At 32.9% G+C, this 224754-nt stretch carries 223 protein-coding genes, 1 pseudogene and 1 other annotated feature; of the genes and pseudogenes, 61 read left to right on the forward strand and 163 right to left on the reverse strand.

The genetic code is table 11. The features are described 5' to 3' along the window. From ACJTHF_RS09725 to ACJTHF_RS09735, 3 genes are all read right to left on the reverse strand, one after another. Positions 1-171: sugar phosphate nucleotidyltransferase (locus tag ACJTHF_RS09725; protein ID WP_407812618.1), on the reverse strand; the 171-nt coding region annotated here is incomplete at its 3' end. 11 nt (positions 172-182) lie between these two features. Continuing rightward, the gene (locus tag ACJTHF_RS09730) at positions 183-2939 is read right to left on the reverse strand and encodes a CDP-glycerol glycerophosphotransferase family protein (protein WP_232156755.1); all 2757 of its coding nucleotides are present in this window, start codon (positions 2937-2939) and stop codon (positions 183-185) included. A gap of 596 nt (positions 2940-3535) precedes the next feature. Beyond that, entirely contained in the window at positions 3536-4405 is an 870-nt protein-coding gene (locus ACJTHF_RS09735; RefSeq protein ID WP_232156757.1) for a MurR/RpiR family transcriptional regulator, read from the reverse strand. A 157-nt stretch (positions 4406-4562) separates the two neighbouring features. On the opposite strand from ACJTHF_RS09735, the gene ACJTHF_RS09740 reads away from it, so the two are divergent. After that, positions 4563-5969, forward strand: coding sequence for a 6-phospho-beta-glucosidase (locus ACJTHF_RS09740; RefSeq protein ID WP_106417504.1), 1407 nt, complete (start codon positions 4563-4565; stop codon positions 5967-5969). 220 nt (positions 5970-6189) lie between these two features. On the opposite strand, the gene panC is transcribed toward ACJTHF_RS09740, so the two are convergent. Together panC and panB are read right to left on the reverse strand one after the other, a co-directional pair. After that, positions 6190-7032: a pantoate--beta-alanine ligase gene (gene panC, locus ACJTHF_RS09745; RefSeq protein WP_232156759.1), complete on the reverse strand. Its 843-nt coding sequence runs from the start codon at positions 7030-7032 to the stop codon at positions 6190-6192. After that, positions 7032-7838, reverse strand: coding sequence for a 3-methyl-2-oxobutanoate hydroxymethyltransferase (gene panB / locus ACJTHF_RS09750; protein WP_232156761.1), 807 nt, complete (start codon positions 7836-7838; stop codon positions 7032-7034). Before panB ends, panC begins: the two co-directional genes overlap by 1 nt. 61 nt (positions 7839-7899) lie before the next feature. Between panB and ACJTHF_RS09755 the strand changes: the two genes are divergently transcribed. From ACJTHF_RS09755 to ACJTHF_RS09775, 5 genes are all read left to right on the forward strand, one after another. After that, entirely contained in the window at positions 7900-8748 is an 849-nt protein-coding gene (locus ACJTHF_RS09755; RefSeq protein WP_078355087.1) for an oxidoreductase, read from the forward strand. An 84-nt stretch (positions 8749-8832) separates the two neighbouring features. After that, positions 8833-9705 (forward strand): SDR family oxidoreductase, encoded by an 873-nt coding sequence (locus tag ACJTHF_RS09760; protein WP_078355086.1) that lies wholly within the window; start codon positions 8833-8835, stop codon positions 9703-9705. Between the two features lie 289 nt (positions 9706-9994). Then, positions 9995-11032 carry a quaternary amine ABC transporter ATP-binding protein gene (locus ACJTHF_RS09765; protein WP_048541678.1) on the forward strand — a complete coding sequence of 346 codons (1038 nt, stop codon included), beginning with the start codon at positions 9995-9997 and terminating at the stop codon, positions 11030-11032. Then, on the forward strand, positions 11025-11861 hold the full coding sequence (locus ACJTHF_RS09770; RefSeq protein ID WP_048541676.1) for an ABC transporter permease: 837 nt from the start codon (positions 11025-11027) through the stop codon (positions 11859-11861). The genes ACJTHF_RS09765 and ACJTHF_RS09770 overlap by 8 nt, the downstream gene beginning before the upstream one ends. A gap of 17 nt (positions 11862-11878) precedes the next feature. Then, a complete protein-coding gene (locus tag ACJTHF_RS09775) occupies positions 11879-12757 on the forward strand; it encodes a glycine betaine ABC transporter substrate-binding protein (protein ID WP_048541674.1) in 879 nt (292 codons plus the stop codon). A 55-nt stretch (positions 12758-12812) separates the two neighbouring features. Here the strand turns inward: ACJTHF_RS09775 and ACJTHF_RS09780 are convergent, their stop codons facing one another. Further along, entirely contained in the window at positions 12813-13367 is a 555-nt protein-coding gene (locus ACJTHF_RS09780) for a GNAT family N-acetyltransferase (protein WP_106417501.1), read from the reverse strand. Positions 13368-13579: 212 nt separating this feature from the next. Here ACJTHF_RS09780 and ACJTHF_RS09785 point away from each other — a divergent pair, with 212 nt between their 5' ends. The 3 genes from ACJTHF_RS09785 (at position 13580) to ACJTHF_RS09795 (ending at position 15265) form a co-directional block, all read left to right on the forward strand. Further along, positions 13580-14020 (forward strand): hypothetical protein, encoded by a 441-nt coding sequence (locus ACJTHF_RS09785; protein ID WP_048541671.1) that lies wholly within the window; start codon positions 13580-13582, stop codon positions 14018-14020. Between the two features lie 132 nt (positions 14021-14152). After that, entirely contained in the window at positions 14153-14782 is a 630-nt protein-coding gene (locus tag ACJTHF_RS09790; protein WP_058591797.1) for an NAD(P)-dependent oxidoreductase, read from the forward strand. A 69-nt stretch (positions 14783-14851) separates the two neighbouring features. After that, positions 14852-15265: an Rrf2 family transcriptional regulator gene (locus ACJTHF_RS09795; RefSeq protein WP_058591796.1), complete on the forward strand. Its 414-nt coding sequence runs from the start codon at positions 14852-14854 to the stop codon at positions 15263-15265. A 343-nt stretch (positions 15266-15608) separates the two neighbouring features. On the opposite strand, the gene ACJTHF_RS09800 is transcribed toward ACJTHF_RS09795, so the two are convergent. Beyond that, entirely contained in the window at positions 15609-16262 is a 654-nt protein-coding gene (locus ACJTHF_RS09800) for a CPBP family intramembrane glutamic endopeptidase (protein ID WP_217843929.1), read from the reverse strand. A gap of 208 nt (positions 16263-16470) precedes the next feature. On the opposite strand from ACJTHF_RS09800, the gene ACJTHF_RS09805 reads away from it, so the two are divergent. Beyond that, complete coding sequence (locus tag ACJTHF_RS09805; RefSeq protein WP_119650343.1) at positions 16471-17973, forward strand: glycosyltransferase; 1503 nt, start codon at positions 16471-16473, stop codon at positions 17971-17973. A 53-nt stretch (positions 17974-18026) separates the two neighbouring features. On the opposite strand, the gene ACJTHF_RS09810 is transcribed toward ACJTHF_RS09805, so the two are convergent. The 6 genes from ACJTHF_RS09810 to ACJTHF_RS09835 all read right to left on the reverse strand — a co-directional run bounded on the left by ACJTHF_RS09810 (position 18027) and on the right by ACJTHF_RS09835 (position 22737). Further along, a complete protein-coding gene (locus ACJTHF_RS09810) occupies positions 18027-19067 on the reverse strand; it encodes a sensor histidine kinase (protein WP_119650342.1) in 1041 nt (346 codons plus the stop codon). After that, positions 19068-19748, reverse strand: coding sequence for a response regulator transcription factor (locus ACJTHF_RS09815; protein WP_058591792.1), 681 nt, complete (start codon positions 19746-19748; stop codon positions 19068-19070). It lies immediately after the preceding gene. 5 nt (positions 19749-19753) lie between these two features. Next, entirely contained in the window at positions 19754-20191 is a 438-nt protein-coding gene (locus tag ACJTHF_RS09820) for a DoxX family protein (RefSeq protein ID WP_078355079.1), read from the reverse strand. A 40-nt stretch (positions 20192-20231) separates the two neighbouring features. Further along, a complete protein-coding gene (locus ACJTHF_RS09825; protein WP_049319566.1) occupies positions 20232-20693 on the reverse strand; it encodes a DM13 domain-containing protein in 462 nt (153 codons plus the stop codon). Positions 20694-20785: 92 nt separating this feature from the next. Further along, a complete protein-coding gene (gene rpiA / locus ACJTHF_RS09830; protein WP_078355078.1) occupies positions 20786-21466 on the reverse strand; it encodes a ribose-5-phosphate isomerase RpiA in 681 nt (226 codons plus the stop codon). A 128-nt stretch (positions 21467-21594) separates the two neighbouring features. Continuing rightward, positions 21595-22737, reverse strand: a complete 1143-nt coding sequence (locus tag ACJTHF_RS09835) for an NADH-dependent flavin oxidoreductase (RefSeq protein ID WP_078355077.1) — start codon at positions 22735-22737, stop codon at positions 21595-21597. A 317-nt stretch (positions 22738-23054) separates the two neighbouring features. Here ACJTHF_RS09835 and ACJTHF_RS09840 point away from each other — a divergent pair, with 317 nt between their 5' ends. Genes ACJTHF_RS09840 through ACJTHF_RS09855 form a run of 4 tightly spaced genes read left to right on the forward strand, consistent with a single transcriptional unit; the run spans position 23055 to position 26581 of the window. Beyond that, a complete protein-coding gene (locus tag ACJTHF_RS09840; protein ID WP_078355076.1) occupies positions 23055-23501 on the forward strand; it encodes a PTS sugar transporter subunit IIA in 447 nt (148 codons plus the stop codon). A 10-nt stretch (positions 23502-23511) separates the two neighbouring features. Further along, positions 23512-24924 carry a PTS fructose transporter subunit IIC gene (locus ACJTHF_RS09845; protein WP_078355075.1) on the forward strand — a complete coding sequence of 471 codons (1413 nt, stop codon included), beginning with the start codon at positions 23512-23514 and terminating at the stop codon, positions 24922-24924. Then, positions 24924-25787 carry a ketose-bisphosphate aldolase gene (locus ACJTHF_RS09850; RefSeq protein ID WP_078355074.1) on the forward strand — a complete coding sequence of 288 codons (864 nt, stop codon included), beginning with the start codon at positions 24924-24926 and terminating at the stop codon, positions 25785-25787. The genes ACJTHF_RS09845 and ACJTHF_RS09850 overlap by 1 nt, the downstream gene beginning before the upstream one ends. Positions 25788-25810: 23 nt before the next feature. Next, positions 25811-26581 (forward strand): DeoR/GlpR family DNA-binding transcription regulator, encoded by a 771-nt coding sequence (locus tag ACJTHF_RS09855; protein WP_078355073.1) that lies wholly within the window; start codon positions 25811-25813, stop codon positions 26579-26581. A 231-nt stretch (positions 26582-26812) separates the two neighbouring features. On the opposite strand, the gene ACJTHF_RS09860 is transcribed toward ACJTHF_RS09855, so the two are convergent. From ACJTHF_RS09860 to ACJTHF_RS09935, 16 genes are all read right to left on the reverse strand, one after another. Continuing rightward, entirely contained in the window at positions 26813-28171 is a 1359-nt protein-coding gene (locus ACJTHF_RS09860) for a PTS ascorbate transporter subunit IIC (protein ID WP_058591789.1), read from the reverse strand. Positions 28172-28190: 19 nt separating this feature from the next. Further along, a complete protein-coding gene (locus ACJTHF_RS09865) occupies positions 28191-28475 on the reverse strand; it encodes a PTS sugar transporter subunit IIB (RefSeq protein ID WP_025906341.1) in 285 nt (94 codons plus the stop codon). Position 28476: 1 nt separating this feature from the next. Then, positions 28477-28917 (reverse strand): PTS sugar transporter subunit IIA, encoded by a 441-nt coding sequence (locus ACJTHF_RS09870; RefSeq protein ID WP_048541650.1) that lies wholly within the window; start codon positions 28915-28917, stop codon positions 28477-28479. 2 nt (positions 28918-28919) lie between these two features. Next, positions 28920-30863 carry a BglG family transcription antiterminator gene (locus ACJTHF_RS09875; RefSeq protein WP_232156763.1) on the reverse strand — a complete coding sequence of 648 codons (1944 nt, stop codon included), beginning with the start codon at positions 30861-30863 and terminating at the stop codon, positions 28920-28922. 193 nt (positions 30864-31056) lie between these two features. Continuing rightward, on the reverse strand, positions 31057-32511 hold the full coding sequence (locus ACJTHF_RS09880; protein WP_119469651.1) for a glycoside hydrolase family 1 protein: 1455 nt from the start codon (positions 32509-32511) through the stop codon (positions 31057-31059). A gap of 27 nt (positions 32512-32538) precedes the next feature. Then, positions 32539-33966 carry a 6-phospho-beta-glucosidase gene (locus tag ACJTHF_RS09885; RefSeq protein ID WP_078355070.1) on the reverse strand — a complete coding sequence of 476 codons (1428 nt, stop codon included), beginning with the start codon at positions 33964-33966 and terminating at the stop codon, positions 32539-32541. Positions 33967-33979: 13 nt separating this feature from the next. After that, positions 33980-35890, reverse strand: a complete 1911-nt coding sequence (locus tag ACJTHF_RS09890; RefSeq protein ID WP_232156765.1) for a beta-glucoside-specific PTS transporter subunit IIABC — start codon at positions 35888-35890, stop codon at positions 33980-33982. 188 nt (positions 35891-36078) lie between these two features. Continuing rightward, on the reverse strand, positions 36079-36909 hold the full coding sequence (gene licT / locus ACJTHF_RS09895) for a BglG family transcription antiterminator LicT (protein ID WP_048541640.1): 831 nt from the start codon (positions 36907-36909) through the stop codon (positions 36079-36081). Positions 36910-37297: 388 nt separating this feature from the next. Continuing rightward, a complete protein-coding gene (locus ACJTHF_RS09900; protein ID WP_153653649.1) occupies positions 37298-38275 on the reverse strand; it encodes a fatty acid desaturase in 978 nt (325 codons plus the stop codon). Positions 38276-38516: 241 nt separating this feature from the next. Further along, a complete protein-coding gene (locus tag ACJTHF_RS09905) occupies positions 38517-39077 on the reverse strand; it encodes a histidine phosphatase family protein (protein ID WP_232156767.1) in 561 nt (186 codons plus the stop codon). A 105-nt stretch (positions 39078-39182) separates the two neighbouring features. Further along, positions 39183-40259 (reverse strand): M42 family metallopeptidase, encoded by a 1077-nt coding sequence (locus ACJTHF_RS09910; RefSeq protein ID WP_232156769.1) that lies wholly within the window; start codon positions 40257-40259, stop codon positions 39183-39185. Positions 40260-40331: 72 nt separating this feature from the next. Then, positions 40332-40997 (reverse strand): uridine kinase, encoded by a 666-nt coding sequence (locus tag ACJTHF_RS09915; protein WP_232156771.1) that lies wholly within the window; start codon positions 40995-40997, stop codon positions 40332-40334. Then, positions 40990-41577, reverse strand: a complete 588-nt coding sequence (locus ACJTHF_RS09920; protein ID WP_048541632.1) for a YdeI/OmpD-associated family protein — start codon at positions 41575-41577, stop codon at positions 40990-40992. The genes ACJTHF_RS09915 and ACJTHF_RS09920 overlap by 8 nt, the downstream gene beginning before the upstream one ends. 118 nt (positions 41578-41695) lie before the next feature. Further along, a complete protein-coding gene (locus ACJTHF_RS09925; RefSeq protein WP_058591781.1) occupies positions 41696-42436 on the reverse strand; it encodes a GTP pyrophosphokinase family protein in 741 nt (246 codons plus the stop codon). A 184-nt stretch (positions 42437-42620) separates the two neighbouring features. Next, complete coding sequence (locus ACJTHF_RS09930) at positions 42621-43946, reverse strand: 6-phospho-alpha-glucosidase (protein ID WP_119650302.1); 1326 nt, start codon at positions 43944-43946, stop codon at positions 42621-42623. Between the two features lie 20 nt (positions 43947-43966). After that, positions 43967-45544 carry an alpha-glucoside-specific PTS transporter subunit IIBC gene (locus tag ACJTHF_RS09935; RefSeq protein WP_048541624.1) on the reverse strand — a complete coding sequence of 526 codons (1578 nt, stop codon included), beginning with the start codon at positions 45542-45544 and terminating at the stop codon, positions 43967-43969. A gap of 150 nt (positions 45545-45694) precedes the next feature. Between ACJTHF_RS09935 and ACJTHF_RS09940 the strand changes: the two genes are divergently transcribed. Together ACJTHF_RS09940 and ACJTHF_RS09945 are read left to right on the forward strand one after the other, a co-directional pair. Continuing rightward, the gene (locus ACJTHF_RS09940; protein ID WP_048541622.1) at positions 45695-46444 is read left to right on the forward strand and encodes a MurR/RpiR family transcriptional regulator; all 750 of its coding nucleotides are present in this window, start codon (positions 45695-45697) and stop codon (positions 46442-46444) included. A 48-nt stretch (positions 46445-46492) separates the two neighbouring features. Then, entirely contained in the window at positions 46493-47449 is a 957-nt protein-coding gene (locus ACJTHF_RS09945; RefSeq protein WP_232156773.1) for a 2-hydroxyacid dehydrogenase family protein, read from the forward strand. 23 nt (positions 47450-47472) lie between these two features. Here ACJTHF_RS09945 and ACJTHF_RS09950 read toward each other — a convergent pair whose 3' ends face one another. After that, positions 47473-48912 carry a PLP-dependent aminotransferase family protein gene (locus tag ACJTHF_RS09950; RefSeq protein ID WP_084755313.1) on the reverse strand — a complete coding sequence of 480 codons (1440 nt, stop codon included), beginning with the start codon at positions 48910-48912 and terminating at the stop codon, positions 47473-47475. A gap of 96 nt (positions 48913-49008) precedes the next feature. Here ACJTHF_RS09950 and ACJTHF_RS09955 point away from each other — a divergent pair, with 96 nt between their 5' ends. Beyond that, a complete protein-coding gene (locus ACJTHF_RS09955; RefSeq protein ID WP_078355063.1) occupies positions 49009-49620 on the forward strand; it encodes a LysE/ArgO family amino acid transporter in 612 nt (203 codons plus the stop codon). A 181-nt stretch (positions 49621-49801) separates the two neighbouring features. On the opposite strand, the gene fba is transcribed toward ACJTHF_RS09955, so the two are convergent. The 9 genes from fba to ACJTHF_RS10000 are packed head-to-tail and all read right to left on the reverse strand — an operon-like array spanning position 49802 to position 60463. Next, positions 49802-50641, reverse strand: a complete 840-nt coding sequence (gene fba / locus ACJTHF_RS09960) for a class II fructose-1,6-bisphosphate aldolase (RefSeq protein WP_107609034.1) — start codon at positions 50639-50641, stop codon at positions 49802-49804. Positions 50642-50665: 24 nt separating this feature from the next. Beyond that, positions 50666-51685 (reverse strand): inositol 2-dehydrogenase, encoded by a 1020-nt coding sequence (gene iolG, locus ACJTHF_RS09965; protein ID WP_058591775.1) that lies wholly within the window; start codon positions 51683-51685, stop codon positions 50666-50668. 13 nt (positions 51686-51698) lie between these two features. Beyond that, on the reverse strand, positions 51699-53288 hold the full coding sequence (locus tag ACJTHF_RS09970) for a solute:sodium symporter family transporter (RefSeq protein ID WP_048541613.1): 1590 nt from the start codon (positions 53286-53288) through the stop codon (positions 51699-51701). Positions 53289-53342: 54 nt separating this feature from the next. Beyond that, complete coding sequence (iolE, locus tag ACJTHF_RS09975) at positions 53343-54227, reverse strand: myo-inosose-2 dehydratase (RefSeq protein ID WP_106417256.1); 885 nt, start codon at positions 54225-54227, stop codon at positions 53343-53345. Between the two features lie 10 nt (positions 54228-54237). Further along, positions 54238-55257: a Gfo/Idh/MocA family oxidoreductase gene (locus tag ACJTHF_RS09980; protein ID WP_058591773.1), complete on the reverse strand. Its 1020-nt coding sequence runs from the start codon at positions 55255-55257 to the stop codon at positions 54238-54240. 16 nt (positions 55258-55273) lie between these two features. After that, positions 55274-57187: a 3D-(3,5/4)-trihydroxycyclohexane-1,2-dione acylhydrolase (decyclizing) gene (gene iolD, locus ACJTHF_RS09985; RefSeq protein ID WP_153653638.1), complete on the reverse strand. Its 1914-nt coding sequence runs from the start codon at positions 57185-57187 to the stop codon at positions 55274-55276. Positions 57188-57200: 13 nt separating this feature from the next. Beyond that, on the reverse strand, positions 57201-58160 hold the full coding sequence (iolC, locus tag ACJTHF_RS09990) for a 5-dehydro-2-deoxygluconokinase (protein ID WP_084755318.1): 960 nt from the start codon (positions 58158-58160) through the stop codon (positions 57201-57203). 13 nt (positions 58161-58173) lie between these two features. Next, the gene (gene iolB, locus ACJTHF_RS09995) at positions 58174-58992 is read right to left on the reverse strand and encodes a 5-deoxy-glucuronate isomerase (protein ID WP_106417258.1); all 819 of its coding nucleotides are present in this window, start codon (positions 58990-58992) and stop codon (positions 58174-58176) included. Positions 58993-59008: 16 nt separating this feature from the next. Then, complete coding sequence (locus tag ACJTHF_RS10000) at positions 59009-60463, reverse strand: CoA-acylating methylmalonate-semialdehyde dehydrogenase (protein ID WP_048541601.1); 1455 nt, start codon at positions 60461-60463, stop codon at positions 59009-59011. A 205-nt stretch (positions 60464-60668) separates the two neighbouring features. On the opposite strand from ACJTHF_RS10000, the gene ACJTHF_RS10005 reads away from it, so the two are divergent. Beyond that, positions 60669-61424: a DeoR/GlpR family DNA-binding transcription regulator gene (locus ACJTHF_RS10005; RefSeq protein WP_158259724.1), complete on the forward strand. Its 756-nt coding sequence runs from the start codon at positions 60669-60671 to the stop codon at positions 61422-61424. Positions 61425-61601: 177 nt separating this feature from the next. Here ACJTHF_RS10005 and ACJTHF_RS10010 read toward each other — a convergent pair whose 3' ends face one another. The 12 genes from ACJTHF_RS10010 to ACJTHF_RS10065 form a co-directional block, all read right to left on the reverse strand. Beyond that, the gene (locus ACJTHF_RS10010; RefSeq protein ID WP_153653633.1) at positions 61602-62867 is read right to left on the reverse strand and encodes a Gfo/Idh/MocA family protein; all 1266 of its coding nucleotides are present in this window, start codon (positions 62865-62867) and stop codon (positions 61602-61604) included. Positions 62868-63055: 188 nt separating this feature from the next. After that, entirely contained in the window at positions 63056-64546 is a 1491-nt protein-coding gene (gene nagE, locus ACJTHF_RS10015; RefSeq protein ID WP_106417671.1) for an N-acetylglucosamine-specific PTS transporter subunit IIBC, read from the reverse strand. Positions 64547-64761: 215 nt separating this feature from the next. Beyond that, complete coding sequence (locus ACJTHF_RS10020) at positions 64762-65118, reverse strand: zinc ribbon domain-containing protein YjdM (RefSeq protein WP_058590797.1); 357 nt, start codon at positions 65116-65118, stop codon at positions 64762-64764. Between the two features lie 80 nt (positions 65119-65198). Beyond that, positions 65199-65786: a DNA-binding protein gene (locus tag ACJTHF_RS10025; protein ID WP_232156775.1), complete on the reverse strand. Its 588-nt coding sequence runs from the start codon at positions 65784-65786 to the stop codon at positions 65199-65201. 16 nt (positions 65787-65802) lie between these two features. Further along, positions 65803-67395 carry an ABC transporter permease gene (locus ACJTHF_RS10030; protein ID WP_232156785.1) on the reverse strand — a complete coding sequence of 531 codons (1593 nt, stop codon included), beginning with the start codon at positions 67393-67395 and terminating at the stop codon, positions 65803-65805. A gap of 1 nt (position 67396) precedes the next feature. Continuing rightward, the gene (locus ACJTHF_RS10035) at positions 67397-68293 is read right to left on the reverse strand and encodes an ABC transporter ATP-binding protein (protein ID WP_119469550.1); all 897 of its coding nucleotides are present in this window, start codon (positions 68291-68293) and stop codon (positions 67397-67399) included. A 1-nt stretch (position 68294) separates the two neighbouring features. Next, on the reverse strand, positions 68295-68936 hold the full coding sequence (locus ACJTHF_RS10040) for a TetR/AcrR family transcriptional regulator (RefSeq protein WP_158258786.1): 642 nt from the start codon (positions 68934-68936) through the stop codon (positions 68295-68297). Between the two features lie 358 nt (positions 68937-69294). After that, positions 69295-71172 (reverse strand): BglG family transcription antiterminator, encoded by a 1878-nt coding sequence (locus ACJTHF_RS10045; protein ID WP_058590802.1) that lies wholly within the window; start codon positions 71170-71172, stop codon positions 69295-69297. 36 nt (positions 71173-71208) lie between these two features. Further along, on the reverse strand, positions 71209-72591 hold the full coding sequence (locus tag ACJTHF_RS10050) for a glycoside hydrolase family 1 protein (protein WP_232156787.1): 1383 nt from the start codon (positions 72589-72591) through the stop codon (positions 71209-71211). Then, entirely contained in the window at positions 72588-72902 is a 315-nt protein-coding gene (locus ACJTHF_RS10055) for a PTS lactose/cellobiose transporter subunit IIA (RefSeq protein ID WP_058590804.1), read from the reverse strand. The genes ACJTHF_RS10050 and ACJTHF_RS10055 overlap by 4 nt, the downstream gene beginning before the upstream one ends. Before the next feature lie 22 nt (positions 72903-72924). Next, on the reverse strand, positions 72925-74205 hold the full coding sequence (celB, locus tag ACJTHF_RS10060) for a PTS cellobiose transporter subunit IIC (RefSeq protein ID WP_048541576.1): 1281 nt from the start codon (positions 74203-74205) through the stop codon (positions 72925-72927). 9 nt (positions 74206-74214) lie between these two features. Next, positions 74215-74529 (reverse strand): PTS sugar transporter subunit IIB, encoded by a 315-nt coding sequence (locus ACJTHF_RS10065; RefSeq protein ID WP_232156789.1) that lies wholly within the window; start codon positions 74527-74529, stop codon positions 74215-74217. A gap of 207 nt (positions 74530-74736) precedes the next feature. Here ACJTHF_RS10065 and ACJTHF_RS10070 point away from each other — a divergent pair, with 207 nt between their 5' ends. The 3 genes from ACJTHF_RS10070 (at position 74737) to ACJTHF_RS10080 (ending at position 78725) form a co-directional block, all read left to right on the forward strand. Continuing rightward, the gene (locus ACJTHF_RS10070) at positions 74737-76101 is read left to right on the forward strand and encodes an amino acid permease (protein WP_058590805.1); all 1365 of its coding nucleotides are present in this window, start codon (positions 74737-74739) and stop codon (positions 76099-76101) included. A 219-nt stretch (positions 76102-76320) separates the two neighbouring features. Next, on the forward strand, positions 76321-77490 hold the full coding sequence (locus ACJTHF_RS10075) for a hypothetical protein (RefSeq protein ID WP_058590806.1): 1170 nt from the start codon (positions 76321-76323) through the stop codon (positions 77488-77490). A 17-nt stretch (positions 77491-77507) separates the two neighbouring features. Next, complete coding sequence (locus ACJTHF_RS10080; RefSeq protein ID WP_058590807.1) at positions 77508-78725, forward strand: metal-dependent hydrolase family protein; 1218 nt, start codon at positions 77508-77510, stop codon at positions 78723-78725. Positions 78726-78807: 82 nt separating this feature from the next. Here the strand turns inward: ACJTHF_RS10080 and ACJTHF_RS10085 are convergent, their stop codons facing one another. From ACJTHF_RS10085 to gabT, 3 genes are read right to left on the reverse strand one after another with little or no spacing between them, the layout of a single operon-like run. Beyond that, the gene (locus ACJTHF_RS10085) at positions 78808-80187 is read right to left on the reverse strand and encodes an NAD-dependent succinate-semialdehyde dehydrogenase (RefSeq protein WP_232156791.1); all 1380 of its coding nucleotides are present in this window, start codon (positions 80185-80187) and stop codon (positions 78808-78810) included. Next, a complete protein-coding gene (locus ACJTHF_RS10090) occupies positions 80150-81541 on the reverse strand; it encodes an APC family permease (RefSeq protein WP_025904436.1) in 1392 nt (463 codons plus the stop codon). The genes ACJTHF_RS10085 and ACJTHF_RS10090 overlap by 38 nt, the downstream gene beginning before the upstream one ends. 31 nt (positions 81542-81572) lie before the next feature. After that, positions 81573-82859 (reverse strand): 4-aminobutyrate--2-oxoglutarate transaminase, encoded by a 1287-nt coding sequence (gene gabT / locus ACJTHF_RS10095; protein ID WP_232156793.1) that lies wholly within the window; start codon positions 82857-82859, stop codon positions 81573-81575. A 101-nt stretch (positions 82860-82960) separates the two neighbouring features. On the opposite strand from gabT, the gene ACJTHF_RS10100 reads away from it, so the two are divergent. Continuing rightward, positions 82961-84343 (forward strand): PLP-dependent aminotransferase family protein, encoded by a 1383-nt coding sequence (locus tag ACJTHF_RS10100; protein ID WP_058590810.1) that lies wholly within the window; start codon positions 82961-82963, stop codon positions 84341-84343. Positions 84344-84428: 85 nt separating this feature from the next. Here the strand turns inward: ACJTHF_RS10100 and ACJTHF_RS10105 are convergent, their stop codons facing one another. The 3 genes from ACJTHF_RS10105 to ACJTHF_RS10115 all read right to left on the reverse strand — a co-directional run bounded on the left by ACJTHF_RS10105 (position 84429) and on the right by ACJTHF_RS10115 (position 86987). After that, a complete protein-coding gene (locus ACJTHF_RS10105) occupies positions 84429-85439 on the reverse strand; it encodes a hypothetical protein (protein ID WP_078355052.1) in 1011 nt (336 codons plus the stop codon). Between the two features lie 62 nt (positions 85440-85501). Next, the gene (lepB, locus tag ACJTHF_RS10110) at positions 85502-86089 is read right to left on the reverse strand and encodes a signal peptidase I (RefSeq protein WP_058590812.1); all 588 of its coding nucleotides are present in this window, start codon (positions 86087-86089) and stop codon (positions 85502-85504) included. Positions 86090-86111: 22 nt separating this feature from the next. Continuing rightward, positions 86112-86987: a helix-turn-helix transcriptional regulator gene (locus ACJTHF_RS10115; RefSeq protein WP_078355051.1), complete on the reverse strand. Its 876-nt coding sequence runs from the start codon at positions 86985-86987 to the stop codon at positions 86112-86114. A 134-nt stretch (positions 86988-87121) separates the two neighbouring features. Here ACJTHF_RS10115 and ACJTHF_RS10120 point away from each other — a divergent pair, with 134 nt between their 5' ends. Beyond that, positions 87122-87370 carry a DUF3923 family protein gene (locus ACJTHF_RS10120; RefSeq protein WP_058590813.1) on the forward strand — a complete coding sequence of 83 codons (249 nt, stop codon included), beginning with the start codon at positions 87122-87124 and terminating at the stop codon, positions 87368-87370. Between the two features lie 90 nt (positions 87371-87460). Here ACJTHF_RS10120 and ACJTHF_RS10125 read toward each other — a convergent pair whose 3' ends face one another. Beyond that, on the reverse strand, positions 87461-87622 hold the full coding sequence (locus ACJTHF_RS10125) for a hypothetical protein (RefSeq protein WP_153653627.1): 162 nt from the start codon (positions 87620-87622) through the stop codon (positions 87461-87463). Between the two features lie 28 nt (positions 87623-87650). Beyond that, on the reverse strand, positions 87651-87806 hold the full coding sequence (locus tag ACJTHF_RS10130) for a hypothetical protein (protein WP_037590088.1): 156 nt from the start codon (positions 87804-87806) through the stop codon (positions 87651-87653). A 231-nt stretch (positions 87807-88037) separates the two neighbouring features. On the opposite strand from ACJTHF_RS10130, the gene ACJTHF_RS10135 reads away from it, so the two are divergent. Then, the gene (locus ACJTHF_RS10135) at positions 88038-88217 is read left to right on the forward strand and encodes a VraH family peptide resistance protein (RefSeq protein WP_048541552.1); all 180 of its coding nucleotides are present in this window, start codon (positions 88038-88040) and stop codon (positions 88215-88217) included. 46 nt (positions 88218-88263) lie between these two features. Here the strand turns inward: ACJTHF_RS10135 and ACJTHF_RS10140 are convergent, their stop codons facing one another. The 3 genes from ACJTHF_RS10140 to ACJTHF_RS10150 all read right to left on the reverse strand — a co-directional run bounded on the left by ACJTHF_RS10140 (position 88264) and on the right by ACJTHF_RS10150 (position 89702). Continuing rightward, on the reverse strand, positions 88264-88872 hold the full coding sequence (locus ACJTHF_RS10140) for a YIP1 family protein (RefSeq protein WP_078355050.1): 609 nt from the start codon (positions 88870-88872) through the stop codon (positions 88264-88266). 329 nt (positions 88873-89201) lie between these two features. Next, positions 89202-89309, reverse strand: coding sequence for a putative holin-like toxin (locus tag ACJTHF_RS10145; RefSeq protein WP_078355049.1), 108 nt, complete (start codon positions 89307-89309; stop codon positions 89202-89204). A 276-nt stretch (positions 89310-89585) separates the two neighbouring features. Next, the gene (locus ACJTHF_RS10150; protein ID WP_081047123.1) at positions 89586-89702 is read right to left on the reverse strand and encodes a putative holin-like toxin; all 117 of its coding nucleotides are present in this window, start codon (positions 89700-89702) and stop codon (positions 89586-89588) included. Between the two features lie 498 nt (positions 89703-90200). Between ACJTHF_RS10150 and ACJTHF_RS10155 the strand changes: the two genes are divergently transcribed. The 3 genes and pseudogenes from ACJTHF_RS10155 (at position 90201) to ACJTHF_RS10165 (ending at position 93140) form a co-directional block, all read left to right on the forward strand. Then, positions 90201-91292, forward strand: a complete 1092-nt coding sequence (locus tag ACJTHF_RS10155) for an efflux RND transporter periplasmic adaptor subunit (RefSeq protein WP_078355048.1) — start codon at positions 90201-90203, stop codon at positions 91290-91292. Continuing rightward, positions 91289-91969 (forward strand): ABC transporter ATP-binding protein, encoded by a 681-nt coding sequence (locus tag ACJTHF_RS10160; RefSeq protein WP_049319519.1) that lies wholly within the window; start codon positions 91289-91291, stop codon positions 91967-91969. Before ACJTHF_RS10155 ends, ACJTHF_RS10160 begins: the two co-directional genes overlap by 4 nt. Then, a pseudogene (locus ACJTHF_RS10165) lies at positions 91966-93140 on the forward strand (ABC transporter permease). The gene ACJTHF_RS10160 and the pseudogene ACJTHF_RS10165 overlap by 4 nt, the downstream one beginning before the upstream one ends. A 60-nt stretch (positions 93141-93200) precedes the next feature. Here ACJTHF_RS10165 and alsE read toward each other — a convergent pair. From alsE to ACJTHF_RS10235, 14 genes are all read right to left on the reverse strand, one after another. Beyond that, the gene (gene alsE / locus ACJTHF_RS10170) at positions 93201-93884 is read right to left on the reverse strand and encodes a D-allulose 6-phosphate 3-epimerase (RefSeq protein ID WP_049319517.1); all 684 of its coding nucleotides are present in this window, start codon (positions 93882-93884) and stop codon (positions 93201-93203) included. Between the two features lie 14 nt (positions 93885-93898). Then, positions 93899-94999 carry a PTS fructose transporter subunit IIC gene (locus ACJTHF_RS10175; RefSeq protein WP_232157334.1) on the reverse strand — a complete coding sequence of 367 codons (1101 nt, stop codon included), beginning with the start codon at positions 94997-94999 and terminating at the stop codon, positions 93899-93901. Between the two features lie 16 nt (positions 95000-95015). Next, on the reverse strand, positions 95016-95468 hold the full coding sequence (locus ACJTHF_RS10180; protein ID WP_048541537.1) for a PTS sugar transporter subunit IIA: 453 nt from the start codon (positions 95466-95468) through the stop codon (positions 95016-95018). A 12-nt stretch (positions 95469-95480) separates the two neighbouring features. Continuing rightward, complete coding sequence (locus tag ACJTHF_RS10185) at positions 95481-95792, reverse strand: PTS fructose transporter subunit IIB (RefSeq protein ID WP_037590079.1); 312 nt, start codon at positions 95790-95792, stop codon at positions 95481-95483. A 15-nt stretch (positions 95793-95807) separates the two neighbouring features. Further along, the gene (locus ACJTHF_RS10190) at positions 95808-96191 is read right to left on the reverse strand and encodes a PTS sugar transporter subunit IIA (RefSeq protein WP_058590818.1); all 384 of its coding nucleotides are present in this window, start codon (positions 96189-96191) and stop codon (positions 95808-95810) included. Continuing rightward, positions 96184-97668, reverse strand: coding sequence for a BglG family transcription antiterminator (locus ACJTHF_RS10195; protein WP_232157335.1), 1485 nt, complete (start codon positions 97666-97668; stop codon positions 96184-96186). The genes ACJTHF_RS10190 and ACJTHF_RS10195 overlap by 8 nt, the downstream gene beginning before the upstream one ends. 230 nt (positions 97669-97898) lie before the next feature. Then, positions 97899-98903, reverse strand: a complete 1005-nt coding sequence (locus tag ACJTHF_RS10200) for a zinc-binding alcohol dehydrogenase family protein (protein ID WP_232157337.1) — start codon at positions 98901-98903, stop codon at positions 97899-97901. A gap of 21 nt (positions 98904-98924) precedes the next feature. Then, entirely contained in the window at positions 98925-100436 is a 1512-nt protein-coding gene (locus ACJTHF_RS10205; protein WP_407812616.1) for a tagaturonate epimerase family protein, read from the reverse strand. A gap of 13 nt (positions 100437-100449) precedes the next feature. Beyond that, positions 100450-101697 (reverse strand): MFS transporter, encoded by a 1248-nt coding sequence (locus ACJTHF_RS10210; RefSeq protein WP_048541526.1) that lies wholly within the window; start codon positions 101695-101697, stop codon positions 100450-100452. Positions 101698-101721: 24 nt separating this feature from the next. Then, entirely contained in the window at positions 101722-102555 is an 834-nt protein-coding gene (locus tag ACJTHF_RS10215) for an SDR family oxidoreductase (RefSeq protein WP_058590821.1), read from the reverse strand. Beyond that, positions 102548-103630, reverse strand: a complete 1083-nt coding sequence (gene uxuA / locus ACJTHF_RS10220) for a mannonate dehydratase (RefSeq protein ID WP_058590822.1) — start codon at positions 103628-103630, stop codon at positions 102548-102550. The genes ACJTHF_RS10215 and uxuA overlap by 8 nt, the downstream gene beginning before the upstream one ends. A gap of 12 nt (positions 103631-103642) precedes the next feature. After that, on the reverse strand, positions 103643-104659 hold the full coding sequence (locus tag ACJTHF_RS10225) for a zinc-binding alcohol dehydrogenase family protein (RefSeq protein ID WP_217843913.1): 1017 nt from the start codon (positions 104657-104659) through the stop codon (positions 103643-103645). Positions 104660-104675: 16 nt separating this feature from the next. Further along, positions 104676-105620 (reverse strand): sugar kinase, encoded by a 945-nt coding sequence (locus tag ACJTHF_RS10230; RefSeq protein WP_058590824.1) that lies wholly within the window; start codon positions 105618-105620, stop codon positions 104676-104678. Between the two features lie 15 nt (positions 105621-105635). Next, on the reverse strand, positions 105636-106268 hold the full coding sequence (locus ACJTHF_RS10235) for a bifunctional 2-keto-4-hydroxyglutarate aldolase/2-keto-3-deoxy-6-phosphogluconate aldolase (protein ID WP_058590825.1): 633 nt from the start codon (positions 106266-106268) through the stop codon (positions 105636-105638). Between the two features lie 156 nt (positions 106269-106424). On the opposite strand from ACJTHF_RS10235, the gene ACJTHF_RS10240 reads away from it, so the two are divergent. Continuing rightward, positions 106425-107177: an IclR family transcriptional regulator gene (locus ACJTHF_RS10240; protein WP_058590826.1), complete on the forward strand. Its 753-nt coding sequence runs from the start codon at positions 106425-106427 to the stop codon at positions 107175-107177. Between the two features lie 318 nt (positions 107178-107495). Here the strand turns inward: ACJTHF_RS10240 and ACJTHF_RS10245 are convergent, their stop codons facing one another. Further along, the gene (locus ACJTHF_RS10245; protein ID WP_232157339.1) at positions 107496-108347 is read right to left on the reverse strand and encodes a LysR family transcriptional regulator; all 852 of its coding nucleotides are present in this window, start codon (positions 108345-108347) and stop codon (positions 107496-107498) included. Between the two features lie 88 nt (positions 108348-108435). Here ACJTHF_RS10245 and ACJTHF_RS10250 point away from each other — a divergent pair, with 88 nt between their 5' ends. The 3 genes from ACJTHF_RS10250 (at position 108436) to ACJTHF_RS10260 (ending at position 110806) form a co-directional block, all read left to right on the forward strand. Then, positions 108436-109422, forward strand: coding sequence for a YeiH family protein (locus ACJTHF_RS10250; RefSeq protein WP_078355043.1), 987 nt, complete (start codon positions 108436-108438; stop codon positions 109420-109422). A 57-nt stretch (positions 109423-109479) separates the two neighbouring features. Beyond that, positions 109480-110304: a trypsin-like serine peptidase gene (locus ACJTHF_RS10255; RefSeq protein ID WP_232157341.1), complete on the forward strand. Its 825-nt coding sequence runs from the start codon at positions 109480-109482 to the stop codon at positions 110302-110304. Positions 110305-110389: 85 nt separating this feature from the next. Beyond that, positions 110390-110806, forward strand: coding sequence for a DUF2188 domain-containing protein (locus ACJTHF_RS10260; protein ID WP_058590828.1), 417 nt, complete (start codon positions 110390-110392; stop codon positions 110804-110806). A gap of 163 nt (positions 110807-110969) precedes the next feature. Here ACJTHF_RS10260 and ACJTHF_RS10265 read toward each other — a convergent pair whose 3' ends face one another. Continuing rightward, entirely contained in the window at positions 110970-111380 is a 411-nt protein-coding gene (locus ACJTHF_RS10265) for an Lrp/AsnC family transcriptional regulator (protein ID WP_049319501.1), read from the reverse strand. A 110-nt stretch (positions 111381-111490) separates the two neighbouring features. On the opposite strand from ACJTHF_RS10265, the gene ACJTHF_RS10270 reads away from it, so the two are divergent. After that, the gene (locus ACJTHF_RS10270) at positions 111491-111898 is read left to right on the forward strand and encodes a hypothetical protein (protein WP_058590829.1); all 408 of its coding nucleotides are present in this window, start codon (positions 111491-111493) and stop codon (positions 111896-111898) included. A gap of 322 nt (positions 111899-112220) precedes the next feature. On the opposite strand, the gene ACJTHF_RS10275 is transcribed toward ACJTHF_RS10270, so the two are convergent. From ACJTHF_RS10275 to ACJTHF_RS10285, 3 genes are all read right to left on the reverse strand, one after another. Next, positions 112221-112598 (reverse strand): nuclear transport factor 2 family protein, encoded by a 378-nt coding sequence (locus ACJTHF_RS10275; protein WP_058590830.1) that lies wholly within the window; start codon positions 112596-112598, stop codon positions 112221-112223. Positions 112599-112665: 67 nt separating this feature from the next. Further along, positions 112666-113445: a GH25 family lysozyme gene (locus ACJTHF_RS10280; protein ID WP_049319499.1), complete on the reverse strand. Its 780-nt coding sequence runs from the start codon at positions 113443-113445 to the stop codon at positions 112666-112668. A 33-nt stretch (positions 113446-113478) separates the two neighbouring features. Next, a complete protein-coding gene (locus tag ACJTHF_RS10285) occupies positions 113479-113682 on the reverse strand; it encodes a DUF6440 family protein (RefSeq protein ID WP_058590831.1) in 204 nt (67 codons plus the stop codon). 71 nt (positions 113683-113753) lie between these two features. On the opposite strand from ACJTHF_RS10285, the gene ACJTHF_RS10290 reads away from it, so the two are divergent. Further along, positions 113754-114068 (forward strand): thioredoxin family protein, encoded by a 315-nt coding sequence (locus tag ACJTHF_RS10290; RefSeq protein WP_058590832.1) that lies wholly within the window; start codon positions 113754-113756, stop codon positions 114066-114068. A 2-nt stretch (positions 114069-114070) separates the two neighbouring features. Here ACJTHF_RS10290 and isaB read toward each other — a convergent pair whose 3' ends face one another. From isaB to ACJTHF_RS10305, 3 genes are all read right to left on the reverse strand, one after another. Further along, entirely contained in the window at positions 114071-114622 is a 552-nt protein-coding gene (gene isaB / locus ACJTHF_RS10295; protein WP_058590833.1) for an immunodominant staphylococcal antigen IsaB family protein, read from the reverse strand. Between the two features lie 228 nt (positions 114623-114850). Continuing rightward, positions 114851-116086: an MFS transporter gene (locus ACJTHF_RS10300; protein WP_078355039.1), complete on the reverse strand. Its 1236-nt coding sequence runs from the start codon at positions 116084-116086 to the stop codon at positions 114851-114853. A gap of 113 nt (positions 116087-116199) precedes the next feature. Beyond that, the gene (locus tag ACJTHF_RS10305; protein ID WP_048541491.1) at positions 116200-116532 is read right to left on the reverse strand and encodes a general stress protein; all 333 of its coding nucleotides are present in this window, start codon (positions 116530-116532) and stop codon (positions 116200-116202) included. A 150-nt stretch (positions 116533-116682) separates the two neighbouring features. On the opposite strand from ACJTHF_RS10305, the gene ACJTHF_RS10310 reads away from it, so the two are divergent. Next, entirely contained in the window at positions 116683-117672 is a 990-nt protein-coding gene (locus ACJTHF_RS10310) for a siderophore ABC transporter substrate-binding protein (protein WP_058590835.1), read from the forward strand. Positions 117673-117698: 26 nt separating this feature from the next. Here the strand turns inward: ACJTHF_RS10310 and ACJTHF_RS10315 are convergent, their stop codons facing one another. Further along, positions 117699-118571, reverse strand: a complete 873-nt coding sequence (locus ACJTHF_RS10315; protein ID WP_058590836.1) for an AraC family transcriptional regulator — start codon at positions 118569-118571, stop codon at positions 117699-117701. 205 nt (positions 118572-118776) lie between these two features. On the opposite strand from ACJTHF_RS10315, the gene ACJTHF_RS10320 reads away from it, so the two are divergent. The 7 genes from ACJTHF_RS10320 (at position 118777) to ACJTHF_RS10350 (ending at position 125264) form a co-directional block, all read left to right on the forward strand. Further along, complete coding sequence (locus ACJTHF_RS10320; RefSeq protein ID WP_088592545.1) at positions 118777-119352, forward strand: GNAT family N-acetyltransferase; 576 nt, start codon at positions 118777-118779, stop codon at positions 119350-119352. A gap of 485 nt (positions 119353-119837) precedes the next feature. Continuing rightward, positions 119838-121145 carry an LLM class flavin-dependent oxidoreductase gene (locus ACJTHF_RS10325; protein WP_232157369.1) on the forward strand — a complete coding sequence of 436 codons (1308 nt, stop codon included), beginning with the start codon at positions 119838-119840 and terminating at the stop codon, positions 121143-121145. A gap of 9 nt (positions 121146-121154) precedes the next feature. Next, on the forward strand, positions 121155-121724 hold the full coding sequence (locus ACJTHF_RS10330) for a GNAT family N-acetyltransferase (RefSeq protein ID WP_058590839.1): 570 nt from the start codon (positions 121155-121157) through the stop codon (positions 121722-121724). A gap of 34 nt (positions 121725-121758) precedes the next feature. Then, positions 121759-122385 carry an amino acid ABC transporter permease gene (locus ACJTHF_RS10335; RefSeq protein ID WP_048541896.1) on the forward strand — a complete coding sequence of 209 codons (627 nt, stop codon included), beginning with the start codon at positions 121759-121761 and terminating at the stop codon, positions 122383-122385. Positions 122386-122394: 9 nt separating this feature from the next. Continuing rightward, complete coding sequence (locus ACJTHF_RS10340) at positions 122395-123153, forward strand: amino acid ABC transporter ATP-binding protein (RefSeq protein ID WP_232157343.1); 759 nt, start codon at positions 122395-122397, stop codon at positions 123151-123153. Next, on the forward strand, positions 123150-124487 hold the full coding sequence (locus ACJTHF_RS10345; protein ID WP_058590841.1) for an MmgE/PrpD family protein: 1338 nt from the start codon (positions 123150-123152) through the stop codon (positions 124485-124487). The genes ACJTHF_RS10340 and ACJTHF_RS10345 overlap by 4 nt, the downstream gene beginning before the upstream one ends. 3 nt (positions 124488-124490) lie before the next feature. After that, entirely contained in the window at positions 124491-125264 is a 774-nt protein-coding gene (locus ACJTHF_RS10350; protein ID WP_048541474.1) for a transporter substrate-binding domain-containing protein, read from the forward strand. A gap of 46 nt (positions 125265-125310) precedes the next feature. Here ACJTHF_RS10350 and ACJTHF_RS10355 read toward each other — a convergent pair whose 3' ends face one another. Continuing rightward, a complete protein-coding gene (locus ACJTHF_RS10355) occupies positions 125311-126021 on the reverse strand; it encodes a GntR family transcriptional regulator (protein ID WP_058590842.1) in 711 nt (236 codons plus the stop codon). 78 nt (positions 126022-126099) lie between these two features. After that, entirely contained in the window at positions 126100-127479 is a 1380-nt protein-coding gene (locus ACJTHF_RS10360) for a PTS transporter subunit EIIC (protein WP_078355035.1), read from the reverse strand. Between the two features lie 242 nt (positions 127480-127721). On the opposite strand from ACJTHF_RS10360, the gene ACJTHF_RS10365 reads away from it, so the two are divergent. The 6 genes from ACJTHF_RS10365 to sarA all read left to right on the forward strand — a co-directional run bounded on the left by ACJTHF_RS10365 (position 127722) and on the right by sarA (position 135352). Beyond that, positions 127722-128921 (forward strand): enolase C-terminal domain-like protein, encoded by a 1200-nt coding sequence (locus ACJTHF_RS10365; protein WP_048541471.1) that lies wholly within the window; start codon positions 127722-127724, stop codon positions 128919-128921. 543 nt (positions 128922-129464) lie between these two features. Then, entirely contained in the window at positions 129465-130976 is a 1512-nt protein-coding gene (locus ACJTHF_RS10370; RefSeq protein ID WP_048541469.1) for a PTS mannitol transporter subunit IICB, read from the forward strand. A gap of 24 nt (positions 130977-131000) precedes the next feature. Next, positions 131001-133043, forward strand: coding sequence for a BglG family transcription antiterminator (locus ACJTHF_RS10375; RefSeq protein WP_119650001.1), 2043 nt, complete (start codon positions 131001-131003; stop codon positions 133041-133043). A gap of 6 nt (positions 133044-133049) precedes the next feature. Further along, positions 133050-133484, forward strand: a complete 435-nt coding sequence (locus tag ACJTHF_RS10380) for a PTS sugar transporter subunit IIA (protein ID WP_025905499.1) — start codon at positions 133050-133052, stop codon at positions 133482-133484. Continuing rightward, positions 133484-134602: a mannitol-1-phosphate 5-dehydrogenase gene (locus tag ACJTHF_RS10385; RefSeq protein WP_232157345.1), complete on the forward strand. Its 1119-nt coding sequence runs from the start codon at positions 133484-133486 to the stop codon at positions 134600-134602. The genes ACJTHF_RS10380 and ACJTHF_RS10385 overlap by 1 nt, the downstream gene beginning before the upstream one ends. A gap of 381 nt (positions 134603-134983) precedes the next feature. Continuing rightward, on the forward strand, positions 134984-135352 hold the full coding sequence (gene sarA / locus ACJTHF_RS10390; protein WP_048541463.1) for a global transcriptional regulator SarA: 369 nt from the start codon (positions 134984-134986) through the stop codon (positions 135350-135352). 614 nt (positions 135353-135966) lie between these two features. Here sarA and ACJTHF_RS10395 read toward each other — a convergent pair. From ACJTHF_RS10395 to ACJTHF_RS10455, 13 genes are all read right to left on the reverse strand, one after another. Then, positions 135967-136749, reverse strand: coding sequence for an alpha/beta fold hydrolase (locus ACJTHF_RS10395; RefSeq protein ID WP_058590846.1), 783 nt, complete (start codon positions 136747-136749; stop codon positions 135967-135969). A 132-nt stretch (positions 136750-136881) separates the two neighbouring features. Next, positions 136882-137598 carry a hypothetical protein gene (locus tag ACJTHF_RS10400; RefSeq protein ID WP_048541459.1) on the reverse strand — a complete coding sequence of 239 codons (717 nt, stop codon included), beginning with the start codon at positions 137596-137598 and terminating at the stop codon, positions 136882-136884. A gap of 94 nt (positions 137599-137692) precedes the next feature. Further along, on the reverse strand, positions 137693-138220 hold the full coding sequence (locus tag ACJTHF_RS10405; RefSeq protein WP_058590847.1) for an SA0570 family protein: 528 nt from the start codon (positions 138218-138220) through the stop codon (positions 137693-137695). A gap of 124 nt (positions 138221-138344) precedes the next feature. Further along, positions 138345-139124: an alpha/beta fold hydrolase gene (locus tag ACJTHF_RS10410; protein WP_058590848.1), complete on the reverse strand. Its 780-nt coding sequence runs from the start codon at positions 139122-139124 to the stop codon at positions 138345-138347. Continuing rightward, positions 139121-139885 (reverse strand): HAD family hydrolase, encoded by a 765-nt coding sequence (locus tag ACJTHF_RS10415; protein WP_228065162.1) that lies wholly within the window; start codon positions 139883-139885, stop codon positions 139121-139123. The genes ACJTHF_RS10410 and ACJTHF_RS10415 overlap by 4 nt, the downstream gene beginning before the upstream one ends. A gap of 86 nt (positions 139886-139971) precedes the next feature. Beyond that, entirely contained in the window at positions 139972-140952 is a 981-nt protein-coding gene (locus tag ACJTHF_RS10420; RefSeq protein WP_232157347.1) for a FecCD family ABC transporter permease, read from the reverse strand. After that, positions 140945-141835: an ABC transporter substrate-binding protein gene (locus ACJTHF_RS10425; RefSeq protein ID WP_153653611.1), complete on the reverse strand. Its 891-nt coding sequence runs from the start codon at positions 141833-141835 to the stop codon at positions 140945-140947. The genes ACJTHF_RS10420 and ACJTHF_RS10425 overlap by 8 nt, the downstream gene beginning before the upstream one ends. Before the next feature lie 97 nt (positions 141836-141932). Then, on the reverse strand, positions 141933-143591 hold the full coding sequence (argS, locus tag ACJTHF_RS10430) for an arginine--tRNA ligase (RefSeq protein ID WP_058590852.1): 1659 nt from the start codon (positions 143589-143591) through the stop codon (positions 141933-141935). After that, positions 143588-144004 (reverse strand): DUF1934 domain-containing protein, encoded by a 417-nt coding sequence (locus ACJTHF_RS10435; protein WP_153653609.1) that lies wholly within the window; start codon positions 144002-144004, stop codon positions 143588-143590. Before ACJTHF_RS10435 ends, argS begins: the two co-directional genes overlap by 4 nt. Before the next feature lie 205 nt (positions 144005-144209). Beyond that, positions 144210-144722 (reverse strand): YwhD family protein, encoded by a 513-nt coding sequence (locus ACJTHF_RS10440; protein ID WP_208182684.1) that lies wholly within the window; start codon positions 144720-144722, stop codon positions 144210-144212. Between the two features lie 68 nt (positions 144723-144790). After that, on the reverse strand, positions 144791-146089 hold the full coding sequence (locus ACJTHF_RS10445) for an HD domain-containing protein (RefSeq protein WP_048541443.1): 1299 nt from the start codon (positions 146087-146089) through the stop codon (positions 144791-144793). 23 nt (positions 146090-146112) lie between these two features. Next, positions 146113-146874, reverse strand: coding sequence for a 2-keto-4-pentenoate hydratase (locus ACJTHF_RS10450; RefSeq protein WP_025904912.1), 762 nt, complete (start codon positions 146872-146874; stop codon positions 146113-146115). A gap of 13 nt (positions 146875-146887) precedes the next feature. Then, positions 146888-147364: a GNAT family N-acetyltransferase gene (locus ACJTHF_RS10455; RefSeq protein WP_084755369.1), complete on the reverse strand. Its 477-nt coding sequence runs from the start codon at positions 147362-147364 to the stop codon at positions 146888-146890. Positions 147365-148039: 675 nt separating this feature from the next. Between ACJTHF_RS10455 and ACJTHF_RS10460 the strand changes: the two genes are divergently transcribed. Next, the gene (locus ACJTHF_RS10460) at positions 148040-148333 is read left to right on the forward strand and encodes an SDR family NAD(P)-dependent oxidoreductase (RefSeq protein ID WP_232157349.1); all 294 of its coding nucleotides are present in this window, start codon (positions 148040-148042) and stop codon (positions 148331-148333) included. Between the two features lie 989 nt (positions 148334-149322). Here ACJTHF_RS10460 and ACJTHF_RS10465 read toward each other — a convergent pair. The 10 genes from ACJTHF_RS10465 to ACJTHF_RS10510 form a co-directional block, all read right to left on the reverse strand. Beyond that, complete coding sequence (locus tag ACJTHF_RS10465; protein ID WP_325878633.1) at positions 149323-149871, reverse strand: nucleoside hydrolase; 549 nt, start codon at positions 149869-149871, stop codon at positions 149323-149325. 52 nt (positions 149872-149923) lie between these two features. Further along, positions 149924-150259, reverse strand: a complete 336-nt coding sequence (locus ACJTHF_RS10470; RefSeq protein ID WP_025904905.1) for a DUF1450 domain-containing protein — start codon at positions 150257-150259, stop codon at positions 149924-149926. Between the two features lie 78 nt (positions 150260-150337). Continuing rightward, the gene (locus tag ACJTHF_RS10475) at positions 150338-151177 is read right to left on the reverse strand and encodes a biotin/lipoate A/B protein ligase family protein (protein WP_232157351.1); all 840 of its coding nucleotides are present in this window, start codon (positions 151175-151177) and stop codon (positions 150338-150340) included. 2 nt (positions 151178-151179) lie between these two features. Beyond that, entirely contained in the window at positions 151180-152166 is a 987-nt protein-coding gene (gene pta, locus ACJTHF_RS10480; RefSeq protein ID WP_232157353.1) for a phosphate acetyltransferase, read from the reverse strand. Positions 152167-152279: 113 nt separating this feature from the next. Continuing rightward, entirely contained in the window at positions 152280-152960 is a 681-nt protein-coding gene (locus tag ACJTHF_RS10485) for a hypothetical protein (protein ID WP_232157355.1), read from the reverse strand. 71 nt (positions 152961-153031) lie between these two features. Continuing rightward, the gene (locus ACJTHF_RS10490; RefSeq protein WP_058590861.1) at positions 153032-154831 is read right to left on the reverse strand and encodes a purple acid phosphatase family protein; all 1800 of its coding nucleotides are present in this window, start codon (positions 154829-154831) and stop codon (positions 153032-153034) included. A gap of 182 nt (positions 154832-155013) precedes the next feature. Beyond that, on the reverse strand, positions 155014-155922 hold the full coding sequence (locus ACJTHF_RS10495; RefSeq protein WP_058590862.1) for an ABC transporter substrate-binding protein: 909 nt from the start codon (positions 155920-155922) through the stop codon (positions 155014-155016). 21 nt (positions 155923-155943) lie between these two features. After that, positions 155944-156750: a MetQ/NlpA family ABC transporter substrate-binding protein gene (locus tag ACJTHF_RS10500; RefSeq protein WP_025904899.1), complete on the reverse strand. Its 807-nt coding sequence runs from the start codon at positions 156748-156750 to the stop codon at positions 155944-155946. Positions 156751-156757: 7 nt separating this feature from the next. Continuing rightward, positions 156758-157429, reverse strand: a complete 672-nt coding sequence (locus tag ACJTHF_RS10505) for a methionine ABC transporter permease (protein ID WP_058590863.1) — start codon at positions 157427-157429, stop codon at positions 156758-156760. After that, the gene (locus ACJTHF_RS10510; protein ID WP_048541415.1) at positions 157426-158148 is read right to left on the reverse strand and encodes an ATP-binding cassette domain-containing protein; all 723 of its coding nucleotides are present in this window, start codon (positions 158146-158148) and stop codon (positions 157426-157428) included. Before ACJTHF_RS10510 ends, ACJTHF_RS10505 begins: the two co-directional genes overlap by 4 nt. A gap of 196 nt (positions 158149-158344) precedes the next feature. On the opposite strand from ACJTHF_RS10510, the gene hemQ reads away from it, so the two are divergent. After that, positions 158345-159097, forward strand: coding sequence for a hydrogen peroxide-dependent heme synthase (gene hemQ, locus ACJTHF_RS10515; protein ID WP_037589946.1), 753 nt, complete (start codon positions 158345-158347; stop codon positions 159095-159097). Positions 159098-159424: 327 nt separating this feature from the next. Here the strand turns inward: hemQ and gltS are convergent, their stop codons facing one another. The 5 genes from gltS to ACJTHF_RS10540 all read right to left on the reverse strand — a co-directional run bounded on the left by gltS (position 159425) and on the right by ACJTHF_RS10540 (position 163747). After that, complete coding sequence (gltS, locus tag ACJTHF_RS10520; protein ID WP_025904895.1) at positions 159425-160633, reverse strand: sodium/glutamate symporter; 1209 nt, start codon at positions 160631-160633, stop codon at positions 159425-159427. A gap of 210 nt (positions 160634-160843) precedes the next feature. Continuing rightward, positions 160844-162322 carry an APC family permease gene (locus tag ACJTHF_RS10525; protein WP_049319463.1) on the reverse strand — a complete coding sequence of 493 codons (1479 nt, stop codon included), beginning with the start codon at positions 162320-162322 and terminating at the stop codon, positions 160844-160846. Positions 162323-162372: 50 nt separating this feature from the next. After that, positions 162373-162735, reverse strand: coding sequence for a DUF423 domain-containing protein (locus ACJTHF_RS10530; protein WP_232157357.1), 363 nt, complete (start codon positions 162733-162735; stop codon positions 162373-162375). Between the two features lie 20 nt (positions 162736-162755). After that, on the reverse strand, positions 162756-163091 hold the full coding sequence (locus ACJTHF_RS10535; RefSeq protein WP_048541406.1) for a DUF5327 family protein: 336 nt from the start codon (positions 163089-163091) through the stop codon (positions 162756-162758). Continuing rightward, positions 163091-163747, reverse strand: a complete 657-nt coding sequence (locus tag ACJTHF_RS10540; RefSeq protein ID WP_048541405.1) for a uracil-DNA glycosylase — start codon at positions 163745-163747, stop codon at positions 163091-163093. The genes ACJTHF_RS10535 and ACJTHF_RS10540 overlap by 1 nt, the downstream gene beginning before the upstream one ends. Positions 163748-163861: 114 nt before the next feature. Between ACJTHF_RS10540 and thiD the strand changes: the two genes are divergently transcribed. Then, positions 163862-164692 carry a bifunctional hydroxymethylpyrimidine kinase/phosphomethylpyrimidine kinase gene (gene thiD / locus ACJTHF_RS10545; RefSeq protein WP_048541403.1) on the forward strand — a complete coding sequence of 277 codons (831 nt, stop codon included), beginning with the start codon at positions 163862-163864 and terminating at the stop codon, positions 164690-164692. Positions 164693-165273: 581 nt separating this feature from the next. On the opposite strand, the gene ACJTHF_RS10550 is transcribed toward thiD, so the two are convergent. The 4 genes from ACJTHF_RS10550 to ptsG all read right to left on the reverse strand — a co-directional run bounded on the left by ACJTHF_RS10550 (position 165274) and on the right by ptsG (position 168679). Further along, positions 165274-165612, reverse strand: a complete 339-nt coding sequence (locus ACJTHF_RS10550; RefSeq protein WP_228065195.1) for a hypothetical protein — start codon at positions 165610-165612, stop codon at positions 165274-165276. Positions 165613-165716: 104 nt separating this feature from the next. Beyond that, positions 165717-166457, reverse strand: a complete 741-nt coding sequence (nagB, locus tag ACJTHF_RS10555) for a glucosamine-6-phosphate deaminase (protein ID WP_048541400.1) — start codon at positions 166455-166457, stop codon at positions 165717-165719. A 2-nt stretch (positions 166458-166459) separates the two neighbouring features. Then, positions 166460-167128, reverse strand: a complete 669-nt coding sequence (locus ACJTHF_RS10560) for an N-acetylmannosamine-6-phosphate 2-epimerase (protein WP_048541398.1) — start codon at positions 167126-167128, stop codon at positions 166460-166462. A 15-nt stretch (positions 167129-167143) separates the two neighbouring features. Further along, positions 167144-168679 carry a glucose-specific PTS transporter subunit IIBC gene (ptsG, locus tag ACJTHF_RS10565; protein ID WP_084755384.1) on the reverse strand — a complete coding sequence of 512 codons (1536 nt, stop codon included), beginning with the start codon at positions 168677-168679 and terminating at the stop codon, positions 167144-167146. Between the two features lie 125 nt (positions 168680-168804). Here ptsG and ACJTHF_RS10570 point away from each other — a divergent pair, with 125 nt between their 5' ends. From ACJTHF_RS10570 to folE2, 4 genes are all read left to right on the forward strand, one after another. Next, positions 168805-169611, forward strand: a complete 807-nt coding sequence (locus ACJTHF_RS10570) for a MurR/RpiR family transcriptional regulator (protein ID WP_078355017.1) — start codon at positions 168805-168807, stop codon at positions 169609-169611. 77 nt (positions 169612-169688) lie between these two features. Continuing rightward, complete coding sequence (locus tag ACJTHF_RS10575; protein ID WP_025904884.1) at positions 169689-170048, forward strand: YojF family protein; 360 nt, start codon at positions 169689-169691, stop codon at positions 170046-170048. 12 nt (positions 170049-170060) lie between these two features. Beyond that, positions 170061-170729 carry a bacillithiol biosynthesis deacetylase BshB2 gene (bshB2, locus tag ACJTHF_RS10580; protein ID WP_037589936.1) on the forward strand — a complete coding sequence of 223 codons (669 nt, stop codon included), beginning with the start codon at positions 170061-170063 and terminating at the stop codon, positions 170727-170729. A gap of 18 nt (positions 170730-170747) precedes the next feature. Further along, on the forward strand, positions 170748-171626 hold the full coding sequence (gene folE2, locus ACJTHF_RS10585; protein WP_048541390.1) for a GTP cyclohydrolase FolE2: 879 nt from the start codon (positions 170748-170750) through the stop codon (positions 171624-171626). A 64-nt stretch (positions 171627-171690) separates the two neighbouring features. Here the strand turns inward: folE2 and ACJTHF_RS10590 are convergent, their stop codons facing one another. The 4 genes from ACJTHF_RS10590 to tadA form a co-directional block, all read right to left on the reverse strand. Then, positions 171691-172098 (reverse strand): GNAT family N-acetyltransferase, encoded by a 408-nt coding sequence (locus ACJTHF_RS10590; protein ID WP_048541388.1) that lies wholly within the window; start codon positions 172096-172098, stop codon positions 171691-171693. A 308-nt stretch (positions 172099-172406) separates the two neighbouring features. Continuing rightward, positions 172407-172985, reverse strand: a complete 579-nt coding sequence (locus ACJTHF_RS10595) for an NADPH-dependent FMN reductase (RefSeq protein ID WP_048541386.1) — start codon at positions 172983-172985, stop codon at positions 172407-172409. A gap of 104 nt (positions 172986-173089) precedes the next feature. Continuing rightward, positions 173090-173959 (reverse strand): Cof-type HAD-IIB family hydrolase, encoded by an 870-nt coding sequence (locus ACJTHF_RS10600; protein ID WP_048541384.1) that lies wholly within the window; start codon positions 173957-173959, stop codon positions 173090-173092. Between the two features lie 59 nt (positions 173960-174018). Next, positions 174019-174501, reverse strand: a complete 483-nt coding sequence (gene tadA, locus ACJTHF_RS10605) for a tRNA adenosine(34) deaminase TadA (RefSeq protein ID WP_325878627.1) — start codon at positions 174499-174501, stop codon at positions 174019-174021. 68 nt (positions 174502-174569) lie between these two features. On the opposite strand from tadA, the gene ACJTHF_RS10610 reads away from it, so the two are divergent. Next, the gene (locus tag ACJTHF_RS10610) at positions 174570-175184 is read left to right on the forward strand and encodes a deoxynucleoside kinase (protein WP_078355016.1); all 615 of its coding nucleotides are present in this window, start codon (positions 174570-174572) and stop codon (positions 175182-175184) included. Continuing rightward, entirely contained in the window at positions 175174-175842 is a 669-nt protein-coding gene (locus ACJTHF_RS10615) for a deoxynucleoside kinase (RefSeq protein ID WP_048541382.1), read from the forward strand. Before ACJTHF_RS10610 ends, ACJTHF_RS10615 begins: the two co-directional genes overlap by 11 nt. A gap of 55 nt (positions 175843-175897) precedes the next feature. On the opposite strand, the gene ACJTHF_RS10620 is transcribed toward ACJTHF_RS10615, so the two are convergent. From ACJTHF_RS10620 to ACJTHF_RS10650, 7 genes are all read right to left on the reverse strand, one after another. Beyond that, complete coding sequence (locus ACJTHF_RS10620) at positions 175898-177970, reverse strand: heavy metal translocating P-type ATPase (protein ID WP_407812617.1); 2073 nt, start codon at positions 177968-177970, stop codon at positions 175898-175900. A gap of 22 nt (positions 177971-177992) precedes the next feature. Further along, on the reverse strand, positions 177993-178520 hold the full coding sequence (locus ACJTHF_RS10625; RefSeq protein ID WP_048541378.1) for a YdhK family protein: 528 nt from the start codon (positions 178518-178520) through the stop codon (positions 177993-177995). 124 nt (positions 178521-178644) lie between these two features. Then, positions 178645-178854 (reverse strand): copper chaperone CopZ, encoded by a 210-nt coding sequence (copZ, locus tag ACJTHF_RS10630; RefSeq protein WP_058590872.1) that lies wholly within the window; start codon positions 178852-178854, stop codon positions 178645-178647. A 258-nt stretch (positions 178855-179112) separates the two neighbouring features. Then, positions 179113-179823, reverse strand: coding sequence for an HAD family hydrolase (locus ACJTHF_RS10635; protein ID WP_232157360.1), 711 nt, complete (start codon positions 179821-179823; stop codon positions 179113-179115). A gap of 70 nt (positions 179824-179893) precedes the next feature. Next, complete coding sequence (locus ACJTHF_RS10640; protein ID WP_058590874.1) at positions 179894-180988, reverse strand: branched-chain amino acid aminotransferase; 1095 nt, start codon at positions 180986-180988, stop codon at positions 179894-179896. A gap of 106 nt (positions 180989-181094) precedes the next feature. Next, entirely contained in the window at positions 181095-182057 is a 963-nt protein-coding gene (locus tag ACJTHF_RS10645; RefSeq protein ID WP_048541369.1) for an L-threonine 3-dehydrogenase, read from the reverse strand. Between the two features lie 387 nt (positions 182058-182444). Further along, complete coding sequence (locus ACJTHF_RS10650) at positions 182445-183632, reverse strand: glycine C-acetyltransferase (protein ID WP_078355013.1); 1188 nt, start codon at positions 183630-183632, stop codon at positions 182445-182447. 153 nt (positions 183633-183785) lie between these two features. On the opposite strand from ACJTHF_RS10650, the gene ACJTHF_RS10655 reads away from it, so the two are divergent. Genes ACJTHF_RS10655 through ACJTHF_RS10665 form a run of 3 tightly spaced genes read left to right on the forward strand, consistent with a single transcriptional unit; the run spans position 183786 to position 187316 of the window. Then, positions 183786-184955: an amidohydrolase gene (locus ACJTHF_RS10655; RefSeq protein WP_232157362.1), complete on the forward strand. Its 1170-nt coding sequence runs from the start codon at positions 183786-183788 to the stop codon at positions 184953-184955. A gap of 2 nt (positions 184956-184957) precedes the next feature. After that, entirely contained in the window at positions 184958-186157 is a 1200-nt protein-coding gene (locus ACJTHF_RS10660) for an amidohydrolase (protein ID WP_058590876.1), read from the forward strand. Further along, positions 186141-187316 (forward strand): M20 metallopeptidase family protein, encoded by a 1176-nt coding sequence (locus ACJTHF_RS10665; RefSeq protein WP_058590877.1) that lies wholly within the window; start codon positions 186141-186143, stop codon positions 187314-187316. Before ACJTHF_RS10660 ends, ACJTHF_RS10665 begins: the two co-directional genes overlap by 17 nt. A 72-nt stretch (positions 187317-187388) precedes the next feature. Here the strand turns inward: ACJTHF_RS10665 and tuf are convergent, their stop codons facing one another. The 30 genes from tuf to ACJTHF_RS10815 all read right to left on the reverse strand — a co-directional run bounded on the left by tuf (position 187389) and on the right by ACJTHF_RS10815 (position 218401). Then, positions 187389-188579 (reverse strand): elongation factor Tu, encoded by a 1191-nt coding sequence (tuf, locus tag ACJTHF_RS10670; protein ID WP_048541361.1) that lies wholly within the window; start codon positions 188577-188579, stop codon positions 187389-187391. 136 nt (positions 188580-188715) lie between these two features. Next, entirely contained in the window at positions 188716-190797 is a 2082-nt protein-coding gene (fusA, locus tag ACJTHF_RS10675) for an elongation factor G (protein ID WP_048541359.1), read from the reverse strand. Positions 190798-190939: 142 nt separating this feature from the next. After that, positions 190940-191410, reverse strand: coding sequence for a 30S ribosomal protein S7 (gene rpsG / locus ACJTHF_RS10680; RefSeq protein ID WP_025904867.1), 471 nt, complete (start codon positions 191408-191410; stop codon positions 190940-190942). A gap of 85 nt (positions 191411-191495) precedes the next feature. Then, positions 191496-191918, reverse strand: coding sequence for a 30S ribosomal protein S12 (gene rpsL, locus ACJTHF_RS10685; RefSeq protein ID WP_025904866.1), 423 nt, complete (start codon positions 191916-191918; stop codon positions 191496-191498). A gap of 91 nt (positions 191919-192009) precedes the next feature. Next, positions 192010-192264: a ribosomal L7Ae/L30e/S12e/Gadd45 family protein gene (locus tag ACJTHF_RS10690; protein ID WP_048541356.1), complete on the reverse strand. Its 255-nt coding sequence runs from the start codon at positions 192262-192264 to the stop codon at positions 192010-192012. A 135-nt stretch (positions 192265-192399) separates the two neighbouring features. After that, the gene (gene rpoC, locus ACJTHF_RS10695; protein ID WP_048541354.1) at positions 192400-196017 is read right to left on the reverse strand and encodes a DNA-directed RNA polymerase subunit beta'; all 3618 of its coding nucleotides are present in this window, start codon (positions 196015-196017) and stop codon (positions 192400-192402) included. A gap of 100 nt (positions 196018-196117) precedes the next feature. Further along, the gene (gene rpoB, locus ACJTHF_RS10700) at positions 196118-199672 is read right to left on the reverse strand and encodes a DNA-directed RNA polymerase subunit beta (RefSeq protein WP_048541353.1); all 3555 of its coding nucleotides are present in this window, start codon (positions 199670-199672) and stop codon (positions 196118-196120) included. Positions 199673-199878: 206 nt separating this feature from the next. Further along, on the reverse strand, positions 199879-200487 hold the full coding sequence (locus ACJTHF_RS10705) for a class I SAM-dependent methyltransferase (RefSeq protein ID WP_048541351.1): 609 nt from the start codon (positions 200485-200487) through the stop codon (positions 199879-199881). Positions 200488-200569: 82 nt separating this feature from the next. Beyond that, on the reverse strand, positions 200570-200932 hold the full coding sequence (gene rplL, locus ACJTHF_RS10710; protein ID WP_153653597.1) for a 50S ribosomal protein L7/L12: 363 nt from the start codon (positions 200930-200932) through the stop codon (positions 200570-200572). A 40-nt stretch (positions 200933-200972) separates the two neighbouring features. After that, the gene (rplJ, locus tag ACJTHF_RS10715) at positions 200973-201479 is read right to left on the reverse strand and encodes a 50S ribosomal protein L10 (protein ID WP_025904860.1); all 507 of its coding nucleotides are present in this window, start codon (positions 201477-201479) and stop codon (positions 200973-200975) included. Positions 201480-201521: 42 nt separating this feature from the next. Further along, positions 201522-201662: a sequence feature (ribosomal protein L10 leader region), on the reverse strand. Positions 201663-201703: 41 nt separating this feature from the next. Next, positions 201704-202396, reverse strand: a complete 693-nt coding sequence (gene rplA, locus ACJTHF_RS10720; RefSeq protein ID WP_037589918.1) for a 50S ribosomal protein L1 — start codon at positions 202394-202396, stop codon at positions 201704-201706. A gap of 114 nt (positions 202397-202510) precedes the next feature. Continuing rightward, positions 202511-202933, reverse strand: a complete 423-nt coding sequence (gene rplK, locus ACJTHF_RS10725) for a 50S ribosomal protein L11 (RefSeq protein ID WP_025904858.1) — start codon at positions 202931-202933, stop codon at positions 202511-202513. 147 nt (positions 202934-203080) lie between these two features. Continuing rightward, a complete protein-coding gene (gene nusG, locus ACJTHF_RS10730) occupies positions 203081-203629 on the reverse strand; it encodes a transcription termination/antitermination protein NusG (RefSeq protein WP_058590878.1) in 549 nt (182 codons plus the stop codon). Positions 203630-203643: 14 nt separating this feature from the next. Continuing rightward, positions 203644-203823 carry a preprotein translocase subunit SecE gene (gene secE, locus ACJTHF_RS10735; protein WP_025904856.1) on the reverse strand — a complete coding sequence of 60 codons (180 nt, stop codon included), beginning with the start codon at positions 203821-203823 and terminating at the stop codon, positions 203644-203646. A gap of 14 nt (positions 203824-203837) precedes the next feature. Beyond that, positions 203838-203978: a 50S ribosomal protein L33 gene (gene rpmG, locus ACJTHF_RS10740; RefSeq protein ID WP_075577615.1), complete on the reverse strand. Its 141-nt coding sequence runs from the start codon at positions 203976-203978 to the stop codon at positions 203838-203840. 50 nt (positions 203979-204028) lie between these two features. Beyond that, the gene (locus ACJTHF_RS10745; RefSeq protein WP_058590879.1) at positions 204029-204643 is read right to left on the reverse strand and encodes a sigma-70 family RNA polymerase sigma factor; all 615 of its coding nucleotides are present in this window, start codon (positions 204641-204643) and stop codon (positions 204029-204031) included. A gap of 78 nt (positions 204644-204721) precedes the next feature. Continuing rightward, positions 204722-205240 carry an NYN domain-containing protein gene (locus tag ACJTHF_RS10750; protein WP_025904854.1) on the reverse strand — a complete coding sequence of 173 codons (519 nt, stop codon included), beginning with the start codon at positions 205238-205240 and terminating at the stop codon, positions 204722-204724. Beyond that, on the reverse strand, positions 205240-205986 hold the full coding sequence (gene rlmB / locus ACJTHF_RS10755; protein ID WP_048541344.1) for a 23S rRNA (guanosine(2251)-2'-O)-methyltransferase RlmB: 747 nt from the start codon (positions 205984-205986) through the stop codon (positions 205240-205242). The genes ACJTHF_RS10750 and rlmB overlap by 1 nt, the downstream gene beginning before the upstream one ends. After that, positions 205979-206368 (reverse strand): Mini-ribonuclease 3, encoded by a 390-nt coding sequence (locus ACJTHF_RS10760; RefSeq protein ID WP_037589958.1) that lies wholly within the window; start codon positions 206366-206368, stop codon positions 205979-205981. The genes rlmB and ACJTHF_RS10760 overlap by 8 nt, the downstream gene beginning before the upstream one ends. Before the next feature lie 13 nt (positions 206369-206381). Continuing rightward, positions 206382-207785 carry a cysteine--tRNA ligase gene (cysS, locus tag ACJTHF_RS10765; protein ID WP_232157366.1) on the reverse strand — a complete coding sequence of 468 codons (1404 nt, stop codon included), beginning with the start codon at positions 207783-207785 and terminating at the stop codon, positions 206382-206384. Then, positions 207769-208410 (reverse strand): serine O-acetyltransferase, encoded by a 642-nt coding sequence (gene cysE / locus ACJTHF_RS10770; protein ID WP_025904850.1) that lies wholly within the window; start codon positions 208408-208410, stop codon positions 207769-207771. The genes cysS and cysE overlap by 17 nt, the downstream gene beginning before the upstream one ends. A 254-nt stretch (positions 208411-208664) precedes the next feature. Next, positions 208665-210119, reverse strand: a complete 1455-nt coding sequence (gene gltX, locus ACJTHF_RS10775; RefSeq protein ID WP_106417394.1) for a glutamate--tRNA ligase — start codon at positions 210117-210119, stop codon at positions 208665-208667. Between the two features lie 15 nt (positions 210120-210134). Further along, entirely contained in the window at positions 210135-210614 is a 480-nt protein-coding gene (gene ispF / locus ACJTHF_RS10780; RefSeq protein WP_048541339.1) for a 2-C-methyl-D-erythritol 2,4-cyclodiphosphate synthase, read from the reverse strand. Beyond that, positions 210607-211293 (reverse strand): 2-C-methyl-D-erythritol 4-phosphate cytidylyltransferase, encoded by a 687-nt coding sequence (ispD, locus tag ACJTHF_RS10785; RefSeq protein ID WP_058590881.1) that lies wholly within the window; start codon positions 211291-211293, stop codon positions 210607-210609. Before ispD ends, ispF begins: the two co-directional genes overlap by 8 nt. A 1-nt stretch (position 211294) precedes the next feature. After that, a complete protein-coding gene (locus ACJTHF_RS10790; protein ID WP_078355007.1) occupies positions 211295-212353 on the reverse strand; it encodes a PIN/TRAM domain-containing protein in 1059 nt (352 codons plus the stop codon). 22 nt (positions 212354-212375) lie between these two features. Beyond that, positions 212376-213746: a DNA repair protein RadA gene (radA, locus tag ACJTHF_RS10795; RefSeq protein WP_025904845.1), complete on the reverse strand. Its 1371-nt coding sequence runs from the start codon at positions 213744-213746 to the stop codon at positions 212376-212378. A gap of 155 nt (positions 213747-213901) precedes the next feature. Further along, positions 213902-216364, reverse strand: coding sequence for an ATP-dependent Clp protease ATP-binding subunit (locus ACJTHF_RS10800; RefSeq protein ID WP_058590882.1), 2463 nt, complete (start codon positions 216362-216364; stop codon positions 213902-213904). 16 nt (positions 216365-216380) lie between these two features. Continuing rightward, complete coding sequence (locus ACJTHF_RS10805) at positions 216381-217388, reverse strand: protein arginine kinase (protein WP_058590883.1); 1008 nt, start codon at positions 217386-217388, stop codon at positions 216381-216383. Next, the gene (locus tag ACJTHF_RS10810; RefSeq protein ID WP_058590884.1) at positions 217389-217925 is read right to left on the reverse strand and encodes a UvrB/UvrC motif-containing protein; all 537 of its coding nucleotides are present in this window, start codon (positions 217923-217925) and stop codon (positions 217389-217391) included. A gap of 14 nt (positions 217926-217939) precedes the next feature. Continuing rightward, positions 217940-218401 carry a CtsR family transcriptional regulator gene (locus tag ACJTHF_RS10815; protein WP_025904841.1) on the reverse strand — a complete coding sequence of 154 codons (462 nt, stop codon included), beginning with the start codon at positions 218399-218401 and terminating at the stop codon, positions 217940-217942. A gap of 175 nt (positions 218402-218576) precedes the next feature. Between ACJTHF_RS10815 and ACJTHF_RS10820 the strand changes: the two genes are divergently transcribed. Continuing rightward, on the forward strand, positions 218577-219797 hold the full coding sequence (locus ACJTHF_RS10820) for a NupC/NupG family nucleoside CNT transporter (RefSeq protein WP_025904840.1): 1221 nt from the start codon (positions 218577-218579) through the stop codon (positions 219795-219797). 55 nt (positions 219798-219852) lie between these two features. Here ACJTHF_RS10820 and pdxT read toward each other — a convergent pair whose 3' ends face one another. Together pdxT and pdxS are read right to left on the reverse strand one after the other, a co-directional pair. Then, positions 219853-220428, reverse strand: a complete 576-nt coding sequence (gene pdxT, locus ACJTHF_RS10825; RefSeq protein WP_048541331.1) for a pyridoxal 5'-phosphate synthase glutaminase subunit PdxT — start codon at positions 220426-220428, stop codon at positions 219853-219855. Between the two features lies 1 nt (position 220429). Then, positions 220430-221317: a pyridoxal 5'-phosphate synthase lyase subunit PdxS gene (gene pdxS, locus ACJTHF_RS10830; protein WP_058590885.1), complete on the reverse strand. Its 888-nt coding sequence runs from the start codon at positions 221315-221317 to the stop codon at positions 220430-220432. 110 nt (positions 221318-221427) lie between these two features. Between pdxS and ACJTHF_RS10835 the strand changes: the two genes are divergently transcribed. Next, complete coding sequence (locus ACJTHF_RS10835; protein ID WP_106417390.1) at positions 221428-222816, forward strand: PLP-dependent aminotransferase family protein; 1389 nt, start codon at positions 221428-221430, stop codon at positions 222814-222816. Between the two features lie 26 nt (positions 222817-222842). Here the strand turns inward: ACJTHF_RS10835 and ACJTHF_RS10840 are convergent, their stop codons facing one another. Then, the gene (locus ACJTHF_RS10840) at positions 222843-224726 is read right to left on the reverse strand and encodes an FUSC family protein (RefSeq protein ID WP_106417389.1); all 1884 of its coding nucleotides are present in this window, start codon (positions 224724-224726) and stop codon (positions 222843-222845) included. Positions 224727-224754 lie beyond the last annotated feature (28 nt).

The raw sequence follows: 224754 nt of genomic DNA on the forward strand, positions 1-224754 counted from the left end.
AGTTACAATGATAATATCTTCAATTCCAGCACGTGACGCTTCTTCTACGATGTATTGAATTGTTGGTTTATCTAATATTGGTAACATTTCTTTAGGCATTGCTTTTGTAGCAGGTAAAAATCTTGTTCCTAAGCCAGCAGCAGGGATAATTGCTTTTTTTATTTTAGTCATAATAATCTCCTTTACTTAAATACATTTATAAATTCTTGTTTAGATTTTTCTTTATAGTAATTGAAATCAAATTCTTCAAACGATTTATTTCCTTCTAGATGTATCATAAGTCCATCTACAAGACCTTCCACACTGTTTTCTGTAATTATCGCTTGATTTTCATTTAAATATTCAGTTGTTTCTTTTAAATTCACTGTTATTACATCAGTATTTAAAGCTAAAGCTTCATATACTACTAACCCTAAACCTTCATAATTTGAAGATAGAACGAAAGCATCCACATGATCTAATAAAGGATATGGATTGTTTATGCCACCTAGAATTACAATATTTTCCTTTGCAACTGAATCTCGAACCCATTGAATTGTTTGAGATTTTAAAGGTCCATGTGGACATACCATAATTAAAAATACATTTGGATTTTCAATATAGACCTTTTCAAATGCAGCTATTAACTTATCGTGGCCTTTTTGATAATCATATCTTCCAATATTCATGTATACTTTAATTTCTGGATTATACAAGGCATCGAGCATTCTACATTTTGAAACCCTCATCTGATTATATAATTCCACAGAATTAACAATAGGATCCTTCTCATTTAAATTAAAGTATTCATCGATTACATCTTGGTTATTCACAAATAAATGTTTGAACGTTTCTGTTAACTCTCTATCTTTTAAGAAATCTTCATAAAGTCCAGTAATAGAGTTTACAATACTTTTTTCTATTTTATCTTTTTGAGTTACTAATGTTGATTTTGAATGTTCTTCTTTAGTTTCCAATTGCTTTATAGACTCAGTTATATTTTCCGTCAATACTGTTTGTTCTGGATAATCCTGTATTATTTTATCATCTAGCTGTTCTTGATCTAAATTTGCAAAATCCAAATACATATTTTCATTATAAGCATAATCAACATGAACATTATCAATCGATTCTAATAAATTTTCTTTTGCTAGTTTTCTTGTTCTTTGTTCTCCTAGGAAATTATTTACAGTGACTATTTTATTAGAAACTTGTGGTAAATGATTGATAAGATTTGCTTTTAAATTTCTATGAACAAGTACGATTTTATTGGCTTTTTCATATGCACCATAGATAATTTTTTTACTAAAATTCTTTTTAGCTTCGTACTCAGCAAACATATCAGTATGCACCCAGATAGCAGTATTTGTATCAATATGTCGCATCATTTCAGCACTTTTTCTTTCAAAGCCAGTATAATGAATAAACCAATCTATTTTTAAATCACCAAATAGTCTACTAAATTCTTCTTTGAAAATTCTGCTTAAATCTTTTTCCATACCTTTAATTTTGAATTTTTCGTTCCATAAATATCTTTTCATCAGCAATCTATCTTTAATACTACCGTTTATTTCTCCAACTGTTGGATAAAAATGAACGTTTTCAGGTAAATCTAACAAGCGATAATAATGTTCTTTTTTTACCTTATCTTTTTCAAAGAAACAAATATAATTTTTTTCTGTAGTATCAATATTTTCTAATGTGTTGATTAAAGCAGTCGTAATACCATTACTCCAAAATCCTCCACTAACAATTACTACTGTTTCTTTACCATTATGAAGATTATGTTCTTCAATCGTTAAATCATCTTTATCTAAAAACATATGATTAATAATGATTTTAGGCGCATCTATCTTGTCATACTTATTATATTCATTTTTAAATTCTTGATAATCGATTTGTTGCGGAATTTGTTCAACTTGCTTTAACAATCCTTCTAAGCTGTTTGATTGTATAAATGGGTATAATGATAAATCGTCATATAAACCTCTATTTTCTTTATAATCTTTATAATCATAAGTATAAAGTATAACTGGTTTACCTAAATTCACGTAATCGTACATTACTGATGAATAGTCTGTGATAAGACAATCAGTGACAGCTAGAAATTCATATGTCTCAATGTTAGACGGGAATGGTTTAACTTTCTCGTATGAATCTGGAATAATAGTTTTTTCAAATGGATGAAGTTTTACGTATAGCACTGTATTTTCATCTAAATTTTCTTCAAAATATGTAATTAACTTTGTAACATGTTGAGAATTCTGTACACTACCAATATTCCCTCTCCATGTAGGCATATATGCTAGCATTTTTTTATTATTTAAATTGAAATCATTTCTATTCTGATTTCTTTTCTCTTCATCAAAAAAGACACTATTTCTTGGAGAAGGACCAACTATAAATTTACCGTTATAGACATTGTTTAAATGATGTGTCCTTGCCAATATTTCCATTGTTTTTTGATTATTAACATATATTCTATCAGCCATATAGAAATTTCTCTGCACATTAGCAATATCTACTACTTTAGGAATATCTTTCCCCATATGTTTTAAAGGCGTTCCATGCCAAATGATATAATACTTCTGTCCTTCTCTCTTATTAAAGAACGGATAAAATGTCGTATCATTTATTAAATATTCACAAGTAGCCATTAATTCGTAGTATTGATTGGACATATGTTTTACAAAATTAATTCTCTTTAATTCTGACTTATCAAATAATAACTCAATATCTTCAGTATCTTTTAAGGAAACATAAATTTTAAAATTAAGTTTACTATTATTTAACAACTCTTTTATCATGTAATAAATATGCCCACTATATGTATCTCCATGCACCGCTTCAAAAAGAATATTTCCTTTTTTAATTTGTTTATTACGTCTTGCATTTATATATATTAACTTACCTTTATTTTTTTTATAATTATTATACTTCTTTAAAACTCTTTTTTTCATTTTTTCCTCTTCTTTCTAATAAATTGTTATCTATTATAATTTCAGGAAATTCAGTCAAACAAGATCAACATAGTCAATCGTCTGTCGCTTATTCTATTCCTCTTTATACTCACCATTTTTAATTTCCAAATAATCTTGAACTATATTTTGTATTTTAATTAATATGTATATTAAAACCGTTGCGATGCTCATAAATTTGAAAAATAACTTCATATTCCAGTCCCCTTATCCAATATTTCTTTATTTATAATTTTGTAAAATATCAAGTGAATATTATGAAATATTAACTACTATTTCTATTTATAAAACAACATAATACTAAAAGTGTTTTCAGAAATAGGGAAAATAATACATTTTACATACTTTAATTATATCATTAAAATTCAAAAGAAAAAGATAATTATTTAAGATTGCAAAATTAAAAATCACTCTACTCAATCAATTAATAATATACATTTGTTTATTTATATTTATTTAATATTATAGTTAAATAAATATAAAACACCTTTAAAATAATATGAAATTGACTAAATTAACTGGTCATTAATGAATGATGTGTTACATGTTTTAAAATTATTATAAAATTTTCCCATCCATCACTTCTCCTGTATCATCTTATTATGCGTCACGCGGTTGTCAAAATTCTTAGCGATATTAATCTTATAATCTGTATGTTTGTCATAATCCGTTCCATACACGCAAGCATACAAGATATCCATCAAGAAACTGATGGAATCTCGTGTTGTGAAGTTACTGATTTTGGAATACAACTTTTCTCTTGTTGAAATGCGTAATATACTGTCTGCGTATTTGGTTACTGTATTTTCACCAATGCTTGTCAGTCCGATAATTGGAATATGCTTTTTCTTTAACATCGGTAATAATTTCAAGATGCTTTGATTTTCACCACTATATGAAATGAAGATGGCACATGTATGTTTGGACGACTTTTCTATTTCAAAATGGGGTTCGAGTGCGCAGAGCTTAACGGTCTTGCCAATTTGATTCATTCTCATTTCAAAGTCTTCACATATCATTAAATTATGATACAGTCCAAAGATTTTAATGGTTTCCGCTTCGTTTAAATACGCGACTGCTTTATCCAATTCTTGATGATCTATTAAATGCACGGTGTCGTCTATCGTTGTTTGATTGAGTCGTGCTAATTTATGGCTAATGGACATGTTATTATCTGATGCATCAAATGGGAAGTTTGCGTCTATTGATTCATAATGTCTGTTTAAGTATTCTACTTCTTCTAAATAATGATCCTTTAACTCTAACCAACCGTCATATCCTAACTTTTTAGCTATGCGAATACCAGTAGAAGGATGTGTATATGTTTCTTTAGAAATTTGATTTAACGTCTTAGACTTAATCTTCTCTCTTTCTTCAAACAAATATTGAATGATACTTTGTTCTGCTTGCGAAAATATATCTTCTTTCATTCTTTCTGTTAAAAGCATATAAATATCTCCTTTTGTAAAAAGTCATTACAAAAATCCCATTTATTTTCAGGAAATTTGTAAATGTCATTTGATAATGCCCGATTTGCCTTTTTAATGATTACTTCTATTTTATACTTAACGTGCATAAGAAAGAAAATATTAGGAGGTCATTATAATGGAAAAAGGGATAAAAATTGTAACTATCGGTGGCGGCAGCAGTTATACGCCTGAATTGATGGAAGGTTTTATTAAACGTTATGAATCTTTACCTTTAAGTGAAATTTGGTTGGTAGACATTCCTGAAGGTAAAGAGAAATTAGAAACTGTCGGCAAAATGGCGCAAAGAATGTGGGATGCTTCTCCATATGATGTCACAGTACATTTATCATTAGATAGACGTGAAGCTTTAAAAGATGCTGATTTCGTTACGACTCAATTTAGAGTGGGTTTATTAGATGCAAGAATTAAAGATGAACGCATTCCTTTATCGCATGGCTTCTTAGGTCAAGAAACGAATGGTCCAGGTGGTATTTTCAAAGCGTTAAGAACAATTCCTGTCTTATTAGATATTGTCGAAGATATGAAAGAACTTTGTCCAAATGCATGGTTAATTAACTTTACAAACCCAAGTGGTATGGTTACAGATGCTATCGTACGATACGGCAAATGGGAAAAAGTACTTGGTCTATGTAATGTACCTGTGAATAGTTTGATTAATGAGCCGGAAATGCTGAATGTTGGTGATGGAGAACTTACGCATCACTTTGCAGGGTTAAACCATTTTCACTGGCATCGAGTTAAAGACGCAAATGGTCATGACGTGACTGATCAATTAAATAAACAATTAGTTGAAGATGCATCATCGTTACCTTCTAATATCTTTGATGTACCATTTTTCGAAGAACAATTACAACACATGCAGCTCATTCCATGTGGTTACCATAGATATTACTACCGTGCAGAAGAAATGCTTGAACATGCACTTAAAGAATACAATGATCCAGAAATCGGTACGCGTGCTGAACAAGTTAGACAAACGGAAAAAGAATTATTTGAACTCTATAAAGATGAACATCTCGATCATAAACCAGAACAATTAAGCGAGCGTGGCGGCACACATTATTCAGATGTCGCATGTGAGACAATTGCATCTATCGCTTCAAATAAAAATACACATGTAGTTGTATCTACTGTTAATAAAGGTGCAGTACCAGACTTAGCGCCTGATGATGTTGTAGAAGTGTCAGCATATATCAACGCGACAGGTGCTCAACCAATCGCATTCGGTTCCCTACATCCAGCAGAACGCGGATGGTTACAAGTAATGAAGAATATGGAATTATGTGTAGAAGAAGCAGCCGTTACAGGAGATTACGGATTACTATTACAAGCATTTATTATCAACCCATTAATTCAAAGTGGTGAATCTGCGAAACAAGTGATGAATGAATTACTCATTGCTCATAAAGCATACTTACCACAATTTGCAGCAACAATCGCTCAATTAGAAGCACAAGGTGTCACAATTAAAGATGACAAAGCAAGAGCATTGAGCGCTGAAGCAACATTGAAGGAAGTGTAAGTAAGAGTATAGGAGTCTTGGATGAAGCGTGAGGCAGAATGATGTCTCACGTTTTTTTGTGTATGTGTGTGAGTGTGAATGTCGTGCGCTAACGATCTTGTTTGTGATTCTTGAGCGTTAGAATTTCTAACGATCTTGTTTTTCACTCTTGATCGTTAGCGCCCCCATTTTAATACAAAAAAGCCGATTGTACTCCTGCACAATCGGCTTCTTTTCTTTCCTATATAATAATATTATCTATTAATCTTGCTTTGCTAAATTTAACGGCTAGTGAGATAAAGATTTGTCCTTCTATTGTATGTTGTTCTTCTAATTCTGGATAACTATAAATTGCGACTTCTACGATATCTCCGCTCACGTTACTTTCTAAATATTGCGTGATGGTTTGTATTAAGACATCACTATTTCTTTCGCCTTCGTCATATTTCTTCTTAGCTAATGCTAAACTTTTAGATAAATGTACGGCTTCTTTTCTTTCTTCTTCTGTTAAATAGATATTTCTTGAACTTTTTGCTAGTCCGTCTGCTTCTCGCACGATATCTATTGGTACAATTTGAATTGAGTGGTTAAAGTCTTCTACCATTTTTTCTATTATAGCGAGTTGTTGTGCGTCTTTTTTACCGAAGTACGCACGTGTTGGTTGAATAATATTAAACAGCTTATTAACAACTGTTACAACGCCATCAAAGTGACCTGGTCTCTTCTTACCTTCAAGCACTTGTGCTAAACGACCTACTGTAATCGTCATCTCTAGTTCTCCTGGATACATTTCTTCAACTGTTGGATGAAATACATAATCTACGCCAATTTGTTTAAGCTTCTCTAAATCAGATTCAAATGGTCTCGGGTAATCATCAAAGTCTTCATTAGGTCCAAATTGTAATGGATTTACAAAAATGCTCACTGTAGTTACATCATTTTCTTCTATTGATTGTTTCATCATTTTTAAATGGCCATCATGCAATGCACCCATGGTTGGTACGAGTCCTATTGTTTTACCTTGAGATTTAAATTGAGATACGATTGAATTCATATCTTTAATTCGTTCTACTACTTGCGTCACTACTCTGTCTCCCCCATCACTTTCTTCTTATATGTGTGTGCTTCTGAAGGGAATGCACCACTTTTAACTTCTTCATGATATGCTTTTAGTGCGTCTATACCATTTGAAAAATCACCGTATTGTTTCACAAATTTAGCAATATGTTCTGAACCGTAATTTAATAAATCATGATATACGAGTACTTGACCATCTGTACCTTTTCCTGCGCCTATACCGATAACTGGAATTGTCAGTTGTTCTGTAATCACTTCTGCTAAATCACTTGGAATCGCTTCTAATACGAGCATCACTGCACCTGCTTGTTCAACTGCTTTCGCATCTTCTATGAGTTGTTCAGCTTCTCTTTTTGAACTTGCTTGTAATTTATAACCTGTAATGCCGACGCTTTGAGGTGTTAAGCCTAAATGAGATACGACTGGCACACCAATTTGAGTACAACCTTGAATCAATGTCGTATGCACACCTTCGATTTTTACAGCGTTTGCTTTAGTATCTTTATATAATTGAATCGCGTTTTTCATATCGGTTGTATGGTCGATACCGACTGCTCCAAAAGGTACATCAACGATTACGTAACTATCTGGTGCACCTCTTCTAACAGCTTTCACATGATGTATCATATCTTCCATTGTCACTTCGACTGTACTATCGTAGCCCAACACAACCATTCCTAAAGAATCGCCTACTAAAATAGTGTCTATACCTGCTGCTTCTGCTTGTTTAGCACTTGGATAATCGTATGCTGTAATCATGGATATTTTTTCTTTTTGTTCTTTCATGGTCAACAATTGTTTAATGGTTTTCATCCCTTACCACCCTCTTATATTTGTTATTATGTATATATTAACATTGAAAGGAAAATAATAAATGAAAAAGTTTGGAATAATCGGTCCTGGTGCTGTGGGTACAGCCATTACATTTGCTTTAACACAATCAAACCTTGATGTTACGCTGTTTGGAAGATCAAACGCTACAGTCTATTTCCAAGAATACAATCAAGATGTGCAACATTCATTTCCCGTTCACTCTTTAGAAGATGCACATGAAAAAGTAGATATTTTATTTATCGCTGTTAAAGCAACGCAACTCGACGCAATCATCCCATATCTTCATCATATCCTCCATGCTAATAGCGTTATTATTTTAACTCAAAATGGCTATGGACAGTTAGAAAAAATTGATCACCCGCACAAATTTCACGCTGTCGTATATATAAGCGGACAAAAAGAAGGCAACGTCGTAACGCATTTTAGAGATTGGACTTTAAGATTACCTATTCATGCGTACACATTAGACATTAAAAATTTAACTAAAGATAGTTTACTCAATCTTGAATGCCTCCAAGATTACGATCAACACGTTTGGTATAAATTAATCGTCAATTTAGGTATTAATACGGTAACTGCACTAACGAGACAACCTGCTCGTGTACTTAAGCATGATCAAATACATGCACTTTGTTACAACTTATTAGTTGAAGGTAATCGTGTTGCTAAAGCTGAAGGTATTTATTTTGATGATGATTTTGAAAAAAGCATTATGAAAATTTATGAAGGATATCCAGATGATATGGGTACAAGTATGTATTACGACATAATAAGTAAAAAACCTTTAGAAACGGCGTTTATACAAGGATATATCTACAAAATTAGCAAAAAACATCATTTAACAACACCTTATATAGATAGTACTTATGCAATTTTAAGTACATTTTAATGCATAAATTTGCAACCCTATTCGTTTCATTTTACTTTTTTAGGGTAAAGTATATTATCATTTTAACAAGAGGTGGTTAACTTCATGAAAGATAAATTCGAACAAAAGCACGAAGAAATAGAAGGATACACTCAAGACGTACAACCTGGTATAGAGCACGAGATGGAACCAAAGCCTATTATTGAAGATGAAGATTATAAAGCTGGTGGTAAATTGAAAGGAAAAGTTGCACTGATTACTGGTGGTGATTCTGGTATAGGTGAAGCAACTGCCATCTTATTTGCTAAAGAAGGTGCAAATGTAGCTATCGCTTATTATGATGAAGACAATGATGCTAAATATGCATTAACAAGACTTGAAGAACTAGGTATCAAAGCAAAGGCATATAAACACGACTTAAAAATAGAAAATCACGCCAAAGAACTTGTAAACAAAGTCATTGAAGACTTCGGGCAAATCAATATATTAGTTAATAATGGTGGTATCCAACATCCACAAGATAATTTCGAAGATATTACTAAGGAACAATTACAAGAAACTTTTGAAACCAATTTCTTTGGAATGTTTTACTTATGCCAAGCTGTATTACCTCACTTAAGTAAAGGAGACACAATTATTAATACGACTAGTGTAACGGCTTATCGTGGTTCAGCCCATTTAATTGATTATTCATCTACTAAAGGCGCCATTGTATCATTCACGCGTTCTCTTGCGGCTTCGTTAGCTAGTAAAGGGGTTCGTGTTAATGCAGTTGCACCAGGACCGATATATACACCATTAATCCCCGCAACTTTCGAGAAAGACAAAGTAGAAAATGCTGGTTCAGATACACCACTAGGTAGACGAGGGCAACCAAGTGAAAATGCACCTGCTTTTGTTTATTTAGCTTCCCAAGATTCTACTTATGTTACCGGACAGGTCATTCACATCAATGGCGGAGACTTTATGACAACTTAATATGATATTAAAAAAGATTTAAAAAATTTTTTTCTCTAATTCTAGAAATTTTAAAGCGCTAATTTAAATATGAAGATTCTCGATATTTTTTATTTAAGTAAGCGCTTTCTTTGCATTAGTTATAGGAACAATTGTTACTATTTATTTTTTAAAATTAAATACAAAAACGTAAAATTTAATCATAAGAATTATACTCTTAATGTTAAAATATTGTGCGATATCAATTTGACTATTAAAATTTCGTATGATAGCGTTATAGAAGTCAATAAATCGATAAGGACTGGTTATTTTGAGTAATATACAAATCAAAGACGTTACTAAAGTATTCGGCAATTACAATGACCAGGTTAAGTCACTTTTACAGGATGATAAAACGAAAGAAGAAATCCTTAAGGAAACTGGTTCGACAGTAGCTGTCAAGAATGCAAATTTCACAATTGAAGATGGAGAGATATTTGTTGTAATGGGTCTTTCCGGGAGCGGTAAATCAACACTGATTCGTTTGATTAATCGTTTAATTGATCCAACTGATGGAGATATCTTAATTAACGATAAGAACATTTCTTCGTTAAATAAAGAAGACTTACGTAACTTTAGACGTGAGAATTTAAGTATGGTATTCCAAAGTTTCGCATTATTTCCCTTCAAAACAGTTGTTGAGAATGTCGCATTTGGCTTAGAAATTAAAAACGTTTCAAAAAAAGAGCGTTTAAAAAAAGCAGAAGATGCTTTAAATTTAGTTGGTCTAGCGGGATATAAAGATCAATTACCAAAACAATTATCTGGTGGTATGCAGCAACGTGTAGGTTTAGCAAGAGCACTTGCTAATGACACAGATATTTTATTAATGGATGAAGCCTTCTCAGCATTAGATCCACTGATTCGTAAAGAAATGCAGAATGAGCTTTTACAACTACAACAAGACATGCAAAAAACAATCATATTTATTACACATGATTTAGATGAAGCCCTTCATATTGGTGATAGAATTGCTTTAATGAAAGATGGCGAAATCGCTCAAGTTGGTACACCGGAAGAGATTGTAATTAATCCTGGTGACGACTACGTTAAAGACTTTGTTAAAGATATTGATCGTTCTAAAGTATTAAAAGTTAAACATATTATGGAGAAAGTTGAGAATGTTGAATTAGTAGATGGCATGTCATTTATAGATGCCGAGTCGCTACTTTATCAAACATTCCCTCACTTCAAATCTGGCACACACGAACTTTGGATTAAGAAAGACAATAAAATTGTCGGGAAACTTAATTTCCAAGATGTATTCGATGTATTAGCACAGGGAAATGAGGTGATGAATCATGCTTAATATGTTGCCTATTTTACCTGTATCAGATTGGGCTAACGCATTTGTAGAATGGTTAACAGAAACTTTTAGTTTTATTTTTGAACCGATTAAGACGTATCTTGGTGACTTTATGCAACTTATCATTTCATTACTAGAGTTGTTACATCCGTTTGTCTTTATCATTATCATCATGGTTCTTGCTTACTTTGTTATGAATAAGAAAATTGTTGCCCCTATTTTAGTAGGTATTGGTTTATTCTTCATTTATAACCAAGATTTATGGGATCAATTACTGAACACGATGACACTTGTTATTATCAGTAGTTTGCTATCTGTTATTATCGGTGTTCCGCTCGGTATTTTAATGTCTAGAAGCGATCGTTTCCAAGCAGTTATGAAACCTATTTTAGACTTTATGCAAACAATGCCAGCATTCGTATATTTAATTCCAGCAGTCGCATTCTTCGGAATTGGTATGGTTCCAGGTGTATTCGCATCTATTATATTTGCAACTCCACCAACAATTCGTTTAACAAACTTAGGTATTAGACAAATATCTGCTGAATTAATAGAAGCAAGTGATTCATTTGGTACAACATCCATGCAAAAATTAATTAAAGTACAACTCCCTCTTGCTAAAGCATCTATCATGGCAGGTGTAAACCAAACTGTAATGTTAGCTTTATCAATGGTTGTAATAGCATCAATGATTGGTGCACCGGGATTAGGTAGAGATGTGTTAAGTTCTCTACAACGTGCAGAAGTCGGTTCAGGTTTCGTAGCAGGTTTAAGTATCGTTATCCTTGCTATTATCATCGACCGCTTTACACAATCATCTAAAAACAAATAATCTAGGAGGAATTACTTATGAAGAACAAATGGCGTGTACTCGTACTTATGCTTTCTTTAGCACTAGTGTTAGCAGCATGTGGCAATGGTGGCTCAAGTGAAGATGGAGACTTAGGTAAAAAAGATATTAACTTATCTTACGTTGAATGGGATTCAGAAATTGCTTCAACACATGTTATGCAAAAAGTTTTAGAAGATGAAGGTTACAATGTTGAAATCACACCTTTAGATAATGCCGTAATGTGGGAATCAGTTGCTTCTGGTGAAACAGACGCAATGGTTAGTGCTTGGTTACCAGGTACACACGGGGATTTATACAAAAAACATAAGAAAAATCTTGATGACTTAGGTCCAAACCTTAAAGGGGCTAAAATCGGACTTGTTGTAAATAAAGATTTCGATGGCGATTCAATTTCTGACTTGAAAGACCAAGCTGGTAAGAAAATCGTTGGTATCGAACCAGGTGCTGGTGTTGTAAAAGCATCTGAAAAAGCAGTTAAAGATTATAACTTAGATGGATGGAAAGTTGAAACTTCTTCATCAGGTGCAATGGCTACAACATTAGGTCAAGCTATGAAAAAAGGTGACGACATCGTTGTAACTGGTTGGTCACCACACTGGAAATTCCAAAAATATGACTTGAAATACTTGAAAGACCCTAAAGGCTCATTTGGTAAAGCTGAGCACATTAATACAATGGCTCGTAAAGACTTGAAAAAAGACAGCCCTAAAGCATATGAAACTTTAGATAACTTCAATTGGACTACTAAAGACATGGAATCTGTTATGTTAGATATCCAAGAAGGTACATCTCCTAAGAAAGCTGCAGAAAAATGGGTAGATGATAACCAAGATAAAGTAAAAGAATGGACGAAAGATTCTAAGAAAGATAAATAATCCATCTTTTATAAAATGCCCCTATACCACGGGAATAATGGTATAGGGGCATTTTTTATACGTTTAACTTCCTATTTAATATATCTTCCATCATCAACCAACCTTTTTGATCCGAGTTGTCTGGGTCATATGGTTCGAAACCATAATTTAAATACATATTAATGGCTGGATAACTGGTTGTTTGTGTCGTTAAATACACTTCTTTATGACCAAGCTCAATTATTTTGTTAAGTGCTGCACTTAATAATGGCTTTGATAATTTCTTACCTTGATATTCCGGTTTAATGGCTACGAAATGTATTCTACCTATATGTAAGTCTGTTAAAGGTAATTGACCGAACCATGCTGTTGTCGTCCCTATTACGTCACCTGAATTATTCTCAATAAATAAACATCTATATTTCATTTCTTCTATATGAGAGCCAAATTCTTTATGAAACCTTTGCAATGCTTCATCTATATTTGAAAATTCCCCTGCAGCCGTTTCAACTTCTGCCCAAAGACGTTCATCCCCTTCTTCAAACATTCTAATTGAGTATCCTTCTGGTAATTCATATTCAGGTATGTTGTCTAAATGATTTCTAATCATCTTAAGCTTAATTCTTTCCATAATAATACACCTCTATTTCTATAAAGTTACTGTAAACGTTTCAAATTACAACTTGTCATATACCTATTATCTTTTTAATCTGACTGTCATAAAAGAAATTTTATTTTTATTCTCCTGTAACCTATGATATCAAAAATGGTGTTAGAGTGTATGAAGTAATAAAGATACAAAATATATAAACGCTTTAAATAGCTCATGGAGGAAATTTATTTATGAAGAAATTATTATTTGCAACAACAGCTGCAGCAGGGATTATTGCTTCAGGATTTGGCGCTCAAGCAGATGCAAGTGAATATACAAACTACTCTAATCAAAATACAAACTATAACTATACAACTACACAAGTCGCTCAACCGACTCAAGCAACTCAAACTACAGAATCAACTGATTCATCTAATACAAGTGAAGTATATAAAGAGTTTATCGCTGCTGGCGGTACAAAAGCATTATGGGATAACATCGTAATGCCTGAATCTAGTGGTAACCCAAATGCCGTAAATGAACTCGGCTACAGAGGTCTTGGTCAAACTAAAGAATCTTGGGGTACAGGTAGTGTCGCTGAACAAACTAAAGGCATGATCAACTATGCTAAAGAACGTTACGGTTCAATCGAAGCTGCAATTGCTTTCCGTCAAGCTAACAACTGGTGGTAAGATATAAATAAACATCTGCTATGTGGATTTCCACATAGCAGTTTTTTTATACACAAAACCTTTGACAAAACCAGATATACATATTATACTCAACTTGTATCTAAAATAAATACAAGAAAGAGGTTATGTAAAATGAAAATAGGTGTTATAGCAGCAAACGGTAAAGCAGGTAAACTCATTACAGAAGAAGCAATTAACAGAGGATTAGATGTAACAGCCATCGTTCGTAACGAAAATAAAACAGTGGCAACACAATCTATTATTAAAGATATTTTTGATTTAACAACTGAAGACTTAACACAATTCGATGTTGTTGTAGATGCTTTCGGTGAAATTAGAGAAGATAAACTTCATTTACACCAAGACTCTATTCAACATTTAAGTGATATTTTATCAAACACAAACACACGATTAATCATTATCGGAGGCGCTGGTAGTTTATACGTTGATGATCAATTAGAAAATCAACTATTCGATACACCTGATTTTCCAGAAGTATTTAAACCACTTGCCAAAGCACAAGGTAAAGCACTTGTAGACCTTCGTAAAAGAGATGACGTACGCTGGACATTTATAAGTCCTGCAGCAGAATTCATAGCTGATGGTGAAAGAACTGGAGAATATATTTTAGCAGGGGAAGTCTTCACTTTAAACAATAAAGGTGAAAGTAAAATAAGCTATGCTGATTACGCCATTGCATTAGTAGATGAAGCAACTGAAGGCAAGCATATCCAAGAAAGAATTTCAGTATTATCAAAATAATTCGCATTTACTATCGCAATTCTCATCTCTCAAAGTTATAATAAATAAGGAATCTAAGAGGTGAAAAGCGTGAATACACAAATATCAGTAGCAATTCATATATTATCATTATTATCTGTTAATAAAGAACCTATATCCAGTAAATTTATAGCAGGTAGCATTAATAGTAACCCTACACTTGTAAGAAAAATATGTAAATATTTAAGAAATGGTAACTTAATCGAAAGCCAACAAGGTAAATCTGGCTATCGACTCGCTCAATCAGCAGAGCAAATCTTATTAGGCGAAGTTTATAAACTTATTCAAGATGAAGAGCATTTCGCTAAAATTCACCAAGACACAAATCCAGATTGTATCATCGGTCAAAATATACAGTCTGCATTAGATGATGTTTACACACAAGTGGATCAACAAATTATTGATACACTCAATCAAACATCCATATTAGATTTAACATCTAAAATGACCGAAACCGTACAGTAAATTTAATCATATAGAAAAAGCTGGAGACATCTTTAACAACAGATGTCTCCAGCTTTATTTTCTGTATAAAATGAGGAGCGCACGATATCTCTCAGTCTTCGTGCGATACACCCCTATTTTGTGCCTTAGCGCACGATATCTCTCAGTCTTCGTGCGATACACCCTTATTTTGTACCTTAGCGCACAATATCTCTCAGTCTTCGTGCGATACACCCTTATTTTGTACCTTAGCGCACGATATCTCTCAGTCTTCGTGCGATACACCCTTATTTTGTACCTTAGCGCACGATATCTCTCAGTCTTCGTGCGATACACCCTTATTTTGTGCACTAGCGCACGATATCTAATTAAAAAACACCAAATATATAAGAATATGTATGAAATTATTTAATCCATGCGCTACTATGGCTACTTCTAATCGGTTGGTCTTTAAATAAAGTGCACCAAATAATAATCCTAATCCAAAGTAAATGATAAACTCACCTATACTTGTTGGTCCATGTAACAATCCAAATAGTACGCTAGATACGATATATCCTATTAATAGATGTCCTTTAAACACCCCTTTTAGAATGAAACCTCGAAATATAAGTTCTTCGAATAATGGTCCTAGTATCACAAATATAATAATAGAGATGTATAGAGGTAATGTGTTTAAATCTTTATATACCTCCATTTGATTTTGTGGTTGTCCTATTATTGCTGATACAGACCAATACATGATAAGTGCGATACCTAATGTACTAATGGTATAAATGATGTCTGTTTTCTTTAAAGGTTCCAATTTAATGAGTTGTAATTGGAATCTATGTATTAAATAAAATAATAGGCTAAATAATAAACATCCTATTAATACAATGAACCAATTGCTAGCTAACGCAATCGATGTATATGTACCCATACATATTATAATGAGCAAACATGACTTCAAGGTCACATACTTCGATTGATTTTGAAAAATCGACTCATTATCTTCGAATATTTGTTTCGTACTCATTTATTTATCCTCATTTCAATAAATTAACAGATCATTTTTATAAATAAATGTATTTCATTTATTATAACAAAAATTTTGAAGAAATAGCGATCTATAGCTTCTTTTAAAACAAACTGTTTGTAAATTTTTAACAAACTATACTAACATTACCAAGGAAAATGACGTATATTATATGTATATAAAATTTTATTTTGCAGGTGATTTCAAAGTGAACTATTTTATTGTAAATAATATCAATCATAAAATAACAGGTATTGAAAAGTCTGTCATGAACAGGCTAAAATTATTTAATGATTTCAACTTGGAAGCTAAAATTATCACGTTAGCTTGGAATTCAAGTTTACATAAAAATTCCCATACATTCGGCGTAAGTAAACAAGTCTTTTCAATGTATGATTTCTTCCAGGAATCGATTAACGTTCAAATTAATACTGTTAGAGACTGGATAACATTTTGGGAAGATGAGCTTAATTATGAGATTAAATATGTACCTAATTCAAATGATTTAAGGGTCTATCAAAATGGTATAAGAATTATATATGCAAGTTTCCGTGATTCGGACTATAAATTATTAGACTATGTGAACTACTTTGATACGAGAAATGTAAAAATGAAACGAGAATATTACGATTCTAGAGGTTTCTTAAGTCGTGTTAGATATATGCGTACTAAAGAAATGCCTGTATGTGATACATATTTAACACCGAGCGGTAAAGTAAAACTCGAAATTTACTTTGATCCTTATCAAGAAAAAGAAGTTGTCACTCGAATAATGCTCTTTGATTATAACGCTAAAGATTATACATTTGATAATACAAATGAACTAACAGCATTCTTCTATGAACAGTTATACAAAGACGGTGACTTGTTCTTTAGTGATAAGACAGCCATCACTTCTCCACCATTTTTAATCACAGACAAAAAAGTGCCGGTTATTTCTGTATTACATAGTACACATGTGAAAAACAACAATGATATTGAAGGTTCAGATATTAAAAATATTTATAACTGTGTCTTTAATAACTTAGACCGTTTTTCTGGTATTTTAGTATCAACTGCTCAACAAAAGAAAGATGTAGAGAAACGTATTCAATCGAAAATACCTGTCTTTAATATTCCAGTTGGATATGCTCAACAAAGAGAGCCAAATTTTACACCTGTTGTGCCTGATGGTCCTCTGAAACTAATGTCCATTGCAAGATATGCACCTGAGAAACAACTTGATCATCAAATTCGACTCGTCAATAAACTGAAAGACGATTTCGACGAAATTGAACTGCATTTATTTGGATTTGGTGGCGAATTGAAAAAGCTAAAAGAATTAACTGATTCATTAAATTTAGAAAATTATATTAAATTCCGTGGGTTTATCACTAACATTACTAATGAAATGCATCATTTTCATGCGAGTATGATTACAAGTAATATGGAAGGATTCTCATTGGCATTACTAGAATCTTTATCAAATGGGTTACCTGCAATCAGTTATGACATTCCCTATGGACCTAGCGAACTGATAGTTAATGGTAAAAATGGTTACCTTGTTCCTAGAAATGATGAGGACAAACTTTATGAAACCGTTAAGTCTTATTTAAGTAATCCTGACCTTCAAAAAACATTCCGAGACAACTGTATGACAGAATCACAAAAATATGCACAAAGTGAAATTATTAAGAAATGGCTTCATTTATTAGGTGAAGTGACATCATAAATTCAAATAAGAACCCCCAATTCATCATTCTGAATTAGGGGTTCTTATTTAAGTTATTTCATAGGTACTGTTAAATAAAATGTTGTACCGACGTCCTCTTTACTTTCTACCTTTAGCTGACCATCCATTTGTTCGACCAGATTCTTAGCAATATATAAACCTAAACCTGATCCACCTGTATCTTTGTTTCTAGAAGCTTCGATGCGATAAGTTCGGTCAAATATACGATGTAAATGTTGCTCGGCGATGCCTGGACCATCATCAGAAACGGCAATGCATATATTGCTGTCTTCTTTCGTGATTTTAATTTCAATCCTCGAGCCAAGTTGCGTATATTTAAATGCATTATCTAAAATATTCATAAGTATACGTTCTAATGGTACTTTATATTGTTTGAAGTAAGTAATATCTTCACATAAATTAACGTCTATCGTGCGATTTTCACTAACTATTTGTTGTTCATAAGATTGTAAAAGCGTCACAAATAGTTTATCTAAATAAATCGTTTCTAATGGATAATTATGTTTGTGATCATGACTAATTTCCATCACACTAGTCAGCTCATCAAACATCATTGTAATTCTTTGAGATTGTTTAATTAAGACACTGTAAGCTTTTTGTTGTTCATCTGATTGACTGATAATCCCCTCTTTTAAACCTTCTGCATAGGACGTAATACTCGATAATGGTGTCTTTAAGTCGTGTGTTAAGTTTTGTACCATTTCAATTTTTTCTTGTTGTTCATATTGAACTTGTTGTATTTGCGCTTCAATATTACGAGCCATAGTATTAAAGGCATCACTTAATTCTTTCATTTCTTTCGGACTATCTATTTTTATAGCTGTTTCACTATATTGTCTATTGGCTATTAATTTTGTTTGCTTATTCAACAGTCTAATCCGTTTAACTAATGGATTAATAAACAACATACAAATAACTGTCGTTAAACAACTTGAAATGATCGCGCTAATCGTCAAAAGTAATGTTGTATGTGCATCAAACCACATCCATTTATATGCAATTGCTAGAATAATTGTCGTTAATACAATGCTACTGATAAATGCAGTGATAATTTGTGTTCGAATTGTAAGCATTTATTTCGCCCTTTCAAATTTATAACCTAATCCCCAAACGGTTTTAATAACATATTCATCATATTGATGTTGTTCTAACTTTTCTCTTATACGACGTATATGTACATTTACTGTGTTGGCATCTTCGTAATAGTCGTATCCCCATACTTTTTCGAGTAGTTCTGATTTAGAAATAACCATTTTCTCGTGATCTGCTAAATACCAAAGTAAATCAAATTCTTTTACTCTTAATGATACTTCTTGATCATTTACTTTAATGATTTTTTCTTGTTTACATAATTGTAAAGATCCGAATGTTAAGTAATCTTGTTTATGATACTTTTGTGTACGATTTAATAAGTTATGCGCTCTTAGCACGAGTTCACGTGGGCTGAATGGTTTCTTTATATAATCGTCTGCACCTAACGTCAATGCATAAAGCGTATCGTGTTCTTGCGTCTTAGCTGTTAAATAGATAAACGGGATGTCTAGTTCTTGTGTTTTCATTTCTTTTACGACATCATAACCGTTTTTTTCAGGCATCATAATATCTAATATCATTAAATCAATTGTGTCATTCAACTGATGAATGGCTTGTTGTCCATCAGATGCTGTCACAACTTGATGCCCTTCATATTCAAAGTAAGTCTTACAAATATCTAGAATATCTTGTTCGTCATCTACAATTAATATATGCGCCATAATCTCTATCCCGCTTCCTTCTTCATAAACTTCTTAACAATAGCAGCTACTGATAATTTACGTAAACTTCTGATATTTAATACAATTAATATAAAACCAACAAGTTGCAGTGGATACGTAAAAATCATATCTGCTAAAATATAATTTATCATTATAAATATACCAAAAAGTGCTGCGTAATACTCCAGAAATCCGATAATTAAAGCTAATCCTAAAAATATTTCACCTAAAGGAATAACCCATTCCCAAAAAGTCGTATAAGGTGCAATAATATGCTCAAAGAACCACTTGTACCACATTGGAGAATCTTGATTCTGAGCGATTACTTGCGTTAATCCTTGTAAACTGAAACCACCAGTTAATTTTTCATAACCTTGCATATAGATTAAATAGCCACTATAAACGCGTATGATTAAACATATGAATGTACATATCTTTGTCATGACATGCTTTCTCCTTCTATAAAGTTTAAGGGAAACGTATTTATTTTAATTTAGCACTACCAAATTCAACATGTGCTTTATCACAATAAATTGTCACTTCATTATATTTAGACGTGTCCATGTCTTTTAAATCAAATGTTTGTTCCATCTTATCGTAGTCTACTTTATCAATTTTCATACCGTTTTTAACATCGCCATCTTTAGTTAAATAAACATGTAAGTCAGGTCCTTTTGATGATTTGAAATCTGATAGCATTAATTTACCATCTTTAATCATTGCTTTACCTTCTACTTTTTCACCATTCATAGATTCAAACATACCAGACATCTCCATGTCTTTCATGTCACTGTCTTTCATGTTTTCTTTACTCATGTCTTTATCTTTCATTTCAGTTTTCGTATCCATCTTATCATCTTTATGCATATCATTATTACCACATGCACCTAATAATATTGTTGTTGTTAATGCAAATGCTCCAAATGTTGTTTTAGTTAAGTTCATTTAACACATCTCCTCTTTAGTTGATATGTTAAGTTTATGCCCTATGACATCAATAAACCATTAACTGTTTATTAACTTCTATGAACTCATTATTAATTCTCGATTATATCAACACTTTGCGTTTCAGAACGACTCATGAATACTTTTTTCGTCATATTGATAAATAATCCGGTCTCTACAACGCCTATAATAGATATTAAATCTTGATTTAATTGTTCTGGATTATGAATCTCTCCAAACTCACAATCTAATATGTAATGATCGTTGTCTGTCGTATATACATTCGAATCTTTCATTCTTAATGTCGCTTGGCAACCTAAACTTTCTATTGCACGTGCTGTTATTTCCCATCCAAAAGGTACAACTTCTACTGGCAACTTAAACTTACCTAACGTCTTAACGTATTTCGTTTCATCTATAATCACAATAAAATTATCCGTTGCATTCGCAACAATTTTTTCACGTAATAGCGCACCACCACCACCTTTAATCAATTGAAGATTTTCATCAACTTCATCAGCACCATCTATAACCAAATCTAAATGAGTCACTTCTGAAAAATCAGTAAGCGGAATATGATGAATACGCGCTAACTCAGCAGTATCTTCAGATGTTGGTACACCTTTAATTTGAAGACCATCTTTAACACGCTCACCTATCTTCTCTATTGCATAATGCATAGTTGAACCTGTACCAATTCCTATCGTCATACCATCTTGTATATCGTTAATCGCTTCATAAGCAACTTGTCTCTTAAGACCATCTTGATTCACATTGAACACCTCATTCGATTTTTTCAATTATTGTTTCAAGTTTAACACACCAAAAATATATGTTCAGAGTACAAAAAAGCTGAGGCAACCAAATGCCTCAGCAACAAAACTATATATAAAATTATGGATTATTTAGTTTGAGAAGTTTCTTGATCAGTTCTTGGTAATGGGTAGAAACCTGCTACAAACTGTTTCCATAATGGGTCTGGTAAATCATGTTTATCTGCTCTTTCAGGATCGAACACAGAAACGATTTCGTCTTCTTTTCCTTGTTCGATTTTTGATACGAATTGGTAATCAAGTAATAATTCTCTACCAAGTGCAATGAGTGGTGCACCCGTTTCAAATGCTGATAATGCATCATCAGCAGTAAAGATTGAACCAATTCCTATTAATGGCACGCGACCATTTATCCATTCTAATAATAATTTAATACGTTCTTCACCTTTATATTGACCTTCTCTTGTTGTTGAATGAATATCCATTAATGACACATGTAAGTAATCAAGTGGTTTTTCAGATAAAGTCTTAACAAGTTGTTCTGTTAATTCCATAGAAATACCTGGAGATTCTACTTCTTCAGGAGAGAAGCGATAGCCTACGATAAAGTCAGGTGTTGCATGTTCACGTACAACTTTAAGCACAGCATCAATAACTGCTAAAGGATATTTCAGATGTTCGCCCCATTCATCATCTCTTCTGTTGTAATAAGGTGAGAAGAATTGATGAATTAAATAATGGTTAGCACCATGAATTTCAACACCGTCAAAGCCAGCATCGATTGCTATTTTAGTAGCGTTAGCAAAAGATTCAATAGTATGTTCAATTTCTTCTACAGTTAATGCTCTCGCAACATGTGTTTCTTGTTGTCCGAAGCCCTTCACTTCAACTTCACTAGGAGCAGCTGCTTCACCAGTTGGCGTTAATCCAGGTAATGACATCGCACCACCATGATGGATTTGAATTAAAGCTTTCGCACCATTTTTCTTCATAACTTCCGCTTGTTTCCTAAGCCCAGCAAGATCCGCTTCTTTAGATACAGAAGGCTGTCCAGGAAAAGCTTGGCCAAGCGGTTCAACATAACTCGCAGCAGTAATAGAAATACCAACATCTTGAGAACGCTTTTCTATATATGGAATTTCAATATCAGAAATCGTACCATCTTCATTTGATGAAATATGTGTTAATGGCGCAAGCACAAATCTATTCTTAACTTCCACACCATTCGGCAATTTTAAAGATTTAAATAAAGGTTCATATTTTTTGTTCATTTTCAATAACTCCTCCTTATGAAATAACACTATACCACCATCAGAAAATAACATGCCAATTTAATGCTTATAGAAATGGTATGAAATAGGAAGAATTGAAATATTATTTTAACAGTTGTAAATAACACAATTATATTTCTAGAACTCTTTCTAAAATTCAACATTTATATATGATTGATTTCGTTCATATTTATTAATTATTTGAACAATATTCGTTCTAAATGACATAAAACGTTCAAAGTATTGAACAGTTTGAATACAATTGCTATGCTTGAACACAATAAGTAAGCGCTTACTTATAAAGAGGAGGTGTTATTTTGAATATTACAGACCTTATTGATGAAAATACATTTATTTTTGATAAAAATATTAAAACTAAAGATGAACTCTTTACCTCACTTTCAGAGAGCTTATATCAAAATGGTTATTTAAAGAATAAAAACAAATTTCTAAAAGACTTGTACAAAAGAGAGAAACTAATTTCAACGGGAATTGAGGATGGTTTCGGGATACCTCACACAAAGTCAAAATATATAAAAAAACCTTTAATTACTTTTGCAAAAACGTCTGAATTGCAAGATTACACTGCACTAGACAACTCAAAAATTAACATAGTATTTCTTATTGCGTTACCTAAAAATGCACAAGATTCTCATTTATATTTATTAAGTGAATTAGCGAAGTTATTAATGGATTCTAATTTCAGAGAAAATATTAAGAGAGTTAATAATCCAGATGAAATATTAAACATTTTAACTTTATAGGAGGGATATTATGAATATCGTTTGTATTACTGCATGTCCTACAGGTATTGCTCATACGTATATGGCAGCTGAAAAACTTAACAAGGCTGCTAAAGAAATGGGTCATAACATAAAAATAGAAACTCAAGGTTCAAAGACAGATAATATTTTAACTAATGAAGATATTGAGAATGCAGATTTAATTATTATTGCTGTCGATAAAGAAATCGACTTACGCAGATTTAATGGTAGAAAAATCAAAAAAGTATCTACTGCACAAGCAATAAAAGACCCTAACAATATTATTGATGAAGCCAAAAATAATATTGGCTTAATAAGTGTTGAAACCAAACATGAGAATAATTCCAGAAGTAATAAGTCTGGTATATATAACCATTTCATGAATGGTGTAAATTACATGCTTCCATTCGTAATAGCTGGAGGAATTTTAATAGCAATTAGTTTTGCTTTTGGTATAAATGCTGCTGATCCCGAATCAGATTCATATAATAAGTTTGCTGCTGCACTTTCAAAAATTGGAGGAGATACAGCTTTTCAATTGATGGTTCCTGCTTTGTCTGCTGGTATAGCATCTTCAATTGCCGGTAGAGCAGGATTTGCACCAGGGTTAGTTGCAGGTACATTAGCAACCGTCGATGGATCTGGTTTTTTAGGTGGAATGATTAGTGGTTTAATGGCTGGGTATGTTACAAACGCATTAGCTAATAAAATTAAAATTCCAGCTTCTATTTCTGCACTTTACCAATTAATCATTGTCCCTTTATTATCAATTTTAATAGTTGGATTAGCCATGATTTTTCTTATAAATACACCAATATCTTGGTTACTTGAGGTATTAACAAATTGGTTAAATAATCTAGGTAAATCTTCAGGTATTTTATTTGGACTTTTAATCGGTGCAATGATGGCAGCAGATATGGGTGGTCCAATAAATAAATCTATTTCTACATTTTCTATAGGTTTGATGTCTGCAGGTGTTAATGCCCCTATAGCAGCATGTATGGTTGCAGGTATGACTCCTCCATTAGGTTTAGCCTTGGCTACTTTGCTATTTAAAAATAAGTTTACTGATGAAGAAAAAACATCTGGAAAATCTTGTTGGATATTAGGTGCATCATATATAACAGAAGGTGCCATTCCATTTGCAGTGGCTGATCCACTAAGAGTAATACCAAGCTTAATAATTGGATCTGCTACTGCAGCTGCTATATCTATGGGCGCAGGTGTTACATCTCTAGCTCCACACGGTGGAATTTGGATATTATTTATTCCAAATGTCATAAATCATTTAGTTATTTATATAATTGCAATCATTAGCGGAACTATTGTAACAGCGTTATCTGTTGGATTCTTAAAGAAAAGAGTCTCGCTAGAACAGGAAATGAAATCTAAAGAAATTATTAAAAATAAGGTGGAGATATAATGTTATATAATATGAAAAACTTACTAAAAGTCGCAAATGAACAACATTTTGCAGTTCCAGCATTTAATATTTGTAGTTTTGATATGCTTAAATCAATTATGGAAAAAGCAGAAGAGTTAAATTCACCAGTCATTTTGGAAATTCATCCAGATGAAATTCAATATTTAGGTGATAATTTCGTATCTGTAGTGAGAGCATATGCACTGAATAGTAAAGTTCCTGTTGTCATTCATTTAGATCACGGTGGCTCATTATATGATGTTACTAGAGCTATAAAAAATGGATATACCTCTGTTATGATTGATGCATCAACAAAACCTTTTGAGGAAAATATTGAATTAACAAAAAAAATTGTAGAACTAGCACATAATGTTGATGTTTCAGTAGAAGCAGAGTTAGGTACAATAGGTAATAACGGATCATCTGAAGGTGGTACTGATGAAATAATATACACTGACCCAGATCAAGCTGAATACTTTGTTAATGAAACTAATATAGACACTTTAGCTGTAGCAATAGGAACTTCTCATGGTCTGTACCCTAAAGGAAAAAAACCTAAATTAAATATAGAGTTATTAAAAGAAATCAATAACCGATTGTCTATTCCAATAGTATTACATGGAGGTTCTGGCAATCCTGATGAAGAAGTAAAAGAATCTATACTGTATGGTGTTGGTAAAGTTAATTTAAGTTCTGATTTAAAAAGTGCCTTTTTTAATGAAGTGAGAAATACACTAAGTAATAATAAAGATTTATATGAACCTAATGAAATTTACCCAATAGCTAATAAAAAATTAAAAGAAGTAGTAGAGTATAAATTAAATCTGTTAAATACTACTGGAAAAGCAAAATTATATAAATAACCACAAAAAAAGGTGGGCATTTCATGTTAAAAATTATTGAAGAACGTCAGCAAATTATAATAAATCATTTAAAAATTGTTCAGTTTGCAAGAATTCAAGAATTAATTGAATTAGTTAAATATAGTGAGGCTACTGTTAAGAGAGACTTAATTGATTTAGAAAAAAAAGGTCTCGTAAGAAGAACACGTGGTGGCGCAATGATCATAGATAATCAAAAAATAGATTTACCTTATTTAATGAAAATTATTAATTTTAATGAACAGGATAATAAACATAAACTTGCCGAATCCGCTAAATCTCTTATTAAAGATGATATGCTAATATTTTTAGATTCAAGTACAACTACTTTACATCTTGTAAAAATGTTATCTAAATTTGAAGGCTTACAAATTATTACTAATGGTGTACTTACAGCATCATTATTATCGGAATTCACAGATGCACAAATAAATATAATAGGTGGAACAGTTGTAAAAAAAAGGAACACTATTAATGGTGCCAAAGCATTTAATGATGCTTTAAATTATAATGCTGATATTTCATTTGTTTCATGCAGAGGATTCGATTTCAACAAAGGTGCTAGCGAAACTACCGAAGGAGAAGCGCTTATTAAACAAGCTTTCAGAAAAAATTCTAAGCATTTAGTTTTATTAGTAACTGAAGATAAATATAATAATAAATACTTGCATAAAAGCTTATCATTACATGATATTGACACTATTGTCACTGATTATAATCTATCAAATGAAGACAAAAAATTATTTGATAGAAACAATATTAGGATTATAAACTAAATAAAATATAAAGAGACCAAAACTAGGTCTCTTTTTGATTGTCTTTGAATACTGATGATTGATAAACTTTATAGCTCATTTCATTATTGAGATATCTTGTGAGTTTACTACGCCTTTAACTCACATCTTTAACAATCTCATGAGTTTATCACCTCTTTAACTCCCAGTACACGAAAAAACTGAACTTAATTTAATAAGTTCAGTTTTTCCTAATATATCCTAATCCTTTTTCTACTTTTCTTCGGATAGTTTTTTATTTGAACGTTGTTGTAATAATACAGCAACTGCTCCAATGATAACAATGATTGCAATAACACCTGCGATTCCTAGGAATTTCGCGATATAACCGACTACAATTCCGACTGCTAAGAAGTCTGTGTCTGAGAATGTAGTGGATGCTGCGCCTAAATCACCCATGAATGGTAATAGTAATAATGGTAAGAATGTTACTAAGATACCATTTAATGCTGAACCGGCTATTGCACCTTTAATACCACCTCTTGCATTACCGAACACACCTGCTGTTGCACCTAAGAAGAAGTGTGGGACAACGCCAGGTAATATAACGACGCCACCAATTAAGAACATAATAAACATACCGATGACACCTGTAATGAAACTTACAAAGAATCCAATTAATACTGCATTTTGTGCATAAGGAAATACGATAGGACAGTCTAATGCTGGTTTCGTATTTGGTACAAGCTTTTCAGAAATACCTTTAAATGCTGGTACAATTTCAGCTAAGATCAGTCTAACACCTGTTAAAATGATAAACACACCTGCAGCAAATGTCACGCCTTGAATAACAGAGAAGACAATAAAGTTAGTGCCATCACTTAATTCAGAATGAACGAAACTTGGACCTGCAAATAAAGCTGCTATGATATATAGAACAATCATTGTTAGTGAGATACTAATTGTACTTTCTCTTAAGAAACTCAATCCTTTAGGGAAGTTAATATCTTCTGTTGATTTTGATTTCCCAGAAAATAATTTACCAACTTCTCCTGCTGCCCAATAACTAACTGTTCCAAAGTGACCAATTGCTACTTGATCAGAACCTGTAATTTTCTTCATTGTAGATTGACCAAGTGCAGGTAATACAGCCATAATCAATCCTAAAATAATGGATCCCATGACAACTGTCATCGTACCTGTAATGTTACCAACAGTTAGAAGAATCGCTAGAAACGCTGCCATGTAAAATGTATGATGCCCTGTTAAGAAAATGTATTTCAAGTTTGTAAATCTTGCTATAAAGATATTAACTAGCATACCGAACATCATAATTAATGCTGCTGTTGTACCATAATCTTTCAGCGCAATTGATATAATGGCTTCGTTATTTGGCACGACGCCTTGAACACCAAATGCTTCTTGAAACATTTTCCCAAATGGTTCTAGTGAATTTGTTACGACGCCTGCCCCAGCACTTAAGACTAGGAAGCCGAGTATCGTTTTAATTGTACCTGACGTAATGTCTGCTGCTGATTTCTTTTGTACAATTAAACCGATTAACGCGATAAGCGCTACGAGTATAGCTGGTTGACTAAATACATCTACAAAAAATCCTAAAATTGAATTCATGTTGGTGTCTCCCCTTTGCTTATAATATGTTCAATCCTTTTAATTTTTCTTCTAGTTTGTTTTGTAATTCTTCTTTGTCTAAAATGTTATCTAACACGACTACTTCACCTAAACGTTGCGCATTCTCTTCTAAGTCTCTTCCACAAATAAATATATCTGCCATATCTGGACTAGCTGTCATAATATCACTGTGTTCTACTTCTATATCAGATGGTGCTTGTAAATTCTTCAAAGCTTCTTGTGCATTCATTTCTACCATGAAACTACTTCCTAAACCGTGTCCACATACTACTAAAATTTTCATATTAATCATTCTCCTTAAATATATTGATAATTTCTGATTTACTGTTTGCGTCAATCAATGATTGAACTGTTTCTTTGTCGCTTAAAATAGTTGCTAATTTCCTTAAAATTTCAAGATGTGCTTCGTTATCAATTGCGCTTAAGACAAATATTAACGATGCATAATGGCTATTATCCGAGAAATTAATATGTTCATTTAATTTAAGTAAGCTTAATCCTACTTTATGAACATCATCATTCGGTCTTGCATGTGCAATCGCAATCTCTGGCGCAATAACAATGTATGGTCCCATATCATGCACACTTTGAATCATTGAATTGATATAAGCTTGATTAAAATAACCCACTTCCAATAACGGCTGAGCTGCAATTTGAATACTCTCTTCCCAATTGGATACTTTTTCTTTAATTTGAATGTGTTCTTCTTTTATAATCAAGGTCAAATTTAGACACTCTCCTCACTTTGGCTTGCTTTTTTTATGAGTTGTCGTATTACTGCTTTTTCGCCTTTCATTAATTCTGCCCTTGCGTCTTCATCCATAATGATTTGACTCAACTGACCAAGTGCATTCAAATGTATTTGTGGTTGGCTCGTCGCAAGTGTAATCACAACTTTTACAGGATCAAATCTATCATGTCCGAAGTCTATACCATCCTCGAAATGTGTAATAGACATGCTGACCGGTACATTTACATTTTCAAAATTCGAATGCAGTAAAGCAATATTCGGACCAATGACCATATACGGTCCAAATTTATCTAAATGCTTCATAATATCGGTACCATATTGAGCATTTACATGTTTTGAATTCACCAGCATTTCAACACTCTTTTGGATGGCTTCATTTCTACTTCCAGCTTTCACGTGTGTTTCGATATGTTCTTCTGGAATGACGTCTTCTAAACTCGGACCGACCGTTTTGAAACTGGATATATATCGTTCTCTATAATCATTAATCATTTCATTGATCTTGTTTCTATCATCTTTATTCAAGAATGGTGACACTTCTATCGTAGGCACTGAAAAACCCTCTACTGGAACGGTCGACAGTATATAATCTACACCGTGAGATTTCAAAAAGCTTTCTGAAATGTCATATATTGAAAAGGCATCTAATATTTCTAACTCTGGGTAAATATTTTTTATTCGACTTTTCAACAATTGTGATGTCCCAACGCCAGAACCACATAATAAGATGACTTTAATATGTGTCGTTTCCTCGTTAGTCATGCGTTCTATTGAAGATGCAATATGAAGTGCTAAATATGCAATTTCATCTTCGTTGAATTTAACTTGATAGGTTTCTTCAAATATCCAAACTTGTTGTTTAATCGCTAAAACGACTTCATAATATTCTCTTAATATCTCTTGCTTTAGTGGGTTTTCATGTTGCATATTGAATGACATACGATGAATTGCCGGTTGTAAATGTGTGACAAGTCCTGTTATCAATTTATGATCATGCATTAGTGGAACACCTATTTGAGCACTGACCTTTTGAATAAATAATTTAGATAGTTCCGTAATATTTTGTTGTGATTGTTCTTGATGATACTTGTTTACACGTGCACCTAATAAATGCAAAGTTATAAATGCCGCTTCACTTTTAGGAAATACGATATCAAATAACTTTTCTAACTCGGCAGTTATTTGAATGGCAATTTGAAATGCCTCTGTCTTACGTAGCCGCTTATACTCTTCATCAGGGATTTCAAATACAAATTCTGCTTTGGCACGATGAATGGCAATAATAATGTGATATATTAATCCATCAATACCAACTTGAACTAATTGAAAATCTTGATTATTAATGGTCGTAATCACAGCTCGTCGTATTTTCTCAAGCTCTTCTTTCGAGAATACTTCAATACCAATTTGTGCAGTAGATTTCTTAAAGTATTCATTCACCACATGCGCATACGCTTCTCTAAGCTGCTTTTCATTACCTTCAATTACAAAACCTTTGTTCTTTTTATATTCAAGCATAAGGCCATACATTTCTAACCAAGCTTGAACACTTTTTAAATCATCTACAACCGTTCGTCGTGATACATTTAACAAATCTGCTAAACTTTGAGAACTGATTGGATGTGTTGATTCAAATAATCTTAGAATAATCTGTTCTTTTCTTTCATTCTTGGAATAATGAATATCTAACTCAACATCATTTGATGCCATGTAGCTTTCTTTATGTGATAATTTGACGCCTAAACTTTTATTTCTTTCAACATCAATATTCAATTTGTCTTTAAAGGATTCGATATATTCTAAATCATATTGAATCGTACGTTCACTCACTTGAAATAAAGATGCCAATTCAGAAATCGTGACGAAGTTGTTCTCAGATGATAAATAAGACAATATATTTCTCTGTCGTTTACTAAGCAATCAAATAACCTCCCTGCATTTATTGTAAGCGTTTACTGATTGTTATAGATGTGTAATCTACTTCGTTATATAATCCGAAACATTTCACATCAATGCAACTGATTGCATTATTGCATAAAAAAACCGCATAATCTGATTGTGGTCAGATTATGCGAATTTTTATTAAATCAGCTATTTAGTTGTTCACACCATTCTATAATTGCGCGCCGTTTGTTAAGATAACCTCTTTGTACCATTCGAAAGAATCTTTTTTAGATCTATTACCCGTTCCGTTACCATCATCATCTTTATCGACATATATAAATCCGTAACGTTTACTCATCTCACTAGTAGACATTGATACTAAATCGATTGGGCCCCATGCTAAGTATCCCATTAAATCTACACCGTCTTGTACGGCTTTTTTCATTTCTTGTATATGTTTTTGTAAATAATCTATTCTATAAGTATCATGAATGCTTCCATCTTCTTCTACGACGTCTTTCGCACCTAATCCATTTTCTACAATGAATAATGGTTTATGATATCTATCCCAGAATTCATTTAACACGATACGGAGTCCTATTGGATCTATTTGCCAACCCCAATCTGATGCTTCTAAGTATGGATTTTTCAAACTATTCATCAAGTTGCCTTCTGTTACTTCTCCTTCTTCACTGTTTGCGGATAGTAACGACATATAATAACTAAATGAAATATAATCAACTGTATATGCTTTAAGTATTTCTAAGTCACCATCTTCAATTTTTAATGAAAAATCATTTTCTTTTAAAAATTGTTTATAGTAGTTCGGATATTCTCCTAATGCGTGAACATCTGTATAAAGTAGATTCATTTGATCTTCTTGCATAGCTTTTAATACATCTTCTGGATTACATGTATATGGATAATGTTTCATTCTCGCTAACATACAACCAATTTGTGCATCTGCATCAATTTCTCTAAGAGCTTTTGTTGCTAAACTAGATGCTAATAATTGATGATGTAGCGCTTGATAAGATGCTTCTGTCGGATTCTCTAATTTATCTGAAATGATACCGCCACCTGTAAATGGTGAAATATTAATAATATTGATTTCGTTAAATGTCATCCAATATTTAACTAAACCTTTATATCGGTTAAACACAGTCTTAGCATAATGCTCGAAGTGTCCAACAACTGCGCGATCTATCCATCCATTATATCGCTCTGTTAAACCATATGGCGTTTCATAGTGACTCAAAGTGACAACAGGTTCGATATTATATGATTTTAATGTTTTGAACACTTTCTCATAAAATGCTAATCCCGCTTCATTTGGTTCTGCTTCATATCCTTTAGGGAAAATTCTAGACCAATGAATAGATAATCTAAATGCTTTAAATCCCATTTCAGCTAATAATTGAATATCTTCTTCATAACGGTGATAAAAATCAATACCTTCTCTTTTAGGGAATCGACCGGTATGTTCACCACTCAACACTTTCTGAATATGTTCAGTTGTCACTTCCATATGATTATCTTTCGTTCTTTGATCTTTCGGAATATACTCTACAAAGTCCGCGCTTGATAAACCTTTACCATCTTCATCAAATGCACCTTCTATTTGATTGGCTGCAGTTGCGCCACCCCATAAAAAGCCATCTTTAAATCCAGTGTTCGTCTCCATATTCATTACTCCTTTGATAGTTAATATTTAATAACTTAAGTCTTCACCATTTGTTTGAATCACTTTTTGATACCAATAGAATGAATCTTTAGGTGTACGGTCTAAAGTACCGTTACCTCGATTATCACGATCAACATAGATAAAGCCATAACGTTTCTTCATTTCTCCGCTACCTGCTGAAACAAGGTCAATACAACCCCAAGATGTATAGCCTAATAATTCAACACCGTCTTTAACGGCTTCAATCATTTGATCTAAATGTTCACTTAAATATTTAATTCGATATTCATCATGAATCTTACCGTCTTCAGTTACTTCATCTTTCGCACCAAGTCCATTTTCTACAATAAATAATGGTTTTTGGTAGCGATCATAAATTTGATTCATTGTAACGCGTAATCCTACTGGGTCAATTTGCCAACCCCAATCTGATGCTTCTAAGTAAGGGTTCTTTAATGATGCAAATGCGTTGCCGGCACCTTTTTGTTTATTAACTTCTTCATCTCCACTTTCTAATCTACTTGAATAGTACGAGAATGAAATAAAATCAACAGTATGTGCTTTTAATATTTCTGCATCGCCTTGTTCTTGTTGAATCTCTACACCTAATTCTTCAAACATGCGTTTACTATAACTTGGATATTCACCTCTTGATTGCACATCAATAAAGATATATTGTTCCCTATTTTTCTGAAGTGCTGCTAACATATCTTGTGGATGACAAGTATTCGGATAAACTTCTCCAGCGGCTAACATACAACCAATTTGGAAATCTGGATTAATTTCTTTACCGACTTTAGTAGCAAGACTTGAACCAACTAATAAATGATGTGCAGCTTGATATTTAATTTGTTCAGCATTAGCTTCATCTTCAATAATGAGCCCACCACCAATATAAGGTATGTGTAAAATCATGTTGATCTCGTTATGTGTTAACCAATATTTCACTTTATCTTTGTAACGTTCAAATACAACTCGACTGTAGTTCACGAAGAAATCAATCGTTTTTCTGTTATACCATCCACCGTATTCTTGAGCTAAATAAAGTGGTGTATCAAAATGATTTAATGTTACTAAAGGTTCAATGTCATAAGCTTTTAAAGTGTCGAACACTTTATCATAAAAAGCTAAGCCTTGTTCATTCGGTTCAACTTCGTCACCCTTCGGGAAAATTCTTGGCCATGAAATTGACATTCTCAACACTTTATAGCCCATTTCTGCAAATAGTTTAATATCTTCTTCATAACGATGATAAAAATCAATCGATTCATGACTTGGATAGTAATCGAATGTTTCTTTTAAACCTTTTGCTGGATTGAATAATGGAATTTGTCTTTCTTCTCCTGCTGGTAGTACATCCACTAAACTTAATCCTTTACCATCTACATCATAGGCACCTTCACATTGATTGGCTGCTACTGCGCCACCCCATAAGAAATCTTTACTTAAACTCATTTCAAATCCTCCTCTATAAAATAACCGTTAATATATGTTTACCTGTTTCAATCGTTTTGTGATCTTCAAGAACGACATCTTTTGCTAAATTAGAATTTGTAACAACAACCGGAATAACTGTATCGTATCCTTCTTGCTTAATTGCTTCTCTATCGAATTCAATTAAAGGTTGTCCGATTTCAACTGTTTCTCCTTGTGATACAAGCGGTTTAAAATACTTGCCTTCTAATTTAACTGTATCAATACCAATATGAATCAATACTTCAGCACCGTTGTCTGATTTTAATCCAATTGCATGACCAGTCGGGAATAAACTTTCGACAACACCATTAAATGGTGCCACAACAACATTGCTATCCGGTTCAATCGCAATACCTTTACCCATTGCTAAAGATGAAAAGACTGGATCTTGAATCGTTGTTAAATCTACAACATTACCTGATACTGGTGATTCTACTAATACATCATTTACGACTGATTCTTGTGCTGTTTCTCCAGCATCAGCACCTTTTTCGATTGTTGCTTCTTTCTTATCACTATGCGTTAAATAACCGACAATTAAACCAAGTATCACTGCTGAACCCGTTGCGATTAATGACATCCAGAATGCCATATCTAAACCTGCTTTGCCTATAAATGTTGTATATCCGAAAATACCAAGTCCACCCATAAAGAACATTTTCGTACCTGCCCAACCGATCATAGCGCCAGTAATACCTGCCACTATACAGCTATAAATAAATGGTTTCTTTCTAGGTAAAGTAATACCATAAATAGCAGGCTCTGTTACGCCAAAGATACCTGACACAAATGCTGGAATACTTAAAGATTTAAGTTGTTTATTCTTTGTTCTAAAGAATATACCTAACACAATACCTGTTTGTGCAAATGAAGCTGCAAATGTTAAAGGTATAATAATATCGAAACCTGATGTTGAAATATTATTAATGGCAATGGCTACTAGCCCCCAATGTAAACCAAAGATAACAAGTACTTGCCAGAATGCACCTAACAATAATCCAGCAAATAATGGACTAAAGTTATATAAACCTATTGCACCTGCACCAATTAAATTGGCTGCCCATGAAGAGATAGGTCCAATAATTAAGAATGTTAATGGCACAATAATGATTAATGTGAAGAATGGTACTAAGAACGTCTTCACGACATCTGGTATAACTTTCTTCAAGAATTTCTCTAATTTAGATGCGAAGAATACTGAGAACACAATTGGAATAACACTTTGTGTATAAGTCATTGATATGACTGGAATGCCTAAAAATGTTAAAGCACTTTCTGATTCAAAGAATGTCCCGCTAAAGAGCATTGTTGCATTTTCATTACCTAACGCCATTGCACTTACAAGCGTTGGATAAACAAGTGCTGCACCTAATGCCATACCAATAAACTGATTAGAGCCAAATTTTTTCGCTGCTGTTAAACCTAAGAATATTGGGAAGAAGTAGAATAATGCATCACCAATTGCATGCATAATTTGATATGTTCCCGACTTCTCTGTAAGCCAACCAACTGCTAAAAATAATGCTGCAAAACCTTTGATCATCCCTGCTGCAGCTAACACGCCTAAAATTGGTTGAAATATTCCTGAAATCAAATCAATAAAGCGATTAAATAATGATCCGTTACTTGATGAACTACCACTAGAAGCGCCATCACTCATATTTGCTTCTTTGCGAACTGCATCGTACACATCTGGAACGTGATTACCAATTACAACTTGATATTGGCCACCTGATTCCATAACCGTCACAATACCTTCCTTATTCTTTAAATATTCTGTATCAGCTTTTCCCGTATCTTTCAGCTGAAATCTTAATCTTGTAATACAATGTGTTAAAGAATTGATATTTTCTTTGCCACCGACTTTCTCTACGATATCTTTTGCTAACGCTTCATACTTCATTTAAATCCCTCCATTTTCATAGAAAAAAACCCAGAATAATACATACGAATCCCAATGTTCGTTATGCATTACTCTGGGTTTTGCCTACTTAAAGTTACAATCCCAAACAGCAAATTCACTTGCCGTTTAAAGTAATTGTTTATTAATTTAAACTTATTATAACGCTTACATTTTATTTGTCAACGCTTTCATGAAGATTTTAATAAACGAGCGATATGTAAAATAAGATAAACCCTTTCGTCATTAGATAAATCGTGATTATAATTTCTTTTTAAAAAATCACCAATTTTATCGACACAACGATTGGATTCACTATATTTTTTCTGTAACGATGACAATAATGATATATCCATCACTTCTTCTAAACTTTCAGAATTAATTAATCTCTGACTGAAGAATTTTAAATGTGTAATAAAACGCGCGTAGCTTAATTCTTCTTCAGAGATATCTAAATTAAAATGATATCTAACCAAATTTACAATACTCTGGGTGATTTTTGTAATTTCATAAACGTTTGAGATAGACTCGTTCATATTCGCATTGACAATATGCATCGCGATAAAGCCAGCTTCGTCTTTGGGCATATCAAGATTAAAATGTTTAGCTACTCTATCAATACCGAACAAACCAATTTTATATTCATCTGGATATAATCGCTTAATTTCATAAAGCAAAGGATTATTAATCACCGTACCTTCTTTATGACGTTTAATTGCATAATTAATATGATCCGTTAACGCTATATAAATGGATTCAGACAATGGTTCCTTATAAAGTTTATTCGCTTCAACAATAATTTCCTGAGAAATTAGTAATACATCATCATCTAATTCTTTAATTAAAGTAAGCATTCTTTCTTGTTCATCACTCGTCATTCTAAAAATCTTATCAATTTTATCTTTCTCAATAGCCTGGCCATTCTTCTTCCCAAAAGCAATACCAGCACCCATAACAATGCGCTCTTCCCCATTAATCTTAGAAATTACAACATTATTATTTAAGATTTTCGTAATCTTCACGACATTCACCCTTCCAATAAATGTACTGACTTTTCAATTAATTATCATTATAGCAAGAATTAAAAATAATGAAATAATTTATATAGTTGTTTTAATTCAGTTCTTATATTTTTTTGTGAGTCGGAGGTTTATGGCAGGGGGAGTTGTAGGGCCTTCGTAGTGAACACTTTCATCCAAACTTGTTCATAACGGGGGTGTTAGGTACAAAAGTCAGAAGTGTTACTATGGACCGCCTTAGTTACAAAACTCGGTCGAAGTGTTACTAACACACTCGTTATTTGCACCTTCAGCCCAAACTGCTAATAACGGTATCAGTATTTGCACTTCTAGCCAAACTTGCTCATAAAAAAACGGGACATACTCAATGTCCCGTTTCAACTCATTATTTTTACGCATGTGTTCTCTTAAATCTTAAAGTATATTCTTTAAAAGTAATGAAGCATTTATTTTTCTCGTCATATAATTTATATTTCAGAGATTCTAAACTTTCTTTAATTGTTATGGTTGTTGCGTGATGTAATGGTGGTGTCTTTTCATGTGCTTGTTCTAATTGATAGTTTGGAATTCTTGGACTTAAATGATGAACATGATGATACCCGATGTTCCCTGTCATCCATTGAAATACTTTTGGTAATTTATAATATGAACTGCCTTCTATAGCGGCTTTCACATAATCCCACTCTGATGATTCTTCGAAATATGAATCTTCAAATGTATGTTGAATATAAAATAACCAAATACCTAACATACCTGCAATAAATAACATTGGTAGAAATACAAGTACAAATGGAACTGCACCTACAATAAAGAAAATACCTACATAAAGAACTAGCAATATTATATTATGCAACCAAGTGTTACGTTTTTCTTTAGCTTTTGCATCTTTAGCATTCATTCTGTTTGAAATAAACATAAGGAATATTGGTCCTAATATAAACATCACAAACGGGTGTCTATACATTCTATATTTAAATTGAGTGAATTTTGAAGCTTCATGATATTCTTCAATAGTCATGACCCAAATATCACCAATACCACGTTTTTCTAAATTTCCGCTACTTGTATGATGAATAATATGCTCTCTTCTCCATTTTTCATATGGAAAGAATGTTAATAGCCCAGTTATATTTCCTAATAAATCATTGTTCTTTTTCTTACTCAAAAATGATCCGTGGCAACAATCGTGAAAAATAATAAATGTTCTAATAATGAAACCGGATGCCAATACACCACATAGGATCGATAATGACCAATGTAATTGATAACTTACCAAGCCACCAACAATAAGCGCAATTAATGGGATGATTGTGTTTATAATTTGAATTGTACTTTTCTTTAAATTGTTATTTTCAAATGGTTTAACCATTTTTCGAAGTAACTTTTTCTTTTCTTTTTCGATGATTTACACTTCCTTTTTATTCAATAAATATAAAAAAAGAAGCACTTGAATGAATCAAGTACTTCCATCTCTATTAATCATGATATAGCATATTTACAAGCTTTACAAACAAAAAATAAACCCAATAAAACAATTACTATACTACTAAAATTTATTTTATCATAATAACAAATTATAACTTGGTCATAACAGTTGATAATAATGACTTTTACAAAAAATTCATTTCTACTTTTTTGAAAGAAATATTATTTTGATGGTCATAATCCAGTTGATAAATGTCAGGCATTTTCATGTTTTTCCAATCTTCATATGTAAATGATCCAGTTAATTCATTAAATAATACTGCTAAAGCTGTACCATGACCTGTTATGATCAAATTACCTTCATATTGACTCAACACTTTTTGATAAGAAGGTACTATACGGTTTCTAACATCTTCAAGACTTTCTCCGTTTGGTAACCTATAATCTGTTTGACTCCATTGTCTCAAAGAAAATTCATCAAAATTTTCTACCCATTCACCTATTATTCGTTCTTTAAATGGCTCGATTTCTTTAATTTTAAGATTCAATAGCTCAGCAGTAGGTTTAATTGTATCAATCGTCCGTTTATAAGGACTTGATAATATATGTTGAATATTTTTATATTGAAAGAATTCCGACATCTGCATTGCATACTGTTTACCTAATTCAGTAAGAGGTGCTGATTCAACCTCTTTTATACGAGTATCCCTGATAGAATGCCTCACAAAATAAATTGTTCTATTCAAAATTTCACCTCATTCTCTCCGTAAACAAAAGACAAACCAAATTGTTATTCAATTTGATTTGTCTCTTGTTTAAGATATATCTTTTTATTTATTTTTTACAATTTCTTACCACATAATATTTTTAACTGTTTCATCGTTTAATGCTTTTACAATTTCAGCTACTAATTTTACTGCGTTTAAGTAGTCTTCTTTATGAAGGATTGATACGTTTGAATGCATATAACGTAATGGAACGCCGATTGAGATTGTTGGTGTACCTTCGTTTGCTACATGAATACTACCTGCATCTGTTCCGCCACCTGTTATATTATCCCATTGAACATCAATACCTTTATCTTTTGCTACGTTTTTGATGAATTTTCTAAATCCAACGTGACCGATATTCGTACCGTCCATTAACAATACAAGTGGTCCGTTACCTAATTTCGTTTCGTGATCTTGCCCTTTCATACCTGGTGTATCATAAGCAATACCGACATCCACTGCGATAGATAAATCTGGCTTAATTTTGTTTGCAGCAACTTTCGCACCACGTAAACCTACTTCTTCTTGTACAGTCGCACCTGAAACTAAGTTAATACCAAGCTCATCGTTTTTAAGTTCGTTTAATACATCAACACTTAACGCACAACCGAATCTGTTGTCGAATGCTTTTGCTGTTAAGTAGTTACCGTCACCTAAAGTTTCAAACTCAGAATAAGGCGTCACCATATTGCCGATTTCAATGCCTAGACCTTCAACCGCTTCTTTATTATCAACACCTATATCAATAAACATCTCTTTAACGTCGACAGGTTTTTTACGTTCTTCTGGACTTAACACGTGTGGAGGTTTAGAACCAATAATACCTCTGATTTCTTTACCTTCATCTGTTGTAATCGTTACTTTTTGTGAAAGCATAACTTGGTTCCACCATCCACCGATTGTTGTGAATTTAATGTAACCATCATCATCGATACGCGTAACCATAAATCCTATTTCATCTAAGTGACCCGCTATTAAAATTGTTTTAGAAGCATTTTTAGCGTTCTTTTTCCCGAAAATACCACCTAGATTATCTTCAATAATTTCATCACTTACAGGTTCTAAGTATTCTTTCATTTTAGATTTAACATTATACTCAAATCCCGAAATACCATTAATATCTGTAAGTGTTTTTAATAATTTTACTGAATCTGCCACAAAAAATCCCCCTTAAAATTAATTAACACTTTTACTATATCATTCTATTTCCAAAATGTATCAAACAAAGGTTTAATTTAATTGATTTTTCAGTATTTTAAACAAATCATTTGAATGATCAATGACAATATCAAAATTTTCAAGAAGAGGATGCATGAATAATTCATATTGAATACGTCTTTCATCTTGAGATGCCTTTAAATATTCTATATCTATTCCTCTTACATGAACATCACGGTCAAATCTTCTTTTCAGCTCAGTTTCATTATCCGTATAAATGTAGATAGATAAATCAACCCATTGGGAATCTATAAATGTAGTAGTCATACCTTCTAAGATTGTTACTTTCTTTGTCTCATCTAAACGTTCAGATTGTTGCCATGGTGTTTCAATAGTCATGATATCTATACCATTATGTAAAGCACGTATATCGCGTTCTAGAATATCAACATTATGCGCTTCAGGCATACAAGCAGTTACTTTCGCTTCATGCTCTATTCCGTTATACATATATTTCGCCTTTGTATGTTTTCTTAAATTCGTATTTACTATATAAGTATCTGTGCTGATCATGTTGTAGTCTTTTGGATCTAGACATTTTATTAATTCCTGACAAAATGTACTTTTTCCTGAACCACCATGTCCACCAATTCTAATCATGATTTGATGGTTAGAACGCTTAATAAATTCCACGATTTCTTCAATCACAGCATTCATATTTTCATTACCTTTATTCATCATTTAACCCTTTGCCGTCCAATATATGATCAATATATTTTTCTACTCGACTAACGCGTGTTGCCGGACGCTTTGCTTGACTAATATAGTAAATATATTGGCGTTGTCTTCCTGGCGTCAAATTATAAAAAGCTTCTTTTAAGTTACTATTTTGATCTAGTTGTTCTTGTAGTTCAACTGGCATTTCATATTCTTCTGTTTTCTTTAATTCTACTTTAGCACCTGACTTTTCAAGCTCGATTGCTTCTTCAACATATGCTTTAATAATATCTCGTTGTTCTTTTATTTGATCTACATTGGTGAATCTCAATTGTCTTGCTGCTTGAACATTTTTCGTTTGTTGAATGAGTAATTTTTCAGGATCTTTAAGTAATGAACCTTTATGAAATAAAAGTGCACAATATTCTTTAAATCCATGTATCAATACAACATTTTTACCTTTCAATGTATAACATGGGTGCATCCATTTATAATCTTCTTCTAAATCACATTCATGTATAATTTCTCTTAATAGTTCAAATTCATCTTTCCACTTTTTTTCACGTTGCATAAAAGCTTCAACTTTAAGGTTTTTCTCCATTTTTTCACTCCTCAATATTATTACCTGAATGATTTTAATTTATTATATACTAAATGATTAAAAAAGAGCAGATATCCTTAAATCTAAGGAATTTCTGCTCTACTTTGTGCCTAATGTCTTAATTTTCGTCTACTTTTATCATACTTTTATTCGTATCATGATAAATTTCATCATTCATTTCTTGCATTTTACGTTCTACATTTGTTATTTCTATTGAACATTCTTTTAACTTTTCTTCATATTGTTCTGTAGATACATGGGAATTCTTATATCTTAATTTATGTTCTAAACTCGCCCACATATCCATTCCAATTGTTCGAATTTGAATTTCAACAGGTATTACTTGAACACTTTCTGCTAAAAATACAGGAATAGATACAACTAAATGTAAACTTTTATATCCATTCATTTTAGGATTTTCTATATAGTCTTTTCTTTTTAATAATTTTACGTCAGCTTGTCTAAGTAATAATTTTTCAATTGTATAGACATCTTCTAGATAATTACAAATAACTCTTATTCCCGCGATATCTTGAATATTCTCTTTTGCTGAGTTCGCATTTAAAGGAAATCCTTTTCGTCTTAATTTCTTAATGAGACTTGGAAATTCTTTAACACGCTTTTCCATATGATGAATTGGATTATGTTTATAAGCAACTTGGAATTCATCGTCCAATATTTTCAACTTTGTCCCGATTTCTTCTAATGCTGCAGCATATTGATGTTGTAGTTCTACAAAATTAAACAACTCTTCTAGCGCTTGTTCAGAAGACTGCGCATATTCAATTTCACCTAAATTACTCGTAAATTCCTTCTTTAATTCTGCTAAATTGATTGTTGGTTTTCTTTCTATATACATAGATATGCTCCCTTATATTTTTAAATAAAAAATATATATCATTTCAGCTAATTATATCATTTAAAAGTTTGCGATTAAAGAAAGTCGATATACGATATATTGTTCTTAAACAGATATAAGACAAAGAAAAACGTGCGAGACTCGTAAGCCTTGCACGTTATAAATAGAAATTCAATTATCAATACTATTTCAATTCTGGCCAGTATTCTTTATTTGCTTCAATGAGGTCATCTAATATATTTTTAGCTACTGATGCACTCGGAACTGTGCGAGATAACGTTAGTGCTTGCCATAGTTTTTGATAAGATTGTTCTTCATAAGCTTCAACTGTTAATTTCTCAACACCCACCTGTTGTTCCATTAAACTTTTTTGGAATCTTGGTATTTCACCAACTGATAAAGGTTCTGGTCCTTCGCTACCAACTAAACATGGAATTTCAACCATCGCTGTTGGTTCAAAGTTTGAAATGGCACCTTTATTCTCAACAATCATTAACATTCTTTCTTTCGTATTAAACGCTATGGCTCTTGCTAAGTCTACGATATAAGATGCATGTTCATCTATTGTTAATTCCGTTCCTTCAGCAGTACCTTGATTAATGATTTTTTGACATTCACCAAATACAAATTTTTCTCGTCCTGCCATCACTTCATTCGCTCTTGTATAGTCCTTATTTGAATGTTCCACAACGTAATCAGGGAAGAAGTAATATTTTAAATATGTGTTAGGTAACGTATCTTTATCAAGTGCTTGTACATCACGCGCTTTCTTGAACGTATCATTCCAACTTGCTTCCTGTTCAATATCGCTACCCGTGTCAGTCGAATACCCAAATTGTTCAACGTGTTTAATGATACTTGGCATTAAATCATTACCAGACTTATCTCTTATATCTGTCCACCAACCGAAGTGATTCAAACCATAATATTTAACGACCATTTCTTTTCTAGATTTTAGCCCAATATTTGTTGCCATTAGTTCTTCAATACCAATAGGCATATCGCAAATATTTAAAATTTTAGAATGAGGTCTTAATTTTCGAGTTGCTTCAGCTACTATTGCAGCAGGATTTGAATAATTTAACATCCAAGCATCTGGTGAATATTGTTCCATGTAATCTACAATTTCTAGTACGCCTGTAATAGAACGCATACCATAAGATATACCACCAGGTCCACATGTTTCTTGCCCAACGACACCGTGTTTCAACGGGATCTTCTCGTCTTGTTCTCTCATCGCATATTTACCAACACGTATGTGTGCCATAACGAAATCCACATTTTCAAAAGCTGTTTTAGGGTCCGTACTCGCCTGTAACTTAACACCAGGCGCTCTTTCAAGAAGTAATATTTCACAAGCATCCGCAATGGTTTGTTGTCTATCAGCATCATTGTCGTATAGTTTAATCGTATCAATCGGAAAATCTTCTAAATGATCCAGTAACATTAATATAATGCCTGGCGTAAATGTACTTCCGCCACCTGCTATTGTTATGTTAAATTTCTTCATTATTTATGACCTCCATATTTTTATATCATCGTTTCAAATGAATCTCTTACTTGAGGTACACTAAGTCCTACAATTACTTGAACATTTGTACCACTTTTCGCTACACCATGTGCCATTTGATTATGCGTGAAATAGTCGTTATCTTTCACTAAACTTGGATCTTTAACCGTTACTCTTAATCGTGTCGCACAATTTGTAACGTCTTTAATATTGTCTTTACCACCTAATCCTTCTAAGAAATAAATAGCTTTCGTATCATATTCTGATGCATTGTCATCCATCTGTGTATCAGCACTTGCTTTCTTAGACTTATAATCTTGTTTCGTATAAAGCTTAGCATCGCCATCATCAGCTACACGTCCAGGTAATGGTACATTAAACTTCTCAATAATAAACTTAAATACAAAGAAGTAAATCACAACAAAGATGATACCAATGATAAATTGTGCAACGTAAGTCATACCGTGATTAGAGAATAATGGAATCCAGTTTATTGCCGCGATTTCTATCGCGCCACCACCTTGAATACCTACTACTCCAAATAGGTACATAATTGTAACCATTGTTGCACCTAATAATGCATGAATTAAGAATAAGTAAGGTGCGATAAATAAGAATGTAAATTCTAATGGTTCTGTAATACCTGCGAAAATTGCTGTTAATCCTGCTGGTAATACTAATGCTAATACCTTTTTCTTGTTCTCTTTTGGTGTTGAAGCGTACATCGCTAACGCAATACCTAAACAACCAAATATTTTAATGTTACCTTGTAACAAGAATCCATATGGATAAAGGTCTTTAAGAGATTTAGCAGAATTAGAGAATTCTGTTAAGTGTTGAATCCAATAAGGTTTCAATCCACCATTGACCGCTGCAGGTCCATATTCAAATGGTGTGTATATGAAATGATGTAATCCTGTAGGAATCAATATTCTTTCTAAGAAGTGGAATAGCCAGACCCCTACAAATCCTGATTTCAACATGACACCTTGTAATGAACCGATACCTGCTTGTACTGTTGGCCATACCGCACATACGATAAAAGCGATTGGGATCATAACAAAGAATCCAATGATAACAACGTATGGTAGACCTTGGAAAATTCCGACCATTTCAGGTAATTTCTTATCATAGAAACGATTATGTATCCAAATAACGATTGCTGATATGAAGATTGCACCAATGATACTTGTGTCTAATGTTGGAATACCAGCTATTTCTTTTACGCCCGTTAAATTTTCAACACCCTTTGATAAATCTACTCCGAACGTCTTTGGCCAAAGGGTTAAAATTGCATTAATAAAATTGTTAAATACTAAATAAATCATTAATGCTGCTAGTGTTGCTCTACCTTGAGCTTTTTTAGCAAGTGAGATTGGAAGTCCAATCACAAACGCTAGTTCCATATGGTTGAATATTGTCCAACCACCCGCTTCAATTAAACTCCAAATTTTAAACCACATTGTGCCATCTTCAGCTATTGAACCCATAATATTTGGATTTTTAAATAATGTTGCAAATCCTACAACAATACCGAAAAATGCAAATAGTAATACCGGAACAATCATAGCACTACCAAATCGTTTAATTGCATTCATATTTTAACCCCTTTTCCTCATCAATTTATCTCCACAATATAGGAAGCGCTTACATTTGCCAATAGGTTTGACGTAAATAGAAATCACATAGTAAACTTAGATTATATTTTCATAACATGAAAATTTTTTCACTTCGAATGGAGGATTATAATGATTTTGGATAAACTGATTAATGAACATTATCAACAACTTAATGACAATGATATACATATCATACAAATGATTAATCAAAATATTCACTTGATTCATCGATTAAAAATACAAGAAATAGCCGATATATCACACACTTCAATTTCTTCTATTCACCGACTCGCTCGTAAACTTGGCTTTGATGGTTATAGTGATTTTAAAGCATACATTAAATTAAATAGACAAACATCTAATCCATCGACAGATATCATTGAAAGTTTAGAGCAAGATTTACAACAAACTATGAAACATTTAAAAATGATCGACTATGACTATATAAGTGAACAAATCAATCAAGCGCCTTACATCTACATATATGGTACAGGTGTCGCACAACTAAACGTCGCCCGTGATGCTCAACGACACTTTCTTTCTATCAATAAAAGAGTAATGGTTATTAACGACGAGAATGAACTTAAAATCGCTATGAATCAAATGAATAAAGACGATTTAATTTTCATCATTTCATTATCAGGCGAAACATCACACTTAAGAGAGAACGTCGAGATTATGCATACACGAAATATTAGTTATATTTCTATTACAACATTGAAAGATAACTATTTAGCTCAGAATGCAAGCTACAATATATACGTTAATAGTTCACCGATAGAACTATTTAACCAAACTTCTTATTCTAGCTTCTTACCGTATCACATTGCTTTTGAAGTCATCGTACGTAAATTCAGTGAATGGAAACTTGCTCATTAGGGTATAATTATCATATAAACGATTAAAAGTTTTATAGGAGGTTACATCATGAATAAAGTATTCATAACTGGAGAAATTCCAACAGAAGGATTAGAAATGTTACAAGAACATTTTGAAGTAGAAGTCTTTGAAGGGGATCAATTAATTACGAAACATACTTTACTTCAAAAAGTAACAGATGTAGATGCGATTATTAGTCCACTATCTACAAATATCGATAAAGAAATTATTGATCAAGCACCAAACTTAAAAATCATTGCAAATTATGGTGCTGGTTTCAATAACATTGACGTTAAATATGCTAGAGAAAAAGGGATTGATGTTACAAATACACCGAAAGCCTCAACAAATGCTACAGCAGATTTAACGATTGGTATATTACTTGCCGTATCTAGAAGAATTGCTGAAGGCGACCAGCTTTGTAGAACAACAGGATTCAACGGTTGGGCACCATTATTCTTTAGAGGTAGGGAAGTCTCCGGTAAGACTATCGGCATAGTTGGACTTGGTGAAATAGGTTCTGCTGTTGCTAGACGTGCCAAAGGTTTCGACATGAACATCCTATATACCGGACCACATAGAAAGCCAGAACAAGAAGCTTCATTAGGGGCTACTTATGTGAGTCTTGATGAGATGTTAGAACAAGCAGATTTCATTACAATTAATGCTGCCTATTCTGATGATTTACATCATTTATTCAATAAAGAAATTTTTGAAAAAATGAAAGATACTGCATATATTATTAACGCATCTCGCGGACCTATTGTAGATGAACAAGCTTTAGTTGAAGCTTTACAATCTAAAACAATCGAAGGTGCTGCATTAGATGTATTTGAATTCGAACCAGAAATTACAGATGCACATAAAACAATGGACAATGTCGTGATAACACCGCACATCGGAAATGCTACATTTGAAGCACGTGATGAAATGGCAAGAATCGTCGCAAATAATACGATTAAGAGACTACAAGGTGATACACCAGACTATATTGTGAATAAATAATAAAATAAATCCTCTCACTCATTTTAAGAGTTCGAGGATTTTCTTTTATTTAACAAGTTTTCTTTATCGATGATCGTTCTTAATTTATAAATACTTTCTTTAATATCATGTTCATCAATATATGAATAAGAAAATCTTAAACTATGCTTTTCTTTTTCTGAATATATCTCCCCTGGATGAATGAGCAACCCTTCCTCTAAAGCAAGTTTGAATAACCTTTTTAAATCAATACTTTCATTAAATCTGAACCAAATATAGAAAGATCCTTCTACTTTAGACCATCTACCAATATCTGAGAAAGATTCTGATAAAGCATCTTCCATCATATCTTTGCGCCTTTTTAAATTGCGTTTAATTTCTCCAATATGCGTTTCATGGTAATGTGCCAACCATTTAGTAGCTATAAATTGAGAAATCGAACTTGCACCATAGTCATTTTGCATTTTTAAGTCTGCTAAATGATTAATGACTCGTTCGTTACCAATTAACCAGCCTATTCTGAGACCCGGACTAACTGTTTTAGATAGACTTCCTAAATACAGCACATTATGACTTGTATCAAGCTCTTTCATAGATTTAGGAATCGGACCTTCAAACCACAGCTCACTATAAATATCATCTTCCACAACAGGAATACCCTTCGCTTTACATTGTTCAAGAATTTGCTCCTTCTCTTTCAATGTATATGTGTGTGATGTAGGATTATGCAAAGTAGGATTACAATAAAATATGCTATTACTGTAATCTTCATCTTCTTTAAAAATCGCATGAATATTATTCCTTATATAATCAATTGATAAAGGTATCATTTTGGAATGGATTTTGTGCCAAGTTCTAATTGAATTAATATAAGAAGGTGTTTCAACGATAATTTTAGATTTGGGGATTAATAATCCATCAGCTATCAACTTCAAACCTTGTAATGCACCAGAAGTGATACAAATTTCTTCTACACTACACTCAATACCTCTTTTTTTAACAAGTTCTTTAACTTGTTGTCTCAACTGAATATTCCCTTTAGGTGCTTCATAATTTGAAGTCAATTGACGACTTAAATCTTTAGAAATAATTTCATGAAATGCATCATTAGGTATTAATTTTGGCGAAAGTTCACCCGTCCCTAATCTCACCATGTCAGGTATAAATTCGCATCTATTAATTTCTCTAATATAATATTGGTTGTTCTGGTTAACACTATTACCTATATAATCTTGCCAATTTAAATTATTACTCACATACTCATTCCATTTATTTTTCGAAACATATATCCCTTTTCTTTCCTTACTTTCAAGCACGCCATAACTTTTCAAAATATCAATAACATGTACAATTGTTGATCTATTTACACCATACTTTTGTGTTAAGGCTCTTTGCGAAGGTATTTTCATACCAACTTCTAATTGACCATTATTAATATCTCTTAACATATCATCTATAATTTTTTGGTAGATAGGTTTTTCCATCAATGTAACTCCAATCTGGTTGGGCATAAATTTAATACTGGATGATTTCATTGTAGCTTATTTCTTTTATACTATACAAAAAGGAGGTTCAATCAAATGTTTCAAGCAGTCATCCACGGTCTTTTATTAGCACTCGGTTTAATTTTACCATTAGGTGCTCAAAATATATTTGTTTTTAATCAAGGTGCAAATCATAAAAGCTTAAATAAAGCTTTACCCGTTGTTATTACAGCTGGTCTATGTGACACATTACTCATATTACTTGCAGTGTTTGGCGTATCACTCATCTTAAATCACTATCCATCATTGCAATTAATCATATATATCGTCGGATTAATTTTTCTATTGTATATGGCTTGGACGTTATGGAACGAGAAATCATCAAGCAATGGTTCAGACTTAGCAATATCAGCTAAAAAACAAATCAGCTTTGCACTATCTGTTTCATTACTGAATCCACATGCCATTATGGATACAATCGGTGTTATCGGTACAAGTGCATCACTATATTCAGGGTATGAAAAAGTCGGATTTACAGTTGCAACAATCTTTATCTCTTGGTTCTGGTTCTTCGGTCTCGCTATAGCCGGTAAGCAAGTCGGTATATTTGATAAATCAGGTAAATTTATCATTATATTGAATAGAGTATCAAGTATCATCATCTTATTCGTCGCAGCACTCATTATTAAAAATATAATCAATATGTAGAATGAGGTAAAAATGTTTTGGTTGGGATTTAAGTTGGATTTTGGGGCGCTAACGATCTTGTTTTCGACTCTTGACCGTTAGAAGCAAGTGCACATCTCTCATCTCAATATTTTAAATTACAAAAAGCTAGGACGATTGATTATTCACGTCCTAGCTTCTTACTTATATTGTATTTTATTAACTATGCTTTGCCGTTGGATTGGCATTTATAAATAATTGATTCGACAGTTTGTTCGATTGCTTTTTTACTTGGGTTCAAGATTTGCTGTGGATTAAATAAACTCGTATCATTAGTTAATACTTCTCTAAGTTCATTACTCCACGCAATATTAATTTCGGTATTAAAATTAATTTTTGCGTGACCTAATTTTATGGCTTTTACTAAATCTTCGTCTGATATACCTGATGCACCATGTAATACTAAAGGTATATCAATCGTTTCTTGAATTTCTTTCATTTCTTCAAATCCTAAATTAGGTTCACCTTTATATTTACCGTGTACTGACCCGAGTGCTGGTGCCAATGTGTCTATATGTGATTTTTGTGCTAAGTTTATACAATCATCTAACTTCGCATATTGTACATTTCCTATGACACCGTCTTCGTTTCCACCAATTGCTCCAACTTCACCTTCTACAATCACATTATTTTTATGTGCATAATCTACTACTTTCTTGGTAAGTTCTATATTTTCTTCAATTGGTAATTTAGACCCATCAAACATAACTGAATCATAACCAGCATCTACTGCTTTCTTACATCCTTCAACAGTTAAACCGTGATCTAGATGTATAATTACTGGTACTGTTATATTCATTGACTCTATTTTATTTCTGATTGTTTTACAGATAAAATCATACCCACCTAAAAAGTCTATAATTTTATCTGTCGTTCCTAAAATAATGGGGGAACGTGTTTTCTCAGCAACTTTTAAAATACATTCAATCCATATTAATCCGTTAACATTAATTTGTGGGATAGCATAATGTTCTTTCTTTGCTTTGTGTATAAATGTATTCATTCTCTAACGTTCCACCTTCCTTTTTTAAAGTGTCTTTGATTGTTTATTTACTAATGACTTAGGTTCATTCGAAAGTAGCGACTCTTTACATTTCACAGCAATTTCTTGAGCTTTATAGCCGTCATCTATTGAGCAAATTACATCAGTGTCATTTAAGATAGCTTCAATAAAGCCATCCATTTCTACTTTATAAGCGTCACTATAACGTTCTAAGAAGAAATATGGCGGATTGTCTTTAGATATTCCTTCAGCTCGATGATAATTTAATGTTGTCGTTTGTTCATTACCTACATCAATTGCACCTTTATCACCCAATACTTCAACTCGTTGATCATATCCATATACACTTCTTCTACAGTTTTCAATCATGGCCATTGAGCCATTTTCAAATTTAAGGGTTACAAGTGCTGTATCGATATCATCATATTGAGCAATGTCTGGATTTACCAGCGCTCCACCAGTTGCATACACTTCTGTTATTTCAGATTGCATTAAATATCTTGCCATATCAAAGTCATGAATCATCATATCCATGAAAAGTCCACCTGAACGTTTAATATATTCTACTGGTGGTGGCTCTGGGTCTCTTGAAGTAATCCTTAAAGTTTGAATATTACCGAGTTCACCTTTATTTAAAATATTCCTCAATTCTTTGAAGTTTTTATCAAAGCGTCTATTAAAGCCCATTTGCAGTTTCACATTTGCTTCTTTTACCGCTTCTAATGCAATTTTCGCTTCATCAATAGATAAACTAATCGGTTTCTCGCAGAAGATATGCTTTCCTTTTGCACAAGCTTCTTTAATGATATCTACATGCGTATCGGTAGGTGAACATATTACTACTACATCTACCTCAGGATCATTAATAATATCCATATGGTCCTTAGTTTTATTTTCTATTCCTGCTTTTTTAATCCAATCTTCCATCTTGTCGCAATATAAGTCTGAAATCCACTTAATCTTTACATCTTTATGTGTTCTTAAATAGTTTATATGTAATTGGCCAATTCTACCTGCTCCAATTACGCCAAATGTTAGTGTCATATCTTTCTTCCTCCTATGCTAATCCAAGTGGTGAGAATAATACGTAAGTGCCTATAACTACAAGTACGATAATACCACCTACTAAATATCTATGTTTCCAAGGTGTGATATCTACTTTTGCGTAATTTACACTGAAATCAAACTCATCAGATGGTTTCCATTTATTGAATAACATCACTATAAGTAAATCTACAAAGAAAAGTACACTTAATACATATAAGAAATGTATTTCTGTAATTAATACTTTTGAAAGCGCATACAATAGAATGTGTAAAATAAACATCACTTTAGCACCAAGCTGTGATGTACGTTTTACAAAAAATCCTACAAGTACAAGTACTAAAAGTGGCATATTATAAATACCATTAAACTCTTGTACAACTGCATATAAACCTTGTGGGAACAATGAAATCATTGGTGCAATTATTACAACAATTACACCTACTAGTACTGTAACCAACCTTCCAATTCTTGATACTTGTTTATTGCTTGCTTCTTTATTGATAATTGATTTATAAAAGTCCAGTGAGAACAATGTTGCTGTACTATTTAACGATCCAACAAACGAACTTAGAATAGCACCAAAAATAACTGCTCCAAATAAACCATATGCCCATTCTGGTAATACTTCATTAACAAGCATTGGATAAGCATTATCAGGATTTGTAACTTTATCTCCTAACATATTGAATGCCAACACACCTGGAAATACTAAGAATAAAGCACCAAAAATTTTAAATGTACCAACATACATAGCACCTTTTTGTGCTTCTTTTAAATTTTTACCAGCAAGTGCTTTTTGAACAATCATTTGGTTAGTACACCAGAAGAATAAATTATTGAAGAACATACCAAAGAATAACGTTGGCCATGGTACTATTTTAGAATCAATTGCACCTAGTGAATTAAGCTTTTCTGGCGTGTTCTGAACGACTTTATCAAATCCATGTAAGAAGCTTCCATCTCCGAAAATAATGAGACCTAATGTGGGTATAGCAAGTCCACCTACAATTAAACCGACACCATAGATAGAATCACTATGTGCACTTAAAGATAACCCGCCTATGAACAAATATATAATTCCTACAAGACCTATGACTGTTGATATTAAAATAACTGCAGTCATATCACTTATATTTAACATTTCACTTACGTTGAAAATTTTATTAAATACAAGTGCACCAGAATATAATACAACTGGTAAGAATGAAACTACATAAGTAAATATGAATAATAAAGATACGAGTCGTTTCGTGAATGTATCAAATCTCATTTCAATAAAATCTGATATTGTATCAACACCATACCTAAAATATCTAGGTAAAAAGACAAGTGCTAATATAACAATAGCTACTGATGAAGTTACTTCCCATGCCATAACTTCCATACCTGCAACGAAACTTTGACCATTTTGACCAACTATTTGTTCAGTAGATAAATTGGTCATGATAATTGTAGAAGCAATTGTAAAACCAGTTAAACTTCTACCACCCATAAAGAAACCATCGGAATTTTGAGTATCGATTTTTCTACTCCGTAAGTAAGCATATACACCTACACATATAACAACTAAAATAAATGAAATTGCTGCAAACATACTCATGATAATTCTCTCCCTTTAGGAGCCCTTAACTCCTATACCATTTTGTTTTAAATTTTATTGATATTGTGCAATATACTCTTTTGCTTTTTTAGCATATATAAATGGATTTGCAATCGCTGGATCTTGTTCAGCTTCAACTACAATCCATCCACTGTAATCAGATTTATAAATTAAATCTAAGATAGGTTTAAAATCTATTACACCGTCTCCAGGTACTGTGAACATACCTTTTTTCACACCATCCAAGAAGCAACTACATTCTTTATCTACTGCTTCTTTTACATCTTGTCTAACATCTTTAAAGTGAATATGTTTTATCCTATCTTCATATCTTTTAAATATGTCAATCGGGTCTTCGCCTGAAAGGACAAGGTGTCCTGTATCAAATAAGAGAGAAACATTATCTTTGTTTGTTCTTTCCATTAACTCGTCTATTTCTTTTGTCGTTTGTACACCTGTACCCATGTGATGGTGGTATACGATTTCCATATCTTTTTCGTGTGCTAATTGCCCTAACTTCTCTAAACCATCTACTAATAATTGCCATTCTTGTTCTGTAAATATAGGTTTTTCTTTAAATAATGCTTTCGTTAAATCCCCTTGAATACTATTGCCTTGTTCTGAAACAACAATAACTTTTGCGCCTAATTCATATAAAAAATCTCTATGTTTTATAAACGCTTCTTCTGTTACTTCATATGGTTCCGAAGTTAAATATAAACTCAACCATGCACTTGCGACAGATAATCCTCTTGGTTCCAAATATGATTTCAAGACTTCAGGATCTTTCGGGTACTTGTTACCTATTTCTGTACCTTCATACCCAGAGAGTGCCATTTCACTAATACATTGTTCAAATGAATTTTCACGCCCTAGTTCTGGCAAATCATCATTTGTCCAAGCTATCGGTGCACATGCGTATCGAATATTTTTAGTCATTTACTTCACCTCATAACGTAATGATTGTTTTCTTCTCATACGATTCTTGCATTGCAATTGCAACTTCTGTACTTTTTAATCCATCAATACCTGTTATTGATGAAGGAACATTATTATTGATAGATTCTATAAATGCATTAATTTCATTAATAAATGCTAATTTAAAGCGTTCAGGAAAATGACCTGAAGTTGGTCTAACGACACCGTTTTTGTCATAAACTGTAACTAAGTTTTTCTCAGGTGCATTTCCGATTCTTATCATACCTTCAGTTCCTATAATTTCTGTTTCAACATGATATCCATGTTGAGCATTTCTTCCAGCTAATAAGTATGCGATTGTGCCATCTTCTAATTCTGCCAGACATGCACCTGTTTCCAATTCTTCACATTCGGTTAATTCAGGTGCTGCTATGTTATTACCTAGTGAATAAACAGTTTTAAATTCTGAACCTGTAAACCAACGTACAAGATCAATATCATGAATCGACATATCTAAAAATATGCCACCACTTGCACTGTTCTTCGCAAATTGTATAAAGCTGTCTAACCCTGCACTAGGGTCAATTCCATAACATCTCATTGCTGTAATTTTGCCTAGTTCACCATTCTGAACAACGTCTTTAGCAAATTGATAAGAATCATCAAATCTACGCATAAAACCTAACTGAAATACTTTATCTGAGTGACTATTTATTTTTTCAACAACTTGTTTAATATTGTCTAACTCAAGTCCAATAGGTTTTTCTGAAAAGACATGTAAACCTTTTTCTAATGCTTGTGAAATTTGAACTGCATGAAATCCACTCGGTGAAACAATTACAACTGCATCAAGCTCGTCGTTTTCTATCATCTCTGAATAGGATGTATAACAATTTTTTACTCCTAATTCTTCTTTAGCATATGCTAATTCTTGCTCAACAACACTTGCAACAGCGAATAATTCTGCACCCTTTACATGGTTAACAATGTTTTCTGCATGCACTTTTCCTAATCTACCTAAACCAACTTGACCAATTTTTATTTTTGCCATGTTATGAATCTCCTCTTTAATATTGTTTTGCTTTCTTCAAAGCTTGAACCTTTTCTTGATAGGATGTATTTATATCTGGTTTTTCACTATGTTCGGATACACCAACATTCCAGAATGATTCATATCCATCAGTCATCGTTTTAGGTAAAGTCTTTATTTCTATTAATGTTGATTTTGTTTCTTTTTTAGCATCTTTAATTGCATCTTCTAACGCTTGAAGACTATTAACTTTGTAAGAAACTGCACCATATCCTTCTGCAATTTTCTTATAATCTACATTCATGACTTCACCGTTATAATCATTAAATTCAGTACAGAAACTTTCACTACCATTACCCATCTGTAAATTATTGATACAACCAAATCCACTGTTATCAAATAATACAATGTTGATTTTATAGTTATATTGCAATGCTGTTAGCAATTCAGTGTGCAACATTAAGAAACTTCCATCACCAACTAATGCATATACTTCTTTTTCGGGGTTTGCTATTTTCGCACCAAGTGCAGCTGCAATTTCGTAACCCATCGTAGAATAACCATATTCCATATTGTAAGTATTAAATATGTCGGTCTCCCACAATCTTTCTAAGTCTCCTGGCAATGAACCCGCTGCAGCTACAATAATCGCATCATCATCAATTGTTTCATTAACTTTAATCACTGCATTTGTCTGAGGTAATTCCGTTTCTAATGCTTCAATATATTGATTAAGTTTTTCTTTACTAAAATGACCTGATATTTCAGCTTCAAAATCATTTTTATTAATATCTACATGAGATAATCTTTCTCTTTCTTCAGACCATCGATTCTTTAAATTTTTCACTTCATCTAATGTATTAAATTGACATTCACTTAATGCTTTATCCAATAAACTAATTGATATTTTTGCGTCTCCAACTACTTGTATCGCATCTAATTTATAAGCATCAACTCTATTAACATTAATGTTTATAAATTTCACATTATCAAAGTTAGCTACTGTCTTTGAGCTTGTTGTAAAGTCTGAATACCTTGTTCCAATACCAATAATGACATCAGCTTCTTTTGCATATAAATTGGCTGCTAAATTTCCTGTAACGCCAAGACCACCAAGATTCAGTGGATGAGAGGCTTCTATTGTCGATTTACCTGCTTGAGTTTCTGCAATAGGAATATTCTTTTTTTCTATAAATGATTTTATAGAATCTTGAGCTTCCGAATACTTAGCACCACCACCAACAATTAATAGTGGTTTTTTAGCTGTCTTCAATAGTTCGACTGCTACATCTATTGATCTGTTCGAAGGTTGTTGTCTATCAACATAATGTACACGCTTTTCAAAAAATGATTCTGGGAAATCATATGACTCTCCTTGAACATCTTGACTCAATGCTAATGTCACAGGACCCGCTGTTTGAGGATTTGTCATGACCTCAAATGCACGAATTAAGGCTGACATGATTTGCTCGGGTCTTGTTATGCGATCAAAATATCTCGAAATTGGTTTTAACGCATCATTTGTAGTAATACCAATACTTTGAGGATTTTCAATCTGTTGTAATACTGGATCTGGTTGACGAGTCGCAAATGTATCTCCTGGTAGTAATAATACTGGTATATGATTTGCTGCCGCTGTACCTGCAGCCGTTACAAGGTTAGCAGCACCTGGACCGACAGATGTTGTCACTGCAAATACTTTTTTTCGTAAACTTTGTTTACTAAAGCCAATCGCTGTATGCGCCATACCTTGTTCATTTTTACCTTGTATTATTTTTAATTCATTCTGATAATTTGATAGACCTTCTCCTAAACCAAGCACATTACCATGACCAAAAATATTCATGACAGCTTCAACAAATCTTGTCTCTTTTCCATCAATAGAAATATATTGTTTAGTCAAAAATCTAACAATTGCTTCTCCAGTTGTTAACTTCACTGTATTAACCATGTTTAATACCACCTTAAGATTGTTCTTTAATTAAATTTTCTATTTTATCAACTGTAGGCATCGCTTCAGATGAACTATGACTACTTACAACAATCGCTGCTGAAGCTGCACCATATTTTAATGCTTCTTCAACTGATTTACCTTTAACTAATGCATAAATAAATGCGGCTGCATATGAATCTCCTGCACCAAATGTTTTAACGACATTCGCTTTAAATGCTTTACCTTCATAAGTATTGCCTTCTTTATCAAATGCATTTGAACCTTGCACACCGTGTTTAATGACAACTAAATGTGGATTAGCTTTAAATAATAGTTCACTAATTTCTTTGTCTGATAATGCTTTATATCTTTCGACCATATCAAATTCATCACGTGTTCCAATGACGACATCAGCTTGTTCTGCGACTAACTCATAATAAATAGAAGTTTCTTCTTCGTCTTTCCAACTATAAGGTCTATAATCCAACTCAAAGATTACTTGTACATTATGTTTTTTTGCTAGTAACAGTGCTTTTAATACTGCCTCTCTTGATGGAGATTTAGCTAATGCAGTTCCTGAAATAAGCAAATATTCTGAATTTTTAACGTATGATTCATCTACATGTTCAGGTGCTAAATATAGATCTGCTACTTCTTCTCTATACATTAATATGCTAGACTCGCTCGGACTTTTAATTTCTGTAAACGTTAAGCCGATTTTATGTCCATCTTCATCTACATGTATTTGAGAAGTATCAACGCCTACTTCTTCAAAGTAATTCGTAATGAATCTACCATGTTGATCATCTGATACATTGGCAATCATACCCACATCTAAACCTAACTTAGCCGTACCAATCATGATATTAGCTGGTGAACCACCGACATATTTGCGAAATGATTCTGTTTCTTCCATTGGTCTATTAATTTCTATTGAGTTCAAATCTATTGCCGCACGACCTATTGCTATAATTTGTTTTTTATTAGACATTCACGTACACCCCTTATTCTCTATCAATAATCCATTCATGATCTGGTTGGTTATAAAATTTCCAAACTTTTTTAGGTCCTGCCATAACATTTAAATAATAACCATCGTAACCATCAGGTACAGCTACTGGATGATAGCCTTTAGGCACTACAACAACATCACTATTCTCTACTGTCATCGTTTCATCTATTGAAAGGTCGTCTGTAAACACACGTTGAAAGACGAAACCTTTACTCGGATTCATTTCATGATAGTAAGTTTCTTCAAGTAATGATTCATTTGGTAAGTTATCAACGTCATGTTTATGTGGTGGATAGCTCGACCAATTACCTTGATCTGTATACACTTCAACGACAAGTAATTTTTCACTCGCTGTATGTGTATCAGGTAAAATATTATGAACATGTCGTTTATTTGAATATTTACCTCTATCTTCTACTGAGTTCTCAGATGCTGGGATTAATTGTGTTGCTCTTTCTTCATCTGCTGGCGAATAACAAAGCACAACTCTTGAATCTTTATTCGCTTTAATTGTCACTTCATGATTTTTAGAAATATAGATACTGTCTGTTGGTATTTTTTCAAATACAGATTCTCTTGTTCCTAAATCTTCATAAGAATTTTCTCCATCTGACACATCGATGTTGCCAGTTAAAGCGACAATACATAATTCAAAATCATCCGTTGATTCTGTGTAAGTACCTTGTGATTTTATGTCTAACACTTTAAATCCGATATAAGCTAAATCAATATCTTCAGGTTTCAAATCATGTATCACTTGTACATCATCACTTAATGGATGATGTACAGGTTTATTTAATAATCGAGCCATCTCTATTTTTCACTCCTTAAAATTGTGGATTACCATGTCTAGCAGTTACTACCTTACGGTGTGTATAGAAATCAATACTATCTTTACCGTTCGCATGTAATGAACCATAGAATGATGATTTCCATCCAGAGAATGGGAAGATTGCCATTGGTGCTGGTACACCTAAATTAATACCTAACATACCTGCATCAATATACTCTCTGAAGTATCTAATGGATGATGCGCTGTCTGTAAATAAACATGCACCGTTCGCAAATTCAGATTGATTCGCTAATTGAATGCCTTCTTTTAAATCTTTTACTTTAACAAGTGATAACACCGGTGCGAATATTTCATCTTGCCATAGTTTCATATCAGTTGTAACATCTTCGAAAATAGTCGGTTTTACGAAGAAACCATCTTTGTTGTTGTCTTCTCTACCATCTAATACAAGTTTGGCACCTTCTTCGACACCTTGATCAACGTAATTTAATGTACGTTCAACATTTTCTTCTCTAATGACTGGACCTAAGAAAACATTATCTTCTAAGCCATTTCCGATAACGATATCCTTAGAAGCTTGTACAAGCTTTTCTTTAAATTCGTCATAAACGCCTTCTTGAACAGCTACTACTGCTGCTGCCATACAACGTTCACCTGCTGATCCAAATGCTGCACCAATTACATCTTTAACGGCGCCATCAATATTTGCATCATTTAAAATGATTGTATGGTTTTTAGCACCTGTTAAACATTGCGCACGTTTTAAGTTTTCAGTCGCTTTTTTATAAACATATTCACCTACTGGTTTAGAACCAACGAACGATACAGCTTTAATATGTTCATTTTCACAAATACCATTCACAACATCATGTGCACCATGTACAACATTGAATACACCTTTAGGGAAACCTGCTTCTTCAATTAACTCTGCAAGTTTATTAACAAGTAATGGTGTCTTTTCAGAAGGTTTAATCACAAATGTATTACCTAATGAGATTGCCATTGGGAACATCCAGCAAGGCACCATCATTGGGAAGTTAAATGGTGTAATACCGCCTACAACACCAACTGGATATCTATAACTTGTTCCTTCTATATTTGTTGCGATACTTGAAAGTGAGTCACCCATCATTAAAGATGGTGTCCCTGCAGCAAATTCAACATTCTCAATACCTCTTTGTACTTCTCCTAAAGCTTCTGTCGTATTCTTACCATTTTCTTTCGTAATAATTTCAGCTAATACTTCTCTATTGTCTGTTAATAATTGTTGAAGTTTGAATAAAAGTCGAGCACGTTTAGGCACAGCAACTTCTTTCCATTCTTGAAACGCTTCATGTGCAATTTTTGCCGCTTCATCTAATTCTTCTCTTGTTGAAACAGGTACTTTAGCAATCACTTCTTTAGTAGCTGGATTGTATACATCTATTGTTTCCTTACTTTTTGACGCTTGCCATTGTCCGTTAACGTAATTCTTTAAGATTTCTACCATTTACATATCCTCCAGTTATAAATATTAAAGTAACCGCTTTCATAATCTTTTAAAAAAATGAGTATATATTGATTAACTATTGGTTACTTATTGAGATAATATTATAATAATGAGTATAATATGTCAACTTTTGAGTAACTTATTTTTTTTATAGTTGTTATATAAGTAAATTTTGGGTATATTGTAAGAAATGGGGGAATCGTATATGAAATCTAAACGAATTTATGAAATAGAATCTTTCATAAAAAAAAACAAAACGGCTTCAATTGATGAATTGAAGGATATATTTAATGTATCTGTAAATACAATAAGGCGTGATATCAATCTTTTAGTAGATATGAATGTAGTTAAAAAAGTTTATGGTGGGATTGAAGTTATCGAAGATGAATATAAAGCAGTTGATTATCAAAAAAGGAATGTGGAGAATTATCAATCAAAAAAACACATTGGTAAATTAGCAGCTGCACATATCGAAACTAACGATATTATTTATATTGATACAGGAACAACAACAATACATGTATTAGATTATGTCGACAAAAAATTATCATTTACAATTATTACAAACAGTCTTGATATCATGAATAAAGCTTCACAATTTGAAAATGTAACTTTATTTATAATTGGCGAGAAATACAAACCACGTACTCGATCATTTATAGGTATAGATTCTAATATTTTATTGAATAAATTTAATATCAATAAATGCTTTATGGCAGCTACTGGTGTCAATATTCCAAATGGTCTAACTAACTCAGAGATGGAAGAAAACTTAATCAAACAACTTATAACAAAAAAAGCACGGCAAACATATGTGTTAGCTGATAATAGTAAGATAGGACATTCAACATTACTAACATACTGCAATCTAAGTGACGTAGACAAAATAATTACAAATAAAATACTCCCAGAAGAAATACAACAATTCTGTGATGAAAATGATATTAAGGTATTATTTTAGTTAATAAATTTAACATGTGTTGATTCGTGCGCTAACGATCTTGTTTCGGTTTCTTGGACGTTAGAATTTCTAACTATCTTGTTTTCGACTCTTGATCGTTAGCACTACTTTTTACGCATGAAAAAAAGACGTGATACTGCTATTTTCTAATGGTATCAAGTCTTTATTTATCTTATATTATGATGTTAAGGCTATTTCATTATAGAATTCGTCTATATTTATGGATTGGCCGTGGTTAAGTCTTGATTCTTCTGCTGCAAATGCCATTAAGTGACTGATTAAGGATTTACTTGCTATGGATTTAGATACATTTTGATCAGAGCTATTAATTGCATCTATAAAGTCATTTATAATACCTTCGTCTCCTCCACCATGTCCACTGCTCACTTCTGGGAATTTGACGATTTTTTCTTCTCTTGTTAAAAAGTCAAATATGCTTATTTCATTTGTTTCCATATTTCCTCTTATTTCACCTTTAGTTCCCATTATTTGAACAATTCTTGTTTGTTCTCTTGTAAATGCGCTCATACTAAATGTGGCTGTTGCGCCATTTTCAAATTCCATATTCACAACTTGATGATCTACTACGTCATTATCTGATTGGAAGACACATTTCCCATAATCCGTATGATTCAATCTTTCTATGATCGCTTCGTTAGAATTTTCTTCTGTAAATTTCATCGCCCATCCTCTACCGATACCTAAATAATACCTTCCAGCATGAAATGGACATTCATTTTCTACTGGGCATCCGTCTAGACATCTTAATGGTGCGCCTTCTGGTTTGTTTGCTTCATTAAAATACATCAATGAACCAAAGGAATTGATTCTTTTACAATCTTGATCCATGATATAACTGATAATATCCATGTCATGGCAAGATTTAGCTAATATCATCGGACTTGATTGTTCTTTACTTTTCCAATTACCTCTTACAAAACTATGTGACATATGCATATATTCTACATTTTCATTAAGTTGAATAGATGCAATCTGACCAATATCTCCATTTTGAACGATAGATTTTATCCTACTCCAGAATGGTGTATATCTTAATACGTGACAAATCGTTAATGTTCTATCCATTTCTTTCGCCTTTTCTACCATTCTAATACACTCTTCAGGACTAGGAGACATCGGTTTTTCAAGCAACACGTGATATCCTAAATCTAATGCTTTCATAGTCGGTTCAAAATGCGCTTTATCTTGTGTACATATGATTGCTATATCAGCTTCTGGCTTTAAGTCCAATAATGCTTTCCAAGACGCTTGTACATATTGTTCATCTAAACTATGATGACTACTTATGCCCTCTCTTCTTTCTTTAACAGGTTCCGCTACCCCAATTAATTTAATTTTATGAGGCAAAGACTTTATCAAATTCGCATAAACTCTTCCCCCTCGATCACCTGCACCTAACAAAATCGCTTTTTTTATACCCATTGAATCGTCCCCCTTTATCATTCAATAGTTTCATATTACTACTATAAAAGTAAAAAATCACACATTTACCATTATTTTTTGTTCATATTTGTTCAAAATTGTTATTATTAATAAAATTAAAGATAAAAAAACAGTAGGCATTCAAATTATAAAATGAATGTCTACTGTTTAACTATTGATATATTCAATTACTGACCTTGATTTTGTTGCATTTGCATGAGTTCATCTGCTGTAAATTGTACATCAGTTCCAATAATAATTTGGATATTTTTATCACTAATCACTTTGTTTCCTAATGCGCCAGATTGTTTGATTTTATCTTGATCAACAACACTTGTATCTTTTAATGTTAGACGTAGTCTTGTTGCACAGTGATCGATAACTTCTATATTATCATTACCACCAATTGCTTCATATATAAGCTTTGTCTTATTAGATACTTTCACACCGCTATTGTTTGTTGAAGTACCTGCTTCATCTTCTTCAAGACTAGGATCTTGCTTCGCCGCTTCTTCCATTAAGCCATCTCTACCTGGTGTCTTAAGGTTAAATGTACGAATCGCAAAATCAAATACGACAAAGTATACGACACCCATAATTAAACCAAGTACGAGTAACATTAATGGTTTATTAGCAATTGGAATACTTAAACTTAATAAATAATCTATTAATCCTGCACTAAATGTAAATCCTGCAGTCCAATGGAATGTTGCTGCTATAAATAATGAAATACCCGTTAATAACGCGTGAATACCAAATAACATTGGTGCTGCTACTAAGAATGAGAATTCTAATGGTTCTGTAATCCCAGTTACGAATGAAGCAATCGCTGCTGTAACCATTAAAGAACCTACTACTTTTCTATTACGCTTCTCAGCATTTTTCCAAATCGCTAATGCTGCAGCTGGCAAACCAAACATCATAATTGGGAATAATCCTGCTTGGTAACGACCTGTTATACCCGCTTCACCTTTACTAGACCAGAAGTTTGCAATATCATTAATACCCGCAATATCAAACCAGAATACTTGGTTTAATGCGTGATGCAATCCAAATGGTAATAATAAACGGTTAAAGAATCCATATAACCCGGCACCAAGAGGTCCAAGTTTAGAAATCATTTCACCAAATGACACTAAGCCGTTATATACTGGCGGCCAAATAAACATAAGTGCGATAGAAATGACTAACATTGCCGCTGCTGATAATATCGGCACAAGACGTTTACCACTAAAGAAAGCAAACGCTGTTGGTAATTTCGTATCTTTAAATCTATTGTAAATTGCTGCTGTAACTAAACCACAAATAATCCCGATAAACACATTACTAATACCAGTAAATGCGATATCAACTTTATCCTCAGCAATATGCAATACTTTCGCCATTGCTTCTGGCTTTAGTACTTGTGTAACCACTAAAAATGATACAAGCCCACTAAGTGCTGCTGCACCATTTTTATCTTTAGACATACCGAATGCTAAACCTACTGCAAATAGTATTGGTAAATTATTAATAACTGCTAAACCACCATTTGCTAAAAAGTTTGCAATGCTATTTCCTTCCCCGTTAATTGCACCTGAATCAATAAAAGATGCGATACCTAAAAGTAACCCAGCTACCGGTAAAATCGAAATAGGTAGCATTAGAGACTGAGCAAATTTTTGCATATAAGCCTTCATATTTTTCTCCCCTTATATAATTGTTGAAAACGTAATCTCTATTACATATTTACCACAAAAAACATTTGATGTATATAACGAATTAATATTTCAAAAACTTAAAATAATCAATTAATTATTTTAAATTAAAAATAATACACATCCCTTCTATATATTTTTCAACCTATTAAAAATTAAGAGCCTGCAACAATTTTCATGTTCAGACTCTTAAAAGCTTATTTATTCACTTTTTTAACAACTGATGACTTCAATCCTATTTGTCCAAAACCAGGTATTTTACAATCAATGTCGTGACCATCTTCTGGGTCCACTAATTTGATACCTTTAACTTTAGTACCTTGTTTAATAGAATTAGATGATCCTTTTACTTTTAAATCTTTAACGACCGTTACAGTATCTCCGTCATTTAATTCAACACCATTTACATCTTTAATAACAGTGTTTTCTTCATTTGATGCATCTTCATCATTTATAGGCCATTCATGATTACACATAGGACAAATATAAAGTTGTCCATCCTCGTAAGTATATTCTGAATCACATTTAGGGCAATTTGGTAATGTTGCTTCCATCTTTCAACCTCCGAAAGTTTATCATAACCTCTATAATTTATCACATTTTCATAAATACTGGTATTGGATTTTTCATAAATTTAAGGTTTCATGATGATATGTGACGTAATCTCTTTCACTTTAGCATCCTTTTTATGATTTTCAAATTCATACATTTCAGCAAAATGAATTTCCTCACCAGAATTCAATATGATTGTGCCGTGCGTAGAAGCTTCTTTACCGTGCGTAAGCATTGATTTAATTTCGAGGCTGGATACTTTTTGCAAGTGCTCGTTAATTTCATCTAAAAATGCTTTTCTACCCTTTAATTCAAAAGAACCTGGTACTTTCCATACTAAATCATCTGTTAGCCATTCATTGAGATACTTTTCATCACCAACGAGTGAAGCAATCACAATATCTCTGATAATTCTTCTTTTTGGTGCATTATCACATTTTAAATCTCCTAGTACTGTGAATTTCACATTCTTTAAATCATCATCTAATTGACTAAATGCTAACCCTTGTTCTGAAAATGCTTCTTTCAAAATACTTATAGCTTTTGGTCCCATACCATGAAGTTTCGCCAAATTATGTTCATCTAATTGAGCAACCTGTTCTAACGTCGTAATATTGATCTTGTTCAAAGCATTTGTTGCTGGTTTCCCTATTTTCGGCAAATTTGTCATCCGAACACAGCTCCCTTTATGAAATGTCTTTTCGTTTAAACCCTATAAATCCAATTATGATAAGCACGACAGATAAGATGATTAATATACTTATACCCGAATAATTCATATCTTCAACAGGTATTTCAGGAATATGATGAAATGGCGTTATATCTTTTAACCAGTCTTTAATATTTAACAATTGTCCTAAGTAAACGACGAAAAATGTATAAGTTAAATATAAATAAACGATAAAGTGTCCTTTATTAAACCATCCTAAAAGTACAACACCGAGTGCTACGAAAGATATAATGGCAGGTATATGTACAATTCCTGACTTTATAATTGTCCAAAAACTAAATGGATCATGTAACACAGATGTTTGGGCAACATACAAACCGAATGCAGCTATAAAAATCATAAAGATAGCATTAAATAATGAAACAACTAAATAGCTACTCAACAACTTAATTCTTGAAATAGGTCGAGACATTATAAGTTCTATACGATGAGTATCTATTTCGTTTTTTATTTTGTATAAGCTTATCAGCGCAGGTATTGTTGATACTATAGCCATTATAATCATTAAAGTCGGTAAGAATGCTTCTATATAATGATCACTTTTGCCAGATACCATTTGCTGCAACATTTCGTTATCTTTAATAAAATCATCTAACTCACCAAATATTGATCCATATGAAGCGCCAAATACAAACATCCCTATTGCCCAGGAAATAAGCCCTACTTTATACAATTTAAGTTGTAAACCTAGTGGAGATAACCATATTTTATGTGCTGTTCTTTTACCTGGTTTAGAAGGCAGTAAGCCAGACTCTATATCCCTTCTAAAATAAAGTATCATCGCTATCATTAAGAAAATAATAGCCGTTATTAAAGTTATGACGATTGGCCACCAATTATTTTCAGAATAAGCAAACGTTCTTGTAATCCATCCTAGAGGTGAAACCATAGAAATATCTTCATTTATGACGTCACCAACAGCTCTCACTAAATAGCTTAAGAGCAATACTGTAATGCTATAGCCAGTAACACTACTACTTGTTTCAGTTAACTGTGAAAATATAGCTGTCATCATACCAAATAGAATCCCAATTGATCCTAATGAAACTGCATAAACAATTGAACCTTGCCAATCCACACTATTAATATTCATTAAAGGTAATATATTCATAATCAAAATGGTTATCATGATATTCACAATTATCATCTCAATAAGTGCACTTATGAGTGGCGATACTTTTCCAACTGGCAATGCTCGAATCATTTCAATACGACCTGCAGATTCATCTCCTCTAGTACTCTTTGAAACAAGTAAAATACTCATTATTGCACCGAGAATACTTGTAAATAGCAACATCTCGTGCGTAAATAAAACGCCAACTGATACATGTTCAAATTGTCCTGGTCCTAACATTGCTTCCATTGCAGGATTTTTAGAAGTTTCAACAATTGGTTGCATATCTGATTGGTGTGGATACATACTTTTAAATGTTGGTGGTATGATAACTGTTAAAACGACGATACCTAAAATCCAAAACAGCATTTTCCATTTATGTGTCTTAAGGTAAAATAACGTTAATTGTCCAACATCGTTAAAGAGATTATTCATATTACTCACCTCTTTCAATATTCACACCATAATGTCTCATAAATAAATCTTCTAAAGTAGGTGGCATACTTTCTAATTTCAGTAACTCAAATTGACTTAAATATTTAATAATATTAGAAACCTTCTCTGAATCCACTTGAAAATGATATATCTCTCCTTCTTTAGAAATATCATGTACACCATCTTGTTCGTCTAAATCTGTTAGAGCTTCTTTAGACTGAACGACGAAATGCATTCTTGTTAAATGTCTCAAATCATCCAACGTTCCCATTTCTACGATTTCACCTTTTCTAATAATGCCGACTCTGTCACATAATTTTTCTACTTCACTTAATATATGACTCGATAATAGAACACTTTTGCCCTCTTTTTTCTTTTCTAATACACATGCTTGGAATACTTGTTCCATTAAAGGATCCAATCCAGATGTCGGTTCATCTAATATAAGAAGTTGTGCATCTGTTGTAAATGCAGCGATAAGTGCAACTTTCTGTCTATTACCTTTAGAATATGACCCACATTTTTTAGTCGGATCTAAATCAAATTTTTTAATTAGTTCATCTCTTTTTTCATCATTTCGAGTCCCACTTAATTTCAAGAATAAATCTATCACTTCTCCACCTGTTAAGTTTGGCCACAAATTAACATCACCTGGAACATAGGCAATTTGTTTATGAATTCGAACTGCATCTTTCCAAGCATCTTTATCAAATGCCTCAATAGTACCTGAATCTGGTTTAAGCATGCCTAAAATTGCTTTAATGGTCGTAGATTTCCCAGAACCATTTGGACCGATAAACCCAAATATTTCTCCTTCTTCAACAGTGAAATTCACACCGTTTAAAGCTTTAAATTTACCAAACGTCTTCGTAATATTATTTACTTTTAACAATGTCATATTAATCACGATCCTTATAGAAGATTTTACGCATTTCCTTTATATATAAATCGAATTCATCATAAAATCTTTGATAATCATTCTGCTCGATCATTTGATGTGTTATTCGTGTCTTCATAGATTCTGCTAAACCGTCAATCGAGTACTTTATAATATTGATAGACATTTCAACATTTAAATTATTTTTAAAAAGATCCTTATCTAAATCTTCAAATAGTGCATTTTGAACTTTACTTTGTAATTGTTTAATATGTTGGTCTTGTTCTTCAGATATATAATGATGTTCAGATTCCTCCAGAACAATTTTCGTTAAAAACTTCGACATATGAGGATGAATCGTCATTAAATTAGATTTAATCTTCGCTTGTTTAACTAATCTATTAAAAACATCCTTCTCAGAAGTATCAATCTGTTTAAAATAATATTCCTCAATGAAATCTAATGAATAATCCACAAGAAATTTAAATAATCCTTTTTTATTTATAAAGTAATAAAAAAGCATCCCTTTACCAATACCAGCATTTTCAACAATACGATTCGTAGAACTTTGTTGATAGCCATAATTAGAGAACTCCATCAGCCCTGAATTGATTATTTTTTGACGCTTTTCTTCATCTAAATTATAGAATGCATCATTCATCATATACACCTTCCAAAACATATTAGACCAGTTTGGTCGACTACATCATAACGCTATCGACCATATTGGTCAATTATTGTTACTAAATAGAAAAGCCACCAATTCGCAAAATACGAATTGGTGGCTTATTTAGTACTTACAGCACTATGTACTGACCCCTTTGTTTGCATATAAAAATAAATCAAATTCAAATTAAAGACCTAAAGCTGTAATCAAATCTACGATTGGTTGTAAAATACTTGTTAACATAAGAAATCTCCTCCTTTGTTTAAGTTATTCTTATTCTATATCAAATAATTATAAGTCCAAAAAATGAGTAAAGTTACATTACAAGGTATGTAATATAACTTTACTCTTATATTTAAGGTGAAAATATTTTTTTAAAAGATTCTTTAGAATCTGCCTCTAATAGTTTTAATACTTTAGAATAATCATTTATTATTTCAGCAAGATTTTGATACACTTTTTCTAAATTAATCGTAGTATTCTTTTTCAATCCTAAACAAAAAATAATTTGTACTTCTTTATCTTCCCAAGCAATTGGTTTATCCATCGTTATTATATAAATAAAAGTTTGTTTAGCTAAAGGCATTAGTGGATGTGGAATAGCTACTAGGTTACCATAAGCTGTAGAAGCATGATATTCTCTTTCTTTTACACTATCGATAAAATTATTGTGAATTAAATTCTTATTTTTAAGTTGTTTACCTAAGTATTCCAACAACTCATCTTTACTGTTTATTTTTTTATTTAATTCAATAATTTCTATTAGTTCTTCTGAGTGTCGAGAATCTTTTAAATCTATATAACGTTGAATTTTGTCTGAGTCTAGCTGTGACATAATAGGGTTAACATAAAGTATTGGTAAACTGACATCATCATTTATTGGTACTGTTGAAATTATTAAATCTGAATGCTCAAGTTGAGCTCTATGAATATTGTATAATTCTATAATTTCAGTAATTTGAATTTGATTACCAAAATTTTGGATTAACTTATATTTAATTAATTGAGAACTCGTTAATCCAGAGTTACAAACTAGTATAACCTTTAACTTTTCTTTTTCATTTTCAATTCTATTGAGAGCCATTTCAAAGTGCAATGCTAAATAACCAACTTCACTTTCTGAAATTTGCACTTTCAAGTCTTTTTCAATCATTTTACTAGCCACTAAAGCAATATCAAATGCGAAGGGGTAATTTTTTTTGATTTCATTTAACATTGGATTTCTAATATTCATCTTGTATTTATATCTATTTATTGATGTACTCAAATGTAAATATAAATTTTTCTTAAGTGTATTATCCGTAATTAGGTCTAAATAAAAAATAAGTTTTATATGATCTAACATATGTGTAATCATACTATCAATAACATTATTTTTTTGTATCATATTACCTTCATTCATAATTCCAGTAGTAACAAAATGGATATATAAATAATCTTTTTCTTTTATAGGCAATGTCAAATCAAATCTTTTTTCAACAAACAGTATAAGTTCATCAAAAAATTGACTCAATTCATTTGTTAATGGAAGATCATCAATTTGGAATTGCTGTTCAACCATCAGTTGATTTTTGATTCGAACTATCGCAATGTTAATGTGTGTTACAAGATTATCAAGTTTAACTTCAGGTATCTCAATTTGGTATTTTCTAAGTAACTTCACAAGATATGACTTTACACTGGAAATATCATCTTCAGTAAATCCAATGTTTAAGTGCTGATTATTCAATAGAAACTCTGCTATTGCATATCTTATCTGAAATTCTTTACCAATTAACTTCATTCCATAATTTGGTCTACTGACTACTTCTATTTCATAACGAGCTAAAATTCTCTTCATTTCAATCATATCATTCTTTAAAGTTCCCACACTGACAAACAAGCTTTCACTCAGAGATTCTAATTTTGTATAATGATTATCAAGAAGTAATTTTTTCATGATAAATCTAATTCTGCTATCTTGATTATTGAAATTTAAGTTTTCATCTTTCAAAAAACGCTCATTTAAAAAATAATTAAACTTACCCTCATCAGTAATATTTAATTGATAGCCTTTCGATTTTTTTATAAAGATTACGAACCCATTTTCTTTACTCGTTTCATTGATAACCTTTATGTTTTCTCGAATAGTTTTAGACGAACACCCTAAAAGTTTGGCTATGGATATACTATTCATATATTCGTGCTGATGTTGATACAATATCTTTACTATATTGAGGTGTCTGGTTTCCATCACGCTCTCTCCTAGTAGTTCTGTATATATTTCAGATTAATCTGTAAAACCATTACTTGAAGAAACTTCTTTAAACCATCTTCCACTTTCTTTAATTGTTCTTTCCATTGTTTCAAGGTCAATAGAAACAAAACCATATCTATTTTTATATGCATTCATCCAAGACCAATTATCCATAAAAGTCCACATATGATATCCTCTACAATTTGCACCTTCTACTATAGCTTTATTCAACCATATTAAATGTGATTTCACAAAATCTATTCTATAGGTATCATTTATTTTACCATTTTCGATAAATCTCGATTCATTTTCAACACCCATACCATTTTCTGAAATAAAACTTTCAATATTACTGTAATTATCCTTCAAATTAGTCATAATATCATAAATCCCTTTAGGGTAAATTTCCCAACCACGATATGGATTCATCTTTCTACCTGGCATTTCATAATTTTCAAAGTAATATTCCGGGAAGAATGGAGAATTAGGATTTGGTAAAGTTTCTCTAGCTTTTACACGTCTAGGTTGATAATAATTCACGCCTAATAAATCTACTGTATAATTTTTTATAATTTCAAGGTCATCTTGTGTAAAAGTTGGTAATAGATCATGATGTTTTATAATATCTACTAATTGCTCTGGATAGTAGCCTTTTGTTACAGGATCTAAAAAACTTCTATTAAAAAATAAATCTGCAATTTCTGCGGCTTTTACATCTGCTTCGTTTTTACTTCTTGGGTAAGATGGTGTTAAATTTAGGATAATCCCAATTTTCCCATCATATCCTGATTCCTTATATTCTTTAATTACTTTAGCATTAGCAAGGATAGTATTATACGCAACCTGAAATCCTCTTTTAGCATCTACAATATTTGGATAATGGAAATTATATAAATATCCTCCTTCAACTGGTACTATTGGTTCATTAAATGTAAACCAATACTTAACTCGATCGGCAAATAACTCAAAGCACTTTCTCGAGTAATCTACATATCCTTCTACAACTTCAAGTGATTCAAAACCACCTTGTTTTTGCTTTTCATATGGCATATCAAAGTGATATAAATTCACAAAAGGTTCAATATTATTTTCAATTAAGCTATCTATAACTTTATTATAAAATTGAACTGCATCTTCATTAATTTTATTACTACTTTGATTTATTAAACGGGTCCAAGATATAGATAATCTAAATGAATTATGTCCTGTTTCCTTCATTAACTTAATATCTTCATCAAATTTATTATAAAAATCTGACGTTTTATTAGGACCAACATTTTCAAAAAATCGATTTGGTTCTTCTTCAAACCATTTATCCCAAATAGTTTGATCATTTATTGTTTTTGTACCTTCCGTTTGTGTTGCACTAGCTGCACTTCCCCACCAAAAGTCTTTTGGAAATTTATATTGAGTCATGATTTCATCTCCTTATATAGATCTATCATTTCATTCGCTAAATCCTTTACAGTAATTGCATTCATTAAATGATCTTGAGAATGTATTAATAACAAATTCAATTCACTTTCTGTTCCTTGCGCTTCATTTTGTAACAATTCAGTTTGAAATTTATGAGCTTTATTAATTTCTTGTTCCGCTTCTTTAATAAGACTTGTTGCTTCTTCAAAATTTCTTTCTTTTGCACATTGTATAGCCTCCATTGCACATGAACGCCCATTTCCTCCATATAAAATAATTTGAAAAGCTATCTCATTAATTGAGGTTGCCATTGTATATTCCTCCGTCCTTATACTATTTTTCTATTTCTTGCTTTAAATAGTTTTTATCTAATAATTTTAAAAATGGCCACCAAATAATAAATGTAATAATTAGATTTACAAGTTGTAATGCTGCACCTTGCCATGCATTACCAGTTGCTAAATATCCACTTATAAATATTGGAGTAGTCCAAGGTACGATAACGCCAGAAGGTTTCGGAACTATACCTGTATACATAGCTGAATAACTCACAATAGTTACAATCACTGGTGATATAATCCAAGGAATTATAACTAAAGGGTTCATTATGATAGGTAAACCAAATAGAATCGGTTCATTCACATTAAAAATGGATGCTGGTGTTCCTAATTTAGCAATTTCTTTATTTTGTTTACTTCTACAAATTAAGTAAATTGCAATTACGACCGCTATCGTTCCACCTGTTCCTCCCATACCAACTAAGAATGTATCTATAAATTGCTTTGTAATGATATTAGGTAACTCAATTCCTTTTTGGAATGCCTCAAAATTTTCATTATTTAATGAATACCATATTGGATCAAATACAGTGTTCACAATAATCTGGCCGTGCAATCCGAAGAACCAAAATATCTGAATAAATAAAACCGCAATAATTGTTGCAGGAAGTCCTTTACCTAAGGCAGTTAAAGGTTCTTGAACAATTGTATAGATTAAATCTTGTAATGTATTAAAAGGTGTTAAGGCAATTAAGATTCTTATTACCAAAAATATAGTTAAAGTAAATGCTACTGGTAACAGTGCACTAAATGATTTAGATACTTGGTCAGGTACACCTTTAGGCATTTTTATTGTTATTTCCTTCTTTGTAAAATAGCTATACAACTCTGAAGTAATTATAGAAACAATAATTCCTAAAAACATACCTTTAGCACCTAATATTTCTGTAGGAATAACGCCTTCAGTTTTACCTACAACTTGAGGTGTTAAAATAAGTACTGCACTTAATGCAGTTACAGCACCATATATTCCTTCTAACCCATTTCGCTCAGTTAACTTATATCCTATTCCCAATATTACAAAAAGACCCATTATTGATAATGTCGCTGCTGATGCTGGACCCACTGCATTTTGCCAAGCTGTATATTGACTTTCAGAAAGTAATTTATCTAAAAATGGAAAATTAGCAATTACAACAAATATAGAACCAAATATAATTAAAGGTAGTGCAATCATAAAGCCATCACGTAAAGAGGCTAAATACTTATTATTATTTAACTTATCTGCAATGGGCAGTAAAACATCTTCTAACTTATCCATAAAAGTGCTTTGCATTTTTATCACCTATTCCCCTAATAATTTTAATGCCTGCTTAAGAACGCCTTCTCCGTCAATTCTGCCATAACTTACAGAATCAATTGTTTCAATTGGTAATTCTAGACCTTTTTCTTCAGCTGCTTTCATAAATTTTTTCTTCATAAATCTCATTTGTGGTCCAATTAATAACACATCATACTCTTCTAAAGAATGAAATGCGTTATCACTAGACATTGCTTTGATATTCACTTTAATCCCATCCGCCTCTGCTGCTTCTTCCATCTTATTTACTAATAAACTTGTAGACATTCCCGCTGAACATGCTAATAAAATATTTTTCATCTTGATTTCCCCTTTCGAATATATTTTCATTATATTTTGGTTGCGCTTACATATCGATATAATCATTTTCCTCTACTAGTGGAACAGAAACATTTATTTATATTAATATGCAAAATACAAATAATCGTAGTATAATGCTTTTTATATTGTTTTATAAATCTTATTGTTTACATATGTTTTATTGTGTTTAAGGAGAGCGAATTAAAAATGGAAAATCATGAGTTACAAAGAAGTATGTCAAATCGGCATATTCAGTTAATTGCTATTGGTGGCGCGATTGGTACCGGTCTTTTTCTTGGGGCTGGTAAGAGTATTTCACTAGCGGGTCCATCTATTTTATTAGTTTATATTATTATTGGTTTTTTCTTATTTATTATGATGAGAGCTTTAGGGGAATTATTACTTTCAAATAGTAACTACAATTCTTTCATTGATATTGCTGAACATTATTTAGGTCCTTTATTCGGATTTTTAACTGGATGGACGTATTGGTTTTGTTGGGTTGCAACGGGAATAGCGGATATTACGGCTGTGGCTAAGTATATTCAGTTTTGGTATCCTGATGTTCCTGCATATGTTTCTGCAATTGCAACAGTTGTTATTCTATTAGGTTTAAATCTTATGACTGTTAAATTATTTGGTGAGGTCGAATTTTGGTTTGCACTCATTAAAATTATCGCCATTATATTATTAATTGTTATTGGTTTATGGATGATATTTAATGGCTTTAAATCTAGCACTGGTATTCAATCTGGATTTCATAATTTATATAGCCATAATGGTTTCTTCCCAAATGGTACTATGGGCTTCTTACTGGCATTCCAAATGGCGGTATTTAGCTTTGTAGGAATTGAACTTGTAGGTGTTACAGCTCGTGAGACGAAAGACCCTGAAAAGAATTTACCTAAAGCGGTTAATTCTATCGGTATTCGTATTTTAATTTTCTATGTATTAAGTTTATTAATCATTATGAGTATTACACCATGGAATAAAATTGATCCTGCTGAAAGTCCTTTTGTTAATTTATTTGTATTAGCTGGTATTCCAGCTGCTGCAGGTATTGTTAACTTTGTTGTGTTAACTTCAGCTGCAAGTGCTGCAAACAGTGGATTATTCAGTAATAGTCGTATGGTTTATGGTTTAGGTCAAACGGGTCATGCGCCTGAAGGGTTAAGCAAGACAAATAAACGTGGTGTACCTTATCCAGCATTGATATTCTCAGGTGTTGTATTATTCTTCGCTGCGATATTAAATTATTTTATACCAGATGACGTATTTACACTCGTTACGACATTAGCTACGATATTCTTTATTTTTATTTGGTCTATCATTTTAATTTGTTATATCAAATTTAGAAAAGAAGACAAATCTTTACACGAAAAATCTAAATTCAAAAATCCATTCGGTGTGATTGGATCATATCTTGCATTAATATTCTTTGTATTTGTATTAGTTATTTTGTTCTTTGCAAATGATACACGTACAGCATTAATGTACTCACCTTTATGGATTGTACTATTGCTTGTTGTTTATTATATAAATCGTCGCAAGCATTCTACTTCAAATGAATAAATTTTAAAAACAGTAAACATCGTCATATGACATGTTTACTGTTTTTTATTGAATAAATGTAATATACCATAGAATAATATTTAAATTCTTGTTATATATTGAATGCAATTAATAGTGTAATATTTATCTATATATTCTAAATTTTTAGAAAATACTATTAACTTCTTGATTTAGATATGCTAAAGTTTGACTATTAACTTTAAAAAGGAGGGAATGCTAATGGTTAGTGAACCGCTTATTTCAGCAACAATACTATTCGCATTAATCGTTCTCGGGGAAATTATTTCTTATCTTACAAAGGCTCGTGTACCAATGCTATTAACAGCAATGGTCAGTTACTTGCTTTTATCTTGGGCAGGCGTCTTACCTGAAAAGATATTAGATAATGCCATTTTACCTTCGCTAGGCGCGCTTATTATTGCACCTGTTATCATGCATATGGGTACAATGATGCCGCTTCATATACTTAAATCACAATGGAAAGCAGTTGTTATATCAATATTAGGTATATTGGGTTCTACAACCTTAATATTAGTCTTCGTTACACTCCTATTTGATTTTCGTACTGCTGCTTCAGGTGTTGGACCTATTGCTGGAGGTATCGTCGCGCTGCTCATCACAGTCGAAAAGCTTCAAGATTTAGGATTAGCCAATCTCATTGTTTTACCCGCTATCGTGCAAGCACTTCAAGGCGTTATTGGTATGCCATTAAGTTCTATCCTTATGAAGAGCTATTCAAAATATTACTTAGCAAATAGACATACAGACAAAAATGTCGCTAATATTTCTAACAAAAATGAACCTAAGAAAGAAACGATATTTAATAAGAATCCGTTACTTCAAAACAATGTTATCAGACTCTTTATTATGTTCTTCTTAGCAAGTATTGCCTTCATGATTGGTGAAGTAACAGGCATTCATTTCACACTAGTCAGTTTATTATTTGGTGTTATCGGATTGAAAATTGGATTGTTTGAACAAAAAGAACTGGAACGTAATCAATCATTCACAATTATGATGGTTATTATCATTTTAATCGTTATCGGTTCTATGGGCGGCATTAAACCACATGATTTATGGGAATTCTTACCTGCTATTTTATCTATTCTTGTTATAGGTACAATTGGTATTTTAATTGGCGGATTTATCGGTGCTAAATTAATTGGTTGGAAACCAACTAAAGCATTGCCAGTTGCTTTAACCGCATTATATGGTTTCCCGGGTGATTTTATTTTATGTGAAGAAGTCAGTCGATCTGTTACTGATAATGAGGAAGACAGAGAAGATGTATTTAATGAGTTATTAAGCCCGATGATTATTGGTGGGTTTACAACAGTTACAGTTGCATCTGTTATTTTAACATCTATATTAATGAACTTTATTAAGTAATTGAGGAGGACATAGATATGATTATAAAAAACATCAATTTAATAGACGGTACTGGAAAAGACATTCAACGAGGTATTGATATAAAAGTTGAAAATCATGTCATTTCTGAAATTGGTAGTAATTTAAATGGCGACAATATAATAGAAGGAAATGGTCAATATCTATTACCAGGTATAATCGATAGTCATGTACATGTTATGTTGGAAATGGAACCTTTAGAAAGAAGATTATCTACACCTTTTTCATATAACTTCTACAAAGCAATTAATCATTTAAAACGAACAGTTGATGCAGGTGTTACAACCGTTCGAGATGCTTTAGGAGCAGATTTAGGTTTAAAAGAAGCTGTGAATGATGGTTTAATACTCGGACCGCGTTTACAAATAAGTGTCAACGCATTAACCATTACAGGTGGTCATGGGGACAGTTATACTAAATCCGGTATACAACTCCCTATTTTGCAAGATGGCTATCCTGGTTTACCGAGTGGTATATGTGATGGTGTGAATGAAGTCCGTAAAAAAGCACGCGAAATGTTAAGAGCTGGTGCTGATGTATTAAAAGTACATGCAACAGGTGGTGTAACAAGTGCAACTGACCATCCAGATTATACGCAATTCTCATTAGAAGAATTAAAAGTCATTGTAGAAGAAGCGCAATTTAGAAATAATCGAAAAGTTATGGCACATGCTCAAGGGTTGCAAGGTGTTAAACAATGTATAGAAGCAGGCATTCACTCAATTGAGCATGGTATATATTTAGATGATGAAGCTGTTCAATTAATGAAAGAAAAAGAAATGTACCTCGTACCTACATTACTCGCACCACTTTCCGTTATAGAGTTCGCTGAAGAATTAGGTATGAGTGAAAATTCTATTAAGAAATCTAAACAAGTCATGCAAGACCATATTGATAGCTTTAAGAAAGCACATCAAGCTGGTGTAAAAATAGCAATGGGTACAGATGCAGGTGTATTCAAACATGGAACTAATTTAAGAGAATTAGAGCTTATGGTTGAACACGGCATGACAGAAATGGAAGCTATTGTTTCGTCTACTAAGACAGCTGCTGAATGTTTAGGTTATGACGACGACTTAGGTACAATTGAAGTCGGCAAGAAAGCAGACTTCATTATACTAGATCAAAATCCTTTAGAAGACATCAAAGTATTAAGAGACCCAAATAAAATTAAAGTCGTTTCAATAGATGGCAAAATTGTCAAAGACATTAGATAATATCATAGCATTTAAAGTGTATTCTAGAAATAGATACATATGAGAACCCCCTAAAAGTGGTCACTTTTAGGGGGTTCATTTATTACATATTACCGATTGATAAATATTTAGTTTCTAAATAAGGTTCAATACCTTCGATACCACCTTCACGGCCATATCCACTTTCTTTAAATCCTCCAAATGGCGCATGCGCTGCTGATGGCGCACCATCATTCCAACCTATCACACCGAAATCAAGCTTCTTATAAATATCAAAGCCTGTACGATAGTCATTCGTGAAGAAATAAGCGGCTAAACCATATTCTGTATCATTGGCAACTTTAATAATGTCATCTAAGTCTTCGTATGCCATGACTGCAGCGATTGGTCCGAATGTTTCTTCATGCATCACTTTCATATCAAGATTTGCTTGTCTGATAACGACTGGCTTTAAGAAATTTCCACCTAATTTTAATTGTTCTAATGGTAATGACAATTCTCCACCATGATGTACGGCATCTTCAATTTGGTCGATGACTTTATCTACAGCTTGTTGATTAATGAGTGGACCCATTTCAACACCCTCTTCTAAGCCATTTCCTACATTTAATGCATTTACTTTTTCAGTTAAACGTTCTGTATAAGCTTGTTCTATATCTTGATGTACATAAATTCTATTTGCACTTATACAAGTTTGTCCTGAATTTCTAAATTTAGTCGCGATTGTTTGATCAACTGCTAGTTCAATATCTGCATCTTTATGAACAATAACTGGTGCTAATCCACCTAATTCCATCGTGACATTTTTAACTGTATTTGCAGAATCTTTTATTAAATGTTTACCTACTGGTGTAGATCCTGTGAATGTTATCTTCTGTATAATTGGACTTTCAGTAAATATTCTACCTGCGTCTTTACCACTTAATACAACATATTGAATGGCATCTTCAGGGATACCCGCTTCATGTGCCAATTCAACCATTCTTATCGTCGTTAGTGGTGTTTCTAAAGCCGGTTTACAAACAATTGTACAACCTGCTGCTAATGCTGGCGCCATTTTTCTCGCAATCATTGCTGCTGGGAAATTCCAAGGAGTAATTGCACCAACAACACCTACTGGGAACGGATCAGTGATAATTTTTTTACCTTTTTGATTAGCAGGTATAGTCTTACCATAAATACGTTTTGCTTCTTCTTGATACCATTGAATGTAACTATTTGCGTAAGCAACTTCGCCTAATGCTTCTTTATAAGGTTTACCGTTCTCTAGAGTAATTAATTCTGCTAATTCTTCTTTATATTTATCAATTAATTGATACCATTTTAATAAAAGTGATGAACGTTCATGAGCGTCTTTTTCACGCCATGATTCATATGCAACTTGTGCTTTATCAATTTGTTGAATTGCTTCTTCTTCAGAAGTATAAGGAATCGTCTTAACGACTTCATTCGTTGCTGGATTGTATACTTTTAGCTGTTTCAAATACTTCATCCCCTTTTGATTTTGTTAAATATAAGACTGCTGCTATGCCATACCATACGAATACAATAATCCATTCATGTGGCCAAATAAGTGATGACGGCATTCCTGGTAAATAGATTGCGATAAACGCAATACTTAAAATTACAGCAATCCAACCAACTACTTTACCACTTTTAATACGATATGGTCTTTCTAAATTAGGTTCACTTTTTCTTAATTTCAAAAATGCACATGCAACTAATAAGTAACCTAATACAACACCGATGCCACCAGCATCAACAATCCATACTAATGCAGGACGACCTAATAAAGGTGCAACAAATGCTAAAACACCAAGGAATATAATACCGTGTGTTGGTGTTTTGTATTTAGGGTGAATGTATGCAAACCACTTAGGAATCATATTATTTTTCGCCATCGCATATAAAATACGACTACCACCGATAATAAATGCATTCCAACTTGTGATAATACCAGCAATCCCACCTAATACGAGTAATATACCAAATCCACTTGATCCAAATAAATTCACCATTGCATCTGCCGTTGCTAATTCACTTGTACTTAATTGACTTGGTGTTAAACCAGTTGCAACACCAAACACAATTAATAAATAGAAGATAACTGATGCTATAATAGAGATAACTAAAATACCACCTATTTTTTTAGAAGGTGCTTTTACTTCTTCAGCTATTTGTGGAATAACATCGAAACCTACAAATAGGAATGGAATCATGATTAGAACAGACATTGTTCCACCTACACCACCATTAAACAATGGTTTAAGATGTGTAAAGTCACCATTGAAACCAGCACCAAAGAATAATAATAAACCTACGCCAACAATAAATATTGTAAACACAGTTTGCATAACTGCAGCAGGTTTAACGCCAAAGTAGTTTAATGATGTTAATATAACACTACCTATAGAACCGATGAGTACCCAAGTTAAGTAAACATCCCAGCCAGCTAAATTCCATAATAAACCAGAATGTTCAAATGGTATGACATAGTCAATAACAGTTGGCAATGCGACTGCTTCAAAAGTAATAACAGATACATAACCAAATAATACTGACCAACCAGATATAAATGCTACGCCAGGACTAAATGCTTTCTTAACGAATACAAATCCGCCACCTGTTTCAGGAATTGCAGAGGCAAGCTCTGCGTATGTTAATCCAATAAAAATTACTAATAATCCACCAATTACAAATGCGATAATACTACCTAGAAATCCTGCTTGTGAAATCCATTCTCCCGAAAGAACAACCCAGCCCCATCCAAGCATGGCGCCAATCGCGAGAAATAGTACGTCTGCTATGTTCATTGATTTATTAAATTGAGAATTCATAATTATACCCCATTTTTATTAGTCAAATTTCTTAAAGACTAGATTCTAAGATTGATAATCCTTTGTTTAATTCTTGATCTGTAATGACTAACGGTGCTAAAAATCGAATCACATTTCCGTTAATACCAGCTGATAATAATAATAAACCATTTTCATTTGCTGCTTTAACGATTTGTGACGTTTTAACTTTATCAGGTGATTGCGTTTCTGGATCGACAATTTCCATTGCGACCATTGCGCCTAATCTACGAATATCTCCTATAAATGAATGCTCTAATTTAAATGCTTCTAATCTTGATTGAATTGTTGCGCCAAGTTGTTCAGCTTTAGCATTTAAGTTTTCTTCTCCAATAATTTCAATTACTTTTAATGCTGCTTCACATGCAAGTGGATTTCCTGCATATGTACCACCAATTTCGCCTGGATTTGGGCTATCGACAATTTCGCTTCGTCCAACAACACCACTTAATGGGAATCCTGCTGCTAGAGATTTTGAAACAGTCATTAAGTCTGGAATAACATCAAAATGCTCAATTGCAAATGTCTTACCAGTACGTGCAAAGCCTGTTTGAATTTCATCTGCAATAAATACGATACCATGTTCTTCACATATGTCTTTTAATGCATGAATAAATTTCTTATCTGGAATGATAAATCCACCTTCACCTTGTACTGGCTCAATCACAACACATGCTACTTCTGAAGGATCCACTGTTGCGATAAAGAAATTCTTCAAATCTTTAATGACTGAATCTATGTATGCCTCATCACTTAATCCTCCAGGTTTATCTGCTAAATAAGGATATGGCGCTTGATATACTTCTGGTGCAAATGGGCCAAAGCCAAATTTGTATGGTCTTACTTTACTTGTCATAGACATTGTTAAATTTGTTCTTCCGTGAAAGCCTCTAACAAATGATACAACTTGTTGTCTACCTGTATATTTTCTAGCGATTTTTACAGCGTTTTCTACTGCTTCTGCGCCAGAATTTAGTAATACTGTTTTCTTTTTATGGTCACCTGGTGTAATTTCTGCTAATTTCTCTGCTAATTTAATATAACTTTCATACATTATCACATTGAAACCAGGTAAAATAAATCTTTCAAGCTCGTTTTTTAAATGTTCAGTTATTTTAGGATGTGAATGACCAACGTTTAACGTACCAATTGCTCCTGCAAAGTCAATCCACTCTGTACCGTCTTTATCTGTAACTGTTGCCCCTTTTGCAAAATCAGCAATATGTGTATTACCATTACTGACACCTCTTGCTACATATTCGTTACGTAAAGATTCTAATTGTTCTTGAGTCTTACCCATCAAAATCCCTCCTATTGTTTATTTAGTACATATTAAAAAAAGATTGGTATAATGAAAAGTACCAGTTTTTAATTTTTAATAGTACCAAAGGGGCGAACGATATGACTCAAACTTACAAATATAGAGAAATTTATCTCAAATTAAAACAAGATATACTCTCTCAAAAATATAATAGTCACGAAAAATTACCATCCAAAAGACAACTTTCAATTGATCAAAATGTCAGTATTAACACTGTCAAGAATGCTTATGAACAACTTTTTGCTGAGGGTTATATTTACACAAAGGAAAGACAAGGTTACTTTGTTGAGGCATTAAATAAGTTAATCATTCAAGATCAACATATTACGCAACCTTTAAACAATAACCCAACTCAAATTAAATCTTCATATCGTTATTCTTTATCGCATATGACAACAGACATCTCACAGTTTCCAATAGACTTATGGTCTAAATACGTGAAAGAAGCTTTTCATCTTTTCAAACATGAAATGTCAGAAATCCCTGTATATAAAGGGCCGCTTGAGCTAAGAAAATCAATCGCTCAATTGATTTCATACAAAAGAGGTGTCGTTTGTTACCCTGAACAAATCGTTGTCGGCTCAGGTACAGCGAACTTATTAAGCAGCTTATTCAAAGCATTTTCAAACAATCAAAAAATCGCTATTGAAAATCCTGGATATTCTCGAATGAGAAAGCTATTTATCGGCATGGGACAGGATGTCGTTAATATCCCACTAGACAACAAAGGTTTATCTGTTGAACATGTGAAACAGGCAAAGCCTGATTTTGTCGTGACAACACCTTCACATCAATTTCCAACAGGAACCATTATGCCAATTTCAAGAAGAATTGAATTACTCAACTGGGTAACTGAACATAATAAATATATTATAGAAGACGATTATGATAGTGAATATAAATATGGTACAGATAATATTCCTTCATTATATAGTTTAGATAAGAATGAACGTGTCATATATTTAGGTACATTCGCGAAAACATTAATGCCAAGTTTAAGAATAAGCTATATGGTCTTACCCTATCCACTTTTATATAAATTTGATGCGATAACAGATACATCCATTACAGATTTAAGCTTAATAAATGCTTACGCCCTACATTTATTTATTAAATCCGGAAACTATGAGAAATATATTCGTAAAATGCATCATACTTATACTGAAAAGAGAGAGCTTTTTCTAAAAGTATTAAAAAGATCATTTAAAGAAGACGTCTCGATATACGACATGGAGGCAGGTCTTCATTTTCTAATTAATATTAAGACAGACTTAAGTTATCAAGAGATTGAACAAAAAGCGCATGACCACGGTATAGAATTATATACGATTAGACGTTTCATGGCTGATGAACCTGAAAACACACCATTTAAGACACTTATTATTGGATTTGCGAAAATAAATCGAGATGATATCGAACCTGCTATTTTAAAACTAAAAGACATTATATATGATAGCCATTGATAACTATGACATAAAAAATACTTTCATAACCAACGCTTCTATACAAGGTTGGTTATGAAAGTATGATTGTCTTCTATTATATAAACTATTTCTTATAATTGATTTGATAACTTGTGACACTATTAAATGTGTCGCCATTTCTTAAAATTGATGGTGCTGATTCATTTAATAAATTAATATCATTAGGTAGTGATTGCGTTTCTAATGTAAAGCCACTATGTACATGAATAGAGTCTTTGAGATCATTCCAATTTACATCGTTCAATGTAAATATGACAACTTCATTCTGATTAGTCGTCATTTCAAGTTCCAATTTATCATTCGACACTTTGAAAGTGCCATCTTCTAATTTCACTGGATGATCAATACCATTAAATTGCTTGATTTGTTGTAATCCACTTTCGAATATATCTTTAAAAGTTATACTATCTTTCCCAATTTCTACATTAATATTCTCTGTATCGAGAGATTCCACAATTTGATTATCCTTTAGCGGATATAATCGAACGTTATGATGAAGTTGATGGTTTTCAATAGATGCATTTGTTTCATTCAAATTAAAATACACATGATTCATCGGATTCAATAAAGTATCTTCAGTACTCGTTGCTTCATATATAATTGTCCATTTCAAATTCGTTAAATCATATTGATGTGTTACAGTCATATTAATATCACCTGGGAAATGATCAACTGAATATTTCAATTCTACATGATATACAATACGGACAATATCATCTTCATTAACAATGTCATAATCAAACACTTGAGTATGCAACCCATTAGAACCACCATGTAAATTATGCACACCATCATTTTGTTCAAGCTGATAGGATTCACCATTTAATACAAACTGACCATCTTCAATTCTGCCACCATATCTTGCAACAGTCGCACCAAAGAAATAAGGATTTTGCTCATAATATTCTATTAAATCATCACTTTCAGTCGGACCAAGGATAACGGATCTACCATCAATTTTCCAATCGACAATCCGCATACCAAAATTCGTGAATTGAACCTTTGAACGCTCATCATAGATTGTAATCAAATCTATATTCTTCTCTTTATCTAAAGTCTCAATCTCAAATGACATTAGCCTCATCCTATTCTATAAAGTCTACATGCAGTTAATTAAAGTTTAGCATATTGTTCCAATCAATTCTCATTTACATGATCAAACGAATCAGCGTAAAAGTCATATTTCATATTATTCGTTGGTAAAATTCTTATTTTAGCTTTTCCTACAATTTGTTCGTCGGTAATGAGCCCAACATCTTGGCGACTATCATTACTATTCAAACGATTATCACCGAGGACTAAATATTTACCTTCTGGAATTACTTTTTCACCTTCAGAATTTTTTGTATCTGATACATCAAAGTTTTCCGTTAAATATTCCGTGAATTTATGCTTCTTATTAAAATCTAAATAAGGTTCTGCAACTTTTTCATGATTGATATATAATTGATCATTCTTATATCTGACAGTGTCACCAGGTACACCTATTAATCTCTTAATATAATCCTTTTCTTCATTCGCATGAAAAATAATCACATCACCTCTATCAATCGTACCAAGCGTTTTCGAAATTTTACTAACAATCAAATTGTCTTTATCATTAAACGTAGGATACATAGACTGTCCATGCACCTCATATCTACTAAATAAAAAAGTCGTAATAAGCCACGCCACTACAATAGCAACAACGATAGACGCAACCCATTCCATTAAATTCTTAACCACTATAACCCTCCTCAAACTCATACTAATCTTCAAAACTTAAATTGATTGGTTCATCTAATAAATTTCTCTCCATGGACATATTTGTAGAAGGTATATTTAAATCTACGTTTGTAAATTTAATATTATCAACCCAAACTTTACCAGAGCCATTTAATAAAATGCCCATAGAAATCACTTCACTTTGTTCAGGAATATCTAATACTACAGAGTAAATATTCCAACTATTTGTACCTTTAATTTGTCTATTTGACATATTATCGAATTGCAAAATATCTTCATATTTATCATCTACTCTCATCCACAAGCCAGTAGACTCAATAACTTTATCTGTTTTAATAAATGCTGATAATTTCATTCGTTTATTAAGATACTTCTTAGCATTGAACTGTTGCATCATAGTAGCAAAACCATTATTTCTCTTATTATTTCTTGATTCTAACCTTGCTGAAACTTTACCTTGATAAACAACTTCATAATCAATACTCATCACATAATCATCTGGATTACTACCACTTAGAAACCAACCTTTAATATCATTTTTCATATTATATTTTCCTCCTTTTATTTTTACATCTTTCATTATTTTTCTGTATTGTCCGGGAGGTAATCCATAATATTTTTTAAATGCTCTAGTAAAAGCTTCTTGAGATTCAAATCGATAATACATAGCTATATCTATAATTTTATGCTTTGAATTTAATAACATTTGAGCTGACTGAGTAATTCTTCTTCTCCTAATATAATTTGTAAATGAAACTCCAGTATATGCTAAGAATATTCTATGGAAATGATATTTTGAAAAGCCAGCAATATTCGTAATATCTTTAGTAGTTATATCTTCTTGTAAATTGTCTTCTATCCAGAATATAGTTTTTTGAATAATATCATCATATTTCAATATGAATCACCGCCTAAATATATGATAACAATTTAAATATATAAAAATTTGATTCATATTGCTAATATACTAAACGAATGATAATGTAACATATAATATTATATTCTATAAATATACTGAAAAGAGGCATTCTCATGAAAGTATCTTGGGTATTGTGGTGGATTTTAACAATCATTGAAGTTGGTGCATTTTTAACGTTCTCAATCTTTTTATGGTTTAGAGAAGTCGATGCCACTGGAGCTGTGCAAACAACAGAATTAAAATGGTTCTCTATCGGTATCATGGCAACACTTTTTATCATTCCATTCTTAACACAACTCGTTTGGTTAATCGTCAATATCATCACTTCTAAAAAGTTAAAATCTCAAAATCAAAATGTATAAATATAAAATAACGATACACTCCGTCACATTTCACTTAAATAAGAGATAAAGACATAGAGTGTATCGTCTGTTTTTATTAAAAGAGCCACCCTAATTCATGACCTTTTTTACTACTTTATATGCAGCTATTATAAAGAGAAATATTGAAACTCCCCATAATACAGCAGATAAGTTAGTTAAACTTCCTTCTAAATTAGTTGCAATAACTGGAAGTATACCTGCTATTAATATTAATAAAATAATTTGTTTCATAAAGATTCACCCTTTAGTACATTATTCTTTATTTTGGCCATCCTAAATAAATAGCAAAGATAATAAGAACTGCACCAACAACTATAGATCCTTTATAAATATTATGCTCTTTTCTACGTTTTATACCAACTACTACTATAACTAAACCTAATATAAATGAAAGTAACATTATATAAAAACCCATGTGATATACCTCTTTCGTTGTTAATATTATTTTAAAGACTCAAAAACTTATGATATTCATAATATATTTCTTTATAATATAAATGTAACATTTTATACACAATTATGGTAATCATATATATTAAAGAGATGAAAATGATATCTGTTTTACCAGTAATTATATGAGATGGTATAATATGAAATGAATAATCTCACATAAATTATAAGAAAGAATATCAATGGAGGGTTAAGCATGAAAGTAAAAGAATTACTTCAGAAAAGTTTCAACGATTTACTTGAGTTAGAATTAACGGGTTATAATATCGCAGTTGTACTAGTTGCGGTTGTTGTCTTAAGTGTCCTCATCACACCTTTATTTGGGATTCCTGTTGGACTTTTAGGTGGCGCGTATTACTTAAAAAATTATAAATAATATTTAAAGCCCGTTTCCTTGAAAACGGGCTTTATTGATCAATTCATTATATACTTGCTTGAATTAAACCTATTCCAACTACGACAACAAGATAAATCACAGTCCATATTACTACTGTCTTTCCTTTAAATCTACTTGTTGCATATAATACAACTCCAAATAAATATGCTGCTAATAATGTTGATAAATCAAATACACCGAGATAATCATTACTTTGACTAAATACTGCTAAGCTTGTAATAGAGTATTTAACTGGATCTAAACCTACAATTGCCATTATAACTATAACGATGAGATTAAAGATTGTTGTAATTAATTTCACAAGCGTTGCAGATGCGAATAAACTTGAAGCTTTCACATCAGATTTCATAATTTTTGAGATGATAAGAAAAATTAGAAACGAAAAAGCAATGCCTATAATTGGTGCTAAAATACCACCTATGTATGCAAATACTGTAGTAAATGTAGACATTTGATCAATTTCAGTTTCACTTAATCCAGCTTCTTTTAAATCAGCAGTAAGATCAGTTGTTATTGATGTAATCCATATTGAAGCAACTGATAAAATAATGACCAAAATCAAATTCATCAACCACTTAGGTCGTTCTCTATAGTTGTTTAAAGTTGGTGCAAATAATAAATTTGAATGTTTCATCACTATACTCCTTTGCTTTTTGTATAATTTAAGGTTAACATTCATAAAGCATTAATAAAATACTTAATTATATAATTAATATTCTTAAATTTTATAATCGTTATTTAATTTTTGCATAGAATATGATATTCATGTACTTCTTAAGGAACTATGGAAATTAAATATTCATATGATTACTCAACAGAAATAGACAAAATATACCAAATTATGCTATTATGTAAATGAAAAAGGCAACGTGTTGTCACACATTGCCTATGAGCCCGTTAAAAAGACGGTGGATTTTTGATTATGTTAAAAATAACCATCTAAACCTCCAAAGTTAGAGATGGTTATTTTTTTGTGTTTAATTTTATAATTGCGATTACTAAACCTAATAATAGTACGATAAAATTACCGAAACTAAATATTAAGTTCATCACATCGACAATTGAAAACACTAAGGGCATCTCCTTTCTAAAGATTTTGCTGATACTTTCATAAGCATCACCTCACTTTATACTTAGATTAGCCACCATCTATCTAACTTGCTCTGTTATATTATACCAAATTCCCATTATTTGTAACATTATGTTTGGACTTCAATAGACAAAATATGCCAAATTGTGCTATTATGTAAATGAAAAAGGCAACGTGCTGTCACACGCTGCCAATAAGCCCGTTAAAAAGACGGTGGAAAATTTATTAGTTATTAAATAACTATCGCCTCTCCAAAGTTAGCGATGGTTATTTTTTGTGTTTAATTTTATAATTGCGATTACTAAACCTAATAATAGTACGATAAAATTACCGAAACTAAATATTAAGTTCATCACATCGACAATTGAAAACACTAAGGGCATCTCCTTTCTAAAGATTTTGCTGATACTTTCATAAGCATCACCTCACTTTATACTTAGGTTAGCCACCATCTATCTAACTTGCTCTGTTATATTATACCAAATTCCCATTATTTGTAACATTGTTTCAGTATTATAATAGACAAAATATATGTATTTATTTTATAATATATACATAAAAGGCAACGTGCTGTCACACGTTGCCCATGAGCCCGTTAAAAAGACGGTGGCTTTATTTAATTGGTTAATAATAACCATCGAACTTGCTCAAAGTTAGCGATGGTTATTTTTTTGTACTTTTTTATGGATATTTTTAATATTACGCTCTATCACTCATGTATGATTCCGCTATTGTTTGTGAATTACATAAAAAACCATGAATAATTAATTACAAATTTAATATTCTTAAATCTCATAAGTATTATTTTTTATTGTTCCTAACTGTGGTAACATTTCCCATGTGAGAATAAAAATATATAGGAGTGGAATAAGTTGAAGCGTAAATTATTTTGGATAATCGGGATTATCGTTATCGTTTTGTTAGTTGTTGTTGCGCTTATTGTAAAACAAACTACAAATGATACAGACGATAAAAAAGACGGTTATGATACATATAAAGTTAAAAAGGAATCTCCTTTAAGTATTTCTGGTAAGGCTGCACCTACTAAAATTAAAACTTATAACAATAATGATCAGTTAGGTGAATTTGTGAGTACAGTTGTTGAAGATGGTCAATCTGTTAAACAAGGTGATCAATTGATTAACTATAATGTGAATAATCAAAAGCGCCAAGATTTACAAGATAATGTAAATGCTGCACAAAACAAAGTTGATCAAGACTACCAAAATATTAATCAGCAACCGAACAATAATGATTTACAAAACACTTTATCTAAAGATTTAAATACATTAAATGATGCTAACAAGCAGTTATCTCAGTACGACCGTCAAGTAAACGAAAGTATGTATGCTACATTTGATGGTAAAGTCGAAATGGAGAATGATAATGACGCTAATAGTGGTGAAGCAATATTAAAATTAGTCGCGAGTGAACCTCAAATCAAAACTTCTGTATCTGAATTTGATATTACTAAAATTAAGGTTGGCGATGCAGTTAATGTAACGGTGAACAGTACTGGCGAACAAGGTAAAGGGAAAGTGACAAAGATTTCTGAATTACCTACAAGTTACGATGATAGTAACCAAAGTGAATCGATGAATACTGCAGATCCAGAAAGTGAGACAACGCAGACATCTAATCCTGTTTCTAATAATCCAAGTGTTGGTAAAGGCAACTCTAAATATCAAGTAACGATTGGTAAATTAGACATTTCTGTTCGTAGTGGTTTCTCAACTGAAGGAGAAATTCCTTTAGATACGATTAAATTACCTAAGTCTGTATTAACAAAAGGCAATCATGTATTTGTTGTCGATAAAAATCATAAAGTTCATAAACGACATATTAATATTAAACGACAAAACGGTGAAATCTATGTTGAGAAAGGACTTAAATCTGGCGATAAACTGATCATTTCACCTAAGAAAACATTAAATAATGGTGAAAAGGTTGAGATAGCATCATGATTAATTTAGTTAATGTAAATCGACACTTTAAAAACGGAGAAGAAACAAATCATATATTGAAAGATATTAATATATCTATTGATACAGGTGAATTTATCGCGATTATGGGCCCTTCAGGTTCTGGGAAAAGTACACTAATTAATATTTTAGGGTTTATAGATAGAGGGTACACAGGTGAATATCTGTTTGATGATGAGAATTATCAACAAGTTTCAGATAATAAGCTTGCCTTTATTAGAAATAAAACAGTCGGTTTTGTCTTTCAAAATTTTAAATTAATACAAAATAATACGATCATGGAGAATGTTAGTATCCCTCTATTATATTCAGGTATGTCTTCAAAAGAACGTAAACAACGTGTTGAATCTGTCTTAAAAGACGTTGGAATAGCAGATAAAAAACATCTTGTACCGAATAAGTTATCAGGTGGTCAACAACAACGCGTCGCCATCGCACGCTCGATTGTCAACAAACCTAAATTCATTATCGCTGATGAACCAACAGGTGCGCTTGATTCTCAAACTTCTAAAGATATTATGGATTTATTTGTACGACTTAATCGCGAACAAAATACAACGATGATTATTGTTACGCATGATCGTAAAGTAGCTGAACAAGCTGATCGCGTGATACACATATTAGATGGTCGTGTTCAGCGAGAAGAGGTGATAGAATGAAGAACTTACCGAATATCATATCAGTCTCTCTCAAATCTATCATGAAGAATAAACGCCGTAACATCTTTACGATGATTGGTATTATTATCGGTATAGCTGCCGTCATTACCATTATGTCTTTAGGTAATGGTTTTAAAAAGACGGCATCTGATGAATTTGCTGATACGGGTGCGAGTAAAGGACAAGCTATGATTAGCTTCATGCCTGAAAATATGGAAGGCTCTAAAGAAAATCCATTCGACAAACAAGATATTGAGCTCGTCAAACAAATAGATGGTGTCACAGATGCTAAAATTAAAGAAGATGACAGTCAAAGTTATGGAGCAAAAATGACCAATTCACAAAAGCAATCTGACATCAATATCTTCAAAAAAGATCACGTCAACAATGCATCTGAAGGCAAAGGATTCACGCAATCAGATAATGAATTGAAAGAAAAAGTCGTCACAATCGATCAAACGATCGCTAAAAAAGCGTTCAAAGGTGACGCGATTGGTAAGACGTTATTTATAGATGACCAAGGATTTAAAATTGTAGGTATTGTCAATAATCCTATGTATGAAAATACAGTCAATATGCCTAGCGAAACATTCAATCGATATATGGGCGACTTAAGTCAGGAACTTCCACAACTAGAATTAAAAGTAGATAACGATGATAACAAAAAAGAAATCGCTAATAAGGCAGCTAAGCTCTTAAATAAAAGAGGTTCAGGTATGAGCGAAGGTAGTTATCAGTATTCAGATATGGAAGAAGTCATGAAAAGTATTACACAAGTATTCGATGCCATTACGTACTTTGTTGCAGCAGTAGCAGGTATTTCATTATTCATTGCGGGTATAGTGTGATGAATGTTATGTATATTTCAGTCGCTGAACGTACAGAAGAAATTGCGATAAGACGTGCATTTGGGGCTAAGGGTCGAGACATTGAAATACAATTCTTAATAGAAAGTATCGTACTATGTCTAATCGGCGGCATTATAGGATTAATCATAGGTATCTTGATTTCTAAACTTGTAGAAGCCGTTACGCCTGATATGGTTCAAAGTGTTGTGAGCCTAGGATCTATTTTACTAGCTGTCGGCGTTTCAACATTAATTGGTATTGTATTTGGTTGGATACCAGCAAGGTCAGCATCTAAGAAAGAATTAATAGATATAATTAAATAGTTTAAATATAATTTAACCGCCACCTGAGTTGTCGTCCAACTCAGGTGGCGGTATTATTAGTTATACTTCAGTTAAGGCATTATTAAAGTCTGCTATCATTTTGTGCCATGCTTCGTCAATACGTTCATCTAAACCGAATAGCCCGCTTCTTCCCAATATATAAATATCTGGATTGGCTTTTTGAATTTTACTAAATGTCTTCTTATTTGAAGAACCATCCATTTCAATTAAATATTTGTATTGATGTTCATCTCTTAACTTTCTTAATTCTACTATTTTATCTAATGTTTCATCGATAAATTTTTCTCCAGCAAACCCTGGGTCAACGGTCATAATTGTGATCTTATCTAAATATTGAATATATGGTTTAATCACTTCAATGGGTGTTTCTGGATTTAATACGATCCCTACTTTTTTACCTTGATCATGAATCTTATGAATCAATCGGTAAGCGACACCATTGACGACTTCTGCATGTATACATATATAATCTGTATCTACTTTTAATAATTCATCCACCCAAAATGAAGGCTCCGTGACCATTAAATGTGCAGAAATGGGTACGTCAGAAATTTTCTTAACTTGTTCAATAAACCAAGGTGAAAGTGTAATATTAGGGACATAATGACCGTCCATAATATCTATATGATAAGATTCTACGTGCTGATTCAAAAATGTAATCTGCTCGCTAAATTTATCTAAGTCCATCGTCATTAATGATGGTGAAAACTTTACATTCTCCATATGTTAAACCTCCATTAGTATACTTTAATATCGCCTAATTCTATGTCATCTTCTTCGATTTCATCGACCATTTCTTCTGATTCATTTACAGGTTTTTTAAGTAGCACAAGTACTAGAGCCGTAACAATAACATTTGCTACGATAGCGATGACGAAACCTAATGGCTGAGACATTGTTGGAATTGCCAACATGCCACCAAACGGTACTTTCGAGTCAGCGTTCATCACCATTGAAATCGCGCCACCTACTGCACCTCCGATTCCTGTAGCAATAACACATCTAATAATGTCATTTAAAACAATCGGTAAGACGCCTTCTACAATTTCAATAATTCCCATTGGGAATGCTGTTTTTAATGTTTCTACTTCTACTTTTTTATAAATATTTTTACGCATTAATCTTCCAATCCAATATGCAAATGCGAATCCAATTGGTGTAGCTGTGTTAACGACAATCAATGCTGTTATAGGTTCATGAATACCTTGTGCTTGTAAAGTTAAAACAAATGCAAATACTGTCTTATTAATTGGACCACCATAATCGACACTTGCTAATACTCCGATGATAATGCCATAAATTAATTTAGAAGTACCGCTGAGTGATTGCAAATACTCCGTTAAAATATGCGTAAATTGTGTAATTGGCGCGCCGATTACATAGACCATAATAAGCCCACCTATAAGTGAAGCTATAAATGGAATTACAACCATGGGCATTAAGCCTTTTGCCCAATTTGGCATTTTGATATATTTAATAATTAATACAACAAGATAACCTGCCAAGAAGCCACCTATTAAACCTCCGATAAAACCTGATCCAACTGCATTAGCTGTTAAACCAATAACGAGTCCAGGTGCTATACCCGGCTTATCAGCAATTGAATAAGCGATACCTGTTGCAATAACGACTGGTAACATGCCCAGTCCAGCTCCACCAAGTGTTGCAAGTACATCCCAGAATGAATAGCCAGTCTTCGTTAAATCTGTTGATGAATCTCCGCCTAACGCCATTCCAATTGCAATCATGAATCCCGCTCCACATACAACTGGAATTAAATAAGATATTGCCGTAAGTAAATGACCTTTTAAATTCAACTGATTAAAAAATGTTTTCACGTTATCTCCCCCTTTGTTAGTTAGATAAAATTGCTACAACTTCTGTTTTATTTTTAGAATTTAATAATTGTTCAATCACTTCATCATTACTCAACTTTCTTGCGATTAATGATAAGAGTTTCAAATGTTCTTTAGAATTGTCGTTATCTTCACCGACTGCAAGTAAAATAACGACTTTCGCACCTGTATCATCTAAAGATGGCCACTCTACTTCATCTTTTAAGACGCCAATTGCAATACCAACTTTGTTAACGCTACTACTTTTCCCATGTGGAATCGCCACAAAGTTACCAATACCTGTTACGCCTTCTGACTCTCTTTTATAAACCGCTTCTAAAAATGCTTCTGAATTGTCTATATATTGTTCTTTATCAAATAAATGAACGAGTGTTTCTAAAGTTTCTTCTCTATTATTTGTCTCAAGTTCTGTTAAGATTGTGTTCTCATCTAATACATCTATTAAATTCATATAGCATCTCCTTTATTGTTGTGAAATTTGTTCGATTTTTTCTATTAATTTATTTGGAGATTTTATTGCGACATCTGTCGGTATTTCGATGACTTTTTTACCTTCAAATCTTTCTTTAGCGCTTACCTTTACATCCACAGCAAGCAACACGATATCAGCTTGTTTTATATCTTCAGGTGACAATTCATTTTCTACACCAATTGTGCCTTGTGTTTCGATTTTAATATTATGACCTTTCTTTTCAGCTGCTTTTTCTAACTTTTCAGCTGCGATATATGTGTGTGCAATACCTACTGTACAAGCACAAATACTCACGATATTCATATTTCATTCCTCCAATTATATTAATGATTCTACAAAGTCTTCGTCTGCTAAATTTCTCATAAATGCTTTAATGTCTTGCAATACTGCTTGATCTTCTTGTGGTTTAAGATTTAGCAAAATAATCAATTTCAATGACTGGTCATGCCAATTGATAATATTTGTCTCACTTTTAATTAAAAATATTTTAGTCTTTAATATGTTCTCACTTTGAATGTGCGGTAAAATCACTTCTGGGAAAATTTCAATATTCCCATGATGTTCTCGCTCATGTACCTCTTCAATAAAAACACTTTCAGACTGAATGTATTGATTCTTCTTTAACTGACTACCTATTTCTTCTATGACATCTTGATACATTGCGTTAGTTGTATTAATTTCATAAAATAACGATTCATTCATTGTGATCACCTAACATTTCTATCATCTTTCGTAATTTAATTTGATCATTCTTATTAAACATTGCGCTGATGACCACGATTGGAATTTGCTTTACTTCAGGTATATGAACAGTTGAAATAATCAAATCTACTTTATGCAAGTCATCATCTTGTAAATCAAAAGAAGATTTAACATCTACAATCTCAATTTCAGGTACATTTCTGTCTATTTTAGTTTTCAATAATTCAGAAGTACCTATGCCAGTTGTACAAGTAATCAACGTTTGTATTTTCTTCGGATTTCTCTCAAGTTCTTTCGCAAAATACAGTGTTAAAAAGCCTATTTCATCGTCATTCATTTTTTTAATATGATACGTTTTAGAAATTTGATCTGAAATCTGTCGAATAACTGTAAATACATGTGGATATTCAATTTTAATTTGTTCTATTAAAGCATTTCTGACATTTAACCCATGTTCAATTCGATTAAGCATCGGTTTAATATGTTTAAGAAGTTGCTGCTCTAAATCAATATTTTTAAATGAATGATTTAATTCATGACTCGCACCATCTATCAATGCATTTGTTATATCAATGACTTCTTGTGAATATTGCATGTCTTCTTGATTATGCTGAATATTTTGCGTTTCAAATCTTGAAGAAATAAGATATTCAAACAAATAAATTCGTTCATTTTCAGGTAATTGAGTATGAAGATATTGTTCAACATTGCCAATGACCATGTCACTCATTCTATAAAATGATTGATACTCATTTTTTAACTTTATCAATTCAGGTGTCTTTCTATCTTTGTCTTGTTTGATCACACCTCTTTTTCTAAAGCGCATAATTAAAATATATAAATGAGAGAAAATGTTCACATTATAAGGATAAGGAATAATCATATCTTTATAATTCTCAATCTTATTGATTTGTTCTTGAACAAAATGTGCATCTTTATCCTCATTTTGATCGATAACATTATATGCCGAGAAATTAGACAGTTGCCCATCTCCAATGAGTTCTAACAATGCATTTCGAATATCACTTTCATCACCGTTTATAAATAAATGACGATTCTTTCTTTCTAAATTTAAATTAAAACGTTTTAACATCTCTTCAATTTTTTTCTCATCTGTGTTCAGAACACTCTCAGAAATATAATAACGTTCGATAATATTAAAGATAGATATCGATTTAGGGGAGATTAATAATAAATCTTTTGTCATCATATTTCGTCTTTCAATAGGAGAAAACAAATCATTTTGATGAAGTTGCCCTATTTCATGCTGTTCAATATATTCTTTATCATCAATACGATAGCCCTTACCTTTTTCAGATATAATAAGAGGCTCTTTATAATAATCATTTATACGTTTAACAAGTCGATAAATCGTTTTAGTAGAAACATTTAGATGTTTAGCCAATCGATTTGAATCGACAAACGAATGCGCATTTAATAAGTAATGAATTAACTTCTCTTGATTATCACCTTCCATGACTTTTACAACCTCCCTGTAGCTTTATCATAAAACAAATATATGTAAGCGTTTTACTTTTGTTTGTCCATTACAATAGACATTAAAATATCATTCATTATAAACTATCGCGTTACTAAAGTAATGAATTAACTTCTTTTAAACTTCTACATCTGTAAAAAGTCTGCATACCAATTAAAATTGCGCACAAAAAAACTCACTTTAACATAATTGCTAAAATGAGTTTAAAATTATAGTTCTATAAGTGTTTTGTTCGTTTGAAACTGCTCTTGCTCAAAAAATTCTGGGACATCTCCGAATTTAATATGTTTAGTAAAATAGCTTTCTTGTATTTTACCTTGTCTAATTTGCTCAATTACAAATTCAAAATCATCTAATGTCGCATTTCTACTTCCCATAAGTGTTATTTCTTTAGCATGAAAATCTGGGTCTACAAATTCAATCGTGTCTTTAACTAAACCGACATAGACTATTTTACCGCCATGATTAACGTAATTAAATGCTTGTTCCATAGACTTCTTGTTACCAGTTGCATCAAACACAACTGTTGGATATTCATTATCATTTACTGAAAGAATGTCATCAATAATGGAAGGACTAACTACTATAGTTTCATCACACTCCGACCATTCTTTACAAAATTCTAATCTTTCAGCCCTAAGATCAACTACAATAACCTTCGCACCTTTTAATTTAGAGAAACGAGCAACGCCTAAACCTATCGGACCAGCTCCAACAACCAATACTGTTTCACCTGATTGAACATCTGCTCTATTAACGCCATGTGCACCAATACTTAAAGGTTCAATCATAGCAGACATATGAATCGGTAAATCATTAACTTTAATCACATTTTGAGCTGGTACTGATAAATATTCTGTCATACCTCCATCACTATGTACACCGATTACTTCTATGTTCTGGCAACAATTCGTCTTATTATTACGACAAGCTAAACATTTTCCACAATGGACATAAGGTATGATTGTGACTTTATCATCTTTCGAAATATCTTCAACATTTTTCCCAATCTCTTTAACGATCCCTGACAATTCATGTCCTAATATTCTAGGATATTCAAAAAATGGCTGATTACCACCATATGCATGAATATCTGTTCCACATATTCCAATATGTTTTACATTAATTAATATATGATCCTCTTCTATGAAGATTTGTTCTTTAGTTTCTTGAATAATCATTTTCCCAGGTTCTTCACAAACAATTGATTTCATATTATACACTTTCTTTCATTTTTATTTTGAATTAAAGTTCAATAGTTCCAAATGTTTACCAATATGATTTTTAAGCAATTCAGCATATTCATCTTCATATTTTACTAAAACGGCATATATATCATCTTTAAAAATATAGTGACCATTATCATTTTTAACAGTCAGAAGTAACCCATATGAGACATGTAGGAGTTGTCTCGCATTATCATCTTCTAAATAAGATTGATATTGCGTTTCAGTTAATTGCTCAATTGGCTTTATATCTTCAATATTAGGCGTGATGTGATAATATTTTTGCGTTTCCGCAAAATGATCCAAAGCATATTGATGTATATTCCTATATAGATTCGGTTCATGTATGGCTATTAAGCGCACAGCTTCTAACCAGTTAGTACCTGCTGTTTTTATATGGAAACGTTTATGCGTCTTTTCACTTATTAAAGGAAATACAGAAAATTTATCACTACCTGAGTGAATGCTTAATTTATATTTAAAATAATCTGCAATATGAGCATGTACTTCAAGCTCTTGTTCAAACTGAGCAATATCACCAATATAATCTATACCTTTTTGAAATTCTCCACAAAACCTTGGTGCTAAACTCGTCACTTGCACGTCTTGATCATATAATTCCTTTGATACGAAAAGGTGATCAAAAGGTGTTGTAATAGTCATTGTTTCATCAATAGAAATTTCAAAATCAATATCTCTATCTAAAGGCTCGATGTAAGTTTTGTATATATAAACCATGTATTCGATTGCTTTATGATAAACGACAACAACTTTCATAAGTTCATGTTTATCAAACACCAAATCATTATGTTCGATTTGATAAGACTTACCTAAGTACTTATCTTCATAGTATTGCTTTATCTCTTGATTAAACGGTTGATAGGCAGCTTCTACTTCATCATGATTGTCTAAATCAACATCATTTCTAATGTAATCAGAACAATCTAAAGTTAACATCGAAATACCGAGCTCTAATTCATGTTTAATATCCCTTTCTTCTTTAAGATGATCACCATCTGCACCGTAACCATCTGTATAACCTGCTTGTATAACACTGTAAGCTGCTGAGTCGATAACATCTTCCATTTTTCGATTTGTTAAATCTAATTCTCGAATACTTTGTTGTGCAAAAACAGGTCTCATTTTAGAAGTTCGTACTGCTTCAACATGGCCAGGTGTCGCAAGACCTAATCTATCACCTAAACCTATCGTTGTTTCATTCTGACCAAATGCTCGCGGTTTTGTAAATTCAAAATATTGATTTAACACTAATCTATTTTCATGAGTTAATGGGCACAATTTAGCATCATTACCATATTCTTCACCATTAATATCTTGAAATAAATGATCATTACCAACTGCTAATAAATACTTTTCGTTTTCAGCTTTAATCATGATAATACTTGTATTCTTTTCTTTAAATAGAGATTTTTTATATACTTTTATGATTTCTGATTCTGGTAATTCATCTTTTTTCACAGAAGAAATAATTTGATGTAATCCTTCCATTATTTCACCCATCCTTTACTCGATTTTATACGCTTTCAGGTTTTACAATTGGTTTAACAAAGAATATAACGGCGATAGAAGCTATCACTGCTAATCCACCTGCAAGTAGAAAGGCAGCTGTGTATGTTCCTGTTGTTTGAATAATATAACCTGTAATAGTTGGACCAACAATACCAGCAGTATTTGCTAATAAATGCATAAAACCACCAACAGATCCAACATTATTACTATCTACAACATCCTGTACAATCGCCCAATAAATTGCGCCTGTTAAATATAAGAATAAAACAGATAAGGCAACTAACGTTACAGCACCCGCAGTTGTTGTGACTATTCCCGAAATACCGATACACACAGCTGAAAGGAATAAACAAACAACTAGGACAACTTTTCTAGAGAAAAGCACACCTTTTTGAACAGTATGTTTATAGACAAAGTCTGATACTATACCACTCATTGCTAATCCTAAAAACCCTAAAACCCATGGTATGACAGTAATTAAACTCATGTTTTCTATACTTAAGTTTCGAGCATCAACTAAATAACTTGGGAACCATGTTAAGAAGAAGAATAAAATATAGTTATAAGCAAAGAAAGCAAATGCTGTAAAGAGCACAGTTGGATTCTTTAAATAATATCCTAATTTAAATGTAGTAACTGGTGCTATATCTGCTTTTTCATCAATTTTAGTTTCTTCAATATAATCTGGTTTTTCTTTCGCAAAGAACCACCAAGATATAGCCCAAATTAAACCAATGACCATAATAGCTACGAAAGATACTCTCCAACCTAAATGTAAAGCGATATATCCAACTATCGGACCTGAAATAGCACCACCAAGAGGTGTACCACTGTTTGCTAGTCCTACAGCTGTTGCACGTTTTGAAGGTGGATACCAGTTATTGACCATCTTATTAATTGTTGCACTTAATGGACCTTCACCCATTCCAAACAATATTCGGACAATAAATAAACTTACAAATCCGACTACTAAAACGATCGCACCACTAAATAATGACCAAACAATCATTGCAACAAACAATGTGATTTTTGCACCAAATTTATCAGAAGCTACACCACCGACAAAGTTGAAAATTGCATAACCAATTGAAAAACTACTAAAAATAATACCCATTTGACCTGGTGTTAATTTTAAATCCTCTTGTATAAATGGTGCTGCTACTGAAAGTGCAGAACGATCTAAATAATTGATAACACCCGCTAAAAATAGAAATATTAAAATAATCTTGCCATTTCTACCTATTTTTCCCATGCTTCAATCCCCTTTATATGTTTATTAAACGCCTGAGTATGCCATAAACCCGCCATCAACTGGTACAGTAATGCCATTTACAAATGATGAATATTCTTTATCTAATAACCATAAAATCGTACCGATAAGTGCTTCTGGTTTTCCAAATTCTCCAAGTGGTGTTTGGCTTAATATTTTTTCTGAACGTGCCGTCAGACTTCCGTCTTCATTTAATAATAAGTCTCTATTTTGTTCTGTTAAGAAAAATCCTGGTGCTATCGCATTGACTCTAATATCTTCCTCTGCAAAATAAACTGCCAACCACTGCGTAAAATTATTAATGGCAGCTTTTGCTGCACTATATGCTGGGACTTTAGTCATTGGTGCATAACTGCTCATAGAAGAAAAATTAATAATACTGGCATGCTCTGACTTCAGTAATTCTTTACCGAATACTTTAGCAGCAACAAATGAACCAATAAAATTATTATTAAATACATGTTCAAATCCACTTTGTTCTAAATCGAAAAAGTTCTTTTTATCTTCAGCATTATATGATTCTGAATCTGTAATAGCGTCAGGGTTATTACCACCTGCACCATTAATTAAATAGTCAATTTTTCCAAATGCTTCTATAATTTCATCTTTAGCTTTTGTAAGCGATTCTTCATTTGTCACATCAACTGAATAGTTACGAGCCATACCACCTTCAGCTTCTATTTCTTTAACAACTTCTGCACCTTTATCATAAGTACGATTTAAAATGGCGATTTGCATGCCTTGTTTGCCTAATTCTTTCGCAATTTTTCTACAAAGAACTCCGCTGCCACCTGTAATTACAACAACTTTATCTTTTAAACTTTCATGTTTACTAAACATTTTTACCAGACTCCTTTTCAAGTTGATATGCATCCCATAATCCATTTAAGTACATAATACCTAATGCTCTATCATATAATCCGTATCCTGGACGGCATTCTTCGTTCCATAAATGTCTGCCATGATCTGGTCGAATATACCCTTTATAATCTGCATCTGATAAATGTTTCATAATTTGTGAAATATCAATATTACCGTCTTCTGTAAAATGAGAAGTTTCAACAAAACTGCCATTTTCATAGATATGAACATTTCTAATATGCATAAATGGTGCATGCTCATGATATTTCAAAGCAATTTCTGCCATATCATTATCTTTACTAGCACCCATAGAACCTGTACATAACGTAATCGCATTATTTGGGCTATTATTGATTTCAAACATTCTCTCGTAACTATCTGCGCCAGTTATAATTCTTGGTAAGTTAAAAATAGAATACGGTGGATCATCTGGGTGAATTGCCATTTTAATCCCACAACGTTCTGCAGTTGGAATGATTGCATTTATAAAGTAAGCAAAGTTATCCCATAATTTTTCTTCATCTATATTTTTATATGCTTCAAATAGTTCTGAAATTTGATCTAATTTTTCTGGTTCCCAACCTGGCATTGTTAGATTTTTACTCGCATTTGAAACAGTTTCTATTAATTCTTTCGGATCTAAATTTTTCACTTTTTCATAATCAAAATAAAGTGCTGTAGAACCATCTTCTAATGGATGGAACATATCTGTTCTAGTCCAATCAAATATTGGCATGAAGTTATAACAAATAACTTCCACACCATATTCAGCTAAATTCTCAATTGTTTGTTTATAGTTTTCAATTAATTCATCACGTTCACTATTACCTAATTTAATTGATTCATGAACATTTACACTTTCAACAACTTTTGCATTAAATCCATGTGATTCAATATATTCAACTTCATCTTTAATTTCTTCTTTTTCCCAAATAGCACCAACTGGCTTTTCATGAAGTGCCCATACAATCCCAGTTGTATTAGGTATTTGTTTAATATCTTCTAATGTAATTGTGTCATTGTTTCTTCCGTACCAACGAAATGTCATTTCCATTTTATCCATCTCCTAATTGAAATTAATAATAGCCTTCTTAACTTGTTCTGGATGTTCATCTATATATTGAAACGCTTCTTTTGCTTCATTTAAATCAAATTGATGTGTAACTAAATCAAAATCATCAAATTTACCTTTTTCAATATTCTCTATTACCTCTGCAAATTTATAAGTTTGTAATCTTGAACCAACGATTGTCAGTTCATTTTTTGTAATAGGCATTTGTGAAATATTAGCTGGTCTTTCATCAAATCCTAATACGACCACTCTTCCTGCTGCAGATGTTACTTGAACACTTGTTTCAAATGTTTGAGGCATACAAACTGCATCTATCGACACATTGACGCCTTCTCCATTCGTGATGGATCTAACTTCTTCAAGTAAATCTTTCTCAGCCACATTAATAGTAATATCTGCACCTTGTTGTTTTGCATAATCCAATCTTGATTGATCTAAATCTGAAATGATTACTTTCACATCTTTCAACTTAGCGTATCGTAATATGCATAATCCAATAGGACCTGCACCCTGTATAAGTAGAGTATCTCCATCTTGAAGATTCCCTCTACTAGTTGCTTGAGCACCAATTGTAAGTGGTTCAATCAGAACACTCATTTCAAAAGGAATATCTAAATTGACTTTATGAAGTTGCTTCTCATTAATTGCGAAGTACTCTCTCATACCACCATCTTCATGAACACCAAAGACGACTAAATTCTCACATACATTTGGTCTGTCTTGCTTACATGCATAACATTCTCCACAAGGTCTAATAGGTTCAACGACAACGTGATCGCCTACTTGTAATTCAGACTCTCCATAAACCTCGTCTACAACGCCTACTACTTCATGTCCAACCACTCTAGGAATAGTTGCTAATGGGTTAGTTCCATGTAAAATATGTCTATCTGAACCGCATATGCCAACCTTTTTAGTTTTTACTAAAATATTTTGTTCTTCGTTTATCTTAGGTTTATCTAAAGTTTCTACAACAAGTTCATTTTTTCCGATTACTCTAGCTGCTTTCATGTATACACACTCTTTTCTATCTATTTATAAGTTCTTTACCACTCAAGAAACTTTCTACTTGTTCTAAATATGGCAATCCTTCGTTATCGCCTATTACTTCTGTAACCATTCCACCAACTGCATTTGCGAATCTTACGCGTTCTTTTGCTGTATATCCTTTACTTAAAGCGAACAAGTATCCACTTGAAAAGCCATCTCCAGCGCCTACTGTATCGATTGGACTTACTGGAAAGACTTCTGTTTCAAATTGTTCTTCATTGCTTACATATTGTGTTGGTAAATGTCCACGTTTGATAATAATTTCTTGTAAGTCTTGTTCTTTTAATAAATCTTCAATATTTTCAAATGGTGTCGCTATTTTAAGAATTTCTAGTTCTTCATCGCTTGTTAACAGAATATCTGTATAAGGTAATAATGCGCCTAGACTTTCACTTGCTGTCTCTTTAGTCCAAGTTTTTAGTCTAATATTAGGATCTAAAGTTACAGTTGTATTTGCTTTTTGCGCTTTTTTCATCATCGCTTGAATCAGTTCAATTTTATGATGTAATAATGCGACAAACACACCACTGACGTGGAAATAATCAATATCATCAAAGTTAATATTTGCGACATCTTCTTCTGTTAAGTCTTTAATGGGTGCATTGTCTCGATAATAAAATGAAGCACCGCTTCCATCTGCATTTATTTGTTTAAAATAAACAGACGTATTTTTTCCTGATACTTGTTCGATATGATCTGTATCAATACCTTCTCCACGTAAATTATTGATAATATGTTGACCAAATTCATCTTTACCAACTTTTGAATAAAAAGTTGTTTCTAACCCTAATCTACTCGCACCAATTGCTACATTTAATTCCGCGCCTCCAATTGTTCTTTGGAATGTATGATTAAATTTCAAAGGTCCTTTATTACTAGGATTCATGGCTATCATGGAATCACCAATTGTGAAAAGCCTCATTTCTACCACTCACTTTCATCGATTTCTAACAGCTTCTACATACTTTTGAGCTTTTTCTGAAATAACTTCAAAATTATTTCCTGTAAATTCTTTCGTTAAGTCGCCACCAATACCTACAGCGAATGAACCTTTTTCAATCCAATCTGATATGTTATCTAAATTCACGCCTCCAGAAGGCATGAGTTCAACATTGGGTACTGGACCTTTTATATCTTTAATAAATCCAGCGCCTAATTGTCCTCCTGGGAACAGTTTGATTAAATCCGAACCATAGCGTAATGCTTCTATAATTTCTGTTGCACTACTACAACCTGGTAAATATGGAATGGAATATATATTACATAATTTAGATATATTGGTGTCTAAATGTGGACTTACAATATATTGAGCCCCTTTATTAATCGCAATTTGTGCTGTAGCAGCATCTAACACTGTACCTGCACCAAGTACGATATCATCACCATATTGTTTATGTACTTGATTAATCACTTCTTCAGCATTCGGTACAGTAAACGTAATTTCTATATTTTTAAATCCACCTTTAATGATTTCATCAACAATTTTCTTTGTTTCATCCTCATCATTTCCTCTAACAACTGCAACGAGGTAATTTTCATGTAACTGGTTTAAAATTTTGTATTTTTTCAAAATAGCCCTCCGTTCCACATTATGATACAATGTATTGTATAGTAATATTTAGTATTATTATAACGTTTGTGAAAACGTTGTCAATTATTTTTCTCATCTATGTTACTTAATTCATAGATTAATTTATGCTATATTTTTATCAAAGAGGTGATGATTATGGCTTCTAACGTTCAATCCATTGACCGCGCATTAAGCATTTTAGAAATCATATCCGAAAAAGAACAAATATCATTAAAAGACTTAGTAGATGAAATTCAATTATCTAAAGCAACTGTACATAGACTTGTTAATTCATTGATTAGCAACGGCTATGTACAACAAAACGCATTGACCAATCAATATGAAATAACTTTTAAAATGTTCCAACTTGGGAATAAACGTGTACAAAATATTGATTTTTTAAATGTAGCTAAAAGTATGATTAGTCAGCTCATGACAACAGTTGGGGAAACATGTCATTTAGTAGTGGAAGACAATAACGAAGTGGTATATATAGATAAATTTATACCAAGCAATAACAATCGATCGATGGCATCTAAAATCGGGAAACGAGCACCTATGTATTGCACAGCAGTAGGTAAATCTATACTTTCGACGTATGAGAATGAAAGAATCCAAGAAATATGGAATCAATCGAATATTGTTAAACTAACCGAAAATACAATCACAGACTATGATCAATTCATCGATGAAATAGCAGTCATCCGAGAACAAGGTTATTCCGTTGATAACGAAGAAAATGAAAAAGGCATATATTGCGTAAGTACTTACTTCGTAAACTATCGAAACGAAGTCCAAGGCGCTATCAGCCTATCATTCCCTACAACAGAATTAGATAAGAAAGAGTTCTTTGTAGAAGAATTAAAAACATGTGCTAACAAAATTTCTAGATTACTTGGGTATCATTAAGAGATTGGGCCATAATATAGGGGGGCGCACGATATCTCTTAGTCTTCGTGCGTTACACCCTGATTTTGCACCTTAGCGCACGATATCTTTCAGTCTTCGTGCGTTACACCCTGATTTTGCACCTTAGCGCACGATATCTTTCAGTCTTCGTGCGTTACACCCTGATTTTGCACCTTAGCGCACGATATCTTTCAGTCTTCGTGCGTTATGGTTTTACGTTAAGCTAGTATCCAAATTTGGATGTATTAAAATACTCAAAACAAAAACAAGCCTATCACTTTAAAACTGACTTAATCAATTAAGTGATAGGCTTATTTATTATCTAAACTCATAATTCTTAATTTCATTTACAATCGTATTATATTTATTTGTCTTGTATCTTGATTTGTTAGACACTACAAAGAAATTCCGATTTAAATCTAGGTCGTTTGTGACGATATAATCTTCATCAAATGATTTTATAGAGAAATTGGATAATATCGTATAGCCCATATTTTGTTTAACGAGTTCTAAAATTAATTGGTTATCATTAATGACTACTTTACGAGATGTTAAATTCAATTGCTGTAATAGCATATCTTGATAATATCTTATTCCTGATCCTGTTTCTCTAACGTAACATCTTAATTGATTTAAATTTTGGTTTGTTTGTTTATTTTTCACGAGTAATAATTTATCTCTTGTTAGGACTTCACTATTGATTTTGTCGTCCAGTACTGGCTTTTCGATAATGCCTAGATCAAGTGAGTAATCTTTCAACTTACTTAATATATCAGCTGAGTTATAGACATATATATGAATATTCAGTTTAGGATATTTCGTTTGTAGATAGATTGTTAAGTCTAATAACATCGATTGGCCGAATGTGTGACTCGTCCCTATGACAAACTTCCCTTTCACATCTTCTTTATGCTGATTAATTTTTGTTTGCAGTTGCTCATCTAATATAGCTAATTGGCATGCGTAGTTATATAACTCTCTTCCTTCTTCTGTTAAGATAATATGCTTTCTCGTATTTTCAAAAATTTTGATTTGATATTTCTCTTCTAGTGTCTTGATATCTCTACTTATGGATGGCTGTGATTTATATAACTTTTCTGCAGCATTCGTAAACCCTTCTTCTTCTACAATAACTTTTAAGATTTGTAATTTATCTTCCAGTTCAACCACCTCATATCATTTTTGTTATATTATATATTTGAAAATAGCATTTCACAAATATTCACCTTGCGATTAAACTTACGTTGAGGTGAGTATTATGTGGGAAAAATTTAATAAACGTTTTTTACTCGGTATTGGATTTACTTTTTTAGTTGCTATTGTCAGTATACTTTTATCGTATTTACCGGTATTTAACAAAGTCGGGGCGCTCGCAATTGCGATTATTACAGCTATTTTATATAGACATTTCAGGGGATACCCTACGCAAATCGAATCGGGAATTGCATTTTCATCAAAAAAATTATTAAGATTTGCGATTATTCTATACGGGCTTAAGTTAAATTTGTGGACAATTATTAACCAAGGTAGCACATTGTTATTACTAGATGTTGGTGTCGTCGCTTTTGCGATATTGTTTATTTTATTTTTAAATAAAATCATTAAAGGAGATAACAATTTAGTCCTATTATTAGGTGTTGGAACTGGCGTTTGTGGTGCAGCTGCGATTGCCGCGATATCACCTATACTTAAATCTAAAGACAGTGATGTTGGAATTAGTGTAGGTTTAGTCGCCATAATGGGTACAATATTCTCTTTAGCTTACACATTATTATTCGCTATTTTTCCAATGAATGCAGAATTTTATGGAATCTGGTCAGGTGCAAGCTTACATGAAATTGCGCACGTTATTTTAGCAGCAGATGCTGGTGGCCAGTCATCACTAGGAATAGGCCTATTAACTAAGCTGGGCAGGGTATTTCTATTAATACCATTAAGCATTATTTTCTTAATTATCGTTAATAGAAAGAGATCACATAAAGTTTCACAAAAAATAGACTTTCCGTACTTTTTAATTGGATTTTTAATCATGAGCGCCGTGAATACCTTCATTCCTATTCCTGAAACAGTATTGAATGTAATCAGTACATTTACAACACTTATATTAATTATGGCAATGGTCGGTATCGGTTTAAATGTATCTTTCAGTGACTTAAAAACAAAAGCATTCAAACCAATGATTGCAATGCTTTTAACGTCAGTCGTGTTGTCAGTAATCACGTTTATTGTTGTTGGATTTTTATAATTGAAATATAAGGGTATAACATAGTTATGATTCAATTTTGAGAAAGATTGTGATTAAATGCTGTTATACCTTAAATTATATTTAGTACTCATAATTTCGACGTTCAATTATTTATTTATACCACCTGATGTTCCTGCGACTTATAAAGATACATTTACAAAAGCAACGCATCATGATTATCAAGAAGCTTTTAAATTAGGTTCACAAATTCCAAATGATCACCTTAAAATTAAACCATTTCATTCAAAAGATAAACGTATCAGTCAAGCAGTTGGTAAAGTCACATCTGATGAAACTGGCAAGTCAGGAAATGGCGCGACAGGATTTGTCATCGATGATCATACAGTTATCACAACTTCACATGTCGTAAGTGATGATGACGGAAACAAAGAAAAGAAACAATTTTATTTCTTTCCAGCTAAATCTAACCAATACACACCGATGAAATTCAAGATTAATCAATTTTATAAATCAAATGAAAGAGACGTCGCAGTGCTCATTACTGAAAAATCATTAACACCTAAAATTAAACCTTTAACTATAGCATCCGAACGTGAAATTCATCATTTGAAACCTAAATCAACACTATCTATGACAGGCTATCCAAATGAAGAACCATTTGATGGTCAATATATGTACCAATCAGAAGGATTCTATCTCAAACCAACTCATGAACATATCGAATATATCGGACACATGCATCGAACAATAGGATTTTCAGGATCTCCAGTATTTAATCATGATAACCATGTCATCGGTATACATGCACATGGCATTCGTCCTGATATGAGATTAAAAAATCAAAATACCCGTGATATTTACACAGGAGGTCCACTTATAACAGGTGAAACACGAAACTTTATTAATAAATACCGTAAATAATTTATACACTGCACAATTGTACCCGTTTGATAAATCAAAATAGTGGTATTCAATAAGTGTGTATATTATGAAAGGATGATGAAACATGCCATGGAATATGGACGAATATCCTCAAACTTGGAAAAACTTTGATCAACTTGAAAGAAAGAAAGCTATTGATATTGGCAACGCAATGTTAACCAACGGGTACAAAGAAGAAGATGCCATTCCAATTGCAACGAAACAAGCAGAAGACTGGTACAAGAACGCTACTAAAGAAGAATTAAATGAATTGAAAGATAAGAAAATTACACAACATAAACAAGACAGTTCTGCCAATCCTCAGTTAAACGATAAAGATATACATGTCTATTATGAAGACAATCAATGGAAGTTAAAAACTGATGGTGCTAAACAAGCTAGCGAAACCTTTGATAAGAAAGAAGATGCTATGAAGCGCGCTCGAAACATCGCTAGCAATCGTGACACAGAGATTATTGAACATAAGAAAAATGAATCGTAATGACAGAAGGCATAATCAGAAATGTATCCATAATGGAAAAAGAACAGTTCCCAAAATAATTTTAGGAACTGTTCTAATTATTTCGATAAATAATACTAAATAACTATTAATTAATAATCGTAAAGTGAGGTATATTTATTATGATTTCTGTAACCCTCTCTTTTTATATTGTTCTTGAAAATATAAATTGTGTCTTAGTATGCCCATAATATTGTGATTTATCAATAAATTCTTCAACTGCTTCCATGGTTTCAAAATGCATTTTAAAAACAAAGCAGCTGTCTCCTGAAATTCTATAGCAGAATTCAACATTATCCAGATTTTTTATGAAAGTTTTAAAATCTGCGTAAAGATTATTCTTTATAGTAATATTAATAATTACGTCTATTCCAAAGCCAAGCGAGTTATAATTAATATCTATTGTATATTTTTCTATTATATTCAAATCTTTCATTTTATTAATTCTTTCTCGTACAGATGGTATAGATAAATTAACCATTCTACTTATGTCACTTAAAGAAGTTTTGCTATTTTCTTCAAGTATGTTTAATATTTTTCTATCTGTTAGGTCCATTCTCACTATCTCCTTAAAAATTATTGATATATACATATTATACCTTAAATACCGCATATATTTTATCGCTTTATTATATTAAAATTCATTACATGGAAAGGAGAAGTTATATGACTATAATTCAAGCCTCAGCATATGGAAAAACTTCATTTCAAAAATTACTTGGTTACAATAATAGAGTATTGACTAATTGGAGTAAACTAGGTGAATCGCTAGAAGAAACACATTTTTTAAATCGAGAATTGAAAGAAGAAATACGTAGAATGTTAGCACAAAAAAATGGTTGTTTATATTGCAAAGCAAAGGGCAAACCAAGTAACAATTTGAACGATAGTAAATCAGTAGTCTGTATTGGTTTTACTGAAGTTTATATGAAATTAGGAACAAATATTCCAAACTATGCTATAAAAATACTAAAAGAAGAATTATCAGATGCGGAAATAAGTGAGTTAATTTCATTTATAACATTTACTACATGCCAACAGAGTTTTGGAGCTATTATGCAGTTACAACCATAATAGAAAATATAATGAACAATATAGCTTAAGGGAATTTATATTTTAATATTCAGTGGTAGAGTTATTTTAAAGATGATTAATTAAATGATCCGAAAATAATCTATTATTGCATAAAGCGTTATTTTTTAACGATTTTGTAAGTGCTGACGCCTGAGGGGATAGTATGCGTGAGAGACTACAGGCTCGAACCATACCCTAGGCAAGCATGCACGAACAAAATCGCAGATTAAAACCCATTTCACAACCATCGTCAATAATGGCCCTGTCCCATTAATGGAAAAAGAACAGTTCCCAAAATAATTTTAGGAACTGTTCTAATTTTTTATGATTGATTTGAAAACAATTGATCATCTTTAGGTTGGTTTTCTAAGTAGGTAATTTTACCGTTCTCATCTAATCTTGCGATATCTTTGCCTTCTTGTGTATAAACACCTGTTTCATATCGGTTACCACAAATTGCCCAATCTGTTTCATAGCTACCATCTTCGTTTTGTGTCCAACCGTTATGCATATGTTTTAAATCTTTATTTGTTGTATAAACACTTTTAACAAACTGCTTCCAAGCTTCTTTACCTTTAAAAGTCTTCTTATTTAATACAAATTCTATATCATCATGAAATAGTTCATTTAATTTATGAAAACTTTCTTCACTGTATCTTGCTTCATCAAATAAGATAAAGTATTCATCTAATATGCTCATTATATTCACCTTCTTTTCTTCAAGTGATTATACCGTTCACTTTACAAAAGAGATATCATAATGCTCATTAATTTATAAACCAGCTTGTTTGCACATTTGGTCCTAGTACATTGGCATCGACATTTTGATCAAGTTCTGATGAATAGTAACTATCTGTATATTGCCATAATACATGTTCTCTTTCAGGTTGTGTTTCTTGATATGAAGCTAACCAATAACCATCATAAGAGCCGACAGCATTCGCTGTATGATTAACCATAAAGTCTTCATAAGAGTATAGTAATACTTTCTTATCACCTGAATACTTCCTCATTTCATTCAACCAAGCGAGTGTACTTGCATTTGTATCTCCTGAAGCAACTGATTCTTCCTCATAATCATTGATATAAAAACTTGCATTAGGTGCTCTATTATATAGCGATTTCGCTTCTGTTCTTGCTTCACTTGCATTTTCATACATACTATATGTATAAACACCATACTTCATATTATTGGCAGAAAGTAATTTTGAATTTGTATCAAATGCTGCATCTTTATAGTCTGAACCATATTGTGCTCTTAAAATAATAAAATCATAATTGGCTTTAAGCTTTTTAACTTGTGCTGATGTTAATTCTCCTTGCCATTCTGATAAATCAAGTATTGAATCATCTTTAGCTACTGTCGAAGATTCCTCTATTTCTTGTTTGTTTCTAAAAGTATTTTGATTTTCATTTTCTATGTATTTCTTATAACCATGACCCATCGTACCCTCTTCTTGGGCCGCTTCTACTTTTTCAGATGATACATTAATGATAAGCATCATCGTCACGACTGTTATCATCATTTTTAGAAATCTTCTAGACATTTAAATACTCCTTTGTCATTTATGCATATTTTATTAAACTTTATCTATTACAGGTTTTCCACTCTCGTCTAACAATGGTGTTAAACCACTGCCTGTACCTACCCAAGCATTGATATAATTAACACCTGTTTCACGATCAACAAGAATCGAAATGCGACCTAATCCTTTAACATTATCTACCGATTTAACAAAAAATCGATTATTATCTTTTGAATCATTATCTTTGTTACCAAACATATTTTTTCCTCCTTTTCTAATATAATGGTATAATATTTGCCATTATAATTAAATGATAGGAGCTAAATTTCATGAAAATCATCACAACTTTTGATGAATTAAATAAACAGATTGATGCACATACATTCACACTAATCTACGTATCTAGCGAGAATTGTTCGGTATGTAAAGCGGATCATCCAATCGTACAAAAAATGGTGGAAGACTATGACATTCCAGCATACGAAATTGTTGCTAACCAAATGCCAGAAGCTGTCGGACAATTAAATTTATTCACTTCACCTGTCGTATTACTTTATTACAACCAAAAAGAAGTTCACCGACAAGCCCGTATAATAGACTTTGATGAACTTCAATATCGTATAGAACAATTTAATAATCTATAGCATTATTCAACAATCGTATAGAAATCAATTCTCGTTACAGTACCTGTTTCGTTAGAAGTAAAGGCAATTTTATAACCATTTAAACTCCAAGAATATTGACCTTCAACACTTCTCGGACTACCTGATTTACTGAAATCTGTACCGTAAGAATCAACAACATCATCTATCGATAAATTAAATTGATTTGCATTTGTTGGTTGTGCATTAGCATCTAAACCGTAGTTACTATATACATTTAAATTTTGATCATATAAATTTATATTTTTAGCCTCATCTTGATGTTCTTTAGCATAATCTTCATGTGCAGGTGTTTCATATCCATTTAACGTGAAATTACCTGACTCAAATCCTTTTTTGAATGTATCCGTTATGAAAAATCCAGGATCATAACTCACATATCCATTGTAATAAGAAGTATAAGGTTGAGAAGCTTGGCTATCCATATTACTGTTGCTCGCCGCATCAACGGAATGACCGTTACCCGCTGCGCCTACCGTAAATACTGTCGCTACTGCTAAACCGGTTGAAACAAAAACTTTTAAAAATTTGTTCATTCGATTACTCTCCCTTTATATAGATTATGTATCATAAGATGATACACCTTCATCCTACACTTTTAAAATTCAATTACAAGGGATATTAAATAAAACATTTATTTGTTTTTATTACTTTTGTTTAATAGTAATCATTTCAATAAATTCAAAAACCCCAACCCGATATTTTAGAGTTGGGGTTTAATATATACTTTATTCTAATACTTCTTTTGCTTCGTCAATAATGTCTCAAATTACACCGTCATGTTTTTTGATAAATGTGTAAAGATATGCCAAGATAAAGCATAATATTGCTGTAATACTGAACGAAATAATATAGAATGCTGAATTAATGTCAAAGAGTATACCTGCTACTAAAATTCCAAAAGGCATCATTACTTGTGACATTGTTTGTGACAATGCTAAATATTTACCTTTTATTTGCTCTGGTACATTTTTTTGTACATAAATGTTTATCGGTACATTACTCAGTACAACACCGCTTCCAATAATAAATATACTTATAAAATATATTACAAGTATCGATAATTTATAAAAATCTGTTATAAACGGAATACATAAAATGAGTATTCCCACAGCTAAAATAATCATGGCAACTTGCATATTTGCTACAAGTGTTCCTTTATTCTTCAATTTAGGATAAATCAAACCAAACAATATACCTGCTAAAGGAAATCCTGTTTCAATGATTCCTAACTGTTTAGAATTCATATTAAATATAGTGACAAAACTTCCTGGAATACCTACCGTAACGAAACCAAACATAAAGTTAATGATAGATCCTGATAATAGAATTAAAAATATGTCTTTATTTGATTTCAAAAATTTAAATACGACTTTATAACTGTTAAAGAATGTATCCTTAACTTCTTCATAGACTTTTTTTGCTGGAACTTTATTAAACGCAATATTAAGCACTATTATTAATGAAATGAGCTCAGTTACAAACATAATAATCATAAAAGTCTTAATATCGAAATAAGCGTATACTATTCCACCTAAAATTGGAGCACCTATTTGTAATACATTCTGAATGACGTTTCTATATGAAACTGTTTGATCAATGAAACGTTCACTAACTAAACTTAACAAGCCACTGTTAAAAGTGAGTGAAACAGCCATATCTGTAACTGTCAAAATGATTACAATTATGTATATGTATAGAAGTTGGTTTAAACTATTTGGTATTAAGAAAATACTTATAATTGATAAAATCGAAATGCACTGCATAGATATAATAAATGATTTTTTATTAATCTTATCTATATAATATCCAATAGACGTACTGCCCAATATAAATATGAGCGAATATATAATCATAATATTAGAAAAAGCTTGTACACTCCCTGTTATCTTTAAAACATGAAATGAAAGCGCAAAAGTAAATAATTTACTGCCAATAATGCTAAAAAAGGTAAATAAAATAATAAATATATAGTTTTTCTTCATATTGCATACCACCATATCATGACTTACTTTAATTATATACAAATTATCCTATGGGTGGAATAAGTAATTATACGGACATTAAAAATTCCCAACCCGATATTTTCGAGTTGGGATTTAATATATATACTTTATTCCAATACTTCTTTTGCTTTATCATCTTTGGAAATTAGGAATACTTTTCCTTCGTCCATTTTTTCTTCGTAATCTTCTGCTTGTTCTTTGGACAAACCTATTTCTATTAATTTAGCTCTTAGTTCGTCACCTTGTTTATCAAATGTTCGACCTAAGTCTTTGTTGTTGTAATCTATATTGTCATAGTCTGTATGCTCAACGATTCGTGCTGTTCTGTCATCGTCATGTGATAGTACAAAAATATCTGTTGGGTTAATATTTAGTTCTTTCAGCTTGTTAATGTCATTTTCCAATGTTTCATCATTGATATAACTTTTTACGACTGTCATGAATAAATCCTCCCATTCCTATTTTGTATTATTTATATTCCCGTCCTATGTTTATTAAAACATCTCCAAATTTTAAAAATAAGCACTTGTTATTCTTAAATTATTTTGTATAATTGAGAAATGTTATCAATTATAAAATAGGAGGCTATCATGAAAAAGTATATTACCGTCATCGTTTGTGTACTTTTATTATTATCTGCATGTAGTAATAGTAAAGATAAAGTCAGTCATAAAGATACTGTCACAATTAAGAAGACTTTTGAATACAAAGAAAAGAATAAAGATCACAATAGAGGTAAGAAAAAAACTGAAACTGTAACAATACCTAAGAATCCTAAAAAAGTTATTGTCATGGATTATGGTGCTTTAGATATTATGAAAGATTTGAAATTACAAAAACATATAACGGCTATTCCTAAAGGTCCAAATGGTGATTTCTTACCAAGTTATTTATCAGAGTTTAAAAATGATAAATATACCAATTTAGGAAATCCTGGTAGACCTAATTTTGAAAAAATTGCAGAAGAGGATCCGGATTTAATTTTAATATCATTTAGGCAAGCTTATACTAAAAACTTAAAAGAATTTAAAAAAGCAGCGCCAAATGCAAAAGTACTTTACGTGAGTCCTGATGATGATCGTTATATAGAATCTATTAAAGAAAATGCACAAAATATCGGGAAAATATTCGATAAAGAAAATGAAACTCAATCACTCGTAAAGAAACTCGACCAAAAAGTTAAATCTGTAAAAAGTAAAGTGAATGACGATACCGTTATGTTTGCGAATATTGACCAAAAAGGCATTAAGACATACGGTAAAACTGGTAGATATGGTGGCTTTTTAAGTGGTGATTTAGGTATCAAACATATTGATCCAGACATGCCTGCAAACTCAAGTGGACAGTTAGTGTCATACGAATATATCGCTGAAAAGAATCCAGACAAAATCTTCTATATAAATAGAACAGATGATGATTCTAAAGGATTACCACAAGAACTTAAAAATCCAGTTATTAAAAATATTAGTGCCATCAAAAATAAAGATATACTGAAATTTGATTCCAACACATGGTTCTTCGGTTCTGGTGGCATTAGTTCAACAATTAAACAATTAGATGATATAGAGAAAGCTTATTGATGAGAAAAAGTCTAGGGTATGGCACCCTAGACTTTTTCTATACTTCTAACTGCTATCCAAATTTCACTGTAAGCTGTTTCTTCCTGGCTATTCATTTTTGTAAATGAGAAATTTGGTACATCTTCTAATTCATACCCAGAGGATGGTAGCCATTCTGCATAAATGCTTGCCATAGTATTTTGCATTGTAGTTGGGAAATGTCCTTCATTAGGAAATACAGCCCAAGTATGTGCTTCAACTTCAAAAACATCTAATAACTCACGATTTATTTCTACTTTATCAGTAATTACACCAATCATATGAGTTAAGTATCCTTCTTCTTTTTCAAAATATGCATCAGCATCATAAGAAATATTTAATACTTCTTTTGGTTCAATATTATTAAGTGTATGCATATATGATTTTTGTTCGTTTGAAATACTATTTGCAAGCTCTACAATACTTTGATTTACACCTTCAAATTGCATAGGTATCTTTGTTGAAACCCCGACAAATTTAATAGCAGGTTTATTTTCAATTCTGTATTCCATATCTATACCTCCTCTTATACTTAGCGTAAAAGTAAGTTTAGGGAATGATTTTATACTTGCAAGATGAATCGCATTTGATGGCAAAGAACCTGTCCAATTTTTAAATGCGCGACTAAATCCATCTACTGAATGATAACCATATTTAAAGGATACTTCAGTAACAGATTCACCATTTTTTAAATCAACATTAGCTGATGACAATTTACGCTTTTTAATATATTCACTCAAGGGCATACCAGATATTGCCTGAAATATTTTCCGAAAGTGATAATCCGATATACCTACATATTTAGCAATATTTTCAATAGATAAGTCATTTGTTAAATTATCTTCAATATAATCTAATGCTTTATTTAAATCATCTATCATTCCATTCCCTCCTTACATGGTTAATCATAATTTATTACTATAATATTTACTCGACGTTATATAACCAAATTATATCGGATAGTATTCATTACCTCTAATAATTCATGAATAGCATGCATCGTTATTGTAAGCTTCCTCTATAAACTTAGGAAATTAAAGTATATAATATGATTAATTACACATATTTTTACAAAGGGGATTTTTAATGTATACAGATAAAGAATTAACTTTCCGTACAAATAGGTTGACGATTCGACCTTTAAACTATGATGACCACAAAGGTTGGATTGAAGGCTTTGAAAATCGCTACCCTTCGCAATATAAACATGACAAAGGGAAAATCAATATGGAAGAATGCGACGAAACTTGGTTTATAGAACTTGTTGATAAACAACAAACGCTCATTAAACAAGACGATACGTTTATATTTGGAATATTTTTAGAAAATGGCAAACATGTAGGCATGTTGGATATTAAAGTATTAAGCAGATCAGACTTCCAATGGGGAGAATGTGGCTATTTCTTGCACAACCAATTTTGGAATCAAGGTTATGCATATGAAGCTATGAAAGAAGTCATCAGTCAATGTTATAAAACATTAAACCTTCATCGAATAGAAGCACATATTAATATAGATAACGAACCTTCTAAGAAACTCATTAAAAAATTAGGATTTGAATTTGAAGTATTAAGAAAGAACTTTATTTATGAATTTGATGAATGGACAGATAACGAAGTATATTATATTAATTTACATAACGAAAAATTGATTGAATCTTAAAGATTGAGCGACCCGAAACATTGTTTTCGGGTCGATAATTATTTTTATCGGCCTGGTAATCTCATTTTCGGGTCGCTATTTTTATTTATCGGACTGCAAATCCCGTTTTCGGGTCGATAATTTTATTTATCGGACTGGTAATCCCGTTTTCGGGTCGATAATTTTATTTATCGGACTGGTAATCTCATTTTCGGACCGGTAATTTATTTTATCGGCCCAGAAATCTCCGCCAACATAACTCCCTCAATCCCTCTACCCTATTTTAATATATTTTAATAATATTATTAATCAAATCACTCTTACAAAAACCCGATTTAACAAGTATGACGTTCAATTTTTTATATCATCTTACAAATGTTCACAAATAGTACATTATTTTAATATCAATCCCTAATAAAATTATCAGATTTTATTGACAATTGTTAAAATTAAGTGGTATTCTTTATATCTTATTAAAACTATCGGATTAAAATGTTTGGGAGGATATTATGACAACACATAAACATATAAAACTGGGTCTCTTTTTAGCGGGATATGGTCATCATGTGGCGAGTTGGCGCCATGAAAATGCTATTGAAAAGGGTCCTATGGATTTAACTCATTTAATAAATACTGCGCAATTAGCAGAGAAAGGTTTATTCGATTTAGTCTTTCTTGCTGATAGCTTATTCGTATCTGAAAGTTCACATCCAAATATATTAAGTAGATTTGAGCCGTTTACACTTTTATCTGTTCTTTCTACAGCAACGACTAATATCGGATTAGCTGCTACTGCCTCTACTACATACAGTGAACCTTTCCATATTGCACGTCAATTTAGTTCTTTAGACCACTTAAGTCATGGAAGAGCTGCTTGGAATATTGTAACTTCTTCAATAACTTCTACTGCTGAAAATTTTAATGGTACTAAGTTAATGGAACATGAATTACGTTATGAACGAGCAAATGAATTTGTTGAAGTAACGAATAAGTTATGGCGCTCATGGGATAAAGGTGCTTTAGTTCGCGACAAAGAAACTGGAGCTTTTATTGATGCTTCAAAATTACATACGATTGATCATGAAGGAAAACATTTCAAAGTTAGAGGTCCTTTAAATATTGAACGTTCTCCACAAGGAAGACCATTATTAATACAAGCTGGTTCTTCCCCTACAGGAACAGATTTAGCTTCAAAAGTAGCTGATGTTATTTTTACAGCACAAACTCAAATTGAAGATGCTCAGAACTTTTATAAACAGTTAAAAGAGAAAGTATCTAAACAAAATCGTAATCCTGAAGAAGTATATATCATGCCAGGTTTATTCCCTATTTTAGGTGACACTGAAGAAGAAGCGCATCAAAATTATCAAGAAATTCAAGACTTAATCTTACCTGAAGTTGGATTAAGTATATTGGCACCTTATGTTGGAAATATCGATTTATCACAGTATGACTTAGATACTAAGTTTGCTGATTTAGATCTATCAACAGGTAACGGTGTTCAAAGTCGATTTGAAATAATTCTTAAAGAAGCGATTAAAAACGATTTAACTTTAGAAGAAGTTTATAAAAAAGTTGCTGGATCTAGAGGTCACCATATCTTTGTCGGTACACCAGAACAATTAGCAGATAAGATGGAAGAATGGTTTAAATCTTCTGCTGCAGATGGTTTCAACATTATGCCACCTATTCTACCTTCACAATTTGAATTATTTATCAATAACGTTATACCAATTTTACAAGAAAGAAATTTATATAAAGAAACATATTCAGAAGGCACATTACGACAAAAATTAGGCTTAGAAAATGAATAGAGGTGCGCAATGGAAACAATCGTTAGACGTGCAACTGAAGATGATATTTATGACTTAATCAATTTGATGTACGAAGCCTACGAGCCCATTCGAGCACTAGGTATTAACTTTCAGTCTGCTAACCCAACCGAAGCTTCAATACGTAAAAATTTAGAAGAAAATATTTGTTTCATACTTGAATCTGATGATGAAATTGTCAGTACACTTTCATTAAGGATGCCATGGAGTGACAATCCTGGACCATACTATTTCCCTCATATATGGTGGTTCGCAACATCACCTAAATATAAAAACAAAAAATTCGGGTCAAAACTTTTAAATTATGTAGAAAATGATTACTTACTGAATCATTTAAACGTTCCAGCCGTTTCACTCGGAACTGCTGATCATCATCCATGGTTAATAGATATGTACGTCAAAAAAGGCTACCAAAAATTTGGTAAGCAAGACTTAAAAAAAGGACATATTACGCAATATTTAGTGAAAGTCCTTAACCAAGACAAATTTAAAGGCACTGAAGAACTTAAAGAAAAATTTAATCAAGTCATATTCGAAGAAGGTGAAACAATTGAAATTTGATCCAATATATTTTCTACAAACATTTCCAAAATTAATGCCCTATTTACCTATTACATTGTCACTAGCTGTAATTTCACTAGTCATTTCAATATTAGGTGGATTAGTTATTGCATTGATTTTACGTACTAAATTACCCGTACTTAAAGAACTCGCCCTACTATATATTTCGTTCTTTAGAGCCATTCCGAGTTTAGTACAACTGTTCTTAATTTATTACGGACTACCACAACTTATTCCAGGTATGAGAGTTGTTGATGCTTTAACAGCAGCTGTTATAGGTTTAAGTATTAAAAATGCAGCTTACTTAGCAGAAATTTTTAGAGCGGCTATTACATCAGTAGATAAAGGTCAATTTGAAGCAGCCCATTCTATCGGACTCAACAAATTCCAAACTTATCTTAAAATTATACTGCCACAAGCAACACGTAATGCCATACCAGCATCAGGTAATATTTTTATCGGGTTAATTAAAGAAACATCACTTGTATTTACATTAGGTGTTACTGAAATATTCGCTAAAAGTAAATTATTATCTGCCGCTTCATATAAATATTTAGAAACATTCTTAGCTGTCGCAATTGTATATTGGTTAATTACGATTATATATACATACTTGCAAAGTTTATTAGAGAAAAAACTCAACAAACCTTATGAAAGTTAGGTGACATTCATGATTTCAATACGAGGTATTAAAAAATCTTTCCACAAAACACCTGTATTAAAAGGTATAGATATAGAACTTAATAAAGGTGAAGTCCTTGCGATTATTGGACCGTCTGGATCAGGAAAGTCCACTTTGTTAAGATGCTTGAACTGGTTAGAAGTACCAGATGAAGGCATTATTTCAATAGATGATGTAACAGTAGATGCCGAAAATTATAAAAAGAGACAAGTTCAACAACTTATTCAAAAATCAACAATGGTATTTCAGCATTATAATCTTTTCAAAAATAAATCCGTTATAGAAAATGTAACACAAGGACTTATTACGACTAAAAAGTTACCTAAAGATGAGGCATATTCAATTGGCGAAAAATATTTAGACCAAGTCGGTTTACTAAAATTCAAAGATAAATATCCTGCAACTTTATCTGGAGGTCAACAACAACGTGTTGGTATAGCGAGAGCATTAGCTATGGACCCAGAATTATTACTTTTTGATGAGCCAACATCTGCGCTTGACCCTGAACTTGTTTCAGGTGTTCTAAAAATCATTAAAGACATTGCTTCAATGCAGAAAACAATGATTCTCGTAACGCATGAAATGTCATTTGCAAAAGATGTTGCAGATAAAATCATTTTTATGGAAGATGGAAACATTATTGAAAGTGGAACAACTGAAGAAGTGTTTAATCAGTCTCACAATTCTAGAACACAATCATTCATCAATAAAATTGAAACTGAACAAGATGAAGAGGTTCTACAATGACAGATACGGAAGCATTAGTTGAAAGGATTTATCGTCAGTCGAAACATATTTCTACTATTGAAAGAGATAACGCCATCACTGGCATACTTGACTTTATAGCAACAACTTACAGTGCTAACAATCATCATAAAGTCAATGATTTAATAAGTTTCATTCAAGAAGAAGAAGGATCAGGCAATGCATCTATCATAGGATATGAAGCTCAATTGTCACATTCAAATGCTGCTTTAGTGAACGGTTTTATTGCACATATATTAGACTTTGATGATGTTCACTCAAGTATGAGAGGTCATCCTACAGCTGTTATACTACCGAGTTTATTAGCAGTTGTAGAAAACGATACGCAAACTTTCAAACACTTTATTGATAGTTATATTATCGGTGTCGAAATGGCGACTCAAATTGGCGAAACAATTGGTGCTTGTCACTACGAACAAGGTTGGCACTCAACATCAACAATCGGCTTATTAAGTGCAACTGCTGCATGTTGTTACTATTTAAATTTAGATGCTCCTTCATTTGCGAATGCTATTGGAATAGCTGTTACACAAGCAAGTGGTTTACGTAACCAATTCGGTTCTGACGTTAAACCATTCCATGTTGGACTTGCATCTCAAAAAGCCTATTTAGCAGCACGTATCTCACAGAAACGTGTACTTGAAGGTAATAAAAATATGATGCCTACTTTTTATGAATTATTTGGTACATCAAATCGTTCATTTACGCAAATTATTGAAAATTTTGGCGATCAATGGTCAATTACACATCCAGGAATGTGGTACAAACTTTATCCATGTTGCTCAGCAAATTACCATTTAATCGATGCTATTAATACTATTAAACAAACACATCATATTTCCCCGGAAAAAGTAGAATCTGTCAAAATTACTTTTCCTACGAACGGTGATGCAGCATTGAAGTTTAAATCACCAGAAACTGGCTTAGAAGGTGCTTTTAGTGCTGAATATGTATCAGCACTTTTATTACTGAATCAAGAATTAACAGTGGATCAATTTTTAAATAAACCTATTAGTCATGACGTTAATCAACTTATGGAGAAAATCGTTAGACACTATGATGATGACATTCAACCAAGTCCACATGCCCTACCGAAAAATCGATTTACAATCGTTGAAATAACTTTAGTGACGGGTGAACAGTTTAAACAAAGAGTGAATGCACCTAAAGGTAGTCCATATAAACCATTAACGAAAGACGAACATCTTACTAAACTCAAACATGCATCTTATAAACATTGGGAAAATATTCATGATTTCTATGAAATTAAAGATACTAAAATGTTACTAAACTATATATTTAAAGGAGAAATATAAAATATGAAAAAAATATTAACATTTTTACTAATTGGCCTCATCGTGTTGGCAGGCTGTTCAAACGATTCAGGCAAAAAAGATAAAGGTACAATTGTCGCTGGTACTACAGGACAAAGCTATCCAAATTCATATGAAAAAGATGGTAAATTAGTTGGTTACGACATCGAAGCATTTGAAAAAATCGCTCACGAAGCTGGTTATAAAGTTAAATGGGTAAAAGCTGACTTCTCAGGACTTATGGGACAATTAGAATCAGGAAGAATTGATACAATAGCAAATGCTGTGGCAACAACAGATGAGCGTAAAGAGAAATATCTCTTCACAGATGCATACTCATATATCGGTAGCCAAATCATTACATCATCTAAAAATAAAGATATTAATAGCTATAAAGATTTAAAAGGTAAAAAAGTTGCAGGCGTGTTAGGTTCAAATCACACAGAAGCATTAGAGAACTTTAATAAAGAAAATAATTACGGATTCAAAACTAAAACTTACGAAAACCGTGAAGGCGCCCTACTTGATTTAGAAAACCAAAGATTAGACGGCTATGTCAATTCAGACTCAGTATCAGCTGCAGATAAAAACAAACGCGGAAAAGAAATTAAATTTGTAGGTAAACCATTTAATGTAGTCGGAACAAGTTTCCCATTCACAAAAGAAAATAAAGATCTAAAAGAAGACATCGATAAAGGCGTTAAAAAACTTAAAAAAGACGGCACACTATCTGACCTATCAGATAAATACTTCGGTACAGATACAACGAAAGAAAAATAAAGAAACAGAGGACTTGAGATTTTCAAGTCCTCTGTTTTTATATATCTTAATCTTGTTTACGAGATTGATGTACTTCTTTATTAAACGGAGTTAAATATGTACAAGAGTAATCTAACGCTATTACCTCGCTATACTCATATATAACGCCATTATTTAATAAACTCCTATTTTGAATATACATTGCTGGAATTCCTTTTTTACAGCTTAACAATTCAGCTTGATTTTTATCAACAATTGTCGGTTTATAAGTCGTTATATTGTGAGAAATTTTGTAACCTTTTTTCTGAACGAATTCTTGAATTGAATCTTTTAAATCTTCTACACTTAAATCAAAAAATGCTCTATATGGTAACCTAGAAGTTTCAATCTGCACAATTTGATAGTTAGCAATTCTTATTCTTTGAAACTCCCAAACTTCTTCTGATTTTTCTAATTCAAACATTCTTCTATCTTTATCCGTAGCTTTAACTTTCCTTAAATATATTGGTTTAGATGTTAATCTAGAATATGGAGTTGCAGTAATCGAATTATATATCAATGGATTTTGGCGAACATTTTTCTTAATAAATATGCCAGATCCTTGAACTGATTTTATAACTCCTATATCAGCTAATTGATCTATTACGGTTTGAATAGTATATCGAGAAACTTGATAGTCTTTTGCTAAATTACGTTGTGTAGGTAATTTTCCGTTAATAAAGTGTTGTTGATAAATTTTACTCAATATATCATTTAATATAAATTCTTTTTTCTTCATAATGATAAACGCCCTCTATTTTAGGTGATTAAGATATGACTAGATTATCCTTGCTTTATTGTATCCTATACATAAGTATTATTCTGTAACTTTTTTATCCTTTTCTAATTCAGGACTTCGTTTTACCATTAGCATCCCACTAAAGTAAGCAACTGCTATAGCGATTACAATACCTATTATTGCAAAAATAAAATATTTGCCTATGTAAGCTGGTAAGCTAAATATACTTGATAAAATATAGCCATAAATTCTAACTCCAAAAAAGCTAATAAATGCTGATGCAATTGCACTTCCTAAGGTAACTGCTACAAGTGCTCGTTTATATTTAGTAATCACACCAAATAATGCAGGTTCAGTTATTCCTAAAAAAGCTGAAATTGCAGAAGAAACAATTATAGACTTTTCTTTAGATGACTTTGTTTTTCTATACATTGCTAAAGTAGTACCAGCAATTGCCATATTAGCCATGAACATCATTGGCATTAGCATATCATAACCTTGATTCGCAAAATTTTGAAGTGCTATAGGCGTCATTGCATGATGTAACCCAGTCAATACAGCTATCGGACGTATTGCTCCAACTATTACCCCTGCTAGAATTGGAGAAATATTAAATAACTGTTCTATCAAGAATGCAAGACCATTTCCAAGGAAAATACCAATTGGCCCAATAATAGTAAGTGCAATTAATCCAGCTATAAAAAGTGAAAATGTAGGTGTAAAGACCGTTCTCAGTACTTTCGGCAATATATTATTAACCCAATTATAAATATAACTTAGTATCCATACTGAAAAAATAATAGGTATAACAGTACCAGCATAATTAAAAACTGGAATAGGTATAAATCCAAATAAATGAAATGCAGAAACATTACCTGCATCTGCTGCTTCTGTCATAGTAGGAAACATCATAGATGCTGCAATAGCTATCGCTAAATATGTATTTGTTTTGAATATTTTTGCTGCAGAAGCTGCAATAAAGAATGGTAAAAATGTAAACACACCACTCGCTAACATATCTAACACTTTAATTGTATCACTTTTTTCTGAGATAACTTCAAGTGCTACTAGTCCCGCAATTAGACCTTTTATCATACCTGCACCGGCAATTGCTGGAACTATAGGTCCAAATACACCTGATAAAATGTCCATAAATAACTTCCCGATACTTTTCTTATCATCATCCGACACATCGTTATTTTCTGTACTTAAATTCAGTTTCTTAGATAAAATATTAAAGTAAGACTCTACCTCAGTACCAATTATAATTTGAAATTGACCATTTTGATTTTGAGATCCTAGCACTCCTGAAAGATTGTCGATACTATTTTTATCAATTAATTCCTCATTCTTAATATCAAATCTTAGCCTTGTCATACAATGCCATGCATTTATAATATTATCTTTACCACCAAGATTTTTTATTATATCGTCTATTACTATATCCTTTTTAACCAATAATATCCCTCCCGTTTCTGTATGCGTTTACAAAAATATAACACAAAATATTAAACATAAAAAACCAACCAAAATTATATATAGATATTTACAATCATTGATTTATCAACGTTTTAGATGATATATATTTTAAAATTGGACTGATTTATTTAGTCTATTCCACATATATTTAGTCCAAATTGACTTTGCCTAGATTCAAATGTTTCAATTAATTTAATATTAAAAAGAAATGAGGACAAATAATGGAACCTACAATTATAGAAGATATAAAATGTTACACCGTAAAACCGGATAGACATAATTTAGTAGTTGTATATGTCGAAACGAACAAATCAGTTTCAGGTTTTGGTTGTGCTACTTTTCAACAACGTCCATTAGCTGTTAAAACAATTATTGAAGAATACTTAAAACCAATTCTTGTTGGAAAAGATGGAAATAACATTGAAGATTTATGGAAATTAATGAATGTAAATGCTTATTGGAGAAACGGCCCAATATTAAATAATGCTATTTCAGGAATTGACATGGCTTTATGGGATATAAAAGGAAAGTTATCTAAGATGCCTTTATACCAGATTCTTGGAGGGAAATCTAGAGATGCTATCCCTGCCTATTCACATGCTTCTGGAGAAAGCCTTGAAGATTTATTCAATGAAATTGATACTCTAAAAAATGATGGTTATACTCACATAAGATGTCAATTAGGATTTTACGGTGGTATAGCTTCTAAAATTAATATGCCTAAAAATAACACAGAAGGTAATTATTATGATCAAAAACAATATATGCAAACTACTTTAGAAATGTTTAAACAAATACGAAACAAATACGGAAATGATATAGAAATATTGCACGATGTACATGAAAGATTATATCCTAATCAAGCTATTCATTTTGCAAAGCAACTTGAAATGTATGATCCTTATTATATAGAGGACATTTTGCCACCAGATCAAAACGAATGGCTAACACAATTAAGAAGCCAAAGTACTACACCAATTGCAACTGGTGAACTCTTCAATAACCCAATGGAGTGGAAACATCTCATAGTTAATAGACAAATTGATTTTATTAGATGTCATGTATCTCAGATTGGTGGAATTACTCCTGCTATTAAATTAGCTCATTTCTGTGAAGAAATGGGTATAAGAGTTGCATGGCATACACCACCTGATATTTCGCCAATAGGTATTGCAGTAAACACACACTTAAATATTCACTTGCAAAATGCAGCTATTCAAGAACATGTGGATATAAAAGAAAATACGAGAAAATTATTTACACATATTCCTGAACCAAGTAATGGATATATTTATCCAATTGATAAAAACGGTATAGGGGTAGAAATAAATTTAGATTTAGTCGATTCTTATCCAATACAGTATAGACCTCACGAATGGACGCAAAGTAGATTACCAGATGGTACATTATTTACACCATAAATGAAATGAAACTAGCCTTAGTGAATATGTATTAGGTAGATTTTCGGGTCGATAATTTATTTTATCGGCCTGTAAATCTCGTTTTCGGGTCGCTATTTTTATTTATCGGCCTGCAAATCCTTTTTTCGGGTCGATATTTTTATTTATCGGCCTGCAAATTCGTTTTTCGGGTCGATAATTTATTTTATCGGCCTGCAAATTCGTTTTTCGGGTCGATATTTGTTTTTATCGGTCCATATTTTCCGTTTCTGGACCGGTAATTCCCACGAATCGGTCCAGAAACCTCCTCTTCTTCCTTCCCCTTCTTCTATTTCACCTTTATTTTCTATTTTATATTCCATAACAGTATGAAGCATATCCCCGAAAGTGTATAATTACATTACAAGTGTGTATAGGCTATTTTAATCCCCCAAATAAATGTTTATGACACGCATGTCAAAATGGATGTGACAAAGTTGCATTTACTAATCATTGTATATGTACATACATCTTCGTATGATTAAGTTACAAAATACTTTTTATATAAGGGAAGGTGTGTTCAATATGGCAGAACAATCTGAAAAGAAAAAAGGCATTGGTCCTAAGGTTCAAGCTTTTGGTTCATTTTTAAGTAGTATGATTATGCCAAACATTGGTGCTTTTATTGCTTGGGGGCTAATTACAGCACTGTTTATTAAAGATGGTTGGCTACCTAACGAAGAACTTTCTTCAATGGTTGATCCAATGATTAAATATTTAATTCCATTACTTATTGCATTTAGTGGTGGTCGTTTAGTTCACGGTTTACGTGGTGGTGTCGTTGGTGCGACAGCTACTATGGGTGTTATCGCGGCATTCCCAGATACGCCGATGTTAATCGGTGCAATGATTATGGGTCCATTACTTGGTTGGTTAATGAAAAAGGTTGACCAATTCTTAGTTCCTAGAACTCCACAAGGTTTTGAAATGTTATTCAATAACTTCTCAGCTGGTATTCTAGCTTTCATCATGGCGATTGTTGGTTTCAAAGGATTAGCGCCATTAGTTGAAGGACTTATGAAAGTCTTAGGTATGGGTGTTGACTTCTTAGTTTCTCATCACTTATTACCATTAGTAAGTATTATTATTGAACCAGCTAAAACAGTATTCTTGAACAATGCAATTAACCACGGTGTCTTAACACCTCTTGCATCTGAACAAGTAGCTCACGCTGGTAAATCTATTCTTTATACTTTAGAATCAAATCCTGGACCAGGTTTTGGTATTCTATTAGCTTATATGGTATTTGGTAAAGGTACTGCAAAAGCAACTTCATATGGTGCTGGTATCATCCACTTCTTAGGTGGTATTCATGAAATTTACTTCCCATATGTTTTAATGCGTCCTTTATTATTAGTTGCCGTTATTTTAGGTGGTATGACTGGTGTTGCAACATTTAGTATGTTCGACTTCGGTACTACTGGACCAGCATCTCCAGGTTCAATCTTAGCTTATATAGCTATTACACCTAAAGGAAGTTACTTAATTATGTTACTTGGTATCTTCTTAGCAACATTAGTTTCATTTGTAGTCGCATCTATCATCTTAAAATTCACTAAAGACCCTGAAGGCGACATTGAATCAGCTACTGCTGATATGGAAGCTCGTAAAGGTAAAAAATCTTCTGTTAGCGGTGCTTTAACTGGTTCTAAAGAACAAGAAAAAGGTGAAGCTTCTGAAGAAACAGAAGAAAAAGACGAATCTGAAGAACTGTTAGATCAATATGACACAGAAAATATTGATGCACATGATTTCTCTAATGTTAAAAAAGTTATCTTTGCTTGTGATGCTGGTATGGGCTCAAGTGCTATGGGTGCTGGTATGTTAAGAAATAAATTCAAAAAAGCTGAATTAACTGATATTGAAGTTACAAATACAGCTATTAACCAATTACCAGACGATGCTGATGTTGTCATTACGCAAAAAACATTAACAGATAGAGCAATTAAGAAAAATCCTAAAGCAATTCATATTTCAGTAGATAACTTCTTAAATTCACCAAGATATGAAGAATTAATTAACGAACTGAAAAAATAATTTTACACAAAGGAGTGAAGAACGATGATGATCAGTAACCGGGAAAAGAGTATTCTCAAATTACTATCTGAGCGTCTTCACTCTTTTTTAACAATTCATGATATTGCACAAGCACTTGGTATTTCGTCTCGAACAGTTCATAGAGAGATGAAAAGCGTTGAAGATACACTGAATAAATATCACTTATCTCTGACAAGAGTTCCTAAATTAGGATTACGTATTGAAGGAGAACCAGAAGACATTGACAATTTTGTACAATCATTGACTGAACAAAATACAATTGATTTATCTGATGAAGAAAGAAAAGTTATTATTCTATACAACCTTATTCAATCTAAAGATCCAGTGAAATTATATAGTCTTGCGAATGAAATTGGTTCATCTACGCATACACTTAACAAAATCATTGAACAATTGGAACCTGAATTACACACATTTGAACTTTCATTAGAGCGAAGACGTGGTGAAGGTTTGATTCTGAATGGTGAAGAAGTCAACAAAAGACAGTTACTTGCTAGAATCATGTTAGAAAAATTAGATGGTGACAGCGTGTACTCTGTAGTAGAAGATCATTTCGTATATCATACGTTAAACGAAACACATCTTCGAGGAATCGTTGATATAGATAGATTGTTTAATGTTGAACGCTTGTTAATGGATGAACTCGGTACATTACCTTATACATTAACTGAAGCCAGTTACCTTACTTTAACGATTCATATCGTTTTAGCAATTGAACGTATTAAGCAAGATGGACATGTAGAAATTGAGAATGATATTTTAAATGAATTGATTTCGACGGATGAATTTAAAGTATCAGAGAAACTTACAAATGTATTAAGCGATATATATGATGTGACATTTAATCATTCTGAAATTGCTTTTATTACAATGCATTTAAGAGGTGCAAGACGTCGCCATGAAACAACTTATGAAAACAATGATATTCATAAGCAGCGCGTTACCGAACTTATAGAATTTGTAAAAGATCAAGGATTCTCATTTAAAGATGAAGAAGCCCTATTCAAAGGATTAAATTTACATTTAGAACCTGCGATTAATAGACTTGAAGCAAACATTGAAACCTACAATCCGCTTACCGAAATGATAGAAACCTATGATCAAGAGTTATTTGAAGCCGTTTCATCAGGTTTAAAGATTGTATTCATGAATTATCATTTTCCAAAAAGCGAAGTTGCATATATTGCACTTCACTTTGGTGGCATGTTACAAGCAAAACAAAGACGTTCATTACATGTTCTCGTTGTATGTAGCAGTGGAATTGGTACAAGCCGTATTCTATCCAATCGTTTGAAACAGCATTTTTCTGAAATCACGCAAACTACCGAAGTTTCTGTCAGTAGTTTAAAGTCGATTGATTTTTCAAAGTATGATGGCATGATTTCAACTGTAGCTGTAGATACGAAATACCCACACATTACAGTAAATCCTTTATTACCAAAGCAAGACGCTGAAAATGTGAAATACTTTTTGAAATTACAGCAATCTGTTGTCCATGAACCTCAAAATATGCAGAATCAAGAACAACCACTATCATATGAAGATTATGATCGCACTGTAACTTTTATAGAAGAAAGTTTATCACTGATTCAAGATATGATCGTTGAAAAGAAAAAAGTAACACAGTTAGAACGATATCTCATTCAAACACTGTCGAAGCATCGTGTGATTGACAATACACATACGTTCAGTGAAAAGCTTAACAGCCGTATGAATTTACAAGGCTTTGCATTAACTGGTTATCCAGTTGCTATTCCTCACCTTTCTGATGAATCAATCAAAAAGCCACAATTGATTATTACGGAGTTAACAAAACCATTAAGGCTAAAAACGATTGAAAATGAACATCAAGAAGTAAATTGGCTTGTATGTATGTTTATTCCGAGAAATTCGGAACAAGGACAACTTATGAGCGAAGTGTCATCCTTAATTACAGAACATTTGGATGATATTGATCAGTTGTTAAATGATAGAGTAAAGATAGAGAACACACTCAAATCATTTTTCTTAAATAAATTAAAACAAAAACTAACGAAAACGGAGTGAATTAAAATGACAAAATTATTTAATCCAGAAAACATTTTTATGAATCTTTCAGTAAATTCTCAAGAGGAAGCTATCGAAAAAGCTGGCCAAGCATTAGTTGAAGAAGGTGCTGTAACTGACAAATATATTACTGCAATGAAAGAACGTGAACAAATCGTTACAACATATATGGGTAACTTCTTAGCTATCCCACACGGTACAGATGAAGCTAAAACTGAAGTATTAAAATCAGGTCTTGTATTACTTCATATTCCAGATGGCGTAGATTGGGACGGCAATGAAGCTAAAGTAGTTGTTGGTATTGCTGGTAAAGATGGCGAGCATTTAGATATTCTTTCTCAAATCGCTATTGTATTTAGTGAAGAAGAAAATGTTGAACGTGTTATCAATGCACAATCTAAAGATGAAATTCTTGCAATCTTTGAGGAGGTTGAACTTTAATGAAAGCCATTCACTTTGGTGCTGGTAACATCGGACGTGGCTTCATAGGTAAAGTATTAAATGATAATGGCTATGAAGTAACATTCGTCGATGTTAACGAAACAATTATTAATCAAATTAATGAAGAAAAAGCTTATCAAGTTATTATCGCAAATGAAGAAAATACTAAAGAACCTGTTGCAGGTGTTAAAGGTATCAATAGCATTACTGAAACAGACAAATTAAAAGCAGCGATTTTAGAAGCAGATGTCATTACGACAGCTGTTGGTGTAAACATCTTACCTATTATCGCTAAATCATTTGCATCATTCTTAAAAGAACGTGAAGCTGGTAAACCATTAAATATCGTTGCTTGTGAAAATGCTATTATGGCAACAGATCAACTGAAAAAAGCCATTTTAGATATTACAGGTTCATTATCTGATGACATTAGCTTCCCTAACTCAGCAGTTGATCGTATTGTACCTCAAGGCCAAAAAGAAGGATCATTAGATGTATTAGTTGAACCTTTCTTTGAATGGGTTGTAGAAGCTTCAAAATGGCAAGGTACACAATTACAAGATGTACACTATGTTGATGATTTAACACCTTATATCGAAAGAAAATTATTAACAGTTAATACAGGTCATGCTTATTTAGCTTACTTTGGCCAATACAAAGGTTACCATACAATTCTTGAAGCTATTCAAGATGAAGAAATTAATGCAGGTTTACGTGAAGTATTAAAAGAAACAAGTGAATATCTTGTTTCTAACTTCGATGAATTTACGAAAGAAGACCAATCTTACTATGTTGAAAAAATAATTGGTCGTTTCCAAAACCCATATTTATCTGATGATGTAACAAGAGTTGGACGTGGCGTATTACGTAAAGTTGGACCAAATGATCGTATCGTCAAACCTCTAGTAGCATTATCTAAAACGAAGAAGAAACATTCTGAACTCGTAAAAGCACTTTGCTATTTATTAGAATATCAAGATGAAAATGATAAAGAAACAGTAGAGAAAAACGACTATATCAAGGAACATAGCGTTGCTGAGTTCTTAAGTAAATATGCAGAATTAGAATCAGACATTATCGAAGAAGTTATTATTCAATATACTTCAATCAATAAATAATATTCTAGAAGTCGTATGTAAAATACGACTTCTTTATATGGCTAATTTTATAATATTCCCATTTAATATCGGCATATTTCGTAATTTTCATTTTATTTTATTGAAAGAATTAATAATAACCATGCACTTTAATTTTTTGAGATTATATTATACCTACCTTTCGTTTGTGACAGTTATATTATTTATATTATTATTTAATTAAATCCTACTCTTATTAGTTTACATACAGTTATTTTTAGGCTAAAATAAGTAAATAATTGATAAACTGTAATTATGAATTAAAAATTTAAAACGCTTCCATGTTGATAATGCGAGGCTTTACCACCTAACTGTATTATTTCAATTACAGAAGCAAAATACTCACTTCTAGGGGGATTCAAAATGGCAATTTCTAAAATAGAAAATTGTTCAGATTTATTAGCACTTGTAACATATGTGGACAAATTAAAATCTATCATTAAAAAGGATTTTTCACTTAGCTTTGAAGAATTCGCAGTATTAACTTACATTAATGAAACAGACGATGAAGAATATCATCTTAAAAAAATCATTAGCAAGTTAAACTACAAACAACCACAAATTGTAAAAGCAGTTAAAAACTTATCACAACAAGACTACTTTACAAAAAGAAGAAATGAATATGACGAGCGTACAGTTTTAATTCTAGTTAATAAAAAACAACGTAAATCAATTTCAGAAGTTCTTGAAAAAATCGATAACGAAATCGCTAAGACTGAAATTAACGATTAATATGAACGAAGCGGAGACATTCTATGATGTCTCCGCTTTTTTGAGGGGTGTAGGGGTGTGTTATGGGGGTGTTCTTGGCTTTACTTAGGACTTAAGCCATGACTTTAGTAATCTCTTGGCTTTATTCAGGAGTTAAGCTACGACTTGGGCGATCTCTTGGCTTTACTCAGGACTTAAGCCATGACTTGGATGATCTCTTGGCTTTATTCAGGAGTTAAGCTACGACTTTAGTAATCTTTTGGCTTTATTCAGGAGTTAAGCTACGACTTGGACTATCTCTTGGCTTTATTCAGGAGTTAAGCTACGACTTGGGCGATCTCTTGGCTTTATTCGACACTTAAGCCATGACTTGGATGATCTCTTGGCTTTACTCAGGACTTAAGCCATGACTTCAGCTATCTCTTGGCTTTACTCACCACTTAAGCCACGACTTCGAAGATCTCTTGGCTTTATTCACCACTTAAGCCATGACTTCAGCTATCTCTTGGCTTTACTCACCACTTAAGCCACGACTTCGAAGATCGCTCCTCATCTCCAAACCTCTCTATTCCCCAATCACCTCTCCCTACCAATAAAAAAAGCTAAGACATCATCAAATGCCCTAGCTCACTTTATTATATAACTTGTTTATCTCTTACTGGTTGGTTTAAAAAAGATGATACGACTTGTTTGAATTTTTCACTTTCTTCAATAAATGGTGCATGCCCTGAATGTTCAAATATTTCTGTTTGAGCATTTTTTATATTTTCCGAATCATTATCAATATCAAAAGGATCATGTTTACCTTTCACTATAAGTGTTGGTATGTCTATATGATCTATTTTGATATTTATACCATTTATAGATCTAACAGAAATTGCATCTTCTTCTGGTGTCATTCGATAATATTTTTTCACTTCTTGATACCATTTAAAAGTCGATTTAACATCATGAAATATTTCATTGAACAATATTAACATTGCTTCTTCTTTACTAAATCCTGCGACTTTATCTCTATGTTTGGCAATTAATTTAATAAGTGGTTGTTTACCTTGATTGGAAATTGAAGATACGAGTACTAACTTTTCTACTTTATCTGGATGTTGGTTTGTAAATTCTTGTGCAATGACGCCACCCATATCATGTCCTAATATATAAGCTGATTCTATGTCTTCAGCATCCATTAAATCTACAATGTCATCTATATGATTTTGGATGGAAATTTCTTGTTGTTTATCTGATTTACCATGTCCCCTAGAATCCATTGTATATATTGTAAATTGATCTTTCAGAAGTTGTACTGTTGAATTAAATGTTGCTAAATTCATATTTAATGCATGTAACATAATTAATGGTTTCCCTTTACCGTGTTTTTCATACACTATATGAGTCCCATCCCTTGTTAATAATTCTCCCATAATGAGTACCTCCCTACTTTACAGTAATAATATACCCATTTAACAATTTTTCACACTTATAATATTAAGTTAATGTCATAAAAATAAATGCAAAAAATGATTGTAGCCAATACATCATTTCCTGCATTTATGTTATACATATTTTCTTGTTGAATACATCATTACAAAATAAAGGATAATAACGAGTATAATCGTCCAACTCGCAAATGTAACAATCATAATGACTGTTTCGTTCAACGTTACAGATGCAATTGTTTTTTGAATAACAGCTAATCCCATTGCAGCGACTTCAAGCTTTTTCATAAATATTGCGAGTATGACGAGAATGATCCCGACGCCAAATATGGTTTGAAATACTTGTAAAGGTAATACATACATTCCTAACGTAACATTAAATATTTTAAGCATACATAGAACAATACCTATACTAAATAAGGAAATATTGGTCATCATCAATTTCTGATTAGGATAGAGATAACTATGTTTTTTTATAATTAAATATATAACAAGTGTAATCGATAGTATGATCACAAAATAAAATATATACAATCCCGTTACAGCATTAAACGGAATGAGCTTTTTATCAAATAAATATGCCAATAATAAGAAGTGTAGTGTATAAAAAATGATTGGATTATAATTTACAACCACAATATTTCTCTCTATGATTTGAAGTATTTCAGCGTGAGATTTGTGTCGATATTCTGCATAGTCTATATCTTTCTCATCTGACTTTTTCATATCCTTCTTTAATGAATGTTGAACTTTATCAATTTGTTTAGGTAATACACCGACATGCTGTAAATAGTCATTTACATTTTCCAGCAATACATTATTGTTCGGACGCAAATAAATACACCACCTTCATTATAATATTGTATAAATTAATCCCCTATTATGCAATATGTATATAACATAACAGGGGATTAAATTCGTTATTGATTTAGTATTTACCTATATCAATACGATATACTTTAAATTGTTTACTATCAGGTGTTGCTTTTGAAAGCTGGAAGTGTGCTTGTCCATTATTTACGTAAGCATAACCGCCTGTATACTTATTATTTTGTACACGTTTAGTTGTATTGTCACCTAGAATTGAGACAAGCGAATCTAACTTCACATTTGTTAATTTGTCATAAATCATTGTAACACGTTTAACCGTTTCTTTATTACCGTTAACTTTGGCAGTAATAATCATATGTCCATTTTTAGTATCAAATTCGTAATAATTTTCTCTATCGTTACTATCATCAGAATATGAGAACATTAAATTAGGATACTTTGATTTAATTTTAGAAATCTTATCACCAATTTTAATACCTTCGATTGTTACTGTACCGTCTTTATAGGTCTGCACATTACTTTCGTTAATATTTAATTGATTTTTAGTTGCAGCATTTGCCTCAGCAAAAGTTGAAAATGGCAGAACCATAAGTACCATTGCAATTATTAAGAGACATTTTTTCATATGAGGTTCTCCTTCAGTCTGTGTCTTATATGTTATGCATTGAACTGCGTTAATTATAACATACAGATTACAAAATGACCAATTTTGTTACAATCATGTAACAAAACCGTGAAATATCGCTTGATTAACTTAAAAATTCTTCCAATACTCCAATGAATTTTTCTTTTTCCTCAATAAAAGGCAGTTCTCCTGAACCTTCAAACAGTTTGAATTCAGCATTCGGTAACAGTTCACTTATTCTTTTACCTTCGCTATATAATATTTTGCCATCGTATTGACCAGAAATGACGAGCGTACGTGTTTCAATATCTGGAAGTAACGATATAATATCAAAGTCTTTAAAAGAACGCTTAACAGCAATTTCCTCTTCCATCGTTTGAAGATCATTTGAAGGAATATGTGACTTTACAAACTTTTTAGCTTGTTTAATATTTTTATACCTGAATCTTAATAAATATTTTTCTTTGTCTTCATCAGACATCGTTCTAATTTCATCAGCATGTCTATCATAAATACGATTATCTGGAAAAGTTGAATGATTGTCTGTAGGATTAATTAACACCATGCCATTGATTAAGTCAGGATTCTTATATGTGAGACCTGTTGCAATTGTTGCGCCAAGTTCCAGGCCAATCACATATGCTGAATTAATGAATAATGCATTTAATAGTTGTTGAATATCTGAAATATAGTCATCTACTCTACTATCATGTGGTGTATCACTTAAACCATGACCTCTTAAGTCAATAGATATAACCTGATAATTTTTACTTAACTTTTTAATAAGTGGTTCAAAGACATCCATGTCTTGAAAAACACCATGCAACAAGATAATTGGATAGCCGCTACCTTTTGTTTTATAGTGTATGGCAACATTTTCTTTCGTTAAAAATAAATTCATCATGCTTCACCTCTTTCGATTTGTTTACAAACTTCTATGAGATCACTTAAGCTTTCGATTGTATAATCTAATTCGTGCTCCTCTGGTGTACCAATGACTGAATTAGCCATCCATGCAGTCTTCATGCCCATAGCATGTGCTGCTGCGATATCATTTAAAGGACAATCTCCAACATATAATGCATGATGCGCCGTTATGCCAAGATGTTTCAATATATCTTCAAATATGATTGGGTCTGGCTTCATAGCGCCCACCTCATCAGAAGTTGAAACATAATGAATGTATGGATAAATACCGATTGCATTCATAACGTGTGTAATTTCTTCACTCTTACCATTCGCTACAACACCTAATTTATAACCCATGCTGCGTAATTTATCCAATGCTACCAATGTATCATAGAAAGGAAAATGGTATCTGTAGTGATGCATTTTATAGTCGTTATAAAATGTCTTCCACGATATCCTTTCTATATTTAATCTCTTAACAAGTTCTTGATATACCCATTCAACATCTTCTATACCATAGGGATTTAACGTTAAATATACTTTTTCAAAATCACGTCTTTGGACTGTTACCATTAACTCATGAAATCTCTCAAATTGTTCTTCCAAAAACTTCATTCGCGATTTCTCACGATCTACAAGCGTATCTTCTAAGTCAAAAATAATCGCTTGAATATCACACGAACACATGTCATCATCCCTTTCATAGAAACATTTTAAACTATTCCATAAAGAAAGCAATACAATTTTTACATACAAAACACCAACCCTCTATCATAATGTTTAAAGGATTGGTGTCCGTATGCTATTGATTGTCATTTAATACTGATTGTTACCTTAAATATTTAGTAAGTTCTTTCTTTTTTTCGTTGTTCTGTAATCATTAAATACATCATAATTGGTATGGCAATAATTGAGAGTATAATGCCAACCGGAATTTGTATCGGACTTATGATAATTCTGCCAACAGTATCTGCAATTAATAAAAGTGCACCGCCGATTAATAAATTCAAAAACATTTGTACGTTAATAGGTACCTTGTAAACCCTTCTAACAACTTGAGGTACAATCATACCAATAAATCCAATAATACCCGTGAAACTTATAATAACGGCTGTCATTATAGCAGCTAATAGCAAACATGTCCATGATATCAATCGAACATTCACGCCAAGTGTTGTCGCTTTATCTTCACCTAATTGAATCATTTTAATATAATGACTCATCATAAACAAGATTAAGATACAGATTAAAGAAACAATACCAGTTATTTCTACAGTTATTTTTTCGGCAGATGAAACGCTACCAAACATATACGACACCATGTTATTTACTTTATTCGGTTTCAGCAATAAAAGTATATAGAGTGCCGAACTAAAGAACGCACCAATAAAAATACCTGAAAGTATCATCGTTGCTACATGAAATGTTTTGACCATCGTTTCTGTAATGAGTACAACAACGATAAGCGTTAACAAACTGAAGAATATAGAAAATAATGGCACAAACCAAATGGAAACACCTATAAATACGGCAAGCGCACTTCCGAATGTTGCACCGCTTGCTAAACCTAACGTAAAACTATCCGCGAGTGGATTATTCAATATCGTTTGATAGATTTGACCACTCATGACTAGCCCCATACCAGCAATTAATGCTAAAAGTGTCCGCGGTACTCTTAACTTGTAAAAGATTGTCCATTCAAGTTGATTATCAAATTTCCATGTTATACCCGTAGATCCTACGAATAAAGAAATACCAATTGCAAACAATAGAACGAGAAACCATATCACAACATGGCGATAAACTTTATGATTATTAGTCATAAACTTTTTCAGAAAGTTCTTTTAGCCCTTTCGCTAATCTTGGTCCTGGTCTAGAAATCATATCTGCATTTAGTGCATGAACGTGTTTCTCTTTAACAGCATTAACTTGGTCAAAGCCATCTCTATTGTTATTTAATTTTTGATATTCTGCTTCAGACTGTCCACTAGTTGTAATCATCACATCAGGATTTCTTTTAAGAATGCTTTCTTTATCGGTTTTAATCCATCCTTCTTGATCATGATAAAGGTTCTTAGCTTTGATAGAAGTTAACATATCATCATAAAACGTATTTGATCCTGAAGTGTAAATGTCAGGTTGAGAAGAAATTTCCATAAACACTTTTTTACCTTGTTGGTCTTTTGGTACATCTTTAACAACATCTTCTATTTCTTTCTTCACTTTACTTACTAATTTATCTGCTTCTTTTTCTTTACCTGTTACTTTTCCAACTTGCTTGAATGTATCATACATTTCATTAATTGAATTTGCATCATCTATGTAGATAACTTTCACGCCTGCATCACTTAATTTTTTTAAATCTTTTTCTTGTGTAGATTTGTTCGACTCATGCGCTAAAATTAAATCAGGTTTTGCTTTTAATAATGCTTCTGTATCGAGTTTAAAGGCATCGAATTGTTTTTTATCTTTCACATCTTTAGGATAATCATCAACAGTTGATACCCCAACGACTTTATCTCCAAGTCCTAACGCGTATAATATTTCTGTATTACTTGGAATAAGCGACACAATACGCTTATATTCTTTCTTATCAGTTGTTTCTTGTTTCGTTTCTTTTTTGTTATCCGTCTTATCTCCGCTTTGGCAACCCGTCACTATGATCATAGCAGCAAAGATTAAATAAAATATTTTGTTTATTTTCATACTTAATCTCCTCCATATATTTACTTAAAAAATGGTACACAAAAAGGCGCAACTCAAATAAGATTGAGCTGCACCTCAATTAAAATAATGATTAAAATTACATAGATTCTGGAGCTGACACACCTACTAATGCTAACGCATTGCGAAGTGTAATACGTGCCGCTTCAATTAAAGCTAAATGCGCTTTAGTCTTCTCTGCATCATCTGTTAATACTTTCTCTGCATTATAGAACTTGTGGAACTGTGCAGCCAAATCTTGAATATAATTCGTAATACGATGTGGACTGCGTGATTCTGCAGCAGAAACAATTGTTGGTTCAAATTCAGCGATTTTCTTCAATAAATCAAATGCTTTTTCATGTGTAATTAAAGATAAATCAACGTTTTGATCAATCGTGATACCTTTTTCTTCTGCTTGGCGAATAATAGATGATATACGCGCATGTGCATACTGTGCATAATACACTGGGTTATCTTGTGATTCTTTCTTAGCTAATTCCATATCAAAGTCAAAGTGTGTATCAGGACTACGCATCGTTAAGAAGTAACGAGCAGCATCAATGCCTACTTCATCCATAATGTCACGTAATGTAATAGCATTACCTGTACGTTTACTCATTTTTACTTCAACGCCGTCTTGTAATAATCGTACCATTTGCATAATTTGTATTTCAAGACGTTTTGAATCTACGCCAAATGTTTCTAGAGATGCTTTTAATCGATTAATATAACCGTGGTGATCAGCACCAAATAAATTAATTAATTTGTCAAAACCACGTTCTACTTTATCGTAATGATAAGCAATATCTGGTAAGAAATACGTATACGTACCGTCTTGTTTAATTAACACACGGTCTTTATCGTCACCAAATTCTGTTGTTTTTAACCATGTTGCGCCATCTTGTTCATAAGTATAGCCTAATTCTGTCATTTTATCTAAGACAGCTGAAATTTTGTTTGTTTCATATAATGATGTTTCACTGAACCAATTATCAAAATGAATATTAAAATCTGCTAAGTCTTGTTTTAATTTTTCCATTTCATAATCTAAACCAAGTTTACGGAATGTTTTAATACGTTCTTCTTCAGCTTCATCTTTAATTTCAGGATGTTTTTCAGCTAAGTCTTTACCGATTGCGATAATATCTTTACCATAATAACCATCTTCAGGTAATTCAGCATCTAAACCTAACGCTTGATTATAACGCGCTTCAATAGAGTGCGCTAAATTTTCAATTTGTTTACCTGCATCGTTAATATAATATTCACGTGTTACATCATAACCAGCTGAGCTTAACACGTTTGATAACGTATCACCTACTGCTGCATTACGTGCATGTCCAATATGCAAATCTCCTGTTGGGTTTGCAGATACATACTCAACGATGATACTTTCGTTTTTACGTTCTTCTGTTTGACCAAATGTTTCACCTTTTGTTAAAGCTGTCTTAATAATTTCGGTTAAATATTGTTGATCTAGGTAGAAATTAATAAATCCAGGACCTGCAATATCTACTTTCTTAACATTTGCTTTATTTGTGTCTAAATTTTCTACGATTTGATTCGCAATTTCACGAGGATTTTTACGCGCTAATTTTGTTAATACCATCGCAATATTTGAAGAATAATCTCCATTTGCAGGGTCTTTAGGTGTTTCGATTTTAATTTCTGGAACTGTTTCTACAAGTTCAGATTTAATGATACTTGCTTTAATTTCTTCAATTAACGTTTCTTTAACTTGGTTAATAATGTTCATTCATTTATCTCCTTATAATTAATTTGAAATTGGTATGTTCCAAGTAATCCAGTTTGATCACTTAGCTGATAATGTATCCTGAGTTTACCTTGTTGATCGTCTATAAAGTGTTTGATTGATAATGTATTAACGTGCATGGTCATGCGTCCTGCTTCTGTATCATAATAACTAATCGTTTCTTGTCCTTCAACAAAATGAAAGACTGTTTTGACCGCGCCAGTACGGTGGATTTTTACGCCATCATCTTCTATTTTAAGCATATTTTTTACGATTTGTTCATCAATCGTTTCTTTATATCTAATTATATCGCTATTTCTTCTATGAAATGTACCTGATGTTTTTGTTTGAAATGTTTCTTTCTCGCCATTTTGTTTCACGACTTGTTTAATATTTATATTAATATTCTCTTTCATAATTGGCCACCTCACCGTTTAAGAACGTATATCATTATAGCATATTTGACTATTAAAATTAAAAAAAGCAGGGCGAAAAGCGCCTGCTTTTTTTAGTGTCCTAGCTATAGTAGCTATCAACTATTTTACTTATGATATTGTGAAAAGACAATAGCTATTTAGTTGAATTGTGATAATTCACAATTAAGTCACAAAATAGACATATTTAATTTATCTCTAAAGATGATTTTAGTTCATCACTACTGTTATGCCACATTTCAGAATTATGTTCTTGAAGGAATTTCTTAAGAACAGCTCTATTTTCAGCACCAATTTGGTCAATTTTTACTTGATGTTTCATAGATTTATCCATCATATTCACGTGCTCCGGCATACTTTTATATCCACGCTTCTTAGGTTTATTGACCATTAAATAGCAACCTGTTAGCCCTGCATAATATGGTCCTTGCTCGCCACGTTCAGTTGTAACCCAGCAAAGCCAATATTCTTTTGCTTCTTCACCTTTGACTTCTTCTATATCTTTAACCCATTTCACACGCTTTTCTACTTCAGCTCTAGCATGCATGGCACCAATATCGATAAATGCAGTTTGTTCTGATACATCGATAAATACAGGCGCAACGTTGTCTAAACTTATAGAGCCTATATTTGTACCTTTATGCCCATCTAATGGATCATTTTTAATGATATTAAATTGAAATCCTTTCTTTTCAGCCACTTGTTTCACCTCATTTAATTCATGATTACATCATACTAGAGTATCAGACTGACATTCAAGTTTGTAATCTACACAAGTTCATTTAATATATTGATAATATCGCCTTTAATCGTTTCATCTTCCATTTCTATAATTAATTCTTTAGGATAATACAGTTTATAGTCTAAACGTTTAATCCCTGTAATACTATGGATGATGACTGATTGGCTACTAATTTCTTTAATACGACCTGTCTTCTGTAATAGATGAATCGGCTGTCTATTTGATCCTGGTCGGTCATAATCATATGGTAAGTCTGAGAACGAGTCACAAACGAAATAATATTCTGGATCAATGCCACCTTTTTCAAATAGATCTGTCAGTTCACCAATGGTAATAATAGATCCATCAAATGGTAAGTATTTAAACAAATCACGATTAACAAATCTTTTACTCAAATCACTCAAGATCGGGTCATCTTCTTCAGTCCACTCTTCTAAATAATACATCACGACCGCTTCATCTAGACGAATATAATCAGCGATTGAAACATCTTCTTCAAAAAATGGAATTAAATATTTTGGTTGCTCTTTAAATGAATATCCTTGATCATAAAGTACTTTCGCACGCTTAAAGCAGCGATTAAGCAATACTTCTCCACCTCGACTTACCGGGTGAAAATAAATTTGCCAATACATTTGATAACGACTCATTAAGAAGTTTTCTACTGCATGCATACCACTTTCTTTAATTAACACTTCATCTTTAGACGGACGCATCAATCTAAGTACGCGTTCCATATCAAATTGACCATAACTAACACCTGTAAAATAAGCATCACGCTGTAAATAATCCATGCGATCTGCATCTATTTGAGATGAAATCATCGATATGACTAATTTATTTTCATGTGTCTTATTAATCACTTCTGCTACTTCAGCTGGAAAATCAGGCGACACTCTACTCAACACTTCATTAACTTCTGTATCACCTTTAATGATCAGCTGTGTGAATTTTTCATGATCCGTTAGAAAGATTTTTTCAAAACAATGTGAAAACGGACCGTGCCCTAAATCATGTAAAAGTGCTGCACATAATGCGAGTGGTCTATCCTTATTATCCCAATGTGCACGCCCTTCAAATACTTCATCTATCATACGTCGTACAATTTCATATACACCTAGAGAATGTCCAAAGCGACTATGCTCAGCTGTATGGAAAGATAAATAGAGTGTTCCAAGTTGTTTAATTCTTCTTAAGCGTTGAAATTCTTTCGTTTTGATAAGATCCCAAATTAATTGGTCTCTTACATGTATATAACGATGAACAGGGTCTTTAAAAACTTTCTCTTCAGGTAATTTTTTTGTTCCATAAGCTTCCTGTGTCACTTTGTTCCCTCCATTTCATCTAATTATTCTACAATAAACTCTATTTCGCCGACATTTTCATATACGGCTTTATACTCTCCTTGTGTTAAAGGTTTTGGCAAAATAAATGTTCCGCTTGAAATAAACATGCCAGGTGTTAATGAACGATTATATTCTTTAATTTCATTAATCAACCACTTAACAGCTTTAGCAGGATGTCCCTCAACTTCTGTACTAAATCCAGAAGCTAATTCTTTACCATCTAAATATAATGTCCCTTTAATGTTATCTATATCTTCATAACTTAATTTCTTAGGTTCACCGTATACAACGCCACCACTTACTGCGCTATCAGCAATAATTTCCGTTACAGATAAATTAGGGAACCAATTACTAAAACGTGAATCTGGAATCTCTACCCCTGGTGCAATCAAGCATTTATTCATGATATCCTCAAGGCTATCTTCTTCTGTTAATTCTTCTTGTACAATAAAGACTAATTCTAACTCTGCTAAAGGTTCATTTAAGTCATTTAAATAAATATGTTTATCCAAAATAGTTGTTTCTCCCATCGCACCATATAATGGCGTTGTTGAAGAAAAGATATCTCTCGTTTCTTGACTCGTTAAACTAATTTTATAACCTTTATGAATTTCAGTTTCTTCCTTACGCTGCAACACACCTTCTTGAATATCATATGCGGCATGTTCAGTTATATTCGATGGTAAAACACCATTTGGAATAATTGATTGATTCTCATAAGCTTCATAAAATTGCGAAATCCATTTATTTAGTGATTGTTCCATTACAATCAACCTCCTAAAAAGTTTTTTTCATTAACGTCGTGCGCATTGTGTCACCAAAAAGTAATTCTTCATATTCACGTATCACTTCAAAACCTTCCTTTTTATAAAAGGCTATACCGATATCATTCTTACCATCCACTTCTAAATAAACTTCATGATATGAATCTTTGTATTGATCTAAACCTGCCTGTAATAAAGCTTTACCATACCCTTCACGTTGCGCTTTAGGTAGAACATAATGAGAAGATAAATACAATTCAGTACCTTTGATAAAATTAGCAAAACCTACAATCTTATCTTCATCTTCTGCAACAAAGAAATCAGAATCATTAATGCGCTTTTGAAGCATCTCTTTAGAATAAGACGCATTTAAAAATGCCGTCACAGTGCTCGCAGTATAAATATTGGTATACGTATCATACCAAGCCTTAGACGCTACATTTTTAATACCTGAATAATCTTCAATTGTTGCTTTTCTTACATTTGCCATAAATATCTCTCCTCTATCTACCTTACACATCAATCGTCAATTCATGATGTCTATTAATCTAAGTTTGTAAATCCCCGTTTAATAATGTTCTAATGTACACATTTTAAATAACTTTATATCTCACATTATAAATAATTATATCATTTATATATTAAAAACTATAATATTCAGAATACTTAATTATACCCGAAGACCCTACAGAAATGTAATATTTGTTAAGTATGTTAACACAAATTTAAAATACAGAACGTCAAAATATAAAAAATGAAAAACTAACAATCATTTTTATCAAATAATAATCCCCTCACTATTAAAAGAGTAAACCACCAAACTCTTTAATATGTAATTACATAATAATTTATAATGTCACTAAGTGATTTATTATCTGTAGAGATAGATGCTTTACTCTTCTACTTCCATAGTGTGGGTTATATAGAGGATCATGTACCAATAGAATATTCTGCTTCTAAATATAGCGGCGATTTAAACTCATTTATCTTTAATATTTCTTCATAATTTAGCCATGTTCAAACAATTTATAAACTCGACGATAGCAATAATGCAGTCCAATCATGAATAAAAAGGTGATATGCTATCACAAATATATTAGAGCACTTCAAATTACAAGATAAAGTTGCAATCATTAGCGGTGGCAAAATAGGAATAGGTCAATCAATGGCATTAGCACAAGCAGGCGTTCAGATTATCATTGCAGATCATAACGCCTCATCAATTAAAGAAACACTCTCAGAAATTAAACAGAGTGAAGACTTTGAAACAGTTGCATTAAAAGTAGACATAACCGATCCAACATCGGTAAATCAAATGCTCAATAACGTCATAGAACAATTTGGCAAAATTGATATGTTAGTCAATAAAGTTGGGATGACATACAACGTAACAGAAGAAGAACTCACATTTGAAAATTGGAATAAAGTTATGAATCTAAACTTAAATGGAATATTTTGAGTGAGCTGATGTTTTAGGAGTCGATTGACGGGGCTTTGTGCACGAAGAATTCCAGATATCGTGCGTTATAGGGTTAAAATGGGGCCTGGCGCACGAAGACTCTCAAATATCGTGCGTTAGACCCTTAAAATAGGCCATAGCGCACGAAGACTCTCAGATATCGTGCGTTATAGGGTTAAAATGGGGCCTGGCGCACGGAGACTTCAAGCAAAGTTCCTCACTCCAACAGATATTTTATGAATTTATAATTTGAAGGCTGTGTTTTTACGAACATAGCCTTTTTATATTAAATTCTTTTAAGTTCTATTTATTTCACACTTTAAACACGGTAAAATTATATATAACTTGAAATGAAAATGGGGTTTTTCACATGAAATAAAAATGTTTCGAACAAAATAAGATATTTATAATTTTAAACTGTATTATTTATTGATAGCTTGTTTACTACTCAAAAAATTCCCTATTTTTAATTACTCAGGCTTTTTAGGAACGATTCTTTTTATTGTTGTGATACTCATATTAAGTGTTGTCATATATCAAGTTAACTTCTTTATCTATAGAAAAATCAAAAACTGCACGAGAGAAAATAAATATGATTAGAAGTAAGTAAAATTAATGCATAAGCTCTGTAATGTTATGTAGCTTGATTTTGTGTAAATATATATAATGTAATAAAAAAATCACTACAAGCATTGTTAAAAAACAAATTGTAGTGATTTTTTATTATTAAACTAACTTTTAAATACTGAACTATTTCAAAGGAGATGCATCACGAAACTCTTATACACTCTTTTAATTTATTATTTTTCAGTAATGATAGTATTTATCGTAGTCGAAAGTATACTTCAACGAGAATTAGAGATATCAAGAATCCTCATAGTCCCTTTAATTTCAAGTATTATTATGATTGCATTTAAGAAACAAGAATGAAGACGTCTAGAATTTTTTAATTCCTTAATAAACCATCTTCAAATCAATGTTCTTATACTTTAATACATACGTATACATTCATATACAAGATCGAAGAATTCGTCGACTTTGACGTTTTTGGCTACTTTAACGTTATGTTCTTTTTTGAGTACGTCCGATTCGTCACATACTGTTCGTCCATAACTTGGTCCGCGATTAATGTCGATTTCTACGTACATATCTTGAACTTCAAATAAGTCTTTATTTACGAGATAGCCTATTGTTGTTGCATCGTGTAATGGACCTGCTTCTAATCCAAATTCTTGGTATTGTGTTTTTAAAGTAAAACTCATTAAATCACTAAACAATTGGCCAGCTTTATTATTTGTTGATTCCATACGTTTTATAATTTCAGGTGTACATAGTGTCTTGTTTGTTACATCTAGACCCATCATAACGATTGGTATACCTGATTTAAAAACAATATATGCCGCTTCTGGATCAGCAAAAATATTAAATTCTGCTGATGGCGTTAAATTACCGTTACCGTATGCGCCACCCATTAATACAATTTCTTTAATTTTAGATGTGGATGAATTAAAAAAGTTAGCAAATATATAATATGGTATAAAAAAGCCCCCACTTCATGTTGTAGTGAGGGGATTATAGCTAATATCTATATTATGACTGTGTCTTTTTCAACTTCTTATTTAACTTCTCGTCTAATTCTTTTTGTCGACGTTTTCGTTCTTCATTTCTAAGTCGCAATCTTTCTTCTTCTTCTGGATCGCGTTTCTTTTGAAGTTGTTTTTGGATTTTTTCCATTAATTCGTCTTCTGTTAAAGCGGCACATGGGCGGTTATTTACGAATGCGAATGTCTTTCTTCTACCTGGTCCACAATATGATTGGCATGCTACTTCTATTTCAGCTTCTGGGTCTAATTTTTTAATTTTTTTCAAAAGTGATGGCAAGTTAACGGCTTGACAATCATCGCAGACTTGAAATTTATTTCGCATTTGTTCCCCCACCTTTCTTAATTGTTAATTTTGCAATAAATTATTATACCACCTTAACAGTTGTTTGAGAATGTCATTTTATCGTTTTTCCATATTTCGAATCATTTTATCATTGCGTTCAATCATTCGTTCGAAATATTTATCGTACAATGTCCATTCTTCTGTTGTGACAGGATCCATATTCAAAGTTGCACCTAAATTTTTCAAACTTCCTAACAGTTTAAATAATATGTCGTTAGTTGTATATTCAGTGCCTAATAATTCGTTCAATGAAGCCATGCTTTCAGGTATGATAGTCGGATAAATGAATTTTGTCTTTTCGTTTTTCAGTGCATGTTCATAGAATGCTTTCATCATTTCGGCACGTTCAGCGCCTGATCCTTCCACACATAAATAGATTTGAACTGCTATACCGCCTCTTACTCTTCGTTGTGATATACCAGCAAACTTTTGATTATAAATACTTAAATCATAACTACCAGGGCAGTATGATGCGGTAATTTCTTTATTCTCGATTTCATTAGTATCTTCTTTAAACATTTCACGAATAAGACGTAACATCACTTCATATCCTGTATCAATGGATACATCATGCTTACCTTTAAAAATTAAAGATATATTAAGCACACCTTTATCTAGCACAACACCTAATCCGCCAGAATTTCTAACGATTGCACTATAACCTCTAATATCATTTAAATAGGCAATACCATCTTTTAAATAAGGTAATCTAGAATCATGTATGCCTAATATCACGACGTGATTGTGTATCCATGTCCTAACAACACTTGGACTTTTATCATTTCCTACTTGATCACAAAATGTATCATCGAAACTAAAGGACTGCATTGGCTGCAGTCCTGAAGTGTGGTCAATGTATCGCCATTCTTGTGTAAAATAATCTTGCAAATTAGCCATGATTATAATGTTTGAGCAGCTGTAATGATTGAAAGACTATATACGTCTTCAGCTGAACAGCCACGAGATAAATCGTTAACAGGTGCGTTTAAGCCTTGTAATACAGGACCAACTGCATCAAATCCACCTAAACGTTGTGCAATTTTGTATCCAATATTACCCGCTTCTAAGCTAGGGAAGATAAATACATTTGCATCACCTTGAATTTCAGAATTTGGTGCTTTCTTAGCAGCAACTTCTGGTACGATTGCTGCATCAAATTGGAATTCACCATCTAATACAACATCTTTTAAATCTGTTTCTTTTAAGTTCTCTTGAGCAATAGAAACTGCTTCAGATACTTTTTCAGTATCAGGTGATTTAGCTGAACCTTTAGTTGAGAAGCTTAACATTGCTACTCTTGGAGACATACCAAATGCTTGAGCAGTCTTAGCACTTTCGATTGCAATCTCAGCTAGGTCTTGTGCATTAAGTTCTGGGTTAATTGCACAATCACCGAATACATATTGTTCTTCACCTTTAGTCATGAAGAATACGCCAGATGTTTTTGTAACGCCTGGTTTTGTTTTGATAATTTGTAATGCTGGACGTACAGTATCTGCAGTTGAATGTGCTGCACCACTTACTAATCCGTCAGCTTGATTTGTGTAAACTAACATCGTACCGAAGTAGTTAACGTTATTTAACAATTCTTCAGCTTGTTCTTGAGTTGCTTTACCTTTACGACGTTCAACAAATTTTTCTACTAAATCTGCTTTTAGTTCACTTGTTTCTGGGTTGATGATTGTAAGACCATCGATTGATAAGTCTACACCAGCTGCAGTTTCTTTAATTTTTTCTTCATTACCAAGTACGATTGGTGCAACCAAATCTGTAGCTTGTAATTTAACTGCTGCTGTTAATACGCGCGCATCTTCACCTTCTGGTAATACGATACGTACATTTTTACCTGATAGTTTGTCGCTTAGAACATTAAGTAAATTAGACATAATTGCCTCCTATATATGATTGCTATTATTTTTCCATTCACAATTATAACATTTTCTCATAAATTTTCACGTATCTAAACTGTGAATTTATATTGGATATTTTTAAAATATTATCATTTATATTCTGAAAGCAACATTTTCCATTTTTTATTTAAAATTTTATCCTTTGAAACTGTAAATTTTTCGTTTGGTTTTAAATTTGGATCTTTGCCGTTGTAATCTTTAGTTGCAAATCCTGTTGATAGGGATGGTTCACTATTTGGCTTGAATTGATATTCGTATACTTTACCGTTATCTGCAAACAAATATTTCGTAATCGGTTTATCCATTTTAGCGACACTACTGTATCCTTGAATATTATTTAAATCTTGTGCACATTCATCATAACCACCTTGATTATGCTTGCCTTGATACATCGTTAATCCAACAACGTTATGGATATTAAAATGTTTCCTCCCTGGTTTATCATGATCTGTTATTTGTATTTCACCATCGTCACTAATCGCATAGCCATCACCTTCCATTTGTTCATTTCGACTAAAATAACGATTAGTTACTGCTTTATGTTGATCTTGGCCATATTCGTCAGCAATTTTTAGTAACTTTTGTTTCAATTCATCTTTGTCTTGCTCTGAAAGTTGAATATGCTTAGTTTCAGCATGTTTCGTTTCACTATGTTGCTTTGTCTCTTCTTGTGAACTATTTTGACAACCGCTTAATATTAAGGTCATCACTACTGCCACACTTAAATAATTGAATACACGTCGCAAAGTAACCGCTCCTTCTATTAACAAATAGGCGCCTCCATATCATCATATCTGAAGGAGACGCCTTATGGATATTTATTTAACTTTAAAATCTATGATTAGTCTTTTTTAATACCGAATTCATCGACTAATTTAACTGTTCTTTGTTCACCTTTACTAATATCGCCATGTAATTGATAAATTTTAACGACTAATTTACCTTCAGATACATCATAAACTGAGAAGTTCTGATCAGATGAATCACGATTATTTTCATGACTATCGTTAAAAGCATCTGTCTTATGAGGTTGCTCACCTATCGCAAATAAACTATTATAATGATCTAATTCTTCTTGAGTTAAATCTTCTAGCTCTGGTCTAACTTTCTTAATATGTTCTAAAGGACGGTCGTATATACTGTCATACGCTTTTGTACCACCTGTATTAGGCAGTACATAGACTGAACCTTCTGGGTTGTCATAATATGTGATGTTATCTTGACCTCTAATTTGTTTGGCATCTTCTTTCTTAGCATTTACAAAGCTATTTTTAGTCGATGTATGTTCTAATGGTTTCGTACGAGAAAGCACATGGTCATGACCTTGTAATACTAAATCCACATCTAAATCATCAATTTGTTGAGTCAGTTCGTCACGTATTTTAGCAACATCTTCATCTGATAATGCATGATACGATTTAGAATACATTGGTTTATGCAGGTTTAAGATAACCCATTTAGAGCCATTCTTTCTGGCATCTTTAATATCTTGTTTAATCCATTCCATTTGCTCTTTGCCAATTGCTTTTTCTTCAGGATTATCTTTAGATTTCTTATTATCATTCGTATTAGCGACAACCATATGTGCACCATTATAATCAAACGAATAATAAGATCCACCATTGACCGCATTGTTTTCTTTAGGTACATTGACATGTTCGTTATACTTTGTCAGTAATTTTTCATCATCTTCACTTAACGCATATTCGTCATGGTTACCAGGTGCAGAAGCTACAGGTAGTGACATAAATGATGGACGTGATTGATCATATAAATCTAACCACTCATCTTCAATTTCTGCAGTTTCTACAAAGTCTCCTGTGTGTAATGCGAAGTTTGGATTACCTGCTGTTTGAATAGCATTGCTTAACGTATCTGCTCCAAATTGTGCTTCGTTTCTTACGTGTTCATTCCAATAAGCATTTTGTGTATCTGTATACTGTACAAATTGGAAAGGATCTCCGTTGTTGCCAGAAGTCTTAAATTGTCCAACTTCACTTTGAGGACCACTTGCACTACCTACGCGATAATAATATGTAGTATTCGGCTTTAATCCCGTTGCTTTCGCTTTATAATTATATTCAGGAACTGTCATTAGTTCAGACTTCCCATGTTTATCACCGCGCGTCCATTCAGCACCTTGTGCATGTTCATCTGTATAATATCCATTTATTTTCTCTTTACCTTGAGCATCTTTTACAGGTTCACCTTCATCATCTTTTTCTACATCCGCAAAGATGAAATTGCCGTTCTTATCTCGTTCAACATATTTAGAATCCACTTGCTTAGAAGTTGCATCAAACGCTTGTGCATCATCAAATTGACCCGACTCTGACACCCAAACTTTAGCATCATTAAATTGATCTGTCGTATACCAATTAAAAGCCATTTCTGTTTTCGTATCACCATTAAAATTCGTAATAATACGATTCGGCTGATTTTTCTTAGGTACAGGCGCTACTTCCGGTTTCTGTGACATCACTTTAATATCCGAATGAGATTGTTGATTCACAACAGACGAATCAGATCCCGAACCACCAGCACCACTCGCCTCAACCGTACCAGTTGTAGAAATCCCTAATAATAACATCATACAAGCCGTACCACTAATGAATCTCTTTGCTATTGACTGATTATACATGTACACTTCCTCCTAATTAACCCTATAGTGATTTAAAAAGCAATCTATTAAGAAGTATATCAATCATATTTTAACCCTATGTAAAGATAGTATGAGTATTGTATGAATGTAATATGAAGAGAGATAGAATAATAAAATAACAAAAAAGAAGCTCGAGTTGAGCTTCTTTTTTGTATATTACTTTATTTTTTTAATAGTTCTTTTTTAAATGTTTCTGCTTGTTTCTCTACTGAGATTAAATCTCCGTAGATTGCTTCATTACTTGTATAGTAAATGACGTTATTGTTTTTCACTGCTTTGTTATTTTTCCATATTGTTGAATTTGTAAATTCATTATTTGGTTTTTTTCCGTCTTTTGTTGGTATAAATAAGTAGTCTCCTGAATAATCGTTAAATTTTTCTTGAGGTACTTTCATGAATTTTTCTTTTGGCATTGCTTTTTTAGCTTCTGGATCTTCTTTTAATTTGAAGCCATCGAATAGTGCGTCACTACCTCTACCGAATCTTGCGCCGAACTGATAAATATCTTTTGCTTGTACGTCCATAATTGAAGCTGTTTTATCTGCTCCGATATGCTTTTTAATTTCTTTACCGTCTTTTAAAAGTTTATCTGATAGTTCGTCTGCTTGTTTTTTAGCTTTTTCTTCTTTGTTCACTAATTTACCGTATTCGATATGCGTTTGTTTATAATCTGTGTCTTGTACTTTTAATGATACGGTTGGTGCTATTTTTGAAAGTTTATTATTATTTTTATTTTCTTTATACGTTACGATTAAATCTGGTTTAAGCTTTGCTGCCGCTTCAACATCTTCTGGATCTATTTTCTTAACGTCTTTCATATCTAAATATTTAGAATCTGGGAATACACTTGTGATCGCTACTGGTTCTACACCTAATTTTTTCAAGTTACCATAGTTAGCTGTCAGTAATAGAATACGCTTTGGATTTTTAGGGATTTTTACTTTATCTCCGCTTTCAGTCGTAAATGTTCGTTCTTTACTGTCACTTTTACTACTTGATGCTTCGTTCTTATTACCACATGCTGCTAACAATAACGCTAAACATAATACAAAACTTAATAATTTTTTCATTTCTACACCTCTTATTTTATTTTAAAATGATGGAATTAACGTATCTTCATGTTTTTCTTTTAGATATTTTTTAACTGCATCACTTTTCATAACTTTATGTAATTCTTTAATCTTTTCTGAGTCTTTATTATCTTCTCTTGCTACAAGTTGAATTGAGAATCGTGAATCAATATTTTTCTCTAAGAACAGCGCATCAGCTGGTTTTAATCCAATTTTAGAAATGTAAGTTGGATAGTTATAGACAAGTGATACATCTTTTTCACTGTACGTTTCTGCTAAGTTCAACAAGTCTACTTTCAACCATTTGAAATCTTTAGGATTTTCGACGATATCTTTCGTAGTTCCATTTACACCAACGCCGTCTTTCAATTTAATAAGACCTTGTTCTTCAAGAATCGCTAATGCTCTACCTTCATTTGAAATATCATTTGGTATTGCTACTTTTGTACCTTTTGGAATGTCATTGATGTCTTTATATTTTTTAGAATAAAAACCAACTTTTGCATCATAAATCGGTTGAATCGCTACTAAATTTGCTTTTCGTTCTGAGTTGTATTTTTCCATAAATGGTTTATGCTGTGCAAAGCTTGCATCCGCTTCTTTACTACTTACCATATCGTTATAAGCAACGTTGTCATTCACTTGGACAAGTTTAATTTCCCAGCCGTCCTTTTTAGCTTCTTTTGCTGCTTCTTTAACGACGTCTGTCATTGGTGGTGCTTGAGAAGCTACTTTAATGACTTTGTCTTCGTTATCTTTTTTATTCGCGCCACAGCCTGCGATGATAATGCTTAACATTAATAACATAACAAATAAACTTTTTTTCATTTCTACACTACTTTCTTTTATCTATTTTTCGAGCTATAAAGTTTCCTAACATTTGTATGATAAATACACTAATAATGATGATGATGATTGAGAAATACATGATTTCATTTTCATAACTTTGGTAACCGTATCTGATTGCGAAATCACCTATTCCACCACCGCCAACAATACCCATGACTGTTGAATAAGACACCATGCTTACTGTCGTCGTTGTATATGCCAATATAATGCCGCTACGTGATTCAACTAATATGAAATTCCAAATATATTTATATGTTGTCGCACCTAGAGATTCTGCCAAGACTTTAATATCACCAGGAATATCTAATAATACTTGCTCAACCAACCTTGAAAATATCGCGATACCTACAATACTTAAAGGGATAATCGATGGGTATGGACCGAACGCACTCCCTAAAATCATACGTGTAAGCGGGATTAAACTGATTACAAATAGTAAGTACGGGAACGAACGTATAAATGTAATTAAGAAATTAAATGACCAATAATAATTGATATTTAAAGCTTTAATACTCGGGTTTGATAAAAATAATGCGATGCCTAGAGGTAGTCCAACTAGCAAAGTGATGAGCATGGAATAACCTAACATGATGCACGTTTCTTGTAAGGACTGAATCAATTCTGGTAAGTAGTAATTTATCTTTTCTAAAAATATCATTCTTCTAAACTCTGCCTAACATTCTCTAAATAAGAATTCGTATTTCTTTCTACACTTACTACTTTATTATCCATAACCTCTAACAATTGACCGTCCTCCATAACACATACTTCTTCACATAATTGTTTAACAACGCTCAATTCATGCGTCACAAAAATAATCGTAATATTATATGCTTTATTCACTTTCTTCAACATCTTAATGATGATTTCCGTGTTATGTTCATCTAAACTACTTGTCGCCTCATCACACAATAAAATATCCGGGTTTCTCACGAGCGCTCTTGCTAATGCAACACGTTGTTTCTCTCCACCGGATAATTGTGCTGGATAATAATCCTTTTTATCATTTAACCCAACAAACCCTATTAATTCATCTACTTTTGCTTTATCTTGCTGATTAATAATTTTTAAAGGCAAAGCAATATTTTGCTGAACGTTAAGGTTATTCAATAAATTATAATTTTGAAATACCATGCCTATTTTTTCTTTATACTTCCTTACAACACGCTTTGATAACGCTTCTGTATCTTTCCCGTCAAAAACAATGCGCCCTTCTGTTGGTTGTTCTATTAAATTCAGTAATCTCAGTAACGTCGACTTTCCCGAACCACTTTTGCCGACAATACCTGTAACAGATCCTGGTTCTATCGTTAAAGAAAAATCTTTTAAAGCAAAATTGTCATTATATTTTTTTGAAACATTTTCTAATTTATACAACTTTATACTCCTGTAAAATTATTTTAATAAAGAAACCTATTTTCATTATCTAATAATTGAAATCGATAATCAATATCAATTAATACATTTAAGTATTCTTTCTTTCACAACAATGTAAAAAGTTGAGTCCTTTCAACCTTATCTAGTATGATAGACTTGTAATGAAGATATCTTTTCTAAAAGGAGCGAAAGTAAAATGAACGAAGCAGCAAAAACATTAGATGGTTGGTACAGCTTACATTTATTTTATGCAATTGATTGGGCAAGCTTAAAAACTGTACCTGAAGAAGACCGAAACACAATGATCAGCGAATTCAAGACTTTCCTTGAAGCGTTGGAAACAGTTCATAATAATAAAGAAGGTTCTCATGCTTTCTATAACATAACAGGCCAAAAAGCAGATTTAATGTTATGGTTCTTAAGACCAGACGTTAAACAATTAAACGCCTTAGAAAATGAATTTAACAAGTTAGATATCAGTGACTTCTTAATTCCAACATATTCATACGTATCAATCGTAGAACTTTCAAACTATCTTGCAGGTGACTCTAACGAAGATCCATACGAAAACCCACATGTAAAAGCAAGATTATATCCAGAAGTACCACGTTCAGAATACGTATGTTTCTACCCAATGGATAAAAGACGTGACGGCGAAGACAACTGGTATATGTTAGATATGGATCATAGACGTAGCTTAATGCGCTCACACGGTTTAATCGGACGTAGTTATGCAGGTAAAGTAAAACAATTTATTACAGGTTCAGTAGGACTAGACGATTACGAATGGGGCGTAACATTATTCAGTGATGACATGTTACAATTCAAGAAATTAATCTATGAAATGCGTTTCGACGAAGTATCAGCAAGATATGGTGACTTCGGAGCATTCTATGTAGGTAATATATTAAATATTGATGAATTAGATACATTCTTTAAATTGAAATAATATAGAAAGAGCCTGGAACTGAGTGAAGTTCCAGGCTCTTCATATTTTGAGTGCTATTGATGTTCATTTTCAGTCCGATAATTTATTTTATCGGACTGTAAATACCATTTTCGGGTCGATATTTATTTTTATCTGCCTGGAAATCTTGTTTTCGGGTCGATATTTATTTTTATCGGCCTGGAAATCTTGTTTTCGGGTCGATATTTTATTTTATCGGTACATATTCCGCATTTCTGGACCGGTAAATTTTTTTATCGGTCCAGAATATTAATTAAGGCTGGGACATAATATAATATCCCAGCCTCAATCTCATTGTCATCAATATATTTAACTAAATATATTGATGAATAATGTAACAATTGGTACGCCTAGTAAATCTATTAGGAAGGCGCCAACTACTGGGACTACTAAATACGCTTTTGGTGATGCACCGAATTTTTTAGTTATAACATCTAAGTTAGCCATGGCATTTGGTGTTGCGCCTAGTCCATGTCCGATAAATCCGCCTATCATAACTGCTGCATCATAATTTTTACCTAGTCCTCTAAACACGACAAATACTGAGAATAGTACGATAAATACAATTTGTACTAATACAATAATTGTTAACGGTAGCGCCAATTGATAAATTTCTGTTAATTTAATACTCATTAACGCGATTGATAAGAATAAACTTAATGAAACATCACTTACTTGGTTAGTAATTTTCATATCAATGATGTTTAAGTTTCCGTAATCAGAGATGTTTCTTATGATAACTGCTACAAACATTGCGCCAACATAAACCGGAATATTTATTCCAGTTAAATTCGTAAATCCATCTCCAATATATGTACCAATCGCCATACATACTGCAATAATTGTAAATTGAACAATAAATACTGTTGTAGGGTTCATTCTACTATGTAAGTTCTCGTTATATCCCACTTCGCTAAAATCTATACCTGTATCTTTAGCATCTCCAGGTTTCAAATCAAACTTTTTAATTAAATATCGAACCACAGGGCCACCTATTAATCCACCTGCAACAAGTCCTAATGTCGCTGCTGCAAGTGCCGCTGTTACCGCAGAGTCTACACCTAATGATTCTAATGTCTTACCGTATGCCGCTGCATTACCATGACCACCTTCCATGGACATTGATCCAGCAGTTAAGCCAAGTAGTGGTGGAATATTTAATACTTTAGATAATGAAACACCGATTACATTTTGACAAAATGCTAAAATTCCACAAAAAACAAAATATAAAATCAGTACTTTTCCACCAAGTTTCAATAATTTTAATGACGCACCTAAACCTATTGTTGTAAAGAATGCCAACATAAAGAAGTCCTGTAGAAAATCAGAATCTAATTTAATTGTAATGACATTTAATGATTGTAAAATAGCAACTACAATAGCAAATAACAAGCCACCTATTACTGGCGCAGGAATACATAGACGTCTCAATATAGAAACTTTATTTACAATACCCTCACCTAATAAAAGTAAGACACATGCTATAGCTAAAGTTGTGACAGCATCAAACTGTAACATCATCGTTCCCCCTAAAACCTTATATTTTTATCTAGAAATCGTTTTCAAACACTGATGAACATTATACCTATCTCAAGTACAGAATGCTACCTTCTATAAAACAAAAATCAAATATTTTTACAAAAAGCTTAGTATAAAAATGTTTTATTACAAAATATCACCAACAAAAAACCAGACTAACGTCTCTCGCTAGTCTGGTTTACTATCTATTTATTTTTTCACTTCTGTTTTGGCTTCTAAGTCTATCATTTCTTCTTTTGTCTTATCTAATACTAAATAGTTTAATTCATCGTTCGTCATTTTCTTAAGTGATGGGTATCTTATCATAAAGAATACAATACCAAGCACTAACCAAATGAACAACGCGATATAAGAAGGTAATGATAAACTTGCTGGTGATCCTGGGATAAGTAATAAACCTAAGAATATACCAGCGATAATTGCACCGATAATCGCAAATGTTTTGTATTTTGGATGATACATCATGCTTCGTTTATCGTATGAAAATAATTTGAATGCTGATAAACATGTTATGAAATAAGCGATTGAAACACCTGTTGATGACATATCTACAATCCAAGTTAATGCTGTTCTACCTAACCATGGTGCAGCGAGTGCCAATACTAAAATAAATATAATACTAATATACGGTGTATTATATTTTGGGTGTAACTTTTTAAAGACGCTTGGCATAACAGATGCTCTACCCATAGAGAATAACAATCTACTTGAACTCATAAAGAATCCGTTCAATCCTGTGAATATCCCCATCAATATTGCGACGATTAATACTGCTAAACCAACAAACGAGAATGCTTCTTGAACGACTGAACCTGTCACCCATAAATCTCCACCTACAGATGATGCATCTTTAAATAACCAACTTGTTAAAAGTATCATCATCACATAAGTAAGTGCTGAAGCAATCAAACTAAATACGATTAACTTGAACGTCTTACTTGGTGAGAAGTTAAATTCTTCTGCCGTTTGCGGAATATTATCAAAGCCTACATATGCCCATGGTGCAACTGCCAGAATTACAACGATTGAGGCAAGCCATCCCATGTCATTATTGACAACAGGCTTAAGATTTGAGAATGAAAAATCATGCGTGAAAAATGATCCTGCAAATAAAAGTATGACAACAACTGCTAATATCACACAGAATATATATTGCAGACTTCCTGAAAAACTAGAACCTTTTATACTAATCCAAGCAAATATTAACAATATAAGTGAAGATAGTATAATTTCAGTTATGTACACATCCCAACCTGCTACTGTATATAATTTACCTTGTTCTAAAAATCCCGGCATAATAAATTTAAAAAGCAAACTAAATGCAGAGGCGTTTAAAGCAACGATACAAATATATCCAAATGTTAAAAACCATGATGAGAAGAATGATACATATTTACCGAATCCTAAGTATCCGAATGCAAAAGCACCACCTGATACTGGGAACTTTTCAACTAATGCACCGTAACTAACGGCAATAACAATCATCAATAATGCCCCGATAAATATACCGATTGAAGCACCTAATGGTCCAGCCTGACTAATCCAGTCACCTGGTAGTATAAATGCACCCCAACCTATACTTGAGCCGTAAGCAATGGCCCATACAAATTTTTCTGATAAGTTCTGATCTAAATTTCCTCTTGATAAATCTTTCTTTTTCCTAGCCATACATGTTCCACCCTTATTTTTAAATTTCGTGAAACGTAATTAACCTTTAATTAAATTTTCCAAACAGCAATTACGAGTAATAACCAACTTGCTATAAACAATACGCCACCTATTGGTGTAATAGCGCCAAGTATTTTAATTTGTGTTACAGCAAGTATATATAATGAACCACTAAAGAATACTATACCAAATGTCATCAACCATCCAACTACGTTTAAACTAATAGATGTTGTGCCCATAATGATACCAATTAAAATTAAACCGAGTGCATGATACATTTGGTATGTTGTTGCTTTACCCCATATATCTAAGTATTTAGCCGATAATTTATTTTCTAAACCATGTGCGCCAAATGCACCTGCTGCTACAGCGATGATTGCATTAATTGCACCTATTATAATAAATAATTTCATTTGTTATCTCCCTTTCTTATTTAAAAATCAAATATTGAATCTCCGTTACCTATGCCATCATCTGTTGTTAATTGATTTTCTGCTTTATTTACAGATGGTTCGTTACGCACTTTACCACCCATTTTTCTAATTTCTTCATCTGAAATTTGTGGTTTTGCTTTTGGTGTTGGTTTAGGTGTTGAAGAAATATTTTGTTCTACTTTAATATCGTGCGTTAAATCGTCTTCTTTATCTACCAATCCACTTAACGTATGAATGGCGTGCATGTGGCGATTAAAGACTTCATTTGTTGAAGCATTGTCAGCAGCAACGAGTTCTTCTTCTATTGCAGCAATTAATTGTGATCTACTTATCATTAAATGTCACCTCCACACCAATTAATGGACTCTTTACCACTTGCAATAAGATATTCATTCGTCTTACTAAATGGTTTAGACCCAAAGAATCCTCTATAAGCCGATAATGGACTTGGATGTACAGATTGTATAATATGATGGCGTTCTGTATCAATAAGCTTGATCTTAGATTGTGCAGGTTTACCCCAAAGTATAAACACAACATCTTCTAATTCACTGGAAACATGTTTAATAATTTCATCAGTAAATATTTCCCAGCCAATATTTTTATGTGAATGTGCTTGATGTGCTTCTACTGTTAAGACGGTATTTAAAAGTAATACACCTTCCTTAGCCCAATCTTGCAAGTGAGGTGTCGTTCTCTTACAACCTATATCGTCTTCTAGTTCTTTATAAATATTTCTTAATGAAGGTGGGAATTTTGCGTCTGGTTGTACTGAAAAAGCTAAGCCATGCGCTTGATTCGGACCATGATAAGGATCTTGCCCGAGAATAACCACTTTCACATGATCTAAAGGTGTTAAATCAAATGCTTGATAAATATTTTCTCTATCAGGATAAATCGTCTTACTACTATATGCTTCTTCTAAAAATGACTCCATTTCAGAAAAATCATGTTCGGATTTTATTTTATGAAATATTTGTTGCCAATCCATATTATTCACCTCAATAAAAATGATAACATAGCACTCAAGAAAAGGTCATAACTATTTTTTACAATTAAAAAACGTGATATGATAAAATATATGAATTATTGGGAGGAATCATCAATGGCATTAAAAAAAGTCTTAACAATAGCAGGATCAGACACAAGTGCTGGAGCTGGAATGCAAGCAGATTTAAAGACATTCCAAGAGCATGACACATATGGAATGGTTGCATTAACAGCAGTCGTTACAATGGACCCACAAACATGGTCACACGACGTAACACCATTACCTCTTGATTTACTAGATAAACAATTAAACACAGCTATTTCAATCGGACCAGATGCAATTAAAACAGGTATGCTTGGTTCTGAAGAAATTATTAAACGTGCACGTCAAACATATGACGAAGCAGACGCTGAAATTTTCGTAGTTGACCCTGTAATGGTATGTAAAGGTGAAGACGAAGTACTTAACCCGGGAAATACTGATGCAATGATTAAAGAACTATTACCAAAAGCAACAGTCGTTACACCAAATTTATTTGAAGCTGGCCAACTTTCAGGTTTAGGTAAACTAAGCTCAATTGATGATATGAAAAAAGCAGCAGAAAAAATCCACGAACTTGGTGCACAATATGTTGTCATTAAAGGTGGAAAAGCTTTAGAATCAGATAAAGCTTATGACTTATATTATGACGGACAAAAGCACGTCCTATTATCAACAGATAAATTCCAATCAAGTTATAACCACGGTGCAGGTTGTACATTCGCAGCTGCAACAACAGCTAACTTAGCAAACGGCGAATCACCAGAAGATGCAATCATACATGCAAAAGCATTCGTAGCATCAGCTATTAAAAACGGTTGGAAAATGAACGACTTCGTAGGTCCAGTAGATCACGGCGCTTCAAACCGTATCGAAAAAATAGAAGTATATACTGAAGAAGTATAATAAAAAGCTGTACGCGTGTGCGTACAGCTTCATAATGTCGACAACGTCTTAGACTTTGTTGGCATTTTTTTGTGGGAGTGATAGGGAAGTGGTACTATTTTGATGGCTCTTATAAACACTTCTGGCTAAACTTGTTCATAACGGGGGTGTTGTGAACACTTCTCGCCAAACTTGTTCATAACGAGGGCGTTGTGAACACTTCTCGCCAAACTTGTTCATAACGAGGGCGTTAATTACAAAAGTTAGCTGAAATGTTACTAAGGACGTCTATAGTTACAAAACTCAGCTGAAGTGTTACTAAGGATAGCCATATTTACAAAACTCGGTCGAAGTGTCACTATGGACCTCCTTAATTACAAAACGCGTCAGAACTGTAAATATGACACACAGTATTTGCACCTTCAGCCAAAACTGCTTTTAACAGCCCCACTATTTGCACTTCTCGCCAAAACTGCTAATAACGACAAGAGTCCACCACATGGGCTTCTCAAACCCAACACCCAAATATAAGCAAAAGCCGAGACAACATTTCGTGTCTCGGCTTCATTCAATACGATACGCACATGCGTACAGCTTTTCTATTATGATTTCATGATACTAAATTCTGCTGTGACTTTCGCCACTTCTTTACGGTTCTTAAATAATGTCATTTGATATTGATAAAATGCATTATCTCCCTCTTTAGTTTCATTTAAACATTCTAATTCTGCGATGTAATTTTCTAATGTCATAATACGTTCTGTCTGTTCAAACTCACTTTTAATTTGTTTAAGTTTTGTATCATTTCTCATAAATGGCTTAAAACTATTAAACTCTCGAAGTACGCTTAATAAATATTGAACTGGTACTTCTTCATAGTACTGATATCCCATTATATTACAATAATCTAAAACCGCTTCATCGTTAAATGAAATGCGCATTGTTTCCAATAATTCCACCCGCCATTTCTTGAGGCTAATCTCAGTTGTAATTGTACTTTAAAGAGTATCATCATTCAAGTGAATTTTTACTATGACTTATTACTCTAAATGTCGTCTTCTTCACTTAAATACGCATTATTATCTAGTATAACTTCCACATTAGGATGATTATACAAAACAGAGGCAGGTAAGTCTGTCGTAATGTCACCAGTTAGTAATCGTTTAATTGCTTCTGCTTTCTTCGGTCCATAAGCTAATAGTATAATACGTTTAGCTTTCATAATAGATTGAATACCCATAGAAATTGCTTGCTCTGGGACTTCTTCAATCGTTTCGAAGTATCTACTATTCGCTTCTATTGTAGACTCTGTTAAATCAACAATACTTGTCAAACTATCAAATGAAGTTCCTGGTTCATTGAAACCAATATGGCCATTTTCTCCAATACCTAGAATTTGAACATCTATTGGTCCTTCTTGATCTAATAATGCTTCATAACGTTTTGTTTCTGCTTCTAAATCTTCTGCCGAACCGTTTGGTAAATGTATACGTGATTCGTTCCAAGATGGTAAATGATTAAAGAGCACGTCATGCATATATGTGTAGTAACTTTCTGGATGATCATAATCGATACCAATATATTCATCTAAATTAAATGTCGTGATTTCACTCAAATCAATTTCATTAATTCTAATCAGATTCACAAGTTGTTCATATACACGAACCATCGTTCCACCAGTTGCTAATCCAAGTACACTTTTTTTATTTGAAATAATTTGCTTTAATAACTCATTCGCAACATAGTGACATGCTTCCTCTTTAGATCCTAAATTTATGATTTGCATAATTATCCCTCTATTTCTTTTATAAATCTTTTGGCTATTTCTAAAGGTCTCGTAATAGCTCCACCTACGACTGTACAATGTACACCTAATTCTGTTACACGTTTAAACATTTCAGGAGTAATAACGTTTCCTTCTGCGATTACTTTTGCGTTAACATTGTCTAATACATCTTTTAAAAATTGAAAATCATTTTCGTATAATACATGACCTTTTGTATATTCTGTGTAGCCTCTTAAAGTTGTACCAACATAGTCGAAACCTAATTTATCTGCCTGAATGGCTTCTTCTAAATCAGAGACATCTGCCATAATTTCAACATTTGGCGCTTTCTCTCTAATATATGATACAAGTTCTTCAAGTGATTCTTTTGGTCTTTCTTGTTTAGTCGCATCTAACGCAATGACTTCACAACCACTTTCAATTAATTCATCGACTTCTTTTGAAGTTGCTGTGATAAATACCTTTGAACCTTCATAATCACGTTTTACAATTCCGATTACAGGTAAATCAATTTCTTCTTTAATAGCGATAATATCTTCTTTAGTATTCGCTCTAATACCTTTAGCACCTGCTTGAGATGCAGCTAATGCCATCTTACTCATGATAAAAGATGAATGTAATGGTTCATCCGGTAAAGCCTGACATGACACGATTAATCCTTGTGGTAACATTTATAAAAACACTCCTTATTGATTTTCTAATGCTTCTTCTACTTCATTTTTTATAGTCGTAACATGCGGACCATAAATGATTTGAATACCCGTTCCTTTTTTAACGACCCCTCTAGATTCTGTCGTCTTAATGAGATCTTCGTTGAACAAATGTTCATCATTAATCGTTACACGTAATCTTGTTGCGCAACAATCAACTGTATCTATGTTTTCTTTTCCACCTAAACCTTTAATAATTGTTTCGGCACGTTCACTTGCTTCAACAGTTTGCACAGCTTCACTATCTTCACGTCCTGGTGTCTTAAAGTTAAATTTCGTAATTAAAAATCTAAATGTTACATAGTATAAGAAGAACCAAACTATACCGATAGGAATGACTAATAAATAGTTCGTCTTACTATTCCCTTGTAACACACCGAAGAGGATATAATCAATGAATCCGCCACTAAAGGTTTGACCGACAGTGATGTTAAATATGTCAGCCATCATAAATGCTAAACCATCAAATATTGCATGGATAACATATAATACTGGTGCTATGAATAAGAAACTAAATTCAAGTGGTTCTGTAATACCTGTTAAGAATGATGTTAATGCTGCAGAAAGCATTAAGCCCCCTACTACTTTTTTCTTCTCTGGTTTAGCTGTGTGGTAAATTGCTAAAGCTGCACCAAGCAACCCGAACATCATTGTAATAAAACGACCAGACATGTATCTAGAAATACCTGAATAATAATGTGTTAAATCTGCATCTCCTAATTGTGCAAAGAAGATATTTTGAGTCCCTTGAATGATTTTCCCGTTAATTTCCATCGTACCACCAAGTGCAGTTTGCCAGAATGGTAAGTAGAATATATGGTGTAAGCCAAATGGCCCAAGCATACGTAATATAAATCCATAAATAAACGTCCCGATAACACCCGTTTTATTAACAAGACCACCCGCATTGAATATCCAACCTTGAATCGTTGGCCAAACAAAGAACAAAATAACACCTAGTACGATTGACGCAATTGACGTTACAATCGGTACGAATCTCGATCCACCAAAGAATCCTAAGAACGGTGGCAATGTGATTTTGTTATATTTATTGTGTAGCATGGCAGTCATAATACCGACGATAATCCCACCGAATACACCTGTTTCGACAGTTTGAATACCTAGTACCATACCTTGTCCTGCTTTAGCTAACTCTTCTGGTGCTGCAACATTATCCGTAATCGTTAATAATGCGTTCATCGTCGCATTCATAATTAAGAATCCTAACATTGCTGCTAAACCTGCTGTACCTTTATCACTTCTTGCTAAGCCTATCGCAACCCCGATTGCGAATAATACTGGTAAATTCGCAAAAACGATATTCCCCGCTGATGACATTAAAATAAATATGTACTGTAATAAATCTACGTCTAAAATCGGATATGCTTTAATTGTGTTTGGATTACTTAAAGCACCCCCGATACCTAATAACAACCCTGCTGCAGGTAAAATTGCTATGGGTAACATAAATGATTTCCCGAATTGCTGTGCTTTATCAAAAATTTTACTCATTCGAACACCTACCTCCTTATTTACCCTAAATATAACACCATGAAAATTATAGTCAACTTTATTATTTGTTTTGAAAAATATTTTCAATTATAATGTTATTTATTCTATAAATTGAGGTGTCCTTCATGAATTTTGAAAATCGTATTCAACAATTTTCATACCTTTTCACAAAGTCTGATGAAAAGATTGCTAGATTTATACTCGATCATCCAGTTGGCGATCATTTTTCAACAATTACTTCATTAGCTTATGCAATTGGTGTATCAACTTCTAGCATTACAAGATTTAGTCATAAATTGAACTATCAACATTTTCAAGATATGAAGTTCAATATTCAACAAACTTATGAGAAGACGGATATTCAAAACGTTCCACTCATTAAAAGAATCCACGAATATCATCAAACGCTTATACAACAAACTGGTGAATTTATATCTAACGATAAAATTAATCAACTGATTGATATTTTAACTAATAGTCGTCAAACGCTTTTTGCAGGTTTAGGGAGTTCTGGTTTAACAGCAACTGAATTCTATTATCGAACGATGAGAATGGGCATAGCTGGAAGTTCTGTAACTGATGCGCATCAAATGAAAATTGGTGCTTCGCTATTAAATCAAAATGATGCGTTAATTGCTTTTTCTAATAGTGGCAAGACAGAAGAACTGATTAATGCTGCTAAAATTGCTAAATCTCAAGGGGCAACTGTTATTGCGATTACAAACTATGCTGGCAGTGAACTGACTGCTTATTCTGACATTGTCATCATGACGATTGATCAAACGAGAGTGAACGATAAACAATTCATTAACACACAAATTTCAGCACATTTCTTGATTGATGTTGTCAGTTATATGTTGTTAGAGCGAAAAGATAATATGAATCTTTATCAGCATACGAGAGACGTCATACTTCAAGACAATAAATCATAACTTGTGAGCAGAATGTATATAAATTTACTCAAGAATTTAGTAGAATAGTAAAGTATATACTATGAGGAGTGAAAGGCATGGAATTAATTCAAGTAGATCAAGTACAATCACTAATATCGGAATATGAAAATAAGCCAGTTTATCTCCATGTAGAAACAACAAATGGTGCTTATGCAAACCATTTTGATAGCAAAGTATTTAATGCTGGTACATTTTTAAGAAATATTCAAGTTACTTTTACACACGCACATTTAACGGGCGGTAATAAAGAACCTTATCGTGTTGGTTTAAAATTAGACAACAATGGTTGGGTTTATGTTCAAGGATTAACACATTATGAAGTAACTGAAAATAACGAACTATTAATAGCGGGACTAAATTATGAAGGACAACTTGCTGCAACTTTAGAAATTAGTAGCAATCCTTTCAAGGATTAAGAGGTGAATACAATGAATGACGAAAGACAAGTATTAGTTATTTTTCCACATCCAGACGACGAAGCATTTGGAACATCTGGTACATTAAGTAAGTTCGTGGACAATGGTACACCTGTAACTTACGCGTGTTTAACGTTAGGACAAATGGGCCGTAACCTAGGTAACCCACCTTTTGCTACACGTGAATCTTTACCATTTATAAGAGAACGTGAATTAGATGCAGCAGCTGAAGCGATTGGTATCACGGATTTAAGAAAAATGGGCTATAGAGATAAAACAATCGAATTTGAACCTAAAGATGAATTAGATAATATGGTAAAATCATTAATAGATGAACTTAACCCATCATTGATTATTTCATTCTATCCTGGTTATTCCGTTCACCCCGACCATGAAGCAACTGCAGAATCAGTTGTAAGAACAGTCAGTCGTATGGAAGCATCAGCAAGACCTAAATTACACCTTGTGGCATTTAGTAATGACACATACAGCGATTTAGGAGAACCGGATATTAATATAGACATTACTGGATACGAAGAACGCAAGATGAAAGTCCTTAAAGCTCATGCGTCTCAAACAGGTCCAATGTTACAAAACCTTGCTTCAAATACTCAAGAAGGTGAAGCGGCTAAAGATATGTGGATGAAGACAGAACATTTCTGGACATATCATATTGAATAGATAGTGGAGGCAATGTGAATGACACAATTAGATTTATCAACACGTGAAGCGCGCTGGAAATATTTCGGTTCAGTTGACCCTATTAAAGGTACGAAACCAACTGAAAAAGAAAAGATGCCTGATTTACAAAGCTCTAAGAAAGATTTCCTGTTCGAAATTGAACATGTTGGTATCAAGAACTTAATTTACCCTGTAAGAATTGATGATTTTCAAACAGTTGGAAACTTCGAATTTTCAACTAGTTTAAATCAAGACGAAAAAGGTATTAATATGAGCCGTATTATCGAAAGTGTTGAAAAACATTATGATAACGGTGTAAAACTAGATTTCGATCATCTAACAACATTATTAAATACACTACAAACTGCAATGATTCAAAATACTGCATCAGTAGATGTAACAGCAAAATGGTTCTTTAACCGCTTTAGCCCAGTTACAAACCAAAAGGCAGTCGGTCATGCAGATATTAGATATATCTTATCCGTTTCAGAAGATAAAATAACAAAGAAATCTTTAGGTATAGAAGTACCTGTAACAACGTTATGCCCATGTTCTAAAGAAATTAGTGAATACTCCGCTCATAATCAGCGTGGTATTATCACAGTCCTAATTGATTTAGATCCAGAAGTAAGCCTACCAGATAACTATAAAGATATTGTATTAGACGGTATGGAGGCTAACGCAAGTTCAATGTTATATCCAATCTTGAAACGAACTGACGAAAAAGCCGTAACAGAAAGAGCATATGAGAATCCAAGATTTGTAGAAGATTTAATTAGATTGGTAGCAGCTGATTTAGTAGAATTAGAATGGATTCAAGGATTTGAAATCGAATGCCGAAACGAAGAATCTATACATCAACACGATGCGTTCGCAAGATTAAAATATACTAAGTAATTTAAATAGAGAACGGACCGACGTAGAAAAGTCGGTCCGTTTTTTGGTTGTGGATGCGGGAGGGCTATTGGTTGATCTTCATGAAAGCAGTACAGTCATATTTATCTAATGACAGTAACTCATTCTTTTCATAAAAATTGATAGTTTTTTCTGATGTGTCCGTCATTAATACAACTTGTCTGACATGATTAAATCGTTCTTTAATCATATTTAAAAGCTTGCTACCTATTCCGTTACCTTGATAATCAGGATCTATAAGAATATCTTGTACATATGCAATTGAATGATCATCGCTTATAATTCTAGTCAATCCAACTAATTGATCATTATCCCATACAGTTACAAAGTAACAAGTATTTTTTAATAGCACCGTCATATCTTCATTATTCTTTACATATACATCCCAACCGACACTTAAATATAACTTTTGTAAATCCTCATTGTTAGGTATTCTCTTTATTGAATATTCCATGGTGATACCCCCTATTATTGCTTAATCATCAAGTTATCAAAAGTCCATATTATTATAATAAGGTAATTATACATTATTATGGTCGTTTGTGATGTTGTTATAAGTTGGTATTCCGTTTTCGGGTCGATATTTTATTTTATCGGTCCATATTTCCCGTTTCTGGATCGCTAATTTTTCTTATCGGTCCATATTTCTCGTTTCTGGACCGATAATTTTCCATATCGGTCCATATTCCTCACCCCAGCCCGATATTCCCACCATTCTCTATAAAGAAAAGAGCAACAGCCTAAGCTATTGCTCTCCTCTTATTATGAATTTACTTCTTCTGTTTCAATCCACGGGTTATTTTGTATTAATTTTGTGATTTGTTCTGTAAATAATTTAACGCGTAATTTAATATCATCTACATCTACATAATATGTGCCGTCTTCTGTTTTACCATAGTCTGCATCTTGTGTTGAGATTTGGACTGGCACTGCAATACCTAATAAGTTTCTCATAATAATACGTAAATGTGATAATGGTTCTGTACTGCGCATACCACCACTATTACATATTAAGCCTACAGGTTTCATTTTAAATTGATCCATCGTTAAATGATCTAATGCATTTTTCAGTATACCTGAATATGAACCGTGATAATTTGGTGTACCGATAATAATTGCATCGGCGTCTTCAGCTTTCTCACGTAATTCATTTACATTATCTTTAACGCGTTCGTCATTTAAATGCTTGCCTGATACATCTAGAAACGGTATTTGTTTATCATATAAATCAAACAATGTTACTTCCGCACCTTGTTCTTCTAAATTACCTCGAACAAATTGTGCTAGTGCATGTGTATGTGAATATTGTTTTGCGCTACCTACAATAAGTAATACTTTCAATGTTGTCACCTCAAAATTTTAATGATTATCATTACCGACCATTATAACATACAAAAAAACTATGAATTCAAATTTATAGGAAAATCATTCTTTTGGACGATGTTTTAGCGGTCATAATCTTTGAGTGCATGTATAATCGCTTTACCTACACCACTATGTTCATTAGTGTCTGTAACATAATCTGCTATCTCTTTAACTTCGGGTGCACCATTTTCCATGGCAACTGCATATCCTGCTTTTTCTAACATAGAAACGTCATTTAAATTATCACCAATTGCCATTACATCTGACATTGGAATGTTTAATTGATTTGCTATTTCTTCTAAAGCAATACCTTTTTGAGCATCTGAATGCGTAATTTCGATATTCCCTCTTGATGAAGAAGATACAGCTAAACTTTTTGATTCTGAAATTTCAGCTTTAGCTCTATCAATTTTAGTTAAGTCACTCGCGAAGGCCAATATTTTCAAAATGATTTCGCCTGGTCTATTTTCGATTTCATCGTAACTATCGACAGTTTTTAAAGTACCGTTGTCAATTCTACTTTGAATGTTGGCACGAATTTTTTTAACATCTGCTTTTTGACCTGCTTTTTCAGCGATATCAACGTATATTTCTAAATCTTTTTCTGGGTCTTCTGTATATATACCGAAGTTTGTATATACTTGATAATAAATATCTTCTTTATTTAAGACGCCTGTAATTTTATTGATTAATGGACGCGTTAATTTAGATGTATGAACGATGTTGAATTCTTCATCTCTTACTTCTGCACCATTTAAACAAATATATGGTAATGTTAAATCTGTTTTTTCAATTGGACTGTTTGCTTCATAAAATGCTCTACCCGTAGCTATAACGACAGTTATCCCTTTAGATTGTGCATACTTTATTGCTTCATAATTTTCATTAGAAACTTCATGTGCAGCGTTTAATAAAGTACCATCCATATCTGTTGCGATTAACTTAATCATGAAAGTAACCTCTTTTCTTTATATTCAACATAAATTTTAACAAATAACAGTAATAATCTCTATGAATCTGTATTATTCTGCTTAATTTGTTTTTTTAAACTCCTTTTTTCCTTAAAAAATGTTCGTAACATGTCACCACATTCTTGTTCGAGTATCCCTCTTTCAACTGTAGCTCGATGATTGAAGCGTGTATCTTCTATTAAATTCATTAAGCTACCACTACAACCGCCTTTTAAATCTGTCGCGCCGTATACGACATGAGGAATTCTACTCATAACAATAGCGCCTGAACACATAACACAAGGCTCTAACGTAGCATATAATGTTGTCTCTTCAAGACGCCATGAATTAAGGTACTTGGCCGCTTCTTGTATCGCAATCATTTCAGCGTGCGCTACAGGGCTTTGATCATGTTCTCTTAAATTATGTCCTCTGCCAATTACTTCATCTTTATAAACAATTATTGCGCCAATCGGTACTTCATCCATTGCCCAAGCTTTTTTTGCTTCTTCAATTGCAAGTTTCATATATTTTTCATGCACGCTACATTTCACTCCGTTTAATTTGTGATAGAATAAGTATGTCTATTTTAACATCTGGAGAGATATATATGAAAAAAACCTTTATCGCAATTGAAGGACCAATCGGCGTCGGGAAAAGCTCTTTAACGAAAAAGCTTGCTGAAGCGCTCCATTACACTGAAGAATTTGAAATTGTTGATGAGAATCCATATTTAAGTGATTTTTATGACGATATTTCTAAATGGAGCTTTCAAACCGAAATGTTCTTCTTGTGTCATCGTTACAAACAGTTAACCGATTTAGAAAATATTAACGGTATTGTGAGCGACTATCATATCTTTAAAAATAAGATTTTCGCTAAAAACACATTAAATTCTACTGAATTTGATAAATTTAGTAGAATTTATGATATCTTAACTGAAGATATTCGCATGCCTGACCAAATTATCTTTCTCGATGCATCCCTCGAAGTACTTCAACAACGAATTGCCCATCGAAATAGATCATACGAAACTCAAATTGAAAATGATTATTTAGCTCAACTTAAACGTGACTATAATCAATTTTATGAAGAAGTAAAAAATGAAATTGATGCGATTCAAATCGATACTTCTCATTTAGATTTCGTGAATAACACCGCAGATTATCAACAAGTCTTAAACTTATTACAACCTTTGATTGGAGAGATTATACATGACAAATAAAGTCATACCAAATGATGCTATCATCACAATTGCTGGTACTGTTGGTGTTGGAAAATCATCCTTAACACAAGCACTTAGCGAGCGACTAAACTTCAAGACTTCTTTTGAGAAAGTCGATAACAACCCTTATTTAGAAAAATTTTATCACGACTTTGAACGTTGGAGCTTTCATCTACAAATTTACTTTTTAGCAGAACGCTTTAAAGAACAAAAAAGAATGTTCGAATATGGTGGCGGATTTATTCAAGACCGTTCAATATATGAAGACGTTGATATATTTGCTAAAATGCACGAAGAACAAGGCACAATGACTGAAGAAGATTATGCGACGTATAGAGAATTATTTGAAGCAATGGTTATGACGCCTTACTTTCCTAAACCAGACGCATTAATCTATTTAGAATGTGACTATAATGACGTCATTCAACGTATCCAAAGACGTGGACGTCAAATGGAAATTGAAACAGATGAAGCATACTGGAAAAAATTATTCTCACGTTATGATAATTGGATTAATAGTTTTACAGAATGTCCAGTTGTACGTGTAAATATTAACGACTATGACTTATACGAAGATCCAGATTCCATTAACCATATTATAGATAAAATTGCGCATGTCATTGAGACACACCGTTCAATCGATACACGCGTAAAATAATAAAAAGGCCATAAACATGCTGTTATCAGCATATTTATGGCCTTTTAAAGTATTTTTATTTTAATTTTAGAGTAAACGCATTAATTGCTACAATCACTGTACTTAGAGACATTAATATTGCCCCAACTGTTGGTGATAATATAATACCAATTGAAGCTAAAATACCAGCGGCTAAAGGAACAGCAAGTATATTATATCCTGCTCCCCACCATAAATTCTGTATCATTTTTCTCATTGTATTTTTAGATAGAGAAAGAAAATTAATAATATCTAGTGGATTACTTTTAACTAATATTATATCACCAGATTCAATAGCGACATCTGTTCCAGCACCAATCGCTACCCCTATATCTGCTCTAATAAGACTAGGTGCATCATTAATTCCATCTCCAACCATCATAACTTTACGTCCTTTACTTTGATAATCTTGGATAATTTTTTCTTTATTTTCTGGCATCAACTGAGCATGTATGTGATTTATTCCTAATTCTTTAGCTACAGATTGTGCAACTTCATTATTATCCCCTGTCAACATGACAGGTATTATATTTTTGTTCACTAATTGCTTTACCATTTTTTTAGAACTTTCTTTAATTCTATCACCTTGCGCGATAATGCCAATAACGTCATTTTCATCAATTAAATAACTGATAGAATTGCCTTCTTTAGCTAATTTGATAAATAGTTCTTTATCATATTTATAATTGTATTTATCAAGATAAGTGACATTAGTTATTTTAAAATTTTTATTACCAATTTGACCTTCTAATCCGACTCCTGGAATATTATTAACATTAAATGCTTGAGGTAATTTTAAATCTTTACTGTTTGCAAACTCAGTAATACCTACAGCTAAAGGATGGTTAGATGAATTCTCTAAAGCAGCAAATAGGCTTAAAATTTCATTACCATTATAATGATCTACAAAACTTTCATAATGATTTACTGTAAAGACACCTTCAGTTAATGTACCAGTTTTATCCATCATCACATAATCTAGATTTTGAGCTATTTCTACAGCTTCTCTATTTTTGATAATAAGACCATTATGTGCTCCAATTGATGTTGATCGAGCAGTAACTAATGGTATAGCTAAACCAAGAGCATGAGGACAAGCTATAACTAAAACCGTAACTAATCTTTCTAAAGCGAAATCAATATCATTTCCTAAAATCATCCACACTATAAATGCTATTAAACCAACTGTTATTGCAAAATAGAATAAATAACCAGCAACTTTGTCAGATAACAACTCTGCTCTTGATTTGTCTTGTTGTGCTTGACTAACAAGGTTCATTACCTGAGAAAGGTACCCATCCTTTCCTGTAGCAGTTACTTTAATTTGTATTGTTCCAGAACCATTTATAGAACCACCAATTACTAAATCATCATTTGATTTTTGAACTTTTTTTGATTCACCTGTAACTAAAGATTCATCAACAGATGTTTCACCTTTAATAAGTACCCCATCGGTCGGTATACTCTCACCAGCTTTTACTTCAACGATATCTTCAATATTAATTTCAGATATTTTAACTTTTTGACGCTCACCATCACTAGTTATTTTAATTGCATTGTTAGGTAATAACTCTGCCATTTTTTTGAGTGCATTACCTGCATTACCTACTGCATTCATTTCAATCCAATGTCCTAGTAACATAATTAAAATAAGTGTTGCTAATTCCCAAAAGAAATCCATTGTATGCATTTCTGTATGCGTAAAATGATTTAAATAGAAAGCATACAAGCTATATACATATGCAACTGTAATCCCTAAAGCAACTAATGTCATCATTCCAGGTTTTTTGATTTTTATTTCATCTTTTGCTCCTGCTAAGAATGGTTGTCCACCATAAAAGAATAATATTGTTGCTAATATAAGAACAATCCAATCTGAACCAGTAAAAGTAAATTGAAAAGGTAACTCAAACCCCATCATAGGTGATAGAATTATAATCGGTATTGCAAAAATAAGAGATATAAAGAATTTTTGCTTAAAGTTACCATGATGATCATGACCTTCGTGACTATGATGTTCATTATGATTCATATGATTTTTATGTTCTTCATGACCTTTATGATTATGATGTTCATGGTGATTCATATGACTTTTCTTATTTGTATCCATTTAAAGAGCTCCTTTCTTTATACTATCCTTTATCTAATTCATCGCTAGTCATCCACTTATGATTTTTAACTTTTTTTCCATCTTCTGTAGATTTATAATCAACAACATATACATCAGTTTGATAAACTTTTTCAATTTTAGCTTTTGCGCCTTTCATCCCTGCCATATGATTAGCATTTAATTTGACGCTATCACCTTTTTTATAACCATTTTTAGGTGCTTTATCAACTTCCTCATTAACAACCCATTTATGGTTTTTAATTCGTTTATCACCATTTGTAGGCTCATAACTCACAACATAAGCATAGGTATCATATACGCCTTTAACAGTACCTTTAGCATTTTTCATACCCGGCATGTGATCACTTTTAATAGTTATATTGTCACCTTTTTTAAATTTACTACTTTTTGAAACATTCATACCTTTAGGAATTTTATTGTCTTCACTATCATGTGTCATATGTTCATTGTGTTCATTATTATCACCATTGGAACATGCTCCTAAAACAAGACTAGAAGATAACAAAATAAATCCGGCTTGTTTAATCATCCGTTCTCCCTCCAAATTCAGTATCTTGTATTTTTATAATTTTGTTTGAGTGCTAATGAATTTTAAATCATATTTTTACCTATATTTTTAATTGAAGGCACATCAATCGATGCGCCTTTTCTATTTACATTTTAACTTCATAACCTTGATTTTCGATTGCTTCTTTAAATCCATTAAAATTCACTTTATTTTCATCAAAATTTATTTCAACTTCTCCTTTAGATAAGTTCACTACTGAAGAATTAACACCATCTAATTCATTAAGCGCATTTTCTATAGATTGTTTACAATGTCCACAACTCATGCCATGTACTTTAATAAATTCTTTATACATTGATTTCACCTCCTTTTATTAATACCTCTATTTAAATATTATGAAAAATTTTCAGTTCATTATACCCTATGGGGGTATAAAATTTTTAAAAAAATAAAATCAAATACGATTCACTGTTATAATATACCCCCTATAGGTATATGTCAAATGTTATTACTCTTAAATTTTAAATGTTCTTTGTTAATCCTTTTTATACACGCGTAAAATAATAAAAAGGCCATAAACATGCTGTTATAAGCATATTTATGGCCTTTTATTTTATTTACTCCATTCCGCTTCTTGTGCGTAAAATTCATTAATATCTTGATAAATAAAGTCTGCATCTGATAAATCTTCTTTATTACCCGTACCACTCAGAACGCCAATAACTTTCTTGAAGTGAGCGTTCTTACCCATTTGTATGTCAGTTGGTGTATCACCTATAATCACAATTTCATCTGGTGATACGTTCCATTTTTCATAAAATTCTTCTACCATTTTAGGATTTGGCTTTTGATAACCGTTAATAGATGCTGTTATTTTTTCATCTATTAAATGACTTACACCTGCATCTTGAATAAATCGATTTGTCCCGTCGATATCATCACTTGTTATAATTGCGATTTGGTATGATTTCTCTTTAAATGCTTTTAATGTTTCTACCATTCCTTCTATAACGATGGTCTCTGGCTCGTACTCTTCGATTAAATCTTTGCTTAGTTGTACTGTCCAGTCTTCAATTTCTTTTGGATCAGCATTTTCTGCAAATTTTGCAAACACACGTACGATATCAGCTAATGTTCCTGATGCTAATATACCACTTGATAGAAATTGTCCATCTACATATCCTAACGCTTCTTGTAATGCTTGTTGTTGCTCTATATGATATTTCTCAACAAAGCGATTAATCATCACAAGTGATATCTCAGACCATGTTTCATCAAACTTAAGCAATGTCCCATCTTTATCAAATAATAACCATTTAATCATCACTTTACTCCTTTAAAAAAGAGTCTGCTACAGATACTGTCTCAGACTCTCTTCTTATTATTGAATTTATTTACACAATTTCAATGTGGCTTTCTTGTCCTACGACAACTCTCCAACCGTATTTATCTTCTTTCTTACCTGTTTGGATTGCTGTATATTCATCAAATAACGTTTGAGTAACGGGACCGATTTCATTATTATTAATTGTTATTTCAGCTTCTTCGTATTTTAGGAATCCTACTGGAGAAATAACTGCTGCAGTTCCTGTCCCGAAAATTTCTGTTAAACGACCGTCATGATGGGCATTTATAATATCATCAATAGATAATCGTTTCTCTTCAGTTTCATAACCTAACTCTCGAGCAAGTTCGAGAACTGTTTTACGCGTAATACCTGGTAAAATACTACCATTCAACTCAGGTGTTACAACTTTGCCATCGATGACGAAGAATATATTCATACTTCCGACTTCTTCGATGTATTTTTGTTCAACGCCGTCTAACCATAATACTTGATCAAATCCAAGTTCATTAGCACGTGTTTGCGCGATTAAACTTGCTGCGTAGTTACCACCACATTTAGCAAATCCAACGCCACCTCTTACAGCACGTACATATTCATCTTCAACATATATACTTGTTGGTTTCATTTGATCATCACCGTAATAAGCGCCTACTGGAGAAAGTATTACTAAAAATTCGTAGTCCGTAGAAGAACGCACACCTAAGTATGGTTCAGTTGCATATACAAATGGTCTAACATATAAGGATTGTCCTTCTCCACTTGGGATCCAATCGCGCTCTAAATCAATAAGTTGTAATAAGCCGTTCAACACTTTTTCTTCATCGATTTGAGGCATTTCAAGTCTTTTTAAAGATAAATTAATTCGCTTGAAATTTTGGTCAGGTCTGAATAACGTAACTTCATCACCATCTTTATATGCTTTCATTCCTTCGAACACTGTTTGTCCATAATGAAGACCTTGTGCACTTGGTGACAACGTAATCGGCCCATATGGAATTATTTTAGGCTCTGACCAGCCTTCACCCTGTTTATATGACATAGATAGCATATAATCAGTAAAGATTTCGCCAAAGACCAAATTTGAAAAATCCGGTTTCTCTTTAAGCTGTTCACGCTTTTCTACGTAAAATGTTTCTGTCATAATGATTCCTCCTAGGCTAATTAATAATTAATGTTATCAAGTATATCAGTCATAGAGGCGTTATTCAATGAATTTTTGGAAAATTTAAAAAATATACACAATAAAATTACTGTTTAGCTAAATTATCTTTTTCTTCAATGGCTTTAAGCATTAATGATGTCATTTTTTCTAAATCATAAGCTGGTGAGAAATCCCACTCTTCTTTAGCACAAGTTGAATCAATTGAATTTGGCCAGCTATCAGCAATTGCTTGTCTTTCTGGATCCACATCATAACCTAATTCGAAATCAGGCATATGTTTTTGGATAGCAGCTTTAATCGTCTCAGGATCAACACTCATTGCGCTCACATTGTATGCATTACGGTTAATTAATCGTGAACTATCCGCTTCCATCAATTTAATAATTGCATCAATAGCATCATCCATGAACATCATATCCATAAATGTACCTTTATCTATATAGCTATCGTATCTTCCTTCTCTGATAGCTTTGAAATAAATTTCCACTGCATAATCAGTTGTACCGCCACCTGGTTCTTTAACGTAAGAGATTAACCCAGGAAATCTCATACTTCTAGTATCTACGCCAAATTTCGTGTAGTAATAGTCACATAATAATTCCCCAGCTACTTTATTTACACCATACATTGAAGTTGGTCTTTGAATTGTAACTTGAGGTGTCATATCTTTAGGTGTATTTGGTCCAAACGCACCGATTGAACTTGGTGTGAAGAATTGCATATCGAATTCACGTGCTATTTCAAGTGCATTTACTAATCCACCCATATTTAAATTCCAAGCGAATAGTGGATTCTTTTCAGCAGTTGCTGAAAGTAATGCCGCCATATGCATTAAAGTATCTGCATTGAAGTTTTTAACTAATTCATGAAATCTTTCTTGATCTGTAACATCTAAAATTTCAAATGGTCCATTATTAATTTCGCTGTCACTTTCTGGTTCTCTAATATCAGTCGCTAATACATTTTCATTACCATATTTATTTCTTAGCTTTATAACTAATTCTGTCCCTATTTGTCCTAACGCCCCAGTGATTATTATCTTTTTCATTTTAAATCCTCCTGTATTGTTGAAATGTTCATTTGTACGCTCAAGAAATACAAAAACGCTTTCTTCAATGATATTTTACTATATTTTTACCGTTTTGTATACTTCAGAAGTACATACTATGGATAAATAAAGTTACCTTATACAAAAAACAATCGTATTGTAATACATAAGTCGAGAATAAAATGTTAGTTTCGGTACATTTCGTTACAAAAGTATGGAGATTTGTTACTAACGGCATCCTTAATTACAAAATTACCAAGTTCTGTTACTAACGGCACCTTTAATTACAAAACCCGCAAGTTCTGTTACAAACTGTCGCCTCAATCGTTATAAATTAAAAGCGCATGGGACGTATTCATTTGTCCCATGCGCTTGATGAAATATTAATTATAGTAATCCTAATTCTTTACCGATTTTTTCATAAATATCAATTGCTTGATCTAGTTGCTCTTTAGTATGAGCGGCTGTTGGCATATTTCTTACACGGCCAGTGCCTCTTGGAACTGTTGGGAATACGATTGCTTTCGCATACACACCTTCGTCCATTAATCTCTTACTAAATGTTTGAGCTTTTTTCTCTTCACCGATAATTACAGGTGTAATTGGTGTTTCTGAATGACCGATATCAAAGCCTTTTGCTTTTAAGCCTTCTTTTAAGTAATTAGCATTATCCCATAATTTATCATGTAATTCTGTAGAAGCCATTAATTTTTTCACTGATTCTGTAATAGCTTTAGTATCTCCAGGTGCTAATGAAGTTGAGAATAAGAATGGTCTTGAAGCAACTTTTAACCAGTCTATTAAATCTTTAGTACCAGCTACATAACCACCTACAACACCAATTGCTTTTGAAAGTGTTCCGATTTGGAAATCAATTTTGTCTTGAAGTCCGAAATGTTTAACTGTTCCTGCACCTTTACCCATTACACCAGAACCATGCGCGTCATCAACATATGTGATTAAACCAAATTCTTCAGCAATTTCTACAATTTCAGGTAATTTCGCTACGTCTCCATCCATTGAGAATACGCCATCTGTAATGTACATAACTTTATTATATTGACCTGATTCAACCGCTTCTTTAGCTTTCGCTCTTAAATCATCCATATCTGAATGATTAACACGAATAATTTTCGCTTTAGATAAACGACAACCATCAATAATTGAAGCATGGTTTAATTCATCAGATAAGATTGCATCATTTTTATTCATAACAGCTGAGATGGCAGCCATGTTACAGTTAAAGCCTGATTGATATGCGATTGCACTTTCAGTACCTTTGAACTGAGCTAAAGTTTCTTCAAGTTCTCTATGCAAGTCTAACGTACCATTAATTGTACGTACTGCCCCCGCACCTACACCGTGAGAATCAATTGCACCTTTAGCAGCTTTTATTAAATCTTCATCTGTTGCTAATCCAAGATAGTTATTTGAAGATAAGTTAATGTAACTTTTACCTCCAATAGTGATCTCAGCACCATTTGCACCTTCAACGACATCAATCTCGTTATATAGGCCATTGTCTTTTAATTCATTTAGATTTGTTTGTAAGAATGAATCTAATGTTTGTACCATTTAAACCTTCTCCTTTAGCACTTTTTCTCAATCATAACACATCAAAATCAAAGAATTAAGCGTTATCATCTCAAATTGAATTGTTTAAATTTTCTATAAATTTTGCTACAATTATCATATTATATTTTTAAAGAACTGAAAGAAGGTTTATTAATGGTTAATTGGAAAGAAGAAGTAGATAAAAAATTCGATCGACTTGTAGACATCAGAAGACATATGCACAAAAATCCTGAACTATCCTATCATGAGGAGAAAACTCATGATTTTATTTTATCTGAATTAAAGAAATTAGATAAATTAGAGATTAAAGCGCCAGTCGGGGAACGTGGCATTGTCGCTAAATTAAAAGGGAACGAACCTGGTCAAACGATTGCATTTCGCGCAGATTTTGATGCTTTACCTATTCAAGATGAAAAAGACGTACCTTATAAATCGACTGTGGATGGTGTTATGCATGCATGTGGTCATGACGGTCATACCGCTACACTCTTAACATTCTGTGAAATACTGCATGAACATCAACATTTGCTTAAAGGGAATGTTGTTTTTATTTTTCAATATGCAGAAGAATTAAGTCCTGGCGGTGCTAGCCCAATGGTTGATGATGGTGCATTAGAAGGTGTCGATAAAGTTTATGGAAACCATTTTTGGAGCGGTCATGAAACATCTTCAATTAAGACACGTCCTAATGAAATGATGGCATCACCTGACTACTTTGAAGTAACCATTCAAGGTAAAGGTGGTCACGGCGCTAAACCTCATACATCAATCGATCCAATTGTAATCGTTGCAGAATATATTTCTAGCATCCAAAAAATTATTTCTCGAAATATAGATCCAATTAACAGAGGAGTTATTACAGTTGGGAAAGTAGATGCGGGTACTGCTTTTAATGTTATAAGTGATACAGCTACTTTAGCGGGTACAGTTAGAACGTTTAAACCAGAAGTTAAAGACACAATAGAAGCTGAGCTTGAACGTATTTTAAAAGGGATTTGTTTAGCAAATAACGCGACTTATAACTTTGAATACCGTAGAGGTTATCCTACAGTCGTCAACCACAAAGAACAATATGAAGTGGTTAAAGAAGCTGCTGAGCGCTTAGATTTAACTTATGAAGACATCCCTCCTATGATGATTGGTGAAGATTTCTCATACTACTTACTTAATCGTCCAGGTTGTTTCTTCCTAACAGGTAGCGGTAATGAAGATAAAGGCTCAACTGCCCCTCATCATCATCCTATGTTTGATTTAGACGAAGAAGCGATGAAGACGACGACACAAATGTTTATTCAAGTACTTGAGATAGAAGGTGTTCTATAAGAATGAAAAATATTTTATTACAAAAAGTTGAAGACTATTATGATGAAATGATTGAAATCAGAAGATATTTACATATGAATCCGGAATTATCTTTTGAAGAAGTGAAGACACCTGCTTATATTGCACATTACTTAAGAGAATTAGGTATTGACGTTCGTGAAGGAGTCGGTGGACGTGGTGTTGTAGGTACATTAAATAAAGATAAAGAAGGTCCTACATTAGCGATTAGAGCTGATTTTGATGCATTACCTATCCAAGATGAAAAGGAAGTACCTTACAAGTCAACTGTTGATGGCGTCATGCATGCTTGTGGTCACGATGCCCATACGGCTGTATTGCTAATGACTGCGAAAATTTTATCCGAACATAAAGATGAAATTAATGGCCGTGTCGTCTTTATTCATCAACATGCTGAAGAAGTCGATCCTGGTGGTGCCATTCAAATGATTGCTGATGGGTGTTTAACAGGTGTTGATGCGATTATCGGACAACATGTATCTAGTCATTTAGATGTTGGTAAAATCGGCTATAAATACGGTACAACGACAGGTATCCCAGATGATTTTTGGATTACTTTGAAAGGTAGAGGTGGACATGCTGCACATCCTGATCAATTGATTGATCCACTCGCTGCAGGTATACAATTATGTAACGATTTACAATACATTGTTTCACGTAAAACAAGTGCACTTTCTCCTGCCGTTCTATCCATTACAATGTTTAATGCTGGAGAAACGAATAACGTCATACCAGATACATGTAAAATTGGTGGGACGATTAGGACTTTCGACTCGGACACACAGACAAGTGTCATAGAAGGCCTTAAGAAAGTATTAGAAGGCATTGCGACTTCTACTGATGTTACTTACGACTTGAAATATAGTAAAGGGTATCCTCCTGTAATTAACACGGAACGGGAAACTGATCTTATATTAGAAGCAACTAAAGAGATTGATAGCGTTGAAGAACTCGTAGAATTAGAAGCAAGTTTGGGTGGAGAAGATTTTTCTTATTATCAACAGCGTGTTCCTGGTGCATTTTTCTATACAGGCACGAGAAACGAACATTTCAAAGCTGACTTCCCTCATCATCATCCTAAGTTTGATATTGATGAGCAAGGCTTAATAAACGCTGTACGTATCTTCTTACTCACAACATTTAAGTTTATGGAAAGGAATGATATTCATGACATTAACGACTGAAGTTAATCAATATATGGATGAATTAATAGAAATTAGAAGACATTTACATCAACATCCCGAACTTTCTTTTCAAGAAGAAAATACAAAGAAATACATTGCTGATTATCTTGAAAACCTTGGAATCGAAGTTAAAAGAGATGTCGGTGGTAACGGCTTATTAGGTTATATAAACGGTGGACATGAAGGACCAACGATTGCATTAAGAGCTGATTTTGATGCATTACCTATTCAAGACGAGAAAGATGTACCTTATAAATCTAAGGTCGATGGTGTGATGCATGCTTGTGGTCATGATGCGCATACGGCAAGTTTACTCATCACTGCAAAAATACTTAAAAAGCACGAGCAAGATATTCATGGTAATGTCGTATTAATCCATCAACATGCTGAAGAGTCACTTCCTGGTGGCGCTAAAGCGATGGTAGAAGCCGGTGCACTTGATGGTGTGGATTATGTCTTCGGAACACATACAGCAAGTCATATTGACGCAAATAAAGTTGGATTTTGTTCTGGACCAGCGTATGCTGCAGCTGATTCATTTGAAATTGATATACAAGGATTAGGTGGACATGGTGCTATGCCACAACTAGCTAAAGATCCTATCGTTGCTGCATCTTCATTGATTGTCCAAGCACAAAGTATCGTTTCAAGAACAGTTGATCCTTTAGAATCGGCTGTCGTAACGTTCGGCACATTTAAAGGTGGTAATGCGTTCAATGTTATCGCGGATAAAGTTCAATTATCTGGAACAATTAGAACATATTTACCATACGTTAAAGATCAAATTAAAGAACGTTTGAACGGCATATTAAACGGTATCGAATCAAGCTATGGTGTTAAATGCCATTTGAAATATCACGACGGTTATCCGCCTGTAGTTAATCATGAGAAAGAAACAGAATGGGCTAAAAAACTTGCATCAGAAATTGATTCAGTTACTGAAGCATTCGATTTCCCTCCTTCTTTAGGTGGCGAAGATGTTGGTTATTTCTTACAACATGTTCCAGGAACATATTTCTTTACTGGTGTAGGTAATGAAGTACTTAAAGCGACTTATCCGCATCACCATCCAAAATTCGATTTAGATGAACAAGCATTACAAAATAGCGTCAAATTATTCTTATCTATTATTGAACATAGTGATGAATTAGAAAAATAAGCCATAAAAAAAGCCGAGACAACTTAATGTCTCGGCTTTAAATTTGTTTAATCAAGTTTGTTCAATATCGAATTAAGCTTCGATGATTGTAACAACGCCTGATCCAACTGTACGTCCACCTTCACGGATTGAGAAACGAGTACCGTCTTCAATAGCGATTGGTGAAATTAATTCAACGTCCATTTCAACGTTGTCGCCAGGCATAACCATTTCAGTACCTTCTGGTAAGTTAACTACACCAGTTACGTCAGTAGTACGGAAATAGAATTGTGGGCGGTAGTTTGTGAAGAATGGAGTATGACGTCCACCTTCGTCTTTAGATAATACATAAACTTCAGCTTTGAATTTAGTGTGAGGTGTGATTGAACCTGGTTTAGCTAATACTTGACCACGGTTAACGTCTTCACGAGCAACACCACGTAATAATGCACCGATGTTATCTCCAGCTTCAGCGAAGTCTAATAATTTACGGAACATTTCAACACCAGTTACAGTTGTTTTAGAAGATTCTTCAGTTAAACCGATGATTTCAACTTCTTCACCAACAGTGATTTGACCACGTTCAACACGGCCTGTAGCAACAGTACCACGACCAGTGATTGAGAATACGTCCTCAACTGGCATCATGAATGGTTTGTCAGAGTCACGTTCTGGAGTTGGGATGAATGTATCAACAGCATCCATTAATTCCATGATTTTGTCTTCGTAAGCTTCGTCGCCTTCTAATGCTTTTAATGCTGAACCAGCAATTACAGGAACGTCGTCGCCTGGGAAGTCATATTCAGATAATAAGTCACGAACTTCCATTTCAACTAATTCTAATAATTCTTCATCGTCAACCATGTCAACTTTGTTTAAGAATACTACTAATGCAGGAACACCTACGTTACGTGATAAAAGAATGTGCTCACGAGTTTGAGGCATTGGACCGTCAGCAGCAGATACTACTAAGATACCGCCGTCCATTTGAGCAGCACCAGTGATCATGTTTTTAACATAGTCAGCGTGTCCTGGGCAGTCAACGTGCGCATAGTGACGTTTTTCAGTTTCGTATTCGATATGTGAAGTATTGATTGTAATACCACGTTCTTTTTCTTCTGGAGCGTTATCGATTTGGTCGTAAGAACGAGCTTCTCCGTCACCAGAACGTTTTGCTAATACAGTTGCGATAGCAGCTGTTAAAGTAGTTTTACCATGGTCAACGTGACCGATAGTACCAATATTGGCATGTGTTTTTGAGCGATCAAATTTTTCTTTAGCCATTATGAAATCTCTCCTATTCATATTAAAAATTATTTTTTATTTAAGCCTCATGATGGTTACTCACCATCATGAGGATAACCTATAGTTAATTTATAAATCATTTTGATGAAAAAATCAATTTATTAAAGCGAATGTATTATTCACCTTTATTTTTCTTGATAATTTCTTCAGAAATTGATTTAGGAACTTCTTCGTAGTGGTCAAATACCATAGTATAAGTACCACGACCTTGAGTGTTAGAACGTAAGTTTGTAGCGTAACCGAACATTTCTGAAAGTGGAACAAATGCACGAACAACTTGAGCGTTACCGCGTGCTTCCATACCTTCAACACGTCCACGACGACTTGTTACGTCACCCATGATGTCTCCCATGTATTCTTCAGGCATAACGATTTCAACTTTCATCATTGGCTCTAAGATTACAGGGTTACATTTTTTAGCTGCTTCTTTAAGTGCTAATGATGCAGCAACTTTGAAGGCCATTTCAGATGAATCTACATCATGATATGAACCATCATATAGTTTAGCTTTAACATCAACTAATGGATATCCAGCTAATACACCGTTTTCCATAGCATCTTTAAGACCAGCTTCAACTGATGGAATGTATTCACGAGGAACTACACCACCGACGATAGCGTTTTCGAATTCGAAGCCGCCACCTTGTTCGTTAGGTGTGAATTCAATATGAACATCACCATATTGTCCACGTCCACCTGATTGACGAGAGAATTTACCTTGAACTTGTGCAGATTCTTTGAACGTTTCACGGTAAGATACCATTGGAGCACCAACAGTACATTCTACTTTAAATTCACGTTTCATACGGTCTACTAAAATATCAAGATGTAATTCACCCATACCACCGATGATAACTTGTCCAGTTTCATGGTCAGTGTGTGCATGGAATGTTGGATCTTCTTCTTGTAATTTAACTAATGCGTTAGTCATTTTATCTTGGTCAGCTTTTGATTTAGGCTCAACAGATAAGTGAATAACTGGCTCTGGGAATTCCATTGATTCTAAGATAATGTTATCTTTTTCATCACATAAAGTATCACCAGTAGCAGTGTCTTTAAGACCAACAGCACCTGCAATGTCACCAGAATATACAGTTGAAATCTCTTCACGAGAGTTAGCGTGCATTTGTAGGATACGACCTACACGTTCACGTTTACCTTTAGTAGAGTTTTTAACGTATGAACCAGATTCCATTGTACCAGAATAAACACGGAAGAATGTTAATTTACCTACGAATGGGTCAGTCATAACTTTAAACGCTAATGCAGCGAATGGCGCTGAGTCATCAGGTCTAGCAATTACTTCTTCATCTTCGTTATCAACTCTATGTCCGATAATAGGTTTAACATCTAATGGTGATGGTAAGTAGTCAATAACAGCGTTCAACATTAATTGAACACCTTTGTTTTTGAATGCTGTACCACATAATACTGGGTAGAATTCAACGTCACAAGTAGCTTGACGGATAGCCGCTTTAAGCTCATCAATTGTGATTTCTTCTCCACCTAAGTATTTTTCCATTAAATCGTCGTTTGATTCAGCAACAGCTTCAATTAAAGCTTCACGAGCATCTTCAGCTTGTTGCTTATGAGATTCTGGAATCTCAATTTCATCAATTTCAGTACCTAAGTCATTAGTGTATTGGAAACATTTCATTTCTACTAAATCAATAATAGCGTTGAAATCGTCTTCCGCACCAATTGGTAACTGAATTGGGTGAGCATTTGCTTGTAAACGCTCATGTAGTGTACCAACTGAATATTCAAAGTTAGCACCCATTTTGTCCATTTTATTAATGAATACAATACGAGGTACTCCGTAAGTTGTAGCTTGACGCCAAACTGTTTCAGTTTGAGGTTCAACACCTGATTGCGCATCAAGAACAGTTACAGCACCATCAAGTACACGTAATGAACGTTCAACTTCAACTGTGAAGTCTACGTGTCCTGGTGTATCGATGATGTTTACACGGTGACCATCCCATTGTGCAGTAGTCGCAGCAGAAGTGATTGTAATACCACGCTCTTGCTCTTGTTCCATCCAGTCCATTTGTGAAGCACCTTCATGTGTTTCACCAATTTTATGGATACGGCCTGTGTAATAAAGAATACGTTCAGTAGTAGTAGTTTTACCAGCATCGATGTGAGCCATGATACCGATATTACGAGTGTTTTTCAAAGAAAAATCTCTTGCCATAGTATTCTTACTCCTTCCAAAACATTGGATATTTGGTTGTTGTTTATATAGATACTTTGATACCCTAAGTGTTTAAAAAACTATAGATGACCTATAAATAAGCCTCTTTATAATTTTAACGCTTAGGGTTCTAAGTTCTATCTTACCAACGGTAATGAGCAAACGCTTTGTTAGCTTCTGCCATTTTGTGAGTGTCTTCACGTTTCTTAACAGCACCACCAGTGTTATTGGCAGCATCTAAGATTTCATTAGCTAAACGCTCTTCCATAGTTTTTTCACCACGAAGACGCGCGTAGTTAACTAACCAACGTAAACCTAAAGTAGTACGACGTTCTGGACGTACTTCTACAGGTACTTGATAGTTTGAACCACCTACACGGCGAGCTTTAACTTCAAGTACAGGCATGATGTTGTTGATAGCTTCATCGAATACTTCCATAGCATCTTTACCTGAACGTTCTTGAACAAGTTCGAATGCAGAATAAAGAATTCTTTGAGCAGTACCACGTTTACCATCAAGCATGATTTTGTTGATTAATTTTGTTACTAATTTAGAGTTGTGAATTGGATCTGGTAAAACATCTCTTTTTGCAACTGGACCTTTACGAGGCATAATCGTAATCCTCCTTCCTCATTATAAAGTTTAATTGATTTATCGTCATTTAAAAAACTGTTATTTACAGAAATTTAATGTCAAATTATTTTTTAGCAGCTTTAGGTTTTTTAGCACCATAAAGTGAACGGCTTTGCATACGACCGTCAACACCAGAAGTGTCTAAAGCACCACGTACGATATGGTAACGCACACCAGGTAAGTCTTTTACACGTCCACCACGAATAAGTACAACACTGTGTTCTTGTAAGTTGTGGCCAATACCAGGGATATACGCGTTTACTTCGATGTTGTTTGATAAACGAACACGAGCATATTTACGTAACGCTGAGTTAGGTTTTTTAGGTGTCATAGTTCCTACACGAGTACATACACCACGTTTTTGAGGAGAGTATACAGTAGTCATTTTTTTCTTCATGCTATTGTAACCTCTGTTTAATGCTGGTGCAGTTGATTTTTGTGATTTACTAGTACGAGGTTTACGTACTAATTGGTTAATAGTAGGCATCTTTAATGTCCTCCTCTCTTCATTTCTTAATTCCACACATCCAGGTGGTTCATTTTAAGTCAAATAAAAATAGTAAGCACAGCTTACACATTTATTTAAGCAATGCAACAACTGTCGCATTAACTTCTATTCCATAGCGTGATCCAAGTTCTTGTCGACTAGGACTATAACTTATCGGAACGCCTGTCTCAAATGCTATTGTTAACACTTTCGACAAAATATGAATATTGACATCTTGAGCAATGATTACTTGACGTACATCATGCTTCAATAATGCTTTAGTGGTCTGTTTTAAACCAATGACATAACTGTCTTGATTTAAGCTTAAGGCTTTTTCATTAGACATTTCATATCCTCCAAAGCGTCTGCTTTCATCAACCTTAACAATAATAACATTGCACAGTTATAAAGTCAATCATTTTTAAGGTGTTTTTATAATAAAATACAAGCTGTTCTAGGAACCTAGAACAGCCCATATATATTAGTCAGTCACAACTTGTTCTTCAGGTACTACTTCTTTTTCAACTTTTTCAAAGTCAACACCAGTATATCTTCTCATGCCTGTTCCGGCAGGGATCAATTTACCGATGATAACATTTTCTTTAAGTCCAAGTAAGTCATCACGCTTACCTTTAATAGCAGCATCTGTAAGTACTCTTGTTGTTTCTTGGAATGAAGCAGCTGATAAGAAACTTTCAGTCTCAAGAGATGCTTTCGTAATACCAAGTAATACAGGTTTAGCAGTTGCTGGACGTTTACGCGTCGCAAATACTTCTCTGTTTGCATCAGTAAATGTATGAATATCAACTAATGCACCTGGTAATAATTTAGTATCTCCTGCTTCAATAATTCTTACTTTACGAAGCATTTGTCTAACCATAACTTCAACGTGTTTATCTGAAATTTCAACACCTTGCATACGGTAAACTTTTTGTACTTCTTTAAGTAAGTATTTTTGAGTAGCATTTAAGCCTGCAACAGCTAGTAATCCTTTAGGTTCGATTGAACCTTCAGTCATAACTTCACCACGTTCTACGTATTGACCTTCTTCAACTTTAAGTCGAGCAGTACCTGGCGCGTTATAAGTACGGATTTCATTTTCGCCTTTAACTTTAATTTCTTGTTGACGATCTTTAACGATCGTAATTTCAGTTACTTCACCATTAATTTCAGAAATAACAGCTTGCCCTTTAGGGTTACGTGCTTCAAATAGCTCTTGAATACGAGGTAAACCTTGAGTGATATCGGCACCTGCTACACCACCTGTATGGAATGTACGCATTGTAAGCTGAGTACCTGGTTCACCGATTGATTGTGCAGCAATTGTACCAACTGCTTCACCAACTTCAACTTGTTCACCAGTTGCTAAGTTCTTACCATAACATTTTTCACATACACCGTGACGAGTGTTACATGTAAATGCAGAGCGAATATGCATTTCAGTAATACCTGCATCAACTATTTGTTTAGCAATATCAGCAGTTATTAATTCATTAACTTTAATAATTACTTCATCTGTTTCAGGATGACGTAATGTTTCTTTAGAGTAACGACCTTCAATACGTTCAATGAATGGTTCGATTAACTCTGATCCTTCTCTAATATCTGAAACAAGTAATCCACGGTCAGTTCCACAGTCTTCTTCTCTAACGATAACATCTTGTGCTACGTCAACTAGACGACGTGTTAAGTAGCCTGAATCGGCAGTTTTCAGTGCTGTATCGGCAAGACCTTTACGCGCACCGTGAGTAGAGATGAAGTATTCAAGTACTGTTAAACCTTCACGGAATGATGATTTAATAGGTAACTCGATAATTCGACCAGATGGGTTAGCCATCAGACCACGCATACCAGCTAATTGAGTGAAGTTTGATGCGTTACCACGGGCACCAGAGTCACTCATCATGAAGATTGGGTTTAAGCTGTCTAATGACATCATTAATTTAGCTTGAATATCATCTTTAGCTTTTGTCCAAATTTCAATTACAGCAGCATAACGTTCGCTTTCAGTAATTAAACCACGGGTAAATTGTTTTTGTACTTTATCTACTTTGATTTCTGCTTCTCCAATAATTTCTTGTTTATCAGGAAGTACCACGATGTCAGAAACCCCAACTGTAATACCAGCTTTAGATGAGTATTTAAATCCTAAATCTTTCATCTTATCAAGCATTACTGATGTATCTGTAATGTGGAATTTATTAAAGATTTCCGCAATGATTTGACCTAAGAATTTCTTGTTAAATGGTTTAACAAGTTCAACATCTTGTAAGTACTCGATTAATCCACCTTCTGGAATATCAGTAGGTGCAATAAAGTATTTGTCAGGTGTTGATTTTTCTAAGTTGAAATTCGTTGGTTCATTAATGTACGGGAATGAATCCGGCATAATTTCATTGAATATAATCTTACCAACAGATGTGATAAGTAATTTATTGTTTTGTTCTTCTGTAAATGTTGGGTTCTTTAATGATCTTGCATGAACAGCTATACGTGAGTGTAAATGAACATAGCCATTTACATACGCTTTAATAACTTCATCTGTTTCACTAAAGATTTCACCAGCTCCTGTAGCGCCTTTACGTTCAAGTGTTAAGTAATAGTTACCTAATACCATATCTTGAGAAGGTGTTACGACTGGTTTACCATCTTTAGGGTTCAAGATGTTTTGAGCTGCAAGCATTAACATACGTGCTTCTGCTTGTGCTTCTTTTGATAATGGAACATGGACAGCCATTTGGTCACCATCAAAGTCAGCGTTATAAGCAGTTGTTACAAGTGGATGAAGTCTGATTGCACGACCTTCAACTAGTGTAGGTTCAAATGCTTGAATACCTAAACGGTGAAGCGTTGGTGCACGGTTTAATAGTACTGGATGTTCTTTAATAACATCTTCTAGTACATCCCAAACTTCTTCTTCCATTCTTTCTATTTTACCTTTTGCATTCTTGATGTTCGTTGCAATTTCGCGTTCAACAAGTTCTTTCATAATGAAAGGTTTGAACAATTCTAACGCCATTTCTTTCGGTAAACCACATTGATACATTTTAAGGTTTGGTCCAACTACGATAACTGAACGACCTGAATAGTCAACACGTTTACCAAGTAAGTTTTGACGGAAACGACCTTGTTTACCTTTTAACATATGTGACAATGATTTTAATGGACGGTTACCTGGTCCAGTAACTGGACGACCACGACGACCATTATCAATTAAAGCATCTACAGCTTCTTGTAACATACGTTTTTCATTTTGAACGATAATACCAGGTGCACCTAAATCTAATAAACGTTTCAAACGATTATTACGGTTGATAACACGACGGTATAAATCATTTAAATCACTTGTTGCGAAACGTCCACCGTCTAATTGAACCATTGGACGAATTTCAGGTGGAATAATTGGTAATACATCTAAGATCATCCAAGATGGGTCATTACCTGAGTGACGGAATGACTCAACAACTTCTAGACGTTTAATTGCTCTTGTCAATCTTTGTCCTGTTGCTGATTCTAATTCTTCACGTAATTCTTTTAATTCTTTATCTAAATCGATATCGCTTAATAAGTCACGGATTGCTTCTGCACCCATTTTTGCTGTGAATTTACCTGGATATTTATCATAATACTCACGGAATTCACCTTCAGTTAATAATTGTTTCTTCTCTAATCCAGTTGGACCTGGATCAATTACAGTGTAAGAAGCAAAGTATATAACTTCTTCAAGTGAACGTGGTGACATATCAAGTAAAAGTCCCATACGACTTGGGATACCTTTGAAGTACCAAATGTGTGAAACTGGTGCTGCTAATTCAATATGCCCCATTCTTTCACGACGCACTTTTGACTTAGTAACCTCTACACCACAACGGTCACAGACCATGCCTTTATAGCGTACTCTTTTATATTTACCACAACTACATTCCCAGTCCTTAGTTGGACCAAAAATTTTCTCACAGAATAAACCATCTCTTTCAGGTTTTAACGTACGGTAGTTAATTGTTTCTGGTTTTTTCACTTCACCAAATGACCAAGAACGGATCTTTTCAGGTGAAGCAAGTCCTATTTTCATGTAATGGAAATTATTTACATCAATCAAGGAGCCTACCTCCTTCAATTTAAATTAGTTGTGCCGGTTGATTGATAATGTATAACAAATGTAAAGCGCAAATGTTTAATCAAATGCGCTTTATTAACTTTTAGTCAGTTACTTGTTGCCCTTCTATTGATGCATCTTGTGAAACACCTAAATCAACTTTCTTGTCCATCATATCTTCATCTTCTAAATCACGCATTTCGATTTCGTTATCGTGTTCGTCCATAACTTTAACGTCTAGACCTAAACTTTGTAACTCTTTCATTAATACGCGGAATGATTCAGGAACTCCCGGTTTAGGGATGTTTTCTCCTTTTACGATAGATTCGTAAGTTTTAACACGACCTACTGTGTCATCAGATTTATAAGTTAAAATCTCTTGTAAAGTATATGCTGCACCGTAAGCTTCAAGTGCCCATACTTCCATCTCACCGAAACGTTGTCCACCAAACTGAGCTTTACCGCCAAGTGGTTGTTGTGTAACAAGTGAGTATGGTCCAGTAGAACGCGCATGTAATTTATCGTCTACCATGTGTGCAAGTTTAAGCATGTACATTACACCTACAGATACACGGTTATCAAACGGTTCACCAGTACGACCATCGTATAGTACAGTTTTACCATCACGAGCCATACCTGCTTCTTCAATAGTTGACCAAACATCATCATCGTTTGCACCATCAAATACTGGTGAAGCAACATGAATACCTAAATTCTTAGCTGCCATTCCAAGATGAAGTTCTAATACTTGTCCGATATTCATACGAGAAGGTACACCTAATGGGTTTAACATGATGTCAATTGGTGTTCCATCTGGTAAGTAAGGCATATCTTCTTCAGGTAAGATACGTGAGATAACACCTTTGTTACCGTGACGACCACACATTTTATCTCCGACATGTATTTTACGTTTTTGAACGATGTATACACGTACTAATTGGTTTACACCTGGAGATAATGAATCATCGCCTTCTTCTCTGTTAAATACTTTAACATCTAATACAATACCACCTGCACCATGAGGTACACGTAATGATGTATCACGAACTTCACGAGCTTTTTCACCAAAGATTGCATGTAATAATCTTTCTTCAGCTGTTAATTCAGTTACACCTTTAGGCGTTACTTTACCAACTAGGATATCTCCGTCTTTAACTTCAGCACCAACATAAACGATACCACGATCATCTAAGTTCTTAAGTGCATTGTCAGAAACGTTAGGAATATCACGTGTGATTTCTTCAGGTCCTAATTTAGTGTCACGAGCTTCTGATTCATATTCTTCAACGTGAATTGAAGTATAAACATCATCTTTAACAAGACGTTCACTCATGATTACAGCATCCTCATAGTTATAACCGTCCCAAGTCATGAAACCAACTACTACGTTACGTCCAAGTGCCATTTCACCAAGTTCCATTGAAGGACCATCAGCTAAAATTTCACCTTTAGTAACAATATCTCCACTCGCAATGATTGGACGTTGATTGTAACAAGTACCTGAGTTACTACGTTTAAATTTTGATAATGGGTAACGATCTAATTCAGTTTCGATCTCTTTACCATTCTCTTCAACAATACGTCTAACAAGGATTTCTTTTGCTTCTACGTGCTCAACTCTACCTTTGTACTTAGCAACAACAGCTGCACCTGAATCACGTGCAGTTACGTGTTCCATACCAGTACCAACAAATGGTGCTTCTGGGTTCATTAAAGGTACCGCTTGACGTTGCATGTTTGCACCCATAAGCGCACGGTTAGAGTCATCGTTTTCTAAGAATGGAATACATGCTGTCGCTGCAGAAACAACTTGTTTAGGAGATACATCCATGTAGTCCATGCGTTCTTTAGGTTTCGTAGTGTTGTCCCCACGGAAACGACAAAGAACTTCATCATCAACGAATTTACCTGTTTCATCAAGTACAGAGTTTGCTTGTGCAACTACATAGCTGTCTTCTTCGTCAGCTGTTAAGTAGTCGATTCTGTCAGTAACTTGGTTTGTCTCGATGTTTACCTTACGATAAGGTGTTTCAATGAAACCAAATTCATTAACTCTTGCATAACTTGATAATGAGTTGATTAAACCAATGTTTGGTCCCTCAGGCGTTTCAATTGGACACATACGACCATAGTGAGAGTAGTGAACGTCACGTACTTCCATACCAGCACGCTCACGAGTTAAACCACCCGGTCCTAATGCTGATAGACGACGTTTATGCGTCAACTCTGCTAATGGGTTTGCTTGGTCCATGAATTGAGATAATTGAGAGCTACCAAAGAATTCTTTAATAGATGCAATTACTGGACGAATATTAATTAATTGTTGAGGTGTGATTGAATCAGTGTCTTGAATTGACATACGTTCACGCACAACACGTTCCATACGTGATAAACCAATTCTGAATTGGTTCTGTAGTAATTCTCCTACTGAACGTAGACGACGATTACCTAAATGGTCGATATCATCTGTGTAACCTACACCATGTAACAAGTTAAAGAAATATGATAGTGAAGAAATAATATCTGCTGGTGTAATACATTTCACTGCTTCATCAGGGAATGCATTACCAATCACTGTTGTCGTACGTTTTTCTTCATCACCAGGAATATAAATTTTAACTGTTTGAACTTCTACTGGCTCATCTAAGACACCACTATTAAGTTCATAAACATGAATATTAGCGTTTGATTCTAAAACATCGATGATTTTATCTAAATTACGACGGTCTAAAACAGTACCTTCTTCAGCCGCAATTTCACCTGTTTCAACGTCAACGATAGGCTCAGCTAAAGTTTGGTTGAACAAACGATGTTTAAGATGTAATTTTTTATTCATTTTGTAACGACCTACTGCCGCTAAATCATAACGTTTTGGGTCAAAGAAACGTGAATATAATAGACTTTTAGCGTTCTCTACTGTTGGTGGTTCTCCCGGACGTAAACGCTCATAAATTTCAAGCAATGCTTGGTCTGTTGTTTCAGTATTATCTTTGTCTAACGCATTTCTTAAATACTCATTGTCACCAAGTAAATCAATGATTTCTTGATCTGATGAGAATCCTAAAGCACGGATTAATACTGTAATTGGTAATTTACGTGTTCTGTCTATTCTTACGTAAGGAACATCTTTAGCATCTGTTTCATACTCTAACCATGCACCACGGTTAGGGATTACAGTAGTTCCAAAACTCACTTTACCGTTTTTATCAACTTTTTCGTTGAAGTAAACGGATGGTGAACGTACAAGTTGAGATACAATAACACGTTCTGCACCGTTTATTACAAAAGTACCAGTGTCAGTCATTAATGGGAAATCACCCATGAATACTTCTTGATCTTTCACTTCGCCTGTTTCTTTGTTAATTAAACGGACTTTAACGCGTAATGGTGCTGCATATGTTGCATCACGGTTTTTAGATTCTTCTAAATCATACTTTGGTTCACCTAGACGGTAATCTACGAACTCTAAAGAAAGGTTACCTGTAAAATCATCAATTGGAGAAATGTCGCGGAACATTTCTAGTAAACCTTCTTTTAGAAACCATTCATATGATTTCGTTTGAATCTCTATTAAGTTAGGTAGTTCTAAAATCTCGGAAATTCTCGCATAACTTCTACGAACACGATGTCTTCCATACTGGATAAGTTGACCTGTCAACAGATTCACCCCTCAAATATTGTGAATATAACTTTGCGCCTTACAAAATAAATATAATAAGACAAAAAGAAAACGGAAAGTCAATGATTCCATTTTCTATTTCGTACGACTTATTCCTAACATTCAATTAAGGGCGACGCAAAAGTACACACTTATTGAATATAATTTTTAACATTCTATTACTATATCAGAACAAAACACCAAAATCAAGCTTTTACACTTTTTAAAATGTAATAACCCTTGCTTTTTTCGATTATTTCTGCATTACCAAAAATATCTTGCATTTTTTTCTTTGCAGAAGGCATACCTTGCTTCTTCTGAATAACAACTAAAAGCTGTCCGCCACTCGATAATACTTCGATGCTTTGCTCAAGAATTTTATGAACAATTTCCTTCCCTGCTCTTATCGGAGGGTTTGTTAATACAAAATCAAACTCTAAATCTAATACATCATCTAAACAGTCACTTGCTTTCAACTGAGCATTTTGAATGTTGTTAGATTGTTGATTATCTTTTGCCAAATCCAATGCGCGTTCATTCACATCTACCATAGTTACTTCACTATGTGGAAGTACTTTCGCACACATTAAACCTATCGGGCCATAACCACAGCCCACATCCAATATTTTCTTTTTAGGACCAGGGGGATTTGCATTTAAGAAAGTTGTTACGAGTAAATCAGACCCAAAGTCTATTTTCCCTTTTGAGAAAACACCATGATCTGTCTGAAGAGAGAGTTTGTTATCGCGATAAAAATAATCGAAACTTTCTCGTTCCGACTTCACGTTTGGATCGTTATCAAAATAATGACTCATTACGCCACCTCTTTATTGATTAAATGAGTAAATAAAAACCCGTTATCATGATAATAACGGGTTTTTTGATTTAATACAGAGATTATTTTAATTCTACAGATGCGCCAACTTCTTCTAATTTTTCTTTTAAAGCTTCAGCGTCTTCTTTAGATAAACCTTCTTTAACAACTTTAGGAGCGTTGTCTACGATTTCTTTAGCTTCTTTTAAGCCTAAGCCAGTTGCTTCTTTAACCGCTTTAACAACTTTAATTTTTGAATCTCCAGCTGAAGTTAATTCAACGTCGAATTCAGTTTTTTCAGCTGCTGCGTCTCCACCAGCTGCGCCAGCTGCTGCTACAGGAGCTGCTGCTGTTACACCAAATTCTTCTTCGATAGCTTTTACTAAGTCATTTAATTCTAATACTGACATTTCTTTAATTGCTTCAATAATTTTTTCATTAGACATGATATATATCCTCCATTAAATAGTTTTATTTGTTGCTGAATTATTCAGCACTTTCTTCTTTTTGTTCTCCTACAGCTTTAACTGCATAAGCAAAGTTACGAACTGGAGCTTGTAATACAGATAGTAACATTGATACAAGACCGTCTTTTGATGGTAATGAACCGATAGTGTTAACTTCTTCTGCAGATACAACTTGTCCTTCAATAACACCTGCTTTGATTTCTAACGCTTCGTTTTCTTTAGCGAAGTCAGCAAGAATTTTAGCTGGTTCAACAACTTCTTCGTTTGAAAAAGCAATTGCGTTAGGACCAGTTAATGTTTCTTCTAAACCTTCGATACCAGCAGCTTCAGCAGCACGACGAACTAAAGTGTTTTTGTAAACTTTATATTCGATACCTGCTTCACGTAATTGTTTACGTAATTCAGTAACTTGCGCAACTGTTAAACCACGGTAGTCAACAATAATTGTTGAAACAGAATTTTTAAGTTGTTCAGTAATTAAATCAACTTTTTGTTGTTTAGCTTCAACGATTTTTGAATTAGACATCTCTACACCTCCATATTAATTGTCCGTGCTTTTATGATGAGGTTTCTCAACAAAAAAGCACTTTTTACCCACGGCAAAAAGTGCTTGAATTTTATACGTTCAAGTCAATTTAAGCCTCGGTAGGATCGCTTTTTAAGTTCAAAATTGAACTCCTACTGTCTTAGGTTAAATATTACACATCCAAAACTATAACGCGTTTTGGAGTTGAAGTCAATATTTTTATATTATAATTTAAAGCTTGAAGTATCAACTTTGATACCAGGACCCATTGTTGTTGTAACAGCAACAGATTTGAAATAAGTACCTTTAGATGATGCTGGTTTAGCTTTAGTTAATGTATCTTGAATTGTTTTGAAGTTATCAACTAATTGTTGCTCGTCAAATGATACTTTACCAATAGATGCATGAACAATACCAGATTTTTCAGCACGGTATTCTACTTTACCTGCTTTAATTTCTTCTACTGCTTTTTTGATATCCATTGTTACTGTACCAGTTTTAGGGTTTGGCATTAAACCTTTAGGTCCTAATACACGACCAAGTTTACCAACTTCACCCATCATGTCAGGTGTTGCAACGATTACATCAAAGTCGAACCAACCTTGGTTGATTTTGTTAATGTATTCTTCACCTACATAATCTGCTCCAGCTTCTTCTGCTTCTTTGATTTTATCGCCTTTAGCGAATACTAATACACGTTGTGTTTTACCAGTACCGTGTGGTAATACTACAGCGCCACGGATTTGTTGGTCATTCTTACGTGTATCAATGCCTAAACGAAATGCAACTTCTACAGATGCATCAAAGTTAACAGTACTTGTTTCTTTTGCTAATTTAATCGCTTCTTCAACAGCGTATGTTGCAGTACGATCGATTTTAGCAACTGCTTCTTGATACTTTTTACCTTTTTTAGCCATTTTGTTTTCCTCCTTTAGTGGTTTTAGCGGAATGTTACCTCCCACGTGCATTATCATAAAGACAATGCAATAGCAGACAGCGAAATAGCCGCCTGCTTAAACTTTAAAACTCAATTATTCTACGACAATACCCATGCTGCGTGCAGTACCTTCAACGATACGCATAGCTGCTTCTTCAGATGCCGCGTTTAAGTCAGGCATTTTAGTGTTAGCAATTTCACGTACTTGGTCTTGAGTTACTGTAGCAACTTTAGTTTTGTTAGGTTCACCAGAACCTTTTTCTACTTTAGCTGCTTTTTTAAGTAATACTGCTGCAGGTGGTGTCTTAGTGATGAAAGTAAATGAACGGTCTTCAAATACTGTAATTTCAACTGGAATGATTAAACCTGCTTGCTCTTGTGTACGAGCGTTGAATTCTTTACAGAATCCCATAATATTCACACCGGCTTGACCTAATGCAGGACCAACTGGTGGTGCTGGGTTTGCTTTACCTGCAGGAATTTGCAATTTAACAACTTTAACTACTTTTTTAGCCACGATGTGCACCTCCTTGATATCGTGATGTGGTCATGGGGTAATGATATTTTACCCTCCCACTCTTCATTTCGTGACGAAATGGTTGCGCATAGTCCGAGCGCGACCTTTAAATAATAACATTTAAATCATGAAATTTCAAGTGTTTTTTTACAACTTTTCAATTTGATCGAATTCAACTTCGACTGGTGTTTCTCTACCGAACATGTCAACAAGTACTGTTAATTTATACTTCTCAACATCGATTTCTTTGATTTCACCAACTTGGTTACTAAATGGTCCACTTGTTACGCGAACTTGTTCACCTAATTCAACTTCTACGTCGACTGTTTTTTCTGCCATACCCATTTGTTTAAGGATAAATTTCGCTTCATCTGGTAATAATGGATTTGGTTTAGATCCTGCACCAGCAGAACCGACGAAACCTGTAACACCAGGTGTATTTCTTACGACATACCATGATTCATCAGTCATAATTAACTCAACTAATACGTATCCAGGGAAAGTCTTCTTGATTTGTGTCTTCGCTTTACCATCTTTAATAGATGTTTCTTCCTCTTCTGGAATCACAACTCTAAAAATTTGTTCTTGCATGTTCATTGTATCAACACGCTTTTCTAGGTTTGTTTTGACTTTATTTTCATAACCTGAATAAGTGTGCACTGCATACCATCGTTTAGCGCCTATCTCTTCTGACATTTTGCCACTCCTTACTATCTAATCAAATTAATTAATTCTGTAATTCCTAAATCTAATGCATAGAAAAAGATTAAGAAAAAGATTACTGTACACACTACTATTGTTGTATATTTAACAAGTTCTTTGCCAGTTGGCCAACTTGTTTTCTGCATTTCTGATTTTACGCCTTGAAAGAAGTTTTCTTTTTTAGCCATTGATTTTCCTCCTTTTAGATGGATTCTTTATGCAATGTATGCGTATTACAAGTTTTACAAAACTTTTTTAGCTCTAATCGTTGATCTGTATCTTTTTTAGGGACTGTATAATTTCTAGCTCCGCATTTCTCGCAATTTAAAGGGACTTTTCTCATCTTATCACCTAATTCATTCTAATCCTAGATTAATATACAAAACAAAACACCTAATTGTCAAACAAAGCTGAAGTAATTTCAGCCTTGTTCAGTTTCTTTTTTAATCTGTATTGTGCGTTATATACATGTTTTACTGGTACATCTAGTTCATTTGATATTTCTTTTTTTGTTTTTCCTTGTACTGTTAATTTTAGAATGTCCGATTCAATAGGTGATAGCTTATTAGAATCCATCAAATAGGATAGCGAACATTCTGTTAACATTTGATCTTCAAAATCCTGGCCATGACCATCTCTAAGACATTCTATTAAATTAACCGAATCACTATTTGTTTCATCAATACTTAATGACGCTTTTAATATTTGATACTTTGTACTTTTAACTCTTCTTATATAATCAATTTTAGCATTTTTAATAATGACATTCACACAATGTATAAACGAATCATGCTTGTCACAATCAAATGTGAGTGCTTGCTTATACAACTTAAATCTTATAATTTGTGCGATGTCCTCTTTATCATTATAAGGTAGTCTCAATGTGCTTACCCGCTTCTGAATGTCACTTTCGAAAACATTTAATAATTGATTAAACGCTTCTTTGTCACCACGCTGAATATCATCAATCCATTTTAACAACTGCTTGTCCATATTCAAATCATTCATCAAGCTCATCCCTTGTTATCGTTTTGAGCATATTTTACAGGGCGCGTTCCTTATAAATCAAACTCCAAAAAATCATATTTATCGATTATTTCTTCTCCATTTTTCAAATTGCTGTAACACTTCATCTGGCAAGTTCAATCTATTTCTAGGTGTCTTAGTTTTAATTTCTGATAGGTGCTTTGTCACAACAGATTCTTGATTTGCAATTGTTGACCACATTTCTCTAGATGAGATTCTATACGCACCAGAACCAAAAATAGCATGTTGTTCACTCATATCACTTGTGACTACTGTAATATGCGTAATATGCTTTCGATATAATTCATACGTTAATCTTTCAATATAACTATCTGCTGTTTCTTTTCCTTTCGTATAAACAACTTTCACACCGTGCTTAAATTCTACTGATTCAGTACCTTCTACACCATAAGCATCAAAAACAACAATCATTTCGCCATCATGTTGGGTATTATAATTGATAAGTGTGATTAACAATTTATCTCTCGCTTCTTCTAAAGAAACTTGAGCAATGGAAGACAATTCGTTTGATTGTCCTATTAAGTTATAGCCATCAATAATTAAATAGATATCTTTCATTATGATTGTCCTATTGGATGCCTTTTTCTATATACTTCATACATAAGCAGACTCGCTGCAACAGAAGCATTTAAGCTATTAACGTGTCCAACCATTGGTAATTTAATATAAAAATCACACTTATCTTTCACTAGTCGACTCATACCTTCGCCTTCGCTGCCTATAACGATAACAAGTGGCATTCCAGCATCCATTTGTCTATAATCAGTCGCATTCTTTGCATCTGTACCCGCGACCCAATACCCTACTTCTTGAAGTCTTTCAATTGTTTGCGGTAAATTCGTCACACGAATAACTGGAACATGTTGAATGGCACCGGTTGAAGCTTTTGCTACTGTTGCATTTAACTGTACAGACCTTCTCTTCGGAATAATAATGCCATCAATACCTATTGCATCAGCTGTTCTCATAATAGAACCTAAATTATGGGGATCTTCTAAACCATCTAACATCAATAAACAAGGTACATGGTCAATATCTTTAGTTTCTGAAATGAAATCTTCTAATTCTTTATATGGATATGGCGCAATTTGAGCAGCGATACCTTGATGTGGAACATCTGTTAAATAGTCAATTTTTGATTTAGGTACAGTTTGGACGACTATTTTTTCAGATTTTGCAATTTTCAAAATTTCACCAATTTGTTTCTTGTTGATACCTTCTTGAATTAATACTTTATTAATCGTATGACCTGAAGTTATCGCTTCTTTGACCGCATGTCTACCAACTATAATCGATTCATCCATTGGCTCCCACCCTTTCTTCTGTTATTTCAATCATTTTATTAACGAGTTCTTCTAAGCGTTCTGTTTCATCTATTAAGAATAAATAACCAATGACCGCTTCAATCGCTGAACTTTTTCTATACGTTTGTATATCCGTATTCTTCGCTTTCGTATAACTTTTTGCGTTACGACCTCGTTGTATAATTTCTAATTCTTCTTCTGTAAAAAATTCATTTTCCATCAAAATATTAAGTGCATAAGCTTGTCCCTTTGCAGAAACATATTGTTTAGACAATTGATGTAATCGATTAGGTTTACCTTTTATTTTAAGGATAATATGCTTTCTGACATACGTATCTAATATCGAATCACCCATATAAGCTAAGGATAACGGATTTAACATTTTAATTGTTAATTTATCCACGTCTAAACCTCACACCTTGAGCTGTGTCTTCAAGAATAATATTTTGTTCTTTTAGTGCATCTCTAATTTCGTCCGCTCTCTGGAAGTTCTTAGCTTTTCTTGCTTCATTACGTTCTTCAATTAATGCTTCAATTTCTTCATCAAGTAATTCATTTTGTTGTTTACCTACTAATGGTACACCGAGAACTTCACTAAAGATTTCATACACTTCTTTGAAACGATTAATTGTTTTTGTAGAAGTTGTATTTTCAAGTAAATATTTATTAGCTAATTTATTCAAGTCATACCATGCAGTCATTGCATTAGCTGTATTGAAATCATCATCCATAGATGTTTCAAAGTCATTTAATATTTCATTAATACGTGCGATATGTTGTTCTGTTTCATCTTCTTCTAATACAGCATGTTGTGATCTATCAACTAATGATTGATAACTGTTTCTAATTCTTTCTAAACCTCTATTAGCAGCTTGTACAAGTTCTAAATCATAGTTTATTGGATTTCTATAGTGCGCACCTACCATAAAGAATCTTAATACATCAGGGTCAATTTCTTTTATGATGTCATGAACTAAAATAAAGTTACCTAATGATTTACTCATTTTTTCATTGTTAATATTTACAAAACCGTTGTGCATCCAATAATTCGCGAATGTCTTATCATTGTGTGCTTCTGATTGAGCAATTTCATTTTCGTGGTGAGGGAATTGTAAATCTGTTCCACCAGCATGGATATCAATCGTATCGCCTAAATGTACTTGTGCCATTACAGAACACTCGATGTGCCAACCTGGTCTACCTTCTCCCCATGGGCTATCCCACTTAATTTCACCTGGTTTAGCTTTTTTCCATAAAGTGAAGTCTAGTGCATCTTCTTTTTGTTCACCTGATTCTATTCTAGCGCCAACTTTTAAGTCATCTAATGATTGGTGGCTCAACTTACCGTAATCATCAAAACGTCTTGTACGATAATAAACGTCACCACCACTTTCATACGCATAGCCTTTTTCGACTAATACAGCTATAAAAGCAATAATATCATCCATGTGATCCATTACTCTTGGGTTCGCTGTTCCACGTTTACAATTTAAAGCACCTGTATCTTCATAGAATGCTTCAATAAAACGATCCGCAATTTCCGGAACTGTTTCACCTAATTCATTTGCAGCTTTGATCAATTTGTCATCAACATCTGTAAAGTTAGATACATATTGTACATCGTAGCCACGGTATTCTAAATATCTTCTTACGACATCAAATGCTACTGTTGCTCTTGCATTACCAATATGAATGTAGTTGTACACTGTCGGTCCACATACATACATTTTTACTTTTCCTTCTTCGATAGGAATAAATTCTTCTTTTTGTCTTGTTAACGTATTATATAACGTAATCATCAACAATCTCTCCATTCTTCGTCTTTTCAAGTTGACGTTCTAATTCTTTTAATTGTTCATATATTGGGTCTGGTAAATTTGTATGATTAAAGTTCTTACCAATTTTCAAGCCATCTTGTTTAACAATTCTACCTGGAATACCAACTACTGTAGAATAATCCGGTACATCTTTGAGTACGACTGAGTTCGCGCCAATATTTACATTGTTGCCGACTTCAATATTACCTAATACTTTAGCACCAGCAGCTATCAGTACATTATCACCTATGTCTGGATGTCTTTTGCCTCGTTCTTTACCTGTCCCACCAAGTGTTACACCTTGGTAGATCGTTACATTATTGCCGATGCGACATGTTTCACCTATTACAATACCCATGCCATGGTCGATGAATAGCCTCTTGCCGATTGTAGCACCTGGATGAATTTCAACTCCTGTGAAAAATCGTGCAATTTGGGATATAGATCTTGCTATAAAGTACATTTTTTTCTTAAAGAACCAATTAGCAATCAAATAACTCCATATAGCATGTAGTCCTGAGTAAGTCATAACGACTTCAAATGAAGATCTTGCTGCAGGGTCTTGATCGAATACCATTTGAATATCATCTTTGACTCGTTTAAACATTTAAATCCCCCCTCAGATAACAAAAAGGCGCCCCTAACAATAATTGCTAGAGGTGCCTTTTTGCACGGTTCCACTCTTTTTAGCATTTAAAAATGCTCACTCTTTTAAATATTAACATCATCATATTTGTAATAAAGGTGCATTCGTTTAAGTAATGTGGCACATTTTCAGCAACCATGTACTCTCTAATTTCACATTAACTCATCTACTTGTCCTTCAAGTCATTTATATAATAATTTCTCGTTCTAAAAAAATCAAACAAAACGTTTTAATCTGTTAAGTACTTTATCTCGACCTAATAACGCAATTGTATTAGGTAATTCAGGGCCATGAGTTTGACCTGAAACAGCAACACGTATAGGCATAAATAATTGTTTACCTTTGATGCCTGTTTCTTTTTGTACAGCTTTAATTGATTTTTTAATTTCAGCTGGTTCAAATGGCTCTAAAGTTTCAAGTTGTTTAACAAGTTCAGCCATAACAGTTGGAACTTGTTCGCCATCTAAGACTTCTTGTGCTTCATCACTGAAATCAAGATGTTCTCTGAAGAATAACTCAGATAAAGGAACAATTTCTCCTGCATAACTCATTTGTTGTTGATATAAACCTACTAAGTCTCTTGCCCAAGATAATTCAGCTTCAGATGGACTTTCAGGTAATAGACCTGCTTTAACCATATGTGGAATTGTCATTTCAAAGACTGTTTCAGAATCTTTTTCTTTCATATATTGGTTATTAATCCATTCTAATTTTTTCTTATCAAAGAATGCTGGTGATTTAGAAAGACGTTTTTCATCGAAGATTTTAATAAATTCTTCTTTAGAGAAGATTTCTTCTTCGCCTTCAGGAGACCAGCCTAATAAACCAATAAAGTTAAAGATTGCTTCAGGTAAGTAACCTAAATCTTTATATTGTTCTATAAACTGTAGAATTTGACCATCACGTTTACTTAATTTTTTACGCTCTTCATTAACGATTAATGTCATATGCGCAAACTGTGGAGGCTCAAATCCAAATGCTTCATAAATCATAAGTTGCTTAGGTGTGTTTGAAATATGATCATCACCACGAATAACGTGTGAAATTTCCATGTAGTAATCATCAATCGCAACTGCAAAGTTATAAGTTGGGATGCCATCTTTTTTAACGATTACCCAGTCACCGATACCATTCGAATCAAATGATACTTCACCTTTTACGATGTCATCGAATTTATATTCTTTATTTTGTGGCACTCTAAAGCGAATACTTGGTTGTCTACCTTCTGCTTCAAATGCTTCTTGTTCTTCTTTTGTTAAGTGTGCGTGTTTACCACCATAACGAGGCATTTCACCTCTTGCAATTTGCTCTTCGCGTTCTGCTTCTAATTCTTCTGAAGTCATATAACATTTATATGCTTTATCTTCAACTAATAATTTTTCAATTAATGGCTTATAAATGTCGCCACGTTCAGATTGACGATATGGACCGTATCCTCCGTCTTTATTAACAGACTCATCCCAATCTAAACCTAACCATTCAAGGTTAGAAAATTGCGATGCTTCTCCATCTTCTAAATTTCTGGCTATATCTGTATCTTCAATACGTATAACAAAGTCCCCATTATAATGTTTCGCAAATAAATAGTTAAATAATGCGGTTCTTGCGTTACCGATGTGTAAGTAACCAGTCGGACTTGGCGCGTATCTTACTCTTACTTTGTTACTCATCGTCTCACTCCTGTTTTATTCTTTACTTGTTAATAATACCACAGCTTGTGCTTGTATGCCTTCTTCTCTTCCTAGAAATCCTAATTTTTCATTCGTTGTTGCTTTTACGTTTATATCTTCGATAGACACTTCTAATACTGAAGCAATTAGACTTCTCATTTGATCTATATAAGGTCTGAATTTAGGTTGTTCCGCTACAATTGTAGCATCTACATTCCCAAGTTTATATCCTTTTTTCAAAACTTGTTCATAAGCTTCTTTAAGCAATAACTTTGAATCTTCATCTTTAAAAGCTGGGTCTGTATCTGGGAATAGTTTCCCTATATCTCCTAGACTTGCAGCACCTAGAATAGCATCCGTAATTGCATGGAGCAACACATCTGCATCACTGTGACCTTTTAAACCATGTGTATGTTCAATCTCAAGACCACCAATGATCAATGGTCTTGTCGGATCAAATTCATGCACATCATAACCGTAACCTATTCTAAACATCGCAAATACCTCGCTTCTCTAGTATAGAATGTGCGATTATTAAATCTTCGTGGGTTGTAATTTTGATATTGTCGTAATCACCATTTGATATGTGTACTTTACACCCTGCTCTCTCTACTAACGAAGCATCATCCGTACCTAAGTAATTTTGTGCTTCTGCTTGTTCATAAGCTTTTAAGATAATGTCTCTTTTAAACGCTTGAGGTGTTTGAACTTGCCACATCGTTGAGCGATCGTAAGTGTGTTCAACAACACCATTTATAACTTGCTTTATTGTATCCTTAGCTTGAACTGCTAAAATCACAGCATCTTTTGTTAAGGCATCTTGATATAATTGGTCGATTTTTTCTTGTGTAATAAATGGTCTCGCACCATCATGAACCATCACAACTTCAGTATCAATCAATACTTTCAAGACTTCATTAATGCTATGTTGTCTTTCTTGACCACCTGGAATGATACCAGCAACTTTACTAAAATCTTTTAAATGTTCTTCCATTAATTCAACTTCGTCTGGATGCGCAGCAATAAAAATCTGTTCACATGAATCTATTTCTTGAAACACAGCAACAGTTTGACGAATAATTGTTTCACCATTAATTTCTAGAAATAATTTGTTAATTTTAGTTCCCATCCTTTTACCTTGTCCAGCTGCAGGAATGATTGTCGTAAACCCCAATTTATGACACCTTCTTCGCAAATATAATTCTACCAGATGAAGTTTGTAGCAAACTCATCACTTCAACAGGAATTGTCTTTCCTATATATTCTCGTCCTTTTTCAATGACAACCATTGTACCATCATCAAGATAACCAACACCTTGATCATCTTCTTTACCTATTTTCGTAATTAATAAATCGAAAATATCCCCTTGGTGTAGTACTGGTTTAATCGCTTCAGATAAATCATTTACATTTAGAACTTTTATGCCTTGTACTGCACATACTTTATTCAAATTATAATCTGTTGTAATGATACTTGCTTGATATCGTTTAGCCAATTTGATTAAAAGCGCATCTACATCTTTATGTGTAGACGTTGGTTCAATGATTGAAATCGAGAAATCTGTTTTCTTCAATTCATTTAATATATCTAACCCACGTTGTCCTTTATCACGTTTAACACTGTCTTTAGCATCCGCAATGACTTGTAACTCTTCAATAACACCTTGAGGTACAAGGATTTCTCCATCTATAAAATGACACTTCACGACGTCTAATATTCTCCCATCAATAATGGCACTTGTATCTAAAATTTTGGCGTATTTCGAAGTTGTTTGTCTCGTTAAAGAATTTGATATACTTTCTGGAAATAATCGTAATATTTCTTCTCGTTTTTGCAAACCAATCTGAAAGCCTAAATAACATAAAAAAGCAGCAATAATAATAGGTAAAATATGTTTCAGAACTGGTGCACCGATCATTTCTAATATAAACGAAACCATAACCGCGATCATCAAGCCTATCATAACACCAATAGTAGCGAAGAATATTTCAAGAATACTCCTTTTTAATAAGTATTTTTCTCCTTGATCAGCCATGTCTACAATTTTATCAATCAAAAACCCAAACAATAGGAAAATAACAACCGAACCTATAAGACCATCGATATATGGATTTGTGAGTACTTGTTCGGGTTGGATACTAAACGCATTAATCAGTTCTGGAATCACCATAATGCCTAGTGAGGAACCTATGACTAAATAACACAGTATGATTAGTCCTTTTAAAATTTTCATACGTTAACCTCCTAATGGTTAATTATGCATTAAAAGCAATTTTCAATGCTTCTCTTGTTGTTGATACGCCAATAACTTCTGTACCTTCCGGGAATTCTAAACCTTTAATATTATTTTTAGGTATGATAATACGTTTAAATCCTAATTTAGCCGCTTCTTGTACACGTTGATCAATTCTAGCAACCCTTCTTACTTCACCTGTTAAGCCAACCTCACCTACGAAACAATCATCACCTTTAGTAGGTTTATCTTGGAAACTTGAAGCTATCGCGATAACAATACTTAAATCTACTGCGGGTTCACTTAATTTTACACCACCGGCAATTTTGATATATGCGTCTTGTTGTTGTAATAAGAAATTCTCTTTCTTCTCTAATACAGCCATCAATAAGCTTAATCTATTGTGATCAATACCTGTTGCCATTCTTCGTGGATTATGAAAAGTCGTTGGCGTCACTAAAGCTTGTACTTCAACTAAAATAGGTCTCGTACCTTCCATAGTTGCCACAATAGTTGAACCCGATACATGTTTCGTTCTTTCTTCTAAGAACATTTCAGACGGATTTTTAACTTCATTAAGACCCGTTTGCTTCATTTCAAAAATACCCATTTCATTTGTCGAACCAAAACGGTTTTTAACTGCTCTTAATATTCTGTATGCATGATGTGTATCGCCTTCAAAATATAATACTGTATCAACCATATGTTCTAACAAACGTGGCCCAGCAATTTGTCCATCTTTCGTTACATGTCCTACAATAAATGTAGCAATGTTCATTTGTTTTGCGATATGCATTAAATTTTGTGTACATTCTCTAACTTGAGAAACAGAACCTGGAGCAGAAGTAACTTCAGGGTGGAAGACAGTTTGAATGGAATCTATAACTAATACATCTGGTTTTTCTTTTTGAACCATACTATGTATAATCTCTAAATTCGTTTCAGCATAAACATTTAATTCTCCTGAATCTTCAACTAATCTTTCAGCTCTTAATTTCGTTTGTCTTACAGATTCTTCACCTGAAACATATAAGACATTTTTTTGTTGAGATAAAGCCGCACAAATTTGTAATAATAATGTGGATTTACCAATACCAGGGTCACCACCAATAAGTACAAGCGAACCTTCTACAACACCGCCACCTAATACACGATTAAATTCATTGATTTTAGTCTTAATTCTAGGTGTATCTTCTTCTTTAACGTCTTTTAATTTTTCTATTTTTTGTGCGGGTACATCTGACTTGAATGTATTTTTAGGACCTTTAGTTTCTTTATGTTCTATTGATTCTTCCATTTGGTTCCATGCACCACAATTAGGGCATTTCCCCATCCATTTTGGAGATTGATATCCGCAGGCTAAACACTCAAATATTACTTTCTTTTTGGCCATTCATGTTACCTCCGTATTAATTGAATAGTTATATTTTAAACTTGACTGACATTAAAAACAAATTAATATACTTTAAAATCAATATAAAAGCCCGCAAACTATTATGATAAATAGCTTGCGGACTTATTATAATATTAAATTAACATTGTTGATTTTTAAGCTTTTGAAGTTTCTTCTGCTTCTTTATCTTCTTTATGATCTGATAAATCAAATTTAAATTCATCATCTCTATAATCTACAATGACATCTTTACCTACTAAATCTTGTCCAGATAAGATTAATTCACTTAAATTATCTTCGACGTGTTTTTGAATAGCACGTGTTAATGGTCTTGCACCATATTCTGGATCGAATCCTTCATCAGCAATTTTTTCTTGTGCTGAATCTGAAAGCGTAATGTGAATACCTTGTTCTGATAATCGTTTCGTTAAGTTACCAGCCATTTTATTCACAATTTCTTTAAGATGTGTTTTTTCAAGTTTGTGGAAGACGATAATATCATCTACACGGTTTAAGAACTCAGGTCTAAATTGTTGTTTTAATTCATCCATCATTGTTTTTCTGATAGTTTCATAATCCGGTCCACTTTCTTTAGCACCGAATCCAACAAATTTAGCATTTTGTAATTCTTGTGCACCAACGTTTGATGTCATGATAATAACAGTGTTTCTAAAGTCTACTTTACGACCTTTAGAATCTGTTAAGTGACCATCATCTAACACTTGTAACAAGATATTAAATACATCTGGATGTGCTTTTTCAATTTCGTCAAATAGGATAACTGAATATGGTTTACGTCTTACATTTTCAGTTAATTGTCCACCATCATCATGACCTACATAACCTGGAGGAGAACCTACTAAACGACTGACAGAGTGTTTCTCCATAAACTCACTCATGTCCACTCTTATCATTGCATCTTCTTCACCGAACATCGCATCAGCTAATGTACGTGCAAGTTCAGTTTTACCAACACCTGTTGGTCCTAAGAATATAAAGCTACCAATTGGTCTCTTAGGATCTTTAAGACCAGCACGAGCACGTCTTACCGCTTTAGAAATAGATTTAACTGCATCGTTTTGACCGATTACACGTTCATGTAAGATAGTTTCTAAGTTTAGTAATCTTTCTGACTCAGTTTCGTTTAATTTCGTAATTGGAATACCTGTCCAATTTGCGACAACGACTGCGATATCTTCAGCAGTTACACATGTGTTTTTCTCACCTTGAGCTTTTTTCCATTCGTTTTTAGTATCTTCTAATTGTTTTTCAAGTTTAGTTTGTTTATCTCTTAAATTAGCTGCATTTTCAAACTCTTGAGAATGTACGGCAGCATCTTTTTCTTTCTTAACTGTTTCTAATTCTGATTCAAGTTCTTTAAGACTTGGAGGTGTTGTATAGTTTCTAAGTCTTACTTTAGAACTTGCTTCATCGATTAAGTCGATTGCTTTATCAGGTAGGAATCTATCTGAAATGTAACGGTCACTCATATTAACTGCCGCTTCAATCGCTTCATCTGAAATATTAATACGGTGATGCGCTTCGTAACGATCTCTCAAACCTTTTAAAATTGAAATTGAATCTTCAGTATTTGGTTCATCAACTGTTACAGGTTGGAAACGACGTTCTAATGCTGCATCTTTTTCAATATATTTACGGTATTCATCTAATGTAGTTGCACCGATACATTGTAGTTCACCACGAGCCAATGCTGGTTTCAAGATGTTTGATGCATCGATAGCACCTTCTGCTCCACCCGCACCAATAAGTGTGTGTAACTCATCGATGAATAACACGATATTGCCTGCTTGATGAATTTCTTCCATTACTTTTTTAAGTCTTTCTTCAAATTCACCACGATATTTAGTACCTGCTACAACAGTACCCATGTCTAATGACATAACGCGTTTACCTTTTAATGTTTCTGGTACTTCGTTTTGTACGATTGCTTGTGCTAATCCTTCAACGATAGCCGTTTTACCAACACCTGGTTCACCGATTAATACTGGATTGTTTTTAGTTCTTCTACTTAACACTTCAATGACACGCGTAATTTCATCTGAACGACCAACTACTGGATCTAACGTACCATCTTGCGCAATGACTGTTAAGTCTCTTGCTAATCCATCTAAAGTTGGTGTTGCTTGATTTTTAGTCGTTTGAGCATTTTTTGAACCTTGCTCTGGACTGCCTAATGATTTAACGACTTGTGCTCTTGCTTTAGTGATATTCAAATCTAAATTGGCAAATACACGTGCTGCCACACCTTCGTTCTCACGAATTAATCCTAATAATAGATGTTCTGTTCCAACAAATGTATGGTTTAACTTTCTCGCTTCATCCATTGAAAGTTCAATCACTTTTTTAGCTCTTGGTGTGTAATGAATCGCACCAACTTGTTCTTGACCTTGGCCAATTAAATTTTCAACTTCTTTTGTTACTTTTTCTTCAGTAATACCAAAAGCATCTAGCACTTTAGCTGCTATGCCTTCAGGTTCTTTCATTAAACCTAATAATAAATGTTCCGTACCTATATTTGAATGATTCAATCTCATTGCTTCTTCTTGTGCATGCGCTAATACGCGTTGCGCACGTTCTGTTAATCTACCAAATAGCATAAACTAACCTCCTATTTTATATATGTTCTCTTAAAAAGGTTGCTCTTTGTTCATCTACAGATTGTTCCGAGTCATTACCTTCAAAGAATGGTGTTTGTATTGTAACCATTAAATTATCAAAATTAAAGTTATTACTCTCGATATGTCCTAAATCTATCCCTAGTTTCATTTCACTTAACCTTAATGAAGCTTCTTCAACAGATATTAATTGTGCAGATTTCAATATACCTTTCGCACGATGAACCCTGTCTTTTGTTTCCATATGATTAAAACGATCAAGTCGATGTCTAATTTGTTCTTCTTCACTAATGATTTGTTCAACAATTTGCGTTAAATCTTCAATGATTTCTTCTTCAGTCTTACCAAGTGTTAATTGATTGGATATTTGATAAACATGACCAAGTGCGCCTGTACCTTCACCATAAATACCTCGAATAGTATATCCAAATCTATTAATAGCTTGTCCTATTCTCTTCATACGTTTCATAATGCTTAATCCTGGTAAGTGCAACATAACACTCGCTCTTAATCCTGTTCCAATGTTTGTTGGACAAGTCGTTAAAAATCCGTGTTGTTCATCATATGAAATTGTTAGATGTTTATCAAGCTCATCATCTAATTTAGATGCCGTTTCATACAACTCGTTTAGCACGAGGTTGTGACCCATAACTTGTATTCTAACGTGATCTTCTTCGTTGATCATAACGCTTGTTGATTCATCATCATTTAATAATACTGCACCAAATTTCTGTTTTGTCAGTGCTGGGCTAATGAGATGCTTGAATACGAGTTTATTCTGATCAAGTTCACTTAAATCTGATAACTTCGTCAATTTCAATTCTGATAATGCTTTACTCACTTTTTCTATTACTTTATTCCCTGTTTCGTCATCTTCTTCATATTTGAGCGGATGAACTTCGTCTTGAAGGTTACGTGCAAGTCTTATTCTAGAACTCATGACAATTGGCGTATCTTCTGTTTCTTTCATCCAATCGCTAATATGTTCATTCATATGCTCTTCCATTTACTCGACCTCACCTTCTGCTTTCAATGCTTTAATTTCATCTCTTAGAACAGCTGCATCTTCAAAGGCTTGCTCTTCAATTAAGCCTTGTAGTATTTTTTCTTTTTCAGCAATTTGTTGTTTGAGTTGTATTTTACTTCTTGAAGATACAGGTATTTTACCTGTATGCGCCCCACTGCCCGCTTGAACTCTTCTAATAATTTGCGGTACATCATCTTTAAAAGTTTCATAGCAGTCATGACAACCAAACTTACCAACTTTAGCAATATCTGTTAAAGTCATGCCACAAGTAGGACAGTGCTTTTCTTCTTGTGGTTGAACTTGTTTAAAGTTAATACCATGTTTACCTACTAAATATTGTAGAAATTGGTTCACAACAAATTCTTGGTCCAAATTTTGATCACTCATATGATCATCTTGGAAATAAAAATGTTCTGAAGCACAGTTTTTACATATCCATTGTTCTGTTTTATGTTTCTTACCTGTTGATGTTAATTGAATTGTTGCTTCTTCTTTACCACAAATTTCACAAAGCATACTGTCACTCCTTTTTAACTATAATGTATGACGGCAAGTATACGTTTCAATATATTTGCTCGAATAATATCTCTATATGGTATTTCTATTTGCAATGTATCTCTATGAAGCGTTTGAACAATCATTTTTTTCTCTCTATCTGTAATTAAGTCATTTTCATACAAACCATCCACAATTCTAAATGCATTTGCTTGTGAGATTTGATCACCTGTCAATTCAATTAGATGTCTAATGAATGCTGATTGACTATTCGTTTCAACTTTTGAAATACGAATGTAACCACCACCGCCTCTTTTACTTTCAATAGCGTATCCGTGCTCATTTGTAAATCTTGTTTTTATAACATAGTTTAATTGGGAAGGTACACAATCAAACTTTTCAGCAATATGTGCACGTTTAATTTCAACGACATCTCCTTGAGCCTCCTCTAGCAATTGCTTTAAGTATTGCTCAATGATATCCGACATGTTGTGCATTAATTCATCACCTCTTTTGACCTTCTTTGACTATATTATATGTTCTGTTGTTTATTATTTCAATTAATTTGTTTCTTTAAAAATTTTAAAAATTTTATACCGCTTTCAAAAGAAATAAGTTATCATATAAAGTAGGTTATGATTGAGTATAAACGAAGGGAAAGGTGTGTCAATTATGCATTATATTATCGGGATTATCGGTATCTTATTATTCCTATTTCTAGCATGGTTAGTAAGCTCTGATAAAATGCGTGTTAGATGGCAGTATATAGGATTAATGATCGTAATCCAGTTTATATTTGCTTTCTTATTATTAAAAACAACAGGTGGATTAACTATCATAGGTGGTATTTCAAGTGGTTTTGGCTACATCATAGCAAAAGCTATGGAAGGGATAAACTTCGTGTTTGCGGGTATTGCAAATATCGATCCTAAGACAGATAAGCCTGTTTCAGTTTATTTCCTTAACGTATTAATGCCAATTGTGTTTGTATCAGCACTTATCGGTATTTTACAATATCTTAAAATCTTACCTCTTATCATTAAATATTTAGGTTTAGTCATTTCTAAAGTTAATGGTATGGGTAAATTAGAATCATATAATGCGGTCGCATCTGCAATTTTAGGTCAATCAGAAGTGTTTATTTCTATCAAAAAACAACTTCCATTAATTCCTAAACATCGTATGTATACATTAACAGCTTCAGCTATGTCTACAATATCTGCATCAATCGTTGGTGCATATTTTACGATGGTTGAACCGAGATACGTTGTAACAGCTATCGTATTAAACTTATTTGGTGGATTTATTATGGCATCAATTATTAATCCATATACAGTAGATCCAAAAGAAGACGACATCATGATTCAAGAATCGGAAGAAAAACAATCATTCTTCGAAATGTTAGGTGAATATATTTTAGATGGTTTCAAAGTTGCCGTTATCGTAGCAGCAATGTTAATCGGTTATGTTGCATTAATCGGACTATTAAATGGTGTTACGTCTAACATTTTAAGTTTCGTTTCTGGCGGTTCAGTATCATGGGACTTCCAAACATTAATCGGTTTTGTATTTGCACCATTTGCCTTCTTAACAGGGGTTCCTTGGGCAGATGCAGTACAATCAGGTAGTATTATGGCTACTAAAGTTCTTTCAAATGAATTTGTTGCGATGGGTATTTTACCTGATGCAGATATTTCAGAAAGAGCAAATGGTATCATTTCAGTATTCTTAGTTTCATTCGCAAACTTTGGTTCTATTGGTATCATCGCGGGTGCTGTTAAATCATTAAATGATAAACAAGGGGATAATGTCGCACGCTTCGGTATTAAATTATTATACGGTGCAACATTAGTATCATTCTTATCAGCTACAATCGCAGGATTTTTCTTATAATAAATAGAAGCAGTCTACAGAACAATAATCGTTCTGTAGACTGCTTTTTTGTTTGTTATACTTGTTCTGTTTGATATTGTTTTACGATTTCTTCAATGAAATACGCCATAATTTTGTAGTCTTCAGTAAGTTCCGGATGGAATGAAATACCTAAGTATTGATTTTGTCTTACAGCTACAATTCTATCTTCAACCTTAGATAATACCTCAACACCTTCATGAGCTGATTGTATATGAGGTGCACGTATAAATACTGCATTAACCGCTTCTTCAATACCTTTAACATTTAAATCTTGTTCAAAGCTATCTACTTGTCTACCAAATGAATTTCTCTCAACAACAACATTCAATTTATTTAAATGACTTTCTTGACCTACTACTTCTTTTGCTAAAAGTATCAACCCAGCACAAGTTCCATACATAGGTAATGAACTATTTCTAAGTGCTTCAGTAAAGCCGTATAAATCCATTAAACGACGCATAGTCGTTGATTCTCCACCAGGTAAGACTAAACCATCAATTTCATCTAATTGCTCTACATGCTTAATTGTAATACCTTCATGGCCAGCTTTTTCAATATGCTTAATATGTTCTCTTACAGCACCTTGTAAACCTAGGACACCTATCTTCATATTACCATCCACGCTCTTGCATACGTTCTTCTAATGATAATTGATTGATGTCTAAACCTTTCATAGCTGGCCCTAATTCTTTAGACAATTCAGCAATTAATTTATAATCTTGATAATGTGTAGTTGCTTGAACAATTGCTTTAGCAAATTTTTCTGGTGCTTCAGATTTAAAGATACCAGATCCAACGAATACACCATCAGCGCCTAATTCCATCATTAATGCAGCATCAGCTGGCGTTGCAACCCCACCTGCTGCAAAGTTTACAACTGGTAAACGACCTAAATCTTTAATTTCTTTCAATATTTCATATGGTGCACCAATATTTTTAGCTTCAGTCATAATTTCGTCGTCACTCATCACAACTAATTTACGCACTTCTGCATTCACTTGTCTCATATGACGAACTGCTTCTACTATATTACCAGTTCCTGGTTCACCTTTCGTACGTAACATTGCAGCACCTTCACCAATTCTACGTGCAGCCTCACCTAAATTACGGCAACCACAAACAAATGGCACTGTAAATTCATCTTTTTTCAAATGATATTCTTCATCAGCTGGTGTTAGCACTTCTGACTCATCAATATAATCTACGCCCATTGATTCCAATACGCGTGCTTCTGTGATATGACCAATTCTACCTTTAGCCATAACAGGAATAGATACAGCATTCATAACTTCTTCTACAATACGTGGGTCAGCCATTCTTGCTACCCCACCTGCTGCTCTAATATCAGATGGTACGCGTTCTAATGCCATTACAGCAACAGCACCTGCTTCTTCAGCTAATTTAGCTTGTTCGGCATTAACCACATCCATGATTACGCCACCTTTTTGCATTTCTGCCATACCTCTTTTAACTTTATCTGAACCAGTAATTTTTGACATCGAAAAACTTCCTCCTTTTAAATCGCTTACTAGTAGGTTATACTAAATTCTGAACTGGTAAAAGAGTCAGATTTATCAAATAATTAGTGGTCAGTTTTGAGGTGAATAAAATGGAAATGCTTATGTTCGATATCAATAGAAAGATTAATACGCCTATATACATACAATTATATGAAAATATTAAAAAGAATATTATTAACGACGTTATGAGATATAACGAGAAATTACCTTCAAAAAGGCAATTAAGTCATTATTTATCGGTTAGTCAAACAACGATAGAACACGCTTATCAACTACTTTGCGATGAAGGTTACATCTATAGTAAAAATCGTTCTGGCTTTTATATTAATGACATCGTTAATCTACCGGTAACCTATAAAACAAAAATCCCTGAATCCCACTACATAGAAGAACAAAAGTATCAATATAGCTTTAAACTAGGTGCAATAGACAAAACGCATTTCCCAAATGACCTTTTTAGAAAATACGCTAAAGAAGCATTTGATGAACAACAAATAGATTTATTAGATAGTGGCCATAAGCAAGGTGATTTTAATTTAAGAAAAGAAATCAGCTATTATGTCTTTCATAGTCGTGGCGTAAATTGTTCTCCAGATCAAATTGTCGTTGGGTCGTCAACGGAGCAGCTATTATCCATTATTACGGATATCATTTCAGAGTCTAAATATATGATAGAAGACCCTCTATATAAACAAGTAAGAGATTTATTAAAAAGAAAACATATCCCATTTGACTTTATTCCAGTTATGCAAAATGGGATTGATATAGAACAAATTATCAAGACGGATAGTGATGTTGTGTATATTACACCTAGTCATCAATTTCCAACTGGTGTCATTATGGACTTAAAACGACGAACACAACTCATTAAATGGGCTTCAGAACAAGACAATCGTTTTATTATTGAAGATGACTATGATTCAGAGTTTAGATATAGTGGAAGACCGATACCAGCACTACAAAGTTTAGATCATTCAGGTAGCGTCATCTATGTCAGTACTTTCTCTAAATCTATTTCGCCTTCGTTGCGTGTAGCATATGCTGTACTTCCAAAAAATTTAATTGCTTTATATCACAAAAAGACAAACATAGAAGGTGGCACCGTTCCAAGACATACACAATATATGTTAGCTAGATTTATGAATGAAGGACATTTCGAAAGACATTTGAATCGCATGAGAAAAATTTATCGAACTAAAAGAGATATTATACTCGAACAACTCAAAAAATATCCTGAAACCTTTTCTATTTCAGGGGAATTAACGGGAATGCATTTTATATTAAATGTTCATAATGGTCTATCTTTAGAAGAATGTATAAGAAGAATTGAAGCATGCAATATCGATATTAAGCCCCTCTCTCATTATCGCTTTAAACAAACTGACGAGAAACCCCACTTTGTTCTTGGATTTGGTGGAATTAATATTGAAGATGCTGAAGCACATATTAATAGTTTAATAGAATGTTTAACCAAATAAAAAAAGACTTCATTGCGAAGTCTTTTTTATTTGGTATGACTTAAACTTTGTAATTTCATTAATTCATTTCTAATGCTTGTATATTCTTTTAATTCTGGTAAATCAATTTTTTCATAGTCTGCATTAAAGACCACTTTTTTACAAATATTCTCATATGTCGTTAAATAAAGTCCTAAGTTATGATCTGATAGCGTCGTAATCTTACCTTGTGCATAAGCTCTTTCTAACGTAAATGCTAATTGTTCAACTGTAAATATAATCGGATAAACATATTCAATCTTTTTAACTTTGTTATCCATTTCATTCAATGCAGCTTGGTACATTGCTTTTGTATTCATGATCTCAGTGTGTAAATCTGTGATAACTTTTGATTTTGCAATATTATGATGATACTTATTAGAAGAAAATATTGCATGAAACAAACTTGCTTGTAGTTTTAACGTATTATTAATCGTCTTAGGTAATTTTTTGGACGCTTGATTTCTTCCTACTATCAGTACACCAATTAAACCTATTACTGAACCTATTACTACATCAACAATTCTTGGCATCACTAAATATGTATCGAAATGTTGTGTGATTGCTGCTGACATTAAAAGAACATTAGGCGTGATAAATGTGACTGCAATTGTATAATTAAATGCGATTAATAACTCAGCTGTTCCCATCAAAATCGCCATTAATATGACAATAGTCCAAGTATTAGGCTCGAATGCTAAAATTAAAATTGCGACTAACATACCAGTAATTGTACCTACTGTTCTTTGCAGTGCTCTTTGTATTGTAGTTAGTGATGATGAACCTAATAATACAGAACAACAAGATATTGGTATCCAATAAGCTCTTTCAAACCCCATACCAAATGCAATGATAACTGAAGTAAATAATATAATTCCATATTGCATAGAAGACATTAAAACTAAAGAATCTCTTGATAAATTTTCTTTAATAATTCTGGAGTACATCGGTTTTCTATAAATAATTTGTTTATCAAATTGTAAATTCTTATCGTTAAGTATCATGACTGTATCATTAATTAATTCTGCTAATGAATTTATGTAAGAGCTCTCTCCATCATATTCAATCGGTACATAATGAGTCGATTCATTTTCTGCAATTCTAAGCTGAATATAAGTCAGTGCTTCACTTATTTCTTTTGGTAACACTTCATAACCTTGTGAAGATAATTCTAAACAAGCAGACCATATAGCTTCAGCACGTCCTTTTAACTGCAACATTCTATTATAACCATGCGTTTTATTCCAAAAAGCATTAGCTGTCGTCAAAGTATTTGTTGCATGATGTATCGCATTTAAAGTATTACTACGTGCATCATCAAATTTTTTCCCACTAAAATTCTCAGTTAAAAATGCTAAATTTTTATAAATATTTGATACACTTTCAGCTTCCGGCTTTTTATGATTAAACATTGCATCAACTATTACAACAATTGTACTAACAATACCACCACATAAAACAAGTAATCCTCTATTCAGGAAATCCTCAGGCATAATTGGCATAATAGAAGCTACACTATATGTAAGTACAAAAAATAGAGAAGAAGGTCCAGGTATCTGAAAAGCTTTTAAAACAAAATGACCTACCATCCCTATGAGCCCTAAAACTAATGCATATAAAAATGGAATGGTGATTGTAATCGTTCCTAACATGATACAAATACTTAATACTATAGACACAGTTATAACTTTTCTAATTCGTGAAGGATATGATCCATTAATAATATAGATATTACTAAATGATCCTAATAAAGCAGTTAGTCCTAGATCGAATCTTCCAAATAATACACTTCCAGCTAAAATGATAAAAACAATAATAGCTTGCATAAATGCTTTTTTAGTTGCAAGATTATTTTTATTCACTTTAAACATCACATCAAAATATTTTTTCATGTTATATCTCCTTTCACAATTTTCAAGC

Source organism: Mammaliicoccus sp. RAM2 (assembly GCF_045897195.1).
GTDB classification, from domain to species: Bacteria; Bacillota; Bacilli; order Staphylococcales; family Staphylococcaceae; genus Mammaliicoccus; species Mammaliicoccus sciuri.

What these genes read in the sequence shown, in the direction of transcription:
- ACJTHF_RS10840 (WP_106417389.1), bottom strand. Translation starts at nt 224,726, where the DNA reads ATGAAAAAATATTTTGATGTGATGTTTAAAGTGAATAAAAATAATCTT.
- ACJTHF_RS10045 (WP_058590802.1), bottom strand. Translation starts at nt 71,172, where the DNA reads ATGGAAACCAGACACCTCAATATAGTAAAGATATTGTATCAACATCAG.
- ACJTHF_RS10380 (WP_025905499.1), top strand. Translation starts at nt 133,050, where the DNA reads ATGACAAAATTATTTAATCCAGAAAACATTTTTATGAATCTTTCAGTA.
- tuf (WP_048541361.1), bottom strand. Translation starts at nt 188,579, where the DNA reads ATGGCTAAAGAAAAATTTGATCGCTCAAAAACACATGCCAATATTGGT.
- ACJTHF_RS10030 (WP_232156785.1), bottom strand. Translation starts at nt 67,395, where the DNA reads ATGAATAATCTCTTTAACGATGTTGGACAATTAACGTTATTTTACCTT.
- ptsG (WP_084755384.1), bottom strand. Translation starts at nt 168,679, where the DNA reads ATGAGTAAAATTTTTGATAAAGCACAGCAATTCGGGAAATCATTTATG.
- isaB (WP_058590833.1), bottom strand. Translation starts at nt 114,622, where the DNA reads ATGAACAAATTTTTAAAAGTTTTTGTTTCAACCGGTTTAGCAGTAGCG.
- ACJTHF_RS10435 (WP_153653609.1), bottom strand. Translation starts at nt 144,004, where the DNA reads ATGAAAGAGAATATTAATATAAATATTAAACAAGTCGTGAAACAAAAT.
- rpmG (WP_075577615.1), bottom strand. Translation starts at nt 203,978, where the DNA reads ATGAGAAAAGTCCCTTTAAATTGCGAGAAATGCGGAGCTAGAAATTAT.
- ACJTHF_RS10420 (WP_232157347.1), bottom strand. Translation starts at nt 140,952, where the DNA reads ATGACTAATAATCATAAAGTTTATCGCCATGTTGTGATATGGTTTCTC.
- panB (WP_232156761.1), bottom strand. Translation starts at nt 7,838, where the DNA reads ATGAAAACCATTAAACAATTGTTGACCATGAAAGAACAAAAAGAAAAA.
- hemQ (WP_037589946.1), top strand. Translation starts at nt 158,345, where the DNA reads ATGAACGAAGCAGCAAAAACATTAGATGGTTGGTACAGCTTACATTTA.
- ACJTHF_RS10070 (WP_058590805.1), top strand. Translation starts at nt 74,737, where the DNA reads ATGGAAAATCATGAGTTACAAAGAAGTATGTCAAATCGGCATATTCAG.
- iolB (WP_106417258.1), bottom strand. Translation starts at nt 58,992, where the DNA reads ATGGCTCGATTATTAAATAAACCTGTACATCATCCATTAAGTGATGAT.
- radA (WP_025904845.1), bottom strand. Translation starts at nt 213,746, where the DNA reads ATGGCCAAAAAGAAAGTAATATTTGAGTGTTTAGCCTGCGGATATCAA.
- ACJTHF_RS10320 (WP_088592545.1), top strand. Translation starts at nt 118,777, where the DNA reads ATGTATACAGATAAAGAATTAACTTTCCGTACAAATAGGTTGACGATT.
- ACJTHF_RS10315 (WP_058590836.1), bottom strand. Translation starts at nt 118,571, where the DNA reads ATGATAGATGATTTAAATAAAGCATTAGATTATATTGAAGATAATTTA.
- ACJTHF_RS10270 (WP_058590829.1), top strand. Translation starts at nt 111,491, where the DNA reads ATGACTATAATTCAAGCCTCAGCATATGGAAAAACTTCATTTCAAAAA.
- ACJTHF_RS10570 (WP_078355017.1), top strand. Translation starts at nt 168,805, where the DNA reads ATGAATTTTGAAAATCGTATTCAACAATTTTCATACCTTTTCACAAAG.
- ACJTHF_RS10500 (WP_025904899.1), bottom strand. Translation starts at nt 156,750, where the DNA reads ATGAAAAAAAGTTTATTTGTTATGTTATTAATGTTAAGCATTATCATC.
- ACJTHF_RS10140 (WP_078355050.1), bottom strand. Translation starts at nt 88,872, where the DNA reads ATGAAACATTCAAATTTATTATTTGCACCAACTTTAAACAACTATAGA.
- ACJTHF_RS10375 (WP_119650001.1), top strand. Translation starts at nt 131,001, where the DNA reads ATGATGATCAGTAACCGGGAAAAGAGTATTCTCAAATTACTATCTGAG.
- ACJTHF_RS10575 (WP_025904884.1), top strand. Translation starts at nt 169,689, where the DNA reads ATGGAATTAATTCAAGTAGATCAAGTACAATCACTAATATCGGAATAT.
- ACJTHF_RS09735 (WP_232156757.1), bottom strand. Translation starts at nt 4,405, where the DNA reads ATGCTTTTAACAGAAAGAATGAAAGAAGATATATTTTCGCAAGCAGAA.
- gabT (WP_232156793.1), bottom strand. Translation starts at nt 82,859, where the DNA reads ATGGGTAAGACTCAAGAACAATTAGAATCTTTACGTAACGAATATGTA.
- rpsL (WP_025904866.1), bottom strand. Translation starts at nt 191,918, where the DNA reads ATGCCTACTATTAACCAATTAGTACGTAAACCTCGTACTAGTAAATCA.
- ACJTHF_RS10280 (WP_049319499.1), bottom strand. Translation starts at nt 113,445, where the DNA reads ATGTCTAGAAGATTTCTAAAAATGATGATAACAGTCGTGACGATGATG.
- pdxT (WP_048541331.1), bottom strand. Translation starts at nt 220,428, where the DNA reads ATGAAGATAGGTGTCCTAGGTTTACAAGGTGCTGTAAGAGAACATATT.
- ACJTHF_RS10815 (WP_025904841.1), bottom strand. Translation starts at nt 218,401, where the DNA reads ATGCACAACATGTCGGATATCATTGAGCAATACTTAAAGCAATTGCTA.
- ACJTHF_RS10345 (WP_058590841.1), top strand. Translation starts at nt 123,150, where the DNA reads ATGACAGATACGGAAGCATTAGTTGAAAGGATTTATCGTCAGTCGAAA.
- copZ (WP_058590872.1), bottom strand. Translation starts at nt 178,854, where the DNA reads ATGTATAAAGAATTTATTAAAGTACATGGCATGAGTTGTGGACATTGT.
- sarA (WP_048541463.1), top strand. Translation starts at nt 134,984, where the DNA reads ATGGCAATTTCTAAAATAGAAAATTGTTCAGATTTATTAGCACTTGTA.
- ACJTHF_RS09755 (WP_078355087.1), top strand. Translation starts at nt 7,900, where the DNA reads ATGAAAAAGTTTGGAATAATCGGTCCTGGTGCTGTGGGTACAGCCATT.
- ACJTHF_RS09920 (WP_048541632.1), bottom strand. Translation starts at nt 41,577, where the DNA reads ATGGAGAAAAACCTTAAAGTTGAAGCTTTTATGCAACGTGAAAAAAAG.
- ACJTHF_RS10250 (WP_078355043.1), top strand. Translation starts at nt 108,436, where the DNA reads ATGTGGGAAAAATTTAATAAACGTTTTTTACTCGGTATTGGATTTACT.
- ACJTHF_RS10370 (WP_048541469.1), top strand. Translation starts at nt 129,465, where the DNA reads ATGGCAGAACAATCTGAAAAGAAAAAAGGCATTGGTCCTAAGGTTCAA.
- ACJTHF_RS09850 (WP_078355074.1), top strand. Translation starts at nt 24,924, where the DNA reads ATGTTATATAATATGAAAAACTTACTAAAAGTCGCAAATGAACAACAT.
- ACJTHF_RS09915 (WP_232156771.1), bottom strand. Translation starts at nt 40,997, where the DNA reads ATGAATAAAGGTAATGAAAATATGAATGCTGTGATTGAAGAAATCGTG.
- iolD (WP_153653638.1), bottom strand. Translation starts at nt 57,187, where the DNA reads ATGGTTAATACAGTGAAGTTAACAACTGGAGAAGCAATTGTTAGATTT.
- ACJTHF_RS10215 (WP_058590821.1), bottom strand. Translation starts at nt 102,555, where the DNA reads ATGTTTAGTAAACATGAAAGTTTAAAAGATAAAGTTGTTGTAATTACA.
- ACJTHF_RS10195 (WP_232157335.1), bottom strand. Translation starts at nt 97,668, where the DNA reads ATGGAAGGTGATAATCAAGAGAAGTTAATTCATTACTTATTAAATGCG.
- ACJTHF_RS09860 (WP_058591789.1), bottom strand. Translation starts at nt 28,171, where the DNA reads ATGAATTCAATTTTAGGATTTTTTGTAGATGTATTTAGTCAACCAGCT.
- folE2 (WP_048541390.1), top strand. Translation starts at nt 170,748, where the DNA reads ATGACACAATTAGATTTATCAACACGTGAAGCGCGCTGGAAATATTTC.
- ACJTHF_RS09980 (WP_058591773.1), bottom strand. Translation starts at nt 55,257, where the DNA reads ATGGCAAAAATAAAAATTGGTCAAGTTGGTTTAGGTAGATTAGGAAAA.
- ACJTHF_RS10205 (WP_407812616.1), bottom strand. Translation starts at nt 100,436, where the DNA reads ATGGGTGAAATAATGGAAGGATTACATCAAATTATTTCTTCTGTGAAA.
- thiD (WP_048541403.1), top strand. Translation starts at nt 163,862, where the DNA reads ATGGCATTAAAAAAAGTCTTAACAATAGCAGGATCAGACACAAGTGCT.
- ACJTHF_RS10450 (WP_025904912.1), bottom strand. Translation starts at nt 146,874, where the DNA reads ATGGAACAATCACTAAATAAATGGATTTCGCAATTTTATGAAGCTTAT.
- ACJTHF_RS09835 (WP_078355077.1), bottom strand. Translation starts at nt 22,737, where the DNA reads ATGAACAAAAAATATGAACCTTTATTTAAATCTTTAAAATTGCCGAAT.
- cysS (WP_232157366.1), bottom strand. Translation starts at nt 207,785, where the DNA reads ATGATTACGTTATATAATACGTTAACAAGACAAAAAGAAGAATTTATT.
- ACJTHF_RS10105 (WP_078355052.1), bottom strand. Translation starts at nt 85,439, where the DNA reads ATGTCATTTGAGATTGAGACTTTAGATAAAGAGAAGAATATAGATTTG.
- ACJTHF_RS10475 (WP_232157351.1), bottom strand. Translation starts at nt 151,177, where the DNA reads ATGGCTAATTTGCAAGATTATTTTACACAAGAATGGCGATACATTGAC.
- ACJTHF_RS09800 (WP_217843929.1), bottom strand. Translation starts at nt 16,262, where the DNA reads ATGAGTACGAAACAAATATTCGAAGATAATGAGTCGATTTTTCAAAAT.
- ACJTHF_RS09770 (WP_048541676.1), top strand. Translation starts at nt 11,025, where the DNA reads ATGCTTAATATGTTGCCTATTTTACCTGTATCAGATTGGGCTAACGCA.
- ACJTHF_RS10135 (WP_048541552.1), top strand. Translation starts at nt 88,038, where the DNA reads ATGAAAGTAAAAGAATTACTTCAGAAAAGTTTCAACGATTTACTTGAG.
- ACJTHF_RS10290 (WP_058590832.1), top strand. Translation starts at nt 113,754, where the DNA reads ATGAAAATCATCACAACTTTTGATGAATTAAATAAACAGATTGATGCA.
- ACJTHF_RS10425 (WP_153653611.1), bottom strand. Translation starts at nt 141,835, where the DNA reads ATGAAAATAAACAAAATATTTTATTTAATCTTTGCTGCTATGATCATA.
- ACJTHF_RS10625 (WP_048541378.1), bottom strand. Translation starts at nt 178,520, where the DNA reads ATGATTAAACAAGCCGGATTTATTTTGTTATCTTCTAGTCTTGTTTTA.
- ACJTHF_RS10090 (WP_025904436.1), bottom strand. Translation starts at nt 81,541, where the DNA reads ATGAATTCTCAATTTAATAAATCAATGAACATAGCAGACGTACTATTT.
- ACJTHF_RS10180 (WP_048541537.1), bottom strand. Translation starts at nt 95,468, where the DNA reads ATGAATTTAATAGATGTATTAGATGAGAACACAATCTTAACAGAACTT.
- ACJTHF_RS09820 (WP_078355079.1), bottom strand. Translation starts at nt 20,191, where the DNA reads ATGACAAAGATATGTACATTCATATGTTTAATCATACGCGTTTATAGT.
- gltX (WP_106417394.1), bottom strand. Translation starts at nt 210,119, where the DNA reads ATGAGTAACAAAGTAAGAGTAAGATACGCGCCAAGTCCGACTGGTTAC.
- ACJTHF_RS10275 (WP_058590830.1), bottom strand. Translation starts at nt 112,598, where the DNA reads ATGAGCATATTAGATGAATACTTTATCTTATTTGATGAAGCAAGATAC.
- ACJTHF_RS10820 (WP_025904840.1), top strand. Translation starts at nt 218,577, where the DNA reads ATGCATTATATTATCGGGATTATCGGTATCTTATTATTCCTATTTCTA.
- ACJTHF_RS10240 (WP_058590826.1), top strand. Translation starts at nt 106,425, where the DNA reads ATGGCTTCTAACGTTCAATCCATTGACCGCGCATTAAGCATTTTAGAA.
- ACJTHF_RS10285 (WP_058590831.1), bottom strand. Translation starts at nt 113,682, where the DNA reads ATGTTTGGTAACAAAGATAATGATTCAAAAGATAATAATCGATTTTTT.
- ACJTHF_RS10075 (WP_058590806.1), top strand. Translation starts at nt 76,321, where the DNA reads ATGGTTAGTGAACCGCTTATTTCAGCAACAATACTATTCGCATTAATC.
- ACJTHF_RS10750 (WP_025904854.1), bottom strand. Translation starts at nt 205,240, where the DNA reads ATGAAAGATATCTATTTAATTATTGATGGCTATAACTTAATAGGACAA.
- ACJTHF_RS10035 (WP_119469550.1), bottom strand. Translation starts at nt 68,293, where the DNA reads ATGACATTGTTAAAAGTAAATAATATTACGAAGACGTTTGGTAAATTT.
- ACJTHF_RS10395 (WP_058590846.1), bottom strand. Translation starts at nt 136,749, where the DNA reads ATGGGAGAATTATTAACAAGGGATGGGACTCATATAGTGTATGAAAAA.
- ACJTHF_RS09885 (WP_078355070.1), bottom strand. Translation starts at nt 33,966, where the DNA reads ATGAGTTTAAGTAAAGATTTCTTATGGGGTGGCGCAGTAGCAGCCAAT.
- rplA (WP_037589918.1), bottom strand. Translation starts at nt 202,396, where the DNA reads ATGGCTAAAAAAGGTAAAAAGTATCAAGAAGCAGTTGCTAAAATCGAT.
- ACJTHF_RS10650 (WP_078355013.1), bottom strand. Translation starts at nt 183,632, where the DNA reads ATGGTACAAACATTAGATTCATTCTTACAAACAAATCTAAATGAATTA.
- fusA (WP_048541359.1), bottom strand. Translation starts at nt 190,797, where the DNA reads ATGGCAAGAGATTTTTCTTTGAAAAACACTCGTAATATCGGTATCATG.
- ACJTHF_RS10620 (WP_407812617.1), bottom strand. Translation starts at nt 177,970, where the DNA reads ATGGATACAAATAAGAAAAGTCATATGAATCACCATGAACATCATAAT.
- ACJTHF_RS10365 (WP_048541471.1), top strand. Translation starts at nt 127,722, where the DNA reads ATGGAACCTACAATTATAGAAGATATAAAATGTTACACCGTAAAACCG.
- ACJTHF_RS10225 (WP_217843913.1), bottom strand. Translation starts at nt 104,659, where the DNA reads ATGAAAGCAGCTAGAGTAATCGGAAAAAATGAACTTGTTGTAGAAACT.
- ACJTHF_RS10550 (WP_228065195.1), bottom strand. Translation starts at nt 165,612, where the DNA reads ATGCGCATTTCATTTAACGATGAAGCGGTTTTAGATTATTGTAATATA.
- nusG (WP_058590878.1), bottom strand. Translation starts at nt 203,629, where the DNA reads ATGTCAGAAGAGATAGGCGCTAAACGATGGTATGCAGTGCACACTTAT.
- rpsG (WP_025904867.1), bottom strand. Translation starts at nt 191,410, where the DNA reads ATGCCTCGTAAAGGTCCAGTTGCAAAAAGAGATGTTTTACCAGATCCA.
- ACJTHF_RS10130 (WP_037590088.1), bottom strand. Translation starts at nt 87,806, where the DNA reads ATGGGTTTTTATATAATGTTACTTTCATTTATATTAGGTTTAGTTATA.
- ACJTHF_RS09925 (WP_058591781.1), bottom strand. Translation starts at nt 42,436, where the DNA reads ATGTATATAGAAAGAAAACCAACAATCAATTTAGCAGAATTAAAGAAG.
- ACJTHF_RS10645 (WP_048541369.1), bottom strand. Translation starts at nt 182,057, where the DNA reads ATGAAAAAGATAATAATCACTGGGGCGTTAGGACAAATAGGGACAGAA.
- ACJTHF_RS10025 (WP_232156775.1), bottom strand. Translation starts at nt 65,786, where the DNA reads ATGACAAATTTGCCGAAAATAGGGAAACCAGCAACAAATGCTTTGAAC.
- iolG (WP_058591775.1), bottom strand. Translation starts at nt 51,685, where the DNA reads ATGACACTAACATTTGGCGTAATTGGAGCAGGTAGAATTGGCCAATTA.
- ACJTHF_RS10160 (WP_049319519.1), top strand. Translation starts at nt 91,289, where the DNA reads ATGATTAATTTAGTTAATGTAAATCGACACTTTAAAAACGGAGAAGAA.
- ACJTHF_RS10705 (WP_048541351.1), bottom strand. Translation starts at nt 200,487, where the DNA reads ATGAGTCATTATTTTGATAACGATCCAAACGTGAAGTCGGAACGAGAA.
- cysE (WP_025904850.1), bottom strand. Translation starts at nt 208,410, where the DNA reads ATGTTTAAACGAGTCAAAGATGATATTCAAATGGTATTCGATCAAGAC.
- ACJTHF_RS09935 (WP_048541624.1), bottom strand. Translation starts at nt 45,544, where the DNA reads ATGAATGCAATTAAACGATTTGGTAGTGCTATGATTGTTCCGGTATTA.
- secE (WP_025904856.1), bottom strand. Translation starts at nt 203,823, where the DNA reads ATGGCTAAAAAAGAAAACTTCTTTCAAGGCGTAAAATCAGAAATGCAG.
- ACJTHF_RS10005 (WP_158259724.1), top strand. Translation starts at nt 60,669, where the DNA reads ATGAAATCTAAACGAATTTATGAAATAGAATCTTTCATAAAAAAAAAC.
- ACJTHF_RS10790 (WP_078355007.1), bottom strand. Translation starts at nt 212,353, where the DNA reads ATGAAAATTTTAAAAGGACTAATCATACTGTGTTATTTAGTCATAGGT.
- rlmB (WP_048541344.1), bottom strand. Translation starts at nt 205,986, where the DNA reads ATGGATGAATCGATTATAGTTGGTAGACATGCGGTCAAAGAAGCGATA.
- argS (WP_058590852.1), bottom strand. Translation starts at nt 143,591, where the DNA reads ATGAACATTATTAACCAAGTTAAAGAAACGTTAATTGAAGAAATTAAA.
- ACJTHF_RS10265 (WP_049319501.1), bottom strand. Translation starts at nt 111,380, where the DNA reads ATGGACCTAACAGATAGAAAAATATTAAACATACTTGAAGAAAATAGC.
- ACJTHF_RS10010 (WP_153653633.1), bottom strand. Translation starts at nt 62,867, where the DNA reads ATGGGTATAAAAAAAGCGATTTTGTTAGGTGCAGGTGATCGAGGGGGA.
- ACJTHF_RS09930 (WP_119650302.1), bottom strand. Translation starts at nt 43,946, where the DNA reads ATGAAGAAATTTAACATAACAATAGCAGGTGGCGGAAGTACATTTACG.
- ACJTHF_RS10255 (WP_232157341.1), top strand. Translation starts at nt 109,480, where the DNA reads ATGCTGTTATACCTTAAATTATATTTAGTACTCATAATTTCGACGTTC.
- ACJTHF_RS10665 (WP_058590877.1), top strand. Translation starts at nt 186,141, where the DNA reads ATGACATTAACGACTGAAGTTAATCAATATATGGATGAATTAATAGAA.
- ACJTHF_RS10350 (WP_048541474.1), top strand. Translation starts at nt 124,491, where the DNA reads ATGAAAAAAATATTAACATTTTTACTAATTGGCCTCATCGTGTTGGCA.
- ACJTHF_RS10065 (WP_232156789.1), bottom strand. Translation starts at nt 74,529, where the DNA reads ATGAAAAATATTTTATTAGCATGTTCAGCGGGAATGTCTACAAGTTTA.
- ACJTHF_RS10600 (WP_048541384.1), bottom strand. Translation starts at nt 173,959, where the DNA reads ATGATTAAGTTAATCGCAACAGATATGGATGGTACTTTATTAAACGCT.
- pta (WP_232157353.1), bottom strand. Translation starts at nt 152,166, where the DNA reads ATGTCTAATTTACTTAATGTTCTAAGCGACAAACTATCAGGTAAAAAT.
- ACJTHF_RS10455 (WP_084755369.1), bottom strand. Translation starts at nt 147,364, where the DNA reads ATGGCAAATGTAAGAAAAGCAACAATTGAAGATTATTCAGGTATTAAA.
- ACJTHF_RS10530 (WP_232157357.1), bottom strand. Translation starts at nt 162,735, where the DNA reads ATGAAATTATTTATTATAATAGGTGCAATTAATGCAATCATCGCTGTA.
- celB (WP_048541576.1), bottom strand. Translation starts at nt 74,205, where the DNA reads ATGCAAAGCACTTTTATGGATAAGTTAGAAGATGTTTTACTGCCCATT.
- ACJTHF_RS10100 (WP_058590810.1), top strand. Translation starts at nt 82,961, where the DNA reads ATGACTCAAACTTACAAATATAGAGAAATTTATCTCAAATTAAAACAA.
- ACJTHF_RS10805 (WP_058590883.1), bottom strand. Translation starts at nt 217,388, where the DNA reads ATGGAAGAGCATATGAATGAACATATTAGCGATTGGATGAAAGAAACA.
- nagB (WP_048541400.1), bottom strand. Translation starts at nt 166,457, where the DNA reads ATGCAAATCATAAATTTAGGATCTAAAGAGGAAGCATGTCACTATGTT.
- ACJTHF_RS10190 (WP_058590818.1), bottom strand. Translation starts at nt 96,191, where the DNA reads ATGAATGAATCGTTATTTTATGAAATTAATACAACTAACGCAATGTAT.
- iolC (WP_084755318.1), bottom strand. Translation starts at nt 58,160, where the DNA reads ATGTCTAATAAAAAACAAATTATAGCAATAGGTCGTGCGGCAATAGAT.
- ACJTHF_RS10405 (WP_058590847.1), bottom strand. Translation starts at nt 138,220, where the DNA reads ATGAAAAAATGTCTCTTAATAATTGCAATGGTACTTATGGTTCTGCCA.
- ACJTHF_RS09780 (WP_106417501.1), bottom strand. Translation starts at nt 13,367, where the DNA reads ATGGAAAGAATTAAGCTTAAGATGATTAGAAATCATTTAGACAACATA.
- fba (WP_107609034.1), bottom strand. Translation starts at nt 50,641, where the DNA reads ATGAATACATTTATACACAAAGCAAAGAAAGAACATTATGCTATCCCA.
- ACJTHF_RS09950 (WP_084755313.1), bottom strand. Translation starts at nt 48,912, where the DNA reads ATGGAAAAACCTATCTACCAAAAAATTATAGATGATATGTTAAGAGAT.
- ACJTHF_RS10495 (WP_058590862.1), bottom strand. Translation starts at nt 155,922, where the DNA reads ATGAAAAAATTATTAAGTTTTGTATTATGTTTAGCGTTATTGTTAGCA.
- ACJTHF_RS10020 (WP_058590797.1), bottom strand. Translation starts at nt 65,118, where the DNA reads ATGGAAGCAACATTACCAAATTGCCCTAAATGTGATTCAGAATATACT.
- ACJTHF_RS10540 (WP_048541405.1), bottom strand. Translation starts at nt 163,747, where the DNA reads ATGGATTGGCAACAAATATTTCATAAAATAAAATCCGAACATGATTTT.
- ACJTHF_RS09785 (WP_048541671.1), top strand. Translation starts at nt 13,580, where the DNA reads ATGAAGAAATTATTATTTGCAACAACAGCTGCAGCAGGGATTATTGCT.
- iolE (WP_106417256.1), bottom strand. Translation starts at nt 54,227, where the DNA reads ATGACTAAAAATATTCGATACGCATGTGCACCGATAGCTTGGACAAAT.
- ACJTHF_RS10690 (WP_048541356.1), bottom strand. Translation starts at nt 192,264, where the DNA reads ATGTCTAATGAAAAAGCCTTAAGCTTAAATCAAGACAGTTATGTCATT.
- ACJTHF_RS09955 (WP_078355063.1), top strand. Translation starts at nt 49,009, where the DNA reads ATGTTTCAAGCAGTCATCCACGGTCTTTTATTAGCACTCGGTTTAATT.
- ACJTHF_RS09865 (WP_025906341.1), bottom strand. Translation starts at nt 28,475, where the DNA reads ATGAAAATTTTAGTAGTATGTGGACACGGTTTAGGAAGTAGTTTCATG.
- ACJTHF_RS10745 (WP_058590879.1), bottom strand. Translation starts at nt 204,643, where the DNA reads ATGAATGATTTGAATATGGACAAGCAGTTGTTAAAATGGATTGATGAT.
- gltS (WP_025904895.1), bottom strand. Translation starts at nt 160,633, where the DNA reads ATGTTACAGTTTGATGCTGTCACAACTTTAGCTATAGCATGTGTCTTA.
- ACJTHF_RS09825 (WP_049319566.1), bottom strand. Translation starts at nt 20,693, where the DNA reads ATGAACTTAACTAAAACAACATTTGGAGCATTTGCATTAACAACAACA.
- ACJTHF_RS10055 (WP_058590804.1), bottom strand. Translation starts at nt 72,902, where the DNA reads ATGGCAACCTCAATTAATGAGATAGCTTTTCAAATTATTTTATATGGA.
- ACJTHF_RS10470 (WP_025904905.1), bottom strand. Translation starts at nt 150,259, where the DNA reads ATGCGAAATAAATTTCAAGTCTGCGATGATTGTCAAGCCGTTAACTTG.
- ACJTHF_RS09890 (WP_232156765.1), bottom strand. Translation starts at nt 35,890, where the DNA reads ATGAAGTATGAAGCGTTAGCAAAAGATATCGTAGAGAAAGTCGGTGGC.
- ACJTHF_RS09940 (WP_048541622.1), top strand. Translation starts at nt 45,695, where the DNA reads ATGATTTTGGATAAACTGATTAATGAACATTATCAACAACTTAATGAC.
- nagE (WP_106417671.1), bottom strand. Translation starts at nt 64,546, where the DNA reads ATGAAGGCTTATATGCAAAAATTTGCTCAGTCTCTAATGCTACCTATT.
- ACJTHF_RS10040 (WP_158258786.1), bottom strand. Translation starts at nt 68,936, where the DNA reads ATGATGAATGATGCATTCTATAATTTAGATGAAGAAAAGCGTCAAAAA.
- ACJTHF_RS09970 (WP_048541613.1), bottom strand. Translation starts at nt 53,288, where the DNA reads ATGAGTATGTTTGCAGCAATTTCATTTATTTTAGTTGTTATATGTGTA.
- ACJTHF_RS10635 (WP_232157360.1), bottom strand. Translation starts at nt 179,823, where the DNA reads ATGATTAAATGGTTATTATTTGATAAAGATGGGACATTGCTTAAGTTT.
- ACJTHF_RS10505 (WP_058590863.1), bottom strand. Translation starts at nt 157,429, where the DNA reads ATGATATTTTTAGAAAAGATAAATTACTACTTACCAGAATTGATTCAG.
- ACJTHF_RS10810 (WP_058590884.1), bottom strand. Translation starts at nt 217,925, where the DNA reads ATGCTTTGTGAAATTTGTGGTAAAGAAGAAGCAACAATTCAATTAACA.
- ACJTHF_RS10590 (WP_048541388.1), bottom strand. Translation starts at nt 172,098, where the DNA reads ATGGAATATTCAATAAAGAGAATACCTAACAATGAGGATTTACAAAAG.
- ACJTHF_RS10835 (WP_106417390.1), top strand. Translation starts at nt 221,428, where the DNA reads ATGGAAATGCTTATGTTCGATATCAATAGAAAGATTAATACGCCTATA.
- ispF (WP_048541339.1), bottom strand. Translation starts at nt 210,614, where the DNA reads ATGTTTAGAATAGGTTACGGTTATGATGTGCATGAATTTGATCCGACA.
- ACJTHF_RS09880 (WP_119469651.1), bottom strand. Translation starts at nt 32,511, where the DNA reads ATGGAGACGAACACTGGATTTAAAGATGGCTTTTTATGGGGTGGCGCA.
- ACJTHF_RS10330 (WP_058590839.1), top strand. Translation starts at nt 121,155, where the DNA reads ATGGAAACAATCGTTAGACGTGCAACTGAAGATGATATTTATGACTTA.
- ACJTHF_RS10230 (WP_058590824.1), bottom strand. Translation starts at nt 105,620, where the DNA reads ATGAGGCTTTTCACAATTGGTGATTCCATGATAGCCATGAATCCTAGT.
- ACJTHF_RS10460 (WP_232157349.1), top strand. Translation starts at nt 148,040, where the DNA reads ATGGCATTAGCACAAGCAGGCGTTCAGATTATCATTGCAGATCATAAC.
- ACJTHF_RS10355 (WP_058590842.1), bottom strand. Translation starts at nt 126,021, where the DNA reads ATGAAGAAAAAAGAATTTATATTAAATGATATATTGAGTAAAATTTAT.
- ACJTHF_RS10490 (WP_058590861.1), bottom strand. Translation starts at nt 154,831, where the DNA reads ATGTATAATCAGTCAATAGCAAAGAGATTCATTAGTGGTACGGCTTGT.
- ACJTHF_RS09810 (WP_119650342.1), bottom strand. Translation starts at nt 19,067, where the DNA reads ATGCTTACAATTCGAACACAAATTATCACTGCATTTATCAGTAGCATT.
- ACJTHF_RS10615 (WP_048541382.1), top strand. Translation starts at nt 175,174, where the DNA reads ATGACAAATAAAGTCATACCAAATGATGCTATCATCACAATTGCTGGT.
- alsE (WP_049319517.1), bottom strand. Translation starts at nt 93,884, where the DNA reads ATGGAGAATGTAAAGTTTTCACCATCATTAATGACGATGGACTTAGAT.
- ACJTHF_RS10385 (WP_232157345.1), top strand. Translation starts at nt 133,484, where the DNA reads ATGAAAGCCATTCACTTTGGTGCTGGTAACATCGGACGTGGCTTCATA.
- ACJTHF_RS10410 (WP_058590848.1), bottom strand. Translation starts at nt 139,124, where the DNA reads ATGATGAATTTATTTTTAACGAAAGAAAATGTTGCCATACACTATAAA.
- ACJTHF_RS10200 (WP_232157337.1), bottom strand. Translation starts at nt 98,903, where the DNA reads ATGAAATCAATTGTTTGTGAAGAACCTGGGAAAATGATTATTCAAGAA.
- ACJTHF_RS10800 (WP_058590882.1), bottom strand. Translation starts at nt 216,364, where the DNA reads ATGCTATTTGGTAGATTAACAGAACGTGCGCAACGCGTATTAGCGCAT.
- ACJTHF_RS09760 (WP_078355086.1), top strand. Translation starts at nt 8,833, where the DNA reads ATGAAAGATAAATTCGAACAAAAGCACGAAGAAATAGAAGGATACACT.
- ACJTHF_RS10525 (WP_049319463.1), bottom strand. Translation starts at nt 162,322, where the DNA reads ATGGCTAGGAAAAAGAAAGATTTATCAAGAGGAAATTTAGATCAGAAC.
- uxuA (WP_058590822.1), bottom strand. Translation starts at nt 103,630, where the DNA reads ATGGAAATGACATTTCGTTGGTACGGAAGAAACAATGACACAATTACA.
- ACJTHF_RS09790 (WP_058591797.1), top strand. Translation starts at nt 14,153, where the DNA reads ATGAAAATAGGTGTTATAGCAGCAAACGGTAAAGCAGGTAAACTCATT.
- ACJTHF_RS10660 (WP_058590876.1), top strand. Translation starts at nt 184,958, where the DNA reads ATGAAAAATATTTTATTACAAAAAGTTGAAGACTATTATGATGAAATG.
- ACJTHF_RS10535 (WP_048541406.1), bottom strand. Translation starts at nt 163,091, where the DNA reads ATGATAAGTAGATCACAATTAATTGCTGCAATAGAAGAAGAACTCGTT.
- ACJTHF_RS10125 (WP_153653627.1), bottom strand. Translation starts at nt 87,622, where the DNA reads ATGAAACAAATTATTTTATTAATATTAATAGCAGGTATACTTCCAGTT.
- ACJTHF_RS09855 (WP_078355073.1), top strand. Translation starts at nt 25,811, where the DNA reads ATGTTAAAAATTATTGAAGAACGTCAGCAAATTATAATAAATCATTTA.
- ACJTHF_RS10760 (WP_037589958.1), bottom strand. Translation starts at nt 206,368, where the DNA reads ATGTTAAATCCGTTATCCTTAGCTTATATGGGTGATTCGATATTAGAT.
- pdxS (WP_058590885.1), bottom strand. Translation starts at nt 221,317, where the DNA reads ATGTCAAAAATTACTGGTTCAGATAAAGTTAAAAGAGGTATGGCAGAA.
- rplL (WP_153653597.1), bottom strand. Translation starts at nt 200,932, where the DNA reads ATGTCTAATGAAAAAATTATTGAAGCAATTAAAGAAATGTCAGTATTA.
- ACJTHF_RS09740 (WP_106417504.1), top strand. Translation starts at nt 4,563, where the DNA reads ATGGAAAAAGGGATAAAAATTGTAACTATCGGTGGCGGCAGCAGTTAT.
- ACJTHF_RS10210 (WP_048541526.1), bottom strand. Translation starts at nt 101,697, where the DNA reads ATGGGAAAAATAGGTAGAAATGGCAAGATTATTTTAATATTTCTATTT.
- bshB2 (WP_037589936.1), top strand. Translation starts at nt 170,061, where the DNA reads ATGAATGACGAAAGACAAGTATTAGTTATTTTTCCACATCCAGACGAC.
- ACJTHF_RS10120 (WP_058590813.1), top strand. Translation starts at nt 87,122, where the DNA reads ATGAAAGTATCTTGGGTATTGTGGTGGATTTTAACAATCATTGAAGTT.
- ACJTHF_RS10260 (WP_058590828.1), top strand. Translation starts at nt 110,390, where the DNA reads ATGCCATGGAATATGGACGAATATCCTCAAACTTGGAAAAACTTTGAT.
- rplJ (WP_025904860.1), bottom strand. Translation starts at nt 201,479, where the DNA reads ATGTCTAATTCAAAAATCGTTGAAGCTAAACAACAAAAAGTTGATTTA.
- ACJTHF_RS10000 (WP_048541601.1), bottom strand. Translation starts at nt 60,463, where the DNA reads ATGGTAGAAATCTTAAAGAATTACGTTAACGGACAATGGCAAGCGTCA.
- ACJTHF_RS10560 (WP_048541398.1), bottom strand. Translation starts at nt 167,128, where the DNA reads ATGTTACCACAAGGATTAATCGTGTCATGTCAGGCTTTACCGGATGAA.
- ACJTHF_RS10050 (WP_232156787.1), bottom strand. Translation starts at nt 72,591, where the DNA reads ATGACTCAATATAAATTTCCAAAAGACTTTTGGTGGGGAAGTGCAGCT.
- ACJTHF_RS10335 (WP_048541896.1), top strand. Translation starts at nt 121,759, where the DNA reads ATGCCCTATTTACCTATTACATTGTCACTAGCTGTAATTTCACTAGTC.
- ACJTHF_RS10610 (WP_078355016.1), top strand. Translation starts at nt 174,570, where the DNA reads ATGAAAAAAACCTTTATCGCAATTGAAGGACCAATCGGCGTCGGGAAA.
- ACJTHF_RS10080 (WP_058590807.1), top strand. Translation starts at nt 77,508, where the DNA reads ATGATTATAAAAAACATCAATTTAATAGACGGTACTGGAAAAGACATT.
- ACJTHF_RS10300 (WP_078355039.1), bottom strand. Translation starts at nt 116,086, where the DNA reads ATGGTGGTATGCAATATGAAGAAAAACTATATATTTATTATTTTATTT.
- ACJTHF_RS10185 (WP_037590079.1), bottom strand. Translation starts at nt 95,792, where the DNA reads ATGAATATCGTGAGTATTTGTGCTTGTACAGTAGGTATTGCACACACA.
- ACJTHF_RS10340 (WP_232157343.1), top strand. Translation starts at nt 122,395, where the DNA reads ATGATTTCAATACGAGGTATTAAAAAATCTTTCCACAAAACACCTGTA.
- ACJTHF_RS09945 (WP_232156773.1), top strand. Translation starts at nt 46,493, where the DNA reads ATGAATAAAGTATTCATAACTGGAGAAATTCCAACAGAAGGATTAGAA.
- ACJTHF_RS10310 (WP_058590835.1), top strand. Translation starts at nt 116,683, where the DNA reads ATGAAAAAGTATATTACCGTCATCGTTTGTGTACTTTTATTATTATCT.
- ACJTHF_RS10640 (WP_058590874.1), bottom strand. Translation starts at nt 180,988, where the DNA reads ATGACAGAAACATTTTACGTAGAAAAGCGTGAACAGCTTAAAGAGAAA.
- ACJTHF_RS09775 (WP_048541674.1), top strand. Translation starts at nt 11,879, where the DNA reads ATGAAGAACAAATGGCGTGTACTCGTACTTATGCTTTCTTTAGCACTA.
- ACJTHF_RS10305 (WP_048541491.1), bottom strand. Translation starts at nt 116,532, where the DNA reads ATGACAGTCGTAAAAAGTTATATCAATGATGAAACATTGGAAAATGAC.
- ACJTHF_RS09730 (WP_232156755.1), bottom strand. Translation starts at nt 2,939, where the DNA reads ATGAAAAAAAGAGTTTTAAAGAAGTATAATAATTATAAAAAAAATAAA.
- ACJTHF_RS09845 (WP_078355075.1), top strand. Translation starts at nt 23,512, where the DNA reads ATGAATATCGTTTGTATTACTGCATGTCCTACAGGTATTGCTCATACG.
- ACJTHF_RS09900 (WP_153653649.1), bottom strand. Translation starts at nt 38,275, where the DNA reads ATGGTTAAACCATTTGAAAATAACAATTTAAAGAAAAGTACAATTCAA.
- ACJTHF_RS10655 (WP_232157362.1), top strand. Translation starts at nt 183,786, where the DNA reads ATGGTTAATTGGAAAGAAGAAGTAGATAAAAAATTCGATCGACTTGTA.
- ACJTHF_RS09815 (WP_058591792.1), bottom strand. Translation starts at nt 19,748, where the DNA reads ATGGCGCATATATTAATTGTAGATGACGAACAAGATATTCTAGATATT.